General features: G+C 74.1%; 187 protein-coding genes, 1 tRNA gene, 1 other RNA gene, 1 pseudogene and 1 riboswitch (2 of these 191 cut by a window edge). Of the genes and pseudogenes, 116 read left to right on the forward strand and 74 right to left on the reverse strand.

All coding sequences use genetic code 11. The features are described 5' to 3' along the window. Positions 1-555, reverse strand: the 5' end (the start) of a protein-coding gene (gene mnmA, locus BM064_RS03620; RefSeq protein ID WP_092857985.1) for a tRNA 2-thiouridine(34) synthase MnmA. The gene continues 594 nt to the left of window position 1, outside the view; only the first 555 of its 1149 coding nucleotides appear in the window; it begins with the start codon at positions 553-555; its stop codon lies beyond the left edge, outside the window. A 146-nt stretch (positions 556-701) separates the two neighbouring features. On the opposite strand from mnmA, the gene sciP reads away from it, so the two are divergent. The 4 genes from sciP (at position 702) to BM064_RS03640 (ending at position 6123) form a co-directional block, all read left to right on the forward strand. Further along, on the forward strand, positions 702-986 hold the full coding sequence (sciP, locus tag BM064_RS03625) for a CtrA inhibitor SciP (protein WP_092857987.1): 285 nt from the start codon (positions 702-704) through the stop codon (positions 984-986). 125 nt (positions 987-1111) lie between these two features. Continuing rightward, on the forward strand, positions 1112-1825 hold the full coding sequence (gene ctrA / locus BM064_RS03630) for a response regulator transcription factor CtrA (protein ID WP_092857989.1): 714 nt from the start codon (positions 1112-1114) through the stop codon (positions 1823-1825). 107 nt (positions 1826-1932) lie between these two features. Next, complete coding sequence (gene ligA / locus BM064_RS03635; RefSeq protein WP_177236133.1) at positions 1933-4515, forward strand: NAD-dependent DNA ligase LigA; 2583 nt, start codon at positions 1933-1935, stop codon at positions 4513-4515. Between the two features lie 54 nt (positions 4516-4569). Next, on the forward strand, positions 4570-6123 hold the full coding sequence (locus tag BM064_RS03640) for a CYTH and CHAD domain-containing protein (protein ID WP_092857991.1): 1554 nt from the start codon (positions 4570-4572) through the stop codon (positions 6121-6123). 70 nt (positions 6124-6193) lie between these two features. Here BM064_RS03640 and BM064_RS03645 read toward each other — a convergent pair whose 3' ends face one another. Next, positions 6194-6658 (reverse strand): PaaI family thioesterase, encoded by a 465-nt coding sequence (locus tag BM064_RS03645; protein ID WP_092857993.1) that lies wholly within the window; start codon positions 6656-6658, stop codon positions 6194-6196. Between the two features lie 376 nt (positions 6659-7034). Here BM064_RS03645 and BM064_RS03650 point away from each other — a divergent pair, with 376 nt between their 5' ends. After that, positions 7035-8747 (forward strand): AMP-binding protein, encoded by a 1713-nt coding sequence (locus BM064_RS03650; protein WP_092857995.1) that lies wholly within the window; start codon positions 7035-7037, stop codon positions 8745-8747. Here the strand turns inward: BM064_RS03650 and BM064_RS03655 are convergent. Continuing rightward, positions 8729-9805, reverse strand: coding sequence for a glycosyltransferase family 4 protein (locus tag BM064_RS03655; RefSeq protein WP_092857997.1), 1077 nt, complete (start codon positions 9803-9805; stop codon positions 8729-8731). The two genes, BM064_RS03650 and BM064_RS03655, sit on opposite strands and share 19 nt — an antisense overlap. 286 nt (positions 9806-10091) lie before the next feature. On the opposite strand from BM064_RS03655, the gene BM064_RS03660 reads away from it, so the two are divergent. The 7 genes from BM064_RS03660 to mdoH all read left to right on the forward strand — a co-directional run bounded on the left by BM064_RS03660 (position 10092) and on the right by mdoH (position 23135). After that, positions 10092-11177 (forward strand): TRAP transporter substrate-binding protein, encoded by a 1086-nt coding sequence (locus BM064_RS03660; RefSeq protein WP_092857999.1) that lies wholly within the window; start codon positions 10092-10094, stop codon positions 11175-11177. 567 nt (positions 11178-11744) lie between these two features. After that, positions 11745-12830 (forward strand): TRAP transporter substrate-binding protein, encoded by a 1086-nt coding sequence (locus tag BM064_RS03665; protein WP_092858001.1) that lies wholly within the window; start codon positions 11745-11747, stop codon positions 12828-12830. Positions 12831-12942: 112 nt separating this feature from the next. Beyond that, positions 12943-13953 carry a TRAP transporter small permease subunit gene (locus BM064_RS03670; RefSeq protein ID WP_092858003.1) on the forward strand — a complete coding sequence of 337 codons (1011 nt, stop codon included), beginning with the start codon at positions 12943-12945 and terminating at the stop codon, positions 13951-13953. Between the two features lie 28 nt (positions 13954-13981). Continuing rightward, positions 13982-16633: a TRAP transporter large permease gene (locus tag BM064_RS03675; protein WP_092858005.1), complete on the forward strand. Its 2652-nt coding sequence runs from the start codon at positions 13982-13984 to the stop codon at positions 16631-16633. Between the two features lie 256 nt (positions 16634-16889). Further along, on the forward strand, positions 16890-18743 hold the full coding sequence (locus BM064_RS03680) for a Y-family DNA polymerase (RefSeq protein WP_092858007.1): 1854 nt from the start codon (positions 16890-16892) through the stop codon (positions 18741-18743). 574 nt (positions 18744-19317) lie between these two features. Beyond that, a complete protein-coding gene (locus BM064_RS03690; RefSeq protein WP_177236134.1) occupies positions 19318-20916 on the forward strand; it encodes an OpgD/OpgG family glucan biosynthesis protein in 1599 nt (532 codons plus the stop codon). Further along, positions 20913-23135, forward strand: coding sequence for a glucans biosynthesis glucosyltransferase MdoH (mdoH, locus tag BM064_RS03695; RefSeq protein WP_092858013.1), 2223 nt, complete (start codon positions 20913-20915; stop codon positions 23133-23135). The genes BM064_RS03690 and mdoH overlap by 4 nt, the downstream gene beginning before the upstream one ends. An 85-nt stretch (positions 23136-23220) precedes the next feature. On the opposite strand, the gene BM064_RS03700 is transcribed toward mdoH, so the two are convergent. The 4 genes from BM064_RS03700 to BM064_RS03715 form a co-directional block, all read right to left on the reverse strand. Beyond that, positions 23221-24240: an NADPH:quinone oxidoreductase family protein gene (locus BM064_RS03700; RefSeq protein ID WP_143103251.1), complete on the reverse strand. Its 1020-nt coding sequence runs from the start codon at positions 24238-24240 to the stop codon at positions 23221-23223. Positions 24241-24358: 118 nt separating this feature from the next. After that, complete coding sequence (locus BM064_RS03705) at positions 24359-25192, reverse strand: ABC transporter permease (RefSeq protein ID WP_092858017.1); 834 nt, start codon at positions 25190-25192, stop codon at positions 24359-24361. Next, entirely contained in the window at positions 25185-25952 is a 768-nt protein-coding gene (locus tag BM064_RS03710) for an ABC transporter ATP-binding protein (RefSeq protein WP_092858019.1), read from the reverse strand. The genes BM064_RS03705 and BM064_RS03710 overlap by 8 nt, the downstream gene beginning before the upstream one ends. An 86-nt stretch (positions 25953-26038) precedes the next feature. Further along, a complete protein-coding gene (locus BM064_RS03715; protein ID WP_218160944.1) occupies positions 26039-27085 on the reverse strand; it encodes an ABC transporter substrate-binding protein in 1047 nt (348 codons plus the stop codon). A gap of 254 nt (positions 27086-27339) precedes the next feature. Between BM064_RS03715 and BM064_RS03720 the strand changes: the two genes are divergently transcribed. The 5 genes from BM064_RS03720 (at position 27340) to BM064_RS03740 (ending at position 35224) form a co-directional block, all read left to right on the forward strand. Beyond that, positions 27340-29178, forward strand: a complete 1839-nt coding sequence (locus BM064_RS03720) for an ABC-F family ATP-binding cassette domain-containing protein (RefSeq protein WP_092858021.1) — start codon at positions 27340-27342, stop codon at positions 29176-29178. Between the two features lie 237 nt (positions 29179-29415). Beyond that, positions 29416-29521, forward strand: a riboswitch (glycine riboswitch). Positions 29522-29675: 154 nt separating this feature from the next. Beyond that, positions 29676-30806: a glycine cleavage system aminomethyltransferase GcvT gene (gcvT, locus tag BM064_RS03725; RefSeq protein ID WP_092858023.1), complete on the forward strand. Its 1131-nt coding sequence runs from the start codon at positions 29676-29678 to the stop codon at positions 30804-30806. Positions 30807-30815: 9 nt separating this feature from the next. Further along, on the forward strand, positions 30816-31178 hold the full coding sequence (gene gcvH / locus BM064_RS03730) for a glycine cleavage system protein GcvH (protein ID WP_092858025.1): 363 nt from the start codon (positions 30816-30818) through the stop codon (positions 31176-31178). Positions 31179-31262: 84 nt separating this feature from the next. Next, complete coding sequence (gene gcvP / locus BM064_RS03735; RefSeq protein WP_092858027.1) at positions 31263-34109, forward strand: aminomethyl-transferring glycine dehydrogenase; 2847 nt, start codon at positions 31263-31265, stop codon at positions 34107-34109. A 503-nt stretch (positions 34110-34612) separates the two neighbouring features. Next, positions 34613-35224: an HAD family hydrolase gene (locus BM064_RS03740; protein WP_092858029.1), complete on the forward strand. Its 612-nt coding sequence runs from the start codon at positions 34613-34615 to the stop codon at positions 35222-35224. A 38-nt stretch (positions 35225-35262) separates the two neighbouring features. On the opposite strand, the gene BM064_RS03745 is transcribed toward BM064_RS03740, so the two are convergent. The 5 genes from BM064_RS03745 to BM064_RS03765 all read right to left on the reverse strand — a co-directional run bounded on the left by BM064_RS03745 (position 35263) and on the right by BM064_RS03765 (position 39795). Continuing rightward, positions 35263-36129, reverse strand: coding sequence for an HTD2 family dehydratase (locus BM064_RS03745; protein WP_092858031.1), 867 nt, complete (start codon positions 36127-36129; stop codon positions 35263-35265). A 2-nt stretch (positions 36130-36131) separates the two neighbouring features. Next, positions 36132-36716, reverse strand: coding sequence for a hypothetical protein (locus BM064_RS03750; protein ID WP_092858033.1), 585 nt, complete (start codon positions 36714-36716; stop codon positions 36132-36134). A gap of 438 nt (positions 36717-37154) precedes the next feature. Next, positions 37155-38645 (reverse strand): Asp-tRNA(Asn)/Glu-tRNA(Gln) amidotransferase subunit GatA, encoded by a 1491-nt coding sequence (gene gatA / locus BM064_RS03755; protein WP_092858035.1) that lies wholly within the window; start codon positions 38643-38645, stop codon positions 37155-37157. A gap of 75 nt (positions 38646-38720) precedes the next feature. Next, positions 38721-39008 carry an Asp-tRNA(Asn)/Glu-tRNA(Gln) amidotransferase subunit GatC gene (gene gatC, locus BM064_RS03760; protein WP_092858037.1) on the reverse strand — a complete coding sequence of 96 codons (288 nt, stop codon included), beginning with the start codon at positions 39006-39008 and terminating at the stop codon, positions 38721-38723. Positions 39009-39060: 52 nt separating this feature from the next. Beyond that, positions 39061-39795, reverse strand: a complete 735-nt coding sequence (locus BM064_RS03765) for a ceramidase domain-containing protein (RefSeq protein ID WP_092858039.1) — start codon at positions 39793-39795, stop codon at positions 39061-39063. Positions 39796-40249: 454 nt separating this feature from the next. Between BM064_RS03765 and BM064_RS03770 the strand changes: the two genes are divergently transcribed. Together BM064_RS03770 and BM064_RS03775 are read left to right on the forward strand one after the other, a co-directional pair. Beyond that, complete coding sequence (locus tag BM064_RS03770) at positions 40250-40933, forward strand: metal-dependent hydrolase (protein WP_092858041.1); 684 nt, start codon at positions 40250-40252, stop codon at positions 40931-40933. A gap of 283 nt (positions 40934-41216) precedes the next feature. Further along, complete coding sequence (locus BM064_RS03775; protein WP_092858043.1) at positions 41217-41537, forward strand: DMT family transporter; 321 nt, start codon at positions 41217-41219, stop codon at positions 41535-41537. Between the two features lie 32 nt (positions 41538-41569). Here the strand turns inward: BM064_RS03775 and BM064_RS03780 are convergent, their stop codons facing one another. Both BM064_RS03780 and BM064_RS03785 read right to left on the reverse strand, forming a co-directional pair. Beyond that, positions 41570-42010: a nucleoside deaminase gene (locus tag BM064_RS03780; RefSeq protein ID WP_092858781.1), complete on the reverse strand. Its 441-nt coding sequence runs from the start codon at positions 42008-42010 to the stop codon at positions 41570-41572. A gap of 23 nt (positions 42011-42033) precedes the next feature. Further along, a complete protein-coding gene (locus BM064_RS03785) occupies positions 42034-42543 on the reverse strand; it encodes a GNAT family N-acetyltransferase (RefSeq protein WP_092858045.1) in 510 nt (169 codons plus the stop codon). 104 nt (positions 42544-42647) lie between these two features. Here BM064_RS03785 and BM064_RS03790 point away from each other — a divergent pair, with 104 nt between their 5' ends. Continuing rightward, positions 42648-44189 (forward strand): pseudouridine synthase, encoded by a 1542-nt coding sequence (locus BM064_RS03790; RefSeq protein WP_092858047.1) that lies wholly within the window; start codon positions 42648-42650, stop codon positions 44187-44189. 209 nt (positions 44190-44398) lie between these two features. On the opposite strand, the gene BM064_RS03795 is transcribed toward BM064_RS03790, so the two are convergent. Further along, positions 44399-45025 carry a hypothetical protein gene (locus tag BM064_RS03795; protein WP_092858049.1) on the reverse strand — a complete coding sequence of 209 codons (627 nt, stop codon included), beginning with the start codon at positions 45023-45025 and terminating at the stop codon, positions 44399-44401. Between the two features lie 83 nt (positions 45026-45108). Between BM064_RS03795 and BM064_RS03800 the strand changes: the two genes are divergently transcribed. The 19 genes from BM064_RS03800 (at position 45109) to ftsA (ending at position 67560) form a co-directional block, all read left to right on the forward strand. Continuing rightward, the gene (locus BM064_RS03800; RefSeq protein WP_092858051.1) at positions 45109-46011 is read left to right on the forward strand and encodes an N-acetylmuramoyl-L-alanine amidase; all 903 of its coding nucleotides are present in this window, start codon (positions 45109-45111) and stop codon (positions 46009-46011) included. Positions 46012-46110: 99 nt separating this feature from the next. After that, positions 46111-46513, forward strand: an RNA gene (gene rnpB, locus BM064_RS03805) — RNase P RNA component class A. A 598-nt stretch (positions 46514-47111) separates the two neighbouring features. Further along, on the forward strand, positions 47112-47588 hold the full coding sequence (locus BM064_RS03810; protein WP_092858053.1) for a division/cell wall cluster transcriptional repressor MraZ: 477 nt from the start codon (positions 47112-47114) through the stop codon (positions 47586-47588). Next, complete coding sequence (gene rsmH, locus BM064_RS03815) at positions 47585-48676, forward strand: 16S rRNA (cytosine(1402)-N(4))-methyltransferase RsmH (RefSeq protein WP_245779044.1); 1092 nt, start codon at positions 47585-47587, stop codon at positions 48674-48676. The genes BM064_RS03810 and rsmH overlap by 4 nt, the downstream gene beginning before the upstream one ends. Beyond that, positions 48673-49194 carry a cell division protein FtsL gene (gene ftsL, locus BM064_RS03820; protein WP_092858055.1) on the forward strand — a complete coding sequence of 174 codons (522 nt, stop codon included), beginning with the start codon at positions 48673-48675 and terminating at the stop codon, positions 49192-49194. The genes rsmH and ftsL overlap by 4 nt, the downstream gene beginning before the upstream one ends. Positions 49195-49208: 14 nt before the next feature. Next, the gene (locus tag BM064_RS03825) at positions 49209-51179 is read left to right on the forward strand and encodes a peptidoglycan D,D-transpeptidase FtsI family protein (protein WP_092858057.1); all 1971 of its coding nucleotides are present in this window, start codon (positions 49209-49211) and stop codon (positions 51177-51179) included. Positions 51180-51187: 8 nt separating this feature from the next. Beyond that, positions 51188-52705 (forward strand): UDP-N-acetylmuramoyl-L-alanyl-D-glutamate--2,6-diaminopimelate ligase, encoded by a 1518-nt coding sequence (locus BM064_RS03830; protein WP_092858059.1) that lies wholly within the window; start codon positions 51188-51190, stop codon positions 52703-52705. Then, positions 52702-54168: a UDP-N-acetylmuramoyl-tripeptide--D-alanyl-D-alanine ligase gene (locus BM064_RS03835; protein ID WP_092858061.1), complete on the forward strand. Its 1467-nt coding sequence runs from the start codon at positions 52702-52704 to the stop codon at positions 54166-54168. The genes BM064_RS03830 and BM064_RS03835 overlap by 4 nt, the downstream gene beginning before the upstream one ends. 2 nt (positions 54169-54170) lie before the next feature. Continuing rightward, positions 54171-55256 carry a phospho-N-acetylmuramoyl-pentapeptide-transferase gene (mraY, locus tag BM064_RS03840; RefSeq protein WP_425426143.1) on the forward strand — a complete coding sequence of 362 codons (1086 nt, stop codon included), beginning with the start codon at positions 54171-54173 and terminating at the stop codon, positions 55254-55256. A gap of 7 nt (positions 55257-55263) precedes the next feature. Beyond that, on the forward strand, positions 55264-55824 hold the full coding sequence (locus tag BM064_RS03845; protein WP_092858065.1) for an AAA family ATPase: 561 nt from the start codon (positions 55264-55266) through the stop codon (positions 55822-55824). Continuing rightward, positions 55821-57254 (forward strand): UDP-N-acetylmuramoyl-L-alanine--D-glutamate ligase, encoded by a 1434-nt coding sequence (gene murD / locus BM064_RS03850; RefSeq protein WP_092858067.1) that lies wholly within the window; start codon positions 55821-55823, stop codon positions 57252-57254. Before BM064_RS03845 ends, murD begins: the two co-directional genes overlap by 4 nt. Further along, the gene (locus BM064_RS03855; protein WP_092858069.1) at positions 57251-58417 is read left to right on the forward strand and encodes a peptidoglycan glycosyltransferase FtsW; all 1167 of its coding nucleotides are present in this window, start codon (positions 57251-57253) and stop codon (positions 58415-58417) included. Before murD ends, BM064_RS03855 begins: the two co-directional genes overlap by 4 nt. Before the next feature lie 109 nt (positions 58418-58526). Continuing rightward, positions 58527-59618, forward strand: a complete 1092-nt coding sequence (locus BM064_RS03860; RefSeq protein WP_092858071.1) for a UDP-N-acetylglucosamine--N-acetylmuramyl-(pentapeptide) pyrophosphoryl-undecaprenol N-acetylglucosamine transferase — start codon at positions 58527-58529, stop codon at positions 59616-59618. A gap of 42 nt (positions 59619-59660) precedes the next feature. Next, positions 59661-61097 (forward strand): UDP-N-acetylmuramate--L-alanine ligase, encoded by a 1437-nt coding sequence (gene murC / locus BM064_RS03865; protein ID WP_092858073.1) that lies wholly within the window; start codon positions 59661-59663, stop codon positions 61095-61097. A 322-nt stretch (positions 61098-61419) separates the two neighbouring features. Further along, entirely contained in the window at positions 61420-62679 is a 1260-nt protein-coding gene (locus BM064_RS03870) for an APC family permease (protein WP_092858075.1), read from the forward strand. A gap of 179 nt (positions 62680-62858) precedes the next feature. Beyond that, positions 62859-63788, forward strand: coding sequence for a UDP-N-acetylmuramate dehydrogenase (gene murB, locus BM064_RS03875; RefSeq protein WP_092858785.1), 930 nt, complete (start codon positions 62859-62861; stop codon positions 63786-63788). 487 nt (positions 63789-64275) lie between these two features. Next, a complete protein-coding gene (locus tag BM064_RS03880; protein ID WP_092858077.1) occupies positions 64276-65196 on the forward strand; it encodes a D-alanine--D-alanine ligase in 921 nt (306 codons plus the stop codon). Between the two features lie 94 nt (positions 65197-65290). After that, on the forward strand, positions 65291-66229 hold the full coding sequence (locus BM064_RS03885; RefSeq protein WP_092858079.1) for a cell division protein FtsQ/DivIB: 939 nt from the start codon (positions 65291-65293) through the stop codon (positions 66227-66229). Further along, positions 66226-67560 (forward strand): cell division protein FtsA, encoded by a 1335-nt coding sequence (gene ftsA / locus BM064_RS03890; RefSeq protein WP_092858081.1) that lies wholly within the window; start codon positions 66226-66228, stop codon positions 67558-67560. Before BM064_RS03885 ends, ftsA begins: the two co-directional genes overlap by 4 nt. 116 nt (positions 67561-67676) lie before the next feature. On the opposite strand, the gene msrB is transcribed toward ftsA, so the two are convergent. Beyond that, positions 67677-68072, reverse strand: coding sequence for a peptide-methionine (R)-S-oxide reductase MsrB (msrB, locus tag BM064_RS03895; RefSeq protein ID WP_177236136.1), 396 nt, complete (start codon positions 68070-68072; stop codon positions 67677-67679). Positions 68073-68178: 106 nt separating this feature from the next. On the opposite strand from msrB, the gene BM064_RS03900 reads away from it, so the two are divergent. Further along, positions 68179-68943 carry a GNAT family N-acetyltransferase gene (locus BM064_RS03900; RefSeq protein ID WP_092858085.1) on the forward strand — a complete coding sequence of 255 codons (765 nt, stop codon included), beginning with the start codon at positions 68179-68181 and terminating at the stop codon, positions 68941-68943. Positions 68944-69314: 371 nt separating this feature from the next. On the opposite strand, the gene BM064_RS03905 is transcribed toward BM064_RS03900, so the two are convergent. The 3 genes from BM064_RS03905 to BM064_RS03915 form a co-directional block, all read right to left on the reverse strand. Further along, positions 69315-70949, reverse strand: a complete 1635-nt coding sequence (locus BM064_RS03905) for an alpha-D-glucose phosphate-specific phosphoglucomutase (protein WP_092858087.1) — start codon at positions 70947-70949, stop codon at positions 69315-69317. 265 nt (positions 70950-71214) lie between these two features. After that, positions 71215-72135, reverse strand: coding sequence for an SDR family NAD(P)-dependent oxidoreductase (locus BM064_RS03910; RefSeq protein WP_092858089.1), 921 nt, complete (start codon positions 72133-72135; stop codon positions 71215-71217). A gap of 92 nt (positions 72136-72227) precedes the next feature. After that, on the reverse strand, positions 72228-73538 hold the full coding sequence (locus tag BM064_RS03915; protein WP_092858091.1) for an FAD-dependent oxidoreductase: 1311 nt from the start codon (positions 73536-73538) through the stop codon (positions 72228-72230). Between the two features lie 161 nt (positions 73539-73699). On the opposite strand from BM064_RS03915, the gene BM064_RS03920 reads away from it, so the two are divergent. From BM064_RS03920 to BM064_RS03970, 11 genes are all read left to right on the forward strand, one after another. Next, positions 73700-74305 carry a TetR/AcrR family transcriptional regulator gene (locus BM064_RS03920; protein ID WP_092858093.1) on the forward strand — a complete coding sequence of 202 codons (606 nt, stop codon included), beginning with the start codon at positions 73700-73702 and terminating at the stop codon, positions 74303-74305. A 208-nt stretch (positions 74306-74513) separates the two neighbouring features. Beyond that, positions 74514-75350 (forward strand): ABC transporter ATP-binding protein, encoded by an 837-nt coding sequence (locus BM064_RS03925; RefSeq protein WP_245779045.1) that lies wholly within the window; start codon positions 74514-74516, stop codon positions 75348-75350. Next, positions 75347-76165 (forward strand): ABC transporter ATP-binding protein, encoded by an 819-nt coding sequence (locus BM064_RS03930; protein ID WP_092858095.1) that lies wholly within the window; start codon positions 75347-75349, stop codon positions 76163-76165. Before BM064_RS03925 ends, BM064_RS03930 begins: the two co-directional genes overlap by 4 nt. Beyond that, positions 76165-78132: an AMP-dependent synthetase/ligase gene (locus BM064_RS03935; RefSeq protein WP_092858097.1), complete on the forward strand. Its 1968-nt coding sequence runs from the start codon at positions 76165-76167 to the stop codon at positions 78130-78132. Before BM064_RS03930 ends, BM064_RS03935 begins: the two co-directional genes overlap by 1 nt. Continuing rightward, the gene (locus BM064_RS03940; protein WP_092858099.1) at positions 78129-79001 is read left to right on the forward strand and encodes a branched-chain amino acid ABC transporter permease; all 873 of its coding nucleotides are present in this window, start codon (positions 78129-78131) and stop codon (positions 78999-79001) included. The genes BM064_RS03935 and BM064_RS03940 overlap by 4 nt, the downstream gene beginning before the upstream one ends. Next, on the forward strand, positions 79001-80047 hold the full coding sequence (locus tag BM064_RS03945; protein ID WP_092858101.1) for a branched-chain amino acid ABC transporter permease: 1047 nt from the start codon (positions 79001-79003) through the stop codon (positions 80045-80047). The genes BM064_RS03940 and BM064_RS03945 overlap by 1 nt, the downstream gene beginning before the upstream one ends. A 26-nt stretch (positions 80048-80073) precedes the next feature. Then, positions 80074-81219 (forward strand): ABC transporter substrate-binding protein, encoded by a 1146-nt coding sequence (locus tag BM064_RS03950; protein ID WP_092858102.1) that lies wholly within the window; start codon positions 80074-80076, stop codon positions 81217-81219. Positions 81220-81294: 75 nt separating this feature from the next. Next, complete coding sequence (locus BM064_RS03955; protein WP_092858104.1) at positions 81295-82515, forward strand: NAD(P)/FAD-dependent oxidoreductase; 1221 nt, start codon at positions 81295-81297, stop codon at positions 82513-82515. A 235-nt stretch (positions 82516-82750) separates the two neighbouring features. Continuing rightward, the gene (locus BM064_RS03960) at positions 82751-83785 is read left to right on the forward strand and encodes a TRAP transporter substrate-binding protein (protein ID WP_092858106.1); all 1035 of its coding nucleotides are present in this window, start codon (positions 82751-82753) and stop codon (positions 83783-83785) included. Then, entirely contained in the window at positions 83782-84315 is a 534-nt protein-coding gene (locus tag BM064_RS03965; RefSeq protein ID WP_092858108.1) for a TRAP transporter small permease, read from the forward strand. Before BM064_RS03960 ends, BM064_RS03965 begins: the two co-directional genes overlap by 4 nt. Further along, positions 84312-85607, forward strand: a complete 1296-nt coding sequence (locus BM064_RS03970) for a TRAP transporter large permease (protein ID WP_092858110.1) — start codon at positions 84312-84314, stop codon at positions 85605-85607. Before BM064_RS03965 ends, BM064_RS03970 begins: the two co-directional genes overlap by 4 nt. A 30-nt stretch (positions 85608-85637) precedes the next feature. Here the strand turns inward: BM064_RS03970 and BM064_RS03975 are convergent, their stop codons facing one another. The 7 genes from BM064_RS03975 to BM064_RS04005 all read right to left on the reverse strand — a co-directional run bounded on the left by BM064_RS03975 (position 85638) and on the right by BM064_RS04005 (position 92737). After that, positions 85638-86234: a TetR/AcrR family transcriptional regulator gene (locus BM064_RS03975; protein WP_092858112.1), complete on the reverse strand. Its 597-nt coding sequence runs from the start codon at positions 86232-86234 to the stop codon at positions 85638-85640. Between the two features lie 22 nt (positions 86235-86256). Next, positions 86257-87813, reverse strand: a complete 1557-nt coding sequence (locus tag BM064_RS03980; RefSeq protein ID WP_092858114.1) for an acyl-CoA synthetase — start codon at positions 87811-87813, stop codon at positions 86257-86259. A gap of 52 nt (positions 87814-87865) precedes the next feature. Continuing rightward, positions 87866-88972 (reverse strand): Rv3169 family protein, encoded by a 1107-nt coding sequence (locus tag BM064_RS03985; RefSeq protein ID WP_092858116.1) that lies wholly within the window; start codon positions 88970-88972, stop codon positions 87866-87868. A gap of 26 nt (positions 88973-88998) precedes the next feature. Next, positions 88999-89454 (reverse strand): hypothetical protein, encoded by a 456-nt coding sequence (locus BM064_RS03990; protein ID WP_092858118.1) that lies wholly within the window; start codon positions 89452-89454, stop codon positions 88999-89001. Beyond that, the gene (locus BM064_RS03995) at positions 89445-90497 is read right to left on the reverse strand and encodes a phosphotransferase family protein (RefSeq protein WP_092858120.1); all 1053 of its coding nucleotides are present in this window, start codon (positions 90495-90497) and stop codon (positions 89445-89447) included. The genes BM064_RS03990 and BM064_RS03995 overlap by 10 nt, the downstream gene beginning before the upstream one ends. A 709-nt stretch (positions 90498-91206) precedes the next feature. Beyond that, positions 91207-91635 (reverse strand): hypothetical protein, encoded by a 429-nt coding sequence (locus BM064_RS04000; RefSeq protein ID WP_092858122.1) that lies wholly within the window; start codon positions 91633-91635, stop codon positions 91207-91209. A 22-nt stretch (positions 91636-91657) separates the two neighbouring features. After that, entirely contained in the window at positions 91658-92737 is a 1080-nt protein-coding gene (locus tag BM064_RS04005; protein WP_092858124.1) for an alcohol dehydrogenase catalytic domain-containing protein, read from the reverse strand. A 333-nt stretch (positions 92738-93070) separates the two neighbouring features. On the opposite strand from BM064_RS04005, the gene BM064_RS04010 reads away from it, so the two are divergent. From BM064_RS04010 to BM064_RS04020, 3 genes are all read left to right on the forward strand, one after another. Then, the gene (locus BM064_RS04010) at positions 93071-95953 is read left to right on the forward strand and encodes an ATP-binding protein (protein ID WP_177236137.1); all 2883 of its coding nucleotides are present in this window, start codon (positions 93071-93073) and stop codon (positions 95951-95953) included. Positions 95954-96573: 620 nt separating this feature from the next. Then, positions 96574-97227 carry an NAD(P)H-binding protein gene (locus BM064_RS04015; protein ID WP_092858789.1) on the forward strand — a complete coding sequence of 218 codons (654 nt, stop codon included), beginning with the start codon at positions 96574-96576 and terminating at the stop codon, positions 97225-97227. Between the two features lie 518 nt (positions 97228-97745). Then, positions 97746-98657 (forward strand): helix-turn-helix domain-containing protein, encoded by a 912-nt coding sequence (locus BM064_RS04020; protein WP_092858128.1) that lies wholly within the window; start codon positions 97746-97748, stop codon positions 98655-98657. A 99-nt stretch (positions 98658-98756) separates the two neighbouring features. Here the strand turns inward: BM064_RS04020 and BM064_RS04025 are convergent, their stop codons facing one another. From BM064_RS04025 to BM064_RS04040, 4 genes are all read right to left on the reverse strand, one after another. After that, complete coding sequence (locus BM064_RS04025) at positions 98757-100028, reverse strand: MFS transporter (protein WP_218160945.1); 1272 nt, start codon at positions 100026-100028, stop codon at positions 98757-98759. A 67-nt stretch (positions 100029-100095) separates the two neighbouring features. Continuing rightward, positions 100096-100605, reverse strand: a complete 510-nt coding sequence (locus BM064_RS04030; protein WP_092858130.1) for an SDR family oxidoreductase — start codon at positions 100603-100605, stop codon at positions 100096-100098. A 132-nt stretch (positions 100606-100737) separates the two neighbouring features. Beyond that, positions 100738-101151, reverse strand: coding sequence for a GlcG/HbpS family heme-binding protein (locus BM064_RS04035; RefSeq protein ID WP_092858132.1), 414 nt, complete (start codon positions 101149-101151; stop codon positions 100738-100740). A 64-nt stretch (positions 101152-101215) separates the two neighbouring features. Beyond that, positions 101216-101902, reverse strand: a complete 687-nt coding sequence (locus BM064_RS04040; RefSeq protein ID WP_092858134.1) for a type 1 glutamine amidotransferase domain-containing protein — start codon at positions 101900-101902, stop codon at positions 101216-101218. Positions 101903-102068: 166 nt separating this feature from the next. Between BM064_RS04040 and BM064_RS04045 the strand changes: the two genes are divergently transcribed. Both BM064_RS04045 and BM064_RS04050 read left to right on the forward strand, forming a co-directional pair. Further along, positions 102069-102971, forward strand: a complete 903-nt coding sequence (locus BM064_RS04045) for a LysR family transcriptional regulator (protein ID WP_092858136.1) — start codon at positions 102069-102071, stop codon at positions 102969-102971. A 258-nt stretch (positions 102972-103229) separates the two neighbouring features. Beyond that, a pseudogene (locus BM064_RS04050) lies at positions 103230-104432 on the forward strand (IS3 family transposase). 25 nt (positions 104433-104457) lie between these two features. On the opposite strand, the gene BM064_RS28480 reads toward BM064_RS04050, so the two are convergent. From BM064_RS28480 to BM064_RS04090, 8 genes are all read right to left on the reverse strand, one after another. Next, positions 104458-104748 (reverse strand): Arm DNA-binding domain-containing protein, encoded by a 291-nt coding sequence (locus BM064_RS28480; protein ID WP_092858138.1) that lies wholly within the window; start codon positions 104746-104748, stop codon positions 104458-104460. Positions 104749-104979: 231 nt separating this feature from the next. Next, positions 104980-105069: transfer RNA gene (locus BM064_RS04060), tRNA-Ser, on the reverse strand. 117 nt (positions 105070-105186) lie between these two features. After that, on the reverse strand, positions 105187-105684 hold the full coding sequence (locus BM064_RS04065) for a hypothetical protein (RefSeq protein WP_245779047.1): 498 nt from the start codon (positions 105682-105684) through the stop codon (positions 105187-105189). A gap of 1 nt (position 105685) precedes the next feature. Then, entirely contained in the window at positions 105686-106945 is a 1260-nt protein-coding gene (locus tag BM064_RS04070) for an agmatinase family protein (RefSeq protein WP_092858140.1), read from the reverse strand. After that, a complete protein-coding gene (locus BM064_RS04075; RefSeq protein ID WP_092858142.1) occupies positions 106929-107735 on the reverse strand; it encodes an ABC transporter ATP-binding protein in 807 nt (268 codons plus the stop codon). Before BM064_RS04075 ends, BM064_RS04070 begins: the two co-directional genes overlap by 17 nt. Further along, positions 107732-108544: an ABC transporter permease gene (locus tag BM064_RS04080; protein WP_092858144.1), complete on the reverse strand. Its 813-nt coding sequence runs from the start codon at positions 108542-108544 to the stop codon at positions 107732-107734. Before BM064_RS04080 ends, BM064_RS04075 begins: the two co-directional genes overlap by 4 nt. Before the next feature lie 303 nt (positions 108545-108847). After that, the gene (locus tag BM064_RS04085) at positions 108848-109948 is read right to left on the reverse strand and encodes a putative urea ABC transporter substrate-binding protein (RefSeq protein WP_092858146.1); all 1101 of its coding nucleotides are present in this window, start codon (positions 109946-109948) and stop codon (positions 108848-108850) included. A 402-nt stretch (positions 109949-110350) separates the two neighbouring features. Further along, positions 110351-111976, reverse strand: coding sequence for a peroxidase family protein (locus BM064_RS04090; RefSeq protein WP_143103252.1), 1626 nt, complete (start codon positions 111974-111976; stop codon positions 110351-110353). A 414-nt stretch (positions 111977-112390) separates the two neighbouring features. On the opposite strand from BM064_RS04090, the gene BM064_RS04095 reads away from it, so the two are divergent. From BM064_RS04095 to BM064_RS04120, 6 genes are all read left to right on the forward strand, one after another. Beyond that, on the forward strand, positions 112391-112897 hold the full coding sequence (locus BM064_RS04095) for a hypothetical protein (protein WP_092858150.1): 507 nt from the start codon (positions 112391-112393) through the stop codon (positions 112895-112897). A 219-nt stretch (positions 112898-113116) separates the two neighbouring features. After that, the gene (gene greA / locus BM064_RS04100; protein ID WP_092858152.1) at positions 113117-113587 is read left to right on the forward strand and encodes a transcription elongation factor GreA; all 471 of its coding nucleotides are present in this window, start codon (positions 113117-113119) and stop codon (positions 113585-113587) included. Between the two features lie 213 nt (positions 113588-113800). Beyond that, the gene (locus BM064_RS27345; RefSeq protein WP_092858154.1) at positions 113801-115174 is read left to right on the forward strand and encodes a hypothetical protein; all 1374 of its coding nucleotides are present in this window, start codon (positions 113801-113803) and stop codon (positions 115172-115174) included. Between the two features lie 288 nt (positions 115175-115462). Next, positions 115463-116524: a DUF6635 family protein gene (locus tag BM064_RS04110; RefSeq protein WP_245779048.1), complete on the forward strand. Its 1062-nt coding sequence runs from the start codon at positions 115463-115465 to the stop codon at positions 116522-116524. A gap of 211 nt (positions 116525-116735) precedes the next feature. Beyond that, on the forward strand, positions 116736-118901 hold the full coding sequence (locus BM064_RS04115; protein ID WP_092858156.1) for an acetate--CoA ligase family protein: 2166 nt from the start codon (positions 116736-116738) through the stop codon (positions 118899-118901). Position 118902: 1 nt separating this feature from the next. Next, positions 118903-119778 carry an NAD(P)-dependent oxidoreductase gene (locus BM064_RS04120; RefSeq protein ID WP_092858158.1) on the forward strand — a complete coding sequence of 292 codons (876 nt, stop codon included), beginning with the start codon at positions 118903-118905 and terminating at the stop codon, positions 119776-119778. 482 nt (positions 119779-120260) lie between these two features. On the opposite strand, the gene BM064_RS04125 is transcribed toward BM064_RS04120, so the two are convergent. From BM064_RS04125 to BM064_RS04140, 4 genes are all read right to left on the reverse strand, one after another. After that, on the reverse strand, positions 120261-121052 hold the full coding sequence (locus BM064_RS04125) for an anti-sigma factor (protein WP_092858160.1): 792 nt from the start codon (positions 121050-121052) through the stop codon (positions 120261-120263). Further along, the gene (locus tag BM064_RS04130; RefSeq protein WP_218160946.1) at positions 121036-121593 is read right to left on the reverse strand and encodes a sigma-70 family RNA polymerase sigma factor; all 558 of its coding nucleotides are present in this window, start codon (positions 121591-121593) and stop codon (positions 121036-121038) included. The genes BM064_RS04125 and BM064_RS04130 overlap by 17 nt, the downstream gene beginning before the upstream one ends. 100 nt (positions 121594-121693) lie before the next feature. Continuing rightward, the gene (locus BM064_RS04135) at positions 121694-122530 is read right to left on the reverse strand and encodes a transporter (RefSeq protein ID WP_218160947.1); all 837 of its coding nucleotides are present in this window, start codon (positions 122528-122530) and stop codon (positions 121694-121696) included. 181 nt (positions 122531-122711) lie between these two features. Continuing rightward, positions 122712-124367 (reverse strand): GMC family oxidoreductase, encoded by a 1656-nt coding sequence (locus BM064_RS04140; protein ID WP_218160948.1) that lies wholly within the window; start codon positions 124365-124367, stop codon positions 122712-122714. 152 nt (positions 124368-124519) lie between these two features. Between BM064_RS04140 and BM064_RS04145 the strand changes: the two genes are divergently transcribed. Beyond that, positions 124520-125782, forward strand: a complete 1263-nt coding sequence (locus BM064_RS04145; RefSeq protein ID WP_177236138.1) for a YcaO-like family protein — start codon at positions 124520-124522, stop codon at positions 125780-125782. Positions 125783-125802: 20 nt separating this feature from the next. Beyond that, positions 125803-127950 carry a BTAD domain-containing putative transcriptional regulator gene (locus BM064_RS04150; protein ID WP_143103253.1) on the forward strand — a complete coding sequence of 716 codons (2148 nt, stop codon included), beginning with the start codon at positions 125803-125805 and terminating at the stop codon, positions 127948-127950. A 93-nt stretch (positions 127951-128043) separates the two neighbouring features. Here the strand turns inward: BM064_RS04150 and BM064_RS04155 are convergent, their stop codons facing one another. Further along, positions 128044-128634 carry a thymidine kinase gene (locus BM064_RS04155; RefSeq protein WP_092858166.1) on the reverse strand — a complete coding sequence of 197 codons (591 nt, stop codon included), beginning with the start codon at positions 128632-128634 and terminating at the stop codon, positions 128044-128046. 273 nt (positions 128635-128907) lie between these two features. Here BM064_RS04155 and BM064_RS04160 point away from each other — a divergent pair, with 273 nt between their 5' ends. Next, positions 128908-131211, forward strand: coding sequence for an adenosylcobalamin-dependent ribonucleoside-diphosphate reductase (locus tag BM064_RS04160; RefSeq protein ID WP_092858168.1), 2304 nt, complete (start codon positions 128908-128910; stop codon positions 131209-131211). Positions 131212-131576: 365 nt separating this feature from the next. On the opposite strand, the gene BM064_RS04165 is transcribed toward BM064_RS04160, so the two are convergent. The 3 genes from BM064_RS04165 to BM064_RS04175 all read right to left on the reverse strand — a co-directional run bounded on the left by BM064_RS04165 (position 131577) and on the right by BM064_RS04175 (position 135008). Beyond that, positions 131577-133352 (reverse strand): monovalent cation:proton antiporter-2 (CPA2) family protein, encoded by a 1776-nt coding sequence (locus tag BM064_RS04165; RefSeq protein WP_177236139.1) that lies wholly within the window; start codon positions 133350-133352, stop codon positions 131577-131579. Next, positions 133352-134155, reverse strand: coding sequence for a nuclear transport factor 2 family protein (locus tag BM064_RS27745; protein ID WP_218160949.1), 804 nt, complete (start codon positions 134153-134155; stop codon positions 133352-133354). Before BM064_RS27745 ends, BM064_RS04165 begins: the two co-directional genes overlap by 1 nt. 199 nt (positions 134156-134354) lie before the next feature. Next, positions 134355-135008 carry a hydrolase gene (locus tag BM064_RS04175; RefSeq protein WP_092858170.1) on the reverse strand — a complete coding sequence of 218 codons (654 nt, stop codon included), beginning with the start codon at positions 135006-135008 and terminating at the stop codon, positions 134355-134357. Between the two features lie 141 nt (positions 135009-135149). On the opposite strand from BM064_RS04175, the gene BM064_RS04180 reads away from it, so the two are divergent. From BM064_RS04180 to BM064_RS04205, 6 genes are all read left to right on the forward strand, one after another. Beyond that, positions 135150-136040: a LysR family transcriptional regulator gene (locus BM064_RS04180; RefSeq protein ID WP_092858172.1), complete on the forward strand. Its 891-nt coding sequence runs from the start codon at positions 135150-135152 to the stop codon at positions 136038-136040. A gap of 184 nt (positions 136041-136224) precedes the next feature. After that, complete coding sequence (locus BM064_RS04185) at positions 136225-136965, forward strand: SDR family NAD(P)-dependent oxidoreductase (RefSeq protein ID WP_092858174.1); 741 nt, start codon at positions 136225-136227, stop codon at positions 136963-136965. Positions 136966-137072: 107 nt separating this feature from the next. Then, entirely contained in the window at positions 137073-138008 is a 936-nt protein-coding gene (locus tag BM064_RS04190; protein ID WP_092858176.1) for a pirin family protein, read from the forward strand. Between the two features lie 83 nt (positions 138009-138091). Next, complete coding sequence (locus BM064_RS04195) at positions 138092-138394, forward strand: GNAT family N-acetyltransferase (protein WP_092858178.1); 303 nt, start codon at positions 138092-138094, stop codon at positions 138392-138394. A 355-nt stretch (positions 138395-138749) separates the two neighbouring features. Further along, a complete protein-coding gene (locus tag BM064_RS04200; RefSeq protein ID WP_092858180.1) occupies positions 138750-139862 on the forward strand; it encodes a zinc-binding dehydrogenase in 1113 nt (370 codons plus the stop codon). 656 nt (positions 139863-140518) lie between these two features. Then, positions 140519-141310, forward strand: coding sequence for an aldolase (locus BM064_RS04205; protein ID WP_092858182.1), 792 nt, complete (start codon positions 140519-140521; stop codon positions 141308-141310). A 147-nt stretch (positions 141311-141457) separates the two neighbouring features. On the opposite strand, the gene BM064_RS04210 is transcribed toward BM064_RS04205, so the two are convergent. Continuing rightward, the gene (locus tag BM064_RS04210) at positions 141458-141829 is read right to left on the reverse strand and encodes a YchJ family protein (protein WP_092858184.1); all 372 of its coding nucleotides are present in this window, start codon (positions 141827-141829) and stop codon (positions 141458-141460) included. A gap of 210 nt (positions 141830-142039) precedes the next feature. Here BM064_RS04210 and BM064_RS04215 point away from each other — a divergent pair, with 210 nt between their 5' ends. Together BM064_RS04215 and BM064_RS04220 are read left to right on the forward strand one after the other, a co-directional pair. Next, positions 142040-142975: an aminotransferase class IV gene (locus BM064_RS04215; protein ID WP_092858186.1), complete on the forward strand. Its 936-nt coding sequence runs from the start codon at positions 142040-142042 to the stop codon at positions 142973-142975. Next, positions 142975-143694, forward strand: coding sequence for a sulfotransferase-like domain-containing protein (locus tag BM064_RS04220; protein ID WP_092858188.1), 720 nt, complete (start codon positions 142975-142977; stop codon positions 143692-143694). The genes BM064_RS04215 and BM064_RS04220 overlap by 1 nt, the downstream gene beginning before the upstream one ends. A 177-nt stretch (positions 143695-143871) precedes the next feature. Here the strand turns inward: BM064_RS04220 and BM064_RS04225 are convergent, their stop codons facing one another. The 3 genes from BM064_RS04225 to BM064_RS04235 form a co-directional block, all read right to left on the reverse strand. After that, positions 143872-144645, reverse strand: a complete 774-nt coding sequence (locus tag BM064_RS04225) for an ATP-binding cassette domain-containing protein (RefSeq protein ID WP_092858190.1) — start codon at positions 144643-144645, stop codon at positions 143872-143874. Further along, complete coding sequence (locus BM064_RS04230) at positions 144642-145712, reverse strand: ABC transporter permease (protein WP_092858192.1); 1071 nt, start codon at positions 145710-145712, stop codon at positions 144642-144644. Before BM064_RS04230 ends, BM064_RS04225 begins: the two co-directional genes overlap by 4 nt. 135 nt (positions 145713-145847) lie before the next feature. After that, positions 145848-146867 carry a sugar ABC transporter substrate-binding protein gene (locus BM064_RS04235; protein ID WP_092858194.1) on the reverse strand — a complete coding sequence of 340 codons (1020 nt, stop codon included), beginning with the start codon at positions 146865-146867 and terminating at the stop codon, positions 145848-145850. A gap of 193 nt (positions 146868-147060) precedes the next feature. On the opposite strand from BM064_RS04235, the gene BM064_RS04240 reads away from it, so the two are divergent. After that, positions 147061-148233, forward strand: a complete 1173-nt coding sequence (locus tag BM064_RS04240) for an ROK family transcriptional regulator (RefSeq protein ID WP_092858196.1) — start codon at positions 147061-147063, stop codon at positions 148231-148233. A gap of 92 nt (positions 148234-148325) precedes the next feature. Here BM064_RS04240 and BM064_RS28485 read toward each other — a convergent pair whose 3' ends face one another. The 6 genes from BM064_RS28485 to BM064_RS04265 all read right to left on the reverse strand — a co-directional run bounded on the left by BM064_RS28485 (position 148326) and on the right by BM064_RS04265 (position 154675). Continuing rightward, positions 148326-148535, reverse strand: coding sequence for a helix-turn-helix domain-containing protein (locus BM064_RS28485; RefSeq protein WP_425426144.1), 210 nt, complete (start codon positions 148533-148535; stop codon positions 148326-148328). Continuing rightward, positions 148460-148756, reverse strand: coding sequence for an AraC family transcriptional regulator N-terminal domain-containing protein (locus BM064_RS28490; protein WP_425426145.1), 297 nt, complete (start codon positions 148754-148756; stop codon positions 148460-148462). Before BM064_RS28490 ends, BM064_RS28485 begins: the two co-directional genes overlap by 76 nt. Positions 148757-149072: 316 nt before the next feature. Then, positions 149073-149609 (reverse strand): hypothetical protein, encoded by a 537-nt coding sequence (locus BM064_RS04250; RefSeq protein WP_092858198.1) that lies wholly within the window; start codon positions 149607-149609, stop codon positions 149073-149075. Positions 149610-150336: 727 nt separating this feature from the next. After that, on the reverse strand, positions 150337-152331 hold the full coding sequence (locus BM064_RS04255; protein WP_092858200.1) for an alpha/beta hydrolase: 1995 nt from the start codon (positions 152329-152331) through the stop codon (positions 150337-150339). Between the two features lie 280 nt (positions 152332-152611). Next, positions 152612-153193, reverse strand: coding sequence for a hypothetical protein (locus BM064_RS04260; protein ID WP_245779067.1), 582 nt, complete (start codon positions 153191-153193; stop codon positions 152612-152614). 81 nt (positions 153194-153274) lie between these two features. Further along, on the reverse strand, positions 153275-154675 hold the full coding sequence (locus BM064_RS04265) for a selenium-binding protein SBP56-related protein (RefSeq protein ID WP_092858204.1): 1401 nt from the start codon (positions 154673-154675) through the stop codon (positions 153275-153277). A gap of 393 nt (positions 154676-155068) precedes the next feature. Here BM064_RS04265 and BM064_RS04270 point away from each other — a divergent pair, with 393 nt between their 5' ends. After that, a complete protein-coding gene (locus tag BM064_RS04270; protein ID WP_092858206.1) occupies positions 155069-156295 on the forward strand; it encodes a CaiB/BaiF CoA transferase family protein in 1227 nt (408 codons plus the stop codon). Beyond that, positions 156292-157518, forward strand: coding sequence for a CaiB/BaiF CoA transferase family protein (locus BM064_RS04275; RefSeq protein ID WP_092858208.1), 1227 nt, complete (start codon positions 156292-156294; stop codon positions 157516-157518). Before BM064_RS04270 ends, BM064_RS04275 begins: the two co-directional genes overlap by 4 nt. Positions 157519-157607: 89 nt before the next feature. On the opposite strand, the gene BM064_RS04280 is transcribed toward BM064_RS04275, so the two are convergent. Continuing rightward, positions 157608-158567, reverse strand: coding sequence for a peptidoglycan-binding domain-containing protein (locus BM064_RS04280; RefSeq protein ID WP_143103254.1), 960 nt, complete (start codon positions 158565-158567; stop codon positions 157608-157610). Positions 158568-158715: 148 nt separating this feature from the next. Between BM064_RS04280 and BM064_RS04285 the strand changes: the two genes are divergently transcribed. The 25 genes from BM064_RS04285 to BM064_RS04405 all read left to right on the forward strand — a co-directional run bounded on the left by BM064_RS04285 (position 158716) and on the right by BM064_RS04405 (position 190615). Further along, entirely contained in the window at positions 158716-159588 is an 873-nt protein-coding gene (locus BM064_RS04285) for a c-type heme family protein (protein ID WP_092858212.1), read from the forward strand. Further along, complete coding sequence (locus tag BM064_RS04290) at positions 159581-160933, forward strand: serine/threonine-protein kinase (protein WP_092858214.1); 1353 nt, start codon at positions 159581-159583, stop codon at positions 160931-160933. The genes BM064_RS04285 and BM064_RS04290 overlap by 8 nt, the downstream gene beginning before the upstream one ends. Positions 160934-160955: 22 nt before the next feature. Beyond that, positions 160956-162020 (forward strand): type VI secretion system protein TssA, encoded by a 1065-nt coding sequence (gene tssA, locus BM064_RS04295; protein WP_092858216.1) that lies wholly within the window; start codon positions 160956-160958, stop codon positions 162018-162020. A 71-nt stretch (positions 162021-162091) separates the two neighbouring features. Further along, on the forward strand, positions 162092-162592 hold the full coding sequence (gene tssB, locus BM064_RS04300; RefSeq protein WP_092858218.1) for a type VI secretion system contractile sheath small subunit: 501 nt from the start codon (positions 162092-162094) through the stop codon (positions 162590-162592). Positions 162593-162595: 3 nt separating this feature from the next. Next, positions 162596-164095 (forward strand): type VI secretion system contractile sheath large subunit, encoded by a 1500-nt coding sequence (gene tssC, locus BM064_RS04305; protein ID WP_092858220.1) that lies wholly within the window; start codon positions 162596-162598, stop codon positions 164093-164095. Positions 164096-164173: 78 nt separating this feature from the next. Beyond that, a complete protein-coding gene (locus BM064_RS04310; RefSeq protein WP_092858222.1) occupies positions 164174-164707 on the forward strand; it encodes an Hcp family type VI secretion system effector in 534 nt (177 codons plus the stop codon). A gap of 146 nt (positions 164708-164853) precedes the next feature. After that, positions 164854-165675: a type VI secretion system accessory protein TagJ gene (locus tag BM064_RS04315; protein WP_092858224.1), complete on the forward strand. Its 822-nt coding sequence runs from the start codon at positions 164854-164856 to the stop codon at positions 165673-165675. Beyond that, positions 165668-166165, forward strand: coding sequence for a type VI secretion system baseplate subunit TssE (tssE, locus tag BM064_RS04320; protein ID WP_092858226.1), 498 nt, complete (start codon positions 165668-165670; stop codon positions 166163-166165). Before BM064_RS04315 ends, tssE begins: the two co-directional genes overlap by 8 nt. Before the next feature lie 4 nt (positions 166166-166169). Beyond that, a complete protein-coding gene (tssF, locus tag BM064_RS04325; protein ID WP_092858228.1) occupies positions 166170-168044 on the forward strand; it encodes a type VI secretion system baseplate subunit TssF in 1875 nt (624 codons plus the stop codon). Continuing rightward, a complete protein-coding gene (gene tssG, locus BM064_RS04330; RefSeq protein ID WP_092858230.1) occupies positions 168008-169036 on the forward strand; it encodes a type VI secretion system baseplate subunit TssG in 1029 nt (342 codons plus the stop codon). Before tssF ends, tssG begins: the two co-directional genes overlap by 37 nt. Beyond that, positions 169036-171699 carry a type VI secretion system ATPase TssH gene (tssH, locus tag BM064_RS04335; protein ID WP_092858232.1) on the forward strand — a complete coding sequence of 888 codons (2664 nt, stop codon included), beginning with the start codon at positions 169036-169038 and terminating at the stop codon, positions 171697-171699. The genes tssG and tssH overlap by 1 nt, the downstream gene beginning before the upstream one ends. A gap of 273 nt (positions 171700-171972) precedes the next feature. Continuing rightward, positions 171973-175107 (forward strand): type VI secretion system contractile sheath small subunit, encoded by a 3135-nt coding sequence (tssB, locus tag BM064_RS04340; protein ID WP_092858234.1) that lies wholly within the window; start codon positions 171973-171975, stop codon positions 175105-175107. Further along, positions 175107-175409, forward strand: coding sequence for a hypothetical protein (locus tag BM064_RS04345; RefSeq protein ID WP_092858236.1), 303 nt, complete (start codon positions 175107-175109; stop codon positions 175407-175409). Before tssB (BM064_RS04340) ends, BM064_RS04345 begins: the two co-directional genes overlap by 1 nt. Positions 175410-175412: 3 nt before the next feature. Further along, the gene (locus BM064_RS04350) at positions 175413-177548 is read left to right on the forward strand and encodes a type VI secretion system Vgr family protein (protein WP_092858238.1); all 2136 of its coding nucleotides are present in this window, start codon (positions 175413-175415) and stop codon (positions 177546-177548) included. 10 nt (positions 177549-177558) lie between these two features. Next, on the forward strand, positions 177559-178269 hold the full coding sequence (locus BM064_RS04355) for a DUF6931 family protein (RefSeq protein WP_218160951.1): 711 nt from the start codon (positions 177559-177561) through the stop codon (positions 178267-178269). Beyond that, on the forward strand, positions 178266-178556 hold the full coding sequence (locus tag BM064_RS04360) for a PAAR domain-containing protein (RefSeq protein ID WP_092858240.1): 291 nt from the start codon (positions 178266-178268) through the stop codon (positions 178554-178556). The genes BM064_RS04355 and BM064_RS04360 overlap by 4 nt, the downstream gene beginning before the upstream one ends. A 3-nt stretch (positions 178557-178559) precedes the next feature. Beyond that, the gene (gene tagH, locus BM064_RS04365; RefSeq protein WP_092858242.1) at positions 178560-179918 is read left to right on the forward strand and encodes a type VI secretion system-associated FHA domain protein TagH; all 1359 of its coding nucleotides are present in this window, start codon (positions 178560-178562) and stop codon (positions 179916-179918) included. After that, positions 179915-180370, forward strand: a complete 456-nt coding sequence (tssJ, locus tag BM064_RS04370) for a type VI secretion system lipoprotein TssJ (RefSeq protein ID WP_092858244.1) — start codon at positions 179915-179917, stop codon at positions 180368-180370. Before tagH ends, tssJ begins: the two co-directional genes overlap by 4 nt. 142 nt (positions 180371-180512) lie before the next feature. Then, positions 180513-181856, forward strand: a complete 1344-nt coding sequence (gene tssK, locus BM064_RS04375) for a type VI secretion system baseplate subunit TssK (RefSeq protein WP_092858246.1) — start codon at positions 180513-180515, stop codon at positions 181854-181856. A 19-nt stretch (positions 181857-181875) separates the two neighbouring features. Further along, positions 181876-183261 (forward strand): type VI secretion system protein TssL, long form, encoded by a 1386-nt coding sequence (gene tssL, locus BM064_RS04380; RefSeq protein ID WP_092858248.1) that lies wholly within the window; start codon positions 181876-181878, stop codon positions 183259-183261. A 3-nt stretch (positions 183262-183264) separates the two neighbouring features. After that, a complete protein-coding gene (gene tssM, locus BM064_RS04385) occupies positions 183265-186855 on the forward strand; it encodes a type VI secretion system membrane subunit TssM (RefSeq protein WP_092858250.1) in 3591 nt (1196 codons plus the stop codon). Beyond that, positions 186837-187487 (forward strand): type VI secretion system-associated protein TagF, encoded by a 651-nt coding sequence (tagF, locus tag BM064_RS04390; RefSeq protein ID WP_092858252.1) that lies wholly within the window; start codon positions 186837-186839, stop codon positions 187485-187487. The genes tssM and tagF overlap by 19 nt, the downstream gene beginning before the upstream one ends. 21 nt (positions 187488-187508) lie before the next feature. Further along, positions 187509-188237 carry a PP2C family protein-serine/threonine phosphatase gene (locus BM064_RS04395; protein WP_092858254.1) on the forward strand — a complete coding sequence of 243 codons (729 nt, stop codon included), beginning with the start codon at positions 187509-187511 and terminating at the stop codon, positions 188235-188237. A gap of 216 nt (positions 188238-188453) precedes the next feature. After that, the gene (locus BM064_RS04400; protein WP_092858256.1) at positions 188454-189443 is read left to right on the forward strand and encodes a hypothetical protein; all 990 of its coding nucleotides are present in this window, start codon (positions 188454-188456) and stop codon (positions 189441-189443) included. A gap of 89 nt (positions 189444-189532) precedes the next feature. Continuing rightward, positions 189533-190615 carry an AI-2E family transporter gene (locus BM064_RS04405; RefSeq protein WP_245779049.1) on the forward strand — a complete coding sequence of 361 codons (1083 nt, stop codon included), beginning with the start codon at positions 189533-189535 and terminating at the stop codon, positions 190613-190615. 26 nt (positions 190616-190641) lie between these two features. On the opposite strand, the gene BM064_RS04410 is transcribed toward BM064_RS04405, so the two are convergent. Next, entirely contained in the window at positions 190642-192012 is a 1371-nt protein-coding gene (locus BM064_RS04410; RefSeq protein WP_092858258.1) for an MFS transporter, read from the reverse strand. A gap of 415 nt (positions 192013-192427) precedes the next feature. Then, the gene (locus BM064_RS04415; protein WP_092858802.1) at positions 192428-193390 is read right to left on the reverse strand and encodes a polyprenyl synthetase family protein; all 963 of its coding nucleotides are present in this window, start codon (positions 193388-193390) and stop codon (positions 192428-192430) included. Positions 193391-193581: 191 nt separating this feature from the next. Between BM064_RS04415 and BM064_RS04420 the strand changes: the two genes are divergently transcribed. From BM064_RS04420 to BM064_RS04440, 5 genes are all read left to right on the forward strand, one after another. Beyond that, complete coding sequence (locus tag BM064_RS04420) at positions 193582-193815, forward strand: putative signal transducing protein (RefSeq protein ID WP_092858803.1); 234 nt, start codon at positions 193582-193584, stop codon at positions 193813-193815. An 89-nt stretch (positions 193816-193904) separates the two neighbouring features. Beyond that, positions 193905-194618: a tRNA1(Val) (adenine(37)-N6)-methyltransferase gene (locus BM064_RS04425; RefSeq protein ID WP_092858804.1), complete on the forward strand. Its 714-nt coding sequence runs from the start codon at positions 193905-193907 to the stop codon at positions 194616-194618. A gap of 342 nt (positions 194619-194960) precedes the next feature. After that, a complete protein-coding gene (locus BM064_RS04430; protein ID WP_092858260.1) occupies positions 194961-196151 on the forward strand; it encodes a M20 aminoacylase family protein in 1191 nt (396 codons plus the stop codon). 154 nt (positions 196152-196305) lie between these two features. Further along, the gene (locus tag BM064_RS04435; protein WP_092858262.1) at positions 196306-197493 is read left to right on the forward strand and encodes a M20 aminoacylase family protein; all 1188 of its coding nucleotides are present in this window, start codon (positions 196306-196308) and stop codon (positions 197491-197493) included. Between the two features lie 190 nt (positions 197494-197683). Next, positions 197684-197857 (forward strand): YdcH family protein, encoded by a 174-nt coding sequence (locus tag BM064_RS04440; RefSeq protein ID WP_092858264.1) that lies wholly within the window; start codon positions 197684-197686, stop codon positions 197855-197857. Positions 197858-197975: 118 nt separating this feature from the next. Here the strand turns inward: BM064_RS04440 and yddG are convergent, their stop codons facing one another. Then, positions 197976-198887, reverse strand: a complete 912-nt coding sequence (gene yddG / locus BM064_RS04445) for an aromatic amino acid exporter YddG (RefSeq protein ID WP_092858266.1) — start codon at positions 198885-198887, stop codon at positions 197976-197978. Between the two features lie 408 nt (positions 198888-199295). Further along, positions 199296-200234: a transcriptional regulator GcvA gene (gene gcvA / locus BM064_RS04450; RefSeq protein ID WP_245779050.1), complete on the reverse strand. Its 939-nt coding sequence runs from the start codon at positions 200232-200234 to the stop codon at positions 199296-199298. A 122-nt stretch (positions 200235-200356) separates the two neighbouring features. Between gcvA and BM064_RS04455 the strand changes: the two genes are divergently transcribed. From BM064_RS04455 to BM064_RS04465, 3 genes are all read left to right on the forward strand, one after another. After that, positions 200357-200539, forward strand: a complete 183-nt coding sequence (locus BM064_RS04455) for a hypothetical protein (protein ID WP_092858268.1) — start codon at positions 200357-200359, stop codon at positions 200537-200539. 383 nt (positions 200540-200922) lie between these two features. Then, positions 200923-202149: a cytochrome P450 gene (locus BM064_RS04460; protein WP_245779051.1), complete on the forward strand. Its 1227-nt coding sequence runs from the start codon at positions 200923-200925 to the stop codon at positions 202147-202149. Further along, on the forward strand, positions 202146-203279 hold the full coding sequence (locus BM064_RS04465) for a LysM peptidoglycan-binding domain-containing protein (RefSeq protein ID WP_177236140.1): 1134 nt from the start codon (positions 202146-202148) through the stop codon (positions 203277-203279). The genes BM064_RS04460 and BM064_RS04465 overlap by 4 nt, the downstream gene beginning before the upstream one ends. A gap of 100 nt (positions 203280-203379) precedes the next feature. On the opposite strand, the gene BM064_RS04470 is transcribed toward BM064_RS04465, so the two are convergent. Then, complete coding sequence (locus BM064_RS04470) at positions 203380-203934, reverse strand: gamma-glutamylcyclotransferase (RefSeq protein ID WP_092858270.1); 555 nt, start codon at positions 203932-203934, stop codon at positions 203380-203382. Between the two features lie 143 nt (positions 203935-204077). On the opposite strand from BM064_RS04470, the gene BM064_RS04475 reads away from it, so the two are divergent. After that, the gene (locus BM064_RS04475; protein WP_177236141.1) at positions 204078-205094 is read left to right on the forward strand and encodes a DUF2125 domain-containing protein; all 1017 of its coding nucleotides are present in this window, start codon (positions 204078-204080) and stop codon (positions 205092-205094) included. A 319-nt stretch (positions 205095-205413) separates the two neighbouring features. Here the strand turns inward: BM064_RS04475 and BM064_RS04480 are convergent, their stop codons facing one another. The 4 genes from BM064_RS04480 to BM064_RS04495 all read right to left on the reverse strand — a co-directional run bounded on the left by BM064_RS04480 (position 205414) and on the right by BM064_RS04495 (position 210121). Further along, positions 205414-206715 carry an extensin family protein gene (locus BM064_RS04480; protein WP_092858274.1) on the reverse strand — a complete coding sequence of 434 codons (1302 nt, stop codon included), beginning with the start codon at positions 206713-206715 and terminating at the stop codon, positions 205414-205416. Further along, positions 206712-207638, reverse strand: coding sequence for a prephenate/arogenate dehydrogenase family protein (locus BM064_RS04485; protein ID WP_092858276.1), 927 nt, complete (start codon positions 207636-207638; stop codon positions 206712-206714). Before BM064_RS04485 ends, BM064_RS04480 begins: the two co-directional genes overlap by 4 nt. 4 nt (positions 207639-207642) lie before the next feature. After that, complete coding sequence (gene hisC / locus BM064_RS04490; RefSeq protein ID WP_245779052.1) at positions 207643-208773, reverse strand: histidinol-phosphate transaminase; 1131 nt, start codon at positions 208771-208773, stop codon at positions 207643-207645. Positions 208774-209188: 415 nt separating this feature from the next. Further along, positions 209189-210121, reverse strand: a complete 933-nt coding sequence (locus BM064_RS04495; RefSeq protein ID WP_092858278.1) for a ring-cleaving dioxygenase — start codon at positions 210119-210121, stop codon at positions 209189-209191. A gap of 173 nt (positions 210122-210294) precedes the next feature. Between BM064_RS04495 and BM064_RS04500 the strand changes: the two genes are divergently transcribed. Continuing rightward, positions 210295-211200 (forward strand): LysR family transcriptional regulator, encoded by a 906-nt coding sequence (locus BM064_RS04500; protein ID WP_092858280.1) that lies wholly within the window; start codon positions 210295-210297, stop codon positions 211198-211200. Positions 211201-211296: 96 nt separating this feature from the next. Next, the gene (locus BM064_RS04505) at positions 211297-212079 is read left to right on the forward strand and encodes an SDR family oxidoreductase (RefSeq protein WP_092858282.1); all 783 of its coding nucleotides are present in this window, start codon (positions 211297-211299) and stop codon (positions 212077-212079) included. Positions 212080-212640: 561 nt separating this feature from the next. On the opposite strand, the gene BM064_RS04510 is transcribed toward BM064_RS04505, so the two are convergent. From BM064_RS04510 to BM064_RS04520, 3 genes are all read right to left on the reverse strand, one after another. Next, positions 212641-213018 carry a hypothetical protein gene (locus tag BM064_RS04510; RefSeq protein ID WP_092858284.1) on the reverse strand — a complete coding sequence of 126 codons (378 nt, stop codon included), beginning with the start codon at positions 213016-213018 and terminating at the stop codon, positions 212641-212643. Positions 213019-213428: 410 nt separating this feature from the next. Continuing rightward, positions 213429-214460 carry an asparaginase gene (locus BM064_RS04515; protein WP_092858286.1) on the reverse strand — a complete coding sequence of 344 codons (1032 nt, stop codon included), beginning with the start codon at positions 214458-214460 and terminating at the stop codon, positions 213429-213431. Next, the gene (locus BM064_RS04520; RefSeq protein WP_092858288.1) at positions 214457-215122 is read right to left on the reverse strand and encodes a sigma-70 family RNA polymerase sigma factor; all 666 of its coding nucleotides are present in this window, start codon (positions 215120-215122) and stop codon (positions 214457-214459) included. Before BM064_RS04520 ends, BM064_RS04515 begins: the two co-directional genes overlap by 4 nt. Before the next feature lie 288 nt (positions 215123-215410). On the opposite strand from BM064_RS04520, the gene BM064_RS27350 reads away from it, so the two are divergent. The 3 genes from BM064_RS27350 to BM064_RS04535 all read left to right on the forward strand — a co-directional run bounded on the left by BM064_RS27350 (position 215411) and on the right by BM064_RS04535 (position 218988). Then, positions 215411-215974, forward strand: a complete 564-nt coding sequence (locus BM064_RS27350) for an invasion associated locus B family protein (RefSeq protein ID WP_092858290.1) — start codon at positions 215411-215413, stop codon at positions 215972-215974. A 203-nt stretch (positions 215975-216177) separates the two neighbouring features. Further along, positions 216178-217371, forward strand: a complete 1194-nt coding sequence (gene rlmN, locus BM064_RS04530; RefSeq protein WP_092858292.1) for a dual-specificity RNA methyltransferase RlmN — start codon at positions 216178-216180, stop codon at positions 217369-217371. A gap of 279 nt (positions 217372-217650) precedes the next feature. Continuing rightward, positions 217651-218988: a lyase family protein gene (locus BM064_RS04535; RefSeq protein ID WP_092858294.1), complete on the forward strand. Its 1338-nt coding sequence runs from the start codon at positions 217651-217653 to the stop codon at positions 218986-218988. Positions 218989-219284: 296 nt separating this feature from the next. On the opposite strand, the gene BM064_RS04540 is transcribed toward BM064_RS04535, so the two are convergent. From BM064_RS04540 to cysQ, 5 genes are all read right to left on the reverse strand, one after another. After that, on the reverse strand, positions 219285-220514 hold the full coding sequence (locus BM064_RS04540) for a glycosyltransferase (protein ID WP_092858296.1): 1230 nt from the start codon (positions 220512-220514) through the stop codon (positions 219285-219287). A 7-nt stretch (positions 220515-220521) separates the two neighbouring features. Then, positions 220522-221505: a UDP-glucose 4-epimerase GalE gene (gene galE, locus BM064_RS04545; protein WP_092858298.1), complete on the reverse strand. Its 984-nt coding sequence runs from the start codon at positions 221503-221505 to the stop codon at positions 220522-220524. 7 nt (positions 221506-221512) lie between these two features. Next, a complete protein-coding gene (locus BM064_RS04550; RefSeq protein ID WP_092858300.1) occupies positions 221513-222409 on the reverse strand; it encodes a UTP--glucose-1-phosphate uridylyltransferase in 897 nt (298 codons plus the stop codon). A 205-nt stretch (positions 222410-222614) separates the two neighbouring features. Further along, positions 222615-223415: a 3-deoxy-manno-octulosonate cytidylyltransferase gene (locus BM064_RS04555; RefSeq protein WP_092858302.1), complete on the reverse strand. Its 801-nt coding sequence runs from the start codon at positions 223413-223415 to the stop codon at positions 222615-222617. Between the two features lie 32 nt (positions 223416-223447). Next, on the reverse strand, positions 223448-224230 hold the full coding sequence (cysQ, locus tag BM064_RS04560; RefSeq protein ID WP_092858304.1) for a 3'(2'),5'-bisphosphate nucleotidase CysQ: 783 nt from the start codon (positions 224228-224230) through the stop codon (positions 223448-223450). Between the two features lie 229 nt (positions 224231-224459). Between cysQ and BM064_RS04565 the strand changes: the two genes are divergently transcribed. Continuing rightward, a protein-coding gene (locus BM064_RS04565; RefSeq protein ID WP_092858306.1) for an SEL1-like repeat protein crosses the window boundary here: on the forward strand, positions 224460-224474 show its 5' portion. It continues 558 nt past the right edge of the window; 15 of the gene's 573 nt are visible here — the first part of the coding sequence; it begins with the start codon at positions 224460-224462; the stop codon falls past the right edge of the window.

The following is a 224474-nucleotide window of genomic DNA, read 5'->3' on the forward strand; positions in this document are numbered from 1 at the left end:
GCGCAGGTAGTCGAGCTGCTCGCGCGTGGTGGCGAAGAGGAAATAGCTCTGGTCGCGCGCCGGGTCCGCGCCGCGGTGCAGCTCGGGCCCGCCGGGCCCCTCGATCCGCTGCACGTAGTGACCGGTGGCGAGGCAGTCGGCGTCGAGCTCGCGCGCGGTTTCCAGCAGGTCGCGGAACTTCACCCGCTCGTTGCAGCGCACGCAGGGGATCGGCGTGGCGCCGGCCAGGTAGCTGTCGGCGAAATCGTCGATCACCGCCTCGCGGAAGCGCGATTCGTAGTCGAGGACGTAGTGCGGAAAGCCCATCGCCTCGGCCACGCGGCGGGCGTCGTGGATGTCGCGGCCCGCGCAGCAGGCCCCCTTCTTCGCCAGCGCCGCGCCGTGGTCGTAGAGCTGCAGGGTCACGCCGACCACGTCGTAGCCGTCGCGCGCGAGCATCGCCGCGACCACAGAACTGTCGACGCCTCCCGACATCGCCGCGACCACGCGCACGTCGGCCGCCGGGCGGTCGAATCCCAGCGGCGTCGGGGCGGAAACGGGGGCGTGCAGGGTCATCACGGAGCCTCCTCAGCAAGGCCCGCAGATACGCGCCAGCGCCGATAGGAACAACCCGAACTATAGAGTTTCGGCCTTTTACCTTCGTGAAATCGGCTCCGGCTAGCTTCGGCCTCGGGTGAGTGAACTGCTTGTGGAGCGACACAATGCGTATCGAAGCGAACGTCCGTCCGGATTCCGTCGTCGGCCCCGACGGCATGCGCATTACGCGCGCCGATCTGCCGAGCCCCTCGACCCGCCGCTGGGTCGCCCGGCGCAAGGCGGCGGTGGTGGCCGCCGTGAAGGGCGGCCTGATCACCGCGCAGGAAGCGCGCGAGACCTGGGGCCTGTCCGAAGAGGAGCTCGACGGCTGGCTCGAGGCGGTCTCCCGCCACGGGATCAACGCGCTGCGCACCACGGCGCTGCAGCGCTATCGCTCGACGCGGGGATGACCGCTCAACCGGGAGGTGAATGTTCCGTGACAATTCCGCTTAACTCGCGTTAAGGTGGTAACAGACCGTTTACCTTTCTAACGCAGGGTCAGTGGACGCACCCATTCCTGCACGGAGGAGCGTACATGCGCGTCCTATTGATCGAAGACGATCCGGCGACGGCGCAGAGCATCGAGCTGATGCTCCGCAACGCCAACCTGAACGTCTACGCCACCGACCTTGGCGAGGAAGGCATCGACCTCGCCAAGCTCTACGACTACGACCTGATCCTGCTGGATCTGAACCTGCCGGACATGACCGGGTACGACGTGTTGAAGAAGCTTCGCGTGGCGAAGATCGACACGCCGATCCTGATCCTGACGGGGTTCGACGACACCGAGCACAAGATCAAGGGCTTCGGCTTCGGGGCCGACGACTACCTCACCAAACCCTTCAACCGGGACGAGCTGATCGCGCGGATACACGCGATCGTGCGCCGCTCGAAGGGACATGCCCAGTCGATCATCGAGACGGGCAAGATCAAGGTGAACCTCGACGCCAAGACGGTGGAGGTCGACGGGCATCCCGTCCATCTCACGGGCAAGGAGTACCAGATCCTGGAGCTTCTGAGCCTGCGCAAGGGCACCACGCTGACCAAGGAGATGTTCCTCAACCATCTCTACGGCGGCATGGACGAGCCCGAGCTGAAGATCATCGACGTCTTCATCTGCAAGCTGCGCAAGAAGCTGTCGGGCGCGACCGGCGGCGACAACTACATCGAGACGGTCTGGGGGCGCGGCTACGTGCTGCGCGACCCGACGCCGATGGCCGCGCCTCTGGCCGCGGCCGAGGTCGGCTGAGGGCGACGCTGCGTCGGACGGGGGAGGGAGAAGCCCTTCCCCCCGGCGGAGCTTGACGGGCGGTTGGCCGGCCTACATGACGAGCGTTCCGAAACCGGGAGGATCGCATGTCGGCCGAAAACGTGCAGGACGCCGAACCCAACCCGAAGCCCCGCACCGATGCGAGCGCCGAGCCCGGCGCCGGCCCCGCGGCCGGCGCCGGTCCCGTCCCGGACGGCTCGGAGCAGGCGGCGCCGGGACGCGAGCGCGGCGACGGGCTCGACCTCGAGGACGGCGCCCATGCGGGCACGCCCGTGGCCGAGCTGGACGAGGCCGCGGCGCGCGCCGAGCTGGCGCGGCTCGCCGACCTTCTCGGCCGCTTCGATTCCGCCTATCATCAGGACGACGCGCCGCTGGTCGACGACGCGGCCTACGACGCCCTCAAGCGTCGCAACCGCGAGATCGAGGCGCGGTTCCCCGAGCTGAAGCGCGACGATTCCCCCTCCGAGCGGGTGGGCGCCGCGCCGGCCGAGGGCTTCGGCAAGATCCGCCACCGCGTGCGGATGATGAGCCTCGCCAACGCCTTCGACGACGCCGACGCCACGGATTTCGTCGACCAGGTGCGCCGCTTCCTGGGCCTGGGCGCCGAGGAGGAGGTGGCGCTGGTCGCCGAGCCCAAGATCGACGGCCTGTCGCTGAGCCTGCGCTACGAGAACGGCGTCCTGGTCGAGGCCGCCACCCGCGGCGACGGCGAGACCGGCGAGAACGTCACCGCCAACGCCCGCACCGTCGAAGATATCCCCGAGACCCTCGCCGACGCGCCCGGGATCCTCGAGGTCCGCGGCGAGGTCTACATGTCCCACGCCGACTTCGCCGCGCTGAACGCGCGCCAGGCGGAGCAGGGCGCCAAGACCTTCGCCAACCCCCGCAACGCCGCCGCCGGCTCGCTCCGCCAGCTCGACAGCTCGATCACCGCCTCGCGTCCGCTGCGCTTCTTCGCCTATTCCTGGGGGGAGCTCTCGGCGCCCCTGGCCGAGACCCAGGCGGGCGCGCTGAAGCGGCTGGAATCGCTCGGCTTCCAGGTGAACCCCCTGGCGAGGCGGGTGGCGACGATCGCGGAGGCGCTCGCCCATTACCGGCGCATCGAGACGGAGCGGGCGGACCTCGGCTACGACATCGACGGCGTGGTCTACAAGGTCGACCGGCTGGACTGGCAGCAGCGGCTGGGCTTCCGCTCGGCGACCCCGCGCTGGGCCATCGCGCACAAGTTCCCCGCCGAGCTCGCGACGACCGTGCTCGAGGACATCGAGATCCAGGTCGGGCGCACCGGCGCCCTCTCCCCCGTCGCGCGCCTCAGGCCGGTGACGGTGGGGGGCGTCGTGGTCTCCAACGCCACGCTCCACAACGAGGATTACATCGCCGGCCTCGGCGCCAAGGGCGAGCGGATCCGCGAGGCGGACCTGCGCGTGGGTGACACCGTCACCGTCTACCGCGCCGGCGACGTGATCCCCAAGGTGCTGGACGTGGACCTCTCGCGCCGGCCCGCGGACGCGACGCCCTGGACCCCGCCCGGGACCTGCCCCGCCTGCGGCTCGCCCGCCGTGCGCGAGCCCGGCGAGGCGGTGCGCCGCTGCACCGGCGGCCTGGTCTGCCCCGCCCAGCAGGTCGAGCGCCTGCGCCATTTCGTGTCGCGCAACGCGCTCGACATCGAGGGGCTGGGCGCCAAGCAGGTGGAGCTGTTCCACGCCCTCAACTGGATCGGCGAGCCCGCCGACATCTTCACGCTCGAGGCCCGCGACGGCGCCGGCAAGCTGATCGCCGCGAGCCCCGAGACCTTCCTCGAGCGGCTGGCGGGGCTCGAGCGGCGCGACCAGCTCGCCGCCGAATACCGCGCCCTGCTGGCCCCGCTGGGGATCGAGATCCCGCAGGGGGAGGCCGACGCCGCGCTCCGCGCCGCGGCGGAGGCGCTGAAGACGCTCTCGACGACCCCGCTGGCGGAGGTGAAGGGCTTCGGCGCGGTCTCGGCCCGCAACCTCTTCGCCTCGATCGACGAGCGGCGGCGCATCGACCTCAACCGGCTGATCTTCGGGCTGGGCATCCGCCATGTCGGGGAGGTGGCGGCGATGGACCTCGCCCGGCTCTACGGCGGCTGGGCGGAGATGACCGAGGCGCTGGACCTCGCCCGTCCCGCGGCGCTCGCCCACCGCGCCGCCGACGCGGCCGAGGCCGAGGAGCGTCGCGCCGCCCAGGAGGAGGGACGGCGCGCCGCGCTGACCAAGGCGCGCAAGGCGGCCTGGGACGCGGCCGAGGTCCCCCCCGAGGCCGAGGCGGCCTGGCGCCACCTGGTCGACGCGGACGGCGTCGGCCCGACGCTGGCGCTTTCCCTCTCCGACGGGTTCGCAGGCGCGGAGGAGCGCGCGGCGATCGACCGGCTCGCGGCCCTGCTGACCCCGGTCCCGCCCGAGGCGCAGGCGACCGACAGCCCCGTGGTCGGCAAGACCCTCGTCTTCACCGGCACGCTCGAGAAGATGACCCGCGTCGAGGCCAAGGCCCGGGCGGAGGCGCTGGGGGCCAAGGTCGCGGGCTCGGTCTCGGCCAAGACCGACCTGGTGATCGCGGGGCCGGGCGCCGGCTCGAAGCTCAAGAAGGCCGAGGAACTGGGCGTCGAGGTCATCTCCGAGGACGACTGGATCGCGATGGCCGGCGCCTGATACGGTTTCCCGCAGGGCGGCGGGCCGCCGCGGCCCCGGGCATGAAGGCGTGAGATGACCGAGATCGAGCTGAAGTTCCTGCTGGACGAGGCGGGGGAGGCGGCGCTGCGCGCCTCGCCGGCGCTCAGGCGCCTGGCGCAGGGCGCGGCGCGGCGGCGCAAGCTGCGCTCGATCTATTTCGACACGCCTGACGGGGATCTGCGCGCCCATGGCTTCGCCCTGCGGCTGCGCAAGGTGGGGCGGGGCTGGGTGCAGACGGTGAAGGCCGGCGCCCATGCCGCGGGCGCCGGCCTGTTCTCGATGCGCGAGGCGGAGACGCCGGCGCCGGGGGGGCGGCTCGACCTCGACCTGGTGCCCGACCCGGGCCTGCGCGAGGCGGTGCGCCACGTGCTGGGCGACGCCCCCCTCAACCCGGTGTTCGAGACGCTGATCGACCGGACCGAGCGGGTGCTGGCCGTGCCCGGGGGGGAGGTGGAGCTCGCCATCGACGTGGGCGAGGTGGTGGCGGGCGACCGGCGCGCCGGCTTCCGCGAGGCGGAGCTGGAGCTGAAGTCCGGCGCCCCCGCCGCGATCTACGAGGTGGCCCGGGCGCTGTTCGAGGCGGTGCCCGCGCGGTTCTCCGAGATGTCGAAGGCCGGCCGCGGGCACGCCCTGACCCTGGGCCGCCCGGCGCTGCCGCCGCTGGAGCCGCGCCGGGCGCGGCGGCCCGCGCTCGATCCCGCGGGCACCACCGAGGCCGCCGCCGCGCGGATCCTGCGCGAGTGCCTGGCCCAGATCGACGCCAACGCGGCGGTGGTCCTGGCCTGCGACGACCCCGCCGGGCCCCACCAGCTCCGCGTCGGTCTGCGCCGCGCCCGCTCGGCCCTGTCGCTGTTCGGCCCGGCGCTGGCGGGGCCGCAGGCCGAGGCGCTGGGCGCGGCGGCGCGCGATCTCGCGGCCGCGGCGGGGGAGCTGCGCGACCTCGACGTGCTGGCGACCGAGATCCTGGGGCCCGCCGCCGCCCTCGCCCCCGCCGACGCCGCGGGCTTCGAGGCGCTGGCCGAGGCCGTCGCCGCGCGCCGCCTCGCCGCCCGGCAGGCCCTGCGCGCGACGCTGGCGGGGCCGCAGGCGCGCCGCCTGCTGATCGACCTCTCGGCCTTCGTCGAGCTGCGCGGCTGGCTGCGCCCCACCGACCTCGCCCAGACCGCGCAGCTCGCCCGCCCGGCGGGCGAGACCGCCGCCGCGGCGCTGGGCAAGCGCTGGAAGAAGGTGCGCCGGCAGGCGCGGGAGCTGGAGAGCCTCGACGTCGAGGCCCGGCACGAGCTGCGCAAGCAGTTGAAGAAGCTGCGCTACGGCGTCGATTTCTTCGGCCCGATGTGGCCCGGCGAGAGCGTCGCCCCCTATGCCAGGGCCCTGCGACGGCTGCAGAACGTGTTCGGCTCACTCAACGACATCGCCATGGCCGAGGCCCGCCTGACCGGCCCCGGGGCGCCCTGCGCCGACCATCCGGCCGCGCAGCGCGCGGTGGGGCGGATGCTGGGCCGGATGGAGATGAAGGCCGAGGCGGACTGGACCCGCGCCCTCGCCCGCTGGGAGGCGCTGGCGGCGTTGAAGCCGTTCTGGAAATAGACGCGCCGGACCCCGGCGCGCCCGCCGGAGCGCCCCCGCCCGCGGATCCCGCCGCGGGCGCGGGCGGCGCTCAGGCCGGGTCGCCCTCGATCGAGCCGGAGTTGCCGCGATAGCGCATCGAGGCGGTGGCGGTGGCGATCAGGTTCCCCCGGTCGTCGGTCAGCCGCGCCTCGGCGAAGTAGCTCTTGCGGCCGCCGCCGGTGACCCGGCCCTCGGCGATCAGGCGGGCGCCGGAGGGGCGGCCGATGTAGTTCACCGTCAGCGACAGGGTCATCACCTTGCGCGCGCGGCCGGGGTAGGGGCACCAGCTCCCCGCGAAGCCCATGGCGGTGTCGAGCAGGGTCGCGTGCACGCCGCCGTGGGGCAGGCCCTGGCGGTTCTGGTGCCGCGTCTCCAGCGGCATCTCCACCCGGCAGAAGTCCTTCTCCCAGGCGACGATCTCGTAGCCGAGCAGCTCCTGGTAGGGATAGGTCGCCTCGGCGGCGATGGGGTCGTAATCCAGCGGCGGCTCGCCAAGGATCTCGGCGGTCTTCATGCGCACGAAGCTCCGTCTGTTGGGGGGCGCGGGGCGCGTCCTGCCGACCGGGCGGCAGGTCGAGCGTTCCGCGCCAGAGTCCGCCGCGCGGCGCCCGCGGTCAAGCCGCCCGCGCCGCGGCACGTCGCCTCGCAGGTGCAGCATCGACCCGGGAGCGGCGGGGCGGCGGGGCGGGGACGCCCTCGCCGCGAGCCCGGAACCGCCCGCCATACCGGGCGGCGGAGGCGGCGGCCCCTCCCGGCGCGTCGGTCGGGCAGGAGCGGCGGGCCGGGTCCATACCGCACGATTGAAAACCGCGCCGCGCGCTTCTAGCGTCGAAGCGCCCGGCGCCGGCCCGCCCGCCGCCGCCGCCGCCCCCCGCTCCGGGAGACCCGAGATGACCGACGCCGACGCCCGCCGACCCCGCCGCCCCTGGGAGGCGCACTACCCGCAGGGCGTCCGCTGGTCCGTGCCGCTGAGCGAGCAGACCGTGCCGCAGATGCTGCGCGACTCCGCCCGGCTCCACGCCGGGCGCACCGCCCTGATCCACCGCGAGACCTCGCTGACCTGGGACGCGCTCGCCGAGCGGGCCTGGCAGGTCGCCAACGCCTTCCGGCGCGACGGGCTGGGGCGGGGGGACGCGGTGGCGATCTACCTGCCCAACACCCCCTTCCACCCGGTCCTGTTCTTCGGCGCGCTGGCCGCGGGCCTGCGGGTGACGATGCTCAGCCCCCTCGACCCGATCCGGGTGCTGGCCCACAAGATCGAGGATTCGGGGGCCGCGACCCTCGTCACCCTCAACCTGCCCGAGATGACCGAGATGGCGGTGCGCCTGCTCGACCAGGGCGCCTGCGCGCGGACGATCCTGTGCGACGAGGACGACTGGGGCCCGTTCCCCGCGCCGCTGGCCGAGACGCCGGGGCGCGCGGACGTGATCCGCTTCGCCGACTGGACCGCGGGGGTTCCGACGGACGTCCCCCCGCTCGACGGCGATCCCGACGACGTGGCGCTGCTGCAGTACACCGGCGGCACCACCGGCCTGCCCAAGGGGGCGATGCTGACGCATCGCAACCTGCTCGCCGCCGTGGCGGCGGTGCGGGAGTGGTCGGACGGGACCTACGGCACGCCCGACCGGCAGATCACCCTGTGCGTGCTGCCGCTGTTCCACATCTACGCGCTGATCGTGATCCTGCTGTCCTCGACCCGGCTGGGGGGGACGCTGGTGCTCAGGATGCGCTTCGACGCGGGCCAGACGCTGCGCGACATCGAGCATCACCGCGTCACCTACTTCCCCGGCGTGCCCACCATGTGGATCGCCATGGCCAACCACCCCGAGATGCAGAGCCGCGACATCACCTCGCTGATGAACTGCGGCTCGGGCGGCGCGCCGCTGCCGGTCGAGGTGCAGATGACCTTCGAGCGCGCGACCGGCCTTCCGATCCTGGGCGGCTGGGGGATGACCGAGACGGCGGCGGCCGGCACTTCGATCCCCCGCGGGACCCAGCACTCCAAGCCCGGCACCATCGGCGTGCCGCTGCCCAACGTCGAGCTGAAGGTGGTCGACGGCGACGACCCCGCCCGCGACCTGGCTCCCGGCGAGATCGGCGAGATCGCGGCGCGCGGGCCCAACATCTCGGCCGGCTACTGGAACCGCCACGACGCCACCGCCGAGAGCCGCGGCCCCGACGGCTGGTTCCTGACCGGCGACGTGGGGCGGATGGACGAGGACGGGTTCTTCTGGCTGGTGGACCGCAAGAAGGACCTGATCCTGTCGGGCGGCTTCAACGTCTACCCGCAGATGATCGAGCAGGCGATCTACGAGCATCCCTCGGTCGCCGAGGTGCTGGTGATCGGCCGCCCCGACCCCTACCGGGGCGAGAGCGCCGCCGCCTACGCGACCCTGAAGCCGGGGCACGAGCCCTTCACGCTCGAATCCCTGCAGGCCTTCCTGAAGGACCGGCTGGGGCGCCACGAGATCCCCCGCCTGCTCGCCTTCCGCGAGGCGCTGCCGCGCACCACGGTCGGCAAGCTCTCGCGCAAGGACCTGCGCGACGAGGTCGAGGCGGAAGAGGCCGCGGCCGGAGGCGCGGCTCAGGCCGCCGCGTCGTAGAGGGCGCGGTAGCGCCTCGCCATCCGCTCGGGCGCGAACCGCTCCAGCGTGCGGGCCTGCAGCGGGCCCGCCAGCGCCACCCGGGCGGCGTCGTCGGCGAGGATCCCGCCCAGCCGCGCGGCCAGCGCCGCGGGCTCGGAGGCGGTCAGCAGCGCGTCGCCGTCGGGCTTCACCACGCTGCGAAGCGGCGGGATGTCGAAGCCCATCACCAGGGCGCCGGCGATCGCCGCCTCCATCGCCACGGTCGGCATCCCCTCCCAGCGGGAGGTCATCGCCAGCACCTTCGTGCGGCCCATCACGGCCTGGGTCTCGGCCAGGGCCATGCCGTCGTGGCGGGTGAAGTTCTCGAGCCCCATGCGCTCGGCCAGGGCGTCGACCTCCTGGGCCATTTCGCCGGCGCCGATCATCACCACCCGGGGCGCGCGCCCCTCGAGGCGGGGCAGGGCGGCCACGGTCTCTATGAAGGCCTGGGGCCATTTCTGGTAGACCAGCCGGCCCACGAAAAGCACGTCCACGTCGCGCGGCGCCTCGGGCGAGGGCGAGGGCAGGCGCATGCCGTTCTCGATCACCTCGGCCGGGCCGCGGTGGCGCAGGCCGTGCTCGGCGGCGAGCGCCGCGTCGGAGTCGGAGACGAACGCGGTGCCGTCGACGCGGCGCGCCAGCAGGTGCTCGATCCTGCGGCGCATCCCCAGCGGCCCGGGCTGGGCGAGGCCATGGAAGCCGTGGACGGTGTAGATCACCGTCAGCGAGGGCCGGGCGAGCTTGGCGAGACTTGCCGCCATCGCCGCCCGGCTGCCGTGGGCATGGGCGACGTCGCCGGGCCTTGCGTGCCGCAGGATGTCGGCGGCCATCGCCACGGGCGAGCCGCGCCCCGGGAACGCCCCGATGCGGTGCGGCAGGCCCGCGAAGACCTCGCGCATCCGCGGGTCGGCGTTGACCGGCAGCAGCGCCTCGTGGCCGCCGGCCTCGCCGATCTCGTCGAAGGCCTGCAGCAGGCGGGCGATCATCACCCCGCCTCCGCCCAGCTCGTGATCCGGCATGATGTGCCACACGCCCATCTCGGTCTCCCGATCGTTCCGCTCGCACGAATGGGTAGCGCGGGCGGGCCGGCCGCGCCATGGGCGCGACGCCGCGGAGGTCGCTGCGTCAATGTCGCCGCGGCGCCGGATTCCGATACGCGGGGGGCTCGCGAAGTCTCACATACCCGCAAGAAGGTGCTGGAAATGGTTGAAAAGCGGCTGAAAGGCGATTGTCGGGGCGGTTTACGTCTGGTTTAGTCGGCCCCATCGCCGGCCAGGGGAAGGGAGCCCCGTACGTCGGCGTCGACATCGCAGGGAGGATCTCATGGAGAGACGCCAGTTTCTTAAGGGCGCCGCGCTTGGCGGCGTGGCCGCGTCCGCGCTCGCGGCGCCGGCCATCGCGCAGGAGCGCAAGGAAATCATCATCGTGTCGACCTGGGGCCGGGACTTCCCGGGGCTCGGCACGTCCGCCCAGCGGCTCTCCGAGCGCATCACCCAACTGTCCGAGGGGCGGCTGGTCACGCAGTATTTCGCCGCGGGCGAGCGCGTGGGCGCGTTCGACGTGTTCGACGAGGTCGCGTCGGGGAACGCGCAGGCCTACATCGGCGCGGACTACTACTGGGTCGGCAAGCACCCGGCCTGGGCCTACTTCACCTCGGTGCCCTTCGGCATGACCAACACCGAGTGGAGCGCCTGGATCAAGTTCAAGAACGGCCAGGCCCTGTGGGACGAGCTGGGGGCCGAGTTCGGCCTCAAGTGCCTGCCCGCCGGCGCGACCGGCACCCAGGCCGGCGGCTGGTTCAACAAGCTGATCGAGACGCCCGACGACCTGCGCGGCCTGAAGATGCGCATTCCCGGCCTCGGCGGCTCGGTGATGTCGAAGCTGGGCGTCTCCACCGTCTCGCTGCCCGGCGGCCAGATCTACGAGAACCTGGTCTCCGGCGCCATCGAGGCGACCGAGTGGGTGGGGCCCTACAACGACTACTTCATGAAGCTCTACGAGGCCGCGAAGTACTACTACACCGGCGGCATGCACGAGCCGGGCGGCGGTCTCTCCTTCGGCATGAACGCCGGCTTCTGGGGCGGTCTGACCGACTGGGAGAAGGCGCTGATCACCGCCGCCTGCTACGAGGAGCTCGCCAACCAGGCCGAGGAGGCGATCGCCAACAACGGCGTCTACCTCAACCGTCTGGTCAACGACCACGGCGTGCAGGTCGAGTCCTTCTCGGACGAGGTCTGGGACGCCTTCGGCGAAGCCTCCGAGGAGGTCTTCGAGGAGACCGCCGACCACTCGCCGCTGGCCAAGAAGATCAACGACGACTTCCAGGCTGCGCTCCGCGAGGAAGGCCGGTTCATGAAGAACTTCGAGATGACCTTCGTGAACCAGCGCAACCGCGTGCTCGGCCTCTGAGGCCGCGGCCCGTCTCCGGCGCCGCCCCCCGGGCGGCGCCGCTTCCGGCGGACGTGCGCGGCCCGCGGCCGGGCCGTCCGCCGTTCCGGTTCAGCGTCGCGCCGTCCCTCGGTCCCCCGGGACCGGCGGCGGCCGGCGTCCGCGCCGGCCGCTCCCCTTCCCGCCGGCGCGCCGGCGGGCAGGCGAGCGGCCGGGACCGACAGCCCCCTCCCCGACACGGAGCGACGAAGGACGCGATGCGCGAAGGTCAGGCCAGTTCGGCGTCCGGTCCGGGGCGCGCCCAGCCCCGCGGCGCCGCCGCCGGCCGGGACGGCGACTCGGACGCCCGCAGGGCCTGCCCCCCGCGCCCCGCGCCGGGCGCGGCCGAGGCGCCCGCCGGCGTCGGCCTGACGTCGGGGCGCCTTTCGTTCAGGTGCATGACGTTGCGACAGATTTCGCAGAATCGTGCGGCTCCCTTAGAAAATTTCGTTCCGGCGCATTGCGGCGCAACGGGCGCGACGGTAACTCCGCGGCGACACTCGGATCGGGGGCGTTCCCCGGACCGTTCCACGACCGCAGGAGTTCCCGATGGACCGTCGCCTGTTCCTGAAGGGCGCCGCGCTGGGCGGCGCCGCCGCCTCGACGCTGGCCGCCCCCGCCCTCGCCCAGTCGCGCAAGGAGATGATCATCGTCTCCACCTGGCCGCGCGACTTCCCCGGCGTGGGCATGTCGGCGCAGCGCCTGGCGGAGAACATCACCCGGATCTCCGGCGGCCGGATCCAGACGCAGTACTTCGCGGCGGGCGAGCGGGTCGGCGCCTTCGACGCCTTCGACGAGGTCGCCTCGGGCAACGCCCAGGCCTACTCGGCGGCCGAGTACTACTGGGCCGGCAAGCACCCGGCGTTCTCCTACTTCTCCTCCGTGCCCTTCGGCATGACCAACCCGGAATGGGCCGCCTGGCTGAAGTTCCGCGGCGGGCAGGAGCTGTGGGACGAGCTCTCGGGCGGCTTCGGCATCAAGGCGCTGCCGGCGGGCTCCACCGGCGCCCAGGCAGGCGGCTGGTTCAACAAGGAGATCGAGTCGGTCGACGACCTGCGCGGCCTGACCATGCGCATCCCGGGCCTGGGCGGCGCGGTGATGTCGAAGCTCGGCGTCTCGGTGGTCTCGCTGCCCGGCGGCCAGATCTACGAGAACCTGGTCACCGGCGCGATCGCGGCGACGGAGTGGGTCGGGCCCTACAACGACTACTTCATGAAGTTCTTCGACGCGGCGAAGTACTACTACACCGGCGGCATGCACGAGCCGGGCGGCGGCATGTGCATGGGCTTCAACGCCCAGTGGTGGGCCGACCTCTCCGAGGAGGAGAAGGCCATCGTCACCGCGGCCTGCGAGCAGGAGTTCGCGAACTCCTACAACGAGGCGACGGCGCTGAACGGCGAGTACCTCAAGCGCATGGTGGACGAGAACGGCGTGCAGCTGCGCAGCTTCTCGGACGACGCCTGGGAGGGCTTCGGCGAGGCGGCGGAGGAGGTCTTCGAGGAGACCGCCGACCACTCCGACCTGGCCGCGCGGATCAACGCCGACTTCCAGGAGAACCTGCGCAGCCTCGCGGGCTACATGAAGGACTTCGAGGTGGGCTTCGTGAACCAGCGCAACCGCGTGCTGGGGCTCTGACCCATCTGCATCTGCCGGCCGGTTTCTTGACCGCCGGCAAGGACCTACGCTTGACTTCGGACGCGGACGGGGGTTTTCCCCCGTCCGCGATTTTCTTTCCAGGGAGGTGCGGATGATCGCGGCCGACGATCCCACCCGGCGCATCGGGCGCGCGGGCGGCAACGATGGCGTGGACCGGCTGTTCCGGTGCCTCGCCTGGGCGAACCTGGCGGTGCTCGCCGCTTTCGTGATCCAGGTCTGGCTGGTCCAGATCGTGGGCGTGCCCGGTCCGGCCGAGGCGCTGGCGGGCGGCGGCGACCTGCGCAGCTGGCTGCTGGTGCTGATGTACCCGCTGGCCGCCCTCGTGGGCTGCGCCTGGGTGCTGCGCACGCCCGTCATCGGCCTGCGCGAGGATGCGGACCGCATCACCGCCTTCAATTTCTGGCTGATCCGCGGCGCCTTCTTCGCCGTGCTCTACGTGGGCCTGGTGGACGCCGCGATCTCGTTCTTCCGGGTGGAGGGGATGCTCGACGAGCTCGTCGGCGCCGCGCTCGAGACCGAGCTGGGCCGGCCGCAGTTCCGCGGGGCGGTCATCCACCTGCCGCTGATCGCGCTGGGCTTCGTCACCGCCTTCTTCACCCGCACCCTGGGCTTCACCTGGCTCGCGCTGATGATCGTGGTGGCCGAGCTGCTGATCGTGATCACGCGCTTCATCTTCTCCTACGAGCAGTCGTTCATGGGCGACCTGGTGCGGTTCTGGTACGCCGCGCTGTTCCTGTTCGCCTCGGCCTACACGCTGCTCGAGGAAGGGCACGTGCGCGTGGACGTGTTCTACGCCAGCTTCGGGCTGAAGCGGCGCGGGCTGGTCAACGCGGTCGGCGCGATCGTGCTGGGGACCACGCTGTGCTGGACGATCCTGGTGCTCGGCATGGGCTCGCGCACCTCGATCATCATGGCGCCGCTGCTGAACTTCGAGGTCACGCAGACCAATTTCGGCATGTACGTCAAATACCTGATGGCCGGCTTCCTGGGCATCTTCGCGATCTCGATGATGATCCAGTTCGCGGCGATGGCGCTGGACGCGGTCGCCGACCGGCGCGGCGATCCGGGCCACAAGGACCACGAAGGCGCGGCCGTCTCCTGAGGGGACGCGACGAGGGACGGACGAGACCATGGAAATCTTCTTCATCTGCGTTCTGGTCGCGCTGATGGCCTTCGCGCTGGGCTCCGGGTTTCCGGTCGCCTTCGCGTTGCCCGGCTCCGCGATCCTGACGATCGCGCTGGCGGCGCTGACGGGCTACGTGCTCGACGGCTCGCCGGACGCCTATTTCGAGGTCGGGGGGCCGAGCCAGTGGCTCTCCGCCGGCGTCACCAACCTTCGAGGGGTCTACTGGGAGGTTGAACGGGACACGCTGATCGCGATCCCGCTGTTCATCTTCATGGGCATCATGCTCCAGCGCTCCAAGATCGCCGAGGATCTGCTGGTCGCCATGGCCCAGCTCTTCGGGCCGGTGCCCGGGGGCCTGGGGATCTCGGTGGTGTTCGTGGGCGCGCTGCTGGCGGCCACCACCGGCATCGTCGGCGCGACCGTGGTCGCCATGGGCCTGATCTCGCTGCCGGCGATGATGCGCAACGGCTATTCGCAGCCGCTCGCCACCGGCACCATCGCGGCCTCGGGCACGCTGGGGCAGATCATCCCGCCCTCGATCGTGCTGATCATCCTCGCCGACCAGCTGGCGTCCGCCACCGACCAGGCCTCCAACGCCCGCAAGGCGCTGCACAAGGCCGCGACGGGCGAGATCTCGATGCCCTCCGAGCTCGACGTCTCGGGCACGTCCGCGGGCGAGATGTTCCTCGGCGCCTTCGTGCCGGGGATGCTGCTGGTGGGCCTCTACATGGCCTTCATCCTGATCTTCGCGCTGCTCAAGCCCAAGCTCGCGCCCGCCGTCCCCTACGAGGGCGAGCGGAACCTGCGCTTCTGGGGCCGGATGCTGCTGATCCTGGTGCCGCCGCTGGCGCTGATCTTCCTGGTGCTGGGCTCGATCATCGCGGGCGTGGCCACCGTCAACCAGGCCGGCGCCATCGGCGCGGCCGGCGCGATGATCATGGCCTCCTACCGCCTCAAGGAGGACGAGCGCGGCGCCTACTGGCCGGCGCTCATCGCCATCGGCTCGCTGATCGCGCTCTACGTCATCGGCACGGTCTGGCCGCTCAACATCAAGGCGATCGGGCCCGAGGACGACCAGACCGGCCTCTACCTCGCCCTGTTCGCGGCGGGCGCGCTGCTGGTCTCGCTCGCCTGGGCGGGCATCCGGGTGATGCATATCGAGGACACGCTGAAGGGCGTGATGGTCGAGACCGCCAAGACCACCTCGCTGGTGTTCATCATCCTGATGGGCGCCGCGGTGCTGACGGCGGCCTTCCGCGCCTTCGGCGGCGAGGAGCTGGTGCGCCACTTCCTGCAGGGGCTGCCCGGCGGGTTCTGGTCGCAGTTCATCATCGTCATGGCGGTGATCTTCGTCCTCGGCTTCTTCCTCGACTTCATCGAGATCGCCGTGGTTGTGGTGCCGATCGTCGCCCCGATCCTGCTGGCCGACCCCACCGCCAACGTCACCGCCGTGTGGCTGGGCGTGATGATCGGCCTGAACATCCAGACCTCGTTCCTCACCCCGCCCTTCGGCTTCGCGCTGTTCTATCTGCGCGGCGTGGCGCCGAGCTCGGTGAAGACGACCTCGATCTACAAGGGCGTGATCGCCTTCATCTCCCTGCAGCTCGGCGCGCTGGCGATCGTGGGGCTCTACCCGCCGCTGGTGAACTACCTGCCGCTGCGGGTGAACCTGACGGCCGAGACCGCGCCCCCCCCGCGCAACCCGCGCCTGCAGACCTGCATCGAGGAGTACACGCTCGACCTGATCCGCGAGGAGGGCGACGCCATCCGCCGGGTGATCTCCGACGGGCGGGCGCTGGACCTGAGCTACCTGCCGCAGGACATCGCGGAGGATCTTCGCGACGGGTTCGACTCGGCCGAGACGGCGCTGGCCACCCTGCCGCAGGCGGACGAGGCGGCGCAGGCGGTGGACCGGGCGGCGGTCGAGTACCGGCCGATCCATGACGAGGTCCGCCGGATCGAGCGCGACATCCGCCGCGAGGAGGCCGCGATCGAGGCGCTGGAGACCAAGCTGCGGCTCAACCCCGGCTCGGAGGCCGAGCAGGCGGAGTCCCGCGAGGAGATCGCCGAGCACCGGGCCCAGATCGAGGCCCTCGCGGCCGAGATCCCGCAGACCTGGGACGCCGCTTACAAGGAGTTCGCGACGCTCAACAAGGCGGAGACGGACCTGCGCCGCGACTATCGGCGCGCCGCCGACGGCGCGGCGGAGGCGGCGATCGCGCTCGAGGCGACGCTGGCCTCGACCGAGGCCCTGCGCGAAATCCGCTCGGAGCTGGCGGCCTTCCGCGCCCGCATCGGGCAGGAGCCGCCGGCCGACCTGGTGGAGCCGGTCTCCGACCTGCGCAGCCGCGTGGGCGAGATCGAGGGGGCCGGCGACGTCCGCTCGGGCGTCAACGACGCCCGCCGGGCGCTGCGCGACTCCGAGCCCAACGAGGCCGAGGCCCTGGCGGCCATGGACGCCGCGCTGGCCGCGCTCGACGCCGAGCTCGCCTGGCGCGACCGGGCGCTGACGGAGCTGGCGCCGGGGCTGGGCGCCTATGTCGACGGCATCACCCGCTCGGTGGGCGCGCGCGCCCTGACGCGGATGCCCGAGGACATGGCGCTCTCGGTGGCGGCCTGCGAGGCGAACCACCACGACCTGTCGCTCGACTTCTGATCGCCGCCGCCGCGCGGACCTCGCGGGCCGCCCCGAAAGGGGCGGCCCGTTCGCATTCAGGGGCGCGCGGGGGGGCGACAGGAGCTGACGGGGCGGGGCAGGGGGGCCCTGCGCTCGGACTCGACAGGGCGGGGGCTGCGGGCGAAAATGAGAACATAAAGGGAACATCCTGCGCCGAGTCGCCCCGCGCATCGGGGCGGCCGGGCGCCCGCCGCCGTTCCCGCGCCGACCCCGCCGCCGCCGACCCGAGGCCGCCATGTCCCTCGACGTTCCCGCCTTCGCCCCCGTCTCCGGCTCCGTCTCCGCCCCCGTCTCCGTGTCCGCGGAGTCCCGGCGGATCCTGTGCCTGTGGCTGCCGCGGCTGGCGGCGGAGCGGGAGCTGCGCCGCCCCGCCTCGGCCCACCTGCGCCTGGGCGAGGCCGAGGCCGCCTTCGCGGTGGCCGAGGAGGGGCCCGCGGGCCTGCGCCTGATCTCCTGCAACGCCGCCGCCGAGGCGGCGGGGCTCGCGCCCGGCATGGGTCTCGCGGACGCGCGCGCGATCCACCCCGCTCTCGCCACCCGGATGCGCGACCGCCTGGGCGAGGCGCGCTTCCGCGAGGGGCTCTCGCGCTGGGCCGGCCGCTTCTCGCCCTGGGTCGCGCCCGAGACGCCGCCCGACACGCCGGAGCTGGCCGGGGAGGGGGGGCTCGCGCTCGACGTCACCGGCTGCGCGCATCTCTTCGGGGGCGAGGCCGAGATGGCCGCGCGCATGGTCGAGGAGCTCGAGGCGCTGGGCCTGACCGCGCAGGCCGGCGTCGCCGACAGCCGCGGGGCGGCCTGGGCGCTGGCCCGCTGCGGCCTGGGACCGGCCCCGGGCGAGGATCCCGCCGACGCCCTGCCGCCCGGGCGCGACGGGGACGCGATCCGCCAGGACGCCCACGCCACGCGGGTGCGCTCGCCCTCCCGCGGGGGGGCGCGGGGCAGCTGGGCGCGGCCGCGGGGCGGGGGGCGGCGGCCGGGGGGCGACGCGGCGGAGCTGAAGCCCGTGCAGCGCGGCCCGGTCGCCATCGCCCCGCCCGGCGGCGGGCGCGCCGCGCTGGCGGGCCTGCCGGTGGCCGCCCTGCGCCTGCCGCCCGCCACCTCCGCCGCGCTGGCGCGGCTGGGGCTGCGGCGGATCGGCGACCTCTACGGCATCCCGCGCGCCACCCTCGCCCGCCGCTTCGGGATCGAGCTGCCCGCCCGCCTCGACCAGGCGCTGGCCCAGGCGCCCGAGCCGGTGTCGCCCGTGCGCCCGCCGCGCCCCCACGCCGTGCGCCTGACCCTGCCCGAGCCGATCGGCCTGCGCCACGACCTCGAGGCGGCGCTGGGCCGCCTGCTGCTGCGCCTGTGCGAGCGGCTGGAGGAGGAGGGGCTGGGCGCGCGCCGCCTGCGCCTCGCGATCCGCCGGGCGGACGGGAGCGGGCAGGCGCGCGAGCTGGGGCTGGCGCGTCCCGGGCGCGATCCGGTCCGGCTGGCGCGGCTGTTCGACCAGGCGCTGGACGACTTCGACGCGGGCTTCGGAATCGACGCCGTGCGCCTGCAGGCCACCGTGGTCGAGCCGTTGCACATGGTTCAGCGCCGGGGCCATTTCGAGGCGCAGGCCGAGGCGGAGTCGCGCCGCAGGCCCGGCGGCGGGGACGATTTCGCCGACCTGCTGGGGCGGCTGGGCTCGCGCATCGGCCTCGACCGGCTGCTGCGCTTCGAGGCCGCCGACACCCATATCCCCGAGAAGACCGCCCGCCTGGTCCCCGCCGCCTACGCCGCGCCGCGGACCGAGCCCTGGCCCGCGCCCCCCGGCCCCCGCCCGATCCTGATGCTGCGCCCCGAGCCGATCCGCATCCTCGAGCCCGGCCGCCCGCCGCCCCTGTTCCGCTGGCGCCGGCTGGAGCGGCGGGTGGTCTTCGCCGAGGGGCCGGAGCGGATCTCGCCCGAATGGTGGCTCGACGATCCCGACTGGCGCGACGGCCCCCGCGACTACTGGCGGATCGAGACCGCGCGGGGCGAGCGGATCTGGCTGTTCCAGACCGCCTCCCGGGCCGCCGTGGCGCGCGGAGAACAGTGGACCTGGTTCGTGCAGGGGCTCTTCGCGTGAGGCGCGCGCTGCGCTGCAAAATAGCGTATGGAGACCGTCTCGGCGGCCGATTCGGGGGACGAATCGGCTCGCCCGGAACAAGGCGTGAGGAGTCGCCTGACATGCCCCCGATCCGCGACGACGGCTCTCGGTCGACGCCGGCGCGCTTGCGCGCCGCCTCGCGTCCGTACGCCCGCGGCGGCAGGGGCCCCCGGACGGAGCCGCCCGCAGCGGGCTTCGTCCCCGACCGTCTCCGCTCCAAGGCGTTGAGCCCGCAGCGCGTCTTCGCGCTTCGGGCCGCCCGCGCCGTCGTCTGAGGGCCGCACCCGGGCCATGACGAACGCTGCGGGCGCCGCAATGCGGCAGGCCGTTGGACGGAGCCATTTTTTCGCCGGATACGCGCCCCGACGCGGCCGTTTCGAACGGCTTTGGTCTAAGCCATGACATGCAGCCGCCGAATCCCCAGCGCCGTGCCTGCCTTCCCGTCGCCAGCCCTCGCCGGACGCCGCAGCGTGCCCTGCGCGGACCCGGCGCGCGGCGCGGCGGCCAGGGTCCGTCCCGGCTTTTCCGACCTACGAGGGGGACTCGCAAACTCATGATCCGGGACGTGTTCCACGCCGCCGCCTGGTCTCTGGACCGCCGTCGCTTCGTCGTCGGCGCCGGCGCCGCCACGCTGATGGCCGCGGCGCCCGCCGCCTCCGATTCGCCCGTCGGCATGGCCCGCGCCCAGGAGGCGCCGCCCGAGGGATTCGGCTTCGAGGCGGTGATCGAACGCGCCCGCGCCCTGGCCGCCGAAAGCCACGCCCCCCGCCGCCAGAGCCCCAACGGCCCCTTCGCCGACCTCGGCTACGACAAGTACCGCTCGATCCGTTACCGCCAGGAGGCGCGGATCTGGCGCGGCGAGAACCGGGGCTTCGAGCTCGACCTGATGCCGCCGGGCTCGATCTACACCGACCGGGTCGACGTCTCGGTGGTCGAGAACGGCGCCGAGCGGCCGCTGCCCTTCGACGCCCAGGCCCTGCATTTCGACCCCGAGCGCTTCGGCCTGCCCGACGGCCGCGCCCCCGAGGGCGCGGGCGAGGGGCTGAGCTGGACCGGCTTCCGCATCCGCTTCCCCCTCAACCGCCCCGAGGCGATGGACGAGGTGGCCGTCTTCCAGGGCGCCAGCTACTTCCGCGGCGTCGCGCGCAACCAGATCTTCGGCCTCTCGGCGCGCGCGCTCGCCATCAAGACCGGCGCGCCGGGCGGCGAGGAGTTCCCGGTGTTCACCCATTTCTGGGTCCACCGTCCCGACGAGAACGCCGCCGAGATCCTGATCCACGCCCTGCTCGACAGCCCCTCGGTCGCCGGCGCCTACGAGTTCCTGGTGCGGCCGGGCGCCGAGACCACGATGGACATCCGCTCGGTCCTGATCCCGCGCGACGACATCCAGGAGATCGGCGTCGCCCCCCTGACCTCGATGTACTACTTCGGGGCCAAGGAGCGCGGGCGCGTGGACGACTACCGCGACGCGGTGCACGACAGCTCCGGCCTGCAGATGCTGACCGGCGCGGGCGAGCGCCTGTGGCGCCCCGTGCAGAACCCCGCGACGCTGCAGATGTCCTTCTTCCAGGACGAGAACCCCAAGGGCTTCGGCCTGGTGCAGCGCCAGCGCGACTTCGCCTCCTATTCCGACGCCGAGGCGCGCTACGAAAAACGCCCCTCGGCCTGGGTCACGCCGGCGCAGGGCTGGGGCAAGGGCGGCGAGATGCTGGTCGAGATCCCGACCCAGTCGGAGTTCAACGACAACATCGTCAGCTTCTGGCGCCCCGAGCAGGCGCTGGAGGCCGGGCAGACCTACAGCTTCGACTATCGCCTATACTGGTGCGGGCTGCCGCCGGACGACGCGCCGACCGCGCGCGTCGTCTCGACCCGCGGCGGCCGCTCGATCCACGCCGAGAACAGCCGGCTGCTGGCGGTCGACTTCGACCTGGGCGACCGCGGCATGGCCGGGATCGAGCCGCGGGTCGAAGTCTCGGGCGCCCCGCTCGAGAACGTGCATTTCTACGGCGTGCCCGGCGGCAGCCGCGCCCGCGTGGTGATGCGCTTCCAGCCGCCGGCGAACGCCGGCGTCGAGTTCCGTCTTCAGCTTTTCGAAACCACGAGCGGCGAACCCGTTTCCGAGACCTGGCTTTACCGGTGGACCCCGTCATGAACGCCCCCACGACCTTCAAGACCGGCTCCGACGCCCGGCCCGACATCGCCTCGGCCGGCCCTGAAACCGCGCCCGAGACGTCCAACGTCGCCTCGCTGGGCGCCCGTGCGGCGGGCCCCACCCCGCCCCGCGCGCCCCTGTCGATGCCGCCGCAGGATCTGCGCCGCTCGCCCCCCGCGAAGTTCCGCCAGCAGTCCTGGCGGACCATCGGCGCGCGCATCCTGACCTTCGGCGGCGCCCTGGCGCTGACCGTGCTGGGCGCCGACCAGATGCTGCGCGCCTTCGACCCCGAGGCGGTGAACGGCCTGCAGATCGCTTTGCGCGCCCTCTTCGTCGTCACCTTCGGCTGGATCGCGCTGTCGGCCTGCGCCGCGCTGGCGGGGCTGCTGTTCGCGCCGAAGCCGCCCCGGACCGACGCCTCGGTCCCCCTGCGCTCGCGCACCGCGATCGTGATGCCGGTCTACAACGAGGACGCCGCCGCCTCCTGCGGGGCGCTGGCCGCCATGGCGCGCGGCCTCGACGAACTGGGGCACGCGCGCAACTTCGAGATCTTCGTGATCTCCGACAGCCGCGACCCCGACGTCTGGGTCGAGGAGACCACCGCCGTCGAGGCCCTGCGCCGCGAGCTCGCGGGCGTGATGCCGGTCTGGTATCGCCGCCGCCCCCACAACACCGCCCGCAAGTCCGGCAACGTGCAGGACTTCGTCGAGAAGTGGGGCGGGCGCTACGACTTCTTCCTCGCGCTCGACGCCGACAGCCTGATGGAGGGCGCCACCATCGCCGAGATGGTCCGGCGGATGGAGGCGCGCCCGCGCCTCGGCCTCCTGCAGTCGAACCCCGCGCTCGCCTTCGGCACGACCCCCTTCGCGCGCCTGCAGCAGTTCGCCGGCGCCCTCTACGGGCCCGTGGTCGCCCGCGGCGTCGCCGCCTGGCAGGGCACGGACGGCAACTTCTGGGGCCACAACGCCCTGATCCGCACCAGGGCCTTCGCCGCCTCCGCCGGCCTGCCCGAGCTCGCCGGCCGCAAGCCCTTCGGCGGCCACGTCCTCTCCCACGACTTCGTCGAGGCGGCCCTGCTGCGCCGCGCCGGGTGGGAAGTGCGCATGGACCCCGACCTCGGCGGCAGCTGGGAGGGCTCTCCGCCCTCGCTGCTGGCGGCCTCGGTGCGCGACCGGCGCTGGGCGCAGGGCAACCTGCAGCACGCCAAGATCATCGGCGCGCGCGGCCTTCGCTGGCCCAACCGGGTGCATTTCGCCATCGGCATCGGCTCCTACCTGATGTCGCCGATCTGGCTGATCATGATCTGCGTCGGCCTCGCGCTGACCGCCCAGGCGATCTGGTTCCGGCCGGAGTATTTCGCCTCCGCCTTCCAGCTCTTCCCGACCTGGCCGCGCTTCGATTCCGAGCGGATGCTGACCCTGTTCCTGGTCTCGATGGGCCTGCTGATGACCCCCAAGATCATCGGCATCGTCAACGCCATCGTCGTCGGCGAGCGGCGGCGCGCGCTGGGCGGCGGGTTCCGCATCCTGTGGGGCGCGACCGCCGAGATCCTGCTCTCCGCCCTCGTCGCGCCGGCGATGATGATGATGCAGAGCCGGCACGTCTTCGACATCCTGATGGGCCGCGACGCCGGCTGGGTCCCGCAGGAGCGCGAGGGCGCCGCCCTGCCGTGGCGCATGGCCGTGGCCGCGCACTGGGGCCATGTCTCGATCGGCGTGGTGCTCGCGGTGGCGCTGTGGTTCACCCAGCCCGAGGTGCTGATCTGGCTGTCGCCGGTGCTGGTGGGCCTGGCGCTGTCGCCGCTGATCTCGCGCGTCTCCGGCGATCCGAAGGTGGGGGCCGCCCTGCGCCGGATGCGCCTGCTCGACACCGCCGGCGACCTGCGCCCGTTCCCCGCCGCCCTGAAGGCCGAGGCCGCCGAGGCCCGGATCCGCGACGGCGTGGCGGGCAGCCTGACCGCGCTGCTCGCGCGTCCCGACCGCTTCGCCGACCACGCCTCGGGCGTCGACACGGAGCTGGAGGAGGAGGCCGACGACGAGCCCCGCCGCCTCGCCCGCGTCACCGCCGCGGCCAAGATCCAGGCCGCCTCCTCGCCCGCCGAGGCCCTGCGCTGGATGTCGCGGGAGGAGCGCACGGCCCTCGCCGGCCGGCGCGACCTGCTCGAGGCCTGGCGCGCCTGCGGCGACGGCCCCGACCCGGCGGTCAAGGCCGCCGAGTGAGCCCGATCGCAAAGGCCCGGCGCGCGCGCCGGGCCTTCGTCGTTCCGGGCCCCGGGGGGGCCTGAAGGGGCCTCGCCCCCGGCCCTCAGCCGTCCATGGTCACCGCGATCTTGCCCACCACGCCGCGGTCCTCCAGCGCCCGCAGGGCGTCAGCGGCCCGGTCGAGCGGGAACAGCCGCGACACATGCGGGTTCAGCTTGCCCTGCGCGTGCCACTCGCCCATCCGCTTCCAGGCCGCGAGCAGCTTTTCGGGGTGGCGTCGGCCGAACTGGCCGGCGCGCACGCCCACGATCTCGATCTCCTTGATCAGCACGATGTTGGAGGGGGCGGGGCGGATCGCGGACTTGTCGCTCTCCGACCCCGCGCCGGTGAAGCCGATGACGGCGAGCCGCCCCTCCGGCCGCAGCACCCGCAGGCCGAGGTCGAAGAGCGGGCCGTTGACCGGGTCGTAGACCAGGTCCACGCCGCCGCCGCCGATCTCCTTGATCGTCTCGCGCAACTGCGGGTCGGCGGGGTCGAGCACGTGCTGCACCCCCTCGGCCCGCAGCATCTCGCGCTTGGCTTCCGAGGAGGCGGTGGCGATCACCCTCGCCCCGAGCGCGAGGCCGATCTGCACCGCGCCCAGCCCCACGCCGCCGGCGGCGCCGAAGACCACCATGGTCTCGTGCGGCTGCAGGCGTCCGCGGTCCACCACGCCCACGTAGCCCGTGTAGTGGCCGACGTAGAGGGAGGCCGCGGCCGCGTCCGACATCCCCTCGGGCGTCGGCAGCAGGGAGGAGGCCTTCACCGTCGTCTCCTCGGCGAAGCCGGCGCCCGCCGCGCCGACCATGGCGACGGCCCGGTCGCCGGGCTTCCAGCCCTCCACCCCCTCGCCCACGTCGAGGATCGTGCCCGCGGCCTCGAGGCCCGGGACGAAGGGCGGCTCGGCCCTATGCTGGTAGAGGCCGCGGGTCATCAGCAGGTCGGGATAGTTGGCCGAGGAGGCGGCGAGCCTCAGGCGGACCTCGCCCGGACCGGGGGCGCGGCTGGTCCAGTCCTGGACGCGCACGGCGTCGGGGCCGGTCAGCGCGGTGCAGACGGCGGCGCGCACGGTTCTGTCGCTCAACGGGGATCCTCCTGCGGGCCGTCTCGCGCGGCCCCTTCGCGGGCGCGGGGGCGCCCGGCGGGCAGGGTCGACCGGCCGGCAGGCAGGGGTCAAGCCCCTCCGGCCGCGCAGTCCCGGCTCAGCGCCAGCGCAGCACCCGCTTCTCCAGCCGCCCGATCAGCCAGCTCACGGTCAGCCCGAGGATCGAGAGCATCGCCACCCCCGCCACCAGCTGGTCGGTCGCCATCAGGTTGCCCGCCAGCAGCACGTAGGCGCCGATGCCGTATTCCGCGCCGATCATCTCGGCCGCCACCAGCAGGATGATCGCGATCGAGGCCGAGATCCGGAACCCCGACAGGATCGCCGGCATCGCGCCCGGCAGGATGATCTTGCGCACGATCGACCAGCGCGACAGGCCGAAGCTCTGGCCCATGCGCACCAGTCCCCGGTCCACCCCGTCGACCCCGCCGTAGACCGCGATCACCGTGGGGAAGAAGGTCCCGAAGAGGATCGTCGCGACCTTCGATTCCTCGCCGATCCCGAACCAGATGATGAAGAGCGGCAGCAGCGCGATCTTGGGGATCGGGAAGAAGGCCGCCACCAGCGGCACGATGCCGGCGCGGGCCAGGCTGAAGAGCCCCGCCGCGAAGCCCACCGCGATGCCGAGCAGGGTTCCGAAAATCCACCCCTGCACCAGCCGCGACAGCGAGGCCTGGAGGTGCAGCGCCAGCTGCCCGGAGCGGGCGAGGTTCGAGAACGCCTCCAGCGCCTCCGACGGCGCGGGCAGCACGATGGGGCTGATCCAGCCCATCCGCGAGCCCGCCTCCCACGCCGCGAAGAGCGCGGCGAAGACCAGCGGACCCACCCAGCGGCGCGGGGTGGGGCGGAATCCGCCGCCGCGGAAGGGGACCGGGCGGGCGCCGGGGGCGGGCTCGGTCCGGGGGGCGGCGCCGGGCAGGGCTGCGTCAGACATCGGCGATCTCCTGGTCGGCGGCCATCGCCTCCTCGCGCATCAGCTCCCACAGGCGGGTCTGGTGGGCTTCCAGCTCGGCGGCCCGGGCCTTCCGCTCGGACAGGGGCATGTCGATCTCGACGATCTCGCGCACCTGGCCGGGGCGGCGCGAGAGGACGACGACCTGGTGGCCCAGGCGCACGGCCTCGGCGAGGTTGTGGGTGACGTAGACGGCGCCGAAGCGCTCCCGCTCCCACAGGCCTTGGAGGTCGTCGAGCAGCAGTTCCCGGGTCTGGCTGTCGAGGGCCGAGAGCGGCTCGTCCATCAGCAGGCAGGCGGGGCGCACGGCCAGCGCGCGGGCGATCGCCACCCGCTGCTTCATGCCGCCCGAGAGCTGCCGGGGCAGGGCGTCGGCGAAGTCCGACAGCCCGGTGCGCGCCAGCACGTCGGCGATGATCTCCTCGCGCTCGCGCCGGGACAGCCTGTGATCCTCCAGCGCCAGCGAGATGTTCCCGCGCGCGCTGCGCCAGGGCAGCAGGGCGAAGTCCTGAAAGATGTAGGTCAGCGGGTTGAGGCTGCCCGCGGGCGGCTCGCCGGTCATCGTGACCTGGCCCTCGTCCGGCCGCTCCAGCCCGCCGAGAAAGCGCAGCAGCGTGGACTTGCCGCAGCCCGAGGGGCCGACGAGGCACACGATCCGCCCCGCCGGGGCCGCGAAGGAGATGTCGCGCAGGACCTCCACCCCGTTGTAGCGGTGCGAGACATGGGCGAGGGCGAGGTCCATGGCGGGCTCCAGAAACGGCCGGGGCCGGCGCGGTCGCCGGCCCCGAGAGGACGCGAGGCCGGCGCAGGGCGCCGGCCTCGGAGGGATCAGTTGGTGGGGACGTAGCTGGCGTCGACCAGCTCCTCGGTGGTCAGGCCCTCGGGCGCGAGCCCGTGGGCCTTGAACCAGGCGAGCTGCTTCTCGACGTCGGCGACGTCGAGGTCGGTCGACATGTAGACGGCGCCGGCCTTGATCGAGGCGGCCGCCTGCTCCAGCGGCTGGTCGGCGTAGACGTAGCCGTGGATCAGCTCGACCATCGCGTCGGTGGTCGCGGGGTCGGGGGTCTCGGCCAGGAAGGCGGCGGCGTAGTCCTCGACCCCGCGCTGGTAGGCGCGCAGGAAGCGCTCGACCATGTCGCGGTTCTCGGTGGCGTTCTCGGTCGAGGTGAAGACGGTGGTCACCTGGTAGGGGCCCATGTCCTTCAGCCAGCCGATGATGTGGGCGGCCCCGCTCGCGTCCAGCGCGGCGGCGATGTGGGGCACCATGGCGATGGCGTCGACCTGGCCCGACTTCAGCGCCCCGATCATCGAGCCGACCTTCTGCAGGGGCTTGAGGTCCATGTCCTCGACCGAGAAGCCGTTCGCCTCGGCGAAGAGCGCCGCCTGGTAGTGGAAGGAGGAGCCCTGCTGGGTCATCCCGAAGCTGCGCCCCTTGAGGTCGGCGGGCGTCTTCAGCCCCGCCTCGAAGGCCTGGTTGGAGGCGAGCAGCGCGGTGCCGTTGGCCGAGGGATCCTCGGCGTAGAGGCCCGCGACCACCTTCAGCGCGCCCTTGTCGGCGAGATTGAAGAACCCGCCGGTCAGCGCGGTGACGCCGAAGTCGATGTCGCCCGAGGCGATGGCGACCGCGACCGGCTGGGCGGCCTGGAAGAACTTCAGCTCGACCTCCAGCCCCTCGTCGGCGAAGTAGCCGCGCTCGAGCGCGATGAAGCTCGGGGCGTGCGAGGTGAAGCGCAGGGCGCCGACGGTGACCTTGTCGGCGGCCGAGGCGGGCTCGGGCAGGATCGCGCCCAGCGCGGCCGCGCCCATCGCCGCGGCGCCGGCGAGCCGCATCCAGCCGCGTCGGCTGAGCGCCGCCCAGGTGTCGGTGGTCTTCATGGTCGTCCTCCCTGGCGCCGCCCCTGGTTCCCGGTTGCGGTCCGGGCGGCCGTGTTCAACCCCTTGAGTCTCGTCCCGCGCCCCGCCTGCGTCGCGCTCCGCGACGCCCCGGGGGGCCGGTGGTCGGGGATTAGCACCGCCTCGGGGCCTGCGCAAACCTGCCGCAGGGTCCGGCCGGGGCGCGGACCCGCCGCCGGGTCCCCCGGCGAACGCGCCCGCTTGACGCCCCGCGCAGGCCCCGATACCGCGCAGGCATGGCAGAACCACCCATTCTCACGCTCGCCGACATCTCCCTCGGGTTCGGGGGGGATCCCCTGTTCTCGGGGCTCTCCTGCGCGGTGCATCCCGGCGACCGGATCTGCCTCGTGGGGCGCAACGGCTCGGGCAAGTCGACGCTGATGAAGGTGATGGCGGCGCTGGTGGAGCCGGACGCGGGCGACCGCTTCCTGCGCCCCGGCGCCTCGGTGGGCTACCTGCCGCAGGATCCCGACTTCTCGGGCTACCCCACGCTGGGCGACTACGTGGCCGAGCCGCTGGAGGCCTCCGAGCGCTGGCGCGCCGAGATGGCGATGGAGGGCCTGAAGGTCCCCGAGCGCCAGGACCCCGCCGCCGCCTCCGGCGGCGAGCGGCGTCGGGCGGCGCTGGCGCGCGTGCTGGCGCTGGAGCCGGACCTGCTCTTGCTGGACGAGCCGACCAACCACCTCGACATCGCCGCCATCGCCTGGCTGGAAGAGCGGATGAAGCAGACCCGCGCGGCCTTCGTGCTGGTCTCACACGACCGCGCCTTCCTGCGGGCGCTCACCCGGCAGATCCTGTGGGTCGACCGCGGCCAGGTGCGCCGGCTGGAGCGGGGCTTCGAGGCCTTCGAGGACTGGCGCGACAAGATCTTCGAGGAAGAGGAGCAGCAACGCCACAAGCTCGACCGGCTGATCAAGCAGGAGAGCGTGTGGGCGGTCGAGGGCATCTCGGCCCGGCGCAAGCGCAACATGGGCCGCGTGCGCCGCCTGCACGACATGAAGGCCGAGCGGTCCGGCCAGCGGATGCGCATCGGCGCCGCCGCGATGGCGCTGGAGAGCGCCGCGCCCTCCGGCAAGCGGGTGGTGGAGGCCGAGGAGATCTCCAAGGCCTACGGCGACCGCACGATCGTCCGGGAGTTCTCGATCAAGGTGCAGCGCGGCGACCGGGTGGCCTTCGTGGGTCCCAACGGGGCCGGCAAGACCACATTGATAAAACTGCTGACCGGGGAGATCGCGCCGGACAGCGGCAAGATCGTGATGGGCACCAACCTGCTGCCGGCCGTCTTCGACCAGGCCCGCAGCGCGCTCGACCCCGAGCGCAGCCTGTGGGACACGCTGACCCACGACCCGGAGATGGCGGTCTCGGGCAACTCGGACCAGGTGATGGTGCGGGGGCGGCCCAAGCACGTCGTGGGGTATCTCAAGGAATTCCTCTTCGACGAGCGCCAGGCCCGCGGGCCGGTGAAGGCGCTGTCGGGGGGCGAGCGGGCGCGGCTGCTGCTGGCGCGGATCATGGCGCGCGAGTCCAACCTGCTCATTCTCGACGAGCCGACCAACGACCTCGACGTCGAGACGCTGGACCTGCTGCAGGAGTTGCTCGACGACTACGACGGCACCGTGCTGCTGGTCAGCCACGACCGCGATTTCCTCGACCGCGTGGCGGGGACGACCGTGGTGATGGAAGGCGACGGGCGCGCCACCGTCTATGCCGGCGGCTGGACCGACATGGTGACCCAGCGCGGCGGCGCCCCGGTGCACGGGCTGACCGACGCGGCGCCCGAGCCCGTCGCGAAGCCCAAGGCCCCGGCCCCCGCGCCGAAACCCGCGGCGGGCCCGGCGAAGAAGCTCTCCTTCAAGCAGGCCAAGCGGCTGGACGACCTGCCGGGCGAGATCGACCGGCTGAGCGCGGACATCGGCAAGCTGGAGGGGCTGCTCGCGGACCCCGACCTGTTCTCCAAGGCGCCCGACAAGTTCGCCAAGGCGACCGCCGCGCTGGAGCAGCGGCAGGCGGCGCTGGCCGCGGCCGAGGACGAGTGGCTGGAGCTCGAGGCGCTGCGCGAAGAGGTCGAGGGCTGAGCCCGGCTGGCCCGCCATCCTGCGGCGCCCGCTGACGCGGGCAATCCTTTCATCTCGGTCCGCGCAGCCGCGCGTCCCTCGGCGACGGCGGGCCGGGGGCCCGCCTTCGGCGCGCGGGGCGGGCCTCGTCCCGTTCCGGCCGCCGACGCGCGCGCGGGGACGGGCCGCCTCGCCCCCTTGCGTCCCGCGGTGCAGCATCTGCCGCTTGCGTCGCTCCGCGGCCGCGTCTAACTTGAAATCGACCCGTTGGGAGACGCCGGCGACCTGAATCGCAGATCAGGACGCCGGGGCCGAAGGAGCAACCGCCCCGGAAACTCTCAGGCGAAAGGACCGGCGGGGTCGACGCGAAACGCTGGAGAGAGGCGCCGCACAGGCGCTCGCCGAAGGGATAGCGATCTCAGGCGAAAGGACAGCGGGGGCGCCACGGCCGGCGGAGCCATCCGCCGGCGGCGACGCCGCATCGGTCACTGGGGGAATCCATGCCGGACGATCACGCGATGGACGAGGCGCAGCGCACGCCGCTCTTCGCCCTGCACGAGAGCCTGAAGGCCCGCATGGCGCCCTTCGCGGGCTGGGCCCTGCCGATCCAGTATCCCTCGGGGATCCTTCGCGAACATGCCGCCGCGCGCGAGGCCGCGGCGCTCTTCGACGTCTCGCACATGGGCCAGGCCTTCCTGCGCCCGAAGTCCGGCAAGCTGAAAGGCGCGATGCTGGCGCTCGAGACGCTGGCCCCCGTCTCGGTGGCGGGGCTGGCGGAGGGGCGTCAGCGCTACGGGCTGTTCACCTCGCCCGAGGGCGGCATCCTCGACGACTTCATGTTCGCGAACCTGGGCGACGCGCTCTTCATCGTGGTCAACGCCGCGCGGCGGGAGCATGACTTCGGCCACCTGCGCGCCCATCTCTCCGACGCCTGCGAGCTGGAGGAGCTGACCGACCGCGCCCTGATCGCCCTGCAGGGCCCGAAGGCCGAGGCGGCGATGATGGCGCTGGGCGCCCGCGTGGGCGAGATGCGCTTCATGGACGTGGCCGAGACGGCGCTGGCGGGCGTGCCCTGCCTGGTCTCGCGCTCCGGCTACACCGGCGAGGACGGGTTCGAGATCTCGCTCCCCGCCGACCGCGCCGAGGGCGTGGCCGAGGCCCTGCTGGAGCAGCCCGGCGTCGCCCCCGCGGGCCTTGGCGCCCGGGACTCTCTGCGGCTGGAAGCCGGCCTCTGCCTCTACGGCTCCGACATCGACGAGACCACCAGCCCGGTGGAAGCGGGCCTGCCGTGGGCGATTCAAAAAATCCGCCGCCGCGGGGGCGCCCGGGAGGGCGGCTTCCCCGGCGCCGAGCGGATCCTGGAGGAGCTGGAATCCGGCCCCGCCCGCCTGCGCGTCGGCCTGCTGCCCGAGGGGCGCGCCCCGATGCGCGCGCCCACGCCGGTCTTCGCCTCCGAGGATGCGGCCGAGCCGATCGGGACCGTCGTCTCCGGCGCCTTCGGTCCCACCCTGGGCGGACCCATGGCCATGGCCTATGTGCCCACGGACCACGCCACGCCCGGAACCCGCCTTTACGGCGAGGTCCGGGGCAAGCGCCTGCCCGCGCAGGTCGCCTCCCTCCCCTTCGTCCCCCATCAGTACAAGCGCTGAGGCCCGCGAATGACCAAGTACACCGAAGAGCACGAGTGGCTCGACCTCGACGGCGACATCGTCACCGTCGGCATCACCGAGCACGCCGCCGAGCAGCTGGGCGACATCGTGTTCATCGAGCTGCCCGAGATCGGGGACGAGGTCGCCGCGGGCGCCGAAGTCTCGACCATCGAGTCCGTCAAGGCGGCCTCCGACATCTCCGCGCCGATCGACGGCGAGATCGTCGAGGTGAACGACAAGATCGTCGAGAACCCCGCCCTGGTGAACGAGGATCCGACGGGCGCCGGCTGGTTCTTCCGCATGAAGATCGCCGACGCCGGCGCGCTCGACGAGTTCATGGACGAGGACGAGTACAAGGCCTTCATCGAGTAAGGCCGTCCCCCGGCCGGCGGGCGCCGCCGGCCGCCTCCGCCCGTCTTCCCACAGCCGCCGGCGCCGCGCCGGCAGGGAGCCCCCATGCCCTTCGCCTTCACCGACTACGACCCCTACGACTTCGCCAACCGCCGCCATATCGGGCCCTCGCCGGCCGAGATGGAGGAGATGCTGGCGACCATCGGGGTGGAGAGCCTCGACGCGCTGATCGACGCCACGGTCCCCCAGGGCATCCGCCAGGACGCGCCCCTGGTCTTCGGCGCGCCGCTGTCGGAGCGCGAGGTGCTGTGGAAGCTGCGGCGCACGGCGGAGAAGAACAAGGTCCTGGTCTCGATGATCGGGCTGGGCCACTACGGGACGGTCACGCCCCCCTGCATCCAGCGCAACATCCTCGAGAACCCCGCCTGGTACACGGCCTACACGCCCTACCAGCCGGAGATATCCCAGGGCCGGCTGGAGGCGCTGCTGAACTTCCAGACCATGGTCTCGGACCTGACGGGCATGGACATCGCCAACGCCTCGCTGCTGGACGAGCCGACCGCGGCCGCCGAGGCGATGGCGCTGGCCCGCCGGCAGTCGAAGTCCAAGGCCCCGGCCTTCTTCGTGGACGCCGACTGCTTCCCGCAGACGATCAACGTGGTGAAGACGCGGGCCGAGCCGCTGGGGATCGAGATCGTGGTGGGCGACCCGTTCTCGGACCTCGACCCCTCGGCCGTCTTCGGCGCCCTCTTCCAGTATCCCGGCGCCAACGGCGACGTGAAGGACTTCACGCCGCTGGTCGAAAAGCTGCATGAGGCCAAGGCGCTGGCGGTGGTCGCCGCCGACATCCTGGCGCTGACCCTGCTGAAATCGCCCGGAGAGATGGGCGCCGACGTCGCCGTCGGCTCGACCCAGCGCTTCGGCGTGCCGATGGGGGGCGGGGGCCCTCACGCCGCCTACATGGCCTGCTCGGACGCGCACAAGCGGGCGATGCCGGGGCGGCTGGTCGGCGTCTCGGTCGACGCGCGCGGCAACCGCGCCTACCGGCTGGCCCTGCAGACGCGCGAGCAGCATATCCGGCGGGAGAAGGCGACCTCCAACGTCTGCACCGCGCAGGCGCTGCTGGCGGTGATGGCCTCGATGTATGCCGTCTTCCACGGCCCGATGGGCCTGAAGGCGATCGCCCAGCGGGTCCATGAGAAGGCCGTGCGCATGGCGCAGGGGCTGGAGAGCCTCGGCTTCAAGGTCGGCCCCGCCGCCTTCTTCGACACGCTCTGCGTCGAGACCGGCCCCTTCCAGGGCGTGATCATGCGCGCGGCGCTGGCCGAGGGCGTGAATCTGCGCGCGGTGGGCTCCGACCGCATCGCCATCGCGCTCGACGAGATGGTGCGCCCGGCCGAGATCGAGGCCGTCTGGCGCGCCTTCGGCGGCGCCATGGCGCTGGAGGGCCCGTCGCCGGAGCCCCGCCTGCCGGCGGAACTGCTGCGCGAAACGGAATACCTGACCCACCCGGTGTTCCACATGAACCGGGCCGAGGCGGAGATGACGCGCTACATGCGCCGTCTCGCCGACCGGGATCTCGCGCTGGACCGGGCGATGATCCCGCTGGGCTCGTGCACGATGAAGCTCAACGCCACGGCCGAGATGATGCCCGTCACCTGGCCCGAGTTCGGCGGCATCCACCCCTTCGCCCCCGCCGACCAGCGCCTGGGCTACGCCGAGATGGTGGCGGACCTGAGCGAAAAACTGTGCGCGATCACCGGCTACGATGCGGTCTCGATGCAGCCCAACTCCGGCGCGCAGGGCGAGTTCGCGGGGCTGATGACGATCCGGCGCTACCACATCGCCCGCGGCGAGGGGCATCGCGACGTCTGCCTGATCCCGACCTCGGCGCACGGCACCAACCCGGCGACCGCGCAGATGGTCGGCTACAAGGTGGTGCCGGTGAAGGCGCGGGCGAACGGCGACATCGACGTGGACGACTTCCGCGCCCAGGCCGAGAAATACGAGGGCCGGGTGGCCGCCTGCATGATCACCTACCCCTCGACCCACGGCGTGTTCGAGGAGACGGTGCGCGAAGTCTGCGCCATCACCCATGAGGCGGGCGGGCAGGTCTATCTCGACGGCGCCAACCTCAACGCCATGGTGGGCATCGCGCGGCCGGGCGACGTGGGGTCCGACGTGAGCCACATGAACCTGCACAAGACCTTCTGCATTCCCCACGGCGGCGGCGGCCCGGGCATGGGGCCGATCGGGGTGAAGGCGCACCTGGCCGAGCATCTGCCGGGCGATCCGATCTCGGGCGAGGGCGCGGTCGCGGGGGCCGAGTGGGGCTCGGCCTCGATCCTGCCGATCTCCTGGGCCTACATCCTGATGATGGGCGGCGAGGGGCTGACCCAGGCGACCAAGGTGGCGATCCTCAACGCCAACTACATCGCGGCGCGGCTGCAGTCGGACTACAAGATCCTCTACGCCGGCAAGGGCGGGCACGTGGCCCACGAGCTGATCCTCGACACCCGCCCCCTGGCCGACAGCGCGGGGGTGACGGTGGACGACGTGGCGAAACGGCTGATCGACTGCGGCTTCCACGCGCCCACGATGTCCTTCCCCGTGGCGGGCTGCCTGATGGTGGAGCCCACCGAGTCCGAGCCCAAGGCCGAGCTCGACCGCTTCTGCGACGCGATGCTGGCGATCCGGGCCGAGGCCCAGGCGATCGAGGACGGCGACCTTGACCGCGAGGACAACCCCCTCAAGGGCGCGCCCCACACGGTCGAGGACCTGGTCGGCGACTGGAACCGCCCCTACTCGCGCGAGCAGGCCTGCTACCCCCCGGGCGCGTTCCGGGTGGACAAATACTGGGCGCCGGTGAACCGCGTGGACAACGTCTTCGGCGACCGCAACCTGGTCTGCACCTGCCCCCCGATGGAGAGCTACGCCGAAGCCGCCGAGTAGGACCGGGCGCAGAGCAGGACCGGGCGCCGCGTCGGGCGTCGCCCCGGAGGCCCGCGTCCGCCCGCGGCGCGCGGCCGCCGCGGCGCCCGGGTGCGACGTCTCCCGGGCGGCGGCTCGGTCCAGAGCCTGCCTGCGCGGGAGCGCCGCGGCCGGCCGCGCGCCGGTCGCGAGGTCCGGCCCGCGGCGCGAGGCGCGCGCGGCGCCCCGGGGGCGCCGTCTCCTCCGGCAGACGCCGTCGCGAGGGCCCGGCCGGGGACGCGCCGCGGCCGGCGAGGCGCTGGCCGCGGGCGTCGGGCCCGCGGCGCGGCGGCCGAGCGGGCGCCCGTGGGCCCCGTCTCCCGTGGCGGGGGCAGGCGGACGACGCCGGACCCCGGGAACGGCGTCTGCGGCGGGCGAGGGCCGGGTCCGGCGCCCCCAGCGGCGTCGCGTCGCTTGATCGGCGCCGGGGCGCGGGGCAGGGTCCGGCCGCCGAGATCCCGCGTTCCCTTGCCCGGACCCCTGCCATGCCCACGCCCCCCCGCGCCGTCGTCTTCGACGTCGGCAACGTGCTGATCGACTGGCAGCCCGCCCGCCTCTACGAGACGCTGGTCCCCGACGCGGCCGAGCGCGAGGCGCTCTTCGCCCGCGTCGACTTCGCCGCCTTCAACCTCGAGGGCGACCGCGGCGACCTCGCTGAGGCGACCGCCGCCGCCGCCCTCCGCCACCCCGACGACGCCCCCCTGGTCATGGCCTGGCGCGAGCGCTGGCAGGAGATGTTCGGACCCGAGATGCCCGGCTCGCCCGAGATCTTCCGCGCCCTGAAGGACGCGGGCGTCCCCCTCGCCGCGCTGACCAACTTCGCCCGCGACACCTGGCTGCTGGCGCAGGCGCGCTTCCCCCTGCTGTCCGGCTTCGACGTCGAGGTCGTCTCCGGCCGCGAGGGCGCGATCAAGCCCGAGCCTGAGATCTACGCGCTGGTCGAGGCGCGCCTGGGGATGAGCGGGGCGGAGCTGTTCTTCACCGACGACAAGCTCGCCAACGTCGAGGCCGCCGCCGCGCGCGGCTGGCGGGTGCACCATTTCCAGGGGGCGGGCGGCCTCGCCGAGGCGCTGCGGGCCGAGGGGCTGGCGGTCTGATCGCGGCCCCCCGGGGACGCCCCCCCCGGGACCCCCCGTCAGGTCGTGACGCGCGCCTCCAGCGCCAGCCGGCCGTGGGCGTTCAGCGCCCAGAGGTCGGCCCGGGCGCCCAGGGTGCGGCCGCAGAGGCTGAAGGTCTCGCCGCAGTGGAGCGGCGACGCCGCGCGATACTCGAAGGTGCGGGGGAGCCGGCGGGTCTCGTCGCGCAGCAGATCGGCGAGGAGCTGGGCCACCAGCATCCCGTCGACCACCCGCTCCGCGCAGCCCTCGCGCCCGGTGGCGTAGGCGTGGTCGTAGTGGATGCGCAGGGCGTTGAAGGTCAGCGCCGCGTAGCGGAACAGCAGCACCGGATCCGCCTCGACCTCGCGGCGGAAGGCGGGACGCTCGTCGCGCTCCGGCGGCTCGGCCTGGGGGGGCTCGTCGGGGCTCCAGTCGGGGCGGAAGACCAGGTCCTCCTCCTCGCGCAGGGCCGGCGCCCCGTCCACCAGGATCTCGTGGCGCAGGGTGACGATGGCCAGCGCCCCGGAGGCCGCCTGCTTGATCGCCACGTTCTGGATCACTGAGATCCGCTCCGCCTCGGCGCCGATGGGGATCGGGGCCAGGAACTCCAGCCGCCCGCCGCCGCGCCGCCGGCGCGGCAGGCCGGTGTCGGGCAGGAAGCCGCCGGCGCGCGGCAGCCCGTCCTCGGCGAGCTCGGAGGCCGGGGCGGTCTCGGCGAAGAACAGGTTGTGCCACATCGGCGGCAGCGGCTCGCCCGCGGCGGGGGGCGGGCCCGCGCGCCCGAGCGCGTGGTGGAGCGCGGCGACGGGCCCGGGGGCGATGCGCGCGCGCATCACCCGGGGCTCGCCGGCGCTGTCGGGGATCGGGGGGCGGGGGGCTGCGGGAGAAGGGGTCTCGCGCGCCATGCTCAGAACTCGGCCAGCGCGTCCAGATCGATGGCCTCGAAGAAGGCCTGGCGCGTCTCGGCCGGGGCGGAGCCGGAGACGGTCACCAGGATGCGCCGGTCGATCAGCGCCTGGATCTCGCCCTCGGGGGTGACGATGGCGCGGTGCTTGCCCACCCGCATGACCTTGCCCATGGCGCCCATGGCCGAGGCGTTGCCGAACATCGCCGACATGGCGGTGACCATCGGGCTGTCGGCGGCGAAGGTGACCACGACCTCGTCCGTGCCGTCGGAGTAGGTGGCCGAGGACACCAGCCCGCCGCCGAACATCTGCGCGGCCATGGCCTGGTCGGCGCTCTCGTCCCGGGTCCAGCCGTCGAGCGGCTCGGGCAGGAAGCCGCCGAGGTCCTGGGCCTTCATCTGCCCCAGCAGGGTGACGGCGAACTCGGCCTCGTCGCGGGCGGTGACGAAGTCGCCGGCGCGGTAGGCCTCCAGCGCCGCGTTCAGGCTGTCCTCGACGTCGTCGGCCCGCGCGGGGCCGGCGACGAGCGCCGGGATCAGGCCGGCGGCGAGGATCGCGGCGGTTGCGTACGGGCGCAGAAAAGTCATGGCTGGCCTCCCCAGGCGTGGCTGCGCCTCCCTGTGGAGGCTGGCATGGTCCCAAAGCGGAATAAGACCGGGGGGCGAGGGCGGGTCAATACGGCCGGAGCGCCTCAGGGCGCCGTCGGGGCCCGTGCGGCGCGGAAACCGACAGGGCGTTCATGCGCGGCTAATCTTCGGGGCGCGAAGGCCGGCGGCGGAGGCGCCCGCGGCCCGCGTCCCCCGGCGTCCCGCCGGCCTTCTCGCCCGGGGCCCGCGCCCCCCGGTCCCACCGGTTCGGACGCCTTGAGGCGCCCCCGAAACCGACGACACCCCCGCCCGGGGGCGGAGGCGTCGACGACGGGGCGAACCGCCCGGAACCGGGCGCAGGACCTGCTCCGCGGGGCGGGCGGTCGCTGGAGCCGGTCCGGCGCGCCCTCGCCCCCGCCGCTCAGGCCGGGTCCGCGCTCACCACCAGCGGTCGGGCCGCGCGGTGAAGCCGGCCGAACGCTCGAGCGCATAGGCGATGTCGAGCATCTCCGCCTCGCCCCAGGGCTTGCCGATGATCTGCAGGCCGAGCGGCAGGCCCGAGGAGTCCACCCCCGTCGGCACCGCCGCGCCGGGCAGGCCGGCGAGGTTCACCGTCACCGTGAACACGTCGTTGAGATACATCGCCACCGGGTCCGCGTCCGCCATCTCGCCGATCCCGAAGGCGGCCGAGGGCGTGGCGGGCGTCAGGATCGCGTCCACCGTCTCGAACGCCTGCTCGAAGTCGCGCTTGATCAGGGTGCGGACCTTCTGGGCGCGCAGGTAGTAGGCGTCGTAATAGCCCGCCGACAGCACGTAGGCGCCGATCATCACCCGCCGCTGCACCTCCGGCCCGAAGCCCTCGGCCCGGCTCTTCTCGTAAAGGTCCACGATCGCGTCGCCCGCGCCCAGCTTCGCGCGATGCCCGAAGCGCACGCCGTCGTAGCGCGCGAGGTTCGAGGACGCCTCCGCCGGGGCGATCACGTAATAGGCGGGCAGGGCGTATTTCGTGTGGGGAAGCGAGATCTCCACCGTCTTCGCGCCCGCGTCCCGCAGCATCTGCGCGCCGCGGTCCCACAGGGCGTCGATCTCGGCCGGCATCCCCTCCATGCGGTATTCCTTCGGAATGCCGATGGTCTTGCCGCGGATGTCGCCGGTCAGGGCCGCCTCGAAGTCGGGCACCGCGAGGTCGGCCGAGGTGGAGTCCTTGGGATCGAACCCCGCCATCCCCTCGAGCATGATCGCCGCGTCCCGCACGGTCTTGGCCATCGGCCCCGCCTGGTCGAGCGAGGAGGCGAAGGCCACGATCCCGAAGCGCGAGCAGCGCCCGTAGGTGGGCTTCACGCCCACGATGCCGGTGAAGGCGGCCGGCTGGCGGATCGAGCCGCCGGTGTCGGTGCCCGTCGCGCCCAGGCACAGCTCCGCCGCGACCGCCGAGGCGGAGCCGCCGGACGACCCGCCCGGCGTCAGGTCCCGGTTGGAGCCCTTGGCCCGCCACGGGTTCACCGCCGGCCCGTAGCACGAGGTCTCGTTCGACGAGCCCATCGCGAACTCGTCCATGTTCAGCTTGCCGACCATCACCGCGCCGCGCTCCCACAGGCGGGCGGTGACGGTGGATTCGTAGGGCGGCCGGAACCCCTCGAGGATGTTGGACGCGGCCTGGGAGGCGACGCCCTCGGTGCAGAACAGGTCCTTGATGCCCAGCGGAATGCCGCACAGCGACGGCGCGCCCTCGCCCTCGGCCGACAAGCGCGCGTCGGCGGCGGCGGCCATCTCGCGGGCCTTCTGAGGGGTCTTGGCGCTGACCGCGTTCAGGGCGTCGGCGGCGTCGACGGCGGCGAGGCAGGCCTCGGTCAGCTCGACGGAGGTGATCTCGCGGGCGCGGAGCTTGGCGCGGGCCTCGGCGATGGTCAGGCGGGTCAGGTCGGACATGCGGTCTCTCGGGCGATCGGGCGGGGCAGGGGGCGGGGGCGCGTGCGGAGCCTCAGGCGAAGGCTTGCGCGCGGCTCACTCCACCACCTTGGGAACGGCGAAGAAGCCCTCGCGGGTGGCGGGGGCGTTGGCCAGCACCTTGTCGCGGATGCCGCCGTCGGTGACCGCATCCTCGCGCCGGCGCAGGGCCATGGGGGTGACCGAGGTCATCGGCTCGACCCCCTCCACGTCCACCTCGCCCAGTTGCTCGACCCAGCCCAGGATGCCCGAGAGCTCGGCGGCGAGCGTCTCCAGGTCCTCGTCCTTCACCCGGATGCGGGCCAGGTGGGCGACGCGGGCGGCGGTGGCCTTGTCGATGGACATGGGAAAAGGGCTCCGTCGGAGGGATTGCGGGCGGGGATTTCTCGGCCCCGCTCTAGCCCGACGCCCCGTTGCGCGCAACCCGCGCGGCGTCGCCCTCGCCCGCGTCGTCCCCGGGGGCCGCGCGCTCGCCGTGGTGGACGAAGGCCACGATCAGCACGCCCAGCAGGGTCCCGTTCAGCAGGTGCCAGCCCCAGTGGGTGCCCGCCGGGAACGCCTCGCAGACCGCGCCGCCCTGGGCGTCGAGCGTGCGCATGGTCAGCGACAGCGTCAGCAGCGCCGCCGCCCCCGCCAGGCCCCGCCAGGCGGGATGGTCGCGCAGGCCCAGAAGCACCGCGAAGCCGCACAGGGTCAGGAAGGTCGGCACGTAGCCGATCGAGCCGTTCAGCCGCCCCAGCGCCGGGGTCAGCCACGACTCCAGCACTGCCGAGACCGGCACGAAGGCGGCCGCGATCGCCGCGCCCGCCCAGACCGGCAGCTCCAGGTAACGGATCACGGCGAGATGGAGGTAGAGCAGGATGAACACCATGATCGGCAGCACGTCGGCCATCGCCGACCAGCGGTTCGCCAGGGTGTGGAACAGGAACGAGCCGACGCCGATCGCGAACAGCACCGCGCACAGCGCGCGCACCGCCCAGTCGTCGTCGCGCCCCTCGCGCCGGGCGACGATCCAGGCCCAGGCCGCGGCCAGGATGAAGGCCAGGTTCGAGACCGCGTTCAGAGGCTCCGCCCAGAAGGAGGGGTCCAGCCGCTCGCAATAGGCGTCGATCGTGGCCGTCCAGTCCGTCATGCGCGCCGACCCTTCCCCGCTGCTGCCGCCTGCGGCCCCGCCGCCGGGGCCGTCCCGCGGTCGCTCGCGCCGCGGGTCGCGCCGGACTCTTTGGGGCGGGCGCGCGGTTTGTCCATGGGATCGCTACGCTTTCCGCGAGGGCGCGGTTTTGAATGTGTCATATCGGCCGCGTTCGAACGCCCCCGCTCACGGCCGCGCGAGCGGCGGCGATCGGGTTCGTGAACGGCCCGCGATCGGCCTCCGGTCCCTCCCCGCGCGTTGCGCCTGCGCCCGGCCGCCGCGCTGGCCCCGGCGGCGCGCCGGCCTAGGTGAGGGCTGCGGCGCGCCGGCGCCGCGGGCGCCGGGGGCGGCGCATCCGGCCTTTCGCTTCGGCCGGCTCTGCGTCATGACTCGGGCCCGCGTCGGTCCGCCCCCGAGGCCCGACGGCGACGCGACAGGCGAGGAGGAGACGATCATGAAAATCACCTGGCTGGGGCATTCCGGCTTCCGCATCGAGATCGCGGACCAGGTCCTGCTGATCGACCCGTGGCTGCACGGGAACCCGATGTTCGACGAATCCAACGTCGAGGCCGCCACCAAGGGCGCCACCGCGCTGCTGCTCAGCCACGGCCATTTCGACCACGCCAACGACGCCGTCGAGGTCGCCAGGACCACCGGCGCCAAGGTGGTGGGCATCTTCGAGCTCGTCGGCCACCTCGCCGAGAAGGAGGGGCTGGAGACGGTCGGCTTCAACCTCGGCGGCACCGTCTCGCTGGGCGACGTCTCGGTGACGCTGGTCGGCGCGCGGCATTCCTCGTCGCTCGCCGGGCTGGGCTACGCCGGCACCGAGGCGGGCTTCATGATCTCGGGCGAGGGCAAGACGGTCTATTTCTCCGGCGACACCGACGTGATGGCCGACATGGCCGTCTACCAGGACCTCCACCAGCCCGACATCGGCATCCTGTCCTGCGGCGGCCACTTCACCATGGACATGAAGCGGGCGGCCTACGCGGCGAAGAAGTTCTTCAAGTTCAAGACCGTGATCCCCTGCCACTACAAGACCTTCCCGCTGCTCGCCCAGGACGCCGAGGAGCTCAGGAAGGGCCTGCCGGGCGTCGACGTGGTCGAGCCCGAGGTGATGAAGGCGATCGAGCTCTGATCGCGCCTCCTCCCCGGGGGGAGGAGCGCAGGGGCCGAAAGGGCCGCGCGGGCCGCACCCGCGCGGCCCTTTGCCTGTGCATGAGCGGGCGTGGGCCGGAGGCGGCCGGCCGTCGGCCTGGGGCGGCAGGTCGGGGGCGGGGTGGCGACCAACGGTCGCCAGAGCGGGAGTCGGCCGTGACGGGCCTTGCCTCCCGGCGCCCCCTGACCCAGATAGGCCGCCGGCGGACGACCGCCGCCCCTCTTCCGATCCGCCGGGACGACCCGGCGGTTGGGAGAGTCCCATGGCCTGGGTCCTTCTCGTCGCCGCCGGCATCCTCGAAATCGTCTGGGCGGCGGCCCTCAAGCAATCCGACGGGCTGACGCGCCTCGCGCCCAGCCTTCTCGCCGCGGCGGCGTTGCTGGGCAGCCTCGCGCTGCTGGCGCAGGCGCTGCGCATCCTGCCGCTGGGCGTCGCCTACCCGATCTGGACCGGCATCGGCGCGCTGGGCGCGGTGCTCGCCGGCATGACGCTGGCGGGCGAGGCGCCGAGCCTGCTGCGCGGCCTCGCCGCCGGCCTGATCCTGGCGGGGGTGGCGCTGATGAAGGCCTCGGCCGGCCCGTGAGGGACCGGGGCCCATCCGCCCGGTCCCGCCGTTCAGTCCCGCCGACGCTCGGCGAAGAACGCCCGCAGCAGCGCCGCGCTCTCGGTCTCGGCGAGGCCGCCGTAGACTTCGGGCCGGTGGTGGGCCTGGGGGTGGTCGAAGACCCGGGCCCCGTGCTCGACCCCGCCGGACTTGGGGTCGGGCGCGCCGAAATAGACCCGCTCGATCCGGGCGCCGGCGATGGCGGCGGCGCACATCGCGCAGGGCTCCAGCGTCACCCACAGGTCGTGGCCGGGCAGACGCTCGGAGCCGAGCGCCGCGCAGGCCTCGCGGATCGCCAGGATCTCGGCATGGGCGGTGGGGTCGTGCAGCTCGCGCACCCGGTTGCCGGCGGCGGCGCGGATCTCGCCGGTGGCGCGGTCGACCAGCACCGCGCCCACCGGCGTCTCGCCGCGGGCGGCGGCGGCGCGGGCCTGGGCCAGCGCCGCCTCCATGCGCGAGGCGAAGGGCGAGCGGGTCACAGGCCGGCCTCCGCCGCGGGGCCCGTCGCCCGGGCGAAGCGGCGCAGGCCCGCGAGCGTCGAGGCCCGCTCGACGAAGCCCAGCCGGCGCAGCAGCGCCACGGCGGGGGCGTTGCCCTCGCGCACCACGGCCTGGACCTCGGCGCAGATGCCCGCCCCCTCGGCGAGCGCGGCGGCCATCGCCTCGGCCGCGAGGCCCTGGCCCCAGCGCTCGGGCGCGAAGGCGAAGGAGGCCTCGATCGCCGCCGCCCCCTCCAGCACGCAGAACTGCAGGCCCGCGACCCCCGCCGGCCCCTCCCGGTCGCGCCACAGGCGAAGGCCGAAGCCGTGCGCGGTCCAGTGGCCGGCGAAGGCGCGCGCGCGGCCCGCGGCCTGGGCGCGGCTCCAGGGCGCGTCGTCGCCGGTCCAGCGGGCGATCTCCGACCGCCCGAACAGCGCCGCGGCGAAGGCCGCGTCGCGCGGGCGGACAGGCCGCCCTTCCAGCCGCAGGGTGCGCAGGGTGCTCATGGCAGGGCTTATCGCAAGCCCGGGCGCGCGCGGCCAGCGGCATGCGCAGGCCCGGGCGCGCGGAACCGCTTCCGTCCGGGCGCGTCCGCTGCGATAAGCCGGCGATGAGCAACGATTCCGACTCCGGCTCCGGCCGCCCGCCCCGCGGCCCCGCGCGTCCTTCCGGCAAGGCGAAGGCCGGCGGCGCCCCGCGCGCGACCGGCGGCAAGGGCGGCGCCGCGCGCGCCCGCGCCGCCGCGCCCGCGCCCGAGGTCCCCACCGGCCCGCGGACCGAGCGGCTGGCCCGCCGCCTCGCCCGCGCCGGCGTCGCCTCGCGCCGCATGGCCGAGGAGATCATCCTCGCCGGCCGCGTGCGCGTGAACGGCGAGCCGGTGGACACGCCCGCCTTCAACGTGAAGCCCTCCGACCGGGTGGAGCTCGACGGCGTCGCCATCGCCGAGGCCGAGGCCCCGCGGATGTGGCGCTACTACAAGCCCGTGGGCCTGGTCACCTCGGAGGCCGACGAGAAGGGCCGCCCGACGGTGTTCGAGCGTCTGCCCGAGGACCTGCCGCGGGTGCTGTCGGTGGGGCGGCTGGACCTCAACTCCGAGGGCCTGCTGCTGCTGACCAACGACGGCGACCTGAAGCGGCGGCTGGAGCTGCCCTCGACCGGCTGGCTGCGCAAGTACCGCGTGCGCGTCCACGGCGCGCCGGACGACAAGGCGCTGGAGCCGCTGCGCCGCGGCGTCGAGGTGGAGGGCGAGCGCTTCCAGCCGATGAGCGTCGTGATCGACCGCCAGCAGGGCGCCAACGCCTGGCTGACGGTGGGCCTGCGCGAGGGCCGCAACCGCGAGGTGCGCCGGGCGCTGGCGGCGGTGGGCTTCGAGGTCTCGCGCCTGATCCGGGTCAGCTACGGCCCGTTCCTGCTGGGCGACATGGAGCCGGGTCAGGTCGAGGAGATCCGCCCCAAGGTCCTGCGCGACCAGCTCGGCCTGCCCGCGGCGGAGGTCGAGCGCCCCGCGCCGCGCGGCGCGAAACCCGCCGCCGGGGCGCCGTCCGGCGCCCGGCCCGGGGCCGAGGGCGCGCCCGCCGCGCCCCGCGGCGCCGGCAAGCCCGCCCCCGCGGCCCGCGGCGCCAAGCCCGCCCCCGCCGCCCGCGGCGCCAAGCCCGCGCCGCGCCGCGCCGAGGCGCCCGCCGGCCGCAAGCCCGGCCCGCGCCGCTCCGAGGACGCCGCCGGGGCCAAGCCCGCCCCGCGCCGCTGCGAGGATGCGGCCGGCGGCCGGCCCGCCCGCCGCGGCGGCCGCGCCTCCGAGGACGGCGAGGCGCCGGCCGGCCGCCGCTTCCCCGCGCGCGGATCCGAGGCGCCCGGCGGTCGCACGTTCTCCTCCCGCGGCGCCGAGGGCGCCCCCTCCGGCCGCGGGCCCCGGTCCGAGGGCGGCCCTGCCGGCCGCGGGCCCCGCTCCGAGGGCGGCCCCGCCGGCCGCGGGCCCCGTTCGGACGCCGGACCCGCCGGGCGCGGGCCGCGGGCCGACGGCGCGCGGTCCAGCCGTGGGCCGCGGGCCGAGGGACCGCGCGGGGGCAAGCCCCGGGGCGAAGGTCCCTCCGGCGGGCGCGGTCCGCGCGGCGGCGGCCCGACCGGCCGCGGGTCGAAGCCCCGGCGCGACTGAGCGCCGGCGCGACCGAGCCCCGGGGCCGCGCGCCCCTGACCGGCCGCGCCCGCGCCCGGCGCGCCTCCCGCCCGCCCACCCCGGCGCGCCGGGCGCGGGCGCGGCCTCGCCGCCGGCGCTGCGCGGAACGGCTCCGGGCGCGAGGCCGGCCGCGGGCCCAAGCCCGCCCGCAGGGCGCCCATGGGCCGGGGCGCCCGACCCTCGCCGCTCTACGCCAGAGAGGGATGCAGCCGCGGGCGGTAGCCGGCCGCGAGCGTGCGCACGATCGCGGGGGGCGTCAGGATCTCGACCTCGCCGCGGGGCAGGGGGCGGGGGGCGGCGTAGCCCTCCCACCCCCAGGGCCGCAGGGCGCCGGCGAGCGTCAGGGCCGGGGCGCCGTCGATCAGCACCATCGCCCCGTCGGGCAGGGACCGGGCCGGGCTGCGGAGGCGCGTCCCGAGGCGCTGGGCGTGCAGGACGCGGTCCATCTCCGGCGCCCTCGGCCGCGCGGGCAGGGCGTGGGCGCGCGCCCAGGCCTCGGCGAAGGCCGCCGCCTCGGCGCGGCGGCACTCGAAGCAGGGGCGGTGGCCGGCGGCGAGCGCGGTGGCCTCGTCGAGGAAGAAGAGCTCCGTATAGCCCGCCCCCATCACCTGCCGCCGCCGCCCCTTGAAGGCCAGCACGCAGCAGATCCACTGGCGCGAGGCCCAGCGGCGCGGGCCCAGCCGCGGCCCCTCGCCGCTCGCCGGGTCCGCGGGCAGGTGGATCCGCCCCCCGCGGTTGCCCATCAGCGTGCCGCGGACGGGAACGGCCTGGATCACGCCGGACGGATCGACGCGGTTCGCGAGCGGGCTCGACATCGCCGCCCCCCGATGATGTCATCCCCCCAGGGGGAACCGGAGCCCACAATGCCCGCCGCGAGCGTCCACGAAAAGTCCGCGCGATGACCGACGACGACCCGAGCCGCCAGGCCGGGGGCGATGCGCCCCCGCGGCCGCTCCGCCGCGCCCCCGCGCCGCCGGAGATCGTCGAGCTCGCCTCGCCCAACCACGGCCCGCGCAAGGGCGTGGCGGCGCCGAACATGATCGTCATCCACTACACCAACATGAGCTCGGCGGCCCTGGCGCTGGCCCGCCTGTGCAACCCGGCCGCCGAGGTCTCGGCCCACTACCTGATCGACGAGACCGGCGGCACCTTCCGCCTGGTCTCGGAGATGCGCCGCGCCTGGCACGCGGGCGTCTCGGCCTGGGGGCCGGTGGAGGACGTGAACTCCCACTCCATCGGCATCGAGCTCGCCAACCCGGGGCCGGAGGGCGGCCTGCCGCCGTTCCCCGAGGCGCAGATCGAGGCGCTGGAGCGCCTGCTCTTCGCCATCCGCCTGCGCTGGGCGATCCCGCCGGCGCGGGTGCTGGGCCATTCGGACGTGGCGGTGGGGCGCAAGATCGACCCCGGCGAGAAGTTCCCGTGGCGGCGCCTCGCCCGCGCCGGCCACGCGGTGTGGTCGGACGCCGAGGCGCCCGACCCGCTCCCTTTCCTGCCGCCCGAGACCCTGCTGGGCGTGCACGGCCTGAAGCTCGGCTACCGCTGGCAGGAGACGGCGGAGGGCTTCGCCGACCTGGTCCGCGCCCTGCAGATGCGCTTCGCCCCCGACGAGACCGGCGCCCCGGCCAGCCACCGCCTCGCCGCGCGGGTGGCCGAGATGGCCGAGCGGCATCCGGTCGACGCGGGCCAGCGCCGCTCCTCCTACGCGCCGCCGAGCCCCTCGGGGCGCGTCCATGTCTCGGCCCCGCGGCCGGGGGAGGGGGACGCGGACCTCGGGCCCGACTTCGACCTCGACACCGAGTAGCGGCGGCGCGCTCCCCCCTGATCTCCGCGCGTGCGCGTGCGGGCGCCCCTGGTGCAGCGCGCTTGCGCGCGCGACGCGGCGGCGCCATAAGCGCCCCCGGCGGATGGCCGGGCGGCCGCGGTTCCCCTCGCGCAGGCGGGCGGGGGCCGAGGAAGGTCCGGGCTCCACGGAGGCACGGCGCCGGGTAACGCCCGGCCGGGGAAACCCGAGGGAAAGCGCCACAGAAAACAGACCGCCCGGCGCGCCTTTCGGGGCCGCCGCGGCAAGGGTGAAACGGCGGTTTAAGAGACCACCGCGTCCCTGGCGACAGGGACGGCACGGCAAGCCCCGCCGGGAGCAAGATCAAGTTGGGTCGCGCGCGCTTCGATGCGCAGGGGGTCGCCTTCGCCCCCGCGGCCGTGGTGGATCGCGAGAACCCGTGCGCGAGCGCGGGTCCAGATGAATGGTCGCCCAGGGGTCTTCGGACCCTGGACAAAACCCGGCCTACAGGCCGTCCGCCGCCGAGCTCCGCCCCCGGGACCCGCGTTTCGCGCGCCCGGGGGCGTTTCGGGCCTCCAGGGCCGCCGAACGGCGGCGTTTCGGACCTCCGGCCCGTCGAATCGCGAAAAATGGGATTCCATGGGGCGGCGCCCTTCCGACTCGTGGGGATTCGCCCCACCGGCCGGGGAAATCATGGTCCGATCGCCCAGATTCCCGGGAATTCGGGGGGCCGCGGTCCCCGGCGTGGCCTGGGCGCCACGGCCGGATGGGGGTGCGGAAACCATATATGGCCCCTGCTGCGGATGGCCCCACCACATCTGGCCATGGTCACAGGGTCGTCCCAAAGTGGCGAGAGGTGGGTGAGTTTCCCGTTGATGCCCACGGAATCCCATGCTAGAAAAATTCCCAGAGGCAGAGAGAACAAACAAAGAGCCCGCAAGCAGGTTCATACAGGCAACTCTCTAATACCAAGAACTAAACCGGCGCGTGACACGGCGCATCAAGTGACGGCGCGAAGCTGGAAGAACACCCGAGGGACGACGGGGCGGGTCGCGCATGAGGCAAGCGCGGCCCGCTTTTCCTTTTCGGCTGTCCTTCCGACGTGAGGGGACAAGCGGCCCATGTGGCAGCAGTTCACGTCCAGTTTCTTCAACAAGGTGGACACGAAGGGTCGTGTCTCCATACCCGCCCTTTGGCGCAAGGCGCTCGAGCTTCGCAACGCCGAGGGCAACATCGTGCTCGTTCCCGGTTTCCGTGACAAGAACTGCGTCGAGGGCTACGCGCCCGACGAATACCAGCGGATGTCCGCCGCGGTCTCGCGGATGCACCCCTCCGACCCCAACCGCCGCAAGCTGGAGTATCGCCTGATGGGCCGCGCGCTGCCGCTGCAGCTCGACGACAACGGCCGCATCGTGCTGCCCAAGGAGATGCGCGACCGCTTCGACCTGGGCGGCGACGTGGCCTTCGTGGGCGCGGGCGAGAGCTTCCAGATCTGGTCCAGGGCCCGCTACGACGAATTCATCGCCCCGCTCGACGACGACGAGGACTTCGACGCGCTCGCGGCCATGCCCTGGGATCCGCCGGGGGCCGCGCCGTGACCGTCGCCGTGATGCTCCCCGCCGACCGCCCGCGCGGTCCGATCGCGCCGCCCCCGGCCTCGACCGCGCCGGGGCAGGGCCACCTGCCGGTGCTGCTGGCCGAGGTGCTGGCCGCCCTCGATCCCGCGCAGGCGAAGGGCGCGATCCTCGACGGCACGCTGGGCGACGGGGGCTACACCCGCGCGATCCTCGACGCGGGCGCGCCCCGGGTGGTGGCGGTCGACCGCGACCCCTCCGCGCTCCTCCGCGCCCGGGCCTGGGCCGGCGCCTACGGCGACCGCCTGGCGCTGGTCGAGGGCCGCTTCGGCGACCTCGACGCGCTGGCCGAGCAGGCCGGCGCCGCGCCGCTCGCCGGCGTGGTCCTCGACATCGGCGTCAGCTCCATGCAGCTCGACGAGCCCGGCCGCGGCTTCTCCTTCCTGCGCGACGGCCCGCTCGACATGCGCATGGAGGGGGCGGAGGCCGACGGCCCCTCCGCCGCCGACCTGGTCAACACGCTGCCCGAGGCGGCGCTGGCCGACATCCTGTTCCAGTACGGCGAGGAGCGCGCCTCCCGCCGCATCGCGAAAGCCATCGCGGCGGCGCGCGAGGCCGGGCCGATCCGCACCACCCTGGCGCTGGCCGAGATCATCTCCGCCTGCCTGCCGCGCGCCAAGCCCGGCCAGCCGCATCCCGCCACCCGCTCCTTCCAGGCGCTGCGCATCGCGGTCAACGACGAGCTGGGCGAACTCGCCCGCGCCCTCGCCGCGGCCGAGCGGGCGCTGGCCCCGGGCGGCGTGCTGGCGGTGGTCACCTTCCACTCCCTCGAGGACCGCGTCGTGAAGCGCTGGTTCGCCGCCCGCTCCGGCGGCGCCGGGGGCGGCGGCTCGCGTCACGCGCCGGTCGAGGAGACGGCCGCGCCGCGCTTCGACCTGCTCTCCCGCCGGCCCGTCGAGGCCGGGGAGGCGGAGCTCGCCCGCAACCCGCGCGCCCGCTCCGCCCGGCTTCGCGCCGGCCGGCGCACGGACGCCCCCGCGGCGCCGATGGATCCGCACGGCCTGGGCCTGCCCGGGCTGACCGTCGCCACGCTCAAGGAGGTCGGGCGATGATGCGCTCGCTTCTCTACGTCTCCGCTCTCGCGCTGGTCTGCGTGGTGGCGATCTGGGCCTACCGGGTGATCAACGACACCCAGGACCTCGCCGCCGAGGTCGAGGCCCTGCACGCCCAGATCGCCCGCGAGCGCGAGGCGATCGCGGTGCTGCACGCCGAGTGGGCCTGGCTGAACCGGCCAGAGCGGCTGGACCGCCTGGTGGCGCTGCATGCCGAGGAGCTGGCCCTCCAGCCCCTGACGCCGGTGCAGTTCGGCGAGGCCGCGGCGGTCGCCTTCCAGCCCCCGCCCCCGCGCGCGCCGGGCCCCGCGCCCGAGCCCGCCCAGGCGCCGCTGGCGGCGCTGGCCGTCGCGCCCGCCGAGCTGATCCCCACGCCCGAGCCCCCCGCCCTGGCGACGCCCCCCGCGGTCCCCGCGCTCGCCGCCGCCGAGGCGCCGGTGACCATGGCCGCGCTCGCCGGACGCGACGCCGTCGCGCTCGGCGTCTCGCCGCCCCCGCCCCGCCCCGTCCGACGCTGAGCCGGAGAGCCGTCATGTCCTCGTCCCACGTCGACCCCCACGATCCCGCCGCCGGCGCCCTCGTCCCCCGCGACCCCGGGGGACGCGAGCCGTTCGGGGAGGCGCCCTCCGACGGCGTCGTCTACGGCGCCGGCGCCGGCGCCGACTCGCTGCAGTTCGACGTCGATCCCGGCGGCCCCGAGCACTCCCACGGCCCCGAGGGCGCGCGGCTCGCCGACGTCATCGCCGCCCGGCGCGAGGGCGTGGACCCCAACGCCGAGGCCGCCGCGCGGCGCGCCGACCGCCGCCGCCGCACCGCGGCGCAGGAGCGCGCCCGCGCCCGCTGGCGGCTGCACCTGCTGTGCTTCGCCTTCCTGCTCGCCTACGCCTCGGTCGCCGGCCGCATGGCGCTGATCGCGGGTTCCGAGCCCGAGGAGCCGCGCGCCTCCTTCTCCGCCCCCTTCTCCGCCGCCCGCGCCGAGATCACCGACCGCAACGGCGAGCTGCTGGCCGCCAACATTCCCGTCTGGTCCCTCTACGCCCACCCCGAGGAGCTGCTCGACAAGCAAGGCGCCGCCGACAAGCTGGCCGCGATCTTCCCGGACATGAAGGCCGAGGACCTGATGCGCCAGTTCAACGACGGGCGCCGGTTCCTGTGGCTGAAGAAGGCGATCACCCCGGCCCAGCGGGTGATGGTCCACGACATCGGCGACCCGGGCCTGCAGTTCGGCCGGCGCGACATGCGCGTCTATCCCGGCGGGCGGCTCGCCGCCCACATCCTCGGCGGCGCCTCCTTCGGCAAGGAGGGCGTGACCGCGGCCGAGATCGTGGGCGTCGGCGGCGTCGAGGCCAAGCTCGACGAGGCGCTGCGCGACCCCGCCCGCGCCTCCGAGCCGATGCGCCTGTCCATCGACATGCGCGTGCAGCGCGCCTTCACCGACGTGCTGCGCGACAACGTCGAGAAGTTCCACGCCCGCGGCGCGGCCGGCGTGGTGATGGACGCGAACACCGGCGAGGTGATCGCGATGGCCTCGCTGCCCGACTTCGATCCCAACGACCGCCCCCCGCCCCCGACCAGCGGCCTGCCCGACGACTACGCCACCTTCAACCGGGCGGCGCAGGGGGTCTACGAGCTCGGCTCCACCTTCAAGATCTTCAACGCCGCCATGGCGATGGAGACGGGCCTCGCCACGCCCCAGACGATGATCGAGACCTCCGGCCCGATGTTCTGGGGACGGTTCCGGATCTCGGACGCCCACAAGATGCCGGCGCGCATGACCCTGCGCGACGTGATCATCGAGAGCTCGAACACCGGCTCCGCCCGCCTCGCGCTGCAGATCGGCGCCAAGCGCCAGCGCGAATACCTCGAGCGTCTCGGCCTGCTGGATCCGACGCCCGTGGAGCTCTCGGAGGCCGGGCGCGCGGTTCCGCTGGCGCCGCCGCGGTGGTCCGAGATCTCGACCATGACCATCTCCTACGGCCACGGGCTCGCGGTCACGCCGCTGCACCTGGCGGCGGCCTACGCCACCGTCACCAACGGCGGGCTGAAGGTCACGCCGACGCTGCTCGCCGGCGCGCCGGGGCCGGACGAGGGCGACCGGGTGATCTCCGAGGCGACCTCGGCCGCGATGCGCGACATGCTGCGCGCGGTGGTGACCGAGGGCACCGGCAAGAACGCCGAGGTGAAGGGCTATTTCCTGGGCGGCAAGACCGGCTCGGCCGAGAAGCCGCGGCGCAACGGCGTCGGCTACGACAAGACCAAGGTGCTGGCGACCTTCGCGGGCGTGTTCCCCGCCCACGATCCCGCCTACGTCATCGTGGTGACGCTCGACGAGGGCTGGACCGAGAAATACGGCCGCCGCTGGCGCACCGCCGGCTGGACCGCCGCCCCCACCGTCAAGGAAGCCCTGACCCGCATCGCCCCGATCCTGGGCATGCGTCCGCAGGCCGAGGAGCCCGCCGAGGGCGAGGGACCCGGCGGCGTCCGCCAGGTCGCGAGCCGCTGAGGCCGGGGATGGCGACGCTCGCCTCCCTCGGGCTTCCTCCTGCGCCGGGCGTGTCCCCGGCGACCGAGATCCTCGGCCTCGCCTCCGACAGCCGGAAGGCGGGGCCGGGCATCGTGTTCTTTGCGTTGCAGGGGACCGTGGACGGCGCCGAGTTCGCGCCGTTCGCGTTGCGTATGGGCTCCCCCATCGTCGTGTGCTCGCCCGAGGGGGCCGAGACCATCCGCGCCCTGTGGCTGTCGGAGGGGCGCGAGGTGCCCGCCGCCGGCCTGCCGCTGGCGGTGACCGAGGCGCCGCGTCTGGCCCTGGCGCGGGCCGCGGCGGCGTTCTTCGCGGCGCAACCCGAGGCGGTCGCCGCCGTCACGGGCACCAACGGCAAGACCTCGGTCGCGAGCTTCCTGCGCCAGCTCTGGACGCATCTGGGCCGCCGCGCGGTGAACATCGGGACCGTGGGCGTCGAGGGCGCGGTCGACCGCCCCGGCGGCCTGACCACCCCCGATCCGCTGACCCTGCACGCCCTGCTGGCGGAGCTCGCGGGCCTCGGCGTCGAGCGGGCGGCGATCGAGGCCTCCTCCCACGGCCTCGCCCAGCACCGCGCCGACGGGGTGCGGCTGCGCGCGGCGGGGCTGACCAACGTCACCCGCGACCACCTCGACTATCACCCCACGCCCGAGGACTACCTGCAGGCGAAGCTCGGCCTCTTCGCGCGGGTGCTGCCCGCCGACGGGACCGCCGCGCTGAACGCCGACGACCCCTCGTTCCCGCGCGCGGCCGAGATCGTGCGCGCCCGCGGACAGCGCCTGATCGCCGTGGGCCGGGCCGAGATCGCCGACCTGCGCCTGCTCTCGGCCCAGTTCCACGAGACCGGCCAGACCCTGCAGTTCTCCTGGGAGGGAGAGACCTTCCAGGCCGAACTGCCCCTCGTCGGCGCCTTCCAGGGGGAGAACGCCCTGATGGCCGCGGCGCTCGCCATCGGCTGCGGGGAGGATCCGCGGGCCGTCTTCGCCGCCCTGCCGAAGCTGACCGGCGTGAAGGGGCGGATGGAGCATGTGGCGACGCGGGCCAACGGCGCGCGGGTCTACGTCGACTATTCCCACACGCCCGACAGCCTCGCGACCGCCATCGCCGCGCTGCGGCTCCATACGCCCGGGCGGCTGGTGGTGGTGTTCGGCGCCGGCGGCGACCGGGACGCGGGCAAGCGGCCGCTGATGGGGCGCGCGGCGCTCGCGGCCGACGTCGCGGTGGTGACCGACGACAACCCCCGCTCGGAGGACCCCGCCGCGATCCGCGCGCAGGTTATGGCGGGGGCGCAGGGCGCCGACCCCGCCCCGATGGAGATCGGCGACCGGGCCGAGGCGATCCTGAGCGCGGTCGACATGCTCGGGCCGCAGGATCGTCTCCTGATCGCCGGCAAGGGTCATGAAACCGGCCAGATCGTCGGTCACGAGGTGATCCCGTTCGACGACGCCGAACAGGCGCGCGCCGCCGTCCAGGTGCTGGACGCGGAAGACGATACGGGGGACGCATGACCACGCTCTGGACCAGCGCCGAGGCCGAGGCCGCCACCGGCGGGCGCGCCACGCGCGCCTTCGACGCCACGGGCGTTTCCATCGACAGCCGCGCGGTGGAGAAAGGCGACCTCTTCGTCGCCCTCAGGGACGTGCGCGACGGCCACGACTTCGTCGCCGGGGCGCTGGAGGCGGGCGCCGCCGCCGCCCTCGTCTCCCGCATCCCCGAGGGCCTCGACGAAAGCGCGCCCCTGCTGCTGGTCGACGACACGCTGGCCGCGCTGGAGGCGCTCGGCGCCGCCGCCCGCGCCCGCACGAAAGCCAGGGTGGTCGCCGTCACCGGGTCCGTGGGGAAGACCTCCACCAAGGAGATGCTGCGCGCCGCCCTCGCGCCCCAGGGCGCCACCCACGCGGCCGAGAAGAGCTACAACAACCACTGGGGCGTGCCGCTGACGCTGGCGCGGATGCCGAAGGCCACGAAATTCGCGGTGATCGAGATCGGCATGAACCATGCCGGGGAGATCCGCCCGCTGACGAAGCTCGCCCGCCCCCATGTGGCGCTGATCACCACGGTCGCGCCGGTGCACATGGCCCACTTCCGCTCCGAGGCCGAGATCGCCTTCGCCAAGGCCGAGATCCTCGAGGGGCTGGAGCCCGGCGGCGCCGCGGTCCTGCCCCGCGACAATCCCCATTACGCGCGGCTCGCCCGGCGCGCCCGCAAGGTGGGGGTGAAGACGATCCTGCGCTTCGGCTCCTCGCCCCGCTGCTCGGCCAGGATGCTCAAGGCGGCGCCGGGGCCGGGGGGCACGACGCTGACCGCGCGCATCCACGGGCGCAACGCGCTGGTCAAGATCGGCGCCCCGGGCAAGCATTTCGCGATGAACGCGCTCGCCGTGCTGCTGGCGGTCGAGGCGCTGGGCGCGGACCCCGCCCGCGCGGCGCTCGCGCTGGGCGCCTGGCACGCCCCCGACGGGCGCGGCAGCCGCTGGCGCATCGCGCTCGACACCGCCGGCCTCGACGGCGCGGTGCACCTGGTCGACGAAAGCTACAACGCCAACCCCACCTCCGTCGGCGCGGCGCTGGAGGTGCTGGCCGCCTCCGCCCCCGAGGACGGGTTCGGCCGCCACGTGAAGGGCCGCAAGATCGCGATCCTGGGCGACATGCTGGAACTGGGCCCCGACGAGATCGCGCTGCACGAGGGCCTCGCGCGCCACCCCGCCATGGCCGCGCTCGACCGCGTCCACACCGTCGGCCCGCTGATGAAGGCCCTCCACGACGCCCTGCCGTCCGAGCGCCGCGGCCGCCACGCCCCGGACAGCGAGGTCATGGCGCGCGAGGTCCGCCGCCTGCTTGACGCCGGCGACGTGGTCATGGTGAAGGGCTCGCTCGGCGCGCGGATGGCGCGCGTGGTCGCGGCCGTGAAGGCGCTCGGCCGCCCCGCGCCCGAGCTCCCCGACGGCGAGGACGAAGGACCCGACGCCTGATGCTGTATCACCTGCTCACCCCCCTCTCGCAGGGCGGCGACGTGTTCAACCTCTTCAACTACCTGACCTTCCGGTCGGGCGGCGCGTTCCTGACGGCGCTGTTCCTGAGCTTCGGCTTCGGCAACCCGATCATCAACGCCCTGCGCCGGATGCAGAAGAAGGGCCAGCCGATTCGCGCCGACGGGCCCGAGGGGCACCTGCTGACCAAGACCGGCACCCCCACCATGGGCGGCGTGCTGATCCTGTTCTCGCTGCTGCTCTCCACCCTGCTGTGGTCCGACCTGTCGGAGGGCTACGTCTGGGTCGTGGTGCTGGTGGTGGCGGGCTTCGGCGCCATCGGCTTCGCGGACGACTACCTCAAGGTCTCGAAGTTCGACGTGAAGGGCGTGCCGGGCAGGATCCGGCTGGGCGCGGGCTTCGCCATCGCGCTCTGCGCCGCGCTCGCCACCGTCTGGCTGCAGCCCGCGCCGCTCTCGGGCGCGCTGGCCCTGCCGATCTTCAAGGACCTGCTGATCGACCTCGGGATCCTGTTCTACCCGTTCGCCATGCTGGTGATCGTGGGCGCGGCCAACGCGGTCAACCTGACCGACGGGCTCGACGGCCTCGCCATCATGCCGGTGATGATCGCCGGCGCTGCGCTCGGCTTCATCGCCTATGTCGTCGGCCGCACCGACTTCACCGAATACCTCGGCCTCTCCTACGTTCCCGGCACCGGCGAGATCGCGGTCTTCGCCGCCTCGCTGATCGGGGCGGGCCTGGGCTTCCTGTGGTTCAACGCCCCGCCGGCGCAGGTGTTCATGGGCGACACCGGCTCGCTGGCGCTGGGCGGGGGCCTCGGCGCCATCGCGGTGGCCACCAAGCACGAGATCGTGCTGGCGGTGATCGGCGGCCTCTTCGTGGTGGAGGCGATGTCGGTCATCATCCAGGTCGGCTACTACAAGATGACCAAGAAGCGGGTGTTCCTGATGGCGCCCATCCACCACCACTTCGAGAAGCTCGGCTGGCAGGAGCCCACCATCGTGATCCGGTTCTGGATCATCTCGGTGATCCTGGCGCTGGTCGGCCTCGCCACCCTGAAGCTGCGGTAGGGAGATCATGGCGCGCGGGCCCCGTCTCTTCGTCATCTCGGGCTGCTCGGGCGGCGGCAAGTCCACGCTGCTGGCCGAGTTGGCCGCCCGCGGCTGGGCGGTGGCGCCCGAGCCCGGCCGCGAGGTGGTGCGCGAGGAGACGGAGCAGGGCGGCGACGGCCTGCCCTGGGAGAACCTGACCCGCTTCGCCGAGCTCTGCGCCGCCCGCGCCGCCCAGGACCACGAGGCGGCGCTCTCCCGCCCCTCCGCCACCCTCTTCGACCGCTCGATCCTCGACGCCGTCGCGGCGCTGGAGCGGGCGGGCCTGCCGGTTCCCCCGGCGATGGCCGCCGAACTCGCCGCCCGCCGCTACGACGGCCCCGTCTTCCTCGCCCCGCCCTGGCCCGAGCTGCACCGCCCGGACGCCGAGCGTCGCCTGGACCTCCCGGCGGCCGTGGCCGAGCACGACCACCTCGAAACCCGCTACCCCGCCGAGGGCTACCGGACCGAGCCGCTCCCCCGCCTGCCGGTGGCGGAGCGGGCGGACTGGCTCGAGGCCCGGCTCGGCGCGCTGGAGGCCGCCGCATGATCCCCGTTCCCGGCTTCGACGGCGCCCGGGTGGGCGTCCTGGGCCTCGGCCGCTCCGGCCTCGCCGCCGCCCGGGCGCTTGCGGCCGGCGGCGCGGTCCCGGTCTGCTGGGACGACGGCGAGGCCGCCCGCGCCGCCGCCGAGGCCGAAGGGTTCGAGATCGCCGACCTCGGGCGCGAGCGGGCCTGGGAGGCGGGGCTCGCGCTGCTCTGCGTGTCGCCCGGCATCCCCGCGCTCTACCCCGCCCCGCACAAGGCGGTGGAGCAGGCCTGGGCCCATGGCGTGCCGGTCGACAACGACGTGGGGCTGCTGTTCCGGGCGCTGGCCGACGAGGACTTCGACAGCTTCGACGAGCCGCCGCGCGTGGTCTGCATCACCGGCTCCAACGGCAAGTCGACCACCACCGCCCTGATCGGCCATATCCTCGAGGCTGCCGGGACCCCCGCGCAGGTCGGCGGCAACATCGGCCTCGGCGTGCTGGGGTTCGAGCCTTTCCACGACGGCGAGGTGCTGGTGCTGGAGCTCTCCTCCTACCAGATCGAGCTCGCCCGCACGCTGGCGCCCGACGTGGCGGTGTTCCTCAACCTCTCCGACGACCACCTCGACCGCCACGGCGGGCGGGGCGGCTATTTCGCCGCCAAGGCCCGCCTCTTCGAGGCCGGCGCCCCCGAGCGCGCCGTGATCGGCATGGACGAGCCCGAGGGCCGGTTCCTCGCCGACCGGGTGCGGGGCAGGGGCGGCGAGGACGACGGGGTCATCGGCCTGTCGCTGACCCGCAAGCTGCCGGGCGAGGCCTGGGCCGTGACCGCCCGCAAGGGGTTCCTGGCGGAGACGCGCAAGGGCAAGCAGGTCGCCTCGGTCGACCTGCGGGAGCTGGCGACCCTGAAGGGCGCCCACAACCACCAGAACGCCTGCGCCGCCTGGGCGGCCTGCCGGGCGCTGGGCCTCGCGCCGCGGGCCATCGAGGCGGCCCTGAAGACCTTCCCGGGCCTGCCGCACCGGCTGGAGCTGGTGGCGCAGAAGGACGGCGTCGCCTTCGTCAACGACTCCAAGGCCACCAACGCGGACGCGGCCGAGAAGGCGCTGCTCGCCTGGCCCCGCGTGCGCTGGATCGCCGGCGGCGTGCCCAAGGCCGGCGGCATCGCCCCGCTCGTCCCGCTCTTCGACCGGGTCGCCTGCGCCTACCTGATCGGCGAGGCGGCGGAGGCGTTCGCGAAGACGCTGGGCGACACGCCCCACGTGATGTGCGGCGACCTCGAGACCGCCGTCGCCCGCGCCGCGGCGGACGCGCAGCCGGGAGAGGCCGTGCTGCTCTCCCCCGCCTGCGCCAGCTTCGACCAGTTCAAGAGCTTCGAACACCGCGGAGACGCGTTCCGCGCCCTCGCCCGCCGCGCCGCCGGCTTGTCCGACCTGCAGGAGGATCCCGCATGACCGAGATGGTCTTCGGCCACGTCGCCGCCGCCCGCTCCTCGGAGCCGATCCTGACCCGCTGGTGGCGCACCGTCGACCGCTGGACGGTGGGCGCGGTGCTCGGCCTGATCGTGATCGGGCTGGTGGTGGGCATGGCGGCCTCGGCCCCGCTGGCCGAGCGGCTGGGCCTGCCGCCCTTCTACTTCGTGATCCGCCAGGCGGCCTTCGCCACGCTGGGCGTGGCGCTGATGGTCGGCATCTCGATGCAGGACGTGAGGACCGTGCGCCGGCTCGCGGTGATGGGCTTCGTCGGCGCGCTGCTGACCTGCCTCGCGCTGCCGATGATCGGCACCGACTTCGGCAAGGGCGCGGTGCGCTGGGTCTCGCTCGGCGTGCTGACCGTTCAGCCGTCGGAGTTCCTGAAACCCGCCTTCGTGGGCTGCGCGGCCTGGGTGATGGCCTCGACCTTCGACCGCCGGGGCCCTCCGGGCAAGTTCCTGAGCTTCCTGCTCGCCTGCGGCTGCGCGGCGATGCTGGCGCTGCAGCCGGACTTCGGCCAGGCGGCGCTGCTGCTGGCGACCTGGGGGATCATGTATTTCGTGGCCGGCGCCTCGGTGCCGCTGATGGTGGGCATCGCCGGCGGCGTCGCCGCGGTGGGGGCCTTCGCCTACGAGAACTCCCAGCACTTCGCGCGGCGCATCGACGGGTTCCTCGCGGCCGAGGTCGATCCCCGCACCCAGATCGGCTACGCCACCAACGCCATCCAGGAGGGCGGCTTCTTCGGCGTCGGCGTCGGCGAGGGCTCGGTCAAGAACATCCTGCCCGACGCGCACACCGACTTCATCATCGCCGTGGCGGCCGAGGAATACGGCCTCGTGCTCTGCGTGATCGTGATCGGCCTCTTCCTGTTCATCCCGATCCGCGCCCTCTACCGCCTGACCGAGGAGCGCGACCCCTTCGCCCGCCTCGCCGGCGCGGGCATGGCGGGGCTCGTGGGCCTGCAGGCCTTCGTCAACCTGGGCGTCGCCATCCGCCTGCTGCCCGCCAAGGGCATGACGCTGCCCTTCGTGAGCTACGGCGGCTCGTCCCTGCTCGCCGCCGGCATCGGCATGGGCCTGCTGCTGGCGATGACCCGCAAGCGCCCCCAGCGCGACGTGCTCGAGGCGCTGGAGCACTCCGCATGAGGGCCGGAGTCCCCGGCCCGGAGGCGCCCTGCGGGCGGGCATGGCGGCGTCGCCCGGGCGGCGAGGGTCGCGAGGGGCCCGCGGGCGTGGCGCAGGCGGGGAGGGGCGCATGAGCGCCCCGCATCTCGTCATCGCCGCCGGCGGCACCGGCGGGCACATGTTCCCCGCCCAGGCGCTGGCGCAGGAGATGCTGCGCCGAGGCTGGCGGGTGTCGCTGACCACCGACGACCGGGGCGCGCGCTACGCCTCCGGCTTCCCCGAGGCGGTGGCGCGGGTGCCGGTGCGCTCGGCGACCTTCGCGCGCGGCGGCGTGGCGGCGAAGCTGGCGGCGCCGGTCCTGATCGGGATGGGCGTGCTGGAGACGCTGCGCTGGTTCCGCCGCGATCCGCCGGCGGTGGTGGCGGGGTTCGGGGGCTATCCCTCGCTGCCCGCGCTGTCGGCGGCGGTGCTCTCGGGCCGGCCGCGGCTGATCCATGAGCAGAACGGCGTGCTGGGCCGGGTCAACCGCCGCTTCGCGCCGCGCGTGGCGCTGGTCGCCTGCGGGACCTGGCCGCTGACCAACGCCCCCGCGGGGGTCGACGCGCGCCACGTCGGCAACCCGATCCGCGACGCCGCCCGGGCGCTCGCCGGCGCGCCCTACGCGCCCCCCGGCGACGGCCCGCTGAACCTGCTGGTCTTCGGCGGCAGCCAGGGCGCCTCGGCCCTCTCGCGCCTGCTGCCCGAGGCCATCGGCGGCCTGCCCGCCGACCTGCGCGCCCGCCTGCGCCTGACCCAGCAGGCGCGCGAGGGCGAGGCCGAGGCGCTGAGCGAGGCCTACGCCGCCCAGGGCATCCCCGCCGAGGTCGCGCCCTTCTTCGCCGACATGCCCCGGCGCATCGCCGACGCGCATCTGGTGGTCTGCCGGGCAGGGGCCTCGACGGTGGCCGAACTGACCGCCATCGGCCGCCCCTCGATCCTGATCCCCTATCCCCACGCGATGGACGACCACCAGAGCGCCAACGCCAAGCCGCTGGCCGAGGCCGGGGCCGCGCGCCTCGCGCTCGAGGCGGGCTTGACGCCGCAGGCGCTTTCCGCGCACATCGCCGCGGTTCTCGGCGACCCGGCCCGGGCCTCGGCCATGGCCGCGGCCGCCGTCGCGCTCGGGCGGCCCGACGCCGCCGAGCGGCTCGCCGACCTCGCCCAGTCCGTCGCCGGCGCCTGATCCCGCCGCGATCGCCCGCCCCTGACCCTTCGGAGCAAGCCCATGTCCCCCGTCAGCCGCCAGCCGCAGGAAGTCGGCCCGATCCATTTCATCGGCATCGGCGGCATCGGCATGTCCGGCATCGCCGAGGTGATGCTGAACCTCGGCTACGACGTGCAGGGCTCGGACGCCAGGGACTCGGAGATCGTGCAGCGCCTGCGCACGCTGGGCGCCCGGATCGAGATCGAGCAGAAGGCCGAGAACCTGGGCCGCGCCAAGGTCGTGGTGATGTCGTCCGCGATCAAGAAGGGCAACCCCGAGCTCGACGCCGCCCGCGCCGCCGGCCTGCCGGTGGTGCGCCGGGCCGAGATGCTGGCCGAGCTGATGCGCCTGAAATACAACGTCGCGGTGGCCGGCACGCACGGCAAGACCACGACCACCTCGATGGTCTCGGCGATCCTGGACGCGGGGGGCGTGGACCCGACGGTGATCAACGGCGGCGTGATCCACGCCTACGGCTCCAACGCCCGGATGGGCGAGGGCGAGTGGATGGTGGTCGAGGCCGACGAGTCGGACGGCACCTTCAACCGCCTCCCCGCCACCATCGCCATCATCACCAACATCGACCCCGAGCACCTGGACCACTACGGCGACTTCGAGGGCGTGAAGGCGGCGTTCGAGCGCTTCGTCTCCAACCTCCCCTTCTACGGGGCGGCGGTGTGCTGCATCGACCACCCCGAGGTGCAGGCCCTGGTCGGGCGCGTCGACGACCGCCGCAAGATCACCTACGGCTTCAGCCTGCAGGCCGACGTGGTGGGGGTGAACCTGCGCCACGAGGGGCCGGTCTCGACATTCGACGTCATCGCCCGCCTGCGCGACGGGCTCGCCCGCGGCGAGCGGCGCATCGAGGGGATCGAGCTGCCGATGCCCGGCGACCACAACGTCCTCAACGCGCTGGGCGCCATCGCGGTGGGGCTGGAGCTGGGCCTGCCCGACGAGGCGATCCGCGCCGGCCTCAAGAAATTCGGCGGCGTCAACCGCCGCTTCACCCGGGTCGGCGAGTGGAACGGCGCCCCGATCATCGACGACTACGGCCACCACCCGGTCGAGATCGCGGCCGTCCTCAAGGCCGCCCGCCAGGCGGTGGGGCCGCAGGGCCGGGTGATCGCGATCCACCAGCCGCATCGGTATTCGCGCCTCAGCTCGCTCTTCGACCAGTTCTGCACCTGCTTCAACGAGGCGGACATGGTCGCGATCCCCGAGGTCTACGCCGCCGGCGAGGAGCCGATCGAGGGCGCGGACCGCGACGCGCTCGTCGCCGGCCTGACCCGCCACGGCCACCGCGACGCGACCGCGCTGGAGGGGCCCGAGGCGCTGCCCGACTACGTGGCCGCCCGCGCCCGGCCCGGCGACATCGTGGTCTGCCTCGGCGCCGGCTCGATCACCCAGTGGGCCCGGGCGCTGCCCGCCGCGCTGGCCGGACGCGCCGCGGCCGAGTGACGGCGGGCGGCCCGCCGCCCGCACGCCGCTCCCGCCCATCGCCGGCCGGGCTGCGCGAGATCCCTTCGGCCCTCCCCCGGCGCGCGGCGCAGGCCCGGGCCGGGGCGCAGGGCCGGGCGCGCGATGCGCGGGGCCGCCCGGGGTGCGCGCGGCGGTCGCCTTGCCGTGGCGGCCGCGGGCGCCACCCTGTGGGGCGCGGCGCCGCGCCCCGCGGGAGGGCGGCGCCGCTCGACGCCGCCGGCGCGGATCGGGCGCGGGCGGCATCCCCTCGATCCGTCGTGCGCTCTGCGGGCCGCGGCGCCGCCTGGCCGGAGATCCGCCGATGACCGACGCCTCCTCCGCCCCGGGTCTCCAGCGTCGGCTCGGCTTCTGGCTGCTGATGCTCTACGGGCTCGGGGTCATGGTCGGCGCGGGCATCTACGTGCTGATCGGCGAGGTCGGCGGGCGCACCGGCCTGCTGGCGCCGGCGGCCTTCCTGCTCGCGGCCCTCGTCGCCGCCCCCACCGCGATGAGCTACGCCGAGCTCGCCGGCCGCATCCCCGAGGCGGGGGGCGAGGTCGCCTGGCTGCGCGACGCCTTCGGGCTGAGCCTGCTGCCGCCGGTCGCGGGGCTGCTGATCGTGGGGGGCGCCACGCTCTCGGCCGCGGCGGTGATCCAGGGAGGGGCGGCCTATCTCTGGGCGCTGACGCCCCTGCCGGCGGATCTCAAGGCGCTGATCCCCTACACCTGGCTGATCCCGCCGCTGATCGCGGCGATGGCGGTCGCGGCGGTCTGGGGGGTGGTCGAGTCGATGGTCGTCGCCGCCGTGCTGACGCTGGTCGAGGTCTCGGGCCTGCTGCTGGCGATCTGGGCGGGGTTCGAGGCGCCCCCGACCGCGGAATGGCGCGACGGCCTGCCGGGCGCGGTCGAGCACCTGGGCGGGCTGGGCGGCGCGGCGAGCGCGCTGGCGGGGGCCTCGCTGCTCGCCTTCTTCGCCTTCATCGGTTTCGAGGACATGGTGAACATGGCCGAGGAGACCCACGACCCCGGCCGCACCATGGCGCGCGCGATCCTGGCCGCGCTGGCGATCACGGCGGTGCTCTATGCGCTGGTGGCCGCCGCGGCGCTGCATGCGCTGCCCAGCGCGCTGATGGCGACGATGTACGATCCGCTGACCGGGGTGGTGCGGGCGGGGGCGCCGGCGCTGGTCCCGGTGATCGCGCTGATCGGGGGGGCGGCGGCGCTGAACGGGGTGCTGGCGCAGATGGTGATGGGGGCGCGGATCCTCTATGGAACCGGGCGGCGGCATCCCCGGCTCGCGCTGCTCGCGCGGGTGGCGCCGGGACGCGGCACGCCCTGGGTGGCGACCCTGCTGATGGGCGCCCTGGTGACGGGCGTGGCGCTCCTGGTCCCGCTGGGGCCGCTGGCGGCGGGCTCGGCGGGGGTGCTGCTGGCGGTGTTCGTGGGCGTGAACCTGGCGCTGGTGGTGCTGCGGCGCAAGGCGCCGGCGCCGGACGGCGCCTGGACCGCCCCATTCTGGGCGCCCTGGGCGGGCATGGCCCTCTCCGCGGCCGCCGTGGCCGCGGGCGTGTTCGGAGGCTGAGACAGATGACGACCCAAGACGCCGCGAGCCGCGGGTCCGCGACCGCCGAGCCCGCGACCGCCGGCCCCGGGGCCGCCGAGCCCGCGACCGCGGGCGCCCGGGCCGGCGAGCCCGCGGCCGCGGCCGCGGGCGCCCCGGGCGCCGGCGCGGCGATCCCCGCGCGGCTCGACGGCGCGGCGCTGGCCGCGCGCCTGCCGCAGGCCCGCGGACGCCTCGCGTCGATGCGCCCGCTCGCCGACCTGTGCTGGCTGCGGGTGGGCGGGCCGGCCGAGGCGCTGTTCCAGCCCGAGGACGTGGGCGACCTCGCGGCCTTCCTCGCGGCCCTGCCGGCGGACGTGCCGGTGACGCCGCTGGGCGTCGGCTCGAACCTGATCGTGCGCGACGGCGGGCTGCCGGGGGTGGCGATCCGGCTCGGGCGGGCCTTCATGGGGGCCGAGGTCCTCGACGGCGCGCGCCTGCGCGTCGGCGCGGGCCTGCTCGACAGCCGCGCGGCGATGGCGGCGGCCGAGGCGGGGATCGCGGGGCTCGAGTTCCTGCGCACCATCCCCGGCGCGATCGGCGGCGCGATCCGGATGAACGCGGGCTGCTACGGCAGCTACACGGCGGACGTGGTCGAGCAGGTCGTGGCCGTCGACCGCCAGGGCCGGACGCGGCGCCTGTCGGGCGCGGAGATCGGCTTCGCCTACCGCGCCTGCGACCTCCCCGAGGACTGGGTGATCGTCGAGGCGGTGCTGCGCGGCGCGCCCGGCGAGCCGGCGGCGATCCGCGCGAAGATGGACGACTTCCTCGCCCGGCGCGAGGCGAGCCAGCCCACCCGCGAGCGCACCGCCGGCTCCACCTTCCGCAACCCGGCCGGCTATTCCTCGACCGGCGAGGCGGGGGACCCGATGGACCTCAAGGCCTGGTCGCTGATCGACCGGGCGGGGATGCGCGGCGCGCGGCGGGGGGGCGCGCAGATCTCCGAGCTGCACTCGAACTTCCTGATCAATGCGGGGGGCGCGACGGCGGCCGACCTCGAAGGGCTCGGCGAGGAGGTGCGCGACAAGGTGCGCGCGGCCTTCGGGATCGAGCTGGAATGGGAAGTGAAGCGCATCGGCCTGCCGGGCTGACGCGGGCGACGTCGCGGGCCCGAGGCGGCGCCTGCGCCGCGGGCGGGTCCCTGCGCCGCCGGGCCCGCCGGCCGGCGGGCCGCGCGCCGTGCGCCCGCCGCTCCGCCGCGCGCGGGCGCGCCTCCCGCCCGCCCTCCCCGGCGCGCCCGCGCGCGACGGAGCGGCGGGCGGCGGCGCCCCGGGGCGGGCCGGGGAGGGGGCGGCCGGCCGGCGATGGAACCCGCCTCCACCCTTCGGAAAACCCTGCCGTGGCGCTCGCGCCCCGCTTTCTGGGTTCCGGCGCGGGTCCCCTTGCGCTACACTGCGAAAACGCCCTGCTTCGCAACGCCCTGCGGCCCGTTCCGCAGACTCGCTGCGAAGTCGGGCGGGACCGAGCATCGGCCGCAGGACCGGGAAAACCCGGCGGCGGCCATACAGGCGGGCGCAGCACGGAAACCGGGCGCGTCCATGAAAGCCCCCGCAGAGGGGCGAGGGACTTTGAGGCGGCATGTCGGGCAGGGCTTCCACCCGTGTCGCGGTGCTGTTGGGCGGCCGGTCGGCCGAGCGCGAGGTCTCCCTCGTCTCGGGCGCCGAATGCGCAGCCGCGCTGAGGACCGCGGGCTATTCCGTGATCGAGATCGACGCCGGGCCGGACCTGGTCCAGCGGCTTGCGGACGCGAGCCCCGACGTCGTGTTCAACGCGCTCCACGGCCGCTGGGGCGAGGACGGCTGCGTGCAGGGCCTGCTGGAGTGGCTGGGCCTGCCCTACACCCATTCGGGGGTGCTGGCCTCCGCCGTCGCCATGGACAAGGTCAAGGCCAAGGAGGTCTTTGCCGCCGCCGGACTGCCGGTGGCCGAGGGCCGGCTGGTGCCCAAGGCCGAGGCCGCCGCCGGCCACCCCCTGCCGCTCCCCTACGTGCTGAAGCCCTATAACGAGGGCTCCTCTGTCGGGGTCTACATCGTGCTCGAGGGCGCCAACGGCCCCGCGCGCCTCGCCCCCGACGCCCCCGACCTGCTGCTGGCCGAGACCTTCGTGCCGGGGCGCGAGATGACCGTCGCCGTGATGGGCGACCGGGCGCTGGCGGTGACCGACATCATGGCCGCCTCGGGCGGCTGGTACGACTACAACGCCAAGTACGCCGCCGGCGGCTCCTCCCACGTGATCCCCGCCCAGATCCCGCAGGAGATCGAGGACGCCTGCCGCGACATCGCCGTGCGCGCCCACCGGGCGCTGGGCTGCCGGGGCCTGTCGCGCTCCGACTTCCGCTGGGACGAGAGCAAGGGGCTCTCCGGCCTGATCCTGCTCGAGGTCAACACCCAGCCCGGCATGACGCCCACCTCGCTCGCGCCCGAGCAGGCCGCCCACGCCGGCATCTCCTTCCCCGATCTCTGCGCCTGGCTGGTGGAGGACGCCTCGTGCCTGCGCTGACCGCATCCGACCGCCGCCCCGCCCCGGGCGCGACGCGGCCGAGCCCGCCCGCAGGGCGCCTCCGGGCCCCGCGGACCGTCCTGGTGCCCGCGCGATGAGCGCCCTGGGCCGCGCCCTCTCCCGCCGCCTGCGCCGGCTGAAGCCCGAGCCGCCGGGCCCGTTCGAGACCCCGCGCCGGCGCCGCGACCCCTCGCCGTCGCGCTGGCGCTACCGGCTCGACCGTCTCGGCCGGCGCGGCTACGTGCGCTTCGCCCTGCGCCGCCTGACGGCGCCCGCCGGCTTCGCCCTCGCCGCCTTCTGGGCCTGGCAGAGCCCCACCGTCCACGAGATCGCCCTCGACCTCGCCGCCCGCGCCCGCGCGGCGGTGGTGGAGCGGCCGGAATTCGCGGTCTCGCGCCTCGACATCCACGGCGGCAGCCCCGACCTGCAGGCCCGGGTGGAGAGCCGCCTCGACCTGGCGCTGCCCGTCTCCTCGCTCGACCTCGACCTCGCCGCGCTGAAAGGGGAGGTCGAGACCATCCCCGGCGTCGCCCGGGCCGAGCCCAAGGTGATGCCCGACGGCGCGCTGCGCATCGAGCTCGCCCAGCGGGCCCCCGCCGCGCTCTGGCGCTGGGAGGGGCAGCTCCACCTGCTCGACGCCGACGGCGTGGTCATCGGCCCCGTCGCCGCCCGCGCCGCCCGTCCCAACCTGCCGCTGATCGTGGGCGAGGGCGCCGACCGCGCGGTGGCCCAGGGCCTCGCGCTGTGGGACCTCGCCCAGCCGATCAACGACCGCCTGCGCGGCCTGGTGCGCGTGGGCGAGCGGCGCTGGTCGCTGGCGCTCTCCTCCGGCATGGTCGTGCACCTGCCCGAGAAGGCCCCCGAGGCCGCGCTGCGCCGGCTCCTGCACCTCGAGCGGGACGAGCAGCTGCTCGACCGCGAGGTTTCCGTCATCGATCTGCGCGACCCCGAGCGTCCCACCCTGCGCCTGACCCCGCGGGCGGTGGACGTGCTGGAAGGCGCGCGCGAACTCCTGGAAGGACAGAAGGCATGAGGCACGCGCTTTTCGCGTCGCAGAGCATGATGCGCGACCAGCTCCGCTCGGCGCTCAAGCGGGGCCTGCTGGCGGTGCTGGACATCGGCACCTCCAAGACCGCCTGCCTGATCCTGCGCATCGACCCCGCCAAGCTCGCGGCCGCCACCGCCGAGGAGGGCCGCCAGGGCGGCTACCTCGCCATGCGCGTGATCGGCGTCGGCGTCACCCAGTCCCGCGGCGTGCGCCTGGGCGAGATCGTGGACATGGAGGAATGCGAGCGCGCCATCCGCACCGCCCTGCAGGCCGCCGAGAAGATGGCCGGCGTGCGCGTCGACCAGGTGATCGGCGCCGTCTCCGGCGCGCGCCCCGTCTCCTGGGGGTTCACCGGCGACGCCGAGGTGATGTCGGGCGAGGTCACCGACCAGGACGTCGCCGCCGCGCTCGCCGCCTGCCCCGAGCCCCCCGCCGAGGAGGGGCGCGAGATCCTGCACGCGCTGCCGGTGAACTTCACCCTCGACCAGACCTCGTTCCTCTCCGATCCCCGCGGGATGACCGGGCAGAACCTCTCGGTCGACATGCACATCCTCTCGGTCGCCTCGGCGCCGCTTCGCAACCTCGCGCGCTGCGTGCGCCGCTGCGACCTGGAGCTGGCGGGCGTGGTGACCGCGCCCTATTCGTCGGGCCTCTCCAGCCTCGTCGAGGACGAGCAGGAGCTGGGCGCGGCCTGCGTCGACATGGGGGGCGGGGCGACCGGCGTCTCGATCTTCCTGCGCAAGCAGCTGATCTGCCTCGACGTGGCCCGCGTCGGCGGCGCCCACGTGACCCGCGACATCTCCGAGGCCTTCGGCATCGACACCGCCACGGCCGAGCGGATCAAGACCCTGCACGGCGGCGTCATGGCGACCGGCCTCGACGACCGCGAGCAGATCACGGTCCCGGTGCTCGGCGGGGACGAGGGCGAGACCCGCACCATCACCCGCGCCGCCCTGATCGGCGTGATCCGCCCCCGCGTGGAGGAGATCTTCGAGGAGGTCCGCCACCTGCTCGACCGCGCGGGCTTCGGCGGCCTCCCCTCCCGCCGCGTGGTCCTCACGGGCGGGGGCAGCCAGCTCCCGGGGCTCGAGGACGTCGCCCGCCGGGTCATCGGCCAGCGGGTGCGCATCGGCCGCCCGCTGCGCGTGGCGGGCCTGCCGCAGTCGGCCGCGGGCCCGGCCTTCTCGGCCGCCGTCGGCCTCGCCGCCTACGCGGTGCGCCCCCACGACGAGTTCTGGGATTTCGAGGAGCCCGCCGGCCTCTCCGGCGGCACCCGCCTGCGCCGCACGGTGCGCTGGTTCAAGGACAATTGGTGAGCGTCCGCCGTCGCCGCCCGACCGGCGGCGACGGCGTCCGGGCCTGAACGAGGACCACCCCGTCCGGCGGCGGCGCCCAGGGCGTCGGCCCGCGGACGACGTCCGCGGGCCGCGTCTCACGCCTCCGGCTCGAAGGTCATCGAGACGCCGTTCATGCAGTAGCGCAGCCCCGTGGGCTGCGGCCCGTCGGGGAAGACGTGGCCGAGATGGGCGTCGCACCGGGCGCAGGTCACCTCGGTGCGGCGCATGAAGTGGCTGAGATCCTCGTGCAGCTCGACCGCGTCCTGCTCGATCGGGGCCCAGAAGCTGGGCCAGCCGGAGCCGCTCTCGTATTTCGTCTCCGCGTCGAAGAGGGGCGCGCCGCAGCACACGCACAGATAGGTGCCGGGACCCTTGGGGAAGCCCGGGTGGGCGCCGGGACGCTCGGTCCCCTTCTCGCGGGTGACCTTGTAGGTCAGCGGGTCGAGCTCGGCGCGCCATTCCTCGTCGGACTTGATCAGCTTGTCGGTCATGGTGTTCCTTCCCTGCGACAGTTTCGCCGCACCTGCCGGGGGCGTCATGCGCATGTCATCGCCGCCACCCTATCTAGGCCGAGGTTCCCTGGCTGTGGAGGGGTCGATGCGCATGTTCTCCCGCGGACGTTACACGGTGCGCCTGTCGCGCGAGCCCGCCGACGTGGAGGCCGCCCAGCGGCTCCGCTTCCGGGCCTTCATCGCCGCCCGCCCCGGGGCGGCCCTGACCGGGGACCGGGCCGAGGGCCTGGACCGGGACGCCTTCGACGCGGCCTGCCTGCACGCGCTGGTCGAGACCGGCGAGGGCGAGCTGGTCTGCTGCTTCCGCATGCTGCCGCTGGCGAGCGGGGCGGAGATCGGGCGCAGCTACTCGGCGCAGTACTACGAGCTGTCGTCGCTGCACGACTTCGCCGGGCCGATGGTCGAGATGGGGCGCTTCTGCATGGCGCCGGGCGTGCGCGACCCCGACGTGATCCGCGCGGCCTGGGCGGCGATGACCGCCTATGTCGAGGCGGAGGGGGTCGAGCTGCTGTTCGGCTGCTCCAGCTTCGAGGGCGTGGACGCCGAGGCCTACATGGACGCCTTCGCCTACCTCAAGGAGAAGCACCTGGCGCCGCGGCGCTGGCTGCCGCGGCCCAAGGCGCCGGCGATCTTCCGCTTCGCGGCCAAGTGGCGGCTGAAGCGGCCGGACATGAAGCTGGCGATGCGCCGGATGCCGCCGCTGCTGCGCTCCTACCTGCTGCTCGGGGGCTGGGTGTCGGATCACGCGGTGATCGACCGGGACCTGAATACGCTGCATGTGTTCACCGGCGTCGAGATCAGCCGCGTCCCCGCCGCCCGCCGCCGCCTGATGCGCCCCGCCGCCGGCTGAGGCGCGTCCCGGCAGGCGTCGCCGGCGCCCGTGGCGGGCCCGGCCGCGCCTGCGGGTTCCCCGCAGGGTCCGCGCAGGGCGCGGACGCCTCCGCCAGGGCGGAGGCGCGCGGCCTTCGCGCCCCGCCTCCGGCGTCTCCGCCCCGTGGCGGGCGTCGGAGGGGCCTGCGGCAGGCCGCGGGCCGGACGGCGATGGATCGCGCGGCGGGTCGGGCCGGGGGCGCCCCGGGCCTGACCCGGGGCCTCTCGCCGGCCGTCGGGCCGGTCGCGACGGGGGAGGGCGCCCCCACGCCCCGCGCCCCCGCCCCGCGCCCCCGCCCCGCGCCCCGCGCCCCCGGCGAGGCGGCCTCGGCGCCCTGCGGCGGAGGCGGCTCAGGTGGCGACGTCGGGGCCCTCGCGGCCGGTGCGGGCGCGGATGCCGGCCAGCGCCTCGGCGGCCTCGATCACCTGCGAAAGGGCGACCTGCGGATCGGCGTGGGCGGCTTCGGCGGGGTCCGCGAGGCGACGCTCCATGTAGACGCGCAGGGTGGCGCCCTCGGTGCCGGTGCCCGACAGGCGCAGCACCAGGCGGGCGTCCTCGGCGAAGACGATGCGGATCCCCTGCTTCGTCGCCACGTCGCCCGAGATCGGGTCGGTGTAGGCGAAATCGTCCGCCGCCTCGACGGTCAGCGCGCCGGCCTTCGTCCCGGGCAGGGCGTCGAGCCTGGCGCGCAGGTCGTTCATCAGGCGCTCGGCCGCCGCCGTGTCGATCGCCTCGTAGTCGTGGCGGGTGTAGACGTCGCGGCCGAAACGGGCCCAGTGGTCCTCCAGGATCTCCTGCACCGAGATCCTGCGCACCGCCAGGATGTTGAGCCACAGCAGCACCGCCCACAGCCCGTCCTTCTCCCGCACGTGGTCGGAGCCGGTTCCGAAGCTCTCCTCGCCGCAGATCGTGGCGCGGCCGGCGTCCAGCAGCGTGCCGAAGAACTTCCAGCCCGTGGGCGTCTCGTGCAGCTCGATCCCCAGCGCCGCGGCCACCCGGTCGGCGGCGCGCGAGGTGGGCATCGAGCGCGCGATCCCCTTCAGCCCGCCCGCGTAACCCGGCGCCAGATGCGCGTTCGCCGCCAGCACCGCGAGACTGTCGGAGGGCGAGACGTAGACCCCCCGCCCCAGGATCATGTTGCGGTCCCCGTCCCCGTCCGAGGCGGCGCCGAAGTCCGGCGAGGCCGGCCCCGTCATCAGGTTCCACAGGTCGTGGGCATGGGCCGGGTTCGGGTCCGGGTGGCCGCCGCCGAAGTCGGGCAGGGGGGTGGCGTTCATCACCGTGCCGGTGGGGGCGCCGAGCCGGTTCTCCAGCACCTCGACCGCGTAGGGGCCGGTGGCGGCGTGCATCGCGTCGAAGCGCAGGGTGAAGCCCTGGGCGATCATCCCGCGGATCGCGTCGAAGTCGAACAGGCTCTCCAGCAGGTCGGCGTGGATCTTCACGGGGTCGATCACCTCGACCGTCATGCCGCCCAGCGTCAGGGTCCCCACGGTCTCGAGGTCCGGGTCGGGGACGTCGAGGGTCAGGTAGCGCTCGATGCTCTCGGTCCTCGCGTGGATGGCGTTGGTGATGCTCTCGGGCGCGGGGCCGCCGGCGGCGATGTTGTACTTCACGCCGAAGTCGCCGTCCTCGCCGCCCGGGTTGTGCGACGCCGACAGGATCAGCCCCCCGTCCGCCTTCAGCGTGCGGATCACGGCCGAGGCCGCGGGCGTGGACAGCAGCCCGCCCTGGCCCACCACCACCTTCGCCGCCCCGTTGGCCGCGGCCATCTTCAGGATCGTCGCCGAGGCCTCGCGGCCGAAATACCGCCCGTCGCCGCCCAGAACCAGAGTGCGCCCCTCGATCCCGCCCAGCGCGTCGAAGACCGACTGCACGAAATTCTCGAGGTAGCGGGGCCCCATGAAGGTCCGGGTCCGGGCGCGCAGGCCGGAGGTGCCGGGCTTCTGGCCGGGGATCGGCGAGGTCTTCACGGTCGTCGGGGTCATCGGGGTCTCCGGATGGGCCTTCGGCGTCTGGACGCCGTTTCCGAGGGGCGGGTGGGAGTTAGGCGTGCGGCGACGCCGCGGTCAACCGCGCCGCCGTCGCGGACGCTCCGCGGGCGGGCGGGACCCTCGGCCGGGGATGCGGCGGGAAGATGACGGCCGGGCGGAGCGGACGGGGCGCCGGGCCCCGCCCCGCCACGGCCCTCAGCCCGCCGGGCCCCGCCCCGCCGGGGTCCTCAGCCCGCCGGGCCCCGCCCCGCCGGGGCCCTCAGCCCGCCGGACGCTTCAGCGTCGCCAGCCGGTCCTGGGTGCGGCCCGAGGCGCCGAACTCCGACGGCTTCATCCCCTCGAAGGCGGTGATCCGGCCCCAGGCGTCGGCGACCTGCTCGACCGAGGCGGGGCCGTGGGGGTCGAACTGCACGCCCTGGCTCTCGAAATAATGCAGCCGCCCGAAGCCGCCCGCCGCCGCGGTCACGATCACGCCGGTGTCGGCGCAGGCCTCGGAGGCGAGATAGGCGACCGCGGGCGAGACATGGGCGGGGTCGAGCATGGCCAGATAGTCCTCGGGGATCCCGAGGTTCTCGGTCATCCGGCTGCGCGCGCCGGGGGAAACGGCGTTGACCAGCACGTTCTTCTTCGCCCCCTCGATGGCGAGCGTGCGCATCAGCCCCAGCAGCCCCTCCTTGGCCGAGCCGTAGTTGGCCTGCCCGAAGTTGCCCGATGTGCCGGCGACGGAGGTGGTGAAGATCACCCGCCCGTAGCCCTGCTCGAGCATCGGGTTCCAGGCCGCGCGGGTGCAGAACACGCCGCCCCAGTAATGCACGTCGAAGACCGCGCGGAAGTCGTCGAGGTTGGTCTTGGCGAAGGACTTGTCGCGCAGGATGCCGGCGTTGTTGACCAGCACGTCGATGCGCCCGAAGGCGTGCAGCGCGGCCGCGACGATGGCCTCGCCGCCCTCCTTCGTGGCCACGCTGTCGTAGTTGGCGACCGCCTCGCCGCCGGCGTCGCGGATCTCGTCCACCACGCGGTCGGCGGCGGCCATGTTCTCGCCCTTGCCGTCCATGGTCGAGCCGAGGTCGTTGACCACCACCTTCGCGCCCTGCTTCGCCAGCAGCAGCGCATGGGCGCGGCCCAGCCCCGCGCCGGCCCCGGTCACCACGGCGACCCGGCCCTCCAGCCTCAACGTCATGTCTTTCCTCCCGATCCGGATTCGATGTCCGGTTTTTCGCGGCCCCCAGCAAAGCAGCCGGGGGCGCCCGCGTCCACCGGCCGATGCGGGGCTCAGGCCGGCTGGCGGCGCGCCTCCAGGATGCGGTCGACGGCGATCCTGGCGGTCTCCGCGCAGGCCTGCGTGCCGCCGTTGCCGTAGGCCTTCACCGCGTCGCCCACGCACCACAGGCCCGCGATCCCGGTCTCCTGCTCCATGTCGTAGCCGGCGCCCGAGCGCTGCGCCGGCCACGCGTCCCGCATCACCCGGATCGACAGGATTTTCGCCACGTCGTCGAAGCCGGGGAACTGCTCGCGCAGGTCCGTCAGCCCGTTCTCGACCTCGGCGTCCGAGTCGAAATCCGCGATGGCGGGGCGGGGGACGGCGTAGGCCACGTATTGATGCCAGCCCTGCGGCGCGAGCTCGGGGCAGGTCGCGGTCAGGTTCGCCATGTTGCACAGCCGCCCCGTGGCGGTGCGCCCGAAGGTCATGATGCCGGGCGCGGGCATGATGTCCTCTCGCGTGGCGAAGTTGTAGACGATGTTGGCGGCGGGCCGCAGGACCTCGCGCGTGCGCCGGACGTAGTCGGGGGAGAGATGCGCCTCCGCCAGCTCCGCCAGCGCCCGCGGGCCGCCGTTGAAGATCACCGAGCGGGCGGGGACGCGCACCGTCTCGCCGTCGCGGCGGATCAGGACGGCGCGGATCGCGCCGGCCTCGACCTCCAGCGCCACCGCCGGGGCCTCCAGCCAGACCTCGCCGCCCAGCCGCTCCACCGCCGCGGCCAGCGCCGCCCAGGCGCCGCCGGTGCCCTGCGGGTGGAAGCCGAAGCGTTTGAAGGCGCCCTTGGAGGTGAAATAGGTCAGGAAGGCGCGGGCCGGGATCTCGTCGGCGTTCATCGCGAAGATCGCGGCGCAGAGGTTTCGGAAGATCGCGTGCACCGTGGCGTTGGAGGTGTAGCGTTTCAGCCAGTCCTCGGTGGACTCGCGCCCGTCGGGCAGGGAGCCGGTGCGCGCCTGCGCGAACTGGTCGAGCACCCTGGAGGCCTGTTTCGTCAGCCCCCCCAGCAACATGCCCAATCCCCCCTTCTGGACGTTCACCACCTTGCGGTCGAGGTAGAAGACCGTGGCCGGGTTCGGCTCCCGGATCTCCAGCTCCGCGCCGGCGAGGCGGAAGGTCTCCTCGAAGACGCCGCCGGGCTCCAGCGCGATGGCGCCCATGTTGACCTTGTGGCCGTCGATCACCTCCGTGCCCGCCCGGCCGCCCAGCCAGGCGTGGTCGTCGATCAGCAGGGTGCGCAGCCCGGCGGCGGCGGCGCGGGCGGCGGCGCAGCAGCCCCCCGCGCCGGCGCCGATCGCCACCACGTCGAAACGGTCGTCGGTCCGCATCCGCGAATCCTCCCGGTTGGGTCGTTGGGACCGAATCATAATCCGTCCGGCCGTCTTGTTAATCTTTCACCGACCGGATCGCGCCGCAACCATCCGCGGCTTGCCCGCGCGGTCCCGGTTTGCGACAACGTAAGGGCGTACGTGCAGCAGAGGACGACCGCATGGCCCGGACCCAGTCGCAGCTCTACCCCGAGATCCGGGAGAAGATACTCCGGACAGCCGGCAAACTCTTCGCCGAGAAGGGATTCGCGACCGCGACCATCCTGGACCTCGCCAAGGCCTGCGACTCGTCGCGCGGGGCGCTCTATCACTATTTCGGCTCGAAGGAGGAGATCCTCGCCGAAATCATCGAGAGCCACGTCGCCGAGATGCTCGGCCAGCTCGAGGCGATCGAGAGCCGGCGCCTCGAGCCGGAGGCCCACCTCAGCGAGGTCGCCCGCTGCATCATGCGCCTCAACGCCGTGAACGCGCACGAGCAGGTGGTGCTGCTGAACGACTTCAACCTGCTCGAGCCCGACCTGCGCCGCAAGATCGCCGGCGACCAGCGCAAGATCGTGGCCATCGTGCGCAACGCCCTGTCGCGGCTGGACGACTCCCGGCGGCTGGCGATCAGCTCGGACAGCACCTACGCGATGATGCTGCTGGGGATCCTGAACTACACCTTCGCCTGGTACGACCGCGACGGCCCGATCTCGCCCGAGTCCTTCGCCGACCGCACCGTCGACATCTTCCTCAACGGGTTCCGCAGCGCCCAGCGCCCCGACTGACGGGGCAGGGCGCCCCAGGCGCCTCGCGGCCAGATAAAAAACCGTCCAGCCGGATTATATGCTCGCCCAAGGCGGCCGTGTCCCGCATTCATCTGTTGCGCGTGGAACGATCTGTGATAGAGACTCATAAAAAAGCCGAACGTCCAGCCTGCTAATTCCCGCAGGCCCCGGACGCGCAAGATCCGACCGGGCCAGGGAGGCCGACAGCTTGATCCAGACCCAGACCCAGGCGGCCGGGGGCGCGGCGCCCCCGCTGCTCGAGATCCGAAACGCCCGCATCGTCTACGACCACGCGGTCGAGGCGGTGCGCGAAGTCTCGCTGTCGGTCCCGCAGGGCTCTGTGGTGGCGCTGCTGGGCTCGAACGGGGCCGGGAAGTCGACGCTGCTCAAGGCGCTGACCGGCACGCTGGCGCTGGAGGACGGCGAGGTCGAGAAGGGCGCGATCCTGCTCGACGGCGAGGACCTGGGCCGCACCCCCACCGACCGGATCGTCGCCCGCGGCGTCTCGCTGGTCCCGGAAGGCCGGCGCCTGTTCGCCAACCTCACCGTCGAGGACAACATCACCATGGGCGGCCACCTGAAGGGCGCCGCCGACCTCGCCCGCCTGCGCGCGCAGGTCTACGACCTGTTCCCGCGCCTGGCCGAGCGTCGCCGCCAGATCGCGGGCTATCTCTCGGGCGGCGAGCAGCAGATGGTCGCCGTCGGCCGCGCCCTGATGGCCGAGCCCCGCCTGCTGGCGCTGGACGAGCCCAGCCTCGGCCTCGCCCCCCTGATCGTCGACCAGATCTACGCCACCGTCGCCCGCCTGAACGCCGAGTTCGGCATGACCATCCTGCTGGTCGAGCAGAACGCCATGCAGGCGATGGAGATCGCCGACACCGTCTACATCATGGAGAACGGCCGCATCGTGCTCGACGGCCCGGCCGAGCAGATGCGCGGCAACCTCGACGTGCAGGAATACTACCTGGGCTTTTCCGGCGGCGGCGAGCGCCGCAGCTTTCGCGATGTGAAGCACTACAAGCGCCGCAAGCGGTGGCTGTCGTGAGCGCGCCGCTGCTGAAACTGACCGGCGTGACCAAGCGCTTCGGCGGCCTGACCGCGGTCAACGAGGTCTCGACCCATGTCGACGCCGGCGAGATCGTCTCGATCATCGGGCCGAACGGCGCGGGGAAGACCACGCTCTTCAACATGATCTCCGGCGTGCTGCCCCCGACCGAGGGGCGCATCGAGCTCGAGGGCCGCGACCTCGCCCGCGTGGCGCCCCACGACTACGTGCGCCACGGCATCGGGCGCACCTTCCAGAACCTCGCGCTCTTCAAGCACGGCACCGTGGTCGACAACATCCTCGTCGGCCGCCACTGGCGCATGAAGACCTCGCTGGTCGAGGCCGTCTTCCACTTCGGCCGCCCCCGGCGCGAGGAAATCGCGGCCCGCGAGCGCGCCGAGGAGATCATCGAGTTCCTCGAGATCGAGACCATCCGCGACAAGGTCGTCGGAACCCTCTCCTACGGCCAGCAGAAGCGCGTCGAACTGGGCCGCGCCCTCGCGACCGACCCGAAACTCCTGCTGCTGGACGAGATCGTCGCCGGCATGAACCAGGAGGAGACCGAGGACATCGCCCGCTTCATCCTCGACATCCGCGACGAGCTGGGCGTCTCGATCCTGATGATCGAGCACGACATGCACCTGGTGATGGACATCTCCGACCGGGTCCACGCCCTGAACTTCGGCGCCACGATCACCGAGGGCCGCCCGGCCGAGGTCCAGGCCCACCCCGGCGTCATCGAGGCCTACCTCGGCGCCAAGGCCGCCGCCGCCCGCGCCGAACCCGCGCCCCTGCTGAAAGCGAGGGCCGGCTGATGACCCTGCACACGCCCCCCCGCCTCCCCGACGCGCCGGCCGAGCTCTTCGCCGCCGACCGCACGCCTCTGCCCCCCGGCCACGACCCGCTGGCCTTCGATATCCTGAAGGCCGGGAACACCACCCTCCCGCGCCTGCTGCGCGAACGCGCCCGCCGCACGCCTTCGGAACTGGCCCTGCGCGAGAAGGACCTCGGCGTCTGGCGCCGCTACGACTGGGCGCATTACGAGCGGCAGGCGCGGCGCTTCGCGCGGGCCTTGCTCAGCCTCGGCATCGGCCGCGGCGACCGGATCGTCATCGCCTCCGAGAACACGCCCGAGTGGTATTACGCCGACCTCGGCGCCGAGATGATCGGCGCGATCCCCGTCGGCATCTACCCCACCAACCCCTGGCCCGAGCTGCAATACATCGCCCGCCACAGCGGCGCCCGCCTCGCGGTCTGCGGCGACCAGGAGCAGACGGACAAGGTCCTCGACGCCCGGGCCAACGGCGAGGGGCTGCCCGAGATGGCCCATATCGTCTGCGTCGACATGAAGGGCATGCGCCTCTACGCCGACCCCCAGCTCACCTCCTTCGAGGCGCTGCTGGAGGCCGGCGACGCGTATCTCGCGGCCCACCCCGACGCCGACGCCCGCATCGACGCGATGCTGGAGGAGACCTCGCCCGACGACGCCGCGCTGATGGTCTACACGTCGGGCACCACCGGCCCGCCCAAGGGCGCGATGCTGACCCATCGCAACATCGTCTACTCGACCCACGCCTACGCCCGCACCGTCGGCGCCGACCGCCGCCGGATCGAGGCGGTCGGCTACCTCCCCCTCTGCCACGCGGCCGAGCGTTGCTACTCGATGGCCATGCTGCTGGTCGCCGGCGGCACGGTGAACTTCGCCGAGTCCATCGACGCCGTGAACCTCAACGTCCGCGAGATCGCCCCCACCTTCATGGTGGGCGTCCCCCGCATCTGGGAGAAGATGAAGGAAGGCTTCGAGTTCCGCCTGCGCGAAAGCGGCCCCGCCCGCCGGCGCATCGCGGACGCCTTCCTGCGCCTCGGCCGCCGCCTCGACGACGCCCGCCAGGCGAACGACGGTCGACTGACCCTCGCGCAAAAGCTGCAATGGCAGGCGGCTTACTGGCTGATGTTCCGCAACGTGCAGCGCCACATGGGCCTCGACCGCACCTATCACCGCCTCTGCGCCGGCGCCTCGGTCAGCCCCGAGACCCTGCGCTTCTTCTCGGTGATCGGCCTGCCGCTGGCGCAGGGCTACGGCATGACCGAGGTCGCCGGCTGCGTCTTCGTCCAGCGCCCCGGTTTCTTCCGCCTCGGCGGCTGCGGCCTGCCGGTCGAGGGCACCGACTACGAGATCGCGCCGGACGGCGAAATCCTCCTCGGCGGCCCCGCGGTCTTCAAGGGCTACTTCCGCGACGCGCAGGCCACCGCGAAGACCATGCGAGGGCCGATGCTCCTGTCCGGCGACGTCGTGGCCACGCTCGACAACGGCGAGATCTCGGTCGTCGACCGCAAGAAGGCGATCATCATCACCTCCGGCGGCAAGAACATCGCCCCCTCGGAGATCGAGAACGCCCTCAAGGATCACCCCTGCATCAAGGAGGTCATCGTCACCGGCGACGGCCGCAAGTTCCTCGGCGCGCTGATCCAGCTCGATTTCGACAACGCCGGTCTCTGGGCGGCCGAGCGGGACCTGCCCTACACGACCTACAAGTCGCTGGCCCAGCTGCCGGAAATGCGCGCCCTGATCCAGAGCGTGGTGGACGAGGTCAACACCCGCTTCGCCCGGGTCGAGAACATCCGCCGCTTCGTGATCCTGGAGAAGGAGCTCGACCACGACGACGGCGAGCTGACCGCCACCCAGAAGGTCCGCCGCTCGATCATCGAGACCAAGTTCGCCCGCGAACTCGAACAGATCTACGGCCCTGCCCAAGGAACCCCGGGGGAGGTCCCCGCATGAACTACCTGATCGAGCTGCTGGTCTCCGGCCTCGCCGTCGGCGCCGTCTACGGCCTGATCGCGATGAGCTTCGCGATCATCTTCAAGGCCACGGGCCTTCTGAACTTCGCGCAGGGCGAGATGGGCATGATCACCGCCTACGTCGCCTTCTCCATCGCCTCGGCCACCGACGGGAACCCCTGGCTGACGGCGGCCGGCGCCATCGTCTTCTCGGTCCTCTTCGCGCTGGCGGTGGAGCGCATCGTGATCCGCCCCATGGTCGACGAGCCGATCCTGGCGCGCATCATGACCACCATCGGCCTCGCGGTGATCTTCCGCTCCGGGACCATGCTGGTCTGGGACGCGCTGCCCCATGACATGGGGCTGGCGGCGGGCTCGGCGCTGGTCGACCTGGGCGGCGTCCGGGTCCGCGGCGCCCAGATCGGGGTGGTCGTGGCGCTCGCCGTCGCGGTCGCGGCGATGCTCGCCTTCTTCCGGTATTCCCGCTTCGGCATCGCCATGCGCGCCGTCGCCTCCGACGACGCCACCGCCCGGCTGATGGGGGTGAAGACCGCCCGCGTCCAGCAGGCCGCCTGGGGCGCGGCCGCGGTCATGTCCGGCATCGCCGGCGCCCTCTTCGCCATCGCCTGGGAGCTCTCGCCCTCCCTCTACGCGCTGGGGCTGAAATCCTTCCCCGCCACGATCCTGGGCGGGCTCGACTCGGTGGTCGGCTCCGCCTTCGGCGGCGTCGTCATCGGCATCACCGAGAACCTGGTCGGCGGCTACCTCAGCCCCGGCCTGAAGGAGGTCGCCGGCTTCGTCATCATCATCGCCATCCTCATGGTCCGTCCCTACGGCCTGTTCGGCGAAAAGCGGATCGAGAGGCTCTGATGCGCTCCGGCTTCTACAAGCAGACCATCGCCGAGCACCTGGCGCTGACCGACAGCTGGACGCAGCGCGCCTGGATCGCCGTCGCGCTGGCGGCCCTGGCGACGGCGCCCTTCGTCCTCGACACCTACCTTCTCACGCTGGTCACGCTGATGATGATCACCGCGGTCGGGGGGATCGGGCTGAACATCCTCACCGGCTGGACGGGGCTGATCTCGCTCGGCCAGACCGGGTTCATGGTGCTGGGCGCCTACGGCTACGCGATCCCGGTCGAGACCTGGGGCTGGGATCCGCTGGCGGGCTTCCTGCTGGCGGGGCTCGTGCCGGCGGCGGCCTCGGTGCTGGTGGGCATCCCCTCGCTGCGGCTGACGGGGCTCTATCTCGCGATCACCACGCTCGCCTCCGCCTTCATCGTGGTGCACCTGGTGCTGGAGTTTCCGGGGCTGACCAACGGCGCCTCGGGCATCTTCGTGAACCGCCCGACAGTGCTGGGCTGGACGGTCTTCACCGACCAGGACCTGTTCCGGCTGGTGGCGATCTTCCTGGTGCTGACGATCCTCGGCGCGCTCAACCTGCGCCGCTCGCGCATCGGGCGCGCCTGGTTCGCGATCCGCGACAAGGACGACGCGGCCCGCGTGATGGGCGTCGATCTGCGGACCTACAAGCTCTACGCCTTCGTCGCCTCCTCCTTCGTGGTGGGCCTCTCCGGCGCGCTCTACGGCATCTTCCTCAGCTTCGTGACGGTGGACGGCTTCCCCTTCCTGCTGTCGATCGAGGCGCTGGCGATGCTGATCGTGGGCGGCATGGGCTCGATCGCCGGCGCGGTCCTGGGGGCGGTGTTCCTGGTGGGCCTGCCCGAGGTCGTCTCGATGGTCTTCTCGGCCTTCGGCGACAGCGCCCGGGCCCTGCTCTCGACCGGCGCGCACGAGGTGAAGGGCGTCCTCTACGGGCTGGTGATCATCGGGTTCCTGCGGCTCCAGCCCGAGGGGCTGATGGGCCTGTGGCGAGACGCGCAGCGGGTCTGGACGCTCTGGCCCCTGCGCTACTGAACAAGAACGACAGGGAGGACAAATCAATGAAATCATGGAAAGGCGCGGCGCTTCTGGCCGCGGCCCTGGCCGCCCCCGCGATGGCCGCCGACCAGGGCGTGACCGACACCGAGATCCTGCTGGGCGAGGTCGAGCCCCTGACCGGCCCGCCGGGCCTGCTGGGCATCGCCCACAACCTCGGCGTCCGCCTGGCGCTGGCCGAGGCCAACGCCGCCGGCGGCGTCGGCGGCCGCACCCTGAAGCTGGTGGCCGAGGACGACGGCTACGTCACCTCCCGCACCATCCAGAGCCTTCGCAAGCTGATCGGCGTCGACAAGGTTTTTGCATTGACCGCCGTCTCCGGCTCCGGCCAGGCCGTCGCCTCGATCCCGGTGCTCAAGCAGTCCGGCATCCCCACGATGATCCCCATCGGCCCGCTGCCGCCGCTCTACGAGCCACCGATGGACAACGTCTTCGTCGTCGGCCAGTCCTACACCGAGGGGATGCACCAGCTCGCCCTGTTCCTGGCCGAAAAGCACCCCGGCGCGAAATGGGGCGTGATCACCCAGGACGACGACTACGGCGCCGCGCTCCGCGAGGGCATCGAGCAGGCCAAGGGCGAGGCCCAGATCGAGGTCGCGTTCGAGACCCGCTACGCCCGCGGCCAGAAGGACTTTTCCTCCGAGATGCTCCGCGTGAAGGACGCGGGCGTCGAGGTCCTGATCGCCGGCGGCATCATCTCCGAGAACATCGCCATGGTGAAGGAGGCCGAGAAGCTGGGCATCACGCCGGCCATCGCCACCTTCTGGCCCGGCCGCGTGCCGGAGGTGCTGAAGGCCATCGGCCCGGCCTCGGACGGGATCTACGCCGTCGACTACGTGGCCCCGATCCAGTCCGACGCCGGCCAGGCCTTCCTGGAGCTGGCGCGCAAACACCTGACCGAGGACGAGGTCGCCCGCGTCAACCGCTACACGATGACCGGCTACACCTCGACCCGCCTGCTGATCGCGGCCATGCAGACCTGCGCCGAGGACCTGACCTGGGCCTGCACCAACCAGGCGCTGGCCGACGGCCCGGCCGTCGACACCGGCGTGATGGCCCCCGCAGCCTTCGCGGGCGGGCGGTTCACCAACTCGCCCGTCACCATCATGCAGGCCGACTACGAGACCCTTAGCTACGCCCCGGTCGACTGACCTGAGGCCCCACGACCCCCACGGCGGCGGCCCCCGGTCGCCGCCGTTCTCATGCGCGAACGACAGGAGAGAGCGATGGCCGGCGTGGTGATCGTGGGCGGCGGGCAGGGCGGCTTCCAGGCCGCGGCAAGCCTGCGGCAGGAGGGATACGAGGGCCCCGTGACCCTTGTCGGCGACGAGCCGGGCCTGCCCTACCAGCGCCCGCCCCTCTCGAAGGCCTATCTCAAGGACGGCGACGCCGCCCGCCTCGCCCTGCGGCCGCAAGCCTTCTACGCGGCCTCCGACATCGCCCTCGTCCACGACCGGGCGACGGCGCTGGATCGCGACGCCCGCAAGGTCGCCCTCGCCTCCGGCCGCGTGCTGCCCTACGACCACCTGATCCTCGCCCCCGGCGCCCGCAACGCCCGCCCGCCGCTGCCCGGCATCGACGCCCCCGGCGTCCTCGGCCTGCGCACGCTCGCCGACGCCCGGGCCCTGCGCGAGGCGCTCCCCGGCCCCGACGCGCCCATCGTGGTCATCGGCGGCGGCTTCATCGGGCTCGAGTTCGCCGCCGTCGCCCGCGCCCACGGCTGCGCCGTCACGGTGGTCGAGGCCGCCCCCCGCCTGATGTCCCGCGCCGTCTCGTCCGAGACCTCCGCCCGCTTCCGCGCGAAGCACGAGGCCCTCGGCGTCGCCCTCGCCCTCGGCGTCCCCGTGACCGAGGTCCTGACCGACCCCGCCGGCCGCGCCCGCGGCGTGGCGCTGGCCGACGGGACCGAGATCCCCGGCGCCCTGGTCCTGCTCGCCGTCGGCGTGCGCCCCAACGTGGAACTGGCGCAGGCCGCCGGCCTCGACATCGCCGACGGCATCGCCGTGGACGCGCATCTGCTGACCTCCGACCCCGCGATCTCGGCGCTGGGCGACGCCTGCAGCTTCCCCGACCCACGCACCCGCCAGCGGGTCCGCCTCGAATCCGTCCAGGCCGCCACCGACCACGCCCGCGCCATCGCCCGCCGACTGACCGGCCGCCCGGCGCCCTACGCCGCCCTGCCGTGGTTCTGGAGCGACCAGGCCGACTGGAAGCTCCAGATCGCCGGCCTGCCGCCGCGCGAGGAAACCGCGACCGAGCTCCACGACCTCCCCCGCGGCGGCTTCGCCGTGCACCGCTGGGAGGGCGACGTGCTGGTCTGCGTCGAGACCGTGAACGCCCCGGCCGAGCACATGGCCGCCCGCCGCCTGCTCGCCTCCGGACCCGTGACCCGCGCCGCGCTCGCCGCGCAGGAGGGCAGCCTCGCCCGCCTCGCGAAAGCCGGCTGACGGGTCGGGGAATTCGCCCGATCCGGACGACAGGACGACTCAAGCGTTGGAGCAATAGACTGTTTCCGCTCGATTCATTCCCATTGCATAAACCGGACAGCCGGTTAATAATTGATCGTCGAGCCGCCGCCGCCTCGGGGAAGGCGGCGGACGACGTCGCGGGGCCGGGAGCCCCCGACGCAAGGACGCCGGACGCGGAAAAGCGCCGGCGCGACGCCAGACAGGGAGGAAGACGATGAAGATGGATCGACGCCTGGCGGGCCTCGCGGGGCTCGCCCTGCTGGCGGCCGCCCAGACCGCGCCGGCGCAGGCCGAGACGGTGCTGCGCTACTCGAACTGGCTGCCCGCGGGCCACTCGGTGCTGGAAGGCGCCATAAAGCCCTTCATCGCCGAGGTCGCGGAGAAGACCGAGGGCCGGGTGACCATCGAGACCCTGCCCAAGGTCGTCGGCACCGTGCCCGGCCAGTACGACGTCGCCGTCGACGGGCTCGCCGACATCACCTTCTTGGTGCTCGGCTACACCCCCGGCCGCTTCCCGCTGACCGAGGTGGCGGAGCTGCCCTTCTCCAACTTCGACCCCAGCGCGCTCAGCATCGCCCTGTGGCGCCTGTTCGAGGCCGAGATCGAGCCGCGCGACGAGTTCAAGGGCGTGAAGGTGCTGACGCTCGCCGTCACCACCCCCTCCCAGATCGCCACCCGCACCCAGCCCATCGAAAGCCTCGACCAGCTCCAGGGCCTGAAGATGCGCAACCCCGTCGCCAGCTTCACCGCCGCCTCCGAGGCGCTGGGCACCGTACCGATCAACAAGCCGGTGTCGGAGATGTACGAGCTCGCCTCCTCGGGCGTCGTCGACGGCACCTTCACCCCCCTCGACACCATGAAGAGCTTCCGCCTGATGGAGGTCATGCCCTACATGACCAAGGTCGAGGGCGGCCTGTTCCAGCCCGCGCTGGGCCTGGTGATGAACCGCGACGCCTGGGGGAGCCTCAGCCCCGAGGATCAGGCCGTCGTCATGGCCGCCGCCGGCGAGAAGATGGCCGGGATCATCGGCGCCGGCTACGCCGCCAACGACGTCGCCGCCGAGGCCGAGATGAACGCGCTGGAAACCGGCGGCGTCATCGAGGCGAGCCCCGAGATGATGGCCGCCCTGCGCGAGCGTCTCGCCTTCGTCGAGAAGGCCTGGATCGAGAAGGCCGAGGGCCTCGGCGTCGCCAACGCCGCCGAGCTGCCCGGCCGGCTGCGCGACGAGACGGCGGCGCTGTCGAAATGACCTCCGGATCCGGGGGACCGGGGCCGGCGCGCCGGCTCTGGTCCCGGCTGCTGCGCGCGGTGGAGGCGGTCTCGGCCGTCTCCATCCTCGTGATGATGGGGCTGATGACGGCGGACGTGATCGGCCGCGAGGGGCTGAACCGCCCGCTGCCCGGCGCCTCGGAGCTGATCGAGTTCTGCCTGGTGGCCGCGGTCTTCACCGGCCTGGTCTTCGTCTCCTGGCGCGAGCGGCACATCACCGCCGACCTGTTCGACGCGCTGCTCGGCCGCCGCGGCCGGCTGGCGCTGCGGGCCTTCGGCTGCGCCATCGGCGCGGGGATCTTCGGGCTCGCCGCGCCGCAGATGCTGCGGCTCGCGCGGCGGGCGGCGGACTTCGGCGACGTCTCGGCGACCTTCGGCGTCCCGATGGGCTGGCCGCTGGGCGTCATGACCGCGCTGTGCGCCGTCTGCGCGCTGGCCTTCGTCCTGCGCGCGGTCCTGCTGGCCGCGGTCCTGCTTCGCGGCGAAGATCTCGAGGAGGGCGCGGAATGACCGTCGCGCTGCTGGGCTTCCTTGCGGCCTTCGTCCTGATCTTCGCCCGCGTGCCGGTGGCGGTGGCGCTGATGTCGGTGGGGACCGCCGGGATCTGGCTGACCTACGGCGCCAAGATGGCGCTCGCCTCGATGGCGCTGGTGGTGAAGGAGACGACGCTCGCCTACACCCTGACCGTCATCCCCCTCTTCATCCTGATGGGCGCCGCGGTGGCCCGCGGGGGGCTCGCCGAAGAGCTCTACGACGCCGCCCGCGCCCTGGTGGGGCGGTTCCGCGGCGGGCTCGCCTTCGCCACGATCCTGTCGTGCGGGGGCTTCGCCGCCGTCTCCGGCTCCTCGGTCGCGACCGCCGTCACCCTGTCGCGCATCGCGGTGCCCGAGATGCGGCGTCGCGGCTATTCCGACGGCCTCGCCACCGGCGCGGTCGCCGCCGGCGGCACGCTGGGCATCCTGATCCCGCCCAGCGTGATCATGGTCGTCTACGGCATCACCACCGAGACCCCGATCGGCGAGCTCTTCGCCGCCGGCATGATCCCGGGCCTGCTGGGCATCGCGGGCTACTGCCTCGCCATCGCCTGGATCGTCTGGCGCCGCCCGCAGAGCGCCCCCGCCGGCGAGCGGGTCGCCTTCGCCGAGGTCCGCGCGGCGCTGGGCCGGGTCTGGGCGGTGCTGCTCCTCTTCGCCGTGGTCATCGGCGGCATCTACGGCGGCCTCTTCACGCCGACCGAGGCCGCCGGCGTCGGCGCCGCGTGCAGCCTCGTGATCGTGGCCCTGCGCGGCGACCTGACCCTGCGCGTGCTGTGGGAGATCCTGGTCTCCACCGCCGAGGTCACGGCCGCGATCTTCGCGATCCTGATCGGCGCCACGGTCTTCGCCGAGTTCCTCAACTTCTCCGGCGCGCATGAGGGCGTGCTGGCGGTGGTGCGCGACGCAGGCCTCGCGCCCTGGGCGGTGATCGCGGCGATCCTCGCGATCTACCTGGTGATGGGCTGCGTGCTGGAAAGCCTGTCGATGATGCTGCTGACGGTGCCGCTGTTCTTCCCCATCGTGACGGGGCTGGGCTTCGATCCGGTCTGGTTCGGCATCGTGGTGGTGATGGCGGTCGAGATCGGGCTGATCACGCCGCCGCTGGGCATGAACCTCTTCGTCATGCGCACGGTGGTGCGCGACGTGCCGCTGTGGACCCTCTACCGCGGCGTCGCGCCCTTCGTGGCGGCGGACGTGCTGCGGCTGATCCTGCTGGCGGCGATCCCGGGGATCTCGCTGTTCCTGCCGGAACTTCTGTTCCGTTGATCGGAACGGACGTTTCGGAAATCGGCTGGTTCAGCCCTTGAAGCTGAGCCAGCCGTGCAGGAAGGCCTTGTTGACCTGGGCGGCCATCTCCTCGGCCCGGATCGGGCCGTCGGGGCGGAACCAGCGGTCGGACCAGTTCAGCACGCCCATCAGGTAGAGCGCCATCGGGCGCAGCATCTCGGCCGGCGCCTCGGGGTTGGCGGCGGCGAGCCGCTCGCCCAGCCGTTCCATCACCTGCCGCTGCAGGGCCTGCATCTCGGTGCGGCGCTCGGGCGAGAGGTAAATGACGTCGTGGATCGCCACCAGGTTGCGGTGGCGGGCCTTGGCGGAGGCCTCGAGGAAGCCGCGCACGAAGCCCTCCAGCCGCGCGCGCTCGACCTCGGGGTCGGCGTCGATCTCGCCGTCGAGGCTGTCGGCGACCTGCTGGAGATGCTCGCGGATCAGGTGGTGGAGGATGTCGTCCTTGGCCGGAAAATAGTGGTAGACCATGGCCTTGGAGACGCCGCAGGCCCTGGCGATCTCGGCGATGCGCACCGCGGGGTAGCCAGACTCGGCGAAGAGCCGGGCGGAGGCGTCCACGATCGCCTGCCGCTTCTCGCCGTAGTCGGCCGCCTGAACCCGCGCCATGCAGCGCCCCCCTGTCCTCGTCCTAGCCTACCGAGCGTCGCCGGTCCGCCCACCAGGGCGCGCGCAGCTCAGCTTTCACGATCTTGCCGGCGGCCGAAAGCGGCAGGGCGTCACGGACCTCGAGGCTGCGGGGGCACTTGAAGCCGGCCAGCCGCGCGCGGCAATGGGCGCGGATCTCCTCGAAGGTGGCCGAGCGGCCGGGGCGGAACACCACGACGGCGTGGACCGCCTCGCCCCATTCCTCGGAAGGTATTGCGATCACGGCGCAATCCTGCACGGCGGGATGGGCGAAGATCGCGTTCTCGACCTCCTTGGAATAGACGTTCTCGCCGCCCGAGACGATCATGTCCTTCACCCGGTCGGTGATGTGGACGAAGCCGTCCGCGTCCATGAAGCCGCCGTCCCCCGTCAGCAGCCAGCCGTCGTGGAAGGCGGCCGCGGTCTGCTCGGACTGGTTCCAGTAGCCGGGCGTGATCTGGGGGCCGCGGAGCAGGATCTCGCCCGCCTCGCCGCGCGGCAGCTCCTCGCCGCCGCCGGGGGGCGCGATGCGCACGTCGATGCCGTAGGCCGCCCGCCCGGTGGCGGCGCGCTTGCTGGGGCCCTCGTCGCTCTCGAAATGGTGGCGCCAGGGGAGGGAGAGGGTCAGGGCCGTCGCCTCGGTCAGGCCGTAGCCCTGGATGAAGCGGCAGTCGGGGAGGCGCGCCATCGCCGCCTCCAGCACCGAGAGCGAGATCGGCGAGGCGCCGTATTCGATCAGCCGCAACGACGACAGGTCGTAGTCGGCCGAGCGCGGGTGATTGACCAGCGTGTTGATCATGGTCGGCACGAACAGGCAGTAGGTCACCCGGCGCCGCTGGATCGTCTCCATCGCCGCCTCGGCGTCGAACTTGGGCAGCAGGACGTGGGTTCCCCCCGCCATGGTCAGCGCGAAGAGGGGGATCGAGCCCGCCAGGTGGAAGAACCCGGCCGAGTGCAGGAACACCGTCTCGTCGGAGAAATGCAGGCTGGCGATCCAGTTGACCGCCGCGAAGGTCAGGTTGGCGTGCGTCAGCATCACCCCCTTCGACCGGCCCGTGGTGCCGCCGGTGTAGCACAGGCTGCACAGGTCCTCGCCCGAGCCGGAGCGGTCGGGCAGGGGGGCGTGGGCGGCGATCAGCGCCTCGTGGCCCTCCATCTCCGCGGGGACCGGGCCGGGGCCCATGTGGATGGCCGAGGCGATGCCGGCGCGGCGGCGCAGCTCGGGCGCCTGGTCGCGGAAGGCGGCGTCGACGATCAGCACCTTCGGGGTGAAGTCCAGCAGCGCCGCCGCCGTCTCCTCCACCGACCAGCGGGTGTTGAGCGGGACCGAGACCGCCCCCGCCCGCGCGATGGCGTAGAGCGCCTCGAGGTAGTCGGCCGAGTTCATCGCCAGGATCGCCACCCGGTCTCCGGGCTCGACCCCCATGGCGACGAGGCCGCCGGCGAGGCGGGCGACCCGCTCGCCGACCTCGGCCCAGGTGCGCGTGGTCTCGCCGTCGATCACGGCGGGGAAGCGGCCGCGGGTCTGCACCGCCCGCTCCAGGCTCGACATGAACCGCATCTCATCCTCCCTGGATGGTCCCGGCGCGCGAGACGCGCCGGGGGGCGTCGCGTCAGAGCGGCTCGTGCGCCTGCGCGATCCGGTATTTCGGGTAGCCCTTGGCGACGCCGTATTCGCTCATCCCCCAGCCCACGGCGCCGTCGCATTCCACGCGGGTGAAGTGGTCGCCCAGCTGGCGGGCCTGGCGACGGGTCTCGGGGTCGGAGAGGTCCCAGACGTAGTGGTCCGCGTGCTCGCGCCCCATGTCGTCGCCGTGGTTCCAGCCCTTGTGCCCGCCATAGCCGCCGCCCTTGAGGAAGAACCGCCCCGGCTGGGGATCGAGGGTGATGCGCCGCCGCCCGCCGTCCGCGTAGAGCAGGTCGAGGGTCCCGCCCGTCCAGGTCTGGCCCAGCGGGTCGTCGGCCCAGTCGATCTCGTGCTCGACCTTGATGACGTGGCGGGTGCGGCCTTCGCGGGCGACCTCCTCGCCGGAGAGGAAGAACGGGGCGCCGGGCTCGCGTTCCTTGAGGAACAGGGACAGCGCGAAGTCGTCGAACTGGTAGGTCAGCCAGAACCAGAAGAAGTCCTTGTAGGCGGGCAGGCTGTCGTTCGAGGCCATGTCCGTCTGCATCCGCGAGCGGATGCCCCAGGAGTGGTCGCGCTGGGACCACCAGGTCTCGGGCGCGACGTCGAAGCGGCGGCCGTTCAGCTCGATCCAGCCCTGGAGGCGGCCGAACTGGGTCATGCGGGTCAGGTCCTCCTCGACCCGGTTGCGCTTGCGGCGGAAGCTCTGCGCCTCCTGCAGCCCGTCGAAGGTGGCGAGCCAGTCGAGCTCGAAACTCAGGCCCGAGCGGTTCTCGCCCAGCGTCAGGCGGTGGCGCTTCAGGCCCTCGATCACCTGGAAGCCGAGCGGGCCGACGCGGGCGCCCAGCGGGTCGCGGCCGAGGCGGCGGGAGACGCGCAGGGTGGTCTGCACCCCGTCCACCGTCACGCCCGCGAAGGCGTCCATGACGTTGCGGTTGGGGTACCAGCCGAGGCCAAGGTCCAGCACCACGCCGGGCAGGTCGATGGGGGCGCCGGAGTACCAGTAGCGCTCGGTCCAGCGCTCGTCGCTGGAGGCGACGTGGTTGAAGGTGGTCGGCGTCTGGTGGCCGAGCAGGTCGTCCTGGGGCGACAGCATGGGCGTCCTCTCCCTTTTTATGGTCGTCAGCCGCGGGTCATCGACGAGAAGTCGATGGCCGCGATGCGTCTGCGTTCGGCCGCGAGCATTCCCTGCAGCGCCTCGCGCAGCAGACGCTCGATGGCGTCGCGGCGGGCGGCGTCGAGCGCCCGGCCGGGGCCGTGCAGCCAGTCGAGCCAGGCCGCGGTCTCGGCCTGCCGGGCGGCGAGCCGGGCGCGGAGCCCGCCCTGCGGCGCGGCGGGTGCGGGGGCGCCGGCCTCGCCGGCCGCGGTCTCGGCGGCCTTCGCCAGGCGGGGTTCGAGGGCGGCGAGCTGTTCGTCCAGCATCTCGCCCGACCACTCCAGCAGCGGGGCGATCTTGCCCAGCACGTCCACGGCGGCGAAAAGCTGCGAGCGGGCGTGGTCGTCGTCGAGCGTCGGCGCCACGTCCTGCACGAGGCGGTCGCGCAGGACCTCGCAGATCTGGGCGGGGGTCATGTCCATCGGATCGCCTTGATCATGCTCATCAGGCCCATCTGGGCGGCGGCGGGCTGCAGGCCCATCACCGCGAGGCGCGCGTCATGGACCGCACCGCGGCGCACCCGCTCGCGCGCCATCAGCAGCAGGCAGGCGGCCTTGAACTGGCCCAGCACCTCGAAATAGCGGATGCGGTCGGGGTCGATCGCGAGGCCGGTGCGGGCGGCGTAGCGCTGCAGGAACCCGGCGCGGTCGAGGCGGCCGCCCAGCGTGGTCTCGGTGCCGCCCAGCGTGCGCAGGCCGGCCCAGGCGAGGTCCTCGTGCGGGTCGCCGAGATGAGTCAGCTCCCAGTCCAGGATCCCCGAGATGCGGCCGTCCTTCACCATGTAGTTGCCGACCCGGTAGTCGCCGTGCAGCAGGGCGACGCGCACGGCGGTGGGGGCGTGCTCGTGCAGCCAGGCGGCGGCGTAGCGCATCGCCGGCGCCTCGGGGCGGCCGTCGGCGCCGGGCAGGCGGGCGACCCAGCGGGCGAGCTCGTCGCGCACGCAGGTCTCGGGCGTCGCCTGCGGGTCCAGCGCGGCGGCGGGGGCGGCGCGCCAGTCGCAGGCGTGGATCGCGGCGAGGCCGGCGGCGAAGTCGTCGAGGATGCGCGGGCCGTCGTCGTCGGCATCGGCGCCGGCGGCGGCGCCGGGCCAGATCGGCATCGGCGTGCGCCCCTCTAGCCGGGTGGTGACGATGAAGGGCGCGCCCAGCACGCAGAGGTCGTCGCTCCACCACAGCGACGTCGCCGCCGGCAGCTCGGCGATCCCGGCGAGCGAGGTCAGCGCCAGGTGCTCGGGACGCGCCGAGTAGGGGGCGAGCAGCCCGTTGGGGTCGCCGATGCGCAGGATCAGCGGCCGGTCGGCCTCCCCCTCGCGCCGCAGGGTGAAGCTGATCGTGGCCCAGGAGAGCCCTGCGGTGAACCGGTGCAGGTCGCGCACCGCGACCGGCGCGCCGATCCGCTGCTCCAGGAAGGCCGCGAGCCGTGGGGCCAGCGCCTCGCTGCGCCAGGCGGGATCACCCTGCGCCATGCTCGCTCCCGCCGGTCCGGTCCGTGAATGTCCGCGTCGTCGTCATGCCGATCCCTGCCAGTCCGCCCGAGGGGCGTGGTCGCAGCGACCCTAAGAAAAACCGGCCAGTCGGTCAATCAATCTTCACCCCACCCGCATCGGCGGCCCGCGGCCGTCGCGCTGGCCGGCGCCGCAGAGCCCGCATGCGAGGGGCGCGGCCATGCAGGACACGGGGCCCGCGGGGCCTGCGTGCACGAGCTCGATCCGAACCCTGGGCGGCAAGGGCCCGGTCGCGGGGCGACGTCGCATGGAAGGCGACGTCGGCGGGCCGGCGGCATGTCCCGGAGACCGGAAGCGCGTCCTTCGCGGCAAAAGCCGCCGGCGCCGCGGCTCCGGCCGGGTCGTCTCCAGGTCGGGCGGCCGCAGGGTCCCGGCCCGGCTCGTCGGGCGGACGGCGCCGTGGCCGAGGCGCCGGAGCCGGCGCCGGTCGCCGGGGTGGCGCGCTCCCGGGTCCGGTCCGCAGGGTCGATCGCGTCGATCGAGCGGCGCGCCCTCGCCCGCGGCGAGGACCGCGCCCGGGTCTTCGCGGGCGTCGCGCAGGGGACGTCGGGCGCGCCGGGCGAGGGTCAGGCCGCCTCCCGCGGCCCGCGGAGGCTTCGCCCTGCGCGCCGGTCGCGGCCCGCCGGCCGGCGCCGGCGACGCCCTGGACATGGGAGGCGGTCGGGCCGGGTCAAATCGGCGTCGCGTCCGGATCGGGCTCGCGCAGATCCTTCAGCGTGGCCGTGCCGCCGAACAGGCCGAGGCTGATGTTCGAGACGTCGCGGAAGATGACGTAGGCCGGCACGCGGCCGGTCTGCCCGGAGGCCTCGCCGAGGATCCTGGTGGCGCGCTCGATGAAGACCTCCTTCGCGGTGGCGTCGAAGCCGCCTTCGAGGGCGTTCACGAGAAGCGTGGCGATCCTGGCGGTGGCGCGCTTGCCCCCGTGATAGATGTCGCCGGCGGGAAGATCGCAGAAGTGCAGGTAGGTCGTGCTGCGCACGAAGTCGGTCCGGGCCAGGCGTTCGCATTCGGCGCCGAGGTCGGTCAGCTTCTCGGCGATGGCGTCCTTGGCCGCCTGGTCGAAGACGCCTTCGGGGGCGCTGAGGAACATGATGGGCATGGCGTGCGTCCTGTCGTGGGGGTCAGTTGAAATCGGTGACGACAACGAAACCCTCGGTTTCGAAGGTCGGCATCCGGTCGAAGATGCTCTGGACGTCGCCCAGCGCGACCTCCTCGGTGATCAGCCTGCTCGGCTGCAGCTTGCCGCTGTCGACGAGGCGGAGGAGTTCGGGGTAGTCGGCGTGCGGGTTGCCCAGCGTGCCGACGAGGGACCATTCCCTGAAGACCATCAGGTCGATCGGCAGCGCGACCTCCCCCTGGTCGTCCTGCGTGGTCAGCCCCGCGACGCACAGACGCCCGCCTTTCGCCAGCGCATGCAGCGACGTGAGGGTGGAGTTCCGGCCGCCCATCGCGTCGATCGCGACGTCGGCGCCGCGGCTTCCGACGAGCGCGTTCAGGCTTTCCCGCACCTCCTCGGGCGTGAGGCCGGAGGAGTTGATCGTGTGGCTCGCCCCCATCGCCCGGGAGGCGTCGAGCGCGCTGTCCTTGGTGTCGATCGCGACCACCAGGGCGCCCATCGCCGCCGCGATCTGCACGGCCGACCGGCCGACGCCGCCGTCGCCGACCACGACGACGGTCTCGCCGGCCTGCACCTGCGCCCGCGAGCGGACGGCCCGGAACGAGGTCATGTAGCGGCACCCCAGCGCCGCGCCGTCCTTTTCGGTGACGTTCGCGGGCAGCGCCACGCAGTTGAGATCCGCGTTCGGCACCCGGGCGAACTGCGCGAAGCCGCCGGAGCCCGGGGTGGTGAAGCCCCAGGAGGCGTTGTCGCACAGGTTCGACAGCCCCTTGCGGCAGTAGGGGCAGTCGCCGTCGGCGAAGTTGAACGGGACGCAGACGCGCATCCCCGGCTTGAAGCGCCGGACGTCGGCGCCCACGCGCTCGACCACGCCGCCGATCTCGTGGCCGAGGGTGATCGGGAGCGGGAGGGTCAGGCCGCACCAGGTCCAGTCGCCGTTCCAGACATGCCAGTCGGTCCGGCAGATGCCGGACGCGCTGGGACGCACGAGGACATCGTCGTCGCCGATGTCCGGGATCGGGACGTCGACGACTTCCATCGGCCGGCGAAGTTCTTCCGCCACCACGGCGCGCATCAATTCCATCTCTGAGCCTCGCTCCACTCTCGGTCCGGGGGGCCGCGCCGACGGCCGGAGGTCTTCCGGCCATGTCGGAACCGCGGGAAGGGAGGCGTCCGCGCGACGGCTCGTGGCAGGAGACGGCGCGGCGCGTCGTCGTAATCGAGCGGCGGAAGCGCCCCTTCGACCGAAGTGTTGTCCGCACGTGCAGAAATGATCCCGTTAAGCCGTATAAACTGGTATGAATTCTGGGCTCCGCGCCGCTGCATGGCGCCGGCGGCCCGGGGCGGGACCCGGCGACGAGGCCGGCCGGGTCGGCCGCTCGTGCTGCGATCCTGACCCTCGGAGGCCGTGCCGGCCGTGCCCTCACGCGACGACCAGAGCCCCGATGAGACGGCCGCCGGCGCGGCGCGCGACGCGCTCGAGCGGCCGCAGTACGTCTTCGGGCCGTTCCGTCTCGTTCCCCGGCAGCGGCTGCTCCTGGGCGGCGAGGGGCCGGCGCCGATCGGCTCGCGCGCCTTCGACATCCTGACGCTCCTCGCCGCGCGGGCCGGCGAGGTCGTCTCGAAGGAGGAGCTGCTCCGCCACGCCTGGCCGAACACGTTCGTCGAGGACGACAACCTGAGGGTCCACGTCGCCGCGCTGCGGCGCGTGCTCTCCGCGGCTGCGCCGGGCATGACGTTCATCGCCACCGAGATCGGACGCGGCTATCGCTTCGTCGCGCCGGTCCGCGTCGCGCCGCCGGACGAGCCGCCGGCGACGCACACGCCGCCGAACCTGCCCTCGGACCTCGGCGTCATCGGCCGCGCCGACGACATCGCCGCGGTCGCGCGGCACCTCACGCGGGCGCGGCTGGTGACGATCGTCGGCGCGGGCGGGGTGGGCAAGACCACGGTCGCCGCGGCCGCGGCCCGCCGCGCCGCCGCGCTCGGTCAGCCCGTCGCCTTCGTCGATTTCTCGACGGTCGGGGATCCGCAGCTGGCGCCGGTCGCGATCGCCGCCGCGCTGGGCGCGGCGACCTACCCGAACGCGCTGGACGCGGCCGTCGCCGCGCTTCGCCACCGGCCCGGGCTGCTCCTGCTCGACGGCTGCGAGCATCTCGCCCATGCGGTCGCCGTCGCGGCGGACCGGCTCTACAGACAGGTCCCGGACGCCAGGATCCTTGCGACGAGCCGCGCGCCGCTCGGCCTCGCCCAGGAACATGTCTTCCGGCTGGAGCCGCTCGCCAGTCCCGCGCCGGGCGCGGCGCTGCGGCCGCAGGACGCGCTCGCCTTTTCCGCGGTGGAGCTGTTCGTGACCCGCGCCAACGAGCGCAACGGCTACGCGTTCGCCGCCGACGACGCGCCGGTCGTGGCCGACATCTGCCGGCTGCTCGATGGCATCCCGCTGGCGATCGAGCTCGCCGCCGCGCGGGCGATCGCCCTGGACCTGCCCACGATCCGCGCGTCGGTGGCCGAGAGCCTGTCGCTGCTGGCGCACGGTCCCCGCAGCGCCCCGCTCCGGCAGCAGACGATGACGGCGACGCTCGACTGGAGCTACAGCCTGCTCTCGGACGCCGAGGCGCGCATCCTGCGCAGCGTGTCGGTCTTCGCCGGCTACTTCAGCAGCGACGACGCGATCGCCGTGGCTGCGGACGCCCAGCTCTCCCCCGCGGACGTCGCCGCCGGCATCGCCGGGCTGACGGCGAAATCCCTGGTGGCGAGCAGCGTTCGCGACGGCGCCCTGCGCCACCGCCTTCTGGAAAGTACGCGGGTCTATGCGACCGGCCGCCTGGAGACCGCGGGCGAGGATCGCGACTGCGCGCGCCGGCATGCACGCCATCTGCTCGTGGTGTTCGAGCAGGCCGAGGAAGAGTGGAACTCCCGCCCCACCCGCGACTGGTCGGCGTCCTATGCCGCCCGGATCGACGACCTGCGCAAGGCGCTCGGCTGGGCCTTCGCTCCCGAGGGCGACGCCGAACTCGGCCTGCGGCTCACGAGCGCCGCCATACCCTTGTGGGATGCGCTGTCGCTCGCCGGCGAAAGCCGGTCCCACGTCGCGCGCGCGCTGACCGTGTTCGAGAGCGGGGCGTGCCGCGACGGCGCCATCGAGGCGAAGCTGCGCGCCTCGCACGCATGGGGTCTGACGCTGGAGGAGACGCTGGCGCCCGAGATCGAGGGCGCATGGGAGCGGTGCATCGACCTCGCCCGGCGCAACGGGAACGCGGACATCCAGCTGCGGGCCTTCTGGGGCCTGATCTATCACCTGATCTACACGGGCCGCCCCGCCGAAGCGTTCCCGCCGCTCGACGGGTTCGCCGAGGTGGCGGCGCGCGAGGACGCCGCGGCGCTCCCGGACGGGGAGCGGCTTCGCGCCCTGGCGGAGTTTCAGACCGGCGACCTGCACGCCGCGCATCGCCGGATCGAGGCCCTGGCGCGCGCCGACCAGCCCGCCTCGCCGCGGGTCAAGCTGGGCCGGTTCCACTTCGATCGGACCGTCGCGATCCACAGCACGCATTCGCTCACGCTCTGGCTCATGGGGTTCCCCGACCGGGCGGCGCGGGCCGCCGCGCATTCCGTGGACACGGCCCTGTCGATCGACCATGGAGTCTCGGTCTCCAACTCGCTGGTCGCCTCGGCGCTTCTGGTGGCGCTCTGGCGCGGCGCGGTGGACGAGGCGGACGACTACCTGGCGCTTCTGGGCGACACCGTCCGTCGCACCGACATCTGGATCTGGCGACCGCTCGCGCGCACGCTCGCCGCCTGGGCGGTCACGGAGCGCGGCGGCACGGAGGCGATCGACGCCCTGCGCGCATCGATCGCCGACCTCGAGAAGGCCCGGTTCCTGATCCGGGTCCCGTTCTACCGCAGCGTCCTCGCCGAGGCGCTCGCCGCGAGCGGCGATCTCGTCGAGGCGCAGGCCACGATCGCCGCCGCCGAGGCCGGCGTCGCGGCGCAGCGCGAGGCATGGTGCCGCCCGGAAGTGCTGCGCGTCGCCGGCGTCGTCCGCATGCGGAGCGGCGACCGCGACGGCGCCGCCGCGCTGTTCGCCCGCGCCATGGCCGACGCCGAGGCGATGGGCGCCCGGTCGTGGCAGCTGCGCATCGCCATCGCGATGACGGAGCTGGACCCGCGGTCCGGCGGACTTGATCGGCTCGACCGATGCTGCCGGCGGTTCGACGAGGGGTTCTCGACCCGCGACCTGTCCCGGGCGCGCGCCCTTCTGGCCGGGACAGGTTCCGGGGCGCGCGACGCAGGGTCCTGAGGCCGGGGAGCGATGGTCGTCCACGGCCCCCGAGGTCGAGACGCGACGCTCCGGCCCCGCAGGGCAGGGGCGCCCGAGCGCATCTCCGGCGGCGGATGCCGCGTCGGGACGATCGGGGCCGATCACGACCGGGCGCCTGCCCGACGTCGCCGAGGCGGCGGGTCGCCCCGCGCGGTCGCCGGCTGCGCGGCCGGCCCATCCGGATCGCGACCGTCCGGGAGCCGGCCGTCGCCCGGGGCGCATGTCCCGGCGCGATTCATGCGGATTTACATGCGCGCGCTCCGCATCCGTGCTGAAACATCGTCCGGCGCCGCGGCGGCCGACCGCGGGAAGCGGGCGTCTCCAGGCCGACCGGCCGGATCGCGGTCGGCGGCTTCGGACGCGTCGGCCACGCCCTCGCGGCGATGCCGCTCGCCCGGCTGAGCCGATGCCGGGAGGTCGACGGCCCCGAGGTCCGGCCGCTCGCGGTCTGCGGGTCGCGGAGGGGGCCGTTCGACCCCGGCGGTCCCGACGCCGGCCCCGACGCCGGGCTCGTCCCCGGCGACGGCGTGGGCATCGCGGAGGTCGCGGCGCAGGCGGGCCGATCCGGTCCGCTTCGATCTCGAACGAAGGAGTCGAGCATGAAGGTCTTCATCATCGGGATCGGCGGCGGGGTCGGCCTCCGCCTGGCGCGCCGGCTCGTGGCGCGGGGCGACCAGGTCGACGGGCTGCTGCGCCGGGCGGCGACGCGGGAGCGGCTGGCCGCCGAGGGGATCGCGGCCGCCCCCGGCGATCTGGTCGCGATGTCGGTCCCGGAGCTCGCCGCCGCGATGCGCGGCGCCGACGCGATCGTGTTCACCGCCGGCGCGGGCGGACGCGGCGGGCCCGAGGCGACCGCTCAGGTCGACGGCGAGGGACCGGGCAAGGTCGCGGCCGCCGCCGAACTGGCGGGCATCCGCCGCTTCGTGCTCGTCTCGGTGTTCCCCGAGGCGTGGCGCGAGCGGCGCATGAACGAGGCCTTCGAGCGCTACATGGTCGCCAAGAAGCTTGCCGAGACCCGGCTCGTGCTCACCGATCTCGACTGGATCGTCCTGCGCCCGTCCGCCCTGAGCGACGCGCCGGGCGTCGGGACCGTCGACCTCGGCCTCGCGAAGGTCCACGACGAGATCCGGCGCGACGACGTGGCCGCCACGATCGCGGAACTGCTGCGTCGGCCCGAGGTCGGCCGCGTCATACTCGAGGTCACCGGAGGCGCGACGCCCATCGCCGACGCCGTCGCGGCGATGACGCCCTGAGATGGCCGCAAGAGGCGGGATCCGACCATGACGAGCCGCGGCGAGACCCGGCGCCGATCCGCGCCGCCCACCGGGCGCCTGGCCGGACGGCCCGCGATGCGCAGGCCCCCCGGCGGGGCGTCGCCGGCCCGCGCCGCGCCCGCGGACGGCGCCGTCGGGGCGGCGGGGGCGGGGGCGGCGGGGGCGGGGGCGGCGGAGACGGGGGCGCGCCGCAGAGGTCGTCGCGGCGAGGCCGGGGAAGGGCCGCGGAGATGCGGCGCCGGGCCCGGACCTCGCGCCTTTCCATTCCCGTCGCGATCGAACATCATTTCGCCCACGCGATGCAGCCGGCGACATCGGGTTCGCCGCTGCCGGGGACATCCGTCTGTTCCGAGGGTCGGCATGCGCCTTGAGCGAGATGCAACGGCGATGCGGCCTGTGCGCCCGGGCGCCACGGAACGGCTCGGCGACGGCCGGCCGGCCGCGTCCCTGCGGGCGCGGGGCGCCCGGGGCGCGCGGGCGGCTCGGGAGGGACGGCGATGACGCTGCATGCCCCGTCTTCGTTCGCGCAGTGGCACGGCACGGGCCGACATGCCTCCTACGTGCGCGCCAGGAAATCCTCGGGCGGACTCGTCGACCTTCTGGAAGTGGCGCGGCCGGCCGGGGACATGTCCCGACCGCCCATCGCGGACCTCGTCCTGGTCGAGGACATCCTGGGCGGCGGTCGTCTCAGGGGCGATCTGGGAGGCGGCCGCATCGACGTGAAGACGAGGAAAGACACCTTCACGGTCGTCGCGCCGAACTTCTCGACCACGGTGATCAACGACCGCAATCATCAGCTCCGGAGCGTGGCCTTCCCCGTGGCGAAGTGGCAGGAGACGCTCGACGGGGGCGCCGAGGGGCGGTTCTCCTTCGACAGTTCCTTCGCCTACGGCCGGGTGTTCGACTCGCCGACGATCCGCTCGGCGCTGCGCAACCTCTGGGCGCTGTGCGAGGACGAGGGGGCGCCGTCGCGGCTGCTGGCGCAGGCCGCGGGCTGCGAGATCCTCGCCGAGCTCTGCCGCCTGGGCGGGGCCCCGTTCGCGCCCGCCAGGGGCGGTCTCGCGCCCTGGGCCGAGCGCCGGACGGTGGAGCTGATGCGCGCGCGGCTGTCGGAGGACATCAGCCTCGACGAGCTGGCGGCCGAGGCCCGGCTCTCGCCCTATCACTTCGCGCGCATGTTCAAACGGAGCCTGGGGGCGCCGCCCCGGGTCTACCTCACGCGGCTGAGGCTGGAGAAGGCCTGCGAACTGCTCGAACGCACGGATCTGTCGATCACGGAGATCGGGCTCGCCGTCGGCTATTCGTCCAACCAGGTCCTCGCGCGGGTGTTCTTCAAGCACATGCGCATGAGCCCGACCGAGTATCGCCGGGCGGTCCGGGATCCGGTGCGCGCCTGCGCGAGGCGCTGACGCGCGCGCTGCGGGAAGGCGGCGCCGGCGACCCGCAGGGGGCGGGCGCGACGCCGCCCCCGGCGCGCCCGGCCGCGGGGGCGCCTGGCGGGCGCCGGCTCACGGCGGCGTCGCGCCGCCGCGCCGCCGCGGCTGCAGGAAGGGCGTGACGGCGAGCATCGCGACGCTCAGCCCGACCAGCATCCACAGGGGCGCCGTGTAGTCGCCGGCGGCGTCCCGCAGGGAGCCCACGAGCAGCGGACCGGCGGCCCCGACGATGTAGCTGACGAACATGGCGAAGGCGTTCCAGGCGGTCGCCTCGGCGTCCGTGTCGGCGTTGTCGAGCGGCAGCGTCATCGCCAGCGTGAACGCGCCCCCGGCGCCGGCGCCGACGAGCGAGACGGCGGCGAACGGGAGAAGGCCCGGCGCGACCGCCAACCAGATCATCCCGGCGAGGCTGAGGGCGGAGGCCAGAGCCAGCACGGCCCTGCGATCGTCGCTGCGGCTGATCGCGCCGAAAAGGGGGGGCGCCGCCATGAACGCCACGGTGAAGCAGGACAGGATCAGTCCGGCCGAGGCGGGCGACCGCCCGGATTCGACGTAGAGCGGCGCGATCCACGACACGCAGCTGTAGAACACCATGTTGTTCAGCGCGAAGAAGACGGCGATGAGCCAGGCCTTGCGCTCGCCCGCCGGAAGCCGGGGCCGGGGCGTCGAGACGCGGGCCCCCGATGCCGCGCGGCCCCGCGCCTCGACGACCAGCCATGCCGCCGCGCCGATCAGCGCGGGCGCGGCCCAGACGCCGGCCGGCGCGCGCCAGGAGGCGACGACCTGCGCCAGCAGGCCCGTGCCGGCCGCCGCCAGCGCGCCTCCGACCGACAGCGCCATGGCGTAGACCCCCATCAGCAGGGCGACCCGCTTGGGAAAGGTCGCCTTGACGAACGGGGGGACCAGCGCGCCGGCGATCGCGATGCCGACCCCGACCCCGGCCGTCGCGGCCAGCAGCGCCCCCGTCGACCCCGCGAAAGCGCGGCCGACGGTGGCGACGGCGATCAGCGCCAGGGCCGCGGCGATCGCGCGGTCGCGGCCGAAGCGGCTCGCGAGCCAGGGCGTCGCAGGGGCCAGCAGACCCATCAGCAGCGTCGGGATGGCGGTCAGGAGCGAGGCCTGCATGTGGAGCAGCCCGAACTCGGCGATCAGCGAGGGCAGGATCGGGCCGATCGACACGATGCCCGGCCGCAGCCCCAGCGCGACGAGAACGAGGCAGACGACGGCGACGCCGAAGGCCAGCGGGCCCGGCGCGGCCGGGCCGGCGAGAGGCGGCCGGCCCGGCCTCCCGGCGCGCATGACGCCGGGGGCGGCGGCGACGGCCCGGAAAACGCGCGTGGTCATCGGAAGGTCCTCCGCGTGCGCGGGTCGATGCGGTGCGGGGCGCCGGAGGCGGCGCCCCGCACGACGGTCAGAACTGCTGGCGCGTCGGCCGCAGCACGATGGCGTTCACGTCGACGTCGTCCGGCTGCTCGAGGGCGAAGGCGATCGCGCGGGCCACCGAAGACGCCGGGATCGCCTGCCTGTAGAAGTCGAGCACCGTGGCTTCGGCGGTTCCCGAGGTTCCGTGCCCGAGGTCGCTGTCGACGGCGCCGGGCTCGACCGAGGTCGCGCGCACCTTGTCGCCGACCTCCTGACGCAGGCCTTCCGCGATCGCGCCGACGGCGAACCTGGCGCCCGAAGAGACCGTGCCGCCGGGGGCGAAGACCTTGAGACCGGCGACCGAGCCGAGGTTGACGACGCGACCGCTTCCCCGCGCCGGAAAGCGCGGGAGGGCGGCGGCGATTCCGTAGAGGACGCCCTTGAGGTCGACGCCGATCATCCGGTCCCACGCGTCGGCGTTCGCCTCCGCCATGGGCCGGATCGGCATCGGGCCGGCGTTGTCGACGCGCACCACCTTGCCGTCGATTCCATCGCGCATCCGAGCATCCTTTCGCCGGGGTGATGGCGCAGGGTCCCGGCCCCGGCCACGGTGCGGCCGAGCGGGTCCGATCTCGAAAAATCCAGAGCGGCCCGGGCGGCCGCCGGGATCGCGTCCGCCCTCGCAGGGCCGTCAGAAAACGGCGGCGGCGGCCTCGGCGATCGCGACGTCTTCCGCGACGGTTCCGCCGCTCACGCCCACGGCGCCGACGATCCGGCCGTCGATCCGGATCGGCACGCCGCCGCCGAAGACGACGACCCGGCCGCCATGCGAATGCTGGATGCCGAAGAGCTCTGCGCCCGGCTGCGCCAGAACGGCGAGAGCGTCGGTTCCCGCATCGAAGATCGCGGCGGTGAACGCCTTGTCGATCGCGAGCTCGACCGACCCCGGGAACGCGCCGTCATGGCGCAGGAACGTCAGCAGGCCGCCGCTCGCGTCGGTGACGGCGACCGAACAGGACACATGCATGGCGTCGGCCGCGGCGATCGCGCGCTCGGTCATGGCGCGCGCCTGCGCGAGCGAAAGCGTCGGGTTCAGGGGGGTCATCGGCGGCCTCGATCGGCAGAGCGCGAGCCGCCGCCGGAGATCGGCGGCGGCGAGGGCGGCGGCCTCAGCTGGCTGCGGCCACCGCGGCGAGCAGGGTGCGCGCCGCCTCGGTCGAAGACGCCGGGTTCTGACCGGTGACCAGCCGCCCGTCGGACACCACGTGGACGCCCCAGTCCTTGACCTTCGAGAAGATCCCGCCCTGGTCGACGAGCTCGTCCTCGACGAGGAAGGGCACCACGTCGGTCAGCCCGACGCCCGCCTCCTCGCTGTTGGTGAAGCCGGTCACCCGCCGCCCCTGGACGAAGGGCGTCCCGTCGGCGTTCCTGACCCGGTGCAGGACGCCGGGCGCGTGGCAGACGAGCCCGATGTTCTTGCCGGCCGCCCAGAAGGCTTCGATCAGCGCGACCGAGGCCGGGTCTTCGGCCAGATCCCACATCGGGCCGTGGCCGCCGGGATAGAACACGGTGTCGAAATCCTTCTGGTCGACGCTGTCGAGCCGGACCGTGGCCGCAAGCTGCGCCTTGGCCGCCTCGTCGGCGACGAAGCGCCGGGTCGCGTCGGTCTGGAAGCCGGGCTCCTCGCTCTTGGGGTCGAGCGGGGGCTGGCCGCCCTTGGGCGAGGCCAGCGTGATCCGGGCGCCGGCATCCTTGAAGACGTAGTAGGGGGCCGCGAACTCCTCGAGCCAGAAGCCGGTCTTGCGGCCGGTGTCGCCGAGGCGGTCGTGCGAGGTGAGGACGATGAGAACGTTCACAGGTCGTCTCCTTTGGCGTTTCGGCGCCGTCGGGCGCCGGTTCGGAAGGGGCTTCGCGGCCCGTCGGGCGTCGCTTCCGCCCTGCCGCTGACGGGGATATGGGAGAGCCGGACTCATTCGACTAATTTATCTCTTGAACGAAAATCATCAGTCTGAATGATACCTTGTGAAATACGATCTGAACCTGTTCCCGGCCTTCATGGCGCTGATGGAGGAGCGCAGCGTGACGCGCGCGGCCGAGCGGCTCGGCGTCACCCAGCCTGCGCTGTCGAACACGCTGAACCGCCTGCGCGAGACGTTCCGCGATCCGCTGTTCGTCCGGGAGCGCTATGGCGTCGCCCCGACCGAGTTCGCCGAGAGCATCTTCCCCACCGTCGCCGCGGCGCTGGAGCAGTTCGACGAACTGGTGAGGACGCAGCAGACCTTCCGTCCCGCGGAGGCGGAGCGCCTCTTCACCATCGCGGCCAACAGCTATGTCGAGTTCGTCGTGATGCCGCGGCTCGTCGCCCGGCTGCGGGACGAGGCGCCGGGGGTTCGCCTGCGGCTTGCGCCCTTCGGCGACGACCTGACCGAGGCGGGCGTGATGTCGGGAGCGGCCGCGCTGGCGGTCGGCCGGGTGGTCGATCAGCCCGACACCGTCGTCGTGCAGCATCTGATGGACGAGGGCCTGGCCTGCGTGGTGCGCGCCGATCACCCCGACGTCGGCGAGGCGCTCGATCGCGCGACCTACGAGCGCCTGAAGCACGTCAACGTCCTGCCGCCCGGCCGCTTGCGGGCGGGCCTCTTCCAGGCGCTGGACCGTCAGGGGCTTCGGCGCGAGGTGGCGATATCGGTGACGCATTTTCTCGCCGTGCCCGAGATGATCGCCGTCACCGATCATTGCGCGACGCTGCCGCGCCTGATCTGCCGCGCGCTCGAACGCGACCCGCGCCTCAGGATCGTCGAGCCGCCGGTCGATCTCGGCAGGTTCCCGGTCGAGATGGCCTGGCATGCGCGCCATCGCCACGACGCCGGCCACCGCTGGCTCCGGTCCGTCGTCGCAGACACGGCGAAGACGCTCGCCCGGTGACGCCTTCCTCTGATGCCAGGGGAAGCCGTCGGTGAATCCTGCAGGTCCAGGATCGGATCCGCACAGCGCATCCAGGCGACGACGAGAGTTCTGTGTTGAAACGGGACGCCCTGTCGGCTTGTAGAGAGGACTCTTTTCCCGAGGCCCTGACGAGGCGGCTCCGACCGCTCCGCAGCCGTGGGCGGAGGGACAGTCTGATCCTGCCCCGGTCTGGTGGACACCCGTGCTACGGCTTTCGAGCCAGGAGAGGAGTGTCCGATGGAGACGAAGACGCGTCGCCATTTTCCGGAGAGCTTCAAGCGGCAGGCCGTCGAGCGTGTGCTCGACAGCGGTCTGCCGATCGTGCGCGTCGCCGAGGAGTTGGGTCTTCACGAGACGCTGCTGCGGCGCTGGATGAAGCAGCTCTCCGAACCGTCGCCGTCGCGGCAGCCCGCGACGCAGGTCCCGTCTCCGGTGGACCTCGCCGCGGAGAACGCGCGGCTGAAGTGGGACCTTTCGCGGGCGCAGATGGAGCGCGACATCCTAAAGAAAGCCGCGCTCATCTTCGGAGCGGCCAGCCGGCGAGGCGCCGGTTCGTCGATGAGCATCGCCGTCTCTGGCCGGTTCGCATGGCCTGCCGCGGTCCCGGCGTATCGCCCGGCGGCTGCTGCGCCTGGCGTCGGCGGCCGGAGAGCGGGCGCGCCTTCGCGAACTGCGCGCTGTTGGCCGAGATCCCGGCGATCCACGCCGAGAGCGGCGGGGCCTACGGGGCGCCGCGGGTGCACGCGTATCTGCGCGCCCACGGCGGGCGTGTCGGCCGCCACCGGATCGCGCGGCTGATGCGCCGGGCCGGTCTGCGCGGCCTGGCGGCGATCCCGCGCCGGCTGCGCACGAAGGACAGCCGGCACGGTCACCCGATCGCACCGAACAGGCTTCGACGGAACTTCACGGCGACGGGGCCGAACCAGGTCCGGCTCGCCGACCTGACCTGCGTCCGCACCGGCGAAGGCTGGCGTTCGCGGGGCTTGCGCGGCCCCGCACGGGCCACGGTCCCCGCTCACCTCGGCGTTGATCGACATGCATAACCGCAAGGTCGTCGGCTGGGCGGTCCGCGAGACCTTGCACGCCGACATCGCGCTCGAGGCGTGGGAAATGGCCATCAAGCGGCAGCGACCCGCGCCAAGGCTCGTCCATCACAGCGACAGGGGCGTCCAATGTGCAGCGGATGCCTACCGCCAAGCCCTTGCCGCCGCATGGATCACGCCGTCTATGAGCCGGAAGGGGAACTGCCTCGACAATGCGCCAATGGAGAGCTTCTTCCACACCCTGAAGGTCGAGCGCGTCCACCACCGCGTCTACGCCACCCGCGGCGAGGCGCGTCGCGACCTCTTCGCCTACATCGAGGGCTTCTGCAATTCCCGGCGGCTGCATTCCGGGACAGGCTACCGTTCGCCGGCCGACATGGAGCGCATGGCGGCCTGACCCCGTCCACCAGATCGGGGCAGGATCAGCGCGCATGCACCTCGCGCGCAACTCGCACGAGGGCCGGCGAGGCCCGCTTCTCCCGATCCCGAACCGCGCGCGGATCGCCGCCGACCCGGCCGATCTTGCGGAGCTCCTGCGCCGCTTCCCGCGCCTCGGCCAGCGAGACGATCGAAGCGCCGCCGAGACCGATATCCCGCGGTCGACCCTGGACCATTAGCCGAAGCACCCGGCGTCGGGCGCCGCTCGGATCGACGACGAGATAGAGGCCCGTGACGTCGGAATGCCGGCCGGGCCCTTTCTTGCGCGCCGAGATCTCGGTGAGCTGGCTCTCCCGATGACGACCGCTGCGCTAGCCCTTTGCGGCGCGCGTCTGCGAATCCACCTGCTCGGCCGTCATGTCGGCCTCGCCGGCGTCCCACATCTCATCCCGCAATTTCAGTGAGATGCTGCGAGTTCGCAAGAAAGTTGGCGAGACGCCTGCTCAGCCAATTCCCTTGCGAGCGAGGGAATTCCGTCCGGCGTGAAACTCGATGCGTGGGGGTGGTGGCGGAGAGAGCGGGATTCGAACCCGCGATAGAGTTGCCCCTATACACGCTTTCCAGGCGTGCGCCTTCGACCACTCGGCCACCTCTCCGTGCGGGTGCGTCTAGCCGAGCGCGCGCGGGGTTTCAAGGCGCAGACGCGCAGGAAGTCGAGGCAGGGACGCCGCAGGGGGCCGCCGCCCGCGCAGGGGCGGCGGCCGGGCGCCGCGTCAGGGCGCGTCGCGGGCCGCCAGGAAGCCGCGCAGGTCCACCACGCGCCTGGCGTTCAGCGAGACGTAGACGAAGCCGAGGTTGGTGCGCTCGGCGATCATCTCGCCCGGGTAGGGCAGGTAGCTGAGCTCGCGCGAGCCGAAGGAGGGGCTGGCGGCGCCCACCTGCCACTCGGTCGTCAGGGTCACGTCGACCAGCTTCAGGGGCGGGCCGCCGGCCTCGTCGGCGATCTCCAGGGGGACGCCGGCGATGCGAAGGTAGGCGGCCTTGTCGCGGGCCTCGCGGAAGCCGTCGACGAACTGGGCGGTCAGGACCTGCAGCTCGGCCGCGCGGTCGCCCGGGTCCATGTGGCTGTGCAGGTGGTCGGCGTGGGCGTGGTTGTGGCCGTGACCATGGGGGTGGTCATGCCCGTGGGAATGCCCGTGCCCGTGCCCGAGCCCGTGCCCATGCCGATGCCCATGTCCGTGCTCATGGTCGTGCATGTGGTCGTGGGGCATTTCAGCGGCTCCCGGCGGGGCGGCCCCAGCGCTTGCCGTGGGTGGCCTCGGACCACTCGCCCATCGGCAGGCTGACGGGCTTGTCGATGTGCTTCTTGTGGGCGCCCAGCTTGCCGCCCGCGACCAGCGAGCCCAGCACGTCCACGATCACCCGCGTGCCCATCAGCGCGGTGATGTCGGAGGTGTCGTAGGGGGGCGAGACCTCGACCAGCTCCATGCCGCAGATGCCTTCGGCGGCGACCTTGGAGGCCAGGGCGAGGGCCTCGCGCGGCAGGAACCCGCCGGGCTCGGGCCAGCCGGTGCCGGGGACGAAGCCGCAGTCGATGCTGTCGATGTCGAAGGACATGTAGACCATGTCGACGCCGTCCCAGGCCATCTCCAGCGCCATCTCGGCGGTGCGGTCGACGCCCATCCGCTCCATGTCGGACATGGTGATGATGTTGGTCTCGCGCTCGCGGGCGACCTTCACCGCCTCGCGCGGGACCTGCCAGCCGCCGATGCCGACCTGGACGAGGTTCTTCGCCGGCACGTTGGGCAGGTTGGTCGAGTGGAACCAGGGCGTGGTGTGCATCCGCTCGTCCAGGTCCTTCTCCTGGATGTCGGCGTGGCGGTCGAAGTGGACGATGCCGATCTTCTTCGAGGTGCACTCGGCGATGCCGCGCACGCAGGGGAAGCCGATGGAGTGGTCGCCGCCGATCATGATCGGCAGAGAGCCGGAGGAGAACACGTGGGAGACGGCGCGGCTGATCTGGTCGAAGGATTTCTCGAGGTTGGCCGGGATGGTGAACACGTCGCCCGCGTCGCAGAGCGTCATCTGCTCGCGCAGGTCGATGGCCATCTCGTAGTTGTAGGGCGTGTAGAGGGCGGAGATTTTTCGAACGCCCTGGGGGCCGAAGCGCGTCCCCGGTCGATACGTCGTGCCGCCGTCGAAGGGGATGCCCAGCACCGTCGCGTCATAGTTGCCGACTTCGGTCACATCCTCGGTGTAGGGGGCCTTCAGGAAGGTGTTGATGCCGGCGTAGTGGGGCAGCTCGCCGCGGGCGAAGGTGGGGATCGAGCGGTCCTCGATCGAATCCGCGCCGGTCAGGCCCATGCGCAGGGCCCAGGCCTTCTCCTTCTCCCATTCCGTGCCGGGGATGTCGGCCTCGGCCCGCATCGCCTTCCAGCCCTGCAGCTTGGAGAGGTCGGGGTGGTGCATCCGGCGACGGTCGGGGAGCAGGGCTGCGGAGATGCGGCGGCGGGGTTCAGACCTGGGGAACATGGTCGTCCTCTTGGGCTTGCGAGGTCGGGGTCTCGGCGAAAGGGCGGTTCTGGAAGGGGATGCCGCCGTCCCGCGCGTCGAAGTCGTAGGTGATCGTGGCGCCCCAGGCCTCGGGCTCGATGGGGTCCCAGCGGGGCTTGTCGAAGACCAGGACACGGTCGCCGAGCTTGAAGGCTTCTTCGAGGTCGTGGCTGACCATGAACACCGTCATGTTGGTCTCGGCGCGCAGGTCCTGGAGGAAGGCGTGCATGGCGAGGCGCGTTCCGGGGTCGAGCGCGCCGAAGGGCTCGTCCAGCAGCAGCACGCGGGGCCGGCCGGCGAGCGCCTGGGCGATGGCGAGGCGCTGCTGCATGCCGCCGGAGAGCGAGGCGGGGTACTGGTCGGCGACATGGGCGAGGCCGATGCGTTCCAGGGCGGCGTCGGCGCGTTTCGCGGCCTCGCGCCGGCGGGCGCCGAAGAAGCGGGGGAGGAGGCCCGCGCGCTCGCCGCCCAGCTCCTCGGCCGCGATCAGGTTGCCGCGGACCGTCATGTGGGGGAACACCGAGTAGCGCTGGAAGACCACGCCGCGGTCGCGGTCGGGCTCCTGCGCGGGGGGGCGGCCCTCGATGGAGATCGACCCGCGGGTCGGGCGCTCCTGCGCCAGCAGCAGGCGCAGGAAGGTGGACTTGCCGCAGCCCGAGGCGCCGACGATGGAGACGAATTCGCCCTCGGCGACCTCCAGGTTCACGCGCTCCAGGATCGGGCGTTTGCCGTAGGACTGGAAGATGTCGGAGACCGTGACGAAACTCATGTGGCGGGCCCCGCCCAGGGGAAGGCGCGCCGATGGAGCTGGCGCAGGCCGAGGTCCATCAGGAAGGCGAGCAGGGTGATCCAGATCACGTAGGGGATGATCACGTCCATCGCGAAATAGCGGCGCACGAGGAAGATGCGGTAGCCCAGCCCCTCGGTCGAGGCGATGGCCTCGGCGGCGATCAGGAACAGCCAGGCGGGGCCCAGCGACAGGCGCAGGGCGCCGATCAGGCGGGGCAGGACCTGGGGCAGGGCGACCCGGGTGATTATGGCCCAGGTCGAGGCGCCCAGCGTCTGGGCCTTCACGATCATCTCCTCGGGGATCTCGGCGGTGCGCTGGGCGATGTCGCGGATCAGCACCGGGGCGATGCCGATGGCGATCAGCGCGACCTTGGAGACCTCGCCGAGGCCGAAGACGATGAACAGGATCGGCAGGATCGCCAGCGGCGGGATCAGCGAGATCACCGAGACGAAGGGCGCGAGCGTCGTGCGGATGCCGGGGATCAGCCCGATCAGCAGGCCGAAGACCAGGCCCATGGACGCCGATATCAAGGCCCCCTCCGCCAGCCGGATCAGGGAGGCGGAGGTGTCGAGCCACAGCAGCACGTCGCCCGAGCGGCGGTCGGCCTCGGTCGCGAGGCTGAGCGCGGTGTCGAGGATCTGCGCGGGCGCGGGCAGCAGCTTGTCGGCCGGGTTGGCGGCGCGGCGCAGGTCGGAGGCGATCACGTAACCCAGCACCGCCAGCGCGAAGGGCAGGGCGGCGAGGCCGAAGGCGACGAGGCGCCCGGGGCGTCGGTTGATCCAGCGCATGCTCATGCCTCCCCCCGAGGGGACGCGGAGCGGCCGGCGCAAGGCGCCCCATGCGGCGCTCGCGCCTCGCCGCGCAGGGCCGCGCGTGCGGCAGGCGGCGGGAAGAGGCCCCGGGTCAGGCCCGGGGCGCCCCGGGGCGGGCGTCGTCGCGGCGTCCGCAGGTCGGTCGCCGGCGGGGGCGCCTCGGCGCAGGGCGCGCGCGTGGCGCCGCGGTTTCCGGAACCGGCTGGCATGGGCCTCTCCCGCTGCGAGGGATCGAGAGGGGGGAGGCCGGGCGCGGCCTCCCCGTCGTCGCTGGCGTCGTCAGAGGAGGCCGTCGGCCGCCATCTTCATGTACTCGACCGAGTAGCGGAACTTCACGTTCCCCTCGTCGCCGGTGACCTGGCCCGAGGGATAGGCCACGCCGACGAAGTCGGGCGAGGGCGCGCCGGTCCCCAGGATGCCCTTGTCGAACAGGAACTGGGCCACGTAGGTCATGGTCTCGGCGAGCTTGGGGTCCTCGACGAAGGCCACCGCCTCGGACGGCTCGTAGAACATCGCGGTCGAGTCGAGCTGCGCCTCGTAGCCGGCCTGGTCGGTGCCCGAGGCCTCGCCCATCGCGGCGCGGGCGGCGGCGCCCTCCTCGGTGTCGGAGGACATCAACGCCATCGTCTCGTACCACGCGCCCACGACCGCCTTGCCGAAGGCGGGGTTGGCCTCGAGCACTTCGGTGTTCACCGCCAGCAGGTCGATGATCTCGCCGGGGATGTCGGAGCTGTCGGCGACGTTCACCGCGTCGCCCATCTCGAGGATCGTCGAGACCAGCGGATTCCAGGTCACCACCGCCTCGACGTCCGAGGTCTGCCAGGCGGCGACCATGTCGGCGTCGGAGGTGTTGATCACCGCGCCCAGGTCCCGCTCGGCCAGCCCCGCCTTCTCCAGCGCGCGGGCGAGCAGGTAGTGGGAGACCGAAAGTTCCACCAGGTTCACCGGCTTGCCGGCGAGGTCCTCGACCGTGGCGCCCTCGCCCTTCACCAGGATCGCGTCGTTGCCGTTGGAATAGTCGCCCACGATCAGCGCGGTGGTGTCCACGCCGCCGCCCGCGGGGATCGAGAGCGTGTCCATGTTGGTGGCCGAGACGCCGTCGAAGGCGCCGGCGGTATATTGGTTGATCGACTCGATGTAGTCGTTGATCTGCACGATCTCGACGGTGATGCCGTATTTCTCGGCCCACTTGTCCATGATCCCGTGGTCGGCCATGTAGCCCCACGGCATCCAGCCCACGTAGATCGACCAGGCGATCGAGAACTCGGTCTTCGCCTGCGCCAGCGCCGGAGTTCCGGCGGAGAGGGCCAGCACGCCGGCCGCGGCGAGCGCGAGGGCCTTGGATCCCCTGCGCGGGGCGGTCTTGCGGATAAGGGTCATCTCGGGTCCTTCCGGCGGTCCCGTCCACGGAGGCTGCGGCCCGCCCGCGCGGACGGGACCCAGCGCACGCGTTGCGGACCGTCGCAGTGGCCTCCCGGGCTTTTCTCCCGCCGTGTACCCCCGCCGCTGCCGCGGAGGGGCGACGCCTCTCGGACCAGCGCCGCCCCGCTCCCGCCCGGAGGGGACGGGGAGCGCGGCGGACGGAACCCTAGGCGTCCTGCGCAAGGACCAGAATGCAGGCGACGTGCCATGCGGGCAAGGCGAAGGTTTCCCGGTCCTGGGCGCCTTTGGAACGGGCGCGGCGGCGCCCGGCGCCCGGAAATGCGGCGCCCGGGCGCCCAGGAATGCGGCGACGGCGGCCCGGGAGGGCGGCGACGGCGGCCCGGGAGGGCGGGGCGGCGGTCAGAGCAGCTCGGCCGCCTCCAGCAGCGCCTCGAACCCGTCGACGACGCGGCCGCCGGGGCGGACGCCGTCCTCGGGCGACCAGGGCAGGCCCTGGCGGCCGCGGCGGCGCCAGATCGAGTCCGGGTCGGTCGCGATCATGCCGATGATCGATTCCGCCAGGATCGCGCTGCCGAGCTGGCCCAGCCCCCGCCCGTCGCGCTGCACCTCCGCCTCGCGCAGGATGTAAAACCACAGGGGCGTGCGCTCCTCGAACCCGTCGCGGACCGCCTCGCCGGTGTGGCCCCCCAGCAGCCCCTGGCGCGAGAGCGGGCGCACGAGGTCGACGTAGACCATGTTCAGCTCCGCCGCGCAGGCCTGCGCGGGGGGCAGGTTCAGCGCGTGGCCCTTGCGCAGCGTCGCCAGCGCCAGGTCGCGGAACAGGGGGGCGTGACGCTCGTCGGGGGCGATGTGGGTGCCGATGGCGCGCGCGCCGCGCGGCCCGCCGGCGCGCGGCTCGACCGCCAGCCGCGACCAGTTCGCCGTCCGGTCCGCGGGCAGCCGGTCGCCGGCGATCCCCGCGCCGGTCGCGCGCCGCTGCAGCGCCAGGCCCGCGCGCGGGTGGAAGCGGTTCAGCGGCGCCTCGGCCGGGATCATCGGCAGGCGGAAGCGCGCGGCGGCGGCCCACCACTCCAGCGGCGCCGGCTGGCGGCGCTGGCCGGGCGCGCGCACGCCGTTGCGCATCTCGACGTAGAAGGGCGCCCCCGCCCGGCGCACCCGCGCCAGCACCGCGGGATCGCACAGCCGCGGCAGCCAGCGGTTCAGCGCCAGCCACTGCACGTGGCGGCGCACCTCGCGCCGGGCGGTCTCGAACAGCGCGCCGGGCGCCACGTCGCCGCGGTCGGCCAGCTCGTCCACCACCCGGTTGTGGAACCGCGCCAGCGCCACCTGCAGCTGGGCCAGCAGCACGTGGCCGTCGTTGCGCAGGTCCCCGGTCAGGGCGCGCGCCGGATTGACCGCGCCGTCGCGCAGGAAGCTGCGGCGCAGGCGCAGGCGCGGGGGCAGGGCCATGATCTCCGCCTCCGAGATCCCCGTCTCCGCGTCGCCGCCGAGCGCGAGCCCCAGCCGGGGCAGGTCCGCCCCGCGGTCGGCGGGCCTCGCCACCCGCCCCCGCCCGGAGGGCGCCGGGGCCACGAGGCGCAGCCGCGCCTCCGCCCCCGGCTCGCGCATCAGGCGGGCGATGCGCCCGGCGAGCGGCCCCTCGGCCGCGTCGACGCCGTAGAGGCTCTCGAGGTCCAGCGTTCCGTCGCGCAGGTTGACCAGCGAGCGTTCGACCTCCGCCCGCGCGCGCGGGCGCACGGGCGCGGATTCGGGAGAGCGCCCGGAGGTGGTGCGCAGGTCGCTCGCCGCCGTCAGGTCGTGCTCGAGGAACTGGCCGAACAGCGGCACGATCAGCGGCAGGTCCGAGGCCGCCCGGCGGGGGTCGCACTCGTCCTCCGACATCGCCTGGGCGAGCGCGGCCAGGCGCGCCTCGGCGTCGGGATCGTCGGGCGCGTCCTCGGCCCAGCGGAACAGGTAGCCGAAGGAGGCGCCCGGCGCCTCGCGCGCGCGGCGCGCCGTGCGCCGCACGTCCTGGGCGGCGGCCATGCGCCCGTCGGGCCCGTCGTCGAATGCGGCCTCGGCCGGCGCGGCGGCGCCGGATCCCGAAGCGCCGGCGGCGCCCCCGCCGTGCGCCGACAGGGGGTCTGCGCCGCGTCCGCGGCCCATGGAGTAGATCACGTCGTCACCCTTCCCGCGCCCGCCGGGCCGCGTCCCCGGGGCGGGGCGCGGCCCCGCGCTCCCTCGCGCGGCCCGTTCGCTCTGAAATCGTGAACAGGTCCTTAACGGAGCGAGCGCGAATTCAACGTGAATCGCTCCCGACGATTCGCGGCCAAGTGGGTCCAACCTTTCCGGGATCGACGATTCACGAACGCTTCGCGCCGTAGGCCCGAGCCTTTCCCCTGCGGGCGATCGGGGCTCGCGCAGCGGCCAAGGCCGCGCAGAACAAGGGAAATTCACGACATGACCAACGCCGTCGACACGATCCGCGTTCCCGGCCAGTTCGCCGCCGTCGCCTCCCTCGCCGCGCTTGCGCGCAAGCCCTCCCGGCTCGCGCCCGCGCCGGTCGCGCCCGACCACATGTTCACCATCGCCCCCGACTCGATGGAGGCGTTCGGGGGCCTGGTGAAGACCTGGGCGAAGTCGCCCGAGACGGCGCCGGTGGGCCGGCACTCGGTCGAGAGCTTCGCCGCGATCCTCGACGCCCACGGCATCGACTACACCCTGCCGACCCGCGCCGGCTGCGCGCTGCGCGAGGTCAACGTCTCGCTGGCCGAGGCCGGGGTGCTGGAGCTGCGGGTGCCCGCCAAGGCGATGATCGAGGCCTCCGAGCGGATGCTGGCCGAGAGCGAGTACCCCCTGCCGTCCTACTGCGCGGACGTGTTCCCCGGCGCCGCGCCCGAGATCGACGACAACCTCGAGCTGCACCGCAAGCGCGTCGCCGACTACTGCATCCTGAACTGCGCCTGAGGGGCGCGCGCGACCCCGCCGGACCCGGCGCCGCCGCGTCGGGTCCCGGCCGCCGCGCACGGCATCTTGAAACCCCTGCCGCCCGCCCATAGTCTTCCCTCACAGCAGCCGCGCCGCGCACAGGCGCGGCTGCGTCGCGTTTCAGGGGCGGCGGGACACTCTTCCCCCGGCGCCCGGAACGCAGCTCTGCAAGTCCCGACCCGGAGGAGGGCGAGGCATATGGACAAGGTGCCGATGACGGCCCGCGGCTTCGCCGCGCTGGACGCCGAACTGAAGACGCTCAAGAGCCAGGAACGCCCGGCCGTGATCCGCGCGATCGCCGAGGCGCGCGAGCATGGCGACCTGTCCGAGAACGCCGAGTATCATTCGGCGCGCGAGCGTCAGTCGTTCATCGAGGGCCGGATCCAGGAGATCGAGGGCCTGATCTCGCGCGCCGACGTCATCGACCCGTCCAAGCTCTCGGGCGCCATCAAGTTCGGCGCCACCGTGACCCTCGTCGACGAGGACACGGACGAGGAGAAGACCTACCAGATCGTCGGCGAGACCGAGGCGGACATCGCCAAGGGCCTGCTGAACCTGAAGTCGCCCCTCGCCCGCGCCCTGATCGGCAAGGAGGAGGGCGACAGCGTCGAGGTGATGACCCCCGGCGGCGGCAAGGCCTACGAGGTGCTCAAGGTCGCGTTCCTCTGACGCCGCCCGGCGCCGGCCCGGCCGGCGCCCCCGCGCCCCCCGGCGGGGCGGGACGGACGGCGCAGCGCACGACCCCGCGCCGGCCCGCCCGGCGCAGCGCACGACCCCGCGCCGGCCCGCCGGCGCATCGCACGACCCGCGCCGGCCCGCCCGGCGCCTGCGGGAGGCGCCCCCGGCCCCCCGCCGATCCCCGAAGCCGCGGAGGATCCGCGCATGGCCGCCGACGGCCTGTCCCGAGACGAGACCGAGACGGGCGACGCCCGATCCGCCGCCGCGCGCGCCCGCGCCGCCGCCGCCGACGAGGCGCTGGGCCTCGCGCCCGGCGGCCGCCCCGGCCTGCCGCTGGGCCGGGCGCTGGGCGGCATCGCCCTGTGGCTGGGCGCCGAGACCGGCCTCGCCTGGGTCCTGACCCGCCTGACGCCGCCCTGGGGACCGGTCGCGCCGGCCGAGGCCGCCGCCGCGGCGCTCGCCGTCACCGCGCCCGTCGCCGGCCTGCTGATCTGGGCGAGCCTCGCGCGCCGCGCCGCCGCCGCCGAGGCCCGGGTCGAGGCGATGGCCCGCGCCCAGGCCCGGGCCGCGGCCGCCGCCGCCGCGGCGCCCCGCCCGGCCGCCTCCGAGGGCCTGAGCCGCGCCGACCTGACCCACGCCGTCGCCCATGCCGCGCGCGACGCGCTGGACGGCGAACGCTCGGCCATCGCCCGGCGCATCGCCGAGCTGGCCGAGGCCCAGCGGCGTCTCGAGGCGGCGATCGTGCGCCTCGGCGCCCCGCTCGCCGCCCCCGCGACGCCGCCCGCCGCGCCGCAGCCGCTTCGCGAGGCCGCGCCCGCCGCTTCGCCCGCTCCTTCGGCCCCGGCCGCGCCTGCGCCCGCCGCTTCGGCCCCCGCCGCGCCCGCGCCCTCCGCCCCGCCGCCCTCGGCCCCGCCGCCTGCGCCCGTCGCGGCGCCGGTTCCCGCGCCCGCGCGCGCGGAAGAGGAGCCGGGCCTGCCGCTGGAGCCGCCCGCTGCGCAGCCGGCGCGCGCGCCGGGCGCGATCCCCGCCTCGCCGCAGCCGGCCGCCGCGGCGGACCCGCAGGGCTCCTTGCCGCTCGCGGCCGAGGCGGCGCCGGCCGACGCCGGGCGCGACTGGGGGCAGGTGGCGCTGGCGCTCGACTTCCCGCGGGACGAGCGCGACGACGCCGGCTGGGCCGCGCTCGCCGTCGCCGCCAAGGACCGCCCCATCGCCGAGCTGCTGCAGGCGGCCGAGGACGCGCTGACCCTGCTCGCCCAGCACGGGGTCTATATGGAGGACCTCTCGGTCCGCCTCGCGCCGCCGGCCCTGTGGACCCGCTTCGCGCAGGGCGAGCGGGGGCCGGCGCTGGCCTCGGTCGGCGGCGTCGACGACCCGGAGACGGTCGAGAACGTGCGCCGGATGATGAAGGCCGACCCGGTGTTCCGCGACACGGCCATGCACCTGATGCGCCGCTTCGACGGGGTGCTGCGCCGCGCGGCCTGCGAGCCGAAGGGCGTGGACCGCCTGCTGCAGCTCGCCGACAGCCGCACGGGCCGGGCCTTCATGCTCGTCGCCCAGGCCGTCGGCGCCTTCGACTGAGCCCCCCGGGCCGGGGCCGCGGCATCTTCGCTGGCGCCCGGGCCCGTCTCCGCGCCTCCTGCGCAGCCGACGAGGCCCGCGCGCCCCGCGCCCCCGCCCGGGCCGGCATCCGCGCCGCCGCCAGGGCCTCCGGGGCGCGCCCGCGCCTGTCGGCGGCCGGGCCGCCCCCGGCGCGCGGCCCGCTTCCGTCGCGCGGATGCCGGCGCGGCGCCGCTTCCGCCGGCCGCGCCCTGCGCTACATCCATAGGCGCCCCGCAGCCGCCGCGGGGCTGACCCGCGGACGAGGCGATGGCCCCCCAGGACGACCCTTCGCACCCCCCCGTTCCCGCCGCCGAGGCGGAGGCCCGCGCCCCCGACCCCGCCGCTCAGGCGGAGGCCCGGGCCCCCGATCCCGCCGCCGAGGCGGAAGCGCGCCGCCTCGTCGCCGAGGCGGCCCGCGCCTATTTCGAAGAGCGGCGCGCACGCATCGAGGGCTTCGTGGACCGCACCTACCGCTTCCGCGGCTCGCTCGCCCTGCACCGGCACGCGATCGGCTGGGACCTCGCCCGTGCGCCCGCCAACCTGGCGCTGGCCCCCGCCGCGGCGCTGACCCGGCTGGGCGCCTCCGCCGCCCGGCGCGCCGGGGCCCGGGGGGCGGGCGACTGGCTGGCGCGCCGCCGGCTGATCCTGCGCACCCAGGTCGCGCGCGAGGTCGAGCGCCGCGTGGTGGTGGAGCTGCTGGAGCTGCCCTGGCGCGACCCCGACGCGCCCGGCGCCCGGGTCGAGGGCCGCGACGCGCTCGCCGAGGCGATCCTGACCTCGCCCCGGCTCGAGGCCCTGGCCCGCCTGCGCGACCCCGACGCCTCGCCCCGCTTCCGCGCCTCGGAGACGCTGAGCGAATACGCCGGCGTCCGCTCGGCCGCGGCCGAGATCGCCACGGGGATCGCCACGCTCGGCGCCGGGGCGGCGGCCTTCCAGCAGCTCACCCCCGGCGCGATCTCGCTGGGCCCGGCGCTGGCGGCGGCGCTGGCGCAGCAGGCGGCGGTCTCGGCCTTTCCGCTGGGGGCGACGGCGGGCTCGGTCTGGTACGGGTTCTTCCCGGCCGCCGCCTCGCCCGCGCTGGTGGCCGGCGCCACCGCCGGCATGGCCGCCGTGGGCGCCGTCGCCGCCGCCTTCGCAGGCGTGGTCGCGGACCCGGTGCAGGCCCGCTTCGGCATCCACCAGCGCCGCCTGAGGCGCCTGATCGACGCGCTGGAGCAGGAGTTCCTGGAGGGCGAGGGCCCGGGCTTCGCGGCGCGCGAGCACTACGCCGCCCGGATCATGGACGTGGTCGACATGGGCCTCGGCGTCGCGCGCCACCTGCGCGCCTGACCGGCCCCCGGCGCCTGGCTCCGCTCCCCTGACGTGCACGGCGCCCGCAAGGCGCCTTGCGTCCCGGAGCGTCCCGCAACATCCTGCCGGGCGGCAGGTGAGGCCCCGCGCCCCCTGACTCGACAACGAAGGCCCGGAGCGCCCCCCCTGCGCATCCGGCTCGGCCCCGGGAGGACCCCATGACCCATCTTCACCCCGCGCGAGGCCGCGGATGAGCGCCGGCGGACGTCTCTACAAGGCTTCGGAGCTGCAGCGGCTGCTGGCGCCGAAGTCGATCGCCATCGTCGGCGCCTCGACCCGCGAGGGCTCCTTCGGGATGCTGACGCATCGCAACCTGCACCGCTTCGCAGGCCCGGTCTGGACGGTGAACCCGCGCTACGAGGAGCTCTACGGCGCGCCCTGCTTCCCCTCGGTGCGCGACCTGCCGGGCGTGCCCGACTGCGTGGTCCTCGTGACCCCCCGCGACGCGGTGCGCGGCGTGCTGGAGGAATGCGCCGACATCGGCGCCGGCGGCGTGCTGGTCTTCGCCTCGGGCTTCGGCGAGATGGGCGAGAAGGGCAAGGCGCTGGAGCGGGAGAACGCGCTGCTGGCGCATCGCGCCGGAATGCCCCTGATCGGCCCCAACGCGCTGGGCTTCATCAACTATTCCAACGGCGGCGCGGTGACGTTCCACCCCCCGCTCGACTTCGAGAAGGGCTTCGACGCCCCGCCCGAGCAGCGCCGCGTGGGCATCGTCGCCCAGTCCGGCGCGCTGGGCTTCTCGCTGACGCAGGGGATGCGGCGGGGGCAGTTCTTCTCCCACGCGCTGGCCTGCGGGAACTCGTCGGACGTCGACGTCGCCGACTGCGTGGCCTTCATGGCCGAGGACCCCGAGGCGAAGGCCATCGCCGTGATCCTCGAGGGCGCGCCGGCCCCCGACCGCTTCGAGGCCGCGATCAAGCAGGCCGCCGCCGCCGGCAAGGCGACGGTGGTGTGCAAGATGGCCAAGGGCGAGAAGGGCGCGGCCGCGGCCGCCTCCCACACCGGCTCGCTGGCCGGCGCGCACGACGCCTACCGCTCGATGGTCGAGCGGGCGGGCGGAGTCTTCGTCGAGGAGCTGGAGGCGCTGGTCGAGACCGCGCGGCTCTTCGCCAAGGCCCCCGCGCCGAAGGCCGAGGGGACCTGCATCGTGTGCACCTCCGGCGGCGCGGGCGTGTTCCTGACCGACGCCTGCGAGGACGCGGGCGTGCCCCTGCCGCAGCCCTCTCCCGAGGTGGAGAAGGTGCTCAAGGCCCGGATCCCCGAGTTCGGCTCGGCCGCCAACCCGGTGGACGTGACCGCGCAGGTGGTCTCCGACCGCCAGAGCCTGGTGGATTGCCTCGAGGCGGTGCTGGACCAGGACGACTACGGCTCGCTGGTGGTGCCGCATCCGATCGCCATCGAGACCTCGATCCCCCGCATCCAGCTGATGGGCGAGCTGGGCCGGCGCGCCGGCAAGCCGGTGATCGTGCCCTGGATGAGCGCGGCGCTCGAGGGCCCGGGCCTGCTGGAGGCGGAGGCCTCCGACAGCATCGTCGTCTTCCACAACGTGCGCCACTGCATGGAGGGCGTCGCCGCCTGGAGCCGCTGGCACAAGCGCCGGATCGAGCCGGTGGAGAAGCCCCGCCTGACCGAACGCTCCGAGGGGCTGGCGGCCCATATCGCCGCCTCCGCCGGCGGCGCGGTGACCGAGCGGGAGGCGAAGGCGATCCTGGCGGGCTACGGCGTGCCGGTGATCGAGGAGAAGGCCGCGGCCACGGCGCAGGAGGCGGGGCGGCTCGCCGCCTCGCTGGGCTTCCCGGTGGTGATGAAGATCGACAGTCCCGACATCGCCCACAAGACGGAAGCCGGGGGCATCGCGCTGAACCTCGGCTCGGCGGAGGCGGTGGCGGCGGAGTTCGACGCCATGCTCGCGCGGGTGAAGTCCCACGCGCCCAAGGCCCGGATCGAGGGCGTGCTGGTGCAGCGCATGGCGCCCAGGGGCGTCGAGATCGTGGTCGGCGCCCGCCGCGACCCGGCCTTCGGGCCGCTGGTGGTGGTGGGCCTGGGCGGCGTGCTGGTCGAGCTGATGAAGGACTCGGTCGCGGCCCCCGCCCCGGTCACCCCGCACGAGGCGATGGACATGCTGGCCCGGCTGCGGGGCGCCGCGATCCTCGACGGGTTCCGCGACCTGCCGGCGGTGGACCGCGGCCGGCTCGCCGAGATCGTGGCGCGGGTGTCGGAGTTCGCCGCCGACGCCGGCACGGCGCTGGAGGAGCTCGACGTCAACCCGCTGATCTGCCGGGGCGACGACATCGTGGCGGTGGACGCCCTGATCATCCCCGCCGCGGCCGCCGAGCCCGCGCGGAAGGCCGGCTGAGATGGCGGTCTTCGGCTTCATCGGCCTGGGCGTGATGGGCGAGCCCATCTGCCGCAACATCCTGACGAAAAGCGGGTGGGAGGGGGTGGTCTTCGACCTCTCCCCCGACCCGGTCGCGCGGCTGGTCGCGGACGGCGCGCGCGCCGCCGCCTCGGTCGCCGAGGTGGTGGCGGCCGCGGACGTGATCTTCCTGTCGCTGCCCGGCGGACCCCAGGTCGAGGCGGTGGTCGCCGGCCCCGGCGGGGTGCTGGAGACGATCCGCGCGGGCCAGATCCTGGTCGACACCTCCACCGCCCCGGTCGGTCTGACCCGGGAGCTGGCGGCGAAGGTCGAGGCGAAGGGCGCGCGCATGGCCGACGCGCCCGTCGCGCGCACCCGGCAGGCGGCGATCGAGGGCACGCTCTCGATCATGGTCGGGGCGGAGCCGGATCTGTTCGCCCGCATCGAGCCGCTGCTGCGCTGCGCCGCCTCGGACGTCACGCTCTGCGGCGGGATCGGCTGCGGGCAGGTGGTCAAGATCGTCAACAACATGGTGCTGTTCGAGACGGTGGTGGCCCTGTCGGAGGCGCTGGCGCTGGGCGAGGGGGCGGGGGTGGACCGAACGCTGCTGTTCGAGACGCTGTCCAAGGGCTCCGCCGACAGTTTCGCGCTGCGCAACCACGGGCTGAAGGCGATGATCCCCGACACGTTCCCGACCGGGGCCTTCCCGACGGATTATGCGCTCAAGGACGTCTCCTACGCCCTAGACCTCGCCCGCCAGACCGGCGTCCACGCCGAGGGGGCGGAGCTGGCCGAGGCGCGGATGAAGGCGGCGAAGGCGGCGGGCTTCGGGGCCGAGTATTTCCCCGTCCTCGCCCGCGCCATCGCCCGGCGCTGAGCCTCCGTGCGGCCCGGTTCCGGGCCGCGCGGATCCGCCCCGGCGGCGATTGTGAAAATTTTCTGGACGGGCCGAAACCCGTTCATCTTCGCCCCGTAACTGACCCCCGAGACAGACGATCCGCGGCGGAGCTCCGCTGCGCCGACGGATCTGCGCGCGCCGGGTCCGGACGGGGGCGGCGCGTGCGGAACGGCGCGCGCGCGATCCCTCGCGGCGTGCGCCCGGGGGCCGGCGCGAGTGGGACGCCGGCCCCTGTCAGAGGCGGCGGATCGCTGGGGAGCTCCGTCGCCGACGGCGGCCGTCTTTCGTCGCGGCCGGGGCGTTTCCCGCCCCCGGCCGCCCCCCGAAGACGGGGACGGCCGTCGTCTCGCCCCCCTCCCGCCGATCGCTGCGCGACGCGGCCCCGGCGGTCCGCCGGGGCCGCGCGCCGGCCGCAGGGCCGGTGCGGGCCTGCCGGCGGCGGCGCGCAGCGGGGGGCGGGGCTAGTCGGCGCGGATCAGCTCGCCCGTGAACACCACGTCGCCGGTCGGCTGGCCGGTGGGCGAGCCGCCCTCGGGCTCCACCGAGACCGCGAGGACCGAGCCTTCGACCGGCCCGTCGAGCGTCTCCAGCGCCACCTCTCCGCCCTGGCCCAGCAGGCCCAGCGAAACCGGCTGCGCGCGGCCGCCGCCGACGGCCCACATCTCGTAGACGCGGCCCTCGGGCGGGGGCGTCGGGCGCAGCGGGCGCAGGCTGAGCGTGCCGGCGGCGAGGTCGACCTCGGCCACGAAGGCGGGCGCGTCGCCGCCCGGCTGCAGCACCGCGACCCAGGTCCCGGCCTGCGCCGGCGGGCCGTCGGCGACCGGGCCGGGGGCGGGGCGCGGATCGAAGGGCAGGGCGCCCGGCGGCACGATCAGAAGCGCCAGCATCGCCGCCGCCGCGAGGCCCGCGACCGCCGTGGTTCCGCGCCAGTAGCGAAGCCGCTGGCGCAGGTCGATCACGTCCGCGTCGCGCGGGGGCGCCGCGCGGGATGCGCCCGAGGCGCCGCCCGGCAGGCGCGCCTCGATCGCGGGCCAGACCCAGGCGGGGGGGATCGCGGGGCGCGCCTCGGCGGCGAGTTCGGCCAGCGGCGCGAGGCGGCCCTCCCAGGCGCGCACGGTCCCGGCGAAGGCCGGGTCCGCGGCCATCCGGGCGACGGCTGCGCGGCGCGCGTCGGCGTCGAGCGTGCCCAGCACGTACTCGGCCGCCTCTCCTGCCGCGTCGGGCGCGTCGATCTCGTCAGGCGGGTTCGCCATCGAGGCATCCTTTCAGCGCCGACAAGGCCCGGCGCAGGCGCGTCTTCACCGTGTTGACCGGCATCGCGAAGCGCTCGCCCAGCTCCTCCCGGCTCAGCCCGTAGAGGTAGCCCAGCAGCACCATGCGCCGGTCGTCCGTCTTCAAGCCTTCCAGGCAGGCGCGCAGCGTCAGGGACGTGGCCTGGTCCAGCCCCGCCGCGGCGGCGAGGCCGGGGCCGTCGTCGGGCTCCAGCTCCTCGGAGGCGGCCGAGACCCGTTCGGCCTGCAGCCGGACCGCGTCGATGGTCCGGTTGCGCGCGATCGCCGCCATCCAGGCGATGGCCGAGGCGCGCGCGGGGTCGAAGCGATGGGCGTTCCGCCAGATCTTGAGGTAGCTCTCCTGCAGCAGCTCCGCGGCGAGGTCGGGACGTCTGCAGATACGCAGGATCACCCCGTGGAGTTTCGCCGAGGTGCGCCGGTAAAGCTCGGCGAAGGCCGGCCGGTCGCCCTCGGCCGTGGCGGCGATCAGGCCCGCCAGGTCCATGGTCTCGATGTCGCTCATGCGTGGTTCCCGCTCGCTCCCGTCCCGTCCGGGACCGCCTCCGCCCCGGGGCAAGGTGACCGCCCGGCGGCGAAGGTCAAGCCGCCGCGGCGCCTGACGTTCAGCGCGGGAACAGGAGGATGACGTTGAAGCGCACGCCGACCCCCTCCGGTCCGCCGCGCGGCGACTCGGCCCACCAGCGCGCGCCGAGGCCGAACTGCACCTTCTGGTCGCCGATCGTGGTCAGCTGGTTGACGCCCACGTTGATCGGCACGGCCCATTGCCCGGTGGTCCAGTCGTAGGTCGCCTCGGTGTTGAGGAAGGCCGAGGCGGCGCTGGGCCAGGTGTAGTTGACGAAGGGCTGCACGAAGCTCGCGTTCACCTCGTCGCGCCCGCCCTCGCCGGCCACCGACCAGATGTGGTTGGCGAGCGCGCCCACCGTCCAGGGCCCGAACTGCTTGAGGACCACGGCCGTCGGCCCCAGCCCGAACTTGCCCGCCCCCAGCGCGTCGTCGGTGGCGGTGGGGATCAGCGCCACCGGCCCCACCCCCCAGATCAGCCCCGAGGCGGTGGACTTCGGCGACACGAACAGGCTCTGCACCACGTCGCCCAGGCCGAACTGGTCGGTTCCCGGCACGACGTCGTCCTGCCAGGCCACCGGCAGGATGGTGCGCGAGATCAGGTTCCAGTCCTCGTTGAGGTCGATGGGCACCACGGGCTGTATGTTGACGAAGGCCTTCTGGCCGTCCTGCGGCCCGTAGCCCCCGTCCCAGTTGAACTGGAAGGGAACCGAGATCAGGCTGGCGACCGGGTTGGCGAGCTTCTTGGCGAGCTCCTCGGCGCTTTCCTGCGCCGCGGCGGGCGCGGCCGCGGACAGCGTCGCGGCGAGACCGGCGGCGAGCGCCGCGGCGCCTCGCCGGCTGGGAAACGGCTGCGGGCGGAACGAGGCGGTCGGCATGGCGGGGCTCCGGTTGCGCTGCGGGGCGGGGTGGCCCCTCGCGAACGATGGCGCCGAACCGGGCCCGCGCGCAACGGCCGGTTGCACGCGCCGCGGGGTCCGGTCCCGCTCCGGGTGCGACGCGGCGCAGTCCACCCGCGGCGCAGTCCGCCCGCGGCCCGCCCGCCGCGGCCCGTCCGCCTCAGGCCGCCCGGGCGCCGGCGCGGGCGGCGGCCTTGATCAGGTCCGCGGCCTTCTCGGCGATCATCACCGTGGGCGAGTTGGTGTTGCCCGAGGTGATCGTGGGCATGATCGAGGCGTCCACCACCCGCAGCCCCTCGACCCCGCGCACCCGCAGCTCGGGATCCACCACCGAGGCCGGGTCCGGCCCCATCCGGCAGGTGCCCACGGGATGGAAGATGGTCGAGGCGACGCGGCCGGCCGCCTCGGCCAGCTCGGCGTCCGTCTCCCATTGCGGGCCGGGCTTGAACTCCTCGGGGCGGTAGCGGGCGAGGGGGGCCTGGGCGACGATGCGCCGGGTCAGGCGGATCGCGGCGGCGGCGACGCGCCGGTCGCCCTCGGTCGACAGGTAATTGGGCGCGATGGCGGGATGCGCGCGCGGGTCGGGGGATTTCAGGCTCACGCGCCCCCGGCTCTCGGGGCGCAGGTGGCACACGGAGGCGGTGAAGGCGTCGAACGGGTGCAGCGGCTCGCCGAAGGCCTCCAGCGTCAGGGGCTGGACGTGGTATTCCAGGTCCGGCGTCGCGACGTCCGGCCCCGAGCGGGCGAAGGCCGCGAGCTGGCTGGGCGCCATCGACATCGGCCCCGAGCGCTTGAGCACGTATTCCAGCGCGATCTTCGCCTTGCCCAGCAGCGTCGCCGAGGTGGTGTTGAGCGTCGGCACCCCGGTCACCTTGTAGGCGCAGCGGATCTGCAGGTGGTCCTGCAGGTTCGCCCCCACGCCCGGCAAATCGACCCGCGTCTCGATCCTGTGGTCCTGCAGCAGCGCGCCGGGGCCCACGCCCGAGAGCTGGAGCAGGTGCGGCGAGCCGATGGCGCCGGAGGCGAGGATCACCTCGCCCCGCGCCGCGGCGCGCTTCAGCGGCGCGTCGGCCTCCTTGCCATGGCGGAATTCGACGCCGGTGCAGCGCGCGCCCTCGAAGGTCAGCCGCTCGGCCTGGGCGTGGGTCATCACGGTCAGGTTGGGGCGCTTCATGGCGGGGCGCAGGAAGCCGGTGGCCGCGCTCCACCGCCAGCCGCCCTTCTGGTTCACCTTGAAATAGCCCACGCCCTCGTTGTCGCCGCGGTTGAAGTCGTCGGTCTCGGGCAGGCCGGCCTCGACCGCGGCGGCCTTGAACGCCTCGAGCACGTCCCATTTCAGGCGCTGGGTCTCGACCCGCCACTCGCCGCCCGCGCCGTGCATCTCGTCGGCGCCCAGGGCGTAGTCCTCTGACTTCTTGAAGTAGGGCAGCACGTCGTCCCAGCCCCAGCCGGGATTGCCGAGCTGGCGCCAGTGGTCGTAGTCCGCCGACTGCCCGCGCAGGTAGAGCATGCCGTTGATCGACGAGCAGCCGCCCAGCACCCGGCCGCGGGGATAGCCCAGCACGCGCCCGTTCAGGCCGGGCTCCGCCTCGGTCCGGAAGCCCCAGTCGGCGCGGGGGTCGCCCATGCAGTAGAGGTAGCCGACGGGCACCTTGAACCAGATCCAGTCGTCGCTCCCCCCCGCCTCCAGCAGCAGGACCGAGCGCGAGGGATCCTGGCTCAGGCGGTTGGCGAGCACGCAGCCGGCGGTGCCGGCTCCCACGATCACGTAGTCGAACTCGCCCACGGTCTCGGCGGCGGCGCTGTCGGACGGCATCCCGTTTCTCCCTGTCTGGCGCGGATCGTGGGGGGCGCCGCGCGGCGCGAATACTGGTCGCGCCGGGCGCGCGCTTCAAGACGTTGCGGAATCCGCCCGCGCAACCCATGCTTGAACATCGTCGCCCCAAGAGATTGTCCGCGGAGCCTTGCATGACCGTCGCCCCGCCGCATTCCGCCGCGGAGGCGGGACCCGGCCCGAGCGCCGGCGCGTCCCCGCCCGAGGATCCCGCCCTGCGCCTGCGCCGGGCGGCCGAGGACATGGACTGGGTGATGCGCTTCCCGCTGGCCACCGCGCCGGGGCTGGTCTTCGTCGGCGCCCGCTCCACCCCCGCCCGGCTGGTCGAGGGGGCGGACCCCGCCCTCTCGGGCAGCCACGCCGGCGGGGCCGAGACCCAGGCCGCCGCCTTCGCCGCCTGCCTGGGCGAGGCCTCCGAGTTCCTCTCCCAGTTCGAGCGTCCGGGCGACCTGCTGCCTCCGGACCATGGGCTGGAGGTGGTCGAGAGCGGCCTCGACTGGACCCCGCCCACCCCCGATCACGTCCGCGCCCTGCGCCTGCACGACGGGGCGGAGGTCGCCGTCTCCGCCGACCGCTGCCTGCGCCGGACGGGGCGGGGCGCGGCCGCCGAGCCGCCGGTGCGCCTCGGCCTCGGCTGCGCCGCCGGGCGGACCGAGGCGGAGGCGCGCCTGCGCGCGGTGCTGGAGCTGGTCGAGCGCGACGCCGCCGCCCTGTGGTGGCGGGGCGGCGCGCCGCCGCGGCCGCTCGATCCCTGCGACCCCGCGCTCGCCCCCGCCTTCGCCCGCATCGCCGGCTGGCGGGGGGAGGAGACGGGCCGCGCGATGATCTTCGCGGACCTGACCACCGACCTCGGCGTTCCCGTCGCGGCCGTCCTCGCGCTCGACCCGGACCCCGAGGCCGCGAGCCCGGCCCTGACCGTCGGCGTCGCCGCCCGGCCGGCGATGTCGGAGGCGGTCCTGTCGGCCGCGCGCGAGGCGATCCAGGGCGAGCTGGCCCTGACCCTGCTGGCCGAACGTCTCGCCCACCATGGCGAGGGCGTGCTGACCGAGGGCGACCGCGCCCTGCTGGCGCGCGCCGAGCTGGACCCGGCGCGGGACCCGCGGCTCGCCCCCCGCGGGCGTCCGCGCCGCCGGCCGGCTGCGGAAGCGGACGCCATGCAAGGGAAAGATGAACAAATTTTGCACCTGATGGTTGAACAGATGGCCGCGCGTCAGCATCATGTCGTCTGCGTGACGCTGACTCGCGACCGGCCCGGATTGCCCGTGGTCTGGGCGATGGCGCCGACGCTCCAGCCCGACCCGTCGGCGCTGGAGACGCCCCGGCTCCGCGCGGCCGTCTCGCGGCACGCCGCGATCCCGGGGGGGCTGCGCCCCCCGCGGGAGCCGTCGCTTTGGTGACCGAAGGGGGTCCGCTCGCCTTGAACGTCCTGCTCCATCCCCCCGCCGCCGCCGAGGCCGCCCGCCTGCAGATCCGGATGCTGGGCGCGCCGGCGCTGATGTTCGAGGGGCGCTCGCTGCGCGTCGTGAACCGCAAGCTTTTGTGCATGCTGGGCTATCTGGCGCTGGACGAGGGCCGCTCGGACTCGCGCGAGCGGCTGGTGGGCCTGCTGTGGTCGGAATCGGACGAGAAGCACGCCCGCGGCTCCCTGCGCCAGGTGGTCACCGCCCTGCGCCGGATCACCGGCGAGCTCGGCTTCGAGGGGTTCGAGACCGACCGCTCCCACGTCACGCTCGATCCCGCGCGGTTCCGCGCCGACGTCACGGACGTGCTCGACCAGCTCGGCCCCGACCGCATCCACCCGCTGCTGCTGGCGACCGAGGACCTGCCCCAGACCCTGATGGCGGGCTGCGAGGACGTCGATCCCGCCTTCGCCGGCTGGCTGCTGGTGCGCCGCGAGACGCTGCGCAACCAGATCCAGCAGGGGCTGATGAGCGCGCTGGAGCAGGCCGCCCCCGACGGGCGGGCGGAGCGGGAGCTGGCCCGCGCGCTGCTGCGCCTCGACCCCACCCAGGAGCTCGCCGCCCGCCGGCTGATGGAGAACCTCGCCCGCGGCGGCGACGTGCCGGGCGCGCTGACGGTCTACAACGCCCTGTGGGACGTGCTGGGCGACGAGCACGACATCGAGCCGGCCGAGCCGACCCGCGACCTCGTCGCCCGGATCAAGAACGGCGAGGTGCCCGAGCCGGGCGCGGGCCTGGGGCCGGGGGCGCGGATCCTCGCCGCCGCGGGGACCCGCAGCCGGGAGGCGCCCGCGCCCCGCGAGGGGCGGCCGGGGGAGGTCGCGCCGGGCGAGCCGCGCCCGAGCGAGGCCCGCCGCCGCCTTCTGGCGCCGCCGCGCCTGCCGCCGCTGCTGGTGGTCGCCCGCTTCGAGCTGCGCGGCGAGGACGCCGACGCGCAGATGATGCTCGACGGGTTCCGCCATTCCCTGATCGGCTCGCTGGTGCGGTTCCGCGAATGGCAGGTGGCCGAGAGCGACGCCCCCGTCGCCCGCGCCGAGGGGCCCGACGCCCCCGCCCGCAGCCGTTTCGGCATCCGCGCCACCGCCGAGAAGCTGGGGGCGGAGGGGCTGCGCGTGGCGCTGACCATCCGCGACCTCGACAGCGGCGTGTTCGTCTGGTCGCAGTCCTTCGCCCTGACCTACGAGACCTGGACCCTGCGCCAGGAGGAGCTGCTGCGCCACGCCACCATCGCGCTGAACGTGAACCTCTCGGCCGATCGCCTGCGGCGCACCGCGCACCTGCCCGAGATCACCGCCTCGCTCCACGACCTGTGGCTGCGGGGGCAGAGCCTGATCCTGCAGTTCAACGCCGCCTCCTGGGAGGAGGCCGACAAGCTGCTGACCGAGGTGACCGAGCTCGCGCCCGAGTTCGCGCCCGCCTTCAGCTCGCGCGTGCAGCTGGGCAACACCTCGCATATCTCGCGGCCGGGGGTGTATCGCTCCGAGGCGCTGCACGCGCGCACGCTGGAGCTGGCGCAGAAGGCGGTGGCGCTGGATCCGCTCGACAGCCGGGCGCAGTTGGCGCTGGGCTGGGCGCTGGCCTACAACCACCGCTGGGAGCACGCGCTGATGAACTTCGAGCTGGCGCGCGAGCTCAACGGCCACGATCCCTGGACGATGACCTCGGTGGCGCAGGCCTGGGCGGTGGCGGGGCGGCACGGCGACGCCATGGACCTCGCCGGCCAGGCGCTGGAGGCGACGCCGCTGCCCAATCACACCCGCTGGGGCTACCACGCCGCCATCCGCTTCTTCGCTGGCGACTACGAGGGCGCGCTGGAGGCGGCGCGGATCGCGGGCGACACCCACCCCAACAACGGCGGCTGGCGGGCGGCCTCGCTCGCGCATCTCGGCCGCACGGCCGAGGCCAGGGCCGAGGCGCGCAAGCTGCTCGAGGTGCTGTCGCAGCGCTGGTGGGGCGACGTGCCCGCCACGCCGCGCAACATGGCCCGCTGGGTTCTGCAGGTGTTCCCGTGGCGCCAGGACCTGGAGTGGAAGCGCCTGCGCGACGGGCTGCGCATCGCCGGCCTGCCGGTCGCCAAGCTGCCGATGCGCGACGTCGGCCCCTAGGGCCGGGGGCAGGGGGGCGCCCGGGTCCGGCCCCCCCGGGCCGTCAGGCCCGACGCGTCGGGCCGGAAGGCCGTCGCGCGGGGCAGGGGGCGCTCAGCCCTCCGGGCCTTCGCCCACCGCCTCGCGCCAGTGCCGCCGGCAGAGCGAGAGGTAGCGGTCGTTGCCGCCGATCTCGACCTGCGCGCCCTCGGTGACCGCCTTGCCGTCGGGGCCGACGCGGGCGACCATCGTCGCCTTGCGCCCGCAATGGCAGATGGTGCGCACCTCGCGCAGGCTGTCGGCGAGCGCCAGCAGCGCGGCCGAGCCGGGGAACAGCTCGCCCCGGAAGTCCACCCGCAGCCCGTAGGCCATCACCGGCACGCCCAGGTCGTCGGCGGCCCAGGCGAGCTGCCTGACCTGGATCGGCTCGAGGAACTGCGCCTCGTCGACCAGCACGCAGGCGAGCGGGCCGTCGGCCAGACGGTCGCGGATCCGGGCGAAGAGGTCGTCGCCGGGGACGTAGGTCTCGGCCTCCGATCCGATGCCGATGCGCGAGCCGATGCGCCCCTCGCCCGCCCGCTGGTCGAGGCGGGCGGTCAGCAGCAGGGTGCGCATCCCCCGTTCGCGGTAGTTGTGCGACGCCTGCAGCAGCAGCGTCGACTTGCCCGCGTTCATCGTCGAGTAGTTGAAGTAGAGCTTGGCCATGGCCCGGTCTTATCGACCGGCGGCGCGGCGGCGGCAAGGGGCCGGCGCGGGCGGCCCTCGCGGCGGCTGCGCCGCCGCATCGCCCCGCCCGGCCGTCCCCCTCGCGGGGCTGCGCCCCGGGGCGGCGCGCCGGCGGGGCGAACGGGGGCGGGCAGGCGGGAGAGGGCAGGCGGGGGGCGGGATCTTCCAGCCGTCCGCCTTGCCGGCGGCGCCCCTTCGAATTACCCTCGCCCCTCCCCATATCTGGTGGACCCCAGCGCGCGGAGGCCCAGCATGTCCGGTTTCGACGCCCCGATCGCCGAGCAGATCTGGGACATGAAGTACCGGTTCAAGACCCCGGACGGCGAGCCGATCGACGCCGATGTCGAGGCGAGCTGGTCGCGCGTCGCGCGCGCGCTCGCGGCCCAGGAGGCCGACCCCGCCGCCTGGACCCCCCGTTTCGAGGCGGCGCTGCGCGACTTCCGCTTCCTGCCGGCGGGCCGGATCCTGGCCGGCGCGGGCACCGGGCGATCCGTCACCCTCTTCAACTGCTTCGTCATGGGCACGATCCCCGACGACCTCGGCGGCATCTTCGAGGCGCTGAAGGAGGCCGCCCTGACCATGCAGCAGGGGGGCGGGATCGGCTACGACTTCTCGACCATCCGGCCCAAGGGCGCCTCGGTGGCGGGCGTCGGCGCGGACGCCTCCGGCCCGCTGAGCTTCATGGACGTGTGGGATTCGATGTGCCGCACGATCATGTCGGCCGGCGCGAGGCGCGGCGCGATGATGGCGACGCTGCGCTGCGACCACCCCGACGTCGAGGCCTTCGTCGAGGCCAAGAAGGACCCCGCGCGGCTGCGCAACTTCAACCTCTCGATCCTGGTCACCGACGCCTTCATGGAGGCGGTGGCCCGGGACGCCGACTGGCCCCTGGTCTTCGAGGGCCGCACCTACCGCACCCTGCGCGCGCGCGAGCTGTGGGACCGGATCATGCGCGCCACCTACGACTACGCCGAGCCCGGCGTGATCTTCATCGACCGGATCAACCGGCTGAACAACCTCGCCTATGCCGAGACGATCTCCGCCACCAACCCCTGCGGGGAGCAGCCGCTGCCCCCCTACGGCGCCTGCCTGCTGGGATCGATCAACCTCGCCCGCCTGGTGCGCGAGCCCTTCGCGCCGGGCGCCCATATCGACGAGGCCGAGCTCTCCGAGCTGGTGGGCGTCGCGGTGCGGATGATGGACGACGTGGTCGACGCCTCCCGCTTCCCGCTGCCCCAGCAGGCGGCCGAGGCGCAGGCCAAGCGGCGCATCGGGCTGGGCGTCACCGGGCTCGCGGACGCGCTGCTGATGACCGGCCTGCGCTACGGCTCCGACGAGGCCGTCGCCCAGACCTCCGCCTGGATGAAGGCGCTGGCGCGGGCGGCCTATTTCGCCTCGGTCGAGCTGGCGAAGGAAAAGGGCGCCTTCCCCCTCTTCGACACTGAAAAATTCTGCGCCTCGCCCTCGGTGCAGGCGCTGGGCGAGGACGTGGTCGAGGCGGTGCGCGCGCACGGCATCCGCAACGCGCTGCTGACCTCGATCGCGCCCACGGGGACCATCAGCCTTTACGCCGGCAACGTCTCCTCGGGCATCGAGCCGGTCTTCGCCTTCGCCTACACCCGCAAGGTGCTGCAGCGCGACGGCACGCGGACCGAGGAGGAGGTCGTCGACCAGGCCCTCGCCCTCTGGCGCGAGCTGCACGGCGACGCCCCCTGGCCCGAGCATTTCGTCGACGCCCAGACCCTGACCCCCGCCGACCACGTCCGCATGCAGGCGGCGGCGCAGGCGTGGGTCGACAGCTCGATCTCCAAGACCATCAACGTGCCCGAGGACATCTCCTTCGAGGCCTTCAAGGACGTCTACCTCGAGGCCTGGCGCACGGGCTGCAAGGGCTGCACGACCTACCGGCCGAACGCGGTGACGGGCTCGGTGCTGACCGTCTCGGCCCCGGCGCCCGAGACCGCGGCCTCCCCGCCCGAAGAGGCCGGGCGCCGCCCCGCCGACCTCTCCGCCGCGCGCGACGGCGAGGTGGTGTGGATGCACGAGCCGCTCGACCGCCCCGAGGCGCTGGAGGGCCGCACCTACAAGATCACCTGGCCGGATTCGGCCCATGCGATCTACATCACGCTCAACGACGTGGTGGTGGGCGGCCGGCGGCGTCCGTTCGAGGTGTTCATCAACTCCAAGAACATGGAGCACTACGCCTGGACGGTGGCGCTGACGCGGATGATCTCGGCCGTGTTCCGCCGCGGCGGCGACGTGAGCTTCGTGGTCGAGGAGCTGAAGGCCGTCTTCGACCCCCGCGGCGGCGCCTGGATGGAGGGGCGCTACGTCCCCTCGATCCTGGCCGCCATCGGAGGCGTGATCGAGAAGCACATGATCCAGACCGGCTTCCTGGAGGGGGAGGGCCTGGCCCTGAAGACCGACCCCCAGGCCCGCGCCGTCGCCGTCGGCGAGGCCCCCGGCGCCGTCTGCCCCAGCTGCGGCGAATACGCGATGCAGATGATGGAGGGCTGCGAGACCTGCCTGTCCTGCGGCTACTCGAAGTGCGGGTGATCGACCGGCGGGCCGTGTCGTAACGGCCTCCATGAATTGACCTTCGCCCCGGGCTTTCGACCGTTCCGGCAACCGAAAGGCCGCCACCGGCCGAAGCGAGGGGCTTCGCGGGGCCTGGAGGCGGCGCGTGCTCCCCCTCGCCGAGCGTTCGGGACGCAGGCGCGCGGCGGCCGCCGATGCAAATGGCGGGGCGTCATCGCCTCGCGGGAAGACGGTCGGCGACCCGCGGGCGTCGACGAACCGGCGCCTGCGCATCCGCGTCTCGCCTCAAGGGAGAACAGCCCGACCCGAAACCGGGGGACGTCCGCGGGGGCGGGGTCGGCGCGCCGCGAGCGATGCGTTGCGTCCACGGGTCTCGCGACGGGCTACCGGTCGGACGAGGCGGGGGCCGCAGGTCCGCTCAGGGGCTCGGGGACCGGGCGGAGGATCAGCTGCTCGGCGCCCGACATGGCGTCGCCCTGCACCTGCTCGGACAGGCGCTGGGCGTCGCGTCGGCGGATGTCCTCGGTCGTCTCCTCCACGTCGGCCTGGGACAGTCCCAGGGACCGCAGGCCCTCCGCACCCATCAGGTAGGCGGATTCGACCGTCTCGCGGATCTCGCGGTCGACGCCGGCGCGGATCAGCTCCACCGCATGGGCGCGGTCCCGGCTGCGCACCAGCAGCTTCGCCTGCGGGAATTCGTGCTGCGCCAGCTCGACGATGCGCAGCGCGTCGGCGGGCTCGTCGATGCACACCAGGATCGTCTCGGCCTCCGCCGCGCCGGAGCGGCGCAGCACGTCCAGCCGGGCGCCGTCGCCGAAATGAACCTTGAAGCCGTAGCGCGCCGCGTCGCGGATCCGGTCGGGATCCCGGTCGATCACCGCGAGATCCACGCCCCGCGCCAGCAGCGGCTGCGAGGCGATCTGGCCGAAGCGCCCGAAGCCGACCAGCAGGATCCGCCCGCCCAGGTCCTGCGCAGGCTCGACCCCGTCCATCGAGACCTGTCCCCGCAGCAGCCGGTCCGCCGCGGCCATCAGCAGCGGGGTCAGGGCCATGGACAGGATCACCACCGAGGCGAAGACCGCGCTCTCGCGCGCGTCGATCACGCCGCCGGCGAGCGCGGCGGTGTAGAGGACGAAGGCGAACTCGCCGCCCTGCATGAACATCGACGTCCGGCGCAGCGCCGCCCGCCGGTCCGCGCCGAAGAGGCGCGCCACCGCGTGGACCAGCAGGCCCTTCACCGCCGTGAAGACGACCAGCATCGACAGCGCCAGCGGCCACTCCGCCGCCAGCACGCCCAGGTCGAGCGACATGCCCACCGCGAGGAAGAACAGGCCCATCAGCAGGCCGCGGAACGGCTCGACGTCGCTCTCGATCTGGTGGCGATAGCTCGAGCTCGACAGCATCACCCCGGCGAGGAACGCGCCCATCGCCATCGACAGGCCCACCGCCTCCATCAGCATGGCCGCGCCCAGCACCACCAGCAGCGCGCCGGCGGTCAGCACCTCGCGCGTGCGGGCCTTCGCCAGCAGGGCGAAGAACGGGTTCAGCCCCGAGCGCGCCCCGCCCACCAGCGCCAGCAGCGCCGCGAGCTTGAGCAGCGCGTCGAGCCAGCCCGCGCTCTCCTGCGCCAGCGGCGACAACCAGGCGACCACGGCCAGCAGCGGCACGATCATCAGGTCCTCGAACAGCAGGATCGCGACGGACTTCTGGCCCTCGGCCCCCGCGATCTCGCCGCGGTCCTGGAGCAGCGACATGATGATCGCGGTCGAGGACAGCACGAAGCCGGCGCCGGCGACGAAGGCCGCGGGCCCCGACAGGCCGAAGAGCCCGACCCCCGCCAGCGCCAGCGCCGCGATCGCCAGCCCCACCTGCACCAGCCCCAGCCCGAAGATCTGCCCGCGCATCGCGAACAGCTTGCGGGGCCGCAGCTCCAGTCCGATCACGAACAGGAACATCACCACGCCGAGCTCGGAGAAATGCAGGATCGAGGCGGCGTCCGTGAACAGGCCCAGCACGGAGGGCCCGACCAGCAGGCCGGCGGCGAAATAGCCCAGCACCGATCCCAGCCCGACCCGCTGGAACAGCGGCACGGCGACGACCGCCGCGCCCATCAGGACCACGGCGGGTCCGATCATCTGGCCGAGGCCCGCTTCCGCCATCATGCTCTCCCTGCTTCATCGGGTTGCGTCCGCCCGGTCCCGGCGACCGGCCGCGGGGAACGCTCCGCCTGCGGGCGGGCGCGCGCCTCGGCCTCCCGGGGGTCGAACATCGCGAGGCCGGCGGCGCTCCGCGTCGCGGGGACCTCGGCCTGCAGGACGTCCCAGTGCTCGGCCAGGCGGCCGTTCTCGATCCGGAACACGTCGACCACCACCTGCGGCGCCGAGGCCCAGCCGTGGATGCGGCCGTGGATCGCGACCAGGTCGCCCTCGGCGATCGTCAGGCCCGGCTCGTAGCGGACCTCGGGCGACAGGCTCTCGACGATCGTCTGCAGCGCGTCGCGGCCCTGCGGGATGTCGGGATTGTGCTGGGCGTAGTCCGCGGCGTAGAGGCGACCGACCGCCGAGGCGTCGTGGCGCTGGAACAGCGCGGTCATCGCCTCCAGCACCAGCGCCGTGTTGCGGCGGGGGCGGTCGTCGGAGGGGCGGTCGGCGGGGCGGACGACCTCGAACGGTCCGCTCATCCGCAGGAAGCGGCCGTCGGGCAGGGTGGCGAAGGAGGAGACCACGCGGCGGTCGTGGTCCTGGAGGTTGACCACCGTCGCGCCGTCCGCCTCCTGCCAGCTGACCGCGAAGAGGCCGCCGCCCAGCGGCGCGACCTCGATGTCGACCTCCTCGGTGCGCGCGAAGGGCCCCTCCCGGATCTCGAACCGCAGGCGCGTGGTCGACAGCAGGGTCAGGGAGACGCGGAACTGCGGATAGGCGACGTCCATCTCGAGCCCGACGGGAAAGCTGTCCAGGGTCATCTGCGGCGTCCTTTCGACGGGAGAAGGGGGCGGGCGGGACGGCGTCGCGACGACAGGCGGGACGGCGCGACGGGAACGGGGCCATCGCGATCCCCGGCGGCGCGGTCGAGCCCGCGCCGCGCGCCTGCGTTTCCCGGGGTCCTGCGCCCGGCCGAGGGAGGGGGAGGACCGGGCCTGCGCCCGCCTCCCCCCGCCTGCGTCACTCGGCGGCGGACGGCGCCGGGGTCGCCAGCAGCTGCTGCTCCCACAGGAAGGCGATGCCGCTGCCGCCGGCATGCTGCACGAGCAGGTCGGCGAGCGGGCCTGCCGTCTCGGTCCGCGCCCAGTCGCGCTGCCATTCGGCCGCGACCGCGAGCCAGGTCATCATGTTCGCCCCGGCGTCGCTCATCCGCTGGATCGCGACCTCGTGCGCCTCGATCGAGGTGCCGCCCGAGGCGTCGGTGACCACCGTCACGTCCCAGCCCTCGCCCAGCGCCTGGATCGCGGGCATGGCGACGCAGACCTCGGTCCAAAGGCCCGCGATGATCAGCTGCTTGCGCCCGGTCGCCTTCACGACGTCCACGACCTTGGGGTCCTGCCAGGTGTTGATCAGGGTCCGGTCGATGATCTCCTGCCCCGGGAACACGTCGGCGATCTGCGGGAAGATCCTGCCGCCCCGGTCGGCGATGACCGTGGTCAGGACGGTCGGCACCCCGAACGCCCTCGCGGCCTTGGCCAGCGCGGTCGAGTTGTTCACCACCATGTGGGGGTCGTGGCTGTTGAGGTTCGCGAGCTGGTAGGGCTGGTGATCGATCAGCACGAGGACCGAGTCCTCGGGACGCAGAAGAGAGTCGAGACCGTTTCGGGGGGCCACTGGGTTTCCTTTCCGGATTGCACGGGACATCTCGGGGGGCGCCGGCCGCCGCCGCTCGCCTCGGCGCAATCTGTCGTTCTCCCTCCCGATGCGATAGCGTCGGCGCCTGCAGAGCTGTGTCGCGAACCGGGGAACGCCGGAATGGATATCGAGGACCTCAGGACCTTCGTGGCCGTGGCCGACGCGGGCGGCGTCTCGGCCGCGGCGCGCCGGCTGGGCGTCTCGAAGTCGATCGTCAGCCGCCGGCTGCTGCGCATCGAATCCGAGCTCGGCGCGCAGCTGCTGGCGCGCACCACCCGCGGCGCGGCGCTGACCGAGGCCGGCGTCACCTTCCGCGACCACGCCGCCCGGGCCGCCGCCGAGATCGACGCCGCGCGCGAGACGATCCTGCCCAGCGGCCAGCTGCAGGGCCGCTTCCGGGTGGCGATGCCGCTGACCTTCGGCCCGACCCACTTCGCCCCGGTGCTCGCCGAGATGGCGCGCCTGCACCCGGGCCTGCACGTCCATGCCGTCTACAGCGACCGCTACGTCGACCTGGTCGCCGACGGGTTCGACTGCGCGGTCCGCGGCGGCTACCTGCCGGATTCCAACCTGATCGCGCGGCGCGTGGGCGCGATCCACGGCAAGCTGGTGGCCAGCCCCGGCTACGTCGCCGCCCATGGCGAACCCGAGACCCCCGCCGACCTCGTCAACCACGAGGCCCTGATGCAGGGCACCGAGGCCTGGCAGTTCCTGGACGGCGACACGGTCGTCACGGTCCAGCCGCAGGGACGGTACAAGGCCGACAGCGCGATCGCGCTCGCCACCGCGGCGGCGGCGGGGCTGGGCGTCGCCTGGCTGCCCGACTGCATCACCCACGAGCATCTGGCCTCCGGCGCGCTGATCCCGATCATGACGCGCTACCGCGTGCCGCCCGCCGCCGCCTATGTCGTGCGCCCGCCGGGCCAGCACCCGTCGCGCAAGGTGCGGGTGCTGACCGAGATGATGGTCGAGTATTTCAAGGGCGCCGCCGACATCTGGGGCGGCCGCTGAGGGCCGCGCCCGGTCGGCCCCCGCGCCTCCGGCGTTCCCCGAGCCGGAACACAGCTGCCCGCCGTCCGACGCTGTCGTCGCACGATCCGCGACCTCACCTCCTCCGCCAGGCGGTCGGAGGCCGCGCGCCTGCCGCGCGGTCCGCCGTCCGCCGCACCTGCATCCGCAAGGAAGGAGCCCAGACATGATCGATCTGACCGGCAAGCGCGCCCTGGTCACCGGAGGGTCGCGCGGCATCGGGGCCGCGATCGTCCGCACGCTGGCCGAGGCCGGCGCCGACGTCGCCTTCACCTACCAGGCCTCGGCCGACCGCGCCGAAGCGGTGGCCGCCGCCATCGCGAAGGTCGGGCGGCGCGCCGTCGCGATCCGCGCCGACAGCGCCGACCCGCAGGCGATCGCCCGCGCCGTCGAGGAGACGGTCGCGGCGCTCGGCGGGCTCGACATCCTGGTCAACAGCGCCGCCGTCGGCCACTACGGCCCCATCGCCGAGCTCGACCTCGACGCGTTCCAGGCGCTGATGGACGTCAACGTGCGCGCCCCGGTGCTGTTCGCGAAGGCGGCGATCCCGCACCTGGGCGACGGCGGGCGCATCGTCACCATCGGCTCGGGTCTCGCCGAGCGGGTGCCGTTCCCGGGCGTCACCGCCTATGCGATGTCGAAGGCCGCCCTGACCTCGTTCACCCGCGGCCTCTCGCGCGAGCTGGGGCCGCGCGGCGTCACCGTGAACCTCGTCCAGCCCGGCTCGACCGACACCGAGTCGAACCCCGCCGACGGCCCGGCCGCCGAGGGCCAGCGCAGCCTGACCTCGCTGGGCCGCTACGCCGACCCGCGCGAGATCGCGAACGCCGTGGCGTTCCTCGCCAGCCCCGCCGCCAGCGTGATCACCGGCGCGACCCTGACCGCGGACGCCGGCGCCATCGCCTGAGCGCGCGTTCCCCCCGCCGCGACGCAGTTCGGCGCGCGGCGGGGCTAGCCCCGCGGGCGGCCGCGCCGCAGGTTCCCCCCCAGGATCGACGCACAAGGAGAACGCGCATGAGCTGGAACCCGGCGATGGAGCCCGGCTGCCCGGACGGGGCCGGGCTCGACGCGATCGAGACCCTGATCGTCCCGCGCAGCCGCGACCTGGGCGGCTTCGAGGTGCGCCGCGCGCTGCCCGCGCCCAAACGGCAGATGGTCGGCCCCTTCATCTTCTTCGACCAGGCCGGCCCGGCCGAGTTCCTGACCGGCCAGGGCGTCGACGTGCGCCCGCACCCCCACACCGGCCTCGGCACCGTCACCTACCTGTTCCGCGGCGACTTCCATCACCGCGACAGCACCGGCGCCGACCAGGTGATCCGCCCCGGAGAGCTGAACTGGATGGTCGCCGGGCGCGGCGTCACCCATTCCGAGCGCACCACCTCGACCGCGCGCAGCGGCCCCAGCAGCCTGTTCGGCATCCAGACCTGGCTGGCGCTGCCCGACCGGGACGAGGACATGGACCCGATGTTCGAGCATCACGGGCGCGACGCCCTGCCGATGATCGAGGACGCCGGCGTCTCGGTGCGCCTGGTGCTGGGCGAGGCCTGGGGCGCGCGGGCCCCGGCGCGGATGTTCTCCGAGACCTTCTACGCCGACGCGAAGCTCGACCCCGGCCGCCGGCTGCCGATGCCCGACGATCACGAGGACCGCGGCATCTACATCGTCGAGGGCTCGATCCTCGTCGCCGGCCAGGCCTTCGAGGCGGGGCGGATGATGGTGTTCCGCCCCGGCGACCGGATCGCCATCGAGGCCGGCCCGCGCGGCGCCCGGCTGATGCTGCTGGGCGGCGCGACCCTGCCGGGGCCGCGCTACATCTGGTGGAACTTCGTCGCCTCCTCGCTCGAACGGATCGAGCAGGCGAAGGAGGAGTGGCGCGCCGGCAAGTGGGGCGAGGGCCGCTTCGATCTGCCGGTCGACGACCGCGACGAGCATATCCCCCTGCCGGATTGACCTGACCGGGGCGGTCGCCGACCGTTCCGACGTCTCCCTCCCGCCCGGGCCGGTCGCCCGGGCTGCACGAAAGGACCGCTCCGATGTCGGACGCCGCCGTCGAAATCATCTATGAGGACCAGGGCTCCAAGGGCCGCTACGTCGCCCGGATCGCCGGCGTCGAGGGGGAGGGCGAGCTGACCTTCTCCAAGGTCTCGGAGGCGTTGATCATCGCCGATCACACCGCGGTGCCGGACTCGATGCGCGGCATGGGCGCGGCGGCGGCCCTGGCCGACCGGCTGGTCGCCGACTCCCGCGCCGCCGGCCGGCGCATCGTGCCGCTGTGCCCCTTCGTGCGGGCGCGGTCCCTGCGCCGCCCCGACTGGGCCGACGTCATCCAGCAGTGACCCGCCCGCGCCCGGGCCGGCGGCGTGCTCGCGCCGGCCCGGGCGGCCCCTGCGCCGGTTCCGACCCGGGGCCCGACGGGTCCGTGCCGGACCGTCGCGCCGAGGGCGCCGCCGCCCCGCGGCGTCGCCGAAGGCGCCTGTCATGCGTCGCGCGGCACGACGGTTCCCGAGGCGGGCGGCCGTGCGGACAAGGCCGCCGTCCCGTCATGCAGGTTGCGCGGGCGCCGGGAGGAGAGGTTCGCGTCGGGATTGCCGCCCGGGTCCGGGTCGTGTTCGATGGCGGCGCAGGACATGGGCGTCGGGCCCTCTGTCCGAGCCCCCCTGCATCCCGATCACGAGACCTGGAGACTTCGGCATGAGCACCACCGGCAAGCAGCTCTTCACGACGCTTGAGAGCGACGGCACGCTCACCGTGGCGATCGAGGATGCGACGTTCCCCGACCCTGTCGGCGATCAGGTGCTCGTGAGGATGGAGGCGGCCCCGATCAATCCGTCGGATCTCGCCATCCTGGTGGGCGCGGCCGATCTCGAAAACGCGGACTATTCGCCCGGCAAGTACGTCGCCACCGTGCCCGAGCCGTTCAATTCGGCGTCCAGGGCGCGCCACGGGCTGAAGCTTCCCGCCGGCAACGAGGGCGCGGGCACGGTCGTGGCGACAGGCGACGGCGACAAGGCGAAGGCGCTGATGGGGCGGCGCGTCGCCTGCGTGCCGGGCCATGCCTACAGCCAGTATTGCCTCGCCGACGCCGGGATGTGCCTGCCGCTGGACGATCATTCGGCCGAGGACGGCGCGAGCAGCTTCGTCAATCCCATGACCGCGCTCGGCTTCGTCGAGAATGCGAAGATGGACGGGCAGGATGCGATCCTGCACACGGTCGGGGCCTCCAACCTGGGCCAGATGCTGACCCGCATCTGCCGGGAAGACGGGATCGGGCTGGTCAACCTGGTGCGCAAGGCGGACCAGGCCGCGCTGCTCGAACAGCTCGGCGCGACCCATGTGGTCAATTCGTCGGACGACGACTTCATGCAGCGGCTGTGCACCGCGATCGACGACGCCGAGGCCTTCTACGGCTTCGATCCGATCGGCGGAGGGAAGACGGTCGACAGCGTCTTCAAGGCCATGGAGCAGGTCGCGGTCGGCAAGATGACCGAGTATTCGCGCTACGGCTCCAACCAGAAGAAGCGCATGTTCATCTACGGGCGCCTGGACACGGGCGCGACGATCCTGACGCCCAGCTACGGCTTCGGCTGGACCCTGTCCGGCTGGCTCCTGTTCCCGTTCCTGCAATCGGCCGGGCCGGAGATCGTGGGGCGGATGCGCAAGCGCGTGCTCGAGAACCTGACGACGACCTTCGCCAGCACCTACAAGAAGCGGGTCGATCTCGAGGAGATGCTGACCAAGGAGGCCGTGATCGACTATCGCGCGATGAAGACGGGCGAGAAATACCTTGTAACCCCCTGGAAATAAGCGACCGCCTGCGGCGGCCATGTCCACGGAGGTTCATGCGTCGCGGCACGTGTTCGGGCGCCGCGGGCATGGGCGGGGGGCGGCGTCCGTCGCGGGCTCGAGCCGCGCCGCCGCGGCGCGGCGTCGCCATGCCGTCCTGATGCGGCCGGCAAGGCGCCGGCGATGAGGAGGGGCGGAGCGGCGAAGGCGCCGTCCCGCCCCCCCCGCGACCTTCCGACGATCCGCCCTGCGCGCCCCGCCGGCACGCCGGGCTTCTGCAGGAACGGCTCTCGTCGGCCGGGCTCGGGCCGGGCGCGACCGACGCCCATTCCATGCGCCGCACGAAGGCTGCGCAGGTCCCGGGGAAGACGGGCGACCGGCGCGCCGCGCCGCTGCGCCGGGCGCGCGATGCGGGCGGGGGCCGCGGGCGGACGGGATCGCGGCGCGGGGCGCGGTCCATGAGCGGGGCGGCCCGGGGCGACGTCCGCCGGGGCCTGCGGCCGTGCGCGGGGTTTGCATGTGCGCGCGCGTCGGGTTGGTATCCGGGGGGCGAGCCGGGCGGCGCGGATCCGCGGCGCGGGCGCCCGCCGGGCGGCCGCAGCCGCGGCGGGGCGCCCGGCGCCTCGATCCGGACCGGGCGCGGCTGGACCAGACCGACGACAGGAAGGCGAAACCGAATGGCGCACCAACTTGCAACGCCCCGGGGCGGGCCCGGCGCACGGCGCAACGTGTCCTTCGACACCGACGAGATCCGCGAGGCGCGCCTCGACCTCGCCGCCAGCCTGCGCATGGCCGCGCGGCTCGGGCTCGAGGAAGGGATCTGCAACCACTTCTCGGCGGTGGTGCCGGGCCATCCGGACCTGTTTCTCGTGAACCCGCTGGGGCTGAGCTTCCACGAGGCGACCGCGTCCTCGCTGCTGATCTGCGATTTCCACGGCGATGTGCTGGAGGGGGAGGGGGAGCCGGAGGCGACCGCCTTCTACATCCACGCCCGCCTGCACATGGCCTCGCCCCGGGTCGGGGCCGCCTTCCACACCCACATGCCCAACGCCACCGCCCTGAGCATGGTCGAGGGCGAGCCGCTGGTCTGGGCGGGGCAGACCGCGCTGAAGTTCCACGGGCGGGTGGCGGTGGACCGCGACTACGGCGGCCTGGCGCTGGACGCCGACGAGGGCGACCGGATCGCCGCGACCCTGGGCGACGCCGACATCCTGTTCATGCGCAACCACGGCGTGATGGTCTGCGCGCCCACCATCGCCGAGGCCTGGGACGACCTCTACTACCTCGAGCGCGCGGCCGAGGTGCAGCTCAAGGCGATGAGCACCGGCCGCCCGCTGCTGCCGATCCCCGAGGACGTCGCGCGGCGGACCGCGGCGCAGATGCGCGAGGGCGATCCCGAAAGCGCGAAGCTGCACATGGCCAGCGTCCGCCGCCAGCTCGACCGCAGCGCTCCGGACTACCGCGACTGACGGCGCGCGGGGCCCATCGGGCGCCGCGCGCGGGGCGTCGGGAGCGCCGGTCGCGGGGGGCGGAGGGACGGGCCGCCGCCGTCCGCTCCTTGCGTCGGCGCGGCTGCGCGCCCGGAGGCGGAGCGACGACCGGGCGCGCGCCCGGCCTCAGTCCAGGTCGCCGTCGACATAGACCCAGCCCGGTCCCTCGCGGCGGAAGCGGCTGGTCTCGGTCAGGCGGCCCTTGCGCGCCCCGCGGCGCCAGGTGGCGGTGAAGCGGACGCGCGCCGTGTCCGGCCCCTCGGTCTCGTGGCTCAGGATCGTCAGGCCGGTCCAGGTCTGGGCGGGGTCCAGGCTCAGGTCCGCGGGGCGCGTCTCCGCGGCCCAGCTCCGGCGCAGGTAGGCCTCGTCGCCCCGGCAGAAGGCGCAGTAGCGGGCGCGCATCAGCGCCTGCTCGTCGCGCGCCGGGGCGCCCAGGTGCAGCCGGCCGCAGCATCCGGCGTAGGTCTTCCCGCTTCCGCACTCGCACGGGTGAAACATGCGCAACCCTCCTGCATCCGTCGTCCCGGCGCGGCCGCCCCGCCTGAAGGCGGCGCGGCGACTCGCGGCGGCCGGCCCCGGCCCAGATGCGCCCATCGCCGCCGCGAGGACAACCGGCCCCGCGCAGGGCGCGCGCCGCCCCTTGCGGAGCCCCGCGCCGCCGGCCGATCATGCCCGCCCCGCCCCAGATGCGAACGGAGCCCAAGCCCGATGCCAGACGCCCAGACCGCCGGATCCGGCGGCGCCGCTCATGCCGCCGAGGTGGACGCGCGCAACGAGACCATCCTGATCTGGGTCGACGGCGCGCTGCGGCCGCGGGCGCAGGCGACGGTGTCGGTCTACGACTCCGGCTTCCTGCTCGGCGACGGGATCTGGGAGGGGCTGCGCCTGCACAACGGCCGATGGGCCTTCCTCGACGACCACCTCGACCGCCTGTTCGAGGCGGCGCGCGCCCTCGACCTCGACCTCGGGCGCGACCGCGCCGGCATCGTCGCCGCGCTGGAGGAGGTGCGGACCGCCAACGGCATGGAGGAGAACGCCCACGCCCGGCTGATGGTCACGCGGGGCGTGAAGGCGCGGCCCTTCCAGCATCCCTCGCTCAGCCGCTCGGGCCCCACGATGGTGATCATCGCCGAGCATTCCGTGCCGGCGACGGCGGGCAGGGGGCTGCGGCTCGTCACCGTGCCGCAGGTGCGGGGCCTGCCGATGAGCCAGGACCCCAAGCTGAACTCCCATTCCAAGCTCAACTGCGTGCTGGCCGCCGTGCAGGCCGAGAAGGCGGGCGCCGACGAGGGGCTGATGCTGGACCCCCATGGCTTCGTGAACACCACGAATTCCTGCAACGTCTTCATCGTGCGCAAGGGGGAGCTTTGGACCTCCACCGGCGACTACTGCATGAACGGCATCACCCGCGCGAAGACGCTGATGCTGGCGCGCGAGGCCGGGATCCCCGCCTTCGAGAAGAACTTCTCGCTGGTCGAGGCCTACGGGGCCGACGAGGTCTTCGTGACCGGCACCTTCGGCGGCCAGACGCCGGTGGCGGAGCTGGACGGGCGGGCCTTCGGCGACGGGACCGCCGGGCCGGTGACGCGGAAGCTGCAGGAGCTCTACCGCGCGCTGGTGCGCCGCGATGTCGGGCTCGACTGATGCGGGTGGTGATGTGGTCGGGGCCGCGCAACCTCAGCTCGGCGATGATGCGCAGTTTCGGGAACCGCGCGGCGACGGACGTGGTCGACGAGCCGTTCTACGCCGCCTACCTCGCGGCGACCGGGCTGGACCACCCGATGCGCGAGGCGGTGATCGCCTCGCAGCCCGCCGACTGGCGCGAGGCCGCGCGCGCGCTGGCCGCGCCCCCGCCCCCCGGCCGCCTGCGCTATGAGAAGCACATGGTCCAGCACATGCTGCCCGGCATGGACTTCGACTGGATGGAGGGGGCGGCCGTCGCCTTCCTGATCCGCGACCCGCGCGAGGTGGCGGCGAGCTTCGGCGCGAAGCGGGCGGGCTATCTCGAGTCCGAGCTCGGCTTCGCCCGCCAGCAGGAGATCTTCGACCTCGTCGCCGCGCGTCTCGGCCATCCGCCGCCGGTGGTGGACGCCGCCGACATCCGCCGCGACCCCCGCCGGGTGCTGTCGGCGCTGTGCGCCGCGCTGGGGCTGCCGTTCGATGAGGCGATGCTGGGTTGGGCGCCGGGCCTGCGCCCCTCGGACGGGGTCTGGGCGGCGCACTGGTACGGGTCGCTGGCGGACTCTACCGGCTTCGCCCCGCCCTCCGACGCGCCCCCGCCGCGGCTCGACCCCGAGGTGGAGCGCGCCTTGCGCCCGGCCATGGAGAGCTGGCGGCGGCTGTCGGAAACGGCGTTGCGCTGACCTGCGCCGGGGGACCGGCCGCCGCGCCGCGCCCCCCGGGGAAGGTCCCGATCCGGTCCGCAAGGGCCCCCTGCGGCCCTCCGGGCCTGCGTGCAGGCCGGGGGGCGGAGGGGCGCCGGTCCGGCGCGAAACCCCGGGGCCGCGGGGGCGGCCCCGGGGCGTCGCGGACGCCGCGCGTCAGGCGGCCAGGGGCTCGGGCTCCCTGGCGCCGGTCATGTAGGCGACCGCGTCGGACATCGTGCAGTCCCTGGGGTCGATCACGCACAGGCGTCGGCCGAGACGGTGGACGTGGATGCGGTCGGCGACCTCGAAGACGTGGGGCATGTTGTGGGAGATCAGGATGATCGGGATCCCGCGGGAGCGGACCTCCTGGATCAGCTCCAGCACGCGCCGGCTTTCCTTCACCCCCAGCGCCGCCGTCGGCTCGTCGAGGATCACGACCTTCGAGCCGAAGGCCGCCGCCCGGGCCACCGCCACCCCCTGGCGCTGGCCGCCCGAAAGGGTCTCCACCGCCTGGTTGATGTTCTGGATGGTCATCAGGCCCAGCTCGGCCAGCTTCTCGCGGGCGAAGTCCTCCATCCGCCGCCGGTCCAGCTTGCCGAAGACCGAGCCCAGGATCCCGGGCATCTTCAGCTCGCGCCCCATGAACATGTTGTCGGCGATCGAGAGCGCGGGGGACATGGCCAGCGTCTGGTAGACCGTCTCGATCCCCGCCCGGCGGGCGTCGTTGGGGGTCTCGAAGGCGATCGGCTCGCCGTCGAGCAGGATCTCGCCGCCGTCGGGACGGATCGCCCCCGACAGGGCCTTGATCAGGGTGGACTTGCCCGCGCCGTTGTCGCCGATCACCGCCAGGATCTCGCCGGGCATCAGGTCGAAGTCGCAATGGTTCAGCGCCGTCACTCTGCCGTAGCGCTTCACGAGGCCGCGCGCCTCCAGGATGGGCCGGGTCATGCCGTCACCTTTCTGATCCACTGGTCCACGGTCACGGCGGCGATGATCAGCACGCCGATCAGGAGATAGGTCCACTGCGGGTCGGCGCCCGACATCCGCAGGCCGAGCTCGAACACCCCCACGATCAGGGCGCCGAAGAAGGCGCCGAGGATCGAGCCGCGCCCGCCGAACAGCGAGATGCCGCCGATCACCACCGCGGTGATGGACTGGATGTTGCCGATCACGCCGGTCGTGGCCGAGGGCGAGACCGAGCCGAAGCGGCCGATCATCACCCAGCCCGCCAGCGCGCAGATGAAGCCGACCAGCATGTAGACCGACATCAGCGTGCGGTGGACGTTCACGCCGGCGAGCTTGGCGGCCTCGGGGTCGTCGCCGACCGCGTAGACGTGCCGCCCCCAGGCCGTCGAGCGCAGGGCATAGGCCAGGACCAGCACCAGGACCAGCATCAGCACCACGCCCAGCGTCAAGGTTGCCCCCCCGACCTGGAGCTTCAGGCCCAGGAACTGGAGGAAGGGCGCCTCGGTCTCGATCTCCTGGGCGCGGATCGTCTCGTTGGAGGAATAGAGGTAGTTCGCCGCCAGCACGATCTGCCACATGCCCAGCGTGACGATGAAGGGGGGCAGCTTCATGCGGCTGACCAGCCAGCCGTTGGCGGCCCCGATCAGCGTGCCCACGGCCATGCCGCAGGCCACCGCCGCGACCGGCGGCAGCCCGTAGCGGAAGGTGAACTGGCCCATCACCACCGAGCACAGCACCGCCGTCGCGCCGACCGACAGGTCGATGCCCGCGGTCAGGATGATCAGGGACTGGGCGGCGGCGAGCACGCCCACGATCTGCACCTGCTGCAGGATCAGGGTCATCGCGAAGGGCGAGAAGAACTTCTCCCCCAGCACGATCCCGAACACCGCCAGCGCCGAGACCAGCACGATCAGCGGCACCAGCGAGGGCGTGGCGTGCAGCGCGTGGTGGAACCGCCCGAACAGGCCCCGGTGCTGGTCGTCGAACTCGGCGAAGCTTTCCTCGCGCCGCGTCTTGACCACGTCTTCAAATCGATCCGCGTCGGTCATCGTCGCCTCCTCGGAACGGCTCGCGCGCGCCTTCTGCGCGGGTCGCGGCGGCGCGCGGGGGCGCCTCGCCGTTCGCTGGGTCAGGGGTCGGGGTTCAGGTTCGGGGCGGCGGAGGGCCGCCCCGACCGGGCGGGGTCAGCCCCAGCAGAGCGCGAGCCCCTCCTGGGAGGTGATCGAGTCCACGCCGTCCACCGGCTCGTCGGTGATCAGGGTCACGCCGGTGTCGAAGAAGTCCTTGCCCTCGGTCGCCTGGGGCTTCACGCCGTCCTCGGCCCAGGCCTTGACCGCCTCGATGCCCTTGGAGGCCATCAGCAGCGGATACTGCTGGGAGGTGGCGCCGATCACCCCGTCGGCCACGTTCTGCACGCCCGGGCAGCCGCCGTCGACCGAGACCACCAGCACGTCGTTCTCGCGCCCGATCGAGCGCAGCGCCTCGTAGGCGCCGGCGGCGGCGGGCTCGTTGATCGTGTAGACGACGTTGATGAAGGGATCCTGGGCGAGCAGGTTCTCCATCGCCTTGCGGCCGCCCTCCTCGTTGCCCTGGGTCACGTCGTGGCCGACCACGCGGGGGTCGTCCTCGTCGCCCCACCGGCCGGGGTCCTTCACGTCGATGCCGAAGCCGGTCAGGAAGCCCTGGTCGCGCAGCACGCCCACCGTGGGCTGCGAGACGTCGAGGTCGAGCATCGCGATCTTCGCGTCCGCGGCGTCCGCGCCCAGCTTCGCAGCCGCCCACCGGCCGATCAGCTCGCCGGCGCGGAAGTTGTCGGTGGCGAAGGTCATGTCCGCCGCCTCGATCGGGTCCAGCGGCGTGTCGAGCGCGATCACCAGGATCCCCGCGGCGCGCGCCTGCTCGAGCGAGGGGACGATGGCCGAGGTGCTGGACGCGGTGATCAGGATGCCCTTGGCGCCGTTGGCGATGCAGGTCTCGACCGCGCTGACCTGGGCCTCGTTGTCGCCGTCGACCTTGCCGGCGTAGCTGTTGAGCGCGATGCCCAGCTCCTTCGCCTTGGCCTCCGCGCCCTCGCGCATCTTCACGAAGAACGGGTTGGTGTCGGTCTTGGTGATCAGGCAGGCGGAGATGTCCGCGGCCTGGGCCGCGCCGCCGGAGACGGCGGCGATCGTGGCGAGCGAGGCGGCTGCGAGAAGCGTCTTCATGGTGATCCTCCCGAGATCTGTCTTCGCCGGCTCGCTGGCGTCCGGCGTGTCCTCCCCGGCCGCGGCACGGCGACCGGCGCATGCCCTTGGATGAGGGATTCGCGCCCTCGCGTCAATTAATAAATCCATTTGATATACAAATCGGGAGCAGGCATGGTGACGGCCGGAGCGGGGCACAGGCGGGCGAGACGCGATGAAGGACACCGAAATCCGGAGCCTGAGGCCGGGCGTGAACCTGACCGGCGTGCGCGCCCATAACGAGCGGCTGATCCTGTCGCTGATCCAGCGCCACGGGGAGATGCCGGGGGCCGAGCTCGCCAAGCTGGCGGAGCTGTCGCCGCAGACCGTCTCCAACATCCTGCGCCGGCTGGAGGCGGACGGCTTTCTCCGCCGCGGCGCGCCGCAGCGCGGGCGGGTGGGCAAGCCCTCGACGCCGATGGCGCTCGATCCCGACGGGGCGCTGTCGTTCGGGCTGAAGCTGGGCCGGCGCACCTCGGACCTGGCGGTGATGAACCTGCACGGCGCGGTGCTGGAGCAGCGGCGCATCGCCTATCGCTACCCGATGCCCGACCGGATCTTCGCCTTCCTGCGCGAGGGGATGGAGACGCTGTCGGCCGGCCTCTCGCCCCGCCAGCGCGACTCGCTGTGCGGCCTGGGCATCGCCGCCCCCTCGGAGCTCTGGCGCTGGGTCGAGGCGCTGGGCGCCTCGGACGAACTGGCGGTGTGGCAGGACGTCGACTTCGCCGAGGAGATCGCGGCCTTCTCCGACCTGCCGCTGTTCACCGAGAACGACGCCACCGCCGCCTGCCGGGCCGAACATGCCTTCGGCCGCGGGCGGGAGTTCGGCGACTACGCCTATGTCTTCATCGGCTCGTTCATCGGCGGGGGCGTGGTGATGAACTCCTCGGTGATCGTGGGCGGGCGGCGCAATGCGGGGGCCTTCGGCTCGCTGCCCGCGATCGGGGCGGACGGGCGGCGCACGCAGCTGCTCGACACCGCCTCGATCCACCTGCTCGAGGCGCAGATCGTGCGCGCCGGCGGCGACGGCGCGCGCCTGTGGTCCGAGCCGCAGGACTGGTCGCCCTTCGCCGCGCAGGTCGAGCCCTGGATCGCGCGCACCGCGCTGGAGCTGGCGGAGGCGGCGCGCACGGTCTGCGCGGTGATCGACTTCGAGGCCGTGCTGATCGACGGCGCCTTCCCCGCCCCGGTGCGCGAGGCCATCGTGACGCGGGCGCGCGAGGCGCTGGCCGGCCTCGACATGCGCGGCCTCGTCGCGCCGCGGATCGAGGCCGCCCGCGTCGGCGGCAACGCCCGGGCCATCGGCGCCGCGGCCCTGCCGATCTTCTCCCAGTTCTTCCAGGAGTGACCCGGCGCCTCCCGCCCCCCCGTCGCGCCGTCGCACGCCTCTCGACCGCGGTCGCGATGCGCGGGAGGGGGCCTCGGCGATCCGCCGCGCGATCAGGGGCGCCACAGCCGCAGGGCGTCGCGCGACGGCGGCGATCCGAGCTGGCGGGCGTATTCGCGGCTGAACCGCGTGGCGCTCTGATGGCCGACGCGGAAGGCCACGGCCGTGGCGTCGCCCTCGCCCGCGATCAGCATCGACCGGGCGCGGAGCAGCCGGACGCGCTTCCGGCGCTGCAGCGGGCCGAGGGCGGTCGCCGCCTGCAGGGCGCGCCGCTCGCGGAGGCATGGACGGCGCCCGCCGCGGGCAGGTCGATGGACATCACGAGATGCGCCGCCGGGTCGTGGCGCAGCGTGCGCTCGCCGGCGGTCGTCGTCCTGGAGCCGGCCGGGATCAGGTCGACCATCGGCTCGCAGACCGCCGCGAGCCGATCCCCGGGGGGCGCCCCCTGCACCATCGCCACGCGGGCGCCGCCGGTTCTCGGCATCGAAGCGCGGCGGGACTGCGACGGCGGGAACGGCCCGTCGGGCGATCCCGACCTGAAGGGGTTCGGCGCGAACGGGCGGCTGTTCTTCTGGCGGCGGCAGGGGCGGGCCGCGCCCCGCGCGGTCCTTGTCGGCTTCGCGGCGACCTCCGCCGCGATGGTCGACGCGTTTCACGCGGCCGGGTTCGACGCCGCCTTCGTCCGCGAACCCGACGCCGACAGCCTCCATGGCTGCGGCGCGCGGCTTCGCGCGGAGCCGGGCGGCGGCCTTCGCGGATCGCGGCGCCGGGGGCGACGCCTCGCGCCCCGGCCTCCGCCGTCAGCGGAGCTTCTCGAAGAAGGTGACCTTGCCGTTCTCCTCCACGTCGCAGACGTAGCGGCCGTCGTCGTACTGGAGGATCAGCTCGAAGGCGCCGGGCTTGAGGGGCGTGGTCTCGACCACCTCGCCGTAGCGGTCCTCGACCGCGTTGCAGGCGCGGACCTGGCGGGGCGTGGCGCCGCCGTTGGCCTTGGTCGACTGCTTGCGGTTCTCGGCGATCGCCGCCTGCTCGTCCTCGGTGCGCACCCAGCGGAACACCCCTTTGGGGCTGTAGCGGCAGAGGAACTTCACCGCCTTCGCGTCGCCGATCCTGTAGCGGCCGTGGGCCAGGCGGCCGTCGTTGTCGGTCGGGTCGAGGTCGCCCATCCTGATCGACTGGGGGCTGACGTCGAAGCGGGCCGCGGCCTCGCCCTGGCACCAGCGCAGCATGTCGGCCTCGGCCACGGGCTCGGCGGCGCGGGCCGGGGCGGAGGCGGCCGCGGCCGTCGCGGCGGCGAGCGCCAGGGCGGCGGCGCGGTGAAGAACGCCGGGGGTCATCTGAAGTCTCCTCTCGAACGGGCCGCCGGAGCGGGCCAGGGGCGATCTGCGGACCGTCGCGGACCCTGCGAGGGGCGGCCGCGACGGTTCCCGGCCGGGGCGGCCGGACGACGAGGCGCCGGGGACCGGCGGCTCGCCAGTTGCTCTGCGCGGCCCGGTCGGCGCGCTCGACCTGGCCGGGGGGGCGGCCGCTGGAGCCGTCGCCGTCGCCCGTGGCGGTCGTAGGCGCCCGCGCAGCCGTCGTCGCAGAGCACGGTGATCGCGCCGTCGTCGTGCCGGTGCAGGACCGGCGCGCCGCCCCCCGGCGCCGGATCGCGCGCGCGGCGCGTGGCCTCGGCGCAGGCGGCGAGGCCGGGCAGGGCGACGTGCCCGAGCGCCCGGGCGTCCCCGCCGCGCGGGAGCCTTCGCCCTCGACCCGGATCTCGCCGGTCAGGGGGGCGATGAAGGCGGTGCGGGTCTTCTCGGACAGCGCGACGTCATGGCCGGCGCTGCGCACCGGGAAGACGCCCATGTCGTCGAGCGGCAAAAAGCTGGCGACCGGCCGCCCCGCCGGATCGAGGCGCGCGAAGCGCGCGACGTCCTCGAAGACGATCTCCCGGCCGGAGCCGCCGAACCGGGTGCGCGTGTCGTCGGCCGGTGGGAGCATCGCTTTCCTCGCAGCGGGCGGTGGACCGGGCCGCCCGCCGGGCGGCGCGGCCGCGGATCGGTCTCGGGGCGGGGGGCGGGCTCAGCGATGGCGCACGGGCCAGGGGGAGCCGGCGCTGCGGGTCCCGTCGGGCAGCACCCATTTCACCGCCAGGTCGTCGATGCATCCCGCCTCCACCGGGGCCTGCGGGTTCTCGATGAAGGCCACGCCGATGTCGCGCGAACAGGCATGATAAAGCAGCGTGCCGTGGCCCGTCTCGGGGAACGCCAGGTTGGTGGCGTGGTCCAGCGTCTCGGCGGCCAGCGCCCCCCATTTCCAGCTCGTCTGCACGTCCATCAGCCCGTTGAGCAGCAGCGTGGGGACCGAGGAGCGCACCGGCGCGTGGAAGCCCGGCCTCGGGGCCGGCTCGAAGAGGGCGGCGCATTGTCCGTAGAGGCTCTCGAGCTGGGCGTCGGCGCCCGCCCCCATCACGGGGATGCGCAGCGTCTGCTGGAACGCCTTCGCCGTCTCGGGGCCGTTCCAGGGCAGGTCCTCCTGGCAGGCGTAGACCATCAGGTGGAAGCCGAAGAGCAGCTCGGCCTCGTAGGGGCGCGCGTCGCGCTCCAGCCGCGCGAAGGTCTGCGTCACGTCCGCGGGGGTCATCGCCTGCACCAGCCGCGACAGGCGCAGGCGCAGGTCGCCCGCGAAATGCGCGGCGACGAAGTCGAGCAGCGCGCCCCGCCGTTGCGGCCCGACGCGCAGGGCGGCGTAGCCGTCGAGCAGCGCCAGCGTCTCGTCCCGGGTCATCCGCTGCGCCGCGCGAAGCATCGCCCGCTCGAAGGCCTCGGGCAGGTCCTCGGGCGTGGCCAACAGGGACGCGTCCTCGCCCAGCCGCACCAGCGCCGCGCGCATCGCGGCGGTGGAGGCCTTCTGCTGCTCGGCCATGTGCAGGATCGCCTCGGCCAGCGCCTTCTGGTCCTCGGTCAGCCCGATCGGGGCCGCGGCGACGACCTCCGCGGCCGTGGGGGCGGGCGGGGGGATCTCGTCGTCGATGATCGCGTCCAGCGTCGCGGTCTCGCCCGCCTCCAGCTCGACGATCATCTTCGGGAGCCAGGCGGTGACGCCGGTCAGGACGCCCGGCTTGTTGCGGGCCTTGATCAGGGTCGCCACCAACTCGGGCGTCGCCGGCGGGCGGCCGCGGGCGCCGGGGATCGGCGCGGCCGCGAGCTTTTCCATCAGCGCGTTGAAGCGCGCCTCGAGGTCGGGATAGGCCGCGGCGCAGGCGGGGTCGCCGGCGCACTGGTCGAAGATCGCGGCGGCCGCCTCGTCGGGCGGGCCCGCGAGCTCGTCGTAGAGGCGCACCATCGGCGGGGCCACCCCGTCGAGGATCGCCGCGCGCAGCCCCGGCGGGTCCTGGCGCATCACCTCCAGCCCCAGCTTGGTGCCGTAGGAGCCGCCGTAGAGGTTCCAGCCCTGCGCGAAGCCGAGCGCCGAGACCAGGGCCGCGACGTCGCCCGCGTTCTGCGCGGTGTTGATCAGCGCGATCTCCTCGCCGCGGTCCGCGATCTCGGCGCGGCATTCGACGAGCAGCGCGTCGGGCGAGACCGGCTGCGCGCCCGTGGCGGGCGGCGCCCCCGCGATCTCGGCGAAATGGCCCGAGGTGGCGCCCCGGCAGGCGGTCAGCGCGTCCGAGACGCCGTTGCCGCGCTGGTCGAAGACGATCACGTCGCGCCGCTGGCGCCAGTCGGCGAAGGCGACGGCCCAGGTCTGCATCTGGCTGACGACGTCCGCGCCCGGTCCGCCCTGCAGGAACACCAGCGGGTCGGGCGCGGGCGAGAGGCTGCGCGCCCGCAGGATGGCGAAGCCGAGCGCGATCCGCCGCCCCTCGGGCGCCGCGTGGTCCGCGGGCACGTCCACGCGCCCGCAGACGATCGTCCTGCCCTCGATCTCCCAGGGATCGAGCGGCCGCAGGCAGGGCGCGAGGGTCACCGGATAGCGCGGGTCGTGCCCCCCCGAAGCGAGGCCCGGGAACGCCTCCTCCGCCGGCTGGGCCGACATCAGGGCGACGACGAAGGCGAAGATCTGATCCGGCGTCATGCCTGCCTCCCCCGGCCCGCGCCGGCTGCGGGCGCGCGCAGGAAGCCTAACCCAAGGGCAGGTGAACGGACGGTGAGGGCGCGGGGATGCGTCCCGCGGGAGGGAGGCGGCCGCCCCGCATCGGGCCGGTCTTCCTCGCGCCGGTCGCCCCGCCGTCGCCGCTCGACGGGAGGGACCGGGAGGCGGCCGCGCGCTTCGCGGGGAAGATCGAGCAGACGGGCGCCGGCGGACGCCGTGACCGGCGCCGGCCGGATCGCGGCCACCGCCCGGGCCGCGAGGCTCACAGCGCCGCGGCGAGCGAGACCGATCCCACCAGCACGAGGCTGAGGGCCCAGACCAGGTCCAGGTTGAACCAGCCCTTCGAGAGGAACCGCAGGCCGAGCCAGCGGTGCACCCCGACCGCCAGCGCCCCGCCGGCGAGCGTCATGGCGAGCGTGTGCGCCGTCGCCACCGCGAGGGCGACGCCGGCGTCGCCCGCCATCAGGGTCGAGGCCGCCGCGTGGCCCGCATCGTTCTGCGAGACCTGGCACAGGCCGAGGTAGATGGGGACCAGCATCAGGCCCGCCCCGTGCGCCGTCGCCGCCAGGAAGGACCACAGCGCCAGCCGCGCCGGCGCCACCCGCGCGAGGAAGCGCGGGTGGCGCCGGTTCGCGACCAGCCACAGCCCCAGCCCGATCACCAGGCAGGCCGCGCCGATCCGGATCTCGCGCTGGCGCTCCACCAGGACCAGCAGCGCGGCGAAGGGCGCCAGGATCGCGGCCATCGCCGCCAGGTGCCCCGCCGCCAGCGCCCCGATCGCGCGCCACAGCGCCCCCGGCCGGCGCTCCATCAGCGCGGCGGAGACCGCCAGCGGCCAGCCCATGCCCGGGTTGACCCCGTGATAGACCCCCGAGGCGACGACGGCCCCCCACAGGCCCGTCGCCGCGCCGCCCGTCTCCACGCCTCAGACCGAGGGATAGCAGAAGCTGTCGGTCGAGCAGTCGCCCCCTTCAAGGCGGATCTGGTGGCTGCGGTAGCCCTTGGGGAACTCGACCCAGAAATCCTCGGCCAGCGTCAGCCCGCCGTCCGCGCCGGCATGGGCCATGACCATCGCGCCCCCCCGGTCGCCCGGGTAGAACTGGTCGTCCCAGGTCGAATAGAGCGAGTTGGTCCAGTAGACCCGCCTGCCGTCCCGGCTGACCTCGACCATCTGCGGGCCGTAGCCGAAGGCCTTGCCGTTGGGATGCGCCTTGCGCTTGACGATCCCCCCGATCTCGACCGTGCCGGTCAGCTTCGGCTTCATCGGGTCCGAGACGTCGTACTGGCGCATCTCCCCCGTGCCCCAGCAGGAGACGTAGAGGAAGCGGTCGTCGAGGCTGAGGTCGATGTCGGTGACCAGCGGCGGCACCGCGCCGAAGCCCTTCAGCAGCTCGGGCAGGTCCGCGGGGTCGGCGGGCTGGGGGTCGATGGCGATGGTCTTGACCGCCTCGAATTCGCCGTCCGCCTTGCGCCGCCAGGTGAAGATCGCGCCCTGCAGGTTGGTGGTGTCCACCACCACGCCGACGAAGCCGTGGTCCTTTGCCGGATCGTGGGCGGGCCGGATCTCGAGCGCCATCTGGTGGTTGGCGCCCAGGTCCAGGGTCTGCACGTTGCGCCGCTGGCGCAGGTTCCAGAAATGGATCCTGTGGCCGTACTTGTTCGACAGCAGGTCCTCGGGGACCAGCCCGTTCTCGAACTGCGGCGGCAGCCCCCATTCCGAGTTGACCATGTAATCGCGCGGCAGGTTCCACCAGAAGTCGTAATGCTTCTCCTGCTGCCCGCGGTCCATCTCGTAGCGGCCGAGGATCTCGAAGCTCTCGCAGTCCATGATGAAGATGCCCGGGGGGCCGTCGGTCCCCTCCGGGCCGCCGCCGCCCAGCGTGCTGACGTAGATGCCTTCCGGTCCGCAGTGGATGGTGTGGGGGCGCGAGTAGCCGGTCCGGGCGAAGACCTCCTCGGGTTCGATGATCTTGTGGATCTTCGCCTTCAGCGGCTCCTTCACGTCGATCACGTAGATGCGCGAGGAGCGGATGCCCGGCACGATCAGGTAGCGCCGCTCGAGGAACGCGTGCCCGCTGAGCGGCGACAGCGAGGAGGAGCAGGCGTTCCAGCCGAAATGGTGAAACTCGTCGCCCTTGTGGGGCATCAGGAGCTGATGGACGATCCTGCCGTAGCTCTTCGAGGCGGGATCGACGTCGACCACCGCGAGCCCGTCGGGCTGCGAGGCGTCGGGGCTGAGCATCAGCGTGAAGGCCAGCGTCTCCGCCGGGGCCTGCATGGCGAGCTTCGGGGTGGCGTGGAACGTGGGATCGGGTCTCAGGTTCATGGCGGGCTCCTCCCAGACCTCGGGCGTGTTTTTCCTCAGGTTTCTGGCCACGCCCGACCCGGACAGTGCGCCCGATGACGAGTCGGGTAAATGCCTTGCGATGACCTTGCGTCATGGGCGGGCCGCCGCCGGGCAGGGCCGCGGCCGCGCGTCCGCCCACCGGAGTCTGCCTGTCGGCCGGTCGAGGGATGTTGACAGGGGCGGGTTGCGAACCTAGCGTCCCTGACAACTGTCAGGAGGTCGGCGGGGCGGCGCGGAACGCGGCGCGGGCCGGGCCTTCGTCAACGATCCGCCGACCCAGCGCGGCGGGCGCACCCCGGAGGAACCCCCTTGAGAGACCCCGCGCAGCCCCGATCCGTCCCGGCCCCCCGTCCCCGCGGAGGGGCCTGAGCCATGGCGGACACGGCAGGGCAGGGGGCGCTCGCGGGCGTCCGGGTCATCGACCTCGGCGGCGAGGTCGCGGCGGCCTATTGCGGCGCGCTCTTCGCCGCCTGCGGCGCGGACGTGCTGCGCATCGAGCCCCCCGGCGGCGATCCCGTGCGCCGGCTGCCGCCCTTCGCCGAGGGCGTGGCGCGGCCCGAGGGCTCGGGGATGCAGATGTTCCTCGACGCCGGCAAGCGCAGCCTCTCGCTCGACTACGCGCGGCCCCGCGGGGCCGAGATCGTGCGCGCGCTCGCCCGCGACGCCGACCTGGTGATCGAGGCGCTGCCCCCCGCGGCCGCCGAGGCGCTCGGCCTCGCGGCCGCCGCCCCCGACGCGGCCGTGGTCTCGCTCAGCTGGTTCGGGCGCGAGGGGCCGGGGCGGGACTGGCGCGGCACCGACGCGGTGGCGATGGCCGCCGCCGCCTTCCTCTACCCCATCGGGCCCGCCGAGGGCCCGCCGCTGGTTCCCGGCGGCCACCAGTCCCAGATCAACGGCGGGCTGGTGGGCTTCGTCGCCGCGATGACCGCGCTGACCGGCCGGGCGCAGGGCGACGGGGGCGCGCGGGTCGACGTCTCGCTGGTCGAGGCGCAGGCGGCCTACGCCGAATCCGGCGCCGTCCGCTTCGCCTACGACGGCGTGCCGCCGCGCAGCCGCAAGGGCGTGAACCTGTTCCCGCCGATCGCGCCGCAGACCATCTTCCCCTGCGCCGACGGCTGGGTCGGCGTGACCTGCGTGACGCCGATGCAGTGGCGCGCCATGTGCGGGCTGGTCGGGGCGCCGGAGCTCGCCGACGACCCGCGCTTCAACACCTCCTTCGGGCGCTTCGACAACATCGACGCGCTCTACGCCGAGCTGGTCCCCCGCCTGAAGACCCGGACCGCCGCCCACTGGTTCCACGAGGGGCAGAAGGCCCGCGTGCCCACCGCCATGGTGCCCACGATGGCCGAGCTCGCCACCCTCGACCACCTGCGCGCCCGCGAGGCCTTCGGGCGCTACGAGCATCCCGACGCGCCGGCCTTCGAGGCGCCGGCGATCCCCTGGAAATTCGCCGCCACCCCCGTGGCCCGCGGCGGCCGCGCCCCGCGGCTGGGCGAGCACGGGAGAGAGATCCTGAAATACCGTCTGCACCTGACCGCCGCCGAGATCGAGGCGCTGGCCGAGCAGGGCGTCCTGCACGCGCCGGAGATGGCGGCATGAGCGCCCGTCCCCTCGCCCTGCGCGGCGTGCGCATCCTCGACCTGACCATGGGCTGGGCCGGCCCGCTCGCCTCGCGCTACCTCGCCGACGAGGGCGCGGAGGTCGTCAAGATCGAAGGGCCCGGCCATTTCGACTGGTGGCGGGGCTGGGACCTCGGCGGCAAGGCCGACGCGGACCAGACCCACGAGAAGTCGCCCAACTACAACTACAACAACCGCAACAAGCGCGGCGTGGCGATCGACCTGACCCGGCCCGAGGGCCGCGCCCTGGCCCTGAAGATCGCGCAGACCTGCGACGCGGTCATCGAGAACCAGGCGACCGGGGTCATGGCCAAGCTCGGCCTGACCTACGAGGCGCTGAAGGCGGTCAACCCCTCGATCATCATGCTCTCGATGCCCGGCTTCGGGGCCGAGGGGCCGTGGTCGGCCTACCGCGCCTACGGCTCGACGGTGGAGCAGTCCTCGGGCCTGCCCCAGCTGACCGGCCGGCCCGAGGATCCGCCCGCCATGTGCCACATCGCCTACGGCGACGCGGCGGGGGGGATGCACGCCGCCGCCGCCCTGCTGGTGGCGCTGTTTCATCGCCGCCGCACCGGCGAGGGCCAGCGCGTCGACCTCGCCCAGGTCGAGGGGCTGATGCAGTTCGGCATCCACGGGCCGATCACCCAGGCGATGACCGGCGCCCCGCCCGAGCGTCTCGGCCGCCGCCACCCCGTCCACGTCCCCCACGGCGTCTTCCCCTGCGCGGGCGAGGACCGCTGGATCGCCGCCGCGGTGACCGAGCCCGACGCCTGGCCCCCGCTCGCCCGCCTGCTGGGGCGCGAGGACTGGGCCGCGGACCCCGCCCTCGCCGCCCCCGAGGGCCGCCGGGCGATCGAGGACGAGATCGAGGCCGCCCTCGCCGCCTTCACCGCCGGGCTGGAGCCGCAGGCGGCCGCCGACGCCCTGCGCGGCGCCGGCGTCGCGGCGGCGCCCACGGTGCGCTCGGCCGACCTGCTCGACGACCCGCTGCTCGCGGCCCGCGGCTTCTGGGTGGAGATCGAGCGCGCCCATGTCGGCCGCAAGCCGCATCCGCTGAACCCGTGGTCCTTCGACGGCGTGCGCACCCCGATCCGCAGCCCCGCCCCCACGCTGGGCGAGCATACCGACGCGGTCCTGACCGAGCTTCTGGGCCTGCCGGCCGAGGAGATCGCGGGCCTGCGGCGCGAGGGCGTGCTCGGCTGACGCCGGCGCCCTGACCGGCACGAGAAAGGGGACCTCCCGCCCGGGAGGTCCCCTTTCCGCGTTCCGGGGCCGGCGCGACGCGGCGCGGCTCAGCCGCCGGCGCGCAGGTCCAGCATCTGGCGGCGGGTCAGCACGCCGGTGGCGTCCTCGGTCCGCGCCTGCTGGAAGGCGGTGATGGCGCCGCGGGTCTGGGGCCCGAAGATCCCGTCGACCAGCCCCTGGTAGAGGCCCTTGTCGCGCAGCTCCCGCTGGATGGCGCGCTTGGCGGCGCGCGACAGCGACTGCTCCAGCAGCTCCAGCTCCTCCAGCGTCTCGGGCGAGGCGTCGGCCTCGGGCGCCTCGACCTGGATGGCGGCGACCTCGGTCGCCTCGGCGGCCGGGGCGCGCAGGTAGATCGGCGCCGCCGGCGAGGCCGAGAGGCTCACGCCCTCGCCCGCCTGCATCCGGCGCAGCATCGCGCCGACCTCGATCACCTCGTCGCGCGTCACGGCCGAGATCACCTGCACCACCGCGTCCGAGCGGCCGTAGGGCGCGACCAGCACCGGGCTCGAGCCCGGCGTGGGGGCCGGCGCGCCCTCCAGCGCGCTCACGCCCGCGGGGAGGTCGGCGGGGGGGCGGCCGACGGCCGCGACCACCGCGCCGCCCTGTTCGGCCTGGGCGGCGGCGCGCGCGAAGGCCAGCAGCGGGATGCCCTGGGTGAAGAGGTCGGTGGACCGCCCCAGCGTGGCGCCCGCCGGCGTCACGAACTCCCGCCCCTCGAAGGTGACGGCGGGGGCGTCGAGGTAGACGAAGGCCGCGCGGCTCGCCGCGGCCTCGCCGGTGAAGCGCTTGAGGATCGAGCGCAGCTCGGCGTTGTTGGGGTCGGCCGCGCGCAGCGTCTCGGCCCCGATCACCTGCAGCTGCGCCTGGATCGCGTCGGCGCGCGCGCCGCCGTCGCCCACGGACACGACCAGCGCCACCACGCGGTCGGACTGCGCCCACGCGGGCGCGGCGGCGGGCAGGGCGCACAGCGCCGCCCCCACCATCGAAAACAGCATTCGCCTGAACATCGTCGGCTCCTTTCTCGGCTCGTCCGGCGCGGGGGCCGAACCTTTCCGGTCTTCGCCGGAACACAGAGGGAGCGACCTGCAGCGGCCAAGCGGTGGAGTCGCGAGGCCCTTCGACGAACCCCACCGGCTGAAAGAAGGTATAAGTGACATGCGGCTCCGCTTCAAGTTCAATCTGGTAATTACTCTGGCCTGTGCGCTGGGTATTGGGGCCGCCGCGGCGTTGTCCTACTGGGTCGTCCAGAAATCGGCGATGGAAGAGGTGGCACAACAGATCCGTCTGCTTCGCGCCAACGCGCTCGCCGTGCGCAGTTACACGGTCAACAGCATCGATCCGCTGCTGTCGGACGACAACGACATCCTGTTTCTTCCGCAGTCCGTGACCGCCTATGCGGCCACCAGCGTCTTCGCGACCTTCCGCAAGGACTTTCCGGAGTATTTCTACAAGGAGGCCGCGCTCAACCCGACCAACCCCGCCAACAAGGCCGACGCCTTCGAGACCACCCTGATCGAGCGCTTCCGCTCCGAAGACGGGCTGGGCCAGATCGAGACGATGCTCGAGAAGGAGGACGGCCGCTACTACACCATCGCCTTCCCGCTGAAGGTCGGGAACCCCGGCTGCCTGAACTGCCACTCGACCCCCGAGGCCGCGCCGCCGGCGATGGTCGACCTCTACGGACCCGACCACGGCTTCGGCTGGCAATTGGGCGAGACCATCGGCGCCCAGATCATCTCCGCCCCGATGACCCTGATCGACGAACGCGCGAAGGAGACCGTGGGCGTGCTGATCGCGGCCGTCTCGGCGGCGTTCCTGCTGGTCCTGATCGTCACCAACGTGCTGCTGACGCGGATCGTGGTGTTCCCGGTGCGGCGCATGTCGGACGTGGCCGAGAAGGTCTCGATGGGCGATTTCGACACGCCCGAATACGCCAAGCCCGGAAAGGACGAGATCAGCTCGCTGTCGGCCTCCTTCAACCGCATGCGGCGCTCGCTGGAAAGCGCGATGAGGATGATCGATGACTGACGCCACGGTCATCGTCCCGGGCGGCCGGCGCTTCATCGGCAAGTACCGGGTGGACGGGGTCCTGGGCGAGGGCGCGATGGGCGTGGTCTACGAGGGCCACGACCCCGACATCGAGCGCCCGGTCGCCATCAAGACCGTCCACCCGCACCTGATCGAGGCCGCCGGAGGGCAGGAGTGGCTGGCCCGCTTCGCCCGCGAGGCGCGCGCCGCCGGCCGCGCCCTGCATCCCAACCTGGTGACGGTCTTCGACTTCCTGCAGGAGGGGCGGATCCCCTACCTGGTGATGGAGAAGGTCCGCTCGACCACGCTCGAGGACCGGCTCGCCGCCCGGCCGCCGCTGACCCTGGCGGAGATCCACGCGATCCTGCGCCAGGTGCTGGCGGGGCTCGACTGCATCCACCGGGCGGGGATCGTGCACCGCGACCTCAAGCCCGCCAACGTGATGCTGACCGAGGGCGGCGGCGTGAAGCTGACCGACTTCGGCATCGCCCGCCTGACCGCGATGGACGCGACCGGGGCGGGGATGGTGGGCACCCCCTCCTACATGGCGCCCGAGCAGTTCGCGGGCGGCGACGTCGACCCGCGCGCCGACGTCTACGCCTGCGGGGTGCTGGCCTACGAGCTGGTCGCCGGCCGCAAGCCCTACCAGGGCGGGGGCGTCGAGGCGCTGTTCGCCGCCGTGCGCAAGGGCGACGTGGCCCCGCCGACCTCCTGGCTCGAGACCCCGCCCGAGGGGGCCGAGGCGCTGGACCGCGCGATCCTCAAGGCGCTCAGCGTCGATCCCGACGACCGCTTTCCCGACGCGGCCGCCCTCGCCGAGGCGCTGGCGGGCGCGCTGCCCGCCGCCGACCGCGCGGGCCTCTCGGACACCTTCGCCCCCCGCCGCCGCCCGGGCCGGGGCCCCGAGGGCACGATGCTGGGCCGGCTCTCGTCGCACACGATGCTGGAGGTGGAGCGGCAGCTGGTGGCACGGATGGGCCCGATGGGCCGGATCATCGCCCGCCGAGCCGCCGCCGGCGCCGCGGACGCCGAGCAGATGATCGCGGCCGTGCTCTCCGAGCTCTCGGCCGCGGGCGAGGCGCAGTCGATGCGCGAATCCATGCTGCGCCTGCTCGCCGACGCCGCCGCTCCGCCCGCGACCCCCGCCGCCGCCGCGGCCGCGATCCCGCCCGAGGAGCTGGCGCGGCTCGCGGACCTGCTGCGCCCCCATGTCGGCCCCATCGCCCTGGTGATGGTCAGGCGCAAGGCGGCCCGCGCCGCCTCGTCCCGCGCGCTGACCGAGGCGCTCGCCGACGCCATTCCCGACGCAACCGACCGCGCCCGCTTCCTGCGGGACGCGGGCTGACCCCAGATCCGGAGCCCCGGCCATGTTCGACCTCGACCCCCTGCTGCAGAGCTTCGGCGACGACGCGCCGAGCGGCGAGAACCTCGAATACGACGCCGCCTGGACCGAGCTGGAGATCGCCTCCCAACCGGTCGAGGAGCGGGTGATCGGCGACTCGGTCCTCGCCGCCGAAGACCCCGACTACGAGGAGGTGGCGCGCCAGGCGCTGGCGCTGCTGGGCCGCTCGCGCGACCTGCGGGTGGCGGTGCGGCTGGCCGAGGCCGGGCTGCGCACCGAGGGGCTCGCCGCCTTCGCCCGCACGCTCGCCTATATCGAGGGCTGCCTCGAGGGCTACTGGGACAGCGTCCACCCCCAGCTCGACGCCGAGGACGACGACGACCCCACGATGCGGGTGAACGCGGTGTTGGGGCTCGCGGACCGGGGCGGGGTGCTGCGCGCGCTGCGCCAGGCGCCGCTGACCGAGAGCCGCAACTTCGGCCGCTACGCCCTGCGCGACATCGAGCTGGCGGAGGGCGAGATCGCCCCGGCGGAGGGCGAGATCGCCCCCGACCCGCAGGCGATCCACGCCGCCTTCCAGGACACGCCCGACGAGAGGCTCGCCGCCACGGCCGAGACCGCGGACGCGATCCTGGGGCACGTCAAGCGCATCGCGGCGATCTTCGACGACCGGCTGGGCGCGATGGGCCCGGACCTCGCGCCGCTGCAGAAGCTCGCCCACGACATCGCCCGCCGCATCCCCCGGCGCGCCGCGGCGCCCGGGGCCGAGGCGCCCGAGGCCGCGTCCGCGCCTGCGCCCGGCGCCGTCCCCGCGCCCGCCGCGGCGCCTGCGGCCGTCGCCGCGCCCGCGCGCCCCGGCGCGATCGAGACGCCGCAGGACGTCGTCGCCGCCCTCGACCGCATCTGCGACTACTACGCCCGCAAGGAGCCCTCGAGCCCGCTGCCCCTGATCCTGAAGCGGGCGCGCCGGCTGGTCTCCGCCGACTTCCTGACCGTGATCCGCGACCTCGCCCCGCTGGGGCTGGAGAACGTCTCGCTCGTCGGCGGGATCTCCGGGGAGGCCGAGGCCTACGCCGACTACGAGGACTGAGCCGCTCCCGCTGAAGCCGAGTCGACAGCTGTCGACTTTCCCCTCGCTGCAACCCTGAAGGAGGCCGCCCCATGGCCAGCAGCCAGAAGTTCGTCGCCCGCAACCGGGCCCCCCGCGTGCAGATCGAGTACGACGTCGAGCTCTACGGCGCGCAGAAGACCGTGCAGCTCCCCTTCGTGATGGGGGTGATGTCGGACCTCGCGGGCAAGTCGGCCGAGCCGCAGCCCGCCGTCGCCGACCGCAAGTTCCTCGAAATCGACATCGACAATTTCGACGACCGGATGAAGTCGATGAAGCCGCGCGCGGCCTTCTCGGTCCCCAACACCCTGACGGGGGAGGGGAACCTGCCCGTCGACCTGACCTTCCAGAGCATGGACGACTTCTCGCCCGCCGCCGTGGCCGCCCAGGTCGAGCCGCTGAAAAAACTGCTCGAGGCGCGAACCCGGCTCGCGAACCTGGCCACTTACATGGACGGAAAGGCAGGCGCCGAGGACCTGGTGGCGAAGATCATCAACGATCCTTCGCTGCTCGAGGCCCTCGCGGCCGCTCCTGCCCAGCAGACCGAGGAATAGGCCATGACCGAGTTGCAGAGCCAGGCCGCCCAGGGAGAGGCCGCCACGATCTTCGGCTCGTCCGAATTCGCCTCCCTGCTCCGCAAGGAGTTCCGGCCCCAGTCCGAGCAGGCCCGCTCCGCCGTCGAAGAGGCGGTGAGGACGCTCGCCGAGCAGGCGCTGGCCAACCAGACCCTGATCTCCGACGACGCGCTGCGCTCGATCGAGGGGATCATCGCCGAGCTGGACCGCAAGATCACCGAGCAGGTGAACGTCGTGATCCACCACGCCGACTTCCAGAAGCTGGAAAGCGCCTGGCGCGGCCTGCATTTCCTGGTGACCAACACCGAGACGGACGAGAAGCTCAAGATCCGGGTCCTGAACATCTCGAAGAAGGATCTCTCCAAGACCCTCAAGAAATTCAAGGGCGCGGCCTGGGACCAGTCGCCGATCTTCAAGAAGCTCTATGAAGAGGAATACGGCCAGTTCGGGGGCGAGCCCTACGGGTGCCTGGTGGGCGACTACCACTTCGACCACTCCCCGCGCGACGTCGAGATCCTGGGGGAGATGTCCAAGGTGGCGGCGGCGGCCCACGCGCCGTTCCTGACCGGGGCCGACCCATCGCTGATGCAGATGGAGAGCTGGTCCGAGCTCGCCAATCCCCGCGACCTGACCAAGATCTTCCAGACCCCGGAATACGCCGCCTGGCGCAGCCTGCGCGAGAGCGAGGACGCGCGCTATCTCGGCCTCGCCATGCCCCGCTTCCTCGGCCGCCTGCCCTATGGCGAGAAGACCGAGCCGGTGGAGGAATTCGCCTTCGAGGAGGACGTCGAGGGCGCGGGTTCCGAGAAATACTGCTGGATCAACGCCTGCTACGGCATGGCCCGCAACGTGACGCGCAGCTTCAAGGAATACGGCTGGTGCACGCGGATCCGGGGCGTGGAGTCGGGCGGGGCCGTGGACGGCCTGCCCACCCACACCTTCCCCACCGACGACGGCGGCGTGGACATGAAGTGCCCGACCGAGATCGCGATCTCGGACCGGCGCGAGGCGGAGCTCGCCAAGAACGGGCTGATGCCGCTGGTGCACCGCAAGAACTCGGACCTCGCGGCCTTCATCGGGGCGCAGTCTCTGCAGAAGCCGGCCGAATACGACGACCCGGACGCGACCGCCAACGCCAACCTGGCCGCGCGTCTGCCCTACCTCTTCGCCACCTGCCGCTTCGCCCACTACCTGAAGTGCATCGTCCGCGACAAGGTCGGCTCCTTCAAGGAGCGCGAGGACATGCAGACCTGGCTGCAGGACTGGATCAACAACTACGTGGACTTCAACGCCGAGACCTCGCCCGAGGAGGTGAAGGCGGCCCAGCCGCTCGCCGCCGCCGAGGTCGTGGTCGAGGAGGTCGAGGGCAACCCCGGCTACTACACGTCGAAGTTCTTCCTCCGCCCGCACTACCAGCTCGAAGGGCTGTCGGTGTCGCTCAGGCTGGTGTCGAAGCTGCCCTCGCAGCGCAGCGCCGGCTGACCGCGCGGGGGCGGATCCTCCGCCCCGGCGCCCCTCCTCCTCCCCCCCTGAAGCGTCTCTGTTGAAAGGACCCCTCCCATGGCGTTCGACGCATTCATGTACTTCCCGATGCAGGCCAGCATCGTGGGCGAAGTCCAGGACCAGGCGATGCAGGCCAAGCATGCCTTCGCCATAAAGTCCTTCGAGTTCGGGGCCGAGAACACGATCGACATCGGCTCGGACACCGAGGGCGGCGCCGCCGGCAAGGCGACGTTCAAGGAGTTCAAGGTCAAGAAGAAGACCGACACCGCCTCCTGCGGCCTGTTCCACGCGCTGTGCGAGGGCAAGCACCTGACCGAGGCGATCATAGAGCTGCGCCGCTCGGGCGGGGCCGCGGGCGCCTCCGGGGCCACCTTCATGAAGTTCCACTTCAAGCTGATGATGGTCCAGGACATGAGCTGGTCCGGCGCCGACGGCGACGACGTCTGCGAGGAGGACCTGACCTTCCAGTACGGCGCGATGAAGGTGGAGTATTTCCGCCAGGGCGCCGACGGCAAGATGAAGAAGGCCATGGGCGGCCAGGGCGAGGTGAAGTGGAGCCGGGTGAAGAACTCGGCCGTCTACGACGTCTGATCCCTCTCCCCCCCGGGGCGCGGCGCCCGCCGCGCCCCCCTCTCTCTTCCGAACAGGCGCGCGGCGCCCGCCGCGCCCCCCTCTCTCTTCCGAACAGGCGCGCGGCGCCCGCCGCGCCCCCCTCTCTCTTCCGACAGGAGCGCATCATGGCGACCCCGGCCGAAGACCGCCTGAAGGGCGGCGACCTCGACGGCGCTCTGGCCGAGCTGACGGCCGACGTGCGCCGCGCCCCCGGCGACGCGCGCCTGCGGGTGTTCCTGTTCCAGCTCCTGTGCCTGCGCGGCGAGTGGCGGCGCGCGCTGGTCCAGCTCAGGACCTGCGCCACGCTCGATCCCGAGGCCGAGACCATGGCGCGCGCCTACCGCGAGGCCATCGCCTGCGAGCTCTGGCGAGAGGAGGTCTTCGCCGGCCGCCGCACCCCGGTGGTGGTCGGCGAGCCCGCGCCCTGGACCGCCTGGCTGGTCGAGGCGCTGCGCCGCGACGCCGCCGGCGAGGCCGCCGCCGCCGACGCCCTGCGCGCCCAGGCCTTCGAGGCCGCCCCCGCCACCCCCGGCGCCGCCCAGGGCGCCCCCTTCGCGTGGATCGCCGACGCCGATCCGCGCCTCGGCCCCGTGCTCGAGATCGTGGTGGACGGGCGCTATCTGTGGGCCCCGTTCTCCGCCCTCGCCGCGCTGCGGGCGGAGCCGCCGGCGGACCTGCGCGACCGGGTGTGGACGCCCGTCTCCGTCACCTGGGCCGCGGGCGGGGAGACGGTGGGGCTGGTCCCCACCCGCTACGCCCCTGCGCCGGGCGCGACGCCCGCGCCCGCGCATCGGCTGGCGGGCGCCACCGACTGGGTCATGGACGGCGAGCGCGTGGTCTGCGGCCTCGGCCAGCGGCTGCTGGTCACCGACGCGGCCGAGCACGCGCTGATGGACCTGCGGGCCCTGTCGCTCGACCAGCCGGCGGAGGCCGCCGCCCATGGCTGACCGGATGCTGATGGAGCGGCTGCAGCCCTCGCTGCTCGACCGCCTGACCGACGACGCGCCGGGCGAGCGCAAGGAGAGCGCCTCGGCCCGGGTCATCGACCTCGCCCGCCTGCGCCAGATCATCCTGCGCGACCTGGAGTGGCTGCTGAACACCTCGAATTCCGAGAGCGAGCGCGACTACGAGCACGCCCCCCACGCCGCCGCCTCGACCCTGAACTACGGCATCCGGGAGCTGACCGGCGCCACCGCCACCGTGGGCCGGGCGCTGGAGATCCAGCGCTCGATCCGCAAGGCCATCGAGACCTTCGAGCCGCGGATCCTGCCCGAGACGCTCGACGTGATCCTGCGGCAGGAGAAGGTGGGGGCCGGCGCCCTGATCTCCTTCGACATCCGCGGCGAGCTCTGGGCCGAGCCGGTGCCCATCGACCTCTACCTGCGCACCGCGCTGGACGTGACCACCGGCCATCTCAAGATCAGCCGGCAGGGGTGAGGCCATGGATACCCGTCTGCTGACCCACTACGAGAGCGAGCTGGGCTTCATCCGCGAGATGGGGGCCGAGTTCGCCGAGGCCTATCCCAAGATCGCCTCGCGCCTGGGCATCCTGCCGATGGAGGTGCTCGACCCCTATGTCGAGCGCCTGCTGGAGGGGTTCGCGTTCCTGTCGGCCCGCGTGCAGCTCGAGCTCGACCTGCAGTTCCCCCAGTTCACCCAGAACCTGCTGGAGATCGTCTACCCGCATTTCCTGGCGCCGATCCCCTCGATGACCGTCGCGCGCTTCGTGCCCGACCCGGCGCAGGGCGGGCTCGAGGCCGGCTACCGCGTGCCCCGCGGCACCACCCTGCGCGGCCATGTGCTGGAGGGCGAGCAGACCGCCTGCCGCTTCACCACCTCCCAGGACGCGACGCTGTGGCCGCTGGAGGTGGCGGAGGCGGAATACGTCGAGGCGCGCTCCGACCTGGTGGCGGCCGGGGTCGCCTGGCATGCCGACGCGCGCGCCGCCGTGCGCCTGCGCCTGCGGCGGACCGACGGCGCGCCCGTCGCGGACCTGCCGCTGGAGTCGCTGACCCTGTTCCTCTCGGGCGCCGCGACCGAGCCCTGGCGGCTCTACGAGGCGCTGATCGCCCGGGGGCTGGGGCTCGCCGGCCGCTCCACCGACCGGCGGGCGGACTGGGCCATGCCGCTGGGCGACGCGATCCGTCCGCGCGGCTTCGCGCCGGAGGAGGCGCTGCTGCCCTCGCCGGGCCAGAGCTTCGAGGGCTACCGCCTGCTGCAGGAATACTTCGCCATGCCGCAGCGGTTCTTCTTCGTGGAACTGGGCGGCCTCGCCCCCGCGATCCGCCGGGCGGAGGGGGGGGAGGTCGACCTCTACATCCTGCTCTCCGACGGGGCGCCGGCGCTGAAGTCCCTCTCGGCCGCGAGCTTCGAGCTGCACGCCGTCCCGGCCGTGAACCTCTTCGAGAAGCGCTGCGACCGGGTGCACGTCGCCTCGACCGAGGTCGAGCACGCCGTCGTCGTCGACCGCACCGCGCCGCTGGACTACGAGATCTACCGGCTGGAGAGCGTGGCGGGCATCGCCGGCGACGGGGAGGAGGACGTGCCCTTCCGCCCCTTCTACAGCGCCGACGACTTCACCCCCGCAGGCGAGACCCACCAGGCCTATTACGCGCAGCGCCGCCGGCTGCGGCAGCGCTCCGAGAAGCAGCGGCTGAAGGGGGTGCGGACCTCCTACCTCGGCTCGGACCTGTGGCTCAGCCTCTCGGACCGGGCGCAGGCGCCGTGGCGGGGGGACGTCAAGCAGCTCGCCGTCACCGCGCTCTGCACCAACCGCGACCTGCCGCTGCTGACCGCCACCGGGGCGGGGGAGACCGACTTCTTCCCCCCCGACGGCGGGCCCATCGCCGCGGTCCGGGCCATCGTGCCGCCCACGCGCCCCCACCCCAGCCTCGCGCAGGGCAAGCAGGCCTGGCAGCTGGTGAGCCATCTCTCGCTCAACTACCTCTCCATCGCCGACGGCGACCGGGGGGAGGGGGCGGCGGCGCTGCGCGAGATGCTGGGCCTCTACGGCGCCATCGGCGGGCAGGCGACGGCCAAGCAGCTCGAGGGGCTGACGTCGGTCTCCTCGCGTCCGATCGTGCGGCGCATGGCCGGGGACGTGCTCTCGACCGCCGTGCGGGGCCTCGAGATCCGGGTGGGCTTCGACGAGAGCGCCTTCGAGGGCGCCGGGTGCTACCTGCTCGGCGCCGTGCTGGAGGCGTTCTTCGCCAAGTACGTCTCCCTCAACAGCTTCACCGAGACCGTCGTCCAGTCCCAGCAACGCGGGGAGATCGCCCGATGGAAGCCGAGGAGCGGCCGCAGGGTCCTGCTGTGACGCGCCTGAGCGCCCTGCAGGCGGCCCCGCACGCCCATCACGTCTACCAGGCCCTGCGCCTGATCGAGGCCGCCCACCCCGAGCGGCCGCGGCTGGGGCGCTCGACCCGCCCCGCGCAGGACCCGGTGCGCCTGCGCCAGGAGGCGGAGCTCGCCTTCCCCCCCTCGACCGTCGAGGGGTTCGAGGCGGGGCGGGACGGCGCGCCGGACCGGCTGACCCAGCGGTTCTTCGGCCTCTTCGGCCCCCAGGGCCCGCTGCCCCTGCACCTGACCGAGCACGCGCGCGACCGGCTGCGCAACCACCGCGACCCGACCTTCACGGCCTTCGCCGACGTGTTCCACCACCGGATGCTGTCGCTGCTCTACCGGGCCTGGGCCTCGGGGCAGCCGGCGCCCTCCTTCGACCGGGCGGACGACGATCCGTTCGGGGACAAGGTGGCGGCGCTGGCGGGGCACGCGGGCGCGGGCTTCGTGGACCGCGACGCGATGCCGGACCTCGCCAAGCGCCATTTCGCGGGCCTGCTCGCCGCCGCGCCCCGCTCCGAGAGCGGGCTGAAGGCGGCGCTGTCGCGTTTCTTCGGCGCGCCGGTGGAGATCGAGAGCTTCGTGGGCGACTGGCTGCACCTCGAGCCTCACGACCGCGGCCGGCTGGGCGCCGCCACGCTGGGGCGGGACGCCAATCTCGGCGGCAAGGTCTGGTCGCGGGAGGCGAAGTTCCGCATCCGCATCGGCCCCCTGTCGCTGCCCGACTACGAGCGCCTGCTGCCCGGGGGCGAGAGCCTCAAGCGTCTCGCCGCGGTGGTGCGCAACTTCGCGGGCGAGGCGCTGGACTGGGACGTGAACCTGGTCCTGCGCCGGGAAGAGGCGCCCCCGCCCGTGCTGGGCGGCGGCGTGCGCCTGGGCATGACCACCTGGATCGGCCGGCGCCCTGCGCGGGATGCCGACGACCTGCACCTGGGCGCGCCGTCGCCCTCCCTCAGAGAGGCCCCGTGATGACCGCCATCAGCCGCGTCGCCCTGTTCGGCAAGCTCGACAAGCTGGCCTTCCAGACCATCGAGAGCGCCACCGTGTTCTGCAAGATGCGGGGCAACCCCTACGTGGAGCTGGCGCACTGGCTCCACCAGATCCTGTCGGCGCCCGACAGCGACCTGCACCGCATCGTGCGGGGGGGCGAGCTGGACCCCGGCCGGATCTCGGCCGAGCTGGTGCGCGCGCTCGACGGGCTGCCGCGGGGGGCGAGTTCGATCTCCGACCTCTCGGCCCATGTCGAGGAGGCGGTGGAGCGGGCCTGGGTCTACGCCTCGCTCGCGATGGACGCGCGGCGCATCCGCACCGGCCACCTGCTGCTGGGGATGCTGAAGACGCCGGGGCTGCGCAACGTGCTCGCCAGCCTCTCGCCGGAGCTCGCGCGGCTGAAGGCCGACGACCTCTCCGAGCGCTTCGCGGAACTGACGGCCGGGTCGCCGGAGGAGGGGCAGGACGCCGTCTCCGCCCCCGCCCAGCCGGGCGAGGCGTCCGGCGCGCTCGCCCCGCGCGGGCGGGGGGACGAGGCGCTGGCCCGCTTCTGCACCGACCTGACCGCGAAGGCGCGGGCGGGGGAGATCGACCCGATCATCGGGCGCGACGACGAGATCCGGCAGGTGATCGACGTGCTGATGCGCCGGCGCCAGAACAACCCGATCCTCACCGGCGAGGCCGGGGTGGGCAAGACCGCGGTGGTCGAGGGCCTCGCCCTGCGCATCGCCCGCGGGGACGTGCCGCCCTCCCTGCGCGAGGCGCGCCTGCTGGCGCTCGACGTGGGCCTGCTGCAGGCCGGGGCGTCGATGAAGGGCGAGTTCGAGGAGCGCCTGCGCTCGGTCATCGAGGAGGTGCAGGCGAGCGCCGCGCCCGTGGTGCTCTTCGTGGACGAGACCCACACGCTGGTCGGCGCCGGCGGCGCGGCCGGCACGGGGGACGCGGCCAACCTGCTGAAGCCGGCGCTGGCGCGGGGAACCCTGCGCACGGTCGGCGCCACCACCTGGGCCGAATACAAGAAGCATATCGAGAAGGACCCCGCCCTCACCCGCCGCTTCCAGGTCGTGCAGGTGGCGGAACCCGACGAGGCGAAGGCCGTCGCCATGATGCGCGGCTCGGCCGCGATGCTGGAGCGTCACCACGGGGTGCAGATCCTCGACGAGGCGCTGGAGGCGGCGGTGAAGCTCTCGGCCCGCTACATCCCCGCCCGCCAGCTGCCCGACAAGGCGGTGGGCGTGCTCGACACCGCCTGCGCCCGCGTCGCGATCAGCCTGCACGCCGTGCCGGCCGAGGTCGACGACGCCCGCCGCCGCATCGAGCTGATGGAGACCGAGCTCGAGATCATCGCCCGCGACGAGACCGCGGGCCTCGAGGTCGCCCCCCGCCGCGCCGCCGCCGAGAGCCGCCTCGCCGAGGCGCGCGCCGCGCTGGAGGCGCTGGACACCCGCTGGCAGGCCGAGCGCGCCTCGGTCGAGCGCATCCTCGAGCTGCGCGCCCGCCTGCGTCGCGAGGGCTGCGCGGTGGACGCGCCCGCGGCGCCCGGCGACCCCGGGCGCGACGCCGCGCTGGGCGAGCTGCGCGCGGCGCAGGCCGAGCTCGCGGCCCTGCAGGGCGAGACCCCGCTGATGCTGCCCATCGTGGACGCCCAGGCGGTGGGCGCGGTGGTCGCCGACTGGACCGGCATCCCGGTGGGGCGGATGATGAAGGACGAGATCGCGACGGTGCTGAACCTGTCGGCCCATCTCTCCCGCCGGGTGATCGGGCAGGACCACGCGATGGAGATGATCGCGCGCCGGGTGCGCTCGTCGCGCGCGCGGCTCGACAATCCCTCGAAGCCCGTGGGGGTGTTCCTGCTGGCGGGCTCCTCGGGCGTGGGCAAGACCGAGACGGCGCTGGCGCTGGCCGAGACCCTCTACGGCGGCGAGCAGAACGTCATCGCCATCAACATGAGCGAGTATCAGGAGGCGCATACGGTCTCCTCCCTGAAGGGCTCGCCGCCCGGCTACGTCGGCTATGGCGAGGGGGGCGTGCTGACCGAGGCGGTGCGCCGCCGCCCCTACTCGGTCGTCCTGCTGGACGAGGTCGAGAAAGCCCACCCCGACGTCCACGAGATCTTCTTCCAGGTCTTCGACAAGGGCGTGATGGAGGACGGCGAGGGCCGGCGCATCGACTTCCGCAACACGCTGATCCTGCTGACCTCCAACGTCGGCTCGGAGCTGGTCATGGACCTCTGCGCCGACCCCGAGCTGACGCCGGAGCCCGAGGCCATCGCCTCGGCCCTGCGCGATCCGCTGCTGAAGGTCTTCCCCGCGGCCCTGCTGGGGCGGCTGGTGACGATCCCCTATTATCCGCTGTCGCCCGAGATGATCTCGGCCATCACGGCCCTGCAGCTGGAGCGCGTCCGCGCCCGGGTCGCCGAGGCCTGGGGCGCGCCGCTGGAGTGGACCGGGGCGGTGGTCGAGACCATCGTCTCCCGCTGCCGGGAGCTGGAGAGCGGCGGGCGGATGATCGACGCGATCGTGACCAACACCCTGCTGCCGGAGATCTCGACCGAGGTGCTGACCCGGCTGATGGAGGGGCGCGCCGTCTCCCGCATCGCCCTCGACGTGGCGGGGGGCGAGTTCCGCTACGCCTTCGACTGAGCCCGCCTGCGCCCGCCCCGAAGCCGTCTCCGCCCGTGCCTCGGCGCCCCCCGCCTCCCGTGGGGGGCGCCGCCGGCCCTGCGGGCGCCCCGGGATCGACCCGGGGCCCGGGGCGCGACGGAAGGGGCGATGGCGCGACGGAAGGGGGGGCGGGGGCGGCGAAAATCCTCCCGCCCTGCGAACCTTCCCGCGCCCTGCGCGCACTAACGACCAGGTGAGACGCCTCGCCGGGCCGGTCAGCGGGCCGGGGGAGGCGGGATCGGAGGTTCGCCCATGTCCGCCAGCGGCCAGAAATTCGTCGCCCGCAACCGCGCCCCGCGCGTGCAGATCGAATACGACGTCGAGCTCTACGGCGCCCGGAAGTCGGTGCAGCTGCCCTTCGTGATGGGCGTGATGGCCGACCTCGCCGGCGCCTCGGCCGCGCCGCAGCCCGCCGTCGCCGACCGCAGGTTCCTCGAGATCGACGTCGACACTTTCGACGAGCGGCTGAAGGCGATGAAGCCGCGGGCCGCGTTCTCGGTCCCCAACACGCTGACCGGCGAGGGGAACCTGCCCGTCGACCTGACCTTCGAGCGGATCGACGACTTCTCCCCCGCCGCGGTCGCCGGCAGGATCGCGCCGCTGGCGAAGCTGCTCGAGGCGCGCACGCAGCTCGCCCATCTGCTGACCTACATGGACGGCAAGGCGGGGGCCGAGGACCTGATCGCCCGCCTGATCGCCGACCCCGCGGCGCTGGGCGCCCTCGCCGCCGCCGCGCCACAGGCCGACGCCGGCCCCGCGCCCGAGACCTCGCCCGCGACCGCCCTCGACGCCCTGCGCGCCGCCGCCCCTGCGGCGCCTGCGCCCGACCCCGCCGCCGCCGCCTTCGCCGCGCTGCGCGCGGCGCCCCGGCCGGCGGCGCAGACGCCGGATGCCGCCGGGGCCGCGCTCGCGGCCCTGCGCGCGTCCGGAGAGGCGGCGCGGCCCGCCGCCCCGTCCGATCCCGCCGCCGCGGCCTTCGCCGCGCTGCGCGACGCCCCGCGCTCGGCGCCGCCGGAGGAGGATGCGGCCGGCGCGGCGTTCGAGGCCCTGCGGGCCGCGGCGCCCGCGGCGCCCGCGGCGCCGGCCGCGGCCGGCGACCCGGCGGAGGGGGCGCTCGCCGCGCTGCGCGACGCCGCCCCCGCGGCGCCGGCGCCGCGGACCGCGGAGGAGGCGGCCGCCATGGCGCTCGCCGGTCTGCGGTCGGGCGGGCCGATCCCGTCTCAGGAATCCCTGTCCGGCGACCTCGCGGACAGGGGCGGTGCGGGCGACGCGGCGGAGTCGCCTGCACCGCACATCTCCCCGGCGGCGGCGCCTGAGCCCGCGGCGGCCCCCGCCGCGCCGGCGGCCCCGGCGCCGGGCCCCGCGGTCGAGGACGGCCCGCCCCAGGCGCCCTTCGGCCGGCTGGCGCGTCCGCGCCCCGAGGCGGTGGAGCGGCCCCGCTTCCGCATCGCGCTGCTGGGCGACTTCTCCGCCCGCGCCGCGCGCGGGCTGCACGAGACCGGCGCCGCGCTCGCCGCGCGCAAGCCGATCCGGCTCGACATCGACGACCTCGACGCCGCGATCGCTCGCCTCGCCGTCACGCTGGCGCTGCCGCTGGGCGCCGACGGCGCGGGCGTCGAGGCGCCGCTCGCCTCGCTCGACGACCTGCATCCCGACGCGCTGTTCGAGAACGTGGAGCTTTTCGCCGAACTCGCCGGCCTGCGCGCCCGCGTCGCCCGGGGCGAGGCCGCGGCGCTGGCCGAGGTGGCGGGCTGGAGCGGCGAGGCGCCCGCCCCCGTCTTCGCCCCCCGCGGCGGCCAGGTCCCGGCGGGCGAGCGCCTGAGCGACTTCCGCGCCCTGATCGGCGCCCCCGCCGCCCCAAGCGTCGCCGGCCCGGCCGAGGCGCTGATCCGGCGCATCGTCGGCCCCCATGTGCAGGCCGCCCCCGACCCGCGGCAGGAGAGCTTGACCGCGGCGGTGGACGCCGCCCTCTCGGACGCGATGCGCGCGGTGCTGCACCACCCCGAGTTCCAGGCGGTCGAGGCCGCCTGGCGCTCGCTGGAGCTGCTGGCCCGGCGGGTCGGGGGCGGGCGCTGCGAGATCGCGCTCTACGACGTCTCGGCCGCCGAATGGGCCGCCGACCTCGCCGCGCAGGAGGACCTGGGCGAGAGCGGCCTGTTCGCCATGCTCGCCGAGGCGCCGCGGCTGGACGAGGGGCAGGGCGCCTTCTCGGCGGTGTTTGGGCTCTACACCCTGTCCGAGACGCCGGCCCATGCCGCGCTGCTGGCCCGCATGGGGCGGATCGCGGCCTGGATGGACGCGCCGTTCACCGCCGCCGTCGCGCCGGAGACGCTCGACACGCCGCTGAAGGACCGCGCCCCCGACGTGGCGAAGGCCTGGGACGAGCTGCGCGCCCTGCCGGCGGCGGGCTATGTCGGCCTCGCCACGCCGGGCTTCGGGCTGCGCCTGCCCTACGGGCGCAGGACCGAGCCGGTGGAGCCCTTCGCCTTCGAGGAGTTCGAGACCCGCGACGGCCTGCAGGGGATGCTCTGGGCCAATCCCGCCCTGCTGTCCGCGATCCTGATGGCGGAGACGGCCGAGCGCATGGGGCCTGCGAAGATGCGGCTGGGCGAGATCATGGCGCTCGACGACATGCCGCTGCACCACGTCGTGGACGCCCACGGCGACCCTGAGGCGCTGCCCTGCACCGAGCGGCTGCTCGACGGCTCCGCCGCGGCGAAGGCGGTGGAGCGGGGGCTGATCCCGCTGCTCTCGATCAAGGGGCGCAACGTGGTGCGCCAGGGCTCGTTCCAGTCGCTGACCGGCCACGACCTCGCCGGCCCCTGGGCGAGCGCGCCGGCCTCGAGCGTCGACGCCGAGCCCGGCGGGGCCCAGGCCGCGCCCGCCGCCGCCTCCGCCGCCGCCGTGCCGGACGAGGCGCAGGGCGAGGCGGCGCTGTCGGCGCTCGACGACCTGCTCGGCGCCCTGGACGAGGGCGCCGCCGCCCCCGCCGCGGAGGACGACGGCCTCTCGGAGCTCGACGCGCTGATGGCCTCGCTGTCTGCGGACGATCCGGCCGAGGCCGCCCCCGGCGACGGGGAGGCGGACGACGCGCTCTCCGAGCTCGACGCGCTGATGGCGTCCCTGTCGGCGGACGATCCGGCCGAGGCCGCGCCCGAGGGCGGCGGCGTCGCGGACGACGGGGCGTCCGAGCTCGACGACCTGCTGGCCTCGCTGGAGGAGGCGGCGCCCGCCGGGGCCGCCGCGCCCGGGGAGGAGGGCGACGACGCGCTCTCCGATCTCGACGCGCTGCTCGCCTCGGTCGGCGAGCCCGCGCCCGAGGCCGGCGCCGGCGGCGACGACGACGAGATGGACCCCGACCTGGCCGCCCTGCTGAAGGACCTGTGATGCGCGATCTCGCTTCCATCCCGCCCGAGGGCGAGCCCGGGGCCATCGTGCTGGCCCGGGTCGAGGGCCGCTTCTGGCTGCTGGCCGGGGAGGCGCATCTCGATGCGCTGCTCGCCAACCGTCCCGGCTATCCGACCCCCGTGCGCTGCCTGCGCTTCGAGGGCGACAGCGACATGCGCCGCTTCCTGCACGCGCGCGGCGCCGCCGGGGAGGCGCTGTGGGGGATCCACCCCGCCATCGTCGCGCGGCTGGAGCGCAACGACGAGCTGGCCTGGATCGACCTCGACGGCGGGGAGGGCTGAGCCATGGCCACGCCCCCGATCCCCGAGAACCGCGGCCTGCGCCTGGCGCTGCCCAACGCGCTGAAGGGCTTCCTGATGCGCGCCCAGGTCGACGAGCGCCTGGGCCGGCTGAGCGAGACGACGATCGAGTTCCGCGCCCCCGACCTCGACCTCGACCTGGGCAAGCTGGTCGGCGAGCGGATGCGCCTCGAGATCGACGCGCCGAACGGCAGGACCCGGTATTTCCAGGGGCATTGCGTGGCGGCCGAGTATCTCGGCGCCCACGCCGGCGCGGGCTATTTCCGCGCCGAGGTGCGCCCCTGGCTGTGGTTCCTGACCCGCAGCGCCAACAGCCGGATCTTCCAGGACAAGACCGTGATCGAGGTGATCGCGGCGGTGTTCGGGGGCTATGACGTCTCGGATCACCGGGTGGCGACCAACCGCAAGTTCAAGCCCCGCGACTACTGCGTGCAGTACCGCGAGAGCGACTTCGACTTCGTCTCCCGGCTGATGGAGGAGGAGGGGATCTACTACTTCTTCGAGCACGACCGGACGCGCGAGACGCTGGTGCTGGCCGACGACGCCGGCGCGCATCGGGTGCTGACGGATCACCCCTCGCTCGACTTCCACTTCCAGGAGGCCGAGTACCGCCGCGCCGACGACCATGTCTTCGAATGGCGCGGGATCGAGCGGGTGCAGACCGGCAAGGTCGCCCTGCACGCCTACGACCCCGAGCGGCCGAGCTCGGACCTGGCCGTGCGCAAGTCGGCGCCGCGGGGCCTGCACCGGTTCCGCAACTACGAGGTCTACGCCCCCGCCGGCCGCCACCGCGAGCCGCAGGCCGGCGAGCAGGAGGGCGAGCACCAGGCCCGCGTGATGGTCGAGGGCTTCGCCGCCGCCGCCCTGCGCGTGCAGGGCGCGTGCAACGTGCGCCAGATGGCGACGGGCGGGCGCTTCAAGCTCAGGGAGCATCCGCGCAAGGCCGAGAACCGCGAGTATCTGGTGATCGCCGCCCGCCACCGGATGCAGATCGAGGTGGAGGGGGCCGAGCGCGAGCTGGTCCACGCGATCCTGGGCCCCGCGCTCGACTTCGGAGAGGGGCGCAACCGCGACCGCTACCGCTGCACCTTCGAGGCGCAGCCGGCGAACGAGCCCTACCGCTCGCGGCGCGAGACGCCGCGCCCCGAGATCCCCGGCGTGCAGACCGCCGTGGTGGTGGGCAAGAAGGACGAGGACGTCTGGACCGACGAGCACGGCCGCGTGAAGGTCCTGTTCCACTGGGACCGCGAGGGCGGCAAGGACGAGCACGCCTCGTGCTGGGTGCGCGCCGCCTCGCCGTGGAGCGGCAAGGGCTGGGGCTTCGTCGGCCTGCCGCGCCTGGGCCAGGAGGTCGTGGTCCAGTTCGAGGACGGCGACCCCGACCGCCCGCTGGTCACCGGCATGGTCTACAACGGCGAGAGCCGGGTCCCCTGGCCGCTGCCCGCCAACCGCACCCGCAGCGGCATCCGCACGCGCAGCTCCGACAAGGGGACCGGCTTCCACGAGCTGGTGTTCGAGGACCGCAAGGACGCCGAGTTCGTGCGCCTGCAGTCCGAGCGCGACTTCACCCAGATCGTCAAGAACAACGCCGAGATCACGGTGGGCCTGGGCCACAAGACGCCCGGGACGTTCAAGCAGACCATCCACGGCGACAAGACCGAGCGGATCGTCGAGGGGAACCACCGCTTCGCCGTCGAGAAGGGCGAGGAGGCGGTCTCGATCGCGAAGACGCGCACCACCGAGATCGGCGCCGACGACGTGCTGACGGTCGACGGCGACCGCCGGGCGACCGTGAAGGGGGCGGCGCGCGAGACCGTCTCGAAATCGATGGAGCTCGATGTCGGGACCACGCTGGAGCTCTCGGCGAAGACGAAGATCGTCCTGAAATGCGGCGCCTCGAAGCTCGAGATCACGCCCTCGAAGGTCTCGATCTCCTCGCCCCAGGTGGAGGTGGCGGCGAGCGGGACCGCGACGGTCTCGGCCTCCGGCCAGCTGAGCCTGGAGGGCAAGGGCATGGCGGCGCTGAAGGGCGGCGGGATGCTCCAGCTCGAGGGCGGGTTCGCGCAGCTCAAGTCCTCCGGCCTGCTGATGGCCAAGGGCGCCATCACGCTGATCAACTGAGGGCCCGGCGATGACCCGTCCCATGCGTTTCGAGGGGCTCCGCAAGCTCTCGCCCGAGCCGGCGGCCAAGATCCTGGCCGGCGTGGGCGCGGTGCTGGAGACCCCGGTCGAGGCCCCCGCCCGGGCGCTGGTCCCCGAGGTGCTGGCGGAGCTGGAGGCGAAGGGCGCCACGGTCGACATGCTGCGGCTGCTGGCCCACGCCCTCCCCCCGCGCGAGGCGGTGTGGTGGGCGTGCCTGTCGGCGCGCGACCTGCTGCCCGCCGACCGCGCGGCCCCCACGCCGCTGGCGGCGGCCGAGGCCTGGGTGCTGCGGCCGGGCCCCGAGACCCGCGCCCGCGCCCGGGCGGCGCTGGAGGCGGCCCATCACCTCGACGACACCTCGTTGTGCGCGATGGCGGCCTCGATGGCCGACGGCACGCTGGGGCCGGGCGAGCTCGACGACTACCCCGCGCCTCCGGGGGCGGTGGCGGGGGCGGCGCACGCGCTTGCGGTGCTGTCGATGTTCCGCGACGCGGAGCGGGCGGCGGCGCAGGGCGCCTGGCTGGTCGCGCGCGCGCTCGACATCGCCCGGGGCGGCGGGGGGCGGGCGCCCGACCCCTCGCTCGACGCCGGGTCCGAGGCCGGGACCGACCCTGCGCCAGAAGCCGCGGCTGACGCCGGGCCCGGGGCCGGGCCCGGGGCCGCGGTCCGATCCGCGCCCGGGACGGAGGCCGCGTCATGACCCTGCCGGCCGCCCGGGTCGCCGACCCGCATGTCTGCCCGATGTGCACGGGCCCGATCCCCCATGTGGGCGGGCCGATCGCGACGCCCTTCCTGGGCGCGCTGATCGCCGGCTCGCCGCCCGCGGCGGCCACCGCCGTGACCGCCTGCGTGGGTCCGCCGGACCTGATCAACAAGGGCTCGGCCACGGTGATGGTCGGGGGGCGGCCGCTGGCGCGGCTGAGCGACACGTCCGGCCATGGCGGCATGATCGTCATGGGTTGCTTCACCGTGCTGGCGGGAGGCTGAGCGATGACCCTGCGCCTGCGCTTCCAGACCTCCGGCGCCCAGCCGGGCGCCCGCGCCGCGGTCGAGATGACCGGCGGCGTGCTGACCGTCGGCCGGGGCGAGGAGAACGACCTGACGCTCCCGGATCCCGAGCGCACGCTCTCCAAGCGCCACTGCGTGATCGAGGCGCGGGGCGGGGACTACGTGGTGGTCGACCTGTCGACCAACGGCACCTTCCTCAACTACGCGCCCGAGCGGCTGGGCGACGCGCCCACGCCGCTCGACGACGGCGACGTGATCGGGGTGGGCGGCTACGAGCTGGTGGTGGAGATCGAGGCCGAGGCGCCCGAGGCCGCGGACCCGCTCGCCGCCGCCCCGCCGCCCGCGCCGCTGGGCGAGAGCCCGCTCGACGCGCTGGGCGGGGACGGGGACGATTTCCTGGACGACATCCTGGGCGGGCCCCCGGCGCGGCCGGCGCCGCCGCCCGCCTGGGGCCCGCCCCGGGCGCCGGCCTGGGACGACCCGCTCGCCGAGCCGGGCCCGTCTGCGAGCGGCTGGGGCGGGGCCAGCGCGGCGGATCATTCGCCCGCGGCCCAGGACCACTTCCAGGCCCCCCGCGCCGCCGGCGCCGTGATCCCCGAGGACTGGGACGACCTGTTCGAGACGCCCCCGGCCGGCCCAGCGTCCGCCCCCGAAGCCGCGCCCGCGCCCCTGCCCGCGCCTGCGCCTGCGTCCGCGCCAGGCGCCCCCCGGCCGCCGCAGCCCGCCTCGCCCGCCCCGGGGGACGGGGGACGGGAGGCCGCGGCGCGCGCCTTCCTCGCCGCCGCCGGCATGGGCCGCGCCGAGATCCCCGACGCCGAGCTCGCCGAGACCATGGCCCGCATGGGCCGGGTCTTCGCGGCGATGGTGGGGGGCTTGCGCGACATCCTGCTCACCCGCGCCTCGATCAAGGGCGAGATGCGCATGGACCGCACCATGATCTCGATGGGCGGCAACAACCCGCTGAAGTTCTCGGTCAGCGCCGAGCAGGCGGTCGAGGCGATGATCCGCCCCTCCGCCCCCGGCTACCTCGAGGCCGAGGCCGCCGCGCGGGAAGCGCTCGACGACGTCAAGGCGCACGAGGTGGCGATGATGTCGGGGATGCAGGCCGCGCTGAAGGACCTGCTGGCGCGCCTGGGCCCCGACGCGCTGGCCCGGCGGATCGAGACCGGCTCCTCCCTCGGCGGCCTGCTGGGGGGGAAGAAGGCCCGCTACTGGGAAGCCTACGAGAGAATGTACGCGCAGATCGCGCGGGAGACGGAGGACGACTTCCAGTCGACCTTCGGCAAGGAGTTCGCCCGCGCCTACGCGGCGCAGCTCAGGACCCTGGAGGACGAGAGATGAGACCGCGCGCCGCCGCCGCCGCCCTGGCCCTGACCCTGGCGCTCGCCGCCTGCGGGGGGCCGCCGCCGCCCCCGCCGCCCACCACCGTGGCCCTGACCCTGACCGCCACGCCCGCGCTGAACGGCGGGCTGCCGGCGCAGGCGAAGGTCTACTGGCTGCGCTCGGCCGCGCGGTTCGAGGGGGCCGACTTCTTCGCCGTCTTCGGCGCGCCGGAGGCGACGCTCGGCCCCGATCTCGTCGCCGTCGACGCCCACCTGCTGGCGCCGGGCGAGACGCTCGAGATCTCCAAGACCTTCGACCAGCCCGCCGCGACCCCCGCCGTCGTCGGCGTGGTCGCGGGGTTCCGCGACGTGGGCCAGCCGGGGTGGAGCGCGAGCGCGCCGCTCGCGCCCAACGCGGCCAACGTGCGCGTCGTCACGCTGGGCTCGGCCGTCGTCGCCTTCGGGGACTGAGCGGGGGGCGCGTCCTTCGGGAGATTATTCGGCGCCGGTCGTTCGGGGGCGTGAACCGAAACCGCCCCTGCCGGGCACTGACGGCATGACGTCTCCGCCGGAGACCGACCCCGATCGACCCGCCTCGAAGGAGACGCCGCCAGTGTCCTGGGAAAGCAAGGTCCTGTGGAGCGAGGGGCTGTTCCTGCAGCCCCATCACTTCCAGCAGCATGACCGCTACGTCGAAGCGCTCGTCGCCGGCCTCGCCTCCGGCGTCGCGCCCTACGCCTGGGGCGTGCGGGAGCTGACGCTGGACGAGGCGCTGCTCAAGCTCGGCAAGATCGCGGTGAAGAGCTGCACCGGCCTGACCCAGGACGGCGCCGTGTTCCGCGTGCCGGCGGTGGACGAGCATCCGCCCGCGCTCGACGTGCCCGAGCAGGTGAAGAACGCCGTCGTCTACCTCGCCGTGCCCAGCCGCCGCCACGGCGCGGCGGAGGTGGACCTGTCGGGGGACCCCCGCTCGGCCGCGCGCTACCTGCCCGCCGAGATCGACGTCGCCGACACCATGGGGCGCGAGCGGCGCCCGTTCCGGCTGGCGGTGGCGAAGCTCAGGATGTCCTTCGCGCTCGACCTCGACGACCTCTCCGACCAGCTCGTGATCCCGATCGCCCGGATCATCGAGGTGCGCCCGGACCGGGAGGTGGTGCTCGACCGCGCCTTCGTGCCCGCCTGCACCGACGCCCGCGCCGCCCCGGCCCTGCACGCCTTCCTGCGCGAGCTGGAGGGGATGCTGGCCCACCGGGCCGGGGCGCTGGCCGGCCGCCTGACCCAGTCGGGCGCGGCCAAGGGCGTGGCCGAGATCGCCGACTACCTGCTGCTGATCTCGCTCAACCGCGCCCTGCCGCAGATCCGCCAGATCCTGGGGATCGAGAACGCCCACCCGCAGGAGATCCACCGCTTCCTGGCGGGGCTCGCGGGGGAGCTGTCGAGCTTCATGGCCGCCGACAAGCTGCCCGACGACTATCCCGCCTATCGCCACCACGACCTGACCAACACCTTCCAGCCGCTGTTCCGCGCGCTGCGCCAGTTCCTGTCCTCGGTGCTGGAGCAGAACGCGGTCGCGATCCCGATCGAGCCGCGCAAGTACGGCGTCTCGGTCGCCCAGATCGCCGACCGGCGGCTGCTGACCAGCTCGACCTTCGTGCTGGCGGCGAAGGCCGACGTGCCGGCCGAGAGCGTGCGGCGCTACTTCCCCTCCCAGGCCAAGCTGGGGCCGGTGGAGGAGATCCGGCAGCTGGTGAACTCGGCCCTGCCGGGGATCGGGCTGCGGCCGCTGCCGGTCGCGCCCCGCCAGATCCCGTTCCACGCCGGCTCCGTCTACTTCGAGCTCGAGGCCGACAGCCCCTACTGGCGGCAGATGACCACCTCCGGGGGCATGGCCGTGCATGTCTCCGGCGAGTTCCCGGGGCTCTCGATGGAGCTCTGGGCCGTGCGCAACGCCGGTTGAGGCCGGGAAGGAGACGACGATGAACCGCGACGATCCCTTCGCCGAGCCCGCCGACACCGACCGCACGGTGATCATCCCCAACCCCGGCGGGCGCCGCCCGGCGGCGGCCGTCGGGGCGCCGCCGGCGATGCCGGCGCCCGGCGCGCCGGACCCCGCGGCGCCGGCGCCCGGGGCGCAGCCGGCCTCCGCGCCGGCCGCGGCGGGGGCGGAGGTCGCCATCGAATCCGCCGCCACCGGCCTCAACCCGCTGAACGCCGCCGCCTCGACCCTGTTCTCGCTGGTGGGGCGGCTGCGCAACCGCGCCCAGCACCCCGATCCCGCGGCCCTGCGCGAGAGCGTGATCGGCGAGATCCGCGCCTTCGAGACCCGCGCCCTGCGCGCCGGCTACCCGGCCGAGACGGTGAAGCTCGCGCGATATGCGCTCTGCGCCACGCTCGACGACGTGGTGCTCAACACCCCCTGGGGCGGGCGCAGCGTCTGGCCCCAGCGATCCCTGGTGGGCACCTTCCACAAGGAGACCCACGGCGGCGACCGGGTCTGGGACCTGCTGAAGCGGCTGGAGGCGGAGCCCTCGCAGAACCGCGACCTGCTGGAATTCCTCTACGTCTGCCTCAGCCTCGGCTTCGAGGGCCGCCTGCGGGTCGAGCCGCAGGGCGCCGAGAAGCACCGCGAGATCCGCGCCGGCCTCGCCCGCCTGATCCGCGCCCAGCGCGGCGCGGCGGAGCCGGAGCTGGCGCCGCGCTGGAAGGGGCTGGAGCTCGCCCACCGCCCCCTCTCGGCCTGGACGCCGGTGTGGCTGATCGCGGGGCTGACGCTGGCGGGCGCCTGCGTGGCCTTCCTCGCCTTCTCCTGGGCGCTGAGCGGGGAGACCGAGCGCCTGCGCGGCCAGCTCGAGGCCCTGCGCCCCGACGGGCCGGTGACGCTGGCCCGCGCCGCCCCCCCGCCGCCCCCGCCCCCCGAACCCGTGCAGGAGACGCGCAGCCTCGCGCAGTTCCTCGCCCCCGAGATCGCGGAGGGGCTGGTCGAGGTCTTCGCCGCCGGCAACGCCCTGACCGTGCGCCTGACGGGCGAGGCGATCTTCGCCCCCGCCTCCGACGCGCTGGAGCCCCGCTTCGTCGCCGTCGTCGACCGGGTGGCCCAGGCGCTGGAGGAGGAGCCGGGCCGGGTGATCGTCGCGGGCCACTCCGACAGCCAGCCGATCCGCACCGCGCGCTTCCCCTCGAACCTCGCGCTGTCGCTGGCCCGCGCCCAGTCGGTGATGACCCGCATCGCCGCGGCGCTCTCGGACCCCTCGCGCCTGACGGCGGAGGGGCGGGCGGACGACGAGCCCATCGCCGACAACGCGACCCGCGAGGGCCGCGCGCGCAACCGGCGCATCGAGATCCTCCTGGTGAAGGCAGGCTGAGCAATGATCCTCAACCGCATCCGCGCCCTCTTCGATCCCGCGATCCTCGCGCTCGTCCTGTTCGGGGCGATCCTCGGGGCCGCGATCTGGTTCATGGGGCCGCTGCTCGCCATCGGCGAGGCGCGGCCCTTCGACGGCCTGTGGGGCCGGCTGGTGGCCATCGGGGCGCTCGCGGCCTTCGTCGTGATCGCCTGCCTCGCCATCCTGCTGCGCCGGCGCGGCCGGGACCGGGCGATGACCCGCGCCATCGTGGAGGAGGTCGCCGACCCCGAGGACGCCGCGGCCGCCGCCGAGCTCGACGAGCTGCGCGCCCGCATGGCCGAGGCGCTGGGCGTGCTGCGCGGCCGGGGGATGCGCGGCCGCTTCGGCGCGCGGCGGCTGTTTCAGCTTCCATGGTACGTGATCATCGGCCCGCCCGGCGCGGGCAAGACCACGGCCATCGTGAACTCCGGCCTGCATTTCCCGCTGGCCGAGCGCATGGGCAAGACCGCGCTGGGGGGCGTCGGCGGCACGCGCAACTGCGACTGGTGGTTCACCGACGAGGCGGTGCTGCTCGACACCGCCGGGCGCTACACCACGCAGGAGAGCGGCGGCGAGGCCGACGCGAAGGCCTGGACCGGGTTCCTCGACCTGCTGAAGAAGCACCGCGGCCGGCAGCCGATCAACGGCGCGCTGGCGGCGATCAGCCTCTCCGACCTCGCCGTGCAGTCGGAGGCGGAGCGGCGCGACCACGCCCGCGCCGTGCGCAATCGCCTGGCCGAGCTGCGCGAGCGGCTGGGGGTGAGCTTCCCCGTCTACGTGATCTTCACCAAGGCCGACCGCATCGCCGGCTTCCAGGAGTTCTTCGAGGATCTCGGCGCCGCCGAGCGCGAGCAGGTCTGGGGCTTCACGCTGCCCTACGAGAAGAAGCCCCGGGGCGCGCCGCTCGCCGGCTTCGGCGCCGAGTTCGAGGCGCTGCTGGAGCGGCTGGAGAACCGCTCGCTCGAGCGGATGCAGGCCGAGAGCGACCCCCAGCGCCGGGCGCTGGTGCAGGGCTTCCCCTCGCAGGTCGCCTCCCTGCGCGGCGCGGCGGAGGGGTTCCTGTCGGACGTCTTCCGCGACAGCCGCTACGAGGCGCGACAGCTCCTGCGCGGGGTCTACTTCACCTCCGGCACGCAGGAGGGGGCGCCCATCGACCGGCTGATGGCGGGCATGGCGCGCACCTTCGGGATCTCGCGCCAGGCGGTGGGGTCGGGCGCGGGGCAGGGGCGGAGCTACTTCCTCACCCGCCTGCTGACCGGCGTGGTGTTCCCCGAGGCGGGGCTGGTCTCGGCCGACGACCGGGTGGAGCGGCGCTATCGCTGGACCCGGCGGGGGGCGGCGGCGGCGGGCGTGCTGGCGCTGGCCGGCGCCTGCGCGGCCTGGACCGTCAGCTACCGCGCCAACGCCGCCCTGATCGCCGGCGCCCAGGACCGCGCGGCGCAGTTCCGCGAACTGGCCGCCCGGATCCCCGGCAGCCCGGTGGGCGACGACGACCTCGCCTCGGTCCTGCCCGCGCTGGACCTGCTGCTGGGCCTGCCCGGCAACCCCGCCGCCGGCGACCCGGAGCCGCCGGTGGAGGAGACCTTCGGCCTCTACCAGGGCGACGCCGTGGGGACCGAGAGCGCGCAGGCCTATCGCGCCGCCCTCAACGCCCTGCTGCTGCCGCGCCTGCTCTACCGGCTGGAGACGCAGATGCAGGCCAGCCTCAACGACCCCGAGCTGCTGTTCGAGGCGCTGAAGGTCTACCTGATGCTGGGTCTCCAGGGCCCGATGGCGCCCGAGATCGTGCGCCGCTGGATGCGCGTCGACTGGGCCGTGGCCCTGCCGGGCGAAGAGGCGGCGCAGGCGTCGCTCGCCCTCCACCTCGACCGGATGCTGGCCCAGCCGATGCGCGAGATCGCGCTGAACGGCCCGCTGGTCGACCAGGTCCGCGGCCTGCTGTCGGAGACGCCGCTGGCCGAGCGGGTCTACCGCTCCATCGTCGGCAGTCCCGAGGCGCGCGACCTGCCCGCCTTCCGCCTGACCGAGGCCGGCGGCCCCGCCGCCTCGCGCGTGCTGCTGCGCCCCTCGGGCAAGCCGCTGTCGGAGGGGGTCGAGGGCGTCTACACCCGCGCGGCCTTCCACCGGCTGGTGCTGCCCGAGGTGCTCTCCATCGCGGCCCGGGTGCGCGACGAGGCCTGGGTGCTGGGCCCGCGCGGGGAGGTCGAGACCTCCCCCGCCGGCCTCGCGCGGATCGGGCGGGACGTGCTGGGGCTCTATTACACCGACTACGTCTCCCGCTACGACGGGCTGCTGGCCGACATCGACGTGGTCCCGGTCGAGAGCCTGAGCCACGCGACCGAGGTGGTGAACGTGCTCTCGGGCCCCACCTCGCCGCTGGTCGCGATCCTCGAGGCGGTGGCGCGCGAGACGCGCCTGAGCCGCCCGCCGCCGGAGGCCGGCGTCGCCGGCGCCGCCGTGGGGGCGGCCGGCGCGGCGGCGGACCTGGCGCGGACCGAGGCGGTCTCCGCGCTCGACGCCCGCGGGCAGGCGCTGTTCGACGCGATCTCCGCCGCCTCCCCGGGCGCAGGCGAGGCCGTGCCGGAGCGGCCCGGCCAGTTCGTCGAGGACCGCTTCGCCGCCCTGCACGCCTTCGTGGAGGCGCCGCAGGGCGCGCCTTCGGAGCTGGACGGCGTGGTGGCGAGCCTCACCGAGGTCTACCGCGAGCTCAACCGCCTGTCGCTGGGCCAGGATACGGGGACCGCGCTGGCCGGGCAGGGGGGCGGCGCCGCGGCGCGCCTGCAGGAGCGGATCGGGCGGCTGCCCGCGCCCATGGACCGCTGGGCGAGCCAGGTGGCCTCCGCCTCCTCCGGCGTCGCCGTGGGCGGCGCGCGGGCCGAGCTCAACGCGCTCTGGCAGGCGCAGGTGCATCCATTCTGCTCCCGCGCGCTGGAGGGGCGCTATCCCTTCGACCGCTCCGCCGCGGCCGACGTGGCGCTGCAGGACTTCGGGCGGCTGTTCGGCCCGCAAGGGCTGATCGACGGCTTCTTCCAGGAGCATCTGCTGCCCTTCGTCGACGCCGCCGCCTCGCCCTGGCGGTGGAAGCGGGTGAACGACGTGGACTTGGGCATCTCCGACGCGGTGCTGGCCCAGTTCCAGAAGGCGGCCGAGATCCGCGACAGCTTCTTCCTCGCCCCCGGCCAGCCGGCGATCACCTTCGACCTGACGCCGGTGGCGCTCGACCCCAACGTCCAGCAGGTGGTGGTGGAGATCGAGGGGCAGGAGGTCTCCTACGCCCACGGGCCGCCCGAGGTGACGCCGCTGAAATGGCCCGGCGCGGCCGGCGGGCGCACCCGCGTCGCGATGAGCCCCGCGCAGGCGGGGATCGAGAACACGCTCTCGCGCGAGGGGCCCTGGGCCTGGTTCCGGCTGCTCGACGCGGCCGAGCTGCGCCGCACCAACGTCACCGACCGCAACCGGGTGATCTTCAACATCGGCGGGCGCATCGCGATCTTCCAGCTGCGCGCCGGCTCCGCGCTGAACCCGTTCTCCGGGTCCGCCGTCCGGGGGTTCCGATGCCCGAGCTCGCTCTGACCCCGCCCGCGGCGCCGGGCCCCTGGGGCTGGTACGGCAAGGCGCCGGGGCGGGGGGACTTCTTCCGCCGCGGCCTGACGCCGGGCTTCGTGGCCGCCTGGGACGCCTGGATGCAGGCGCTGATCCGCACCGGGCGCGACGCCCTGGGGGAGGGGTGGCGGGCGGCCTATTTCTCCGCCCCCGTCCGCCGCTTCGCCCTGTCGCCCGGGCTCTGCGGGCCGCGCGGCGCGGTCGGGGTGATGATGCCCAGCGTCGACCGGGTGGGGCGGCAGTTCCCGCTGTGCCTCGCCGCCGAGACCGACGCCTCCGCCCCCGCCGCCTGGCAGGCCGCGGCGCCGTACTTCGAGGAGCTGGAGACCGCCGCCCTGTCGATGCTGCATCTCGACGCCGCGCCCGAGCGGCTGGCCGAGGCGCTGCCCGCGATGATCCCCGCCGCCCCCGCTCCCTCCGCCCCGCTCGCCGCGGCGCTGGAGGGGCTGGCGGCGCGGCCGCGCGGCTCGCTCTGGGTCGCCGAGCTGGCCGACGGGCCGCACGCGCTGCTCGCCGACGGGATGCCCTGCGGGGCGGCCGAGGCGGCGGCCCTCTTCGACCCGGGGGCCGGGCGCCGCGCTCCGCCTCCTCCCGCCGGCTGATCCCGTGAAGGACCCCCGACGATGACCGATATTTCCCCGGCGCGCCCGCGCCGATCCAGCGCGCGCACCCATGTGGGCCGCGTGCGCGAGGTGAACGAGGACGCGATCCTCTCCATGCCGCGGCCCGGGTTCTGGGCGGTCTCGGACGGCATGGGGGGCCACGACGCGGGCGACTTCGCCTCCCGCACGGTGGTCGAGGCGCTGGGGGCGCTGTCGCCCGACCTCGCCCCGGCGGAGGTGATGCATGAAGCGCGCGAGGCGGTGCAGGAAGCCCATCGGCGCATCGGCGCCGAATCCGCCCGCCGCGGCGGGGCGGTGATCGGGGCGACGGTGGTGATCCTGGTGCTGGCGGGCGAGCACTTCCTGTGCCTCTGGGCCGGGGACAGCCGCCTCTACCGCCTGCGCGGAGGCCGGCTGGAGATGCTGAGCATCGACCACTCGGTGGTCGGCGAGCTGGTGGAGCGGGGCGAGCTGACCTTGGCCGAGGCCGAGCATCACCCGCGGGCGAACCAGATCACCCGCGCCGTGGGCGTGGGCGCGCGGCTCGAGATCGACAAGCGCCGGGGGGAGGTGCTGCCGGGCGACCGCTTCCTGCTCTGCTCCGACGGCCTGACCCGCCACGTGGACGAGGCTGCGCTCGCCGCCGCCCTGCGCGAGGCGCCCGTCGAGACCGCCGCCGGGGCGCTGGTCGAGCGGGCGCTGGCCGGCGGCGGGGCCGACAACATCTCGGCCATCGTGGTCGAGGCCTGAGCCCGCCGCCGGAGCCTGCGCCCGGACCCGGCCCGCCCCGCCGCGCGTCCCCCGTCCCGCGCCCCGTCCCGCGCCCCGTCCCGCGCCCTGGGCGCCCGGGCCGGGCGCCCGCCGGAGCCGCCGCCCGGGGCGCGGGCCAAAGCCGCCCCGATCCTGGCCGAGGCGCCCGCCCGGGGCGCCGCGGCCGCCCCTGACCTTCCGCGCCGAGAGGCCCCCATGCCCTGCTTCTGTCACGCCCCCGCCAGCGCCGCCCGGATGCAGTTCTCCGCCGGCCTGCCCACGATCGGGACCCCGCCGCTCGCCCTGCAGATGGCGGCCGCCCTGCCGGCGCTGACCGCCGAGCCGCGGGCGGACCTCGCCCTGGCCGCGGGGATGGGGTCGTTGCGCCTGCCGGGGGTCTCGATGCCCGGCCTCGGCGGGCTGGGGGCGACGCTGTCGCTGACGATGGGGAGCTTCGCGCTGGGCGACCTGCCGAGGCTCGAGTTCCAGATGCAGCAGATGGCGGGCTCCTTCGCCGCCAACGTCTGGCCGCGGCTGGGGTGGCTGGCCTCGCTGCCGCTGGGGCCGCTGATGAACCTGTCGCTGGTCGCGCGCCTGGCGCTGACGCTGCAGGGGATCGGCCTCGATCCGTTCACGATGGGCCCGCCCGCCGTGCCGGCGCTGGGCGCGATGCGCTTCGCGCTGACCGCGCCGCAGCTCGCGATGGCGCGGATGCTGGCGGGCCTGCCGCCGCTCGCCGCGCTGCTGCCGGCGCTGAACCTGCCGCCGCTGGGCGAGGGCGGGGCGGCGGCGCTGGCCAACCATCTCGGCGGGCTCGCGGCGCTGAGCCCGCCGGCGCTGGCGATCCCGATGCCGGTGATGATGCGGCTGGGCATGGCGCTGGAGGCGCTGGGCACGATCCAGGCGGCGTTCGGGCCGCTGACGCCCGCGACCTTCGGGCGGATCTCGGCGATGCTGCGGATGTGGGGCGGGGTCTCGATGGCGCTGCCGCTGGGGGCGCTGGCGCTGTCGGCGCAGCTCGACGCGCTGCCGGCGCTGGAGGATGTGACGATGGGGGCGGGGATGGCCGGCGCCTTCGCGGGCTTCGCGCCGCCGCGCCTGCCGGCGATGGGTTTCCTGAGCGTGATGCTGGCGCTGCAGGGGGGGCTCGCGATGTCGCTCGACATGCCGGTCTTCGACCAGTGCGCGCTGTGCCCCTTCGCCTAGGCCGCGCGGCCCCCGCGCCTTGACGCGCCCCCGGCCGGGCGGCATCCCATGGGGCCGGGATCGGCACGCGAGGCGAGGAGGGTCATGCGGTGAAGGGCGCCCCGCTGTTGAACCTCGTGCTGGCCGTGGTGCTGGCGATGGCGGTGGGCGAGCTGCTGATCGTCGGCCGCCCGATCCTGGTGCCCATCGTCACCGCGGTGATCTCGGTCTACCTGATGGCCTCGGCCACCGAGGCGCTGCGCCGCATCGGCCTGCTGCGCCGCCTGCCGCGCGCCGCCCTGCGCGCGCTGGTGCTGCTGATCTTCGCGCTGGGCCTCTACGCCTTCGCGGTCGTCGTCGCCTCGACCATCGGCGAGATCGCCGCCGTCGCCCCCGGCTACCAGGCGAATTTCGAGGCGCTGGCCGACCGGCTGGAGCGGCGCTTCGACGTCGACATGCAGAAGGTCGTGGACGACGCGTTCCGGGTGACCTTCGGCGGGCTGGACCTTCGCGCGGTGATCCTGGGCGTGCTGGGGGGCTTCACCTCGGTCGGCTCGACGGCCTTCCTGGTGGTGATCTACGCGGGCTTCCTGATGGTCGAGCAGCCGGGGTTCCCCGCCAAGCTCTCCGCCGCGCTGGGCGACCCCGAGGACGCCCGCGACGCGGCGCGCATCCTCGCGCAGATCAACGCCCGGATCGGCGAATACCTGGCGGTGAAGACGCTGATCAACCTGATCCTGGGCATCCTGTGCCTCGCGATCCTGCTGGCGATGGGCTCGGACTTCGCGCTGTTCTGGGCGATCGTGATCGCGATCCTGAACTACATCCCCTACGTCGGCTCGCTGCTGGGGGTGGCCTTCCCGGTGCTGCTGTCGGTGGCGCAGGAGGGGTCGCTGGGCCATTCGCTGGCGCTGGCGGCGATGCTGATCGCGGCCCAGGCCTCGGTCGGCAACGTGCTGGAGCCGCGGATGATCGGCCGCCAGCTCAACCTCAGCCCCTTCGCGGTGATGGCGGCGCTGTCGGTGTGGTCGGCGATCTGGGGGCTGGCGGGCGCGATCCTGGCGGTGCCGATGACCGCGATGCTGGTCATCGTGCTGGAGCATTTCCCCGCCACCCGCTTCCTCGCCGTGCTGATGTGGAACGAGGTCCCCCCGCAGGGCGCCGCCGCCCCGCCGCGCCCGCGCGACGGCTGATCGCGCGGGCGCGGGGCGCGCGCGGCTCAGGCCCGGCGGACGGCGGGGATCAGGCGGGTGAGGCTGACGCAGGCCCCGACCAGCGCCGCGCCGACGCCGAGCCAGAGCGCGACATGCACCCCCCGCTCGGGCGACACGGCGAGGCACAGGGCCACCGCCGCCGCCCCCACCGACTGGCCCAGCAGGCGCGAGGTGGCGAGGATGCCGCCCGCCCCGCCCGAGCGCTCGCGCGGGGCGGAGGACATGATCGCCAGCATGTTGGGCGACTGGAAGAAGCCGAAGCCGATCCCGCAGATCACCAGCCGCCAGCCGATGTCGACCGGCCCCGCGCCCGGCTCGATCGTCGAGAGCAGCGCCAGCCCCGCGCCCAGCACCGCCAGCCCGAAGCCGCCCAGCAGGCCGGGGGGCACGCGCTCGGACAGGCGCGGGGCGATCACCGACATCACCACCAGCGCCGCCGGCCAGGGCATGATCAGGAGCCCGGTCTGCACCTGGGAGAAGCCGAGCTCGTAGTGCAGCAGGAACGGCAGCACCACGAAGGACAGCCCCTGCACCGAGAAGGCGACGATGGCGGTGGCCGAGGACAGCGCGAAGAGCGGCGCCTTGAAGAGGTCGGCCGCGAGCAGCGGCGCGGGCCGGCCCGCCTCGCGCCGGCGCAGCGCCACGGCGAGGACCGCGGCCGCGCCGAGCGCCGCCAGCGCCGGGCCCGCGCCCAGGTGCGCCGCGCCTGCGATGGCGAAGAGCAGGCAGGAGAACATCGCCGCGCACAGGGCGGCCGCGATCCCGTCGAAGGCGCGCGCGCTGCGCTCGACCGCGGGCAGGGTGCGGTGGCAGATCACGGTCGCGACCGCCGAGGTCGCCGCCGCCTGCAGGAACAGCCACGGCCAGTCCGCGGCCGCCAGGATCGCCGAGGTCGCCGTCGGCCCCGCGGTGATCGAGACCCCCACGATCATCGCGTAGAGCCCCAGCCCCCGCCCCATCCGGTCGGGCGGGTAGAGCGCCCTTATCAGCGCCGGCGTGGTGGCCGAGGTGGCGGCCGCGCCGATGCCCAGCACCGCGCGCCCCGCGATCAGCATTTCCAGCGAATCGGCGAGCCCCGCGATCAGGGCGCCGGCGGCGAAGATCGCGAGGCCGGCGGTGAACACGCGCTCGTGCCCGAAGATCTCGCCCATCGCCGCGCTGGGCAGCAGCCCCGCCACCACGGCGAGGTAGTAGATGTTCACGATCCAGATGGTCGTCGCCGGCGCCACCCCCAGCCCCTGGGCGATGGCGGGCAGGGCGGTGGAGGTCATCGAGATGTCGATGGTCACCACCACCACCGAGGCGAACAGCACCGGCAGGGTGATGCGCCTGAGCCCGGGGGCGGGGCGGCCCGCGCGCTGCTCGATCCCGCTCATGCGCCGGCCCCGGCGCGGAGGGTCGGAGGGCGGCCTGGCGCCGCGCGCTCGCCTTGGGTGAGGTCCATGGGGGTCGAGGCTCCGGTCTCCCGCGGGCGCAGGGCCCGCCGCGTCGCCGCCGCGCGATGGGCGGGGCGGCGCCTGCACTCAAGCGCCGGCCGGCCGGCAAGTCAAAGGTTTGCGGAGGGTGTCGCCGGGGCAGGGGGTCGGGCCGCGGGCGGCGCGGCGTGCCCCGGCGGTGCGCTCGGGGGCGGCCGCGCGAGGCTCCGGGTCAGGCCCGGGGCGCCTGTGAGGCGGGCGGTCCGCAGATGCGCCGAGGCTTCGGCGCCCGCACGATCCGGACCGGATCCGGAGGGTCCGGCGGGGAGCCGAGGACGCGGGGACAGGGCGCACGCGGCCGGGGCCGGCGGCCGGGTCAGTTCAGGCGGGCGACCACGAACTCCACCACCCCTTCCAGCGCGCCGCGCAGGGGGGAGGCGGGGAAGGCGGCCAGCGCCTCGCGCGCCTCGGCGGCATAGGCGCGGGCGCGGGTCTCGGCCCCGGTCAGGGCGTCGGCCTGCGCCATCAGGGCGAGCGCCTGCGCGAGGTCGCCGTCGCGCTGGTCGCGCTTCTCGATCACCCGCTTCCAGAAGGCGCGGGCGGCCTCGTCGGGCGCGGCCTCGACCGCGAGCAGCACGGGCAGGGTGACCTTGCCCTCCCGGAAGTCGTCGCCGGTGTTCTTGCCGAGGTTCGCCGAGGCGCCGCCGTAATCGAGCACGTCGTCCACGATCTGGAAGGCCATGCCGAGCGCGGTGCCGTAGGTCTTGAGCGCCTGCACCTGCGCCTCCGGCGCGCCGGCGATCACGCCGCCGACTTCGGTCGCGGCGGCGAAGAGCGCGGCGGTCTTGCCGTGGATCATCTGCAGGTAGGCCGCCTCGCCGGTGCCCAGGTCGTTGGCGGTGGCGAGCTGCAGCACCTCCCCCTCGGCGATCACCGCCGAGGCGTTGGCGAGGATGTCGAGGACCCGCAGGCTGCCCGCCTCGATCATCAGCTGGAAGGAGCGGGCGAAGAGGTAGTCGCCCACCAGCACCGAGGACTTGTTGTCCCACAGCAGGTTCGCGGTGGGGCGGCCGCGGCGCTTCTCGCTCTCGTCCACCACGTCGTCGTGCAGGAGGGTGGCGGTGTGGATGAACTCCACCGTCGCGGCCAGCTTCACGTGATCGTGTCCGTCGTAGCCCGCCATCCGGGCCGAGGCGAGCGTCAGGATCGGGCGCAGGCGCTTGCCGCCGGCCTCGACCAGGTGGCGCGTCACCTCCGGGATGCGGGGCGCGTGCTCGGAGGCCATGCGCTCGGCGATCAGGCGGTTCACCGCCTCCAGGTCCTCGCTCACCAGGCCCATCAGGCGCGTGAAGGCGTCCTGCGAGGCGGCGCGGTCGGCGGGCTGGGCGGCGGCGGCGGTGGAGGAAGGCGGGGTCACGGGCGGCATCGGGTCCGTTCGAGGCGCGCGTCGCGCCGGAGCGGCCGCGCGGAGTGTCGGGTCGGCGCGCCCGCGTCTCGACGGGCGGGGCCGCGCGGGGTAACCCTGCGGGCATGATCGAGCTGATGCGCACGACCAACCCCGCCACGATCGCCTTCGCCACGGCCCTGCTTCGCGGCGAGGATATAGACTGCTTCGTATTCGACGTCCACACGAGCGTCCTCGAGGGCAGTCTGGGCGTACTGCCGCAGCGCCTGATGGTTGCGCGCGACCAGGCCTTCCTCGCGCGGGCCGTGCTGCGCGACAACGACCTGGGCCACGAGCTGACCCCGGAGCGCGGCGGGTGAGCGGGCGGGAGGAGGCGGACGGCGCGGTCCGGGGCGGACCCTTCGCCGAGGCCGAGCTGACCTGCGACGCGCTCCTCGACGGGCGGGTGATGCTGCGCCAGCCCCGCCGCGGCTACCGCGCGGCCACCGATCCGGTGCTGCTCGCCGCCGCCTGCCCGGCGCAGGCCGGCGAGCGGGTGCTTGACCTCGGCTGCGGCGCGGGGGCGGCGGCGCTATGCCTCGCCGCCCGGGTGCCGGGGCTGGAGCTGCACGGGCTCGAGATCCAGCCCCCCTACGCGGCCCTCGCCCGGCGCAACGCCGCCGCCGCCGGCGTCGCCCTGACGGTGCACGAGGGCGACATGGCCCATCCGCCCGCGGACCTGCGGGCGATGTCCTTCGACCATGTGCTGACCAACCCGCCCTGGTTCCCCCCCGGGGCGCCGGCGCCCGAGGACGCGGGCCGCTCGCGCGCCCATGTCGAGGTGGCGCCGGTGACCGAGTGGATCGCCGCCGCCCTGCGCCGCCTGCGCCCCGGGGGCCGGATCGCCGCGATCCACCGGGCCGAGGCGCTGGGCCGGATCCTGGTGGCGCTCGACGGGCGCGCGGGGGACGTGCGCATCCTGCCGCTGGCGGCGCGCGAGGGCCGCCAGGCCCGCCGGGTGATCGTCGTCGCGCGCAAGGGCGCCCGCGGTCCGCTGGCGCTGCTCGCGCCGCTGGTGCTGCATGAAGGCGCCCGCCACGAGGCCGACCGCGAGGATTTCTCCGACGCCGCCCGCGCCGTCCTGCGCGACGCCGCCCCCCTGGGTCTCGGGCCCCCGGTCTGAGGTTTCTTTCCTCGCGAGGCGCGGTCGCGCGACCCGCGCTCTCCGCACCGCGCGCTCCGCGCGACGAACGCGCCGCGCGGCCGGCGCCCCCTTGGCGAGGCGGAGCGCCCCCCGCCCCACGCAGGCGCCCCGGGCTCGACCCGGGGCCTCGCGCCGCCCGCCCCCCGCGAGCGCCTCGCCGCCTCCGCGCCGCCGCCCGCCATGGAGCCTGCCAAGCCCGCCCACAGGGCGCCCATGGGCCCGGGAGCCCGGCCCTCGCCCCGCGCGCCCCGGCCGCCGCGCTTGACCCCGCTCCGGCGCGGACGCAACCAGAGGGGCCCTTCCGCCGCCGGACGCCTGCCGATGCCCCTTCCCGTGCCCAACGCCATCGCCGCCCTCCTGCCCGAGCTGACCGCGTGGCGGCGCGACCTGCACGCCCATCCGGAGGTCGGCTTCGACCTGCCGCGCACCGCCGGCCTCGTCGCGGCGAAGCTGCGCGCCTTCGGGCTGGACGAGGTGGTGGAGGGCTTGGGGCGCAGCGGCGTCGTCGGTCTGATCCACGGCCAGGACGGGCCGGCCGCGGACGCCGTGGGGCGCATCCTCCTGCGCGCCGACATGGACGCCCTGCCGATGCAGGAGGCGACGGGCCTGCCCCACGCCTCCACCGTCCCGGGCGCCTTCCACGGCTGCGGGCACGACGGCCACACCGTCATGCTGCTCGGCGCCGCCCGTCGCCTGGCCGAGACGCGCAATTTCTCCGGCACCGCCGTGCTGGTCTTCCAGCCGGCCGAGGAGGGCGACCGCGGCGCCAAGGCGATGATCGACGACGGGCTGCTCGATCGCTGGCCGGTGCGGGCGGCCTTCGGCCTGCACAACGCGCCCGGCATGGCCCTGGGCGCGATGGGCACGCGGCCGGGGCCGATGCTCGCCTATTCCGACCGTTTCCGCTTCACCCTGCGCGGCCGCGGCGGCCATGCCGCCCGCCCGCATCTCGCCGACGACCCGATCGTCGCCGCCGCCTCCCTCGTCCAGGGCCTGCAGGCGCTGGTCGCCCGGCGCCGCGACCCGATGGTCCCCGCCCTGATCTCCGTCACCCGGCTCGAGGCCGGGACCGCCAGCAACGTGATCCCCCAGACCGCAGAGCTCTGGGGCACGCTGCGCACGCTCGACCCCGATCTCGTCGCCCCGATGATCGAGGGCATGCGCCAGGTCGCCGAGCGCACCGCCGCCGCGCATGGCGTCGCGCTCGAGGCCGAGCTCGGCCTCGACGCCGATCCCGCGCTGGTCAACGACCCGGCCGCGACCGCCTTCGCCACCCAGGTGATGCGCGAGGTGGCGGGCGAGGACGCGGTCGACCCCGCCGTGCCCGCCGAGATGGGGGGCGAGGACTTCGCCTGGTTCGCCCAGGCGGTTCCCGCCTGCTTCGCGCTGATCGGCAACGGCGCCTCCGCCCCCGTCCACCACCCCGAATACGACTTCGACGACGCCGCCGCCCCCCACGGCGTCGCCTGGTGGTGCCGGCTGGTGGAGCGGGCGCTGCCGCGCCGCGCCTGAGGCGCCTGCCGCCACGTGACGCGCGCGCGGGCGGCCCCTGCGGCCGCTCCGCGCTTCCGCGAGGCGGCGGCGCGTGCCAGTCTCTACGCCCGATCCGACCGCACGGCGGGCGCCGCCCGCGCCCGACCACGACCACCACCCTCGGGGGACCTCCATGAACAAGCCGATCCCGAACTCCATCGCCTCGATGCAGGCCGAGATGACGGAGTGGCGGCGCGACCTGCACGAACACCCCGAGCTGAACTACGAGGAGGTGCGAACCGCCGGCGTGGTCGCCGCCAAGCTGCGGTCCTGGAGCTTCGACGAGGTGGTCGAGGGCCTGGGCAAGACCGGCGTGGTGGGCATCCTGCACGGCCACGACGGCCCCGCGGCCGGGCCGGAGAAGCGGGTCCTGCTGCGCGCCGACATGGACGCGCTGCCGATCCTCGAGGCGACCGGCGCCCCCCACGCCTCCAAGACCCCGGGCAAGATGCACGCCTGCGGCCACGACGGGCACACGACGATGCTGCTGGGCGCCGCGAAGCACCTGGCCGAGACGCGCAACTTCTCCGGCACCCTGGTCTTCGTCTTCCAGCCGGCCGAGGAGGGCGGCGGCGGCGCCAAGGCGATGATCGACGACGGGTTGCTCGCGCGCTGGCCGGTGCGCGCGGCCTTCGGGATGCACAACCACCCCGGCTCGCCGGTGGGGACCATGGGCACGACGCCGGGGGCCGCGCTCGCCTACGCCGACCGCTTCAAGATCGTGATCAGGGGCAAGGGCGGCCACGCGGCGATGCCGCATCTCGCCGACGACGTGATCGTGGCGGGCGCGCAGCTCGTCACCGCCTTCCAGTCGATCATCTCGCGCAGGCGGGATCCGATGAACCCCGCGGTGATCTCGATCACGAAATTCTCCGCCGGCTCCGCCTACAACGTGCTGCCGCCCGAGGCGGAGCTTTGGGGGACGGTGCGCGTGCTCGACCAGGCGCTCGCCGGCCAGCTGATCGAGGAGATGCGCCGGCAGTGCGAGATGATCTCCGCCGCGATGGGCTGCACGGTGGAGGCGGAGCTGGGCCTCGACGCCTATCCGGTCACCTGGAACGACCCGGAGCTGACGAAGTTCTCGGTCGAGGTGATGCAGGAGGTCTGCGGCGAGGCCAACGTCGACCCCGACGCCACCGCGGTGCTGGGGGGCGAGGATTTCGCCTTCTTCGGGCAGGTCGTGCCCGCCTCCTTCATCTTCATCGGCAACGGCGACACCGCGCCCCTGCACCATCCGCAGTACGACTTCAACGACGAGATCAGCCCGCTGGGCGTCCACTACTGGACCCGGATCGCAGAGCGGGCGCTGCCGCGCGGCTGATCGGCTTAAAGGCGATATCTCGCAAGAAAATTGCGGAGAGGCGCAACAATGTTGCGCCTCACGCCCCGTTAGTATTCATCTCTTCTGAAGCCTTACGAATTTTCCGTCACAAGGCTGTGTATTTTTGATGACGACTCGGGCTCCCGGCGCCAATCTTATGGGCATCGCTAGATCAGCAAGGAGGACGTCCATGAACCTCGCCGGCCACATCACCGAGCTGCGCAGGAAGCACGAGACTCTCAACCGCATGATCGAGGAGGAGCAGCGCCGCCCGGCCGTGAACGACCTGGAACTGTCCCGCCTGAAGCGCGAAAAGCTGAAGCTGAAAGAGGAGATCGTGCGGCTCAGTCCCGCGATCCACTGACCCCCTGAAGGGTCGGCGGAGCCCGCCTCCGGGAGGGAGGCGAGGGCTCCGGGCAGGGGCGCGGCCGGGGGGCCTGCGCCCCGCCTTGTTTTCGGGGCCTGTCCTCAGGTCCTCGGCGTCAGGGCGCCGGGTCCAGCGGCTGCTCCGGCGGCTCGACCGGCGCCGCCCGCCGCCCGCGGGCCGAGCCCAGCGCGGCCAGCCCCGCGCCCCCCGCGATCAGCCCGGCCGAGAGCGCGAGGCCGGGGGTCAGCGCCGCCTCCCCCGCCGCCGCCAGCGCCAGCGTCGACAAGAGCGGCGCCGCGTAGGCCGCCACCCCCAGCAACTGGATGTCGCCCCGCTTCACCCCTACGTCCCAGACGTAGAAGGCGAGGCCCAGCGGACCCGCGCCCAGCGCCAGCACCGCCAGCCACTCGCCCGTCGTCGCAGGCCAGACCGTGGTCTCGAGCGCGAGATGGGCCGCGGCCGACAGCACGGCGCCCGCGGCGCAGAAGCCGGTGACCGCCTCGGTCGGCGCCTTGCCCGCGAGGCGCGAGAGCACCGAGTAGCCCGACCACAGCAGCGAACAGAGCCCGGCCGCGGCGAAGCCCAGCGCATGTTCCCCCGCGAAGACCAGCCGCCCGCCGGGGGCGAGGATCAGCCCTGCGCCCACCAGGGCGGCCAGCGCGCCGACGAGGTGCAGCGCGCGGAGCCGCTCGCCCGGCAGCAGGCCCGAGAACAGCACGATCAGCAGCGGCCACAGGTAGGCGATCAGCCCGGCCTCGGCCGCGGGCGCGTTGCGCAGGGCGGTGAAGTAGAAGAAGTGGTAGCCGAAGATCCCCCCGATCCCCAGCGCCGCCACCGGCCAGGGCTGGCGCAGCGCCGCAAGCGCCGGGCGCCCGGCGGCCTTCGCCCAGACCACCCCCACCAGCGCCCCGATCCCGAGGCACATGGCGACGAGCTGGAACGGCGGCACGGCGCCCGAGCGCACCGTCAGCAGCGCCAGCAGCGCCCACAGCAGCACCGCGACCGCGCCGACGGCGGTCGCGCGCATCCGGCCCGGGGACGGCCCGCTCACAGGTCCGCTCGGCGCGAGGGCAGGGGGGCGGCGACGGTCATGGGAAGGCTCCGGCGGCGAGGGGCGGACGCGCCTCCTGTGCCGGGGGCGCCGGGCAGGGTCAAGGGCCGGGGGAGGGGAGGGGGGGTGGATCCGGCGGTCGACGGTCAGAGGGGGGGCAATCGCGTCGACACGCCGGATCCGAGGGGCGTTTTCCCGGTCGCAGCTCTGGGAACCCGCGCCTTGACTAAGAAGCTCGCCTGCGAACGCGGCGGGGTTTCGACGCGATTGAGGCGATTGCGCCGCAATGCTGAGGATCCGTTGGGCAACGTGGCGCCGATCGTTGGTTTGTGAAACAATCCTACGGCCCGCCGCACCCGCGTCGCCGCGTCCTCCCGGCGCCTCCTAGTCCGGGGCCCCGACGCCCAGCGGCGCGAGCTGGGCGCGGGTGGCGTCGGCCTCCGCCTCCAGCCAGGCGAGCAGGGCCGCGAGGCGCGGGGCGCGCTCGGCCCCCAGCGGGCAGACGAAGCGATAGGCGCCGGGCAGGCTCAGCACCGGGCCGAAGGGCGCGACCAGCCGCCCCGCCGCCAGCTCCCGAACGCACAGGAAGCTGCGCCCCAGCAGCACGCCCGCGTTCTCCACCGCCGCGTCGACCGCGTGGTCGAAGGTCGAGAAGCGCAGCCCCCGGTCGCCGGGCAGGTCGAGGCTCGCGGCCGCGAACCACTCCGGCCAGCCGGGCCCGCCGGGGATGCGCGCGATCGAGTCGTCGTGCAGCAGCGTGTGGCCCGCGAGGTCGGCGGGGGTGGTCAGCCGCGCCGCCCGCTCGGGCGTGCAGACGGGGAGCATGGTCTCGCGCCACAGCTCGCGCGAGAACAGGGCCGGGTCCGCCTCCGCCGAGAGGCGCAGGGCGCAGTCGATCTCGTCGCGCTCGAAATCCAGCGTGCGCAGGGAGGCCACGAAGCGCAGCTCGATCTGCGGATGCAGGTCGGCGAAGCGGAACAGGCGCGGCGCCAGCCACTTGGCGGTGACCGCGGGGCCGGCGGTGAGGCTGAGGGGGCGGCTGTCGGAGAGGCGCGCGACGGCGCGCTGCGCCTCGCGGAACGCCTCGAAGCCGCGGGCGACGCCGGGGACCAGGGCGCGGCCGGCCTCGGTGAGTTCGACCGCGCGGTTGAGGCGGCGGAAGAGCGGCGTGCCCAGCTCGGTCTCCAGCTGGCGGATCCGCCAGGAGAGGGCGGCGGGCGTCACGTTCAGCTCGTCGGCGGCGCGCGCGAAGCTCATGTGGCGGGCGGCGGCGTCGAAGGCGCGCAGGGCGTCGAGGGGGGGCAGGCGTCGGGTTTCGGACAAGCTGGGTTTCACCGAAGGGGGCAAGGAACTCGTTTGTCGCGCCATCATGGCCCGGCGATACTGGCGATGCAAAGGGCCGATGCGCCTCCCTCGCAGTTCCAGGCCCAAGTGGAGTTGATCCGATGCCCGAGCTCGATTTCGCCCGCGCAGGCGCCCCCGCCCAGGTCGCCGCCGCCTTCGCCGCCCGCCGCGCCCGCGCGCGGGCCTTCCATGCCGCCGCCCGGGCGGTCGCCCGCTGGGCGGCCGGCCTCGGCCGCCCCCGCGGCCGGGCGCTGGCGGCGGGATGCTGCCCGCACCCGGCCTGACGCTCGCGCCGCCGGCCGCCTCCCCGCCGGCCGCGCGAGGCCCCGGGTCGAGCCCGGGGCGCCCCCGGGGCGCCGGCGACGCCGTTCCTCCCGCGGCCGCCCGCCCCCGGCAGGCCGTGCGAGGCCCCGGGTCAGGCCCGGGGCGCTTCCGGGATGCGGGCGATGGGGCCCGTCCCGGGGCTCGTCCGAACCGTCCGGGGCCGCCTGCCGGCGGCGGGCGGTCCCGGGTCGGGGCGGGGCGCCCCAGGGGCCCGGGGCGCGGCCTTGAAAGTTGGGCGGCGCGGGCCCGGATCCGCCCCGCAATCGCCCCCTCCCCGCCCTTGCCTCGCCCGCCTGCGCAGCGCAATTTCGGCCTCCCGCCCGCCCGAGCAGGAGAGAGAGCCATGAGGCCGGACGACCTGCCGCGCTTCCGCCAGTCCCCCACCGACCCCGCCTTCATGGCCGACCCCTATCCGGCCTACGAACGCCTGCGCGCGCTGGGTCCCGTGGCCTTCTGGGAGGAGCTGGGCAAGCCCGTGCTCTGCGGCCATGCGGAGGTCTCCGCCGCCCTGCGCGACCGCCGCTTCGGGCGCGAGGTCACCCACCTCGCCTCCCGCGAGGCGCTGGGCTGGGACCCGATCCCGGAGCGCCTCGCGCCCTTCTACGCCTTCGAGGCGCACTCGCTGCTCGAGCGCGAGCCGCCGGTGCACACCCGCCTGCGCAAGCTCGTGAACCGCGCCTTCACCTCGCGCGCCGTCGCCGGCCTCGGCCCCTGGATCGAGGGGCTGGCCGAGTCGCTGATCGACGAGTTCGAGCCCGAGACCGAGCTGATGGAGCGCTTCGCGACCCCCATCCCCCTGACCGTGATCGCCGACCTGCTGGGCGCCCCCGTCGAGGCCGGCCCGCAGATGCTGGAATGGTCCCACGACATGGTGGGCATGTATCAGGCCGGGCGCGACCGCGCCGCCGAGGACCGGGCCGTAGCCGCGACCGAGGCCTTCTCGGCCTTCATGCGCGAGCTGATCGCGCAGCGCCGCCGCCGCCCCGGCGAGGCGCTGATCGACGCGCTGATCGCGGCCGAGGACCCCTCTGCCGAGGGCGGCGCGCGCCTGTCGGAGCCGGAGCTGGTGACCACCTGCATCCTGCTGCTGAACGCCGGGCACGAGGCGACCGTGCACGCCATCGGCAACGCCGTGCGGCTGGTGGTCGAGGGCGGGCTCGACCGCGCCGCCTTCGGCCGGGCGGGGGGCGAGCGGGCGGTGGACGAATGCCTGCGTCTCGACCCGCCGCTGCATCTCTTCTCCCGCTACGCGCTGGGCGAGGTGGAGGTGGCGGGCCTGCGCCTGAAGCTGGGGGAGGAGGTGGGCCTGCTGCTCGCCGCCGCCAACCGCGATCCGGACGTGTTCGCCGATCCCGCCCGCGCCGATTTCGCCCGCGAGGGGGCCGACCGGCATGTCTCGCTGGGGGCGGGGCTGCATTTCTGCGTCGGCGCGCCGCTCGCCCGGCTCGAGATGCGCGCGGCGCTGGCCGTGCTGTTCCGCCGCTGGCCGGAGCTGCGCCTCGCCGGGCCGCCGCGCCGCTCGGGGCGCTGGCATTTCCATGGCCACGAGGCGCTGAGGATCGCATCTTGAGGGCGGCCGCCGCGGCCCTGCTGCTGCTCGCCGCCGCCCCGGCCGCGGCGCAGACCTGCGGGGAGCACGTGGTCAGGCCCGGCGAGACGCTGGGCGCCATCGCCCGCGCCGCCCCCGGCGCGCCGACGGCGCAGGCGCTGTTCGAGGCCAATCGCGACCGCCTCTCCAGCCCCGACCTGATCGCGGTCGGCCAGACACTGCGCCTGCCCTGTCCCCCCGGCGAGACGCCGGCCGGGACCGGGGACCAGCCCGCCGCCGAAGCCCCCCGGGCGGAGGATCCTGCGCCCGACGCGCCTGCGGAGGCGGAGGCGGAGGCGGAGGCCGCGCCCGGCGCCGCGGGCCCGGAGGCCGCGCCCGGCGATCCCGATCCCCACGTCGCCTCCGAGCGGCCGGGGGAGACGGCGCTGCCCTCGCCGCCCCCGACGCCGCCGGATCCGGAGGCGGGGCCGATCCGCCTCGCCTGGGGCGGCGACGCCGCGGCGATGCCGGCGGCCGGGCGCGCCCGCGCCCGCCTGCTGGCGGCGCTGGAGCGGGGCGCCCCGGGGCGCGAGGTGCAGGTCGAGCCGGCGGCGGGCGAGGCCCGCGCGCGCATCGCGCCCGGCGGCGAGGCCGACCTCGCCTTCGCCTGGATCGCCCCCGACTGCGCGGCGCTGCCGCGGCTGGACGCGGTCTCGGCCGAGCTCTGCGCGCGCTATGTGTTCTCCGCGCCCCTCGCCGAGGCGCAGACCGCCTGGTTCGTGCGCGCCGACGACCGGGCGCGCACGGCCGAGGACCTGTCGGGCCTGCGCATCTGCCGGCCGGAGGGGCGGCCCGCCGGCGATCTCGCCGCCCTGCGCCTCGCGCCGCCGCGCGCGCGGCGCGTGGCGCCCGCGACCGCCGCCGACTGCCTGCGACTGCTGCGCGCGGGCGAGGCGGAGGCCGCGGCCCTGTTCGTCGAGGACGCCCCGGCCCCCGGCCCCGACCTGCGCCGGCTGGAGGGGCTGGGCGGCCCGCAGGCGCTGGTCGCCCTCGCCCATCCCGCCAACCCGCGGGGCCGGGCGGCGCTGGCCGCGCTCGACCGCGGCCTCGCCGCCCTCGCGCAGGCGGAAGCGGAGGCCGCGGCGGCTGGGGACGACGCGCCCCGGGAATAGTCCCTGGAGTCTTGGCAGACGGCCCGCCCCGCACGCGCGCCCCGGGCTCGACCCGGGGCCTCCCGCGGCCGGCTCCGCGCGCGGCGGCCGGGCCCTGCGCTCAGCCCTCGCCGGCGAGCGCGCGCACCTGCAGGTCCAGCGCCTCCAGCTCGGCGTCCGGCAGGCCGAGCTCGCGCAGGTGGGCGACGGTGTTGTGCAGGTAGTCGCGGTTGGTCCCCGCGGGCCCGCTGGCCGCGACGATGATCTCGGCCTGCGCGCGGGGCGGCAGGTCGGCGAACTGGGGGTGGCTCTCGTCGATCACGTAGGCGAGGGCGCGGACCTCGCCGCGGCCCTCGACCTCCAGCGCCTGCACCGTCTCGAGGTAGCTGTCGGTGACCATCTCCCGCTCGCGCAGGTAGGCGTGGGCGGCGTCGGCGTGCTCGGCCTCGACCCGGTAGACGAGGCCCCGGCACTCCGCCCCCGCCCGCTCGGCCAGCGCCAGCACCAGGCCGGGGGCGGCGGGGGTGCCGCGGTAGCGGATCGAGCGCAGGCAGAAGGCGCGGCGATAGCCCGGCAGGCGCGCCGGCAGACGCTCGGCGAAGACGAAGCCGGGATTCCAGATCAAGGAGCCGTAGCCGAAGACCCACAGCGCGCCCGTCTCGTCCCGTCCCAGCATCTCGTCATCCCGTCCTGTGGTCCGCATCCGCGCCGGGGCCCCCGCCGCAGGCCCGCCGCCTGCGGGTCGCACTCATGCCCCGGGGCCGCTATATGCCCCGCCAGAGCCCGGCGCGAAAGGCGGGGCGCGGAAGAGGTGAACGGATGGGACGCTGGTTCGGCATAATCATGGGCGCGATCGCGCTCGCCCTCGCGGCCTGGAGCGGCTGGTGGTGGTTCGGCTCCACCGCCCAGCAGGACGCGGTCGAGGGCTGGCTCGCCGAGCGCCGCGCCGATGGCTGGCAGGCGGAGGCGCAGGTCTCGGTCGCGGGCTATCCCAACCGCTTCGACATGACCGCCGAGGGCCTGCGCCTGTCCGACCCCGAGGCCGGCTGGGCCTGGGCCGCGCCGACCTTCCGCACCTACATGCTCAGCTACCAGCCCCACCGGGTGATCGCCGAGTGGCCGGGCGTGCACCGCGTCTCGGTCCCCGGCGAGACGGTGGAGATCGAGGCGGGCCAGCTGCGCGCCTCGGCCGCCTTCGTGCCCGACACGCGGCTGGAGCTGACCCGCGGCATCGTCGAGATGCACGACCTGACGATGGTCTCGGGGCTGGGCTGGACGGCGGGGATCGCCGACGGCCAGCTCTCGGTCCGCGCCTCGGAGGAGGAGCGGGGGCGGGCGAACGCCTACGACGGGGTGCTGTCGATCAAGGGGCTGCTGCCGCCGGACGCCTGGCGCGCGGCGCTGGGGGCGCGGCTGGCGCGCGAGCTGCCCGAGCGGGTGGAGGAGGCGACGCTGGTCGCCACCGCCGTGTTCCGCCAGCCGCTGGACCGGCTGGCGGTCGAGTCCGGCTCGGTGCGTCCCGAGACGCTGTGGATCCGCCCTTCGGCGATCCGCTGGGGGCCGCTCTCGGCCGAGGCCTCGGGCCGGCTGGAGGTGGACGAGGCGGGCGTGCCGGAGGGGACGCTCGACCTCAAGGTCTCCAACTGGAAGCGCCTGCTGGAGGCGGCGGTGGCCGCCGGCGCGGTGCCCGAGGACCTGGCCGGCGCGGTGCAGGCGGGGCTGCAGCTGATGTCGAACCTGACCTCGGACGGCAAGGGGCTGGAGGCGCCGCTGCGCTTCGCGGGCGGCAACGTGTTCCTGGGCCCGATCCCGCTGGGCGAGGCGCCCCGGTTCTGAGCGCGCGCCCGCGGCGGCGAGGCCGCGGCGCGACGCGCGCGCCCGGGGCCGGGGGTCGGCTCGCCGCGGCGGGGCGGCCGGGTCGCCCGGCGGCGGGCGCGGGGCGGGCCCGGGCGCGGGCGGACGACGCGCGACGGCCGCGGCAGGCCTCGCCGGCGCGGGACGCCAGGCTTCGTGCCGGGCGTTTCGGCCGGCGCCCCGGGGCGGGCGCCGGCGGCGCGCGGGGCGAGGCCGGGTCCGGCGGGCCGGGCGAGCGCCGGGCGGCCCGCGCTGCCGGCCGCGAAGGCCGCGCCGCGACGACGGGCCGGGACGCCGGGGGTCAGCGGCAGTAGGCCTCGGACCGGCGGGCGGAATCGAAGTGCAGGTGGTCCATGTGGTAGCCGTCGGAGCCGGGGCCGAGCACCGTGCCGAAGGGGCCGCAGGCGCTGCTCCAGGCGGCTTTCAGGAACCGGCCGGCCTCGCCCTTGCCCCAGCTGCGCAGCGGCCCGACCTCGCGCCCGTCCGAGAGCTGGAAGGCGCGCACGTCCACGGCGTTGCCCAGGGCATGTTCCGACATCCGCGCCCCGGGGCGGTTGTTGCGCGAGCGGCAGGCGTAGCTCGCCGCCACCCGCACCTTGGAGATCCGCGCCCCCAGCGTGCGCGGCGCGTCGCGCATCGGGCCCTTCTCGAGCCAGTCGCCGAAGATCCGCGCCGTGCGGCAGTTGACCACCGCCGCCGGGGTGAGGGCGACGCCGAGCACGTGGGTGACCTCGACCGGCGCCTCGATCCCGCAGCCGCCGGGGCCGTCGATCGGCGCCTGCGGCCGGCCCGCGAGCCGCGGGTCCCCGCAGAGACCGCCCAGGGCGGGGGCGGGCGCAGGCTCGCCCCGCGGCCCGGCGGAGGCGCCGCGCGGCGGGCGCGCGCCCTCGCGCGGGTCGGGCAGGGCGATGGCGACCGCCCGCCCGGGCTGTCGCGGCGCCTCGGCCGGGCGCGCGGGCGGCAGGACCGAGGCGGCGGTCGCCAGGGCCGAGGCCCGGTCGGCGGCGAAGCTGGGGGGCGGCAGCGTCTCGGCCGGCGCCGCGGCGGCCGGGGCCGCCTCGACGGCGGGGGAGGCCGCGGGAGCGGGGGGCGCCTCGGGGCCCTGCGCCGGAGCGGGAGGGGCGAGCGGGGCGGCGGGCGCGGGCGCGTCGGGCGCCTGCGCCGGTCCGGCAGGCGCCGCGGCGAGGGCCTGTTCCAGCGTCGCGAGCCGGGCGGGGGAGAGGCCGCGGGCCGGCGGCGGCGTTGGGCCGCGCGGCGCGAGCGTAGGGGCGGGGAGGTCCGCGGGATCCATCCCGCGGTCGAGCGCGGTCAGGGGCGGCGGCGCGCCGGCCGGCTTGCCGGCCCCGGCATCGCGGGGGCGGCGGGGCGGGGGCGCGGGCCAGGCGCCGTCGCGGCTCTCGCCGGCCTCGCGGGCGCGGGCGGCCTCGGGCACCGAGTCGGCATAGGCCGAGGCGGGGGGCGGCGCGTCTTCGTGCAGCGTCGCCATCGGCCGGGTGGGGGGCAGGCCCTGGCCGGCGGCCGGGACCGCCGTGCAGGCCAGGACAAGGGCGGCGAGGCCCGCGCGCAGCGGCCCGGAGAGGCTGTTCCGGGCCGCAGCGCTCACGTCTTCTTGCCCGCGGCGGAGCGCCCGAAATCGGGGGCGGCGGTGTCCTGCCCGGCCTGCACGATGCCGCGCCGGATGGCGCGGGTGCGGGTGAAGTAGTCGAACAGCTGCGGCCCGTCCTCGGTGCGGATGGCGCGCTGCAGGGCGAAGAGCTCCTCGGTGAAGCGGCCCAGGATCTCCAGCGTCGCCTGCTTGTTGGTCAGGAACACGTCGCGCCACATCGTCGGGTCCGAGGCCGCGATGCGGGTGAAGTCGCGGAAACCCGCGGCGGAATATTTGATGACCTCGGACTGGGTCACCCGGCGCATGTCGTCGGCGACGCCCACCATCGTGTAGGCGATCAGGTGCGGCACATGCGATGTCACCGCCAGCACCAGGTCGTGGTGGGCGGGGTCCATGGTGTCGACATGGGCGCCGCAGCCCTCCCAGCAGTCCGACAGGCGCTGCACGGCGGCGGCGTCCGCGTCCTCGGGCGGGGTCAGGATCACCCAGCGGTTCTCGAAAAGCTCGGCGAAACCCGCCTCGGGGCCCGAATGCTCGGTGCCCGCCAGCGGGTGGCCGGGGATCAGGTGCACGCCCGCGGGGATGAAGGGGGCGACCGCCTCCAGGATCGGGCCCTTCACCGAGCCCACGTCCGAGACCGTGGCGCCGGGCTTCAGGACCGGCGCGATCTCCTCGGCCACCGCGGCCATGGCGCCCATCGGCACGCACAGCAGCACCAGGTCCGCATCCTTCGCGGCCTCGGCGGCGGTGGCGTGGACGCTGTCGCACAGGCCCAGCCGCAGCGCGGTCTCGCGCGTTTCGGCGGTGCGGGCGTGGCCGGCGACATGGCCGACCAGGCCCGCGCGCTTCGCCGCCAGGCTGAAGGAGCCGCCGATCAGGCCCAGCCCGATCAGCGCGACTTTGGGGTAGATCATCGTCATCCGTTCACGTGGTCCGCGAGGCCATGAACGCCTCCAGCGCCTCGGCCGCGGCGCGGCAGCCGGTCTCGTCGCCGATGGAGATGCGCAGCCGGTCGGGCAGGCCGTAGGAGGCCGTGCGCCGCACGATCAGCCCGCGGGATTTCAGGAAGGCGTCGGCGGCCTCGGCCGTCTCGACCGAGGCGAACCGCGCCAGGAGGAAGTTCGCATGGGTGGGCGTGCAGGGGATCCCCGCCGCCTCCAGCCGCTTGGCGAGCCAGTCGCGCCAGACCTCGTTGAGGATCGCGCAGCGCTCGACATGCTCGACGTCGCGCATCGCGGCCTCGCCCGCCAGCAGGGCGGCGGTGTTGAGGTTGAAGGGCGGGCGGAAGCGGTTGAGCGCGTCGATCACATGGTCGGGCCCGTACATCCAGCCGATGCGCAGGGCCGCGAGCCCGTGGATCTTCGAGTAGGTCCGCGTCATCACCACGTTGTCGCGCGCGTCCACAAGCTCGGCGCCCGCGTCGTAGTCGGCGTCGCGCACGAACTCGGCGTAGGCGCCGTCGAGCACCAGCAGGGCGGCGGGGGGCAGCCCCTCGGCCAGCCGCTTCAGCTCCGTCCGGCCGATCTTGGTGCCGGTGGGGTTGTTGGGGTTGGCGATGTAGACCAGCCGCGTGCGCTCGCTGCAGGCCGCGAGGATCTTGTCCACGTCGGTGGTCAGGTCGGTCTCGCCGACCTCGATCGGCGTCGCGCCGACCATCTGGGCGTTGATCTTGTAGAGGCCGAAGCCATGCTCGGTGTGGATCACCTCGTCCCCCGGCCCGGCGTAGGCCTGGGCGAGCAGGGCCAGGCACTCGTCCGAGCCGTTGCCGCATAGGATCCGGGCGGGGTCCAACCGGTGGATCTCGCCGATGGTGCGCCGCAGCTCCGCATGGCCGCCGTCGGGATAGGCGGCGAGCTTCGATCCCGCGGCCGCGAAGGCCTCCGCCACCTTCGGCGAGGGGCCGTAGGGGTTCTCGTTCGAGCTGAGCTTGATGACCCGGTTGGCGCCGGGGATCTTCGACTCGCCGCCCACATAGGCGGCGATGTCCAGGATCCCGGGCTGGGGCCGGATCGTGGGATGCGGCGGAATGGTCCGGGCGGGCGAGGAAGAAGCCACGGCCTGTCTCCTTTGGGGCGTCGTCGCTCCTTACCCGCTGAGCGGGGCGCGCGCCATACCCGGCGCGCCGGGGCGGCGGGAACCGGGCGCCCTGCGGGCGGGCCTGGCAGGGGGGCGTGCGGGGGCGGGGCGCCAGGGCTGGGGAGGGGGGAGCCTCCGGCGGGCTCCTGACCCACCCAAGAACAAGCCCGCGCCTGTCCTCCGGAGCCGTCCATCGCGTCTGATGCCTGAGCGAGTCGGCCGGAGGGGTCAAGGACAAGCCGCGCTTCGCGCGGTCGCTGCGCGATCCTTGACCCCTCCGGCCGACTCGCTCTGATCGGCATCCGCGATGGACGGCTCCGGAGAACAGGCGCTCCGCGAGGGCGGGCGCGGCGCGGGCCGGAGACCGGGGGCGGGCGGGCGCCGGCGGCGGGGGTCAGCCGAGGGCGGGGAGGATCTTCTCGATCTCGGCGCGGTGCTTCTCGTACTGCGGGGGCAGCTTCAGCGCCTCGCCCAGAGCGTCCTGCGCCTCGTCGATCGCGAAGCCGGGGGCGTCGGTGGCGATCTCGAACAGCACTCCGCCGGGCTCGCGGAAGTAGATCGAGCGGAAGTAGGTCCGGTCGCGCTGCTCGGTCGTCTGCATGCCGTGCGCCGACTTCAGCTTCGCGGCCATCGCCGCCTGGTCGGCGTCGTCCTTCGCCCGGAAGGCGATGTGGTGCACCGAGCCGCGGCCCATCCGCGCCGGCATCGCGCCCGGGGCCTCCACCAGCTCGACCACCGAGCCGTAGGGGCCGTCCACCGCCTCCAGCCGGGTCGCCGGGCCGTCGCGCCCGGTCTCGGCGAAGCCGAACACGTCGCCCAGGATCGCCGCCGTCGGGCCGGTCGTGCGCAGCAGCAGCCGCACGCCCTGCATGCCGCGGATCGCGCGCTCCGCCGGGACGTCCCCGGCCGTCCAGGCGGGCTCGGCGCCCGCGGCCTCCACCTCGACCAGCGCGAGGCGCATGCCGTCGGGATCGCGGAAGGGCAGGGCGGTCTCGCCGAAGCGGGTCTCGGGGGCCGAGACCTCGAGCCCCGCCGCCTCCAGCCGCGCGGCCCACCAGTCGGTCGCGCCGGGGGGGACGCGGAACAGCGTCTCCTGCGTCTCCCCCGCGCCCAGCCGGCCGGGGGCCGCCTTCTCCCAGGGGAAGAAGGTCAGGATCGTGCCGGGCGAGCCCGCCTCGTCGCCGTAGTAGAAGTGATAGGCGGAGGGATCGTCGAAGTTCACCGTCTTCTTGACCAGCCGCAGCCCCAGGACGCGGGTGTAGACGTCGAGGTTGCGCCGGGCGCCGCCGGCGATGGCGGTGACGTGGTGCAGGGGATGCGCGCTCATGATCGTCTCCGTTCGGCTGCGGTCGGGCGGGAGGGTCTCGCCTCCGGTTGACGCGAAGATAGGCCGGGGCGCGCGGGCGATGAAGCCTCGTGGCATTGCATCCATGCAATCCATCTTGGCGAATCCGCACTGCGCATGTTCACCTGCGCCACGCGTGGAGGGAGCCAGAACCCATGTCCGACCTGCTTTCGGCCCTGTCGTGGGAGGATTTCCGCCTGGTCGGGGCGGTGGCCGAGACCGGCGGCCTGCCCGCCGCCGCCCGCCGCCTGGAGCTGAGCCACTCCACCGTGTTCCGGCGCCTGGCGAAGATCGAGGAGGCGGTGGGCTTCCCCCTCTTCGAGCGCGGCCGCGACGGTTATGCGCCCACCCCCGCGGGCGAGGAGATGGTCGCCGCCGCCGCGGCGATGGCCGAGGACGCCGCCGGCTTCGCCTCGCGCATCGAGAAGCGGGAGATCGCGCCGGCGGGCGACCTGCGCATCGCCACCTCCGACGCGCTGCTGCAGGCGCTGCTGACCCCCATCCTGGCCGAGTTCCGCAAGGCCTATCCGGCGATCCGGCTGGAGCTGGCGCTGGGCAACCCGTCGCTGAACCTCTCGCGCCGGGACGCCGACGTGGCGGTGCGCGCCACCGACCGCCCGCCCGAGACGCTGGTCGGGCGGCGGGCGGCGGGGCTCGCCTGGGCGCTCTACGCCGCCTCCGACGCGCCGCTGGCGGCCGCCGCCGGGCCCTGGGTGGGCCCGTCGGACGAGCTCGGCGCGCTGCCCGCCGCGGCGCTGACCCGGGCGCGGGCGCCGGGGGGCGAGGCGGCCTGGCGGGTGAACTCGGTGATCGCGATGGCCGAGGCCATCGGGCAGGGCGGCGGCGTGGGCTTCCTGCCCTGCTTCGTGGGGGACGGGCGGCTCGATCTGCGCCGCCTGGGCCCGCCGGAGCCGGAGCTCGCCACCGGCCTGTGGCTGCTGACCCACCCCGACCTGCGCCGCGCGCCGCGGGTGCGCGCCTTCCTCGACTTCGCCGCCGGGCGGCTGGCCGCCCTGCGCGGCTTCCTCGCCGGCGAGGGCGCCCGGGGTCCGATGGCCTGAGGCGGTCCCGCCGCCCCCTTGCCTCCGCGCCCGGCATCCGGTGCAAAGGGGGCGGAACCGCCGCGCCAGGTCGGCGGCGCATGGGAGGAGACGGGCATGAAGGTCGCGGACAAGGTCGTGGTGGTGACGGGCGCGGGCGGGGGCATCGGCGAGGGGCTGGCCCGCCGCTTCGCCGCCGAGGGCGCCGCGAAGGTGGTCGTCTCAGACCTCGATCCCGCGCGCAGCGAGCGGGTGGCGGCCGAGATCGGCGGCCTCGCCTTCGCCTGCGACGTCTCCGACCCCGCCCGGCTGGCGGCGCTGGTCGACTTCGCCGAGGCCGAGGCCGGCCCGGTGGGGCTGTGGTGCTCCAACGCCGGCGTGGGCTGGGCGGACCCGGTGCTGGGGCAGGTGGGCAGCTCGCCCGACGAGGCCTGGCGCAGGGGCTGGGAGATCAACGTGATGGCGCATGTGCGCGCCGCCCGCCTGCTGACGCCGAAGATGGCGGCGCGGGGCGGGGGCTGGTTCCTGCACACCGTCTCGGCCGCGGGGCTGCTGAGCCAGATCGACGGGGCGGTCTATGCCACGACGAAACACGCCGCCATCGGCTTCGCCGAGTCGCTCGCGATCACCCATCGCGACGAGGGGATCCGGGTGAGCGTGCTGTGCCCGCAGGGCGTGGACACCGAGATGCTGCGCGGCCTCGAGGGCGGCGCGCAGGGCGTGGACGGGGTGCTGAGCCCCGCCGACGTGGCGCAGAGCGTGATCGAGGGGCTGGAGGCGGAGAGCTTCCTGATCCTCCCCCATGCGCAGGTGCGCGACTACATGGCCAACAAGGCCGCGAGCTACGACCGCTGGCTGGCGGGGATGGCCAAGCTGCGGCGCCGGATCAACGGCGGCTGACGGATGCCGCCGGGACCGCCCTGCGGGCGCCGGTCGCGACGCCGGAGCGATTCCGGCCGCCAAGCGAAGCCGCCCCCCCCCGGGGGCGGCTTCCGCGTTTGGGGGCACGCCTAGCGCCGACGTCATGAGGATTTGTCGCGCTGGTTCTGAGCCGGCCCCGGAGGAATCCCCGGATGTCATGCGCCCGGGGCAGGGGCGCGGAGGATCGGCCCCAATTATTTTCTAATTACTTCAGTAAAATAGGTGAAAATCAGGCGCCGCCGTCGATGGCCCGCCCATTTCGGGCGGGCTCGCGCCGCGTTCGACGTTTGGCCCAAGACGCTTGCCGCCGGCGATGCGCTGAAGTGGGGCGCCGCGGGGCGCAGCCTTAGGGATAGGCCGTCGCCCGTCGGCGAATGCTCGCGCAGGGGCCTTGGCATTCGGCGATGCGTCGGCGCCCGGCGAGGGGTCTGAAACGCGCGCAGGCTTGGCCGCCAGGGGCTACGGGCGTCGCCTGACGCAGGACGGGCGCGCCGAGGGGGTCTCGGCGCGCCCGGTCAGTGGCCTCGGCGGGCCGGTCGGTCAGCCGGCGGGGCGCAGGAGGCTGGCCGAGAGCGCGGCCTCGCCGCAGCGCAGCAGGCGCTGGCCGACGGCATGGGCGGCGGTGCGGTCGAGGCACTGGCAGCAGTCCTCCAGCGACTCGGCCTGCAGGGCCAGCGTGGTCAGGCCGATGCGCGGCGCGATGGCGGCGAGCTCGCGGGCGAGGCGGGCGAGGCGGGTCCAGGACTCCTCCTCCAGCGCGCGCTCGATCGCGACGAGGCGATCGGTCGCCTCCAGCAGGCCGTCGTCGACCAGCTCGGCGCACTCGTCGGGGCCCAGCGCGGCCTCCAGCGCCCTGAGCGCCTCGAGGTCCAGGGCCGCCTCGGTCCGCCGCGGGGCCAGTTTGGTCACGGTGTTCATAGTGCTGCTCCCATCCGGGGCCGGAGATCCGTTCCGGCCATGTCCACTCCACCGAGCAGGGAGATAGCCCGGCGGGGGTGAAGGGGGAGTTGACGGAATCGCCGACCAAGCCCCGAAGATGGTTAGCGAATTCCCAACCGGGGCGAGGCCGCGAAAGCCCGTCGCAGGGCCGCCTGAGAGACCGTGGACGGCCCTGCGCCCCGCCGGCCGGAGGGGCGGGCCGGTCCCGCTCCGCCCTCGCGCCGCCGGTCGGGGAGAGGCCCCGGGTCGAGCCCGGAGCGCCGGCGGGGCGGGCGGAGGGAAGGGCTTGTGCGGGGGCGTCTCTGGCCAGCGTCGGGAGGCCCCGGGTCGAGCCCGGGGCGCCTGTGGGGCCGGTGCGCCGGCGACGGGGCGGGGCCTGCGCCCGGCGATCAGGCGAGGGCGGCGGCGGGGCGGATCTCGCCGACGGTCAGGCCGCGGCGGTTGACCTGGGGCGGGTTGAGGCGCCGGGCGATGGCGGGGTCGGCGGCCTCGGCCACGCCGAGGCGCACCAGGATCGCGGCCATGGCGCATTCCGAGGCGCGGGTGCCGCCGTCGTCGATCTTCAGCGCCACGCCCAGGCCCAGCTCCGGCAGGATCGCGCCGAAGACGCCCTCGGCCCCGGTCTTGATCGCGGCCCGGCCGGGCATCGCGCGCATCATCTCGGTGCAGGCGCGGCCCTCGCCCGCCACCAGCTCGGGGTGGGCCATCATCGCCTCGACCAGCGAGGCGGCGGCGGCCGCGCGCACGCGGCCCAGGCCCTGCGGGCGGGCCATGCGCGCCATCGAGGTGGCGAAGCCCTTCAACGTGGTCGCGAAGTTCGGCGCCGAGCAGCCGTCGATCCCGTAGCCGAGATCCGGGTCGCCGGTCATCTCGCCCATCGCCTCGCGGGCGGCGCGCTGCACGGGGTGGTCGACCTCGACGTATTCCGCGCCGCCGCCGAGGTGGCGGTTCAGCGTCAGGAAGCCCGCGTGCTTGCCCGAGCAGTTGTTGTGCGTCTGGTCGCAGCAGACCCCCGCGCGGACCAGCGCGTCGTGGTCGGCGAGGTCGTGGGGCTCCTGCGGGCCGCAGCGCAGGTCGGGCTCGCCCAGGCCCAGCCCGGCCAGCCAGGCGGAGACCCGCGCGGTGTGGATCGGCGCGCCGTTGTGGGAGGCGCAGGCGAGCGCCAGCTGCTCCGGGCCGAGCCCGGCGGCGGCGGCGGCCCCGCTCTCGACCAGCGGCAGGGCCTGGAGCATCTTGCACGACGAGCGCGGGAAGATGACGCGGGACGGGTCGCCCCAGGCCTCGACCACCTCGCCTTCGGGCGTGCAGATCGCGATCGCGCCGCGGTGCACGGATTCGAGGATCCCTCCGCGGACCGCCTCGACCAGGATCTCCGAGAAGCCGGGGGCGGCGGGGTCCACCAGGGGGGCGGGGTCGGTCATTCGTTCAGCTCCACCGAGAAGTCGTCGCCCAGCGCCTCGCGCAGCCGCGCGAAGGCGAGGCGCAGGCGGGACTTCACCGTCCCCAGCGGCGCCCCGGTCGCCTGGGCGATCTCGGCCTGGGTGAGGCCCGCGTAGAACGTCAGGCGCACGGCTTCAAGCTGATCCTTGCTCAGGCTGTCGAGCGCCTCGCGCACCCGGGCGTCGCGGTCGGCCGAGGCGACGGCGCGGGCCGGGTCCTCGGGCGCGTCGGGCTGGAACAGCGGGTCGTTGGGATCGGGCGCGGGGCGGGCCTGGCGGCGGATCAGGTCGATGCGCCGGTTGCGCGCGATGGCGTAGATCCAAGTCGAGACGCCGGCCTTCTCGGGATCGTAGGTGGACGCGCGCCGCCAGACCGAGACGAAGACGTCCTGCGTCGCCTCCTCGACCACGTCGGGATGGGCGCCGCCGCGCAGCAGGAAGGCGCGGATGCGGCCGGCGTAGCGGGCGAAGAGCTCGCCGAAGGCGGCGCGGTCGTCGGCGGCGGCCAGGCGCGCGAGCAGCTCGGCGTCGGAGGGGCCGTCGGGGACGGCCCCGGACGATGCCGTAGCGGCGCCTGGCGCGCCGGGGCGTCCCGCTCCGCCGGGGCGGGCGTCGGGGGGATCCTGGCGCGGGTCGTCGGACATGGAGGGCGGCGGGGTCCTTGGCTGCGTCGCGGGCGTGCGGGGAGGGGCTGCGGCCGCGCGGACGCGGGGTCGTGATGCAAGGCAGACGCGGCGGGGTGGCGCCGTCGCCCGATTTGCGTCTAGATTAGGCCGCATCGCGTCGGCAGGAAAGACCGGCGCGCGAACCGGCGGACGAGCCCGCCGGCGGCAGAGGGGGCCGGTCGCTTGTCGACCGGACCGCACAGGTCGCCGCAAGGGCTCGCCGGCGGAAGCAGGCAGAACGACGATTGCAGGCGAATCGAGGCGAGCATGAAGGCTGAGGCGAAACGCGAGGGCGCCAAGCGCATCGGCGCGCGGCTGGCTGCGGCGGCGCTGGCCCTGGCGGCGGCGGCGGCCGCGCCGGCCCAGGCGACCGCGCAGCAATCCACCAACCGGGTCGAGGCGTTCCGCGACTGGTCGGTGTTCACGGCGGATGCGGGCGGGCCCGTGTGCTGGATCGTCACCCAGCCGCAGAGCTCGGTGGCGACCCGCAGCGGCAAGCCCGTGCAGGTCCAGCGCGGCGACATCTACCTGACCGTGGCCGTGCGGCCGCGCCAGGGCGTGAACAGCGAGATCGCGATGGTCGCGGGCTACCCGTTCCGCGACGGCTCGACCGTCAAGGCCGAGGTCGGCTCGCGCTCCTTCGAGCTGTTCACCGAGGGCGAGAACGCCTGGACCTATCCCAACGACGACGGCGAGATCATCAACGCGATGAAGGCCGGGGCGGCGATCGTGATGACCGGGGTCTCCTCGCGGGGGACCACGACCATCGACCGGTTCTCGCTGCTGGGCTTCACCGACGCGCTGACCTCGGCCCAGACCCGCTGCAAGTGAGGGCCGCGGGGGCGGCGCTTCGTCCCCCGCGCCCCCTGCGCCCCGCCGCCCGGGACGCCTGACGCGCCCCCTCTTGGATGAGGGGCGGCGAAATGCTATGTGACGCGCTGCGCGCCCTCCGCACCTCGCGGGGGGCGCAGCCTTTCGTGCGGACCGCGCGGCGGTCCCCGATCCGAACGCCGACGCCCGACCCGGAGAACGCCATGACCTCGGTTCCCACCGCTGCGGCCGCGCCGCTGACGCAGGACACGCCCGGTTTCGCGCCGAAGGCGGCCGAGGGCCTGCGCCCGCTGGTCGGCCTGACCCGGCCGCAGATGGTCGCGGCGCTGATCGAGGCCGGCGCCCCCGAGGGCCAGGCGAAGATGCGCGCCACCCAGCTGTGGCAGTGGATCTACCAGCGCGGCGTCACCGATTTCGCGGAGATGACGAACCTCGCCAAGGGCTTCCGGGCGCTGCTGTCCGAGAACTTCCGCCTCGATCGGCCCACGATCGTCACCCGCCAGGTCTCCAACGACGGCACGCGCAAGTACCTGCTGCGGCTCTCGGGCGGGCACGAGGTCGAGGCGGTCTACATCCCCGAGGAGGACCGCGGCACGCTGTGCATCTCCTCCCAGGTGGGCTGCACGCTGACCTGCACCTTCTGCCACACCGGCACCCAGAAGCTGGTGCGCAACCTCACGCCCGAGGAGATCGTGGCCCAGATCCTGGTCTGCCGCGACGACCTAGAGGAATGGCCCGTCGCCGGCCAGCGCCCGCCGGAGCGGCGGATGCTCAGCAACATCGTGCTGATGGGCATGGGCGAGCCGCTCTACAATTTCGAGAACGTCCGCGACGCGATGAAGATCGCGATGGACGGCGAGGGGCTGTCGATCTCGCGCCGCCGGATCACGCTGTCCACGTCCGGGGTCGTGCCCAACATCGCGCGCGCGGGGGCCGAGATCGGCTCGTTGCTCGCGATCTCCCTGCACGCGGTGCGCGACGAGCTGCGCGACATTCTGGTGCCGATCAACAAGAAATGGGACCTCGCGACCCTGCTGCAGGCCTGCCGCGACTACCCGCGCCTGTCGAACGCCGAGCGGATCACCTTCGAATACGTGATGCTCAAGGACGTGAACGACAGCGATGCGGACGCCAAGCGCCTGGTGCAGCTGATCGCGGGCATCCCCGCGAAGATCAATCTGATCCCCTTCAACCCCTGGCCCGGCTCGCCCTACGAGCGCTCGGACTGGGACCGGATCGAGAGCTTCGCCGAGATCGTGAACCGGGCGGGCTACGCCTCGCCGGTGCGCACGCCGCGGGGGCAGGACATCATGGCGGCCTGCGGGCAGCTGAAGTCGGCGACCGAGCGCGGGCGCAAGCGCGCCTCGGAGATCGCGGCCGAGGCCGCCGCCGGCTGATCCCCGGCGCGCGGGAGGCGAGGGCGGTCCCCCGCCGCGCCAGGGCGGGGGACCGCCCTCGTCGGCGGATCCTGCGCCCGGGGCCGGTTTGCGAACCTCTGCGAGACGGGCGGACTGCGCCGGATCCCGTCGCGGCCGGCGTCGGCGCCGGGCCGGGGCGGGCGTCGCGAGGGCGCCCCTTGCGTCGCGCGCCGCCCGGCGCGCCGTCCGGTCACCCGGCGTTGCGTCTCGGGGCCGGCGGTTGCAGGGTGCGCCCGTGACCTGCCGCGGAGGATCCCGATGACCGCCAGCCCCTTCGACAGCCTGATGCTGCGCGAGCATCTCTCCGACCCCCAGGCGGCGCGGCTGTTCACCGACGGCGCCGAGATCCGGGCGATGCTGCTGGCCGAGGGGGCGCTGGCGAAGGCGCAGGGGGAGCTGGGACTTATCCCGCAGACCGCCGCCCGCGCCATCCACCGCGCGGCGCGCGAGGTCGCCATCGACCCGGCCGGACTCGCCGCCGGCGCCGCCGCCTCGGGCGTCGTGGTCCCGGCCTTCGTCGAGGCGTTCCGCGCCGCCATGGGCGCGCCGGAACACGCGGCCTTCGTCCACCACGGGGCGACCAGCCAGGACATCCTCGACACCGCCCTGGTGCTGCGCCTGCGGCCCTATCTCGAGCTCTGCGACGCCCGCCTCGCCGCGATCCTGGGGCATCTCGCCGACGGGGCGGAGCGCTGGGCGCAGACGCCGATGGCCGCGCGCACCCGCGGCCAGATCGCCACCCCCACCACGCTCGGCGCCCGCCTCGCCGCCTGGGGCGCGCCGCTGATCCGCGCGCGCGAGCGCCTGGCCCAGCTGCGCCCGCGGGTGCTGGTGCTGTCGCTCGCCGGCGCCTCGGGCAATTCGGCCGCGCTGGGGCCCCGCGCCCCCGAGGTCGCGCGCGCCATGGCGGCCGAGCTCGACCTGCACTGCCCCGAGATCCCCTGGCACGCCGGGCGCGACGGGCTGGCGGAACTCGCCGCCGCGCTGGCGATCCAGACCGCGAGCCTGGGCAAGATCGGCCTCGACCTCGCGCTGCTGTCGCAGTCGGAGGTGGGCGAGCTCAGGGCGGGGGAGGGCGGCGGCTCCTCGACCATGCCGCACAAGGCGAACCCGGTGGGGGCCGAGGCGCTGGTCTCGCTCGCACGCTACGCCTCGCGGCTCTCGGGCGCCGCGCAGGAGGCGATGCTGGCGGGCCACGAGCGCGACGGCGCCGCCTGGACGCTGGAGTGGCTGAGCCTCCCCCAGCTCTGCCTCGCCGCCGCCGCCGCCCTGCGCCACGCCGAGGCGCTGACCGGCGACCTGCGCCCCGACCCCGAGCGGATGCGCGCCAACATGGACGCCACCCACGGGCTGATGATGGCCGAGGCCGCGAGCTTCCGCCTGGCCGAGACCCTGCCGCGCCCGCAGGCGCAGGCCCTGGTCAAGGCCGCCTGCGCCGAGGCGGTCGAGCGCCGCCGCCCGCTGGCCGAGGTTCTCTCCGGACTGCCCGAGGGCGCGGGGATCGACTGGCAGGCCGCGCTCGACCCCGCCGCCCATGTGGGCGAGGCGCCGGCGATCGCGCGCCGCTTCGCCGCGATGGTCCGCAAGGCGGGCTGAGCCGGCCCCGGCCCGCGGCCCCCCTGCTGAACCTCAAAGGGGTCGAGCGTTTCCGCCCGACCCCTCCGCCCCCGCGCGCGGGAGAGCGTCGCCTCTGCGCGCTGCGCGCCGTCCCCGCGAGGGGCCGCCGCTGGGAGCTCCCCCCGGCGCGGATCGCTGCCGGAGGGGATGGCGGACCGCGGAACCGCAGTCTGCGGTTTCCCCGGCGCAGCCCGCGCGCGGCCCGCCTCCACGGTCTGTATGACAGGGTGGGCGTGATGCGCGCGTGACAGGGTTTCGGCGGAGACCCGTCCGGCTCAGCGCTCGATTTCCTCAAGGAAATCATCGACCTCGGCGAAGTGCTCGGCCCAGGGCCGCGGCCGCCAGGCGGCGAGGCGGGCGAGTTGGGCGGCGCGGCGATCGGCGCCGCCCTCGACCGGGTGGGCGTAGGCGAGAATCGCCTCCAGCCACTCGGGCAGGTCCAGGGGGTCGATGTAGTCCGGCGCCTCCCCGCCCGCGGCGCGCAGGGCGGGGATGTCGGCGGCGAGCACCGGGCAGCCGAGCGCCAGCGCCTCCGCCGCCGCGAGGCCCGAGCCCTCGGCGAAGCTCGGCGCCAGCAGGGCGCAGGCGACCGAGAGCCGCCCCGCCACCTGCGCGTCGGTCAGGTCGCGCCGCTCGAACACCACCCGGCCCGCCATCGGCGAGCGCTCGAGGATGTCCTGCACCATCTCGGATTCCGAGGCGCGGCGGCCCAGGATGAACAGGCGCGGCGCGGCCTCGCCCAGCTCGTCCCACAGGCGGCGCCAGATCCACAGCATGGCGAGGTGGTTCCGCCGCGGCTCGATCGCGCCCAGCATCACGAAGGCGCCCGCCGCCTCGGCCGCATCCTGCGCGTCGGCGCCGGTCGGGGTGGGCAGGGGGCTGACGCCCGGCGGGGCGATGCGCCCGGGGGGCGGCGTCTCCAGCCCGCGGGCGGCGATGCGGGCGGTCTCGGGCGAGGCGTAGACCAGCCCGTCGCAGAGCCCGGCGGCGGCGAGGAAGGCGAGCAGGCGGGTCGGCTCGGTCGGCCGGGTCAGCTCCGGGCGCTCCAGCCCCACCAGGTCGTGGGCCATGGCGACGGCGCGGCGCACCCCGCCCGCGCGCAGCGCCTTCAGCCGGGCGGCGTCGAGCTGCGCCTGCGCCATGTTGAGATAGGTCCAGCGTCCCGGCTGGGAGGAGATCAGGGCGGTGAGGTCCTCGCCCATGCCGCGGGCGAGCCGCCGCGCGAGGCTGTCGGCGCGCCGCTGCCGCTCGGTCTTCCAGGGGCTGAAGGCGCCGCGGAGGTCGGCGGGGGGCAGCTCGGCGCCGCTGTCGAGGGCGGCGATCAGCTCGCGCGCGCCGTCCCCGTCCAGCAGCAGGTGGCGCGGCCCGGCCGAGACCAGGAACCGCGCCTCGGGATCGGCGGAGAGGCGCGCGGTCCAGGCGCGCTCGGTCCGGTCGATGGCGCCGGGCGTCAGCCGCCCGGCGCGGGCCACGGTGCGGGTCAGGTCCAGCAGGCGCCGGGCCATGCCGCGCTCAGGCCGAGTAGCGGCCGGTCTGCCGCCAGCCCCAGGCGTCGCCGATCATCTCGGCCATCACCGAGCGCTTCGGCTCCCACCCCAGCACCTCGCGCGCGCGCGAGCCGTCGCAGACCAGGCGGGACGGATCGCCCGGACGCCGCGGCCCGACCGACAGCGGGATCTCCGTTCCCACCACCTCTTTCGCCGCGTCGATAACCTGCCAGATGGAAAACCCCGAGCCGGTGCCGAGGTTCAGCCGCTGGCTGGGCTTGCCGGCCAGCAGCCACTCGGTCCCCAGCACGTGGGCGTCGACCAGGTCCATGACGTGGACGTAGTCGCGGATGCAGGTGCCGTCGGGCGTCGGATAGTCGTCGCCGTTCACCGTCAGCGCGTCGCGCGCGCCGGCGGCGGCGTCGAGCACGTTGGGGATCAGGTGCGTCTCGGGCACGTGATGCTCGCCGATCTGCCGGTCCGGGTCGGCGCCCGCCACGTTGAAGTAGCGGAACGCGATCGAGCGGATGCCGTGGGCCTTCTCGAAGTCGTCCAGCAGCGCCTCGACCGCCAGCTTCGAGGCGCCGTAGGCGTTGATCGGCCGCTGGGGCGCGGTCTCGGTGATCGGGTCCTGATCGGGCTCGCCATAGGTGGCGGCCGTCGAGGAGAACACGATCGACCCCACGCCCGCGTCGCGCATCGCGCAGAGCAGGTTCAGCGAGCCGCCGACGTTGTTGCGCCAGTAGAGCTCGGGGTTCGCCACCGACTCGCCGACGTTGGAGAGCGCCGCGAAATGCATCACCGCGTCGGGCTTCACCTGCTCGAAGGCCGCCTTCAGCGCGGCCTCGTCCAGCAGGTCGCCCTCGATCATCTCGCCGAACTTCACCGCCTGCTTCCAGCCGGTGCGGAAGTTGTCGAAGACGACGGGCTCGTGCCCCGCCGCGCGCAGCGCCTTGCAGCCGTGCGAGCCGATGTAGCCCGCGCCGCCGGTCACCAGAACTTTCGCCATCTGGAGCTTATTCCCCCGGCTTGGGCATGTAGTTGACGGTGTCGCGCAGGAACTCGGCGAAGTCGGGGCCCAGGTCCGGGCGCGCCAGGCCGAAGGCCACCGTCGCCTTCAGGAAGCCGGACTTGGAGCCGCAGTCGAAGCGCCGCCCCTCGAAGCGGTAGCCGTAGACGTCGCGCCCCTCGGTGATCTCGCGGGCGATGGCGTCGGTGAGCTGGATCTCCCCGCCCGCGCCCTTCTGGCCGTCGTTGAGCGTGGTGAACACCGAGGGCGCCAGGATGTAGCGCCCGATCACCGCCAGGTTCGAGGGCGGGTTGATCTTGGGCTTCTCGACCATCCCCTGCGCCTTGACCAGCCGGCCCATGTCGTCGGCCACGTCCAGCACGCCGTAGGCAGAGACCTGCTCGCGCGGGACCTCCATGGTGGCCACCATGCAGCCGCCGGTGTCGGCGTAGGCGTCCATCATCTGCTCGAGGCAGGGGGTCTCGGCCGAGATCACGTCGTCGGGCAGCAGCACCGCCACCGGCTCGTCCGGGCCGATCAGGCGGCGCGCGCACCACACGGCGTGGCCGAGGCCCAGCGCCTCGGTTTGGCGGACGTAGGCGATCTGGCCCGAGTCCATGTTGGCCTTGCGCACCTCGGCGAGGAGGTCGTCCTTGCCCTTCTCGACCAGCGCGCGCTCCAGCTCGGGGGCGAGGTCGAAATAGTCCTCCAGCGCGGATTTCCCGCGCGAGGTGACGAAGATGAACTCCTTGATGCCGGCGGCGCGGGCCTCGTCGATCGCGTACTGGATCAGGGGGCGGTCGACCAGGGGCAGGACCTCCTTGGGGATCGCCTTGGTCGCCGGCAGGAACCGGGTGCCGAGACCCGCGACCGGGAAGATCGCCTTCGTGACCTTGTTGTTCATTCTCGTCCTCGTTGCGGCCTGCGAGCGCGGGGCTCTCCCGCGTCGCGCCTGTCGATCGTCATCGCCTGCGCCTCGCGCGGGGGGACCGAGCCCGGTCCATGGCCTTGCGCGGGCCCTTGGCACCTTGGCCACGTCGACGTGACGACGGCGTGACCGGATGTCGGCGCCGCGGGCCCATTTCCCGCGACGCGTGCGCGCAGGAGCCTCAGGAAAGCCCGGCGCGGGCCATGGCGGCTTCGACCCGGGGCACGTCCTGGGGATTGTTCACCTCCCAGAACACGCGCCCGCGGGCCTCGACCTCCACGCATTTCAGGGGCGTGCCGTTCTCGAGGAACCGCAGCTGCTCCAGCCCCTCCCACCGCTCCAGCTCGCCCTCGGGCCAGCCGGAATAGGCGGCGAGCGCGGCGGGGCGGTAGGCGTAGCAGCCGACGTGATGGAAGACGGGCGGGGTCTCCTCCTCCCCGAAGGTGCGCCCGGTGTAGGGGATCACCTCCTTGGAGAAATAGAGCGCCCGGCCGGCGCGGTCGAAGACCGCGGTGGTGCCGCCGACGCGGCCCGCCGCCCGGTCCTCGAGGAAGGCCGCGTGGGCCTCCGCGTCGCAGCGCAGGACGGGGGTGGCGACGTCGAACTCGGGCGAGGCCGCCATCGCGTCGCGCAGCGCCTCGACGAACCAGGGCGGGGTCAGCGGCGCGTCGCCCTGCAGGTTCACCACCAGGTCGGGCGCGGCGGCCAGCCCGGGCAGGGCGGCCGCGCAGCGCTCGGTCCCGTTGCGGCAGGACTCGGGGGTCATGATGACCGCGGCGCCGAAGCCGCGCGCGTGCTCGGCGATGCGGTCGTCGTCGGTGGCGACCGCGACCTCGGCGAAGCCGGAGGCCGCCATCGCCGCCTCCCAGCTGCGCTGGATCAGGGTCTTGGCGACGCCGTCGGCGCCTTTCAGCGCCTGCAGCGGCTTGCCGGGGAAGCGGGAGCTCTTGTAGCGAGCGGGGATGATGATGGCGGCGCGCATGGCTCGCGGCCTCGTTCTTCAGCGCCCCTCGTTCACAGGGGCTTCACGTTCACGCCTGGGGCATAGCACACGAAGAACGGGTTCGCGAAGCCCGGTTTTCCGTAGGGAAGCGCGCCGCCCCCCTCCATCGCGTCGACATGCCCGCCGGCCGCGCGCAGCACCGCGTCGCCCGCGGCGGTGTCCCACTCCATCGTGCGGCCGAGACGGGGATAGAGGTCCGCCTCCCCCGTCGCCACCAGGCAGAACTTCAGCGAGGAGCCGGCCGAGAGGAAATCCGCCACCTGGTACTGGGCGATGTAGTCGTCGGTCGCCTGGTCGCGGTGGGACTTGGAGGCGACGACCTTCAGCCCGCCCATGTCGGGGGTCGAGACGGCGATCGGCTTGGTCGCCTTCGTCTCGACGTCCATCTCCTCGGCCTTGCCCGAGGCGGTGGTGCGGAACAGGCGGCCCAGGACGGGGGCGTAGACGACGCCGTGGGTCGGGACCCCGTTCTCCACGAGCGCGATGTTCACGGTGAACTCGCCGCGGCGGTTCACGAATTCCTTGGTGCCGTCGAGCGGGTCGACGATCAGGAAGGTCGAGACCTCCTGCCCGTGGGTGGCGGCCTGCTCCTCGGTCACCAGCGCGATGTCGGGGAAAGCGGCGCGCAGGCCGGCGGAGATATGGGCGTCGGCCTTCTCGTCGGCCTCGGTCACCGGGCTCTCGTCGGACTTCGACTTCACCTCGAAGTCAGGCGAGGCGTAGACCTCCATGATCAGGTCGCCGGCTTCCAGCGCCAGTTTCGTGAAGGTCTCGGTGATCGCCGCGTAATCCATGGCTTTTCGCCCCTTTGTTCCACACGACGAGCAGCATTGACGCGGCCGGTCCGCGAAGTCGAGCGCAGCGGGGACGCAGACCCCGACCCCCCGCCGCGTCGCGTCGTCGCCCTGAGGGGGGCAGCGCCGGGCGGCCGCGGGCGATGTCATGCATCCGACGCTTGATCGTCACGAAACCTTCGTCAGACTGTCACGCAGCCCGCCCGCGCGTCGCCCGAGGAGCCTGCGCATGACCCGATCCCGC

The organism is Albimonas pacifica, from assembly GCF_900113695.1.
Classification (GTDB): Bacteria; Pseudomonadota; Alphaproteobacteria; order Rhodobacterales; family Rhodobacteraceae; genus Albimonas; species Albimonas pacifica.

What these genes read in the sequence shown, in the direction of transcription:
- sciP (WP_092857987.1), top strand. Translation starts at nt 702, where the DNA reads ATGCGTATCGAAGCGAACGTCCGTCCGGATTCCGTCGTCGGCCCCGAC.
- ctrA (WP_092857989.1), top strand. Translation starts at nt 1,112, where the DNA reads ATGCGCGTCCTATTGATCGAAGACGATCCGGCGACGGCGCAGAGCATC.
- ligA (WP_177236133.1), top strand. Translation starts at nt 1,933, where the DNA reads ATGTCGGCCGAAAACGTGCAGGACGCCGAACCCAACCCGAAGCCCCGC.
- BM064_RS03640 (WP_092857991.1), top strand. Translation starts at nt 4,570, where the DNA reads ATGACCGAGATCGAGCTGAAGTTCCTGCTGGACGAGGCGGGGGAGGCG.
- BM064_RS03645 (WP_092857993.1), bottom strand. Translation starts at nt 6,658, where the DNA reads ATGAAGACCGCCGAGATCCTTGGCGAGCCGCCGCTGGATTACGACCCC.
- BM064_RS03650 (WP_092857995.1), top strand. Translation starts at nt 7,035, where the DNA reads ATGACCGACGCCGACGCCCGCCGACCCCGCCGCCCCTGGGAGGCGCAC.
- BM064_RS03655 (WP_092857997.1), bottom strand. Translation starts at nt 9,805, where the DNA reads ATGGGCGTGTGGCACATCATGCCGGATCACGAGCTGGGCGGAGGCGGG.
- BM064_RS03660 (WP_092857999.1), top strand. Translation starts at nt 10,092, where the DNA reads ATGGAGAGACGCCAGTTTCTTAAGGGCGCCGCGCTTGGCGGCGTGGCC.
- BM064_RS03665 (WP_092858001.1), top strand. Translation starts at nt 11,745, where the DNA reads ATGGACCGTCGCCTGTTCCTGAAGGGCGCCGCGCTGGGCGGCGCCGCC.
- BM064_RS03670 (WP_092858003.1), top strand. Translation starts at nt 12,943, where the DNA reads ATGATCGCGGCCGACGATCCCACCCGGCGCATCGGGCGCGCGGGCGGC.
- BM064_RS03675 (WP_092858005.1), top strand. Translation starts at nt 13,982, where the DNA reads ATGGAAATCTTCTTCATCTGCGTTCTGGTCGCGCTGATGGCCTTCGCG.
- BM064_RS03680 (WP_092858007.1), top strand. Translation starts at nt 16,890, where the DNA reads ATGTCCCTCGACGTTCCCGCCTTCGCCCCCGTCTCCGGCTCCGTCTCC.
- BM064_RS03690 (WP_177236134.1), top strand. Translation starts at nt 19,318, where the DNA reads ATGATCCGGGACGTGTTCCACGCCGCCGCCTGGTCTCTGGACCGCCGT.
- mdoH (WP_092858013.1), top strand. Translation starts at nt 20,913, where the DNA reads ATGAACGCCCCCACGACCTTCAAGACCGGCTCCGACGCCCGGCCCGAC.
- BM064_RS03705 (WP_092858017.1), bottom strand. Translation starts at nt 25,192, where the DNA reads ATGTCTGACGCAGCCCTGCCCGGCGCCGCCCCCCGGACCGAGCCCGCC.
- BM064_RS03710 (WP_092858019.1), bottom strand. Translation starts at nt 25,952, where the DNA reads ATGGACCTCGCCCTCGCCCATGTCTCGCACCGCTACAACGGGGTGGAG.
- BM064_RS03715 (WP_218160944.1), bottom strand. Translation starts at nt 27,085, where the DNA reads ATGAAGACCACCGACACCTGGGCGGCGCTCAGCCGACGCGGCTGGATG.
- BM064_RS03720 (WP_092858021.1), top strand. Translation starts at nt 27,340, where the DNA reads ATGGCAGAACCACCCATTCTCACGCTCGCCGACATCTCCCTCGGGTTC.
- gcvT (WP_092858023.1), top strand. Translation starts at nt 29,676, where the DNA reads ATGGACGAGGCGCAGCGCACGCCGCTCTTCGCCCTGCACGAGAGCCTG.
- gcvH (WP_092858025.1), top strand. Translation starts at nt 30,816, where the DNA reads ATGACCAAGTACACCGAAGAGCACGAGTGGCTCGACCTCGACGGCGAC.
- gcvP (WP_092858027.1), top strand. Translation starts at nt 31,263, where the DNA reads ATGCCCTTCGCCTTCACCGACTACGACCCCTACGACTTCGCCAACCGC.
- BM064_RS03740 (WP_092858029.1), top strand. Translation starts at nt 34,613, where the DNA reads ATGCCCACGCCCCCCCGCGCCGTCGTCTTCGACGTCGGCAACGTGCTG.
- BM064_RS03745 (WP_092858031.1), bottom strand. Translation starts at nt 36,129, where the DNA reads ATGGCGCGCGAGACCCCTTCTCCCGCAGCCCCCCGCCCCCCGATCCCC.
- BM064_RS03750 (WP_092858033.1), bottom strand. Translation starts at nt 36,716, where the DNA reads ATGACTTTTCTGCGCCCGTACGCAACCGCCGCGATCCTCGCCGCCGGC.
- gatA (WP_092858035.1), bottom strand. Translation starts at nt 38,645, where the DNA reads ATGTCCGACCTGACCCGCCTGACCATCGCCGAGGCCCGCGCCAAGCTC.
- gatC (WP_092858037.1), bottom strand. Translation starts at nt 39,008, where the DNA reads ATGTCCATCGACAAGGCCACCGCCGCCCGCGTCGCCCACCTGGCCCGC.
- BM064_RS03765 (WP_092858039.1), bottom strand. Translation starts at nt 39,795, where the DNA reads ATGACGGACTGGACGGCCACGATCGACGCCTATTGCGAGCGGCTGGAC.
- BM064_RS03770 (WP_092858041.1), top strand. Translation starts at nt 40,250, where the DNA reads ATGAAAATCACCTGGCTGGGGCATTCCGGCTTCCGCATCGAGATCGCG.
- BM064_RS03775 (WP_092858043.1), top strand. Translation starts at nt 41,217, where the DNA reads ATGGCCTGGGTCCTTCTCGTCGCCGCCGGCATCCTCGAAATCGTCTGG.
- BM064_RS03780 (WP_092858781.1), bottom strand. Translation starts at nt 42,010, where the DNA reads ATGGAGGCGGCGCTGGCCCAGGCCCGCGCCGCCGCCGCCCGCGGCGAG.
- BM064_RS03785 (WP_092858045.1), bottom strand. Translation starts at nt 42,543, where the DNA reads ATGAGCACCCTGCGCACCCTGCGGCTGGAAGGGCGGCCTGTCCGCCCG.
- BM064_RS03790 (WP_092858047.1), top strand. Translation starts at nt 42,648, where the DNA reads ATGAGCAACGATTCCGACTCCGGCTCCGGCCGCCCGCCCCGCGGCCCC.
- BM064_RS03795 (WP_092858049.1), bottom strand. Translation starts at nt 45,025, where the DNA reads ATGTCGAGCCCGCTCGCGAACCGCGTCGATCCGTCCGGCGTGATCCAG.
- BM064_RS03800 (WP_092858051.1), top strand. Translation starts at nt 45,109, where the DNA reads ATGACCGACGACGACCCGAGCCGCCAGGCCGGGGGCGATGCGCCCCCG.
- BM064_RS03810 (WP_092858053.1), top strand. Translation starts at nt 47,112, where the DNA reads ATGTGGCAGCAGTTCACGTCCAGTTTCTTCAACAAGGTGGACACGAAG.
- ftsL (WP_092858055.1), top strand. Translation starts at nt 48,673, where the DNA reads ATGATGCGCTCGCTTCTCTACGTCTCCGCTCTCGCGCTGGTCTGCGTG.
- BM064_RS03825 (WP_092858057.1), top strand. Translation starts at nt 49,209, where the DNA reads ATGTCCTCGTCCCACGTCGACCCCCACGATCCCGCCGCCGGCGCCCTC.
- BM064_RS03830 (WP_092858059.1), top strand. Translation starts at nt 51,188, where the DNA reads ATGGCGACGCTCGCCTCCCTCGGGCTTCCTCCTGCGCCGGGCGTGTCC.
- BM064_RS03835 (WP_092858061.1), top strand. Translation starts at nt 52,702, where the DNA reads ATGACCACGCTCTGGACCAGCGCCGAGGCCGAGGCCGCCACCGGCGGG.
- BM064_RS03845 (WP_092858065.1), top strand. Translation starts at nt 55,264, where the DNA reads ATGGCGCGCGGGCCCCGTCTCTTCGTCATCTCGGGCTGCTCGGGCGGC.
- murD (WP_092858067.1), top strand. Translation starts at nt 55,821, where the DNA reads ATGATCCCCGTTCCCGGCTTCGACGGCGCCCGGGTGGGCGTCCTGGGC.
- BM064_RS03855 (WP_092858069.1), top strand. Translation starts at nt 57,251, where the DNA reads ATGACCGAGATGGTCTTCGGCCACGTCGCCGCCGCCCGCTCCTCGGAG.
- BM064_RS03860 (WP_092858071.1), top strand. Translation starts at nt 58,527, where the DNA reads ATGAGCGCCCCGCATCTCGTCATCGCCGCCGGCGGCACCGGCGGGCAC.
- murC (WP_092858073.1), top strand. Translation starts at nt 59,661, where the DNA reads ATGTCCCCCGTCAGCCGCCAGCCGCAGGAAGTCGGCCCGATCCATTTC.
- BM064_RS03870 (WP_092858075.1), top strand. Translation starts at nt 61,420, where the DNA reads ATGACCGACGCCTCCTCCGCCCCGGGTCTCCAGCGTCGGCTCGGCTTC.
- BM064_RS03880 (WP_092858077.1), top strand. Translation starts at nt 64,276, where the DNA reads ATGTCGGGCAGGGCTTCCACCCGTGTCGCGGTGCTGTTGGGCGGCCGG.
- BM064_RS03885 (WP_092858079.1), top strand. Translation starts at nt 65,291, where the DNA reads ATGAGCGCCCTGGGCCGCGCCCTCTCCCGCCGCCTGCGCCGGCTGAAG.
- ftsA (WP_092858081.1), top strand. Translation starts at nt 66,226, where the DNA reads ATGAGGCACGCGCTTTTCGCGTCGCAGAGCATGATGCGCGACCAGCTC.
- msrB (WP_177236136.1), bottom strand. Translation starts at nt 68,072, where the DNA reads ATGACCGACAAGCTGATCAAGTCCGACGAGGAATGGCGCGCCGAGCTC.
- BM064_RS03900 (WP_092858085.1), top strand. Translation starts at nt 68,179, where the DNA reads ATGCGCATGTTCTCCCGCGGACGTTACACGGTGCGCCTGTCGCGCGAG.
- BM064_RS03905 (WP_092858087.1), bottom strand. Translation starts at nt 70,949, where the DNA reads ATGACCCCGACGACCGTGAAGACCTCGCCGATCCCCGGCCAGAAGCCC.
- BM064_RS03910 (WP_092858089.1), bottom strand. Translation starts at nt 72,135, where the DNA reads ATGACGTTGAGGCTGGAGGGCCGGGTCGCCGTGGTGACCGGGGCCGGC.
- BM064_RS03915 (WP_092858091.1), bottom strand. Translation starts at nt 73,538, where the DNA reads ATGCGGACCGACGACCGTTTCGACGTGGTGGCGATCGGCGCCGGCGCG.
- BM064_RS03920 (WP_092858093.1), top strand. Translation starts at nt 73,700, where the DNA reads ATGGCCCGGACCCAGTCGCAGCTCTACCCCGAGATCCGGGAGAAGATA.
- BM064_RS03935 (WP_092858097.1), top strand. Translation starts at nt 76,165, where the DNA reads ATGACCCTGCACACGCCCCCCCGCCTCCCCGACGCGCCGGCCGAGCTC.
- BM064_RS03940 (WP_092858099.1), top strand. Translation starts at nt 78,129, where the DNA reads ATGAACTACCTGATCGAGCTGCTGGTCTCCGGCCTCGCCGTCGGCGCC.
- BM064_RS03945 (WP_092858101.1), top strand. Translation starts at nt 79,001, where the DNA reads ATGCGCTCCGGCTTCTACAAGCAGACCATCGCCGAGCACCTGGCGCTG.
- BM064_RS03950 (WP_092858102.1), top strand. Translation starts at nt 80,074, where the DNA reads ATGAAATCATGGAAAGGCGCGGCGCTTCTGGCCGCGGCCCTGGCCGCC.
- BM064_RS03955 (WP_092858104.1), top strand. Translation starts at nt 81,295, where the DNA reads ATGGCCGGCGTGGTGATCGTGGGCGGCGGGCAGGGCGGCTTCCAGGCC.
- BM064_RS03960 (WP_092858106.1), top strand. Translation starts at nt 82,751, where the DNA reads ATGAAGATGGATCGACGCCTGGCGGGCCTCGCGGGGCTCGCCCTGCTG.
- BM064_RS03965 (WP_092858108.1), top strand. Translation starts at nt 83,782, where the DNA reads ATGACCTCCGGATCCGGGGGACCGGGGCCGGCGCGCCGGCTCTGGTCC.
- BM064_RS03970 (WP_092858110.1), top strand. Translation starts at nt 84,312, where the DNA reads ATGACCGTCGCGCTGCTGGGCTTCCTTGCGGCCTTCGTCCTGATCTTC.
- BM064_RS03975 (WP_092858112.1), bottom strand. Translation starts at nt 86,234, where the DNA reads ATGGCGCGGGTTCAGGCGGCCGACTACGGCGAGAAGCGGCAGGCGATC.
- BM064_RS03980 (WP_092858114.1), bottom strand. Translation starts at nt 87,813, where the DNA reads ATGCGGTTCATGTCGAGCCTGGAGCGGGCGGTGCAGACCCGCGGCCGC.
- BM064_RS03985 (WP_092858116.1), bottom strand. Translation starts at nt 88,972, where the DNA reads ATGCTGTCGCCCCAGGACGACCTGCTCGGCCACCAGACGCCGACCACC.
- BM064_RS03990 (WP_092858118.1), bottom strand. Translation starts at nt 89,454, where the DNA reads ATGGACATGACCCCCGCCCAGATCTGCGAGGTCCTGCGCGACCGCCTC.
- BM064_RS03995 (WP_092858120.1), bottom strand. Translation starts at nt 90,497, where the DNA reads ATGGCGCAGGGTGATCCCGCCTGGCGCAGCGAGGCGCTGGCCCCACGG.
- BM064_RS04000 (WP_092858122.1), bottom strand. Translation starts at nt 91,635, where the DNA reads ATGCCCATCATGTTCCTCAGCGCCCCCGAAGGCGTCTTCGACCAGGCG.
- BM064_RS04005 (WP_092858124.1), bottom strand. Translation starts at nt 92,737, where the DNA reads ATGGAATTGATGCGCGCCGTGGTGGCGGAAGAACTTCGCCGGCCGATG.
- BM064_RS04015 (WP_092858789.1), top strand. Translation starts at nt 96,574, where the DNA reads ATGAAGGTCTTCATCATCGGGATCGGCGGCGGGGTCGGCCTCCGCCTG.
- BM064_RS04020 (WP_092858128.1), top strand. Translation starts at nt 97,746, where the DNA reads ATGACGCTGCATGCCCCGTCTTCGTTCGCGCAGTGGCACGGCACGGGC.
- BM064_RS04025 (WP_218160945.1), bottom strand. Translation starts at nt 100,028, where the DNA reads ATGACCACGCGCGTTTTCCGGGCCGTCGCCGCCGCCCCCGGCGTCATG.
- BM064_RS04030 (WP_092858130.1), bottom strand. Translation starts at nt 100,605, where the DNA reads ATGCGCGATGGAATCGACGGCAAGGTGGTGCGCGTCGACAACGCCGGC.
- BM064_RS04035 (WP_092858132.1), bottom strand. Translation starts at nt 101,151, where the DNA reads ATGACCCCCCTGAACCCGACGCTTTCGCTCGCGCAGGCGCGCGCCATG.
- BM064_RS04065 (WP_245779047.1), bottom strand. Translation starts at nt 105,684, where the DNA reads ATGCCCCACGACCACATGCACGACCATGAGCACGGACATGGGCATCGG.
- BM064_RS04070 (WP_092858140.1), bottom strand. Translation starts at nt 106,945, where the DNA reads ATGTTCCCCAGGTCTGAACCCCGCCGCCGCATCTCCGCAGCCCTGCTC.
- BM064_RS04075 (WP_092858142.1), bottom strand. Translation starts at nt 107,735, where the DNA reads ATGAGTTTCGTCACGGTCTCCGACATCTTCCAGTCCTACGGCAAACGC.
- BM064_RS04080 (WP_092858144.1), bottom strand. Translation starts at nt 108,544, where the DNA reads ATGCGCTGGATCAACCGACGCCCCGGGCGCCTCGTCGCCTTCGGCCTC.
- BM064_RS04085 (WP_092858146.1), bottom strand. Translation starts at nt 109,948, where the DNA reads ATGACCCTTATCCGCAAGACCGCCCCGCGCAGGGGATCCAAGGCCCTC.
- BM064_RS04090 (WP_143103252.1), bottom strand. Translation starts at nt 111,976, where the DNA reads ATGGCCGCCGCCCAGGACGTGCGGCGCACGGCGCGCCGCGCGCGCGAG.
- BM064_RS04095 (WP_092858150.1), top strand. Translation starts at nt 112,391, where the DNA reads ATGACCAACGCCGTCGACACGATCCGCGTTCCCGGCCAGTTCGCCGCC.
- greA (WP_092858152.1), top strand. Translation starts at nt 113,117, where the DNA reads ATGGACAAGGTGCCGATGACGGCCCGCGGCTTCGCCGCGCTGGACGCC.
- BM064_RS27345 (WP_092858154.1), top strand. Translation starts at nt 113,801, where the DNA reads ATGGCCGCCGACGGCCTGTCCCGAGACGAGACCGAGACGGGCGACGCC.
- BM064_RS04110 (WP_245779048.1), top strand. Translation starts at nt 115,463, where the DNA reads ATGGCCCCCCAGGACGACCCTTCGCACCCCCCCGTTCCCGCCGCCGAG.
- BM064_RS04115 (WP_092858156.1), top strand. Translation starts at nt 116,736, where the DNA reads ATGAGCGCCGGCGGACGTCTCTACAAGGCTTCGGAGCTGCAGCGGCTG.
- BM064_RS04120 (WP_092858158.1), top strand. Translation starts at nt 118,903, where the DNA reads ATGGCGGTCTTCGGCTTCATCGGCCTGGGCGTGATGGGCGAGCCCATC.
- BM064_RS04125 (WP_092858160.1), bottom strand. Translation starts at nt 121,052, where the DNA reads ATGGCGAACCCGCCTGACGAGATCGACGCGCCCGACGCGGCAGGAGAG.
- BM064_RS04130 (WP_218160946.1), bottom strand. Translation starts at nt 121,593, where the DNA reads ATGAGCGACATCGAGACCATGGACCTGGCGGGCCTGATCGCCGCCACG.
- BM064_RS04135 (WP_218160947.1), bottom strand. Translation starts at nt 122,530, where the DNA reads ATGCCGACCGCCTCGTTCCGCCCGCAGCCGTTTCCCAGCCGGCGAGGC.
- BM064_RS04140 (WP_218160948.1), bottom strand. Translation starts at nt 124,367, where the DNA reads ATGCCGTCCGACAGCGCCGCCGCCGAGACCGTGGGCGAGTTCGACTAC.
- BM064_RS04145 (WP_177236138.1), top strand. Translation starts at nt 124,520, where the DNA reads ATGACCGTCGCCCCGCCGCATTCCGCCGCGGAGGCGGGACCCGGCCCG.
- BM064_RS04155 (WP_092858166.1), bottom strand. Translation starts at nt 128,634, where the DNA reads ATGGCCAAGCTCTACTTCAACTACTCGACGATGAACGCGGGCAAGTCG.
- BM064_RS04160 (WP_092858168.1), top strand. Translation starts at nt 128,908, where the DNA reads ATGTCCGGTTTCGACGCCCCGATCGCCGAGCAGATCTGGGACATGAAG.
- BM064_RS04165 (WP_177236139.1), bottom strand. Translation starts at nt 133,352, where the DNA reads ATGGCGGAAGCGGGCCTCGGCCAGATGATCGGACCCGCCGTGGTCCTG.
- BM064_RS27745 (WP_218160949.1), bottom strand. Translation starts at nt 134,155, where the DNA reads ATGACCCTGGACAGCTTTCCCGTCGGGCTCGAGATGGACGTCGCCTAT.
- BM064_RS04180 (WP_092858172.1), top strand. Translation starts at nt 135,150, where the DNA reads ATGGATATCGAGGACCTCAGGACCTTCGTGGCCGTGGCCGACGCGGGC.
- BM064_RS04185 (WP_092858174.1), top strand. Translation starts at nt 136,225, where the DNA reads ATGATCGATCTGACCGGCAAGCGCGCCCTGGTCACCGGAGGGTCGCGC.
- BM064_RS04190 (WP_092858176.1), top strand. Translation starts at nt 137,073, where the DNA reads ATGAGCTGGAACCCGGCGATGGAGCCCGGCTGCCCGGACGGGGCCGGG.
- BM064_RS04195 (WP_092858178.1), top strand. Translation starts at nt 138,092, where the DNA reads ATGTCGGACGCCGCCGTCGAAATCATCTATGAGGACCAGGGCTCCAAG.
- BM064_RS04200 (WP_092858180.1), top strand. Translation starts at nt 138,750, where the DNA reads ATGAGCACCACCGGCAAGCAGCTCTTCACGACGCTTGAGAGCGACGGC.
- BM064_RS04205 (WP_092858182.1), top strand. Translation starts at nt 140,519, where the DNA reads ATGGCGCACCAACTTGCAACGCCCCGGGGCGGGCCCGGCGCACGGCGC.
- BM064_RS04210 (WP_092858184.1), bottom strand. Translation starts at nt 141,829, where the DNA reads ATGTTTCACCCGTGCGAGTGCGGAAGCGGGAAGACCTACGCCGGATGC.
- BM064_RS04215 (WP_092858186.1), top strand. Translation starts at nt 142,040, where the DNA reads ATGCCAGACGCCCAGACCGCCGGATCCGGCGGCGCCGCTCATGCCGCC.
- BM064_RS04220 (WP_092858188.1), top strand. Translation starts at nt 142,975, where the DNA reads ATGCGGGTGGTGATGTGGTCGGGGCCGCGCAACCTCAGCTCGGCGATG.
- BM064_RS04225 (WP_092858190.1), bottom strand. Translation starts at nt 144,645, where the DNA reads ATGACCCGGCCCATCCTGGAGGCGCGCGGCCTCGTGAAGCGCTACGGC.
- BM064_RS04230 (WP_092858192.1), bottom strand. Translation starts at nt 145,712, where the DNA reads ATGACCGACGCGGATCGATTTGAAGACGTGGTCAAGACGCGGCGCGAG.
- BM064_RS04235 (WP_092858194.1), bottom strand. Translation starts at nt 146,867, where the DNA reads ATGAAGACGCTTCTCGCAGCCGCCTCGCTCGCCACGATCGCCGCCGTC.
- BM064_RS04240 (WP_092858196.1), top strand. Translation starts at nt 147,061, where the DNA reads ATGAAGGACACCGAAATCCGGAGCCTGAGGCCGGGCGTGAACCTGACC.
- BM064_RS28490 (WP_425426145.1), bottom strand. Translation starts at nt 148,756, where the DNA reads ATGCCGAGAACCGGCGGCGCCCGCGTGGCGATGGTGCAGGGGGCGCCC.
- BM064_RS04250 (WP_092858198.1), bottom strand. Translation starts at nt 149,609, where the DNA reads ATGACCCCCGGCGTTCTTCACCGCGCCGCCGCCCTGGCGCTCGCCGCC.
- BM064_RS04255 (WP_092858200.1), bottom strand. Translation starts at nt 152,331, where the DNA reads ATGACGCCGGATCAGATCTTCGCCTTCGTCGTCGCCCTGATGTCGGCC.
- BM064_RS04260 (WP_245779067.1), bottom strand. Translation starts at nt 153,193, where the DNA reads ATGGGCTGGCCGCTGGCGGTCTCCGCCGCGCTGATGGAGCGCCGGCCG.
- BM064_RS04265 (WP_092858204.1), bottom strand. Translation starts at nt 154,675, where the DNA reads ATGAACCTGAGACCCGATCCCACGTTCCACGCCACCCCGAAGCTCGCC.
- BM064_RS04270 (WP_092858206.1), top strand. Translation starts at nt 155,069, where the DNA reads ATGGCGGACACGGCAGGGCAGGGGGCGCTCGCGGGCGTCCGGGTCATC.
- BM064_RS04275 (WP_092858208.1), top strand. Translation starts at nt 156,292, where the DNA reads ATGAGCGCCCGTCCCCTCGCCCTGCGCGGCGTGCGCATCCTCGACCTG.
- BM064_RS04280 (WP_143103254.1), bottom strand. Translation starts at nt 158,567, where the DNA reads ATGTTCAGGCGAATGCTGTTTTCGATGGTGGGGGCGGCGCTGTGCGCC.
- BM064_RS04285 (WP_092858212.1), top strand. Translation starts at nt 158,716, where the DNA reads ATGCGGCTCCGCTTCAAGTTCAATCTGGTAATTACTCTGGCCTGTGCG.
- BM064_RS04290 (WP_092858214.1), top strand. Translation starts at nt 159,581, where the DNA reads ATGACTGACGCCACGGTCATCGTCCCGGGCGGCCGGCGCTTCATCGGC.
- tssA (WP_092858216.1), top strand. Translation starts at nt 160,956, where the DNA reads ATGTTCGACCTCGACCCCCTGCTGCAGAGCTTCGGCGACGACGCGCCG.
- tssB (WP_092858218.1), top strand. Translation starts at nt 162,092, where the DNA reads ATGGCCAGCAGCCAGAAGTTCGTCGCCCGCAACCGGGCCCCCCGCGTG.
- tssC (WP_092858220.1), top strand. Translation starts at nt 162,596, where the DNA reads ATGACCGAGTTGCAGAGCCAGGCCGCCCAGGGAGAGGCCGCCACGATC.
- BM064_RS04310 (WP_092858222.1), top strand. Translation starts at nt 164,174, where the DNA reads ATGGCGTTCGACGCATTCATGTACTTCCCGATGCAGGCCAGCATCGTG.
- BM064_RS04315 (WP_092858224.1), top strand. Translation starts at nt 164,854, where the DNA reads ATGGCGACCCCGGCCGAAGACCGCCTGAAGGGCGGCGACCTCGACGGC.
- tssE (WP_092858226.1), top strand. Translation starts at nt 165,668, where the DNA reads ATGGCTGACCGGATGCTGATGGAGCGGCTGCAGCCCTCGCTGCTCGAC.
- tssF (WP_092858228.1), top strand. Translation starts at nt 166,170, where the DNA reads ATGGATACCCGTCTGCTGACCCACTACGAGAGCGAGCTGGGCTTCATC.
- tssG (WP_092858230.1), top strand. Translation starts at nt 168,008, where the DNA reads ATGGAAGCCGAGGAGCGGCCGCAGGGTCCTGCTGTGACGCGCCTGAGC.
- tssH (WP_092858232.1), top strand. Translation starts at nt 169,036, where the DNA reads ATGACCGCCATCAGCCGCGTCGCCCTGTTCGGCAAGCTCGACAAGCTG.
- tssB (WP_092858234.1), top strand. Translation starts at nt 171,973, where the DNA reads ATGTCCGCCAGCGGCCAGAAATTCGTCGCCCGCAACCGCGCCCCGCGC.
- BM064_RS04345 (WP_092858236.1), top strand. Translation starts at nt 175,107, where the DNA reads ATGCGCGATCTCGCTTCCATCCCGCCCGAGGGCGAGCCCGGGGCCATC.
- BM064_RS04350 (WP_092858238.1), top strand. Translation starts at nt 175,413, where the DNA reads ATGGCCACGCCCCCGATCCCCGAGAACCGCGGCCTGCGCCTGGCGCTG.
- BM064_RS04355 (WP_218160951.1), top strand. Translation starts at nt 177,559, where the DNA reads ATGACCCGTCCCATGCGTTTCGAGGGGCTCCGCAAGCTCTCGCCCGAG.
- BM064_RS04360 (WP_092858240.1), top strand. Translation starts at nt 178,266, where the DNA reads ATGACCCTGCCGGCCGCCCGGGTCGCCGACCCGCATGTCTGCCCGATG.
- tagH (WP_092858242.1), top strand. Translation starts at nt 178,560, where the DNA reads ATGACCCTGCGCCTGCGCTTCCAGACCTCCGGCGCCCAGCCGGGCGCC.
- tssJ (WP_092858244.1), top strand. Translation starts at nt 179,915, where the DNA reads ATGAGACCGCGCGCCGCCGCCGCCGCCCTGGCCCTGACCCTGGCGCTC.
- tssL (WP_092858248.1), top strand. Translation starts at nt 181,876, where the DNA reads ATGAACCGCGACGATCCCTTCGCCGAGCCCGCCGACACCGACCGCACG.
- tssM (WP_092858250.1), top strand. Translation starts at nt 183,265, where the DNA reads ATGATCCTCAACCGCATCCGCGCCCTCTTCGATCCCGCGATCCTCGCG.
- tagF (WP_092858252.1), top strand. Translation starts at nt 186,837, where the DNA reads ATGCCCGAGCTCGCTCTGACCCCGCCCGCGGCGCCGGGCCCCTGGGGC.
- BM064_RS04395 (WP_092858254.1), top strand. Translation starts at nt 187,509, where the DNA reads ATGACCGATATTTCCCCGGCGCGCCCGCGCCGATCCAGCGCGCGCACC.
- BM064_RS04400 (WP_092858256.1), top strand. Translation starts at nt 188,454, where the DNA reads ATGCCCTGCTTCTGTCACGCCCCCGCCAGCGCCGCCCGGATGCAGTTC.
- BM064_RS04410 (WP_092858258.1), bottom strand. Translation starts at nt 192,012, where the DNA reads ATGAGCGGGATCGAGCAGCGCGCGGGCCGCCCCGCCCCCGGGCTCAGG.
- BM064_RS04415 (WP_092858802.1), bottom strand. Translation starts at nt 193,390, where the DNA reads ATGGGCCTGGTGAGCGAGGACCTGGAGGCGGTGAACCGCCTGATCGCC.
- BM064_RS04420 (WP_092858803.1), top strand. Translation starts at nt 193,582, where the DNA reads ATGATCGAGCTGATGCGCACGACCAACCCCGCCACGATCGCCTTCGCC.
- BM064_RS04425 (WP_092858804.1), top strand. Translation starts at nt 193,905, where the DNA reads ATGCTGCGCCAGCCCCGCCGCGGCTACCGCGCGGCCACCGATCCGGTG.
- BM064_RS04430 (WP_092858260.1), top strand. Translation starts at nt 194,961, where the DNA reads ATGCCCCTTCCCGTGCCCAACGCCATCGCCGCCCTCCTGCCCGAGCTG.
- BM064_RS04435 (WP_092858262.1), top strand. Translation starts at nt 196,306, where the DNA reads ATGAACAAGCCGATCCCGAACTCCATCGCCTCGATGCAGGCCGAGATG.
- BM064_RS04440 (WP_092858264.1), top strand. Translation starts at nt 197,684, where the DNA reads ATGAACCTCGCCGGCCACATCACCGAGCTGCGCAGGAAGCACGAGACT.
- yddG (WP_092858266.1), bottom strand. Translation starts at nt 198,887, where the DNA reads ATGCGCGCGACCGCCGTCGGCGCGGTCGCGGTGCTGCTGTGGGCGCTG.
- BM064_RS04455 (WP_092858268.1), top strand. Translation starts at nt 200,357, where the DNA reads ATGCCCGAGCTCGATTTCGCCCGCGCAGGCGCCCCCGCCCAGGTCGCC.
- BM064_RS04460 (WP_245779051.1), top strand. Translation starts at nt 200,923, where the DNA reads ATGAGGCCGGACGACCTGCCGCGCTTCCGCCAGTCCCCCACCGACCCC.
- BM064_RS04470 (WP_092858270.1), bottom strand. Translation starts at nt 203,934, where the DNA reads ATGCTGGGACGGGACGAGACGGGCGCGCTGTGGGTCTTCGGCTACGGC.
- BM064_RS04475 (WP_177236141.1), top strand. Translation starts at nt 204,078, where the DNA reads ATGGGACGCTGGTTCGGCATAATCATGGGCGCGATCGCGCTCGCCCTC.
- BM064_RS04485 (WP_092858276.1), bottom strand. Translation starts at nt 207,638, where the DNA reads ATGACGATGATCTACCCCAAAGTCGCGCTGATCGGGCTGGGCCTGATC.
- BM064_RS04495 (WP_092858278.1), bottom strand. Translation starts at nt 210,121, where the DNA reads ATGAGCGCGCATCCCCTGCACCACGTCACCGCCATCGCCGGCGGCGCC.
- BM064_RS04500 (WP_092858280.1), top strand. Translation starts at nt 210,295, where the DNA reads ATGTCCGACCTGCTTTCGGCCCTGTCGTGGGAGGATTTCCGCCTGGTC.
- BM064_RS04505 (WP_092858282.1), top strand. Translation starts at nt 211,297, where the DNA reads ATGAAGGTCGCGGACAAGGTCGTGGTGGTGACGGGCGCGGGCGGGGGC.
- BM064_RS04510 (WP_092858284.1), bottom strand. Translation starts at nt 213,018, where the DNA reads ATGAACACCGTGACCAAACTGGCCCCGCGGCGGACCGAGGCGGCCCTG.
- BM064_RS04515 (WP_092858286.1), bottom strand. Translation starts at nt 214,460, where the DNA reads ATGACCGACCCCGCCCCCCTGGTGGACCCCGCCGCCCCCGGCTTCTCG.
- BM064_RS04520 (WP_092858288.1), bottom strand. Translation starts at nt 215,122, where the DNA reads ATGTCCGACGACCCGCGCCAGGATCCCCCCGACGCCCGCCCCGGCGGA.
- BM064_RS27350 (WP_092858290.1), top strand. Translation starts at nt 215,411, where the DNA reads ATGAAGGCTGAGGCGAAACGCGAGGGCGCCAAGCGCATCGGCGCGCGG.
- rlmN (WP_092858292.1), top strand. Translation starts at nt 216,178, where the DNA reads ATGACCTCGGTTCCCACCGCTGCGGCCGCGCCGCTGACGCAGGACACG.
- BM064_RS04535 (WP_092858294.1), top strand. Translation starts at nt 217,651, where the DNA reads ATGACCGCCAGCCCCTTCGACAGCCTGATGCTGCGCGAGCATCTCTCC.
- BM064_RS04540 (WP_092858296.1), bottom strand. Translation starts at nt 220,514, where the DNA reads ATGGCCCGGCGCCTGCTGGACCTGACCCGCACCGTGGCCCGCGCCGGG.
- galE (WP_092858298.1), bottom strand. Translation starts at nt 221,505, where the DNA reads ATGGCGAAAGTTCTGGTGACCGGCGGCGCGGGCTACATCGGCTCGCAC.
- BM064_RS04550 (WP_092858300.1), bottom strand. Translation starts at nt 222,409, where the DNA reads ATGAACAACAAGGTCACGAAGGCGATCTTCCCGGTCGCGGGTCTCGGC.
- BM064_RS04555 (WP_092858302.1), bottom strand. Translation starts at nt 223,415, where the DNA reads ATGCGCGCCGCCATCATCATCCCCGCTCGCTACAAGAGCTCCCGCTTC.
- cysQ (WP_092858304.1), bottom strand. Translation starts at nt 224,230, where the DNA reads ATGGATTACGCGGCGATCACCGAGACCTTCACGAAACTGGCGCTGGAA.